This is a genomic window from Hoeflea sp. 108, from assembly GCF_000372965.1.
GTDB lineage: Bacteria > Pseudomonadota > Alphaproteobacteria > Rhizobiales > Rhizobiaceae > Aminobacter.
In genome coordinates this window covers 1,585,031-1,815,716 of the sequence record NZ_KB890024.1, presented here as the reverse complement: position 1 = coordinate 1,815,716, position 230,686 = coordinate 1,585,031, and the positions used below count along the sequence as shown (strand labels likewise).

Sequence of the window (230,686 nt, the reverse complement as noted above, 5' to 3'; positions counted from 1 at the left end):
TGCGACGCAGGACCACTCGTTCGCGCGCCGCGAACTTCTCGAGGTAGTGACGGGTCTCGTCATCCGAACCGTCGTCGACCAGAATGATTCTTTGATTGGCACCAAGATTGGCTCTGACCGAAGCGAGGCATGCCTTCACATCCGACAGTGCATTGTGGACACACACGACAATGTCGATGGTTTTCTCGGATATGGCCTCAAGCCGTTCTTTCCCGGCGTTCGAATAGGCATGAACGGTTGTCCCGGCATCGATGATCTGCCGACACGCCTCAGAGAGCTTCGCCTTGAACTGCGGGAACGAATAATCACGCGACCGCGAGCGCGCCGCTCTGCTCATCTCTTGCAGGCGCTTTCTTTCATTGCACAGCATATGGACGTGGGCGACGGCCTCCAGCGGCTTTCGGAACGGAACTAGGAAGCCGGTCTCACCATGTTTGACAAGCTCCTTCAGGGCGCCCCAGTCATAAACGAGCGAAGGGCGACCGGCGGCCATGCCCTCAAGTACAGTGCGCCCGAACGACTCCTGAAAATGCGAAAAATTCACGACCACATCGACTTTCCCGATAGCCTCAACTGACGTTGGCTGGTAGTCGACAAATTCGAGGTTCTTCGGCGTCTTCTTCTTGCGGCTCAAGTAATCTTTGATGACAGGGCGGCCAAGCGGGCCGATAACGAGAAATCGGGCATTTGGAACCTGCTTTTGGCAGGCAGTGGCCAACTCAACAAAGTCCTCGATTCCTTTCTTGGGCAGATTGCTACTGATAAGGCCAAATGTAACGGCACCATGCTCGCCAATCGGTGCCTGATCGAAGGCCTCGATATCGACGGTATTTGGGATCATCGACGCCTTGGCATGGCCGAAACACTCCAGAGTGGCCTGCGAATTGGCGATAACGTGATCGCTCGAATGAACCACCTGCCTTACTATTTCAGGTCCGCTCATTCCGATTTGCCGCTGAAGATCCTCATCGTGGGTGATGATCTCACGTGCGTGGACGACGGATGGAACGCCACGCAATCTCGCAGCGGCGAGAGGCGCTGCCACAACGATCGTGTTCACATACACTAGGTCGGGCTTTACACTGTCGATTACCTCCAAGAACAGAGGTGTAGAAGCGACGGTTTCAGCCGAACTGGAGCTCCACTGATCATATTTGAAGATGTGTATCTCCTGCGCAAAGTTGCGCAGTTCCTCAACGTAGGGCTTGTTTACACCTTCCTGAAGGCTCACCGCCAGATTGAATCCGCTCTCCGACAGCGCTCTTGCGATATCAAGGAAACTGCGTTCGCCACCAAATACTTGTTTGCCGGCATGATGGGAGCACAACAATACGGTTTTGCCATCTGAAAGGCGCGGCCGCTTGCCTGCGATCACCCTCATTGACGCAGAGCCAACATGGTTACGAACCGCAGAGGCGCAAGCTTCAAGGTTCGCATACCCAAATCTGCTGTCGGGCTCGAGATAGGCGCCTTCCGCCCACTCGTTCCAGGCATTGATCATGACAAACCGTTCCGGAAGGCGGTTTTTTTGGGCGCGTTTGAATGCCTGCTGTAGCCACTTCTCGAACAATTGTGGCGTAGCACCGTGAATGATCTCACCATTTGCGGGGCGACGGGCACTGTTGTCCCATCCGGGCATCACGCCAGGGACAACGGTTCCCGGAACGGGTTTTCGTGCTTCTTCGCTCGCCACGATCTCCGGGTAAGAGCGAACGCGCCATCCCGTGCGATGGTGCGACATTTGGAATTCTTGCTGAACATTGGCTGCTGCAACGTGATGAGGCGGAAACTCCGATAGCGCATCGAAACCCAGCCTTTGATAGTCCGAGAACGCAAAGGAGTTGGTCGCGATAAGATAGATACCGGGGTAACCAAGCTCTTTCGCAATTCGTCTCCACCGCTGGACTGTTTCGGCGGCATCTGGAAGGATCGAGGGACGATAGACCGTCAGAACTGGTTTGCCATCGATCTTTAAGTAGCGATCATCTCTGAAGTAGCGGTCAAGATACCGCAACAGCTCCTCATCGTCCTCGGCCGAGTGGGATTGTGAAATCAAGATTTCATTTTCGCTGCCATCCCAACGTCGAGACCAATTCTCGTTCGCCCAGCACAAGCAGAACGGTAAATTCAGATCCTTGTTCTCAAGGTAATTCAAGATGGGCGTTTCGAGCAGGCGCTTGCCGCCGAACCAATAAAAATGAAAGCAGAATGCGTGAATTCCATAGAGCTTTGCAAGCTCGACCTGCCGCCTCATGACATCGACGACACGGAGATCGTAATATCCCAGCTCTCCAGGGATGCGCGGTTGATAATGTCCGTCGAAGTGCGGATAGGCGCGGGCAACGTTGCGCCACTCAGTGAAACCCTTACCCCACCATTCGTCATTCTCGGCTACTGGGTGGAACTGAGGCAGATAATAGGCAATCAGCTTGACATCGCACACATCTGCAGGCGGCGGTTCCGTCGCGATGCTGCAATATTCAGAAGAGTCGAACTGCCCAAGGGCATTTTGCACGTAGCAATCGTAGAGTCTGCTATGCAATGCGTCGGGAGTTTCTTGAAAGGTCGCCTTGGCCGGAATACGTGCTGGTGGAAAGCCGTGCTGGGCCGCGTCGCGCCAGGTTCGGCGTTCATTCTGAGAAAGCGGGTGCCTTAGCATTGCCGCCAGATTCAGCCACATTCGGGTCTTGCGAATGGCCTTGCCCTGCTTTGCGCAATGCCCCCCAGCACGAAATTCTTTTCGTTTGCGAGAGTCGGTCGGATGGCGCCACAGCGCTCGCCACTTAATTGAACCCGACATCAGCGGCGCTGTCCCCTGCGCTTAACAATAACATCCTGCGCATAGATTTCTTCCGCATCTATCATCCGTATTACTTCCTCGTAGGGGGTGCCGCTAAGATAAATCAATTGCGCCGATGTCATATCAAGGCCATAGACATCAAACATTTTGAAGATCCACCTCTGGTCGTCTTCGGGTATATGCTTGATTTCCACCAGAATCGAATAGTCCAGGACACGCTTCAAGCTTCGTAGAGCGCCTCTGAGAACGGCCGCCTCATGTCCTTCGACGTCGATCTTCATAGCAAGCCGGACAGCGCCCGTGACGCCGTCGAGGAGACTGTCAACCGTGACCTGAGGAACTACGATCAGATTCTCGACGGTCTCTTCCGGTCTAAGAACGCGGCTGGTGCCGGACCATTTGTCGTCGCGAAAAAAACGGGCCGTCCCAATGGAGTCCGAAACTGCGGCGCAAACCAATCGGGCATCAACTCCCGCCTCTTCCAGCGTTCTCCCGAGGTAGTGCCTAAGAAGACTGTTGGGCTCGACGGCCGTGATTTCCGCGCCCTTCGGCAGCTCGGCATTGGCAAGCATTTCGCCATAGTTGCATCCTATGTCGATAACCTGAGTCCACGACGCTTCCTTCAGGATCATGTCCCACATGACAAGCGAAAGCGGATTGAAGTTGCCCGCATGCTCCTTCAGCATTCTGCCGCGGCTGTCCGCCGGATCAAAGTAGATGGTCCTGCCTTTGTCTGTCGTTACCTTGTCCATGTCCCTGCAGGCCTGCAGATACGCATAGCCGTAGCGCAAATCCGGCTCTAGGTAGGCGCCCTCGCCCCATTCGTTCCAAGCGTTGATGAAGACAAATCGTTCGCCTTTCGGATTGCCACGTGCACGATCAACAGCATGGCGCAGCCAACGGGCAAACATCTCCGGAGTCGCCCCATGATAAATTACGCCATTTCGGGGACGGCGCGGGCAATTGTCCCATCCTGGCATCACGCCTGGATGCACCCGCCCGATCGGCGCACTGGCATTCATGGCATTTTGCGCTGCCTCGGCGTACATCCGCACACGCCCACCGCTTTCGCGTAGCGGCGACATATGGATGCTGCTTTCGGCGTTTGTCGCCTTGATCCCATGCGGCGGAAATTCCGATAGCGCATCGAACCCGTACTTTTGATAGTCGACGAAATCGAACGCATTGGTGGCGATAACATAAAGCCCCGGCCAACCGGCCCTATGTGCTTCGCTGCGCCAACGCGCGATCGTAGCCGCGGGATCTGGAAGCTGTTCAGGACGATAAACCGTCAAGACCGGCTTTCCCTCGACCTTGATGTATCTTGGATCTCGAAAATACCGGTCGATATATTGAATCAGGGCTATGTCATCTGCCTCTGAATGATCCTGGGCAATGAGCAAATCCTGTTCGCGGCCGTTCCAGCGACGTGACCAGTTTTCGTTTGCCCAGCAGAGGCTGAAAGGCAGATCCAGGTCGGGGCGTGCGAGATAATCCGAGAGCGGCCTCTCAAGCAGTGTCTTGCCACCAAACCAGTAGAAATGAAACGCAAAGCCGCCAATTCCATAAAGCTTCGCCAACTCCACCTGGCGACGCATGACGTCGGCCAGCCGCAAGTCGTAGTAGCCCAATTCGGCAGGACTTCGGGGCTGGTAGTGCCCATCGAACAAGGGCATAGCCCGGACCACGTTGCGCCATTCCGTGAAGCCCTTGCCCCACCATCCGTCATTCTCCGGAATTGGATGGAACTGCGGCAGATAATAGGCAACAAGGCGCACATCTGTTGCTGGCGGCGGTGCCGCAGCAATGTCCACGTAATCCTCTGCGGCGAACACTCCCGCTGCATTGGCTGCGTGTTGCAGCGTGAGATCAACCGGGGTCGAGCGACGATGCCAAAAACCACGGATCGCCCTCTGCAACCGATACGACAAACCGCGAATATTCATTCAGTCAGGCCACGAACGGAAAAAGAGACATTCGCCTGTCACGGCCTGTGGCAATTGGCAATTGTGTGCCCACTGTCGGCATTCCACTGCCCCACTATTGCCGAATCGCATTCGCCGGTCCCTTGGTTCGCGCTGTCAGCTATCCGAACCTGCTGCTGACCGCCAATGCCTGCCAGAAAGCCCAACAACTTTGAGCGTCGAGCCGTGTTAAAAAGAACATGGGGCAGCAGCAGCTTGAACCAACCACGTCTTCGTTCGGCTTGAACATCGAGCGCCAAGTGGTGTTTTCGCATGACATAGACCAGCGACCGCCCCATCGCTTCTCCTCGGATGCGCGAAGATTCACCTGACGGGATGGAGGACCTGCCCTCCGCATGGTCAACAACCGCTTCGACCGCGGTCCTAAGCTCGACGCCAGCGCAACTCAGCCTCAAGCTGATATCGTCGTCTTCGTGATAGAGGAAGATATGTTCATCGAACCCGCCGACACAGGCAAAATGGTCGCGGCGAACGAAGATGCAAGCGCCATGCAAGACGGGAACCTGGCAATCGGCAATTGGCGGCGGCCCGCGCCACGAAGCCCCCCTGGGAAACAGCCTCGACCAGCGACGAAAGCGTCGACGCCCTTCATTATAAAAGGAAGGATTGAAGGCAGCACACGGATAATCGGCCGCCGCTGCGAGAAGTTTGTCGATGGCACCGTTCGCCAAACGTACATCCGGGTTTAAGAACAATAGGAAGGCCGATGTCCCGGCAGCCGCCCCTGCATTGCAGGCGGCGCCATATCCCACGTTCTCATTGAGCCTAATCACTTCGGCGCCAGCCTCCGATGCGACCGCCGCAGAACCATCCGTACTTGCATTGTCGACGACATAAATGTTGGCGAAACGAGGGAGGCTGGCCAGGCAATCCTTCAACACGTGAGCGCTTTGATACGTGACAACAACAATGTCTACTTTATTTGTCATTGACGCTCATCGTAACGCTTGTCGGCGAGTGGACGCGCCCGCAATGCGCGCCGTGCAGCACGCCACACGCATGGGATTTGGCAAAGTCGTCATCGACAAACGCGCCCTCAATTCCGCCATGGAAAGTCGTAGTCCAACCCGAGCGAGAAGTCCCGGTCGTCGGAGAGCCTCTTGGGCACAATCTCAAACAACCCTTCCAACCCAAGGCAACGAATTTCAACCATGGCCAATCTCTTTTGCCCGGCGCACAAGGTAGCGAGCATATTCGGTACTTCCCAGGGCGGCAGCCCTAGTGAGCACTTCCTCGGCACTCAACCAGCCCAGCTCAAGGCCGATTTCTTCTAGACACATGACCTTCACGCCTTGTCGATGTTCTATTGTTCGGACGAACGACGCTGCATCGTGCAGACTGTCATGTGTGCCCGTATCGAGCCACGCATGCCCCCTTCCCAACCGGACGACGTGCAACTGGCCCCGCTCCAGATAGGTGCGGTTCAGGTCCGTAATCTCCAGTTCACCCCTGGCCGAAGGACGAATGGATGATGCGATCTCAACGACTGAATTGTCGTAAAAATACAGGCCGGTAACAGCCCAGTTGGACCTTGGATTTTCGGGCTTCTCCTCTATCGAGAGAGCCTGCTGTGTGGTCCGGTCAAAAGTAACAACTCCGTAACGCTGCGGGTCGTCGACCTGGTAGGCAAAGACGGACGCTCCCCGCTGGCGCGCGACTGCGGAGCGGCAGCGATCAGACAGACCGTCGCCGTAGAAAATATTATCTCCCAATATCAAGGCTACGCGATCCCCACCGATGAAATCGCGGCCAATTATGAAGGCTTCAGCCAAGCCATTGGGTGCGAATTGCGTCGCATACTCGATGGATATCCCGAATGCCGAGCCGTCCCCCAGCAATAGCTGAAACAGATGCAAATCCCGAGGAGAAGAAATTATGAGAATTTCTCGAATGCCAGAAAGCATAAGAACTCCAAGCGGATAGTATATCATCGGCTTGTCGTATACGGGCAAGACCTGCTTTGAAACGGCGAGTGTAGCGGGGTATAGGCGGGTACCGTTGCCACCTGCTAATATGATACCCTTCACCTACGAAGCCCCTTTTTACAACGCGCACAGTCGAATCCCTAACAATGTTAGCAGTCAATTTCGGGATATCGAAGAAAAAAATATTTCAAAGCCATACGTGCTGTGACGCGCACGGTCAGTGCCTGTCCACGTAGCCGCTCCAACGCTCTCAGCGGCCATGCTGATGGCACCGCAACCAATCACAATGAGCAGGGCAGATTTGACCTCAGGTGGGTAGCCTTGGGCACTGCCGAAGTGCCTTTCTGGACAAGCTTTTCCATATTATCCGCATCCTCATGCTTGATGAGGATTTTCACCTAGAATAGGAGGACTATTGCCCCATTTGCGCCCTGGCGGACTGTTCATAAGCACTTTTCCAATACAGAGAACTTTGGTCAACGCTGTGACTGTCCGTACCGCACTCACACCTGACAGTACGATCATCTATCATAAGGAAGCTGAGTATCACGGAAATCCGATATCTGGTGACGGCTCCCTGGTGACTGTCGACTACGGCTATGACATCCATGAGCAAATTTGCTCATGGGCAGATTTCGACATCCGTATTTGTGCTTTTCCGACAAGACCCACGGTATCCTGAGGCGCTATACCGAGGTGATCGCTTGCCTGAAGCGGTAGAGCATCGGGCGGCACCGAAGCTCCTGGTACTGGTGGACGAATCAACCGAAGGCACCGGCCGTCGATCATCAAGAATATCGGCCGCGCCATCCGCTACCTGCGCGACACCGCCGACATCGCCATTCTGCTGGTCGAGCAATATCTGGATTTCTGCCGTGAACTGGCCGACGTCGTCTACATCATGGACCGCGGCCGTATGGTCCACGAGGGCGCCGTCGAAGACCTGGATGCACCCGAGGTGCGTAAGCTGCCGACGGTTTAGCAGAGGTTGGGCGACTACTTTCCGAACTGGAAATAGCCGAGCGCGATGTCGGCCCGCTGCGCTTCGGCCTCGCTGCGTATGCGCGGGAACAGGTCGATCGCCAGTTCGGGGTCCTTGATGTCGGCTGATCGCAGGCCGCCGTCACTGGCAAGCGCGACGATGAGATGTGGTTCCGCAGCCGTCATTTCCTGGTCGCTGAGTGGAACGAGCTTCATGCTGAAGGTCGCATCCGACCCGGCGCGCTTGAGCAGGTTGGCAAAGTTATAGACGACACCGTCCTTTCCGATCAGCAGCAGGTTGATGTCGCGGCCACCTGCGCCCGTCAATGTGCCCTGGAGCGAGTCTCCTGCGTTCAGCTGATCCTTGTTCAGACGCAGGAGCAGCCCACTGGAACCTGGCTTCATGGCCTTGAGGAAATCCGCCACCGGGCACTGGTCCCGCTCGATGATGTGAGGGGTCAGCACCAGCTTGCCGCCGAACGAGCTGGCAAAGTCGCGCACCAGCTTGTCCATCGGCGCCTTCGAGGTGGCAAAGCCGTCGACGGCGGGGTTGGGCGCCGAGACATCCTTCACCGCAGCGTAGAAGCAGGAGCCGCCGTCGAAAGACTTGAACCATTCGGCCGCGCTGGCGGGAACAGGCTTGGGTTCGACCGCGACCTCCTTCACCGGCTCGGGTGGCTTGGCCGTCTCGGGCTCGATGGAGGGCGGCAGCTTGTTGGCAGGCGGCGCCTTGCTCTCGGTCTGCGGCTGTGTAGCCTGCGGCTTGGCCGCGTCCTTTACCCCACCATTTGCGGCCTGTTCGAGCGCCGGCTTGTCCTTTGCGGGAGGCAGCACAGCCCCACCACCCGGCAACAAGCCATCCACAAGGCCGGCGAAGTAGGCTCCTCCAGCCGCCACGGCCACGACAAGCAGGATCCCGCCGATCAGCCCGGCACTGCTCCGTCGCGGAGCAGCGGGCACGACCTGGCGCGGCGGTGGCGCCGCCGGCCTGACCGCCTTGGACGTGTTGCGCCAGGGCGCGTCGCGCGGCAACAGCGACTCCGGCGGCGGAGGCTGCGGTTTGCCCGGCGTCGTTCCTCCCGATGTACGCCAGCTCGGCTCTGTGCGGGCAACCGGCTCTCGCTCAAGCGACGCCGCAGCCGCGATGGTTCCCGGCCTGGTTCCACCGCCCGTCTCCCTTAGCCATTCGACGATCTCGTCGGCACTTTGCGGGCGGTCCGCGGGATCGGGTTGCAGCATGGCCTCGAGCAGCGGCAAAAGATCCGGATCCACGCCCGCGAGATCCGGCACCGTGCGCCGCTTCTCGATAACCTCGACGGGCGAGCCACCCATATCGAGCTGCCTGCCGCGCAGCGCAGCCGCAAGCACAAGGCCCAGCGAATAGATGTCGGATCGTTCCGTCACCTCGCCGCCGAACAGGCCGAGCTGCTCCGGCGACACGAAGCTGTATTTGCCGGCAAAACTGCCGCCAAGGAGTGTGCCGCCGCCGACATTGGCCGATCGCGCGATGCCGAAGTCGATGATCTTGGTCTTTTCGACGCTGCCGCCGGGGAGGACGATATTGTCGGGCGACAGGTCGCGATGGATGACGCCCGCCTCATGCGCGAGCGCAAGCCCCGAAGCTACCCGCGCCAGCATCCTGCGGGCGTCTCGAGCGTCGAGCGGCCCCTGGCGCATGCGCTCGGCCAGCGACTGGCCGTCGACAAACTCCATGGCAAGGTAAGGCCGGCCGATCGTCGGATCGATGGTGAAGACGTGGTAGCGTACGATGGCGTCGTGCGACAGGTGGTTGAGGATGGACGCTTCCTTGCGGAACAACGCCAGTATGCCCTGGTCTCGGGCGAATTCCCGCAACACCACCTTGATGGCCACAGGGTCGCCGGTCTGGATGTTGTGGCCGCGATAGACCTCGCCCATGCCGCCGGTGGCGATGTGTTCGTCGATCTCGTAGATGCCATTGAGCTCGGTGCCCTGACGAACGCCGGTATCTGGAGAAATGCGGGTCTTGTCGTCCGACGTCATGGCCGGCGCTTCCCGTCAGTGCATGCGTTGGCAATGTCCATCGCTCACGCCTCGCCAGCGGCTCCACGCCCGACGGCAACAGGTAGGTCTTCCGGGCTAGATCACCTACAGACCGAGCTTCGCCGTTGACAGCCTGATTGGCAAGTAGGATGCTGACGTTGCGTAAGAATGCAAGCCGTGCATAGCCGTGTAAAGTCTGCGATCTCGCGAGGGGAGCGGCCAAGTGGTGTGCGAGCATTGCCTGCCCAGCAGTTTGTTTCGCGTGTTTCGAACGGCGAACATGCTTGCTGTTTGCGCGCTCGCCTTGCTTCTACTTCTCACAGCCTCATTCGCAGCCGAGCGCGTCAGCGGACGCCGCGCTGCTCTGGTCATCGGCAATTCGGCCTACCAGCACCTCGCCACCTTGCCGAACGCGGTCAATGACGCCGACCGGGTTCGCGAGGTTCTCGAGCGCGCCAATTTCGAAGTGACGCTCGGCCGCGATCTCAACAAGAAAGGACTTGAGGAAACCGTTCTGGGCTTCCTGCGCACGCTCAACGATGGCGACGTGGCACTGTTCTACTACAGCGGCCATGCGGTTCAGGTCGGCGGCAACAACTACATGCTGCCAGTCGATGCCAGCATGGCCTCGTCCTACGACCTCGAGGTAGAGGCCTACAGCATGTCGAGCCTGCTCGAGTACATGCGCGAGACGTCGTCACTGCAGATCGCCATCCTCGATGCCTGTCGTGACAATCCCTTTGCCAACAACGCCTATTTCGTCGGCCAGAAGAAGCTGGCAGTCGAGGGCAAGAAGGGGCTCGCTTCGGTTACGCCTCAGAACGGCACGCTGATCGTCTACTCGACCGCGCCAGACCAGGTGGCGCTCGACGGCAACAACGGCATGAGCCCGTTCACCGGCGCCTTCACCGACTATGCGCTGAAGCCGAATGTCGAGATCCGCAAGCTGCTCAGCGACATTCGCTCGGAAGTCATCAAGCGCACCGACGGCCGTCAGACGCCGTGGGACGCCTCCAGCCTGACCTCCTCCTTCTTCTTCGTCACCCGCCAGAACCTCTTGATCATCGAAGACATGCGCGAGGTGCGCGTGCCGCCGAAGATGGAGGCCGTAGCGTTGCGCATCTCGCCGCCGATCACCAGCGGAGATACGCCCCTCAGCGTCAACTTCACCAAGCTGCCGGAGGCCGGTACGTTGTGGCTGGGCGACAGGCAGATCGATCTCGACAGCAAAATCTCGGCCGACGAGGTATCGGCGGTGATGATGAAACCCTCGTCCGGCGACATGAAAGACGAAGAGATCCGCTACGCGGTGACGACGGAAGGTGGACGCACCGCGAGCGGTATCGTCAAGGTCGTCATCGACGTCAGCGCACCGGCTCCGAAGACGATCAAGCCGAGCCTGACCATCGCTCAGGGCGAAGTCGACGAACAGGCACCGGCTCCCAAGCCGATCCTCGTCGCCATGGCATCGGATGTCGGCACCGGCTTCTCGCCGATGCCGGAAGAGATCGTTCGTTCGTCCAGCGCGCCCAAGGGCTGGCTGAAGCTCGAAAGCCGCGATCCGGAGACTCAGGTCGCCATCGGCGACCAGGTGGTTTCGGAAGGCGACCTTATCAAGGCCGAGGACATCGGCAAGCTGCGTATCCGGCCCTCGCTCAAGGTCGTTGCCGACAGCGGCCTGTCGGAGTTGAAACCTATCGCCGAGGCGTTGAAGCCGCAGCAGCCGGAAAGCACTGGCACCGGGACGGCTGCCAACCCTGCCCCGGCGCCCGCGCCCAAGGTCGAACCGGTCGCTCCCGTGCGCACGGTGGTGCTGGTGCCGGCCGTCAGGACCAAGACGCCAGCGCCCATCACCATCAACGTCGCCGTTTCGGTCAATGAGTGCGACACCCTGGCCGCCGAACCGCTCGACGTGCAGGCCGTCGCCGATGGCAAGCTGCCCAACGACATCGACGTGTCGAAGGCGCTCGCGGCCTGCAAGTCCGCCGTCAACGAGCATCCCGACGTTGCGCGCTTCAAGTACCAGTATGCCCGCGCGCTCTATGCCGACGGCGAGTTCGATGCCGCGCTGAAGGCACTCAATGAAGCCAGCGACGCGGGCCATGTGCGGGCGAGCTACCTGCTCGGTCGGCTCTACCAGTTCGGCGCCGCAGTAAAGCGTGATCCGGCCAAGGCGATCCCATTGTTCGAGGCTGGGGCAAAGCGCGGCGATCCATACTCGCAGTATGCGCTCGGGCGGGCCCTGGTCACCGGTCTCGGAACCAAGGCCGACGTCGACCGCGGCATGGCAATGGTCACGAGCGCGGCCGAGTCTGGCCACACCTACGCGATGAACATGCTGGGCACCGAGTATCTCTCCGGCAGCAACGTGAAGAAGGACGACGCCCGGGCATTCAAATTCATCTCCGAGTCCGCCAATCGGGACGATGTGTATGGATTGGTGCTTCTCGGCATCCTCTACCGCGACGGTTCTGGTGTCCAAAAGGACGCGAAGCGTGCAGCCGAGTTGTTCGAGAAGGCGCGCGCACGCGGCCATCCTTATGCCGGCCGCCTCCTCGGCCGCATGGCCCTGCGAGACAAGTCGGCAGACCCTAAGACTGTGGCCGGCTGGTATCGCGAGAGTGCCGAGCGCGGCGACGCCTGGGGCGCGTACTTCGCTGCGGAACTGCTTCAAGACAATCCGTCCCTGCAGCACGACGGAGGCGAGGTTGCCCGCCTGCTGGCGTTGTCCGCATCCCACGACACCAAGGAAGTGTCGGCGAATGCCAAGGCTGCACTGGCCAAGGTAGACAACATCAGCGTCGGCAAGGAAGTGCAACTCGCACTCCAGAGGGCGGGGCAGGACATCGGCGCGGTCGACGGCAAGCTCGGAAGCCAGACACGCGACGCGGCAAATGCCGTTCTCGGTGCCGATGCGCCGCGCGAACCCCGCGATCTGCTTATCGGACTGTTGCGCAAGGAATGGATCGATTCACGACCTCGACTGGACATGCTGGGCTCATAAGGGGAGACGCAAATGCTATCGCATACTCTCAGGCTGCTGCTTGTCGGCGCGCTTCTGCCACTCGTCGGATGCGGCTCGCTGAAGAAAGTGGAGGAGCAGGTTGTCCAGCCCGTGCAGCAACCGGTTCCGGTCAAGAAGGCGCCCACGAAGAAGGCGCCGGTTGCAAAGCCCAGGAAAGTCGTGGTTGCCCCGGTGGTTGCGACGCCAGTCGTTCATACGCCAAGCGAAGGGAACGACGGAGGAGGCGGTGGTGGCGGTGACAGTGGCAGCCCTTGGTAAGCCCCTACCCAAAGTCGTAGCTGAACCCCTCGCCTGACGTGCCGACAGTCACGCGCGTCAGCTTCTCCCCATCGAGTGACCGGTTGAGCACGCCGCGGCTCAGTTCCGGCAACAGCGTGTTGGTCAGGATCGCATCTATCATGCGGCCGCCGGACTCGATCTCCGTACAACGGGCCTTGATCAGGTCCATGACGCCGTCGCCGATCACCAGTTCTGCGCCATGGCTGGCGGCGAGCCGGCGCGCGATCTTTCCGAACTGATGGCGGGTGATCGCCTCGATCATGTCGCCCGACAGCGGATAATAAGGGATTGTCACGACTCGCCCCAAGAAGGCCGCGGGAAAGACCTTGAGCAGCGGCGCGCGCAGTGCCGTGTCGAGGTCCTCGATCTTCTCGCGCAGCTGCCCGTTCTTGGTCCTCTGCATGATCACCTCCGATCCGACATTGGAAGTGAGCAGGATCAGCGAATTCTTGAAGTCGATGCGCCGCCCTTCGCTGTCGTCCATCATGCCCTTGTCGAAGACCTGGAAGAAGATCTCGTGGACATCGGGATGCGCCTTCTCGACCTCGTCGAGCAGGATCACCGAATACGGCCTGCGCCTGACGGCTTCCGTAAGGATGCCGCCCTTGCCGTAGCCGACATATCCGGGGGGCGCGCCCTTGAGCGTGGAAACAGTATGCGCCTCCTGGAACTCCGACATGTTGATGGAGATCAGATTCTGCTCGCCGCCATAGAGCATCTCGGCCAGCGCCAGCGCCGTCTCGGTCTTGCCGACACCCGACGGGCCGCAAAGCAAGAAGACGCCGACCGGCTTTTCCGGCGCGCCGAGCCCGGCGCGACTGGTCTGCACGCGCTTTGCGATCATTTCCATCGCGTGGTCCTGGCCGACGACACGCGCGGCGAGCGTCTGCGCCAAGCGCAGCGCCTTCTCCGTCTGGCTCGAAAGCATGCGGCCGGTGGGAATGCCGGTCCAGTCCTGCACGACCGCCGCAACCGCATTGCGGTCGACCGACAGCAGGATCAGCGGTGCTTCCCCTTGCGCCGCGGCGAGTTGAGCAGAGAGTTCCTTGAGGCGGGCGAGGTCGGCGGCGGGGTCAGATGGAGCACCAAAGCCAGGAGTCGCCCCACCCCTGGCCCCTCCCCACAAGGGTGAGGGGGATTCCTGCGCCTGATCGGCAGCGTCGCCGGCGGTCGCCGTGTCCGATGTAGCGGTTTCGGGAACACTCTGGCCACCGCCTTGGAACTGATCGGCAACCTCATCGCCGGGCGCTACCAGCTCCGCCTCAGTTCCCCCTTCCGAGGCGCCTGCGGCCACCGGGTCAAGCGCTACTCCCTGCCCACGAAGCGTGGCGCGAAGCTCCAGGATTTCTGCAGCCAGCGCTTTCTCAGATTCCCAACGAGCCTCCGCCTCGGCCAGCGCCGCCTCAGTCTCGGCCAGCCCTTTTGCTACCCGCGCCTTCCTGTCATCGACCTCGATGCCGATGGCGGCCTCGCGGCCAATGATGCCCTGTTCGACCTCCAGTGCCTGCTTGCGGCGTATCAGGTCTTCCACCGCGCCGGGACGCGCATGCTGTGAGACAGCGACCCGCGCGCAGGCCGTATCGAGCAGGCTGACGGCCTTGTCAGGCAGTTGGCGCGCCGGGATGTAGCGATGCGACAGCTTCACAGCCGTTTCGATCGCCTCGTCCAGGATCTGCACCTGGTGGTGCTTCTCCAGCACCCCGGCCACCCCGCGCAGCATCAAGATGGCGGCGGCCTCGTCCGGTTCGTCGATCTTGACTACCTGGAAGCGGCGGGTCAGTGCCGGGTCCTTCTCGATGTGCTGCTTGTACTCGGCCCATGTGGTGGCCGCGATGGTGCGCAGTTCGCCGCGCGCCAGGGCCGGCTTGAGCAGGTTTGCGGCGTCGCCCGTGCCGGCAGCACCGCCGGCGCCGATCAGCGTATGCGCCTCGTCGATGAACAGGATGATCGGCACCTCCGAGGATTGCACCTCGTCGATAACAGCCTTCAGCCGCTTCTCGAACTCGCCCTTGACGCTCGCGCCAGCCTGCATCAGCCCGACATCGAGCATGCGCACGCTGACGCCCTTGAGCATGGGCGGCACGTCGTCCTCGGCGATGCGCAGCGCAAAGCCCTCGACCACGGCGGTCTTGCCGACGCCGGCCTCGCCGGTGAGGATCGGGTTGTTCTGGCGCCTGCGCATCAGGATATCGACGATCTGGCGGATCTCGGGATCGCGGCCAACCACCGCATCGATCTTGCCGTCGCGGGCGCGCTGGGTGAGGTCGGTCGCATATTTCGCCAGCGCCGTGTCTCCACCCCGCCCAGGCCGCCGGGGCGCCTCCGCCGTCTCGGCAGCCGCCGCCGGCCCCGTCGCCTCGATCGACCCTTCCATGACCTCGGCGAAGCGGCCAATCACGGCGTCGGCATCGATCTTGTCGAACTCGACGCTGATCTTCGAGACCAGCCCTTCGAGCACAGGCGTCTTCAGGCAGGCCAGAACGACATGGGCGCTGCGCACCTCCTCAGTGCCGAACTCCAGCGTCGCCAGGCTCCACGCCTCCTGGATAGCGTGGAAGATGTGGTCGGAGAACTCCTCAATGGATGTAGCTCCATAAGGCAGCTTGTCCACCGCCCTTGTCATGTCGGCGGCGATGCGCGCGGCGTCAACGCCTGCATCGCGCAGGATCATCTGCACATCGGAGCGATCCGACAAGACGAGCTGTTCTATGAAGTGAACCAGTTCGACATAGGGGTTGCCGCGCAGCTTTGCCGCGTCGGCGGCAGCCTTGAAGGCGCGCAGGCAGGTCGGATTCAGCTTGCCGACGAGTTCCTTGCGCTTGAAGCCCTGCGATGCCCTGCGATGCTGCATGCCCCCTGGTTGCATGGGACTGCTCCGATGGCCGGACTGGTTCCTTATAAGGTGCCACACGTCAGGGAATTTTACAAAGCATCGCCGGTTCTTCGATGCTCGCGAACGAACAAGGACAATTCTCATGAAGAAGGTGACCAAGCCTTAAGAGCTAGTCTCACGAAACTTTGAGCATGGTGTGAAGTGTGTTAAACCTAGGGCGAGTGGCAATGCTGACGACTTCCAACCTTCGAGTACCGGCGTGGGGGGATGCGTGGTTGACCTTTCTCTCTGGCTTAGCCCGCTGGACGGTGCGAATCCGTCGGGAGAGGATTTGCGCAACGACCCCCGTTTCCACGAGCTGGAGCGGCTGATCGACCCGCCCGACGAAGTCATCCACGACGACAACAACAAGCCATCGAGCGAAGTCGCTGTCGCGGTGGACTGGTCGGCGGTGCTGCGCAAGGCCGAGGAGCTGAGACCGGCCGGCCGCGACCTGCGCCTGCTCGTCATCGTCACCCGCGCGCTGGCCAATGAACAGGGCCTGCCAGGCCTCGCCGAAGGACTGACGCTTATGGCGCAGAGCTTCGACCAGCACTGGGAGACGATGCACCCCGCATTACGCCCGGCGTCGACGCCGCGCGACACCGCGCTCAGGCGCGTCAACGCGCTGCTCGACCTGCAGAACGCCAATGCCGGCCTGCTCGGCAATCTGCGCCGGATGAAGTTTCTCACGCCGCGCGGCTTCGCGCCGATCAGCGGCAGGGACCTCGAGCAGGGGGCACTCGACGACCGCCTGATGCTCCAGGAAGCGGCGCAAGGCCTGAGCAATTCCGAACGCTCTGCGCTGTCCGCCGCGCACGAGCAACTGCTGGGTCGACTGCGCAGCGGACTTGCGGCGCAGAACGACCAGCAGCCCGATGCAGTGGCGACGCTGACATCGGATTTGCGCAATGCGATCTCAGCCCTCGAGGCCCTGGACAAGGCCTTCAATGTGCGGCTCGAAACGACAGGACCTGCGGTGCCCGTCCTGTCGCGGTTTCTGGAGCGGATGCTGGCAACCCTGCAGCGTGGCACCCGTGCCGCGCCGACCGCTGAGCCAGTCGCTGCCTCGCCAATTCAACCGGCGCCGACGGCCAACGGCCACGACCGCAGCCCTTTCGCCACGTCAATGGCTGCTGCCACCCTGCCCGACCGCATCAACTCGCGTGATGACGTGGTCAAGTGCCTCGACCTCGTCATCGCCTTCTACGATCGCACCGAACCTTCCAGCCCGATCCCCCATCTCGCCCGCCGTGTCCGCCGCATGGTGCCGATGGATTTCGTCGAGCTGATGGAAGACCTCGCCCCCTCCGGGTTGAAGGAGTTCCGGCTTCTCGCCGGGGTTCCCGATACCAAGAAGACGTCCCAGAAGGATGAAAGGTAAGCAGGCATGCCAGCTGAAAGCAAAGCAAAGGTCATCGAGCGCAATCGGGCACCGCGCGTGCAGATCGCCTACGATGTGGAGACCTACGGCAGTCCGACCACCATCGAGCTGCCTTTCGTCATGGGCGTGATGGCCGATCTCTCAGGTGCATCGCAGACCCGGGAAGCGATAAAGTCGATCCAGGACCGCAGCTTCGTCGACACCGACGCCAACCGCTTCCCCAAGTTCATGGAAGCGCTGGGGCCGCGGGTGAAGGCGCGGGTCAAGAGCACGCTGCCGACAACAGAGGGAAAGGAGGGCGAGGAAGAACTCGCCGTCGACCTGACCTTCTCCAGCATGGGCGACTTCGCCCCTGACAAGGTTGCCGAGCAGGTGCCGCAGCTGGCCGAGATCCTCAAGATGCGGCGCCAGCTCGTCGAGCTCCTGGGCTTCATGGACGGCCGCGTCGATGCCGAAAAGCGCATCGCCCAACTTCTGAACAACGAACCGCTGCTCGGGCAGATCGCCGGCCAGGCCCTGTCCGGCGACGACAAGGCGGAGGGCTGAGCCATGGCCGAGCAACAGAAAACCACTGCAGTCGCCGAGGCCGAGGCCATCGACCTCGGCGAGTTTGGCGAACTCCTCGAAAAGGACTTCAAGGTCAAGAAGGACGACAGCGACAAGCTGCAGCAACTCGTCCGCAACCTTGCGCTCGCCGCCAAGTCGCGCTCCGACACAACGACGATCTCTTCCAACGCCATCAAGTCGATCAAGTCGCTGATCGCCGGCATCGACAAGGTGCTGACGACGCAGGTGAACGAAATCCTGCATGCACCCGAGGTGCGTGAAATGGAGGGCACCTGGCGCGGCCTCTGGTACCTCGTCAACAATACCGAGACCGACCAGAAGCTGAAGATCCGGGTGATGAACATATCCAAGGAGCAGCTGGCCGACACGCTTGAGGATTTCGAGGGCCAGATGTGGGACCAGAGCCCCGTCTTCAAGAAGGTCTACACCGACGAATATTCGATGTTTGGCGGCGAGCCCTTCGGCTGCCTCATCGGCGCCTACGAATTCTCCAACTATCCGCGCGACGTCAGCCTGTTGCGCAACATCTCGGGCATCTGCGCCTCGGCGCATACGCCCTTCATCGCCGCTGCCTCGCCACGGCTGTTTCGCATGGACAGCTGGCAGGAGCTGCCCAACCCGCAGGACCTGCAGCAGATCGTCTCCAACCCGGCCTATGCGTCATGGCAGTCGCTGCGCGAAAGCGAGGACGCCCGCTACATCGGGCTTGCCATGCCGCGCGTGCTGGCTCGCCTGCCCTATGGCGCCGAGACCGTGCCGGTTAAGGGTTTCGCCTTCGAGGAAGAGGTGCAGGGCGACCATCACAAATATGTCTGGATGAACGCCGCCTTCCCGATGGGCGTCAACATCAATCGCAGCCACAAGCTGTTCGGCTGGGGCACGCAGATCCGCGGCGTCGAGAATGGCGGTTCGGTGATCAACCTGCCCGTCCACAACTTCCCCACGGACGACGGCACCGTGTCGATGAAATGCCCGACGGAAGTGGCGATCGACGACCGACGCGAGGCGGAATTGGCCAAGCTCGGGCTGATGCCGATCCTGCATCGCAAGAACACCGACGTTGCCGCCTTCATCGGTGCGCATTCGCTGCAGGACGATGAAACCCGTGCCGGGCGTCTGGTCGATCCCGACGCCCAGTCCAACGAACGGCTGAGCGCCAACCTGCCCTACCTGTTCCCGGTCTCACGCTTCGCGCACTATCTCAAGGCGATCGCGCGCGACAAGATCGGTTCGTTCAAGGAACGCTCCGACATGCAGGTCTGGCTGACGGAGTGGATCAACCGCTATGTGCTGGCCAATCCCGCTTTCGCCGACGACAAGGCGCGCGCGAAGCGTCCGCTCGCCGCGGCAGAAGTGCAGGTGGACAGCGTCGAGGGCCGCCCTGGTTACTACAACGCCCGCTTCTACCTGCGACCGCACTACCAGCTGGAAGGAATCAACGCCTCGCTTCGTCTCGTGTCGGAGCTGCCTTCGGTCAAATCCTGATCTTGTCCCTAAGCCACGGAGAGCGAAATGCCTGATACCAGAACCAAGATAGACGGATTTCTGAAGGTTCCCGACATACCCGGCCCAAGCGTGCGCGACGGGCACGACGAAGAGATCGAGGTCTATGGCGTCGATTACACCATGGTTGCGCCACACGATCCAAACTCGCTGTCGCGGCGCGGCCGGGTGGCGTTGGGCATGATCGAGTTCACCAAGCATTACGACATGGCCTCGCCCTACCTGCAGAAGGCGCTGTTCGAAAACACCCTTATGGACGAGGTGGTGTTCTCCTGTCGGCGCACGATCGAAGGCGAGACGAGCGACTATCTTGTGGTAACGCTGAGCGATGCGTCCGTGGTGACCTATCACATGCATCCGAGCGAGGACGAACCGGACGTCATCGAGGACAGAGTGGCGTTCGCCTACAAAACCATCAAGTTCAATTACGACGATAAGCATGAGGTGGAAATGGATGTCCACATCGGCAAGTGAGCCTCATGTTCGGCGCAGTGCCACGGCTGCGGGCAGCCCGCGAGCCAAGCGCGAGGCGGTCCAGCCTTCCCTGTGGGACCGTCTGGTCAACGATGTACCCGGGCTCGCCTCCGAGATAGGCGAGCTGCAACGGGCGCTTCAGGATGAATTGGGAGCGGAGCGTCTGGACGCGCTCGTGAGCGGCGGCCGGCGTGCGATCGATGCCGACCCCGAGCTGAGCACTGAGCAGAAGAGCCGGCTCAATCGCCTCGTCGACCAGAACATGCGCCGCACCGAACTCGAGAGCCGCGGTGTCGTGGTGTCGGCTCGCGTGCTGCGCGAAGCCGTACGGCGCGACATCGAGGCGCTTTTCAACACCGAGCGCTTCGAGTCCTCGCCGCTGCTGTCCGATCTCGAATTGGAGCATGCCTCCGCCGGCCCGCCCGCGCTCGACGATTTCCCGGAGGTGCGGCGCAGCGTCGTCAACTATGGCGTGCCCTCGTTTTCGGGCCGCTCGTCGCGCGACTTCGACCGGGACATGCTGGCCCGCGAAATCCGCGCCGTACTCGCCACCTTCGAGCCTCGCCTGAAAGAGAGCGCCACCAAGGTGACGGTCAATCTCGGCGACAAGACCGGCCTGAAGATCGAGATCGATGGCGTGCTGATCATGACGCCCACGCCTGAAAGGTTGCGGCTGCGCACGACCATCAATCTCGACAATGGCGTCGCCCGCACCGACCTGAAGGAAAGCTGAGAATGGACCGGGTCTTCCTGGAGTATTACGAGGAGGAACTGACCCATATACGCAGCCTTGCGGCCGAATTCGCCGACATGCACCCGGCCGTTGCCCGCAACCTGTCGCTCGATACCGTCCCCTGCCCCGATCCCTATGTCGAGCGGCTGCTCGATGGCGTCGCCTATCTTGCCGCACGCACGCGGCTGAAGGTGGACGCCGAGCGCTCGCGCTTCGCACGCAGCATTCTCGAAGTGCTTTATCCCGACCTGCTGACACCCGCGCCCGCGACCACCATGGCGGTACTGAAGCCGGGTCAACAGGTGCAGACCATGAATACGGGCCACGTGGTCGCCAGGGGCACGCGGATGGTGTCCAGCCTGCAGCCCGGCCTGCCCACGCGCCTCACCTTCACGACGGTCCAGGACGTGACCCTGTGGCCTGTTGAAATCGCTTCGGTCGGCTATTTCCAGGACCGGAGCGCGCTGGCCACGGCCGGCATGACCCCGCCTGCGGGCGTGACGGCCGAAGCGGCGTTCCGGATCACGCTGACCCGCACAGGCAAGGGGAAACTGTCCGACCTCGCGCTTGACCGGCTCGATTTGCACTTCGCCGGCCGCACCAAGGCGCCGGTCCTGTTCGACACCATCTTCGGTGTCTGCTCGGGCATGGCCGCCCGACCGGAGGGCAAAGGTGGGCGGCTTTCACCGCTGCCGCTGCCCGAGATGGCCGGCATCAGCGATGCCGAAGCGCTGCTCCCGCGTACCCGCCCAACCTTCGAAGGCTACAGGCTGCTGCGCGAATACTTCATCATGCCGGAACGCTTCCACTATGCCCGTATCCAGGGGCTCCGACCGGTGGTGAAAAGCTGCGAGACCGGACTTGAGATCATCTTCCTGCTGCGCCGTCCGGTGCTGGAATTGGCGGACCTATCTCCCACCGATTTGGAGCTGTTCGCCACGCCGCTGGTCAACCTGTTCGAGCGCGAATGCAATGTCATCGAGCTCGACAACAGGCGCACCCGGCAGGTGCTCTATGCCGACCGTACCCGTCCGCGCGACTTCGAGATCTTTCGCGTGACAAAGGTCGAGGATGCCGAGGCCGACGGGCCTGACGCCGAGATACCGGCACTCTTCAGCCTCGGCCAGAACCGCGGCAACGGTTGGGTCTATTCGACCGAGCGGCGACCGCGCCGCGCCACCGAGGACGAGCGGCGCGAAGGCATCACCCGCACCTCCTATCCCGGCGACGACGTCTTCATCGCCGTTTCCCGCCCCGCCGACAGCGAAGTTGCGCGCCCGCTTCGCCGCATCGAGGTCACCGCGCTCTGCACCAACCGCGACCTGCCTATTCTCGATGACACGCCGTCGCTGACGCTGGAAAGCGGCGATCCGGTCGAATCTATCAGGCTGCTGGGTGCGCTCAGGACGCCGCAGCCGTCCATTCCGGCCACACTTCCGGCCGGCGCCGACGGCGAGTCCCGTGCCGACGACCTCGCCTGGCGGCTCGTGGCGCAGCTGTCGCTGAACTTCCTCAGCCTCGCCCAGGAAGGCCGGGGCTCGGACCCGCTGCATGCGCTGCTGGACCTCTACGCCGACCGCGGCGACCCCGGCCTGGCGCGGCATGTCCGCTCGATCGTCAGGGTGGAATCGCGCCCGGTCGTCGAACGCCTGTCGATCCCCGGGCCGATGTGCTTCGGCCGGGGCATCGAAGTCCTGCTTCACATTGACCAATCAGTCCTGTCGGGCCAGAGCAGCCTCCTGTTGAGCGCGCTTTTGTCCCGGCTCTTTGCCCGCCACTCGGGCATCAACGGCTTCGTTCGCACGCGCACGCGCCTGCTTCAGAGACAGGAGGAGGTGCCATGGCCGATGACGCCCGGCAACCGCTTCCTGATCTAGAGGCCCCGGTCTCCGAGGCCTACGACTTCTTCGAGCTGCTGCGCCGGCTTGAGAGGCAGGAAAAGTTGTTGTTCGGTCATTCCGGGCGACCGGAGCGGGAACCGGCAAGACTCGGCCAGCACATCCGCCTCGGCTTTGCCACGCAGGACATCGTCACTTTCCAAGCCGCGTCGGAGCGTACTCCGGCGCGTGTGACCATTGCCAATATTGGTCTGCTGGGGCCTGAGGGACCGCTGCCGCTGCACATCACCCGCTGGGTGCTTGACCGGCTGTCGCAGCGATGGTTCGCCGGCGCGGATGCACACGAGACCAGCGACACCACCTTCGTCGATTTCGTCAACATCCTGCAGCACCGGCTGATCGCGCTGTTCTACCGCGCCTGGGCCGACGCTCATCCCGGCGTGCAGGTCGAGCGCTCCGCCGGCGGGCGGGTTGTCTCGATGCTCAGTGCCATGGCCGGCATCGGCCTTCCGGGAACGGCCGGTTCCGACAACCCCGGCATGGACACGGTCAAGCTGCGCCAGGCCGCGGCACTCGCCAGCCAGGTCGACGGGCCCGAGCGCCTGACCCTGTTCGTCGCCGAGGCTTTCAAGGTGCCGGTTCGCCTCAAGGAGTTCGTGGCGGCGTGGCTGGCCGTTCCGGCAGCCCTGCAGTCCCGCCTCGGCCAAGCCTATGCGAGCCTTGGAAACGGCGCGGCGATCGGACCACGAACATTCAGTCGCCAGAGCCGGATAGAGCTGCGCCTCGGCCCACTCGATCTCGAGACCTACCTCACCTTCCTGCCCGGCAGCAAAAAGCTGGCCTTGCTGAAACACACAGTTCGCGACCTGATCGGCGAAAGCCTCGACGTCGATCTCAGGCTCGTGCTGGCCCGACAGGACGTGCCCACAGCGCGCATCGGCTCAGCCAGGCTCGGTCGGACCGCGTGGCTTGCGCCTCCTTCGGAAAGGGGCGATGCTGAGGATATGCGCCTGCGGACCGTTGTCGGCTGGCGTCCCGAACTGGCGGGGGTCGGGACATGAGCTTGCTCCTCACGCTTGAGCAGGGACCACGCGCACAGGCTGTGCGCCAAGCCCGGCTCGACACGGGCGAAATGGTGATCGGTCGCAGCCCCGAGGCGGACTGGCAGATCGACGATCCTGACATGTTCATCTCGCGCGCCCATTGCCGGATCAGCTCGGGCCCGGATGGCTACACCATCACCGATACATCAAGCAGCGGCCTGTTCATCGACGGTGCCGGCAGTCCGCTCGGTTCGGGCAATTCCGCCGAACTGCGCAACGGCATGCGCCTGAGGCTCGGCGACTATGTGGTGGGCGTCGAGCTGCCGCAAAGTCCTGTTGTCGCAGCGGCACCGCAACCGGCCCAGTCGCGCGCTCCGGTCAGTCTCGGCAGCGACGACTTCTTCGCAACGAAGTCGGAGGAAGAACCGCAGCGCCCGCGCCCTGCCGACCTGCCCAGCCCCTTCGAGCAACCCGCATCGGGAGCGTTCCGCGCCTATGAACGCAGCGACGAAGCGGCACGGCAGAGTTCGCCAGCCTTCGACGATCCCTTCAGCCTCGACCCGGTCGCGACGCCCACGCCGTCCAGCGCCGACGAGCCCGAGACAATGGCAACGGCGGCGTTCAACGACCCGTTCGGCCTCGAGCCATCCGCGCCCGTCAGGCAGGCGCCCGTAGCGCCGCCTCGACAGGATTTTTCCTTCGACAACGAACCCGCTGCGGCACCACCACCTCCACCTCCACCAGCCATCAATCCGGAGCCGGCCGGCGAGAGACGCCCGCGTCCGTGGGAACGTCCTGTCCGCCACGCCGAAACCCCGTCTCCTCCATCACCACCCCGGCAAGCTGAGCCCAAGCATGCTCCGGCTCCTCGCCAGCCGGCACCGTCGAACGACGCCCTACGCGCCGCATTCCTGCGCGGCATGGGCCTCGACGAGGTATTGGCACCAGGCCGCGACCCCGTTGCCGAGATGGAGAAGTTCGGCCGCGAGTACCGGCTGATGATGGATGGTCTGATGCAGCTCCTGCGCAAACGGGCCGAGGAAAAGGGCAACGCCCGCATCGAGCAGACGGTCGTCGGCTCATCCGAGGTCAATCCGCTCAAATTCCTGCCCACCGTCGATGACGTGCTGGCGACCATCATGGCCGAGCGCAGCCCGGGTTTCCTGGCCGGCGAGCCGGCGATCAAGGACGCTGTGCGCGACCTTGCCCATCACCATATCCGCGCCTGGCGCGGCCTTCAGGGCGCGCTGCGCCGTATGATCGACCGCTTCGATCCCGTGACGCTCGAAGCCGAGCTCAAATCGAGTTCCTCGTTCGAGACGCTGCTCGCCGGCGGCCGCAGCGCCAAGCTCTGGGACATCTACAAGAAACGCCACCGTGAGATCGCCCAAAGCGCCGAGACGCGCTTCATGGGCGAGATCGGCGCCGATTTCCGCAACGCCTATGAAGAGGAGTGACGCATGATCGACCGGCGCGACTTCATCCTTGCCCTCGGCGCGACAGGGTTGCTTGCCGCCTGCCAGAGCGGACCGCCGAAACCCTCCACGGTCACGGTCAACATGAGCGGGCAGGCCGGCATGAACCCCGGCCCCGACGGCTCCGACCGTCCCGTCACCGTGCTGGTCATGCGCCTCAAGGACACCGGCAAGTTCAACTCGGCCGACTACTTCGCCCTGCAGGGCGGCGCCGCCGCTGCCCTTGGCGGCGATCTGATCGGCATGGATCAGATCGCGGTCGCTCCCGGCAAGGGCGCTTCCAAGACAATCACGGTGGAACCGGAGGCGACCGCACTCGGCTTCGTCGCGCTCATCCGCGAGCCCGGTGGCCGCAACTGGCGGACGACGAAGTCGGTCTCGCCCGGGTCGACGATGACCGTCTCGGTGAAACTGGGCAGTGGAGGCATCTCGGCCTGACCGGGCCGCGTGGAAACCTGTTCGACGCAGTGGGTGGCGCATGACCGATGCAAACAGAGTGCTCTGGTCCGAAGGGCTGTTCCTGAGGACGCAGCATTTCCAGCAACAGGACCGCTTCCTCGAAGCGTCGGTCCGCGGTGCGCTGCAGGCCGGCCAGCTCCAGACCTTCGGCTTCCGGTCGCTGGTGCTCGATCCTGCCCTGCTCGAAGCCGGACAGGTGGCGATCACTTCGGCGCGGGGCATCTTTCCCGACGGCACGCCATTCTCCATCCCCGACACGATGGACCCGCCGAAGCCGATCGCCATCACTGCCGAAATGGGCGCAGGCGCGATCCTTGTCGCGCTGCCGCTCGAACCGTCAGGCGGCGTCGGCTTCGATCCGGCACATGTCGAGGCAAGCGGCGCCCGCTATCGTGGCCGCATCGTCACCGTCCGCGACGCCGTCCAGGGCGGTGCCGATCCTGAGGAAATAGAGATCGCCCGCCCGCAGGCGATCCTGCTCGCTCCCGGCAAGGCCGTCGGCGGCTACACGGCGTTGCCCATCACCGAGATCAGGGGGCTCCGTGCAGATGGCGGCGTGGCCGTCGACGAGACATTCCTGCCGCCCACTCTCGCGACGGGCGCAGTCGCCTGGTACGCGCAGTTGCTTTTGGAGGTGATCACCGGCCTCGACCAGATCGCTGAGGCGCATGCAAAAATGGTGCTCGGCGGACCCGGACGCAGCGTCGAGGACCTGATGATGCTGCATCTCGCCAATGCCGCGCGCCCTCGCCTCGCCCACATGCTGGCGCAGGACATCTTCCATCCAGCCGATCTCTACATGGAACTGGCGGGCCTTGCTGGCTCGATGGCGACCTTCGGCTCGAGCTCGCGGCGGCTGGCCGAGCTGCCGGCCTACGATCACATGGCGCCTGGACCGTCTTACCTGGCTCTGGCGGATACGCTGCGGTCGCTCATCCTCAGCCTGCGTTATGTCGAGCCGAAGTCGCGCGCTCTGCCGGTGATGCGACACGCCACCAATGTCTGGAAAGTGCGCATCGACAATCCCAAGGTGCTCGTCTCCAGCCGCATCGTCATCCGCGTCGGCTCCGAGCTTTCGGAAGACGCCCTGCGCAAGATCTTCGTCAACCAGGCGACCGTCGGCGCCGCCAGCGAGTTCGAGGGCCTTTGGAAGTCGCGCCTGCCCGGCATCCCGCTGAAGCCGTTACACTCTCAACCGCGCGAAATTCCCTATGACGGAGACCGGTTGTGCCTCGAGCTCGACCAGAAGAGCGAACACTGGGCCTCGCTGCTCGACGCACCGGGCTTCGTCATCGGCGTTTCGGGCGTGCTGCCGAGCGAGCCACAGGTCGACTGCTACTCGGTGAACAGGTGACGCGATGAGCCAGGACGATCCTTTCGGCCTGTCGGAGGATCGTGAGCGGACCCGCATCCGTATGGTCGGCTCGCCGATGCAGCGCATGGCTCTCACACCAGGTCCGGCGGTGCCGCTGCAACGGGCCCGGGCGCATCCCAACAAGCTGGTCGACGCGTTCTCGGCCCTGCTCGAATTTGCGCCGGAACTCGAAAACGCGTTGCCGCCCGACAATCCCGAGACGTTGCGCACCCGCCTGCTCGAAGAGCTGGTCAGAGCCCGTGATGCGGCCGTTGCATCCGGATCGTCGCTCGACAGGGCCGACCAGGCCGCCTGGTCGGTTGCAGCCCTGCTCGATGATCTTGCGCTGAACACGCCATGGGGCGGTGCAAGCGCCTGGCCGCGCCAGCCGCTTGTGGTGATGCTGCGCGGCGACGTCGATGCGGGCTCTCAGTTCTTCTCACGATTGGAGGAGCTCGAGCGGCATCCCAACCGCGACCGGGAATTGCTTGAGCTCCAGTATCTTTGCATGGCGCTCGGCTTCCGCGGCAAGTTCCGCATTCCCGGACGTGCCGGCGATCGCTCGATCAACGCTGTCCGGGTGGCCGCAGCCCGCTTCCTGCGCGACGCCGATGCAACGGATGCGCCCCTGTCGCCCAACTGGAGAGGCGTTGTCGCCTCCGACGAGCCGCAGCGTTTCGTCATCCCGATCTGGGTGATGGGCGTCATCGCAGCGGTGGCAGCGACCGGCATCTACATTGCCTTGTCGATGGCGTTGAGCAACCAGGCGACGCAACTGCCGGCGCTGGTACGGGCGCTGCCGCCGGCCGATCGCGCCGAAGTCCTGCGCACCGCTCCGCAATCCGAAGCACCGGCGCCGGTGCAAAAAGTCGATTTCGCCCTGCTGCCGGAATTCGCCGCCGCCGCCCCGGAGAGCCTGAGACCGGCACTGAAGGGCGCCGAAAGCGTTTCGCTCGCCCGCCTCGTGATCCAGGCGACGAACCCCGAACTGTTCCAGTCGTCGCGGGCGGAACTGACCGACGGTTTCGAGCCTCTTATCGTCTCCATCGCCAAGGTGATTCACGAGAACGAGGAGTTGATCGGCAATGTCACCGTCGTCGGCCACACCGACGGCATCCCCCTTCAGCGCACCAATCCGCTGTCGACCAACCAGCGCCTGTCGGAAGCACGCGCAGCAACCATCGCCGACCTTTTGGTCCAGAACGGCGTGCCTGCCGACCGCGTGCGCTCTGAGGGGCGGGCCGCAACCGACCCGGTCGCCGATGACGACACGCGCGAGGGCCGCGCGCTCAACCGGCGCGTCGAAGTGCTGGTCGAAAAGAGGCTGTGACAGATGTTCATCCTGCGCTTCCTCTGGTCGGTGCTGACGTCGCGGTGGCTCTGGACGCTGATCGGGCTGGCGCTCCTGTCGCTCATCATCTGGATCTTCGGGCCAATCGTCGCTGTCGGCCGCAGCTTCCCCTTCGCCTCCGAGACAGTCCGCATCGGCATCATAGCCGGGCTCGTCATCCTCTGGCTGATCTGGCTCATCATAGCCCAGCGACGTGCCATCCGTGCCAACAGGATGTTCGTGGCCGAGATCGCCGCCCCGCCGGTGGAAAAGCAGCTCACCCCCGGCGAGGAAAGCGTGGCAGCCGTCAGCGCCAAGTTCCAGCAGTTGATGGACGAGCTGAAGCGGCGCAAGCTCGGCGGCCGCAAGTTCCTGCGCGACATGCCCTGGTACGTCATCGTCGGGCCTCCGGCCACCGGCAAGACAACGGCACTGCGCCAGTCGGGTCTCAATTTTCCGATCGACCTCACCGACGATCTGCACGGCGTCGGTGGCACGCGCAACTGCGACTGGTTCTTCGCCGAGAATGCGGTGCTGATCGATACCGCCGGCCGCTACGTCCAGCAGGAGAGCCAGCCCGACGTGGACGCCGTCGAGTGGCTCGGGTTCCTCGACCTGCTGAAGAAGCACCGCGGCCGCCGCGCCCTGAACGGTGTCATCGTCACCCTGTCCATCGACGCTTTGTCCGAAGGCGACGAGGCGATCAAGGCGCATGGGCGCAAGATCAGGCGACGGCTGGCCGAGCTGAACGAGCGCCTCGAAATCCGTCTTCCCGTCTATCTGATGCTTACCAAAGCCGACCTGATCAAGGGCTTCGAAGCCTATTTCGGCGGGCTGTCGACGACGGCACGCGAACAGGTCTGGGGCGCCACCTTCGCACCCGACGCGCGCGTCGACAGCAAGATGGTGGCGGCGGAAATCTCGACGCTGGCACGCAGCCTCGAGCAACGGATGGTTCCCCTGCTCGAGGGCGAGGACAGCCTCGCCCGGCGCGCCGAGATATTCCGGTTCCCGGCGCAGGTGAACAGCCTGGCCGAGCCCATCCGGCTGCTTGCCGAGACGATATTCGGCGAAAGCCGCTATGAGGACAGCGCCTGGCTGCGCGGCGTCTACCTCACCTCTGCCACCCAGGAGGGCGCTCCCATCGACCGGCTGACGGCAGCACTGTCGTCGTCCTTTGGTCTCCCGCCGCAGCGGGCGATAGTGCAGCAACGGGTCGAACGGCGCAGCTTCTTCCTCAAGAACCTGCTCACCGAAGTGATCTTCAAAGAAGCCGGTCTCGGCGTCTTCGACCCCTTTGCGCAGCAACGTCGGACCTGGATCTGGCGCGGTGCGGCGGCCGCTTCGGCAGCGGCCGTGCTGATTGCCGCCACGATCTTCGGCCTTTCCTATTACGACAGCCGCAACGCCATCACCGCCCAGGCCAGCCAGTTCGAGACGCTGCAGGCGCCGCTTGCCCCCTTCGCCGCCAGCCCCGCACCGGTCGACGCTCCCGATATCGACGCAGCCCTCGCGGCCATGACCGAGGTCGTCAACGCCCGGACGGTTCCTCCATCAGGTATGCGCGACCTGATTGGACCAAGTGCTTCGCCTGACCTGCTGCGCGCCCAGACCGACGCCTACGACCATGCCCTGCGCAACATCCTTGAACCGCGGATGGTGGCGTTGCTGGAGACCACCATGTGGCGGCAGGTACGTGATCCCGAATTCATGCTCGGCGCGCTCAAGACGTACCGCATGATGACCGGCCTGTCGCAGATGGACACCGACTTCGCCCAGGACTGGTGGGTCAACAAGCTGCCGGAGTTCGCGCCCATCGCCCCCTTCCCGACGCCCGATGCCGAGGAACACCAGCTGGCCGCAATCAGCCGGATGGCGGTCGACGACAGCTACGTCCAGCCCGACCAGGCACTGGTCGCAGAGGCGCTGAAGAGCGTCTGCACCATCTCGCTGCCGGCCCGCGCCTACAAGCAATTGCTGGCCGATCCTGCCGTCGCCGACCTCAAGGAATGGATCCCCGCCAACTTCGCCGGGCCTAACGGCCCGAAGGTCTTTGCCCGCCGCTCCGACAAGACCCTGCGCGTTGGCCTGCCGGGCGCCTTCACCTACGCCGGTTTCCACGACGCGGTGCTCGACCGGGTCGAGGACGTCGCCGGCCAGGCGGCGCTCGACCGGGCCGTCTTCGCCGGCGGTTGCGAGGAAAACGCCGAGACCTCGGTGTCGGCGCTGTCACAGGATATCCTCAAGCTCTACTATGAGGATTTCATCGCCCAATGGGACAGCCTTCTCCGCGACATCAGGCTCGCCCAGCTCACCGACCTTAATGTCGCAAGCCAGAACCTGAAGGACCTGTCGAGCGCGGATTCGGCACTGAAGCGGCTTGTCACTGCCGTAGTCCACGAGACAGACCTGACGCGCTCCGACGAAGCACCCGCTGACGACAAGGCCGGCTCCAAGGGCGCGTCCAAAATCCTCGGCAAGCTTGGCAAGATCGGCAAGCTCGCAAAGACCGGTGCAAAGCTGTTGCCTCGGGCCGGCTCCGCCGACGAGGTCGACATGACCGGCTCTCTGGTCGCCGACCACTTCAAGCCCCTGAAGGGTGCGGTTGCCGAGGTCGATGGCCAACCACCTGCGCTCGACGCCGCGGTCGTGGCTCTCACCGCTTTGTCGAACGTGCTGCAGACGGTGACCGCCAATCCCGATCCGCAAGATGCGATCAAGAAACAGGGCGGCCTGGCCGAACTCACCGGTGCGGTGGCGCGTCAGGCCCAGATCTTGCCCGACCCGATCGACGACTGGCTCGGCGGCATTGCCGGCGACACCAGCGGCCTCACCGAAAAGGCGGTCACCTCGGAACTCAACGCCATCTGGCGCGCCGACATCCTGCCTTTCTGCCAGGCTGCCCTGACCGACCGCTATCCGTTCAGCCCGGCCAGCGCCGTCGATGTCAACGTGCGCGACTTTGCCCGGCTCTTCGGCCCCGGCGGCCTGATCGACGCCTTCACCAACGACCACCTGATCGCTTATGTCGACACCGCCACCCAACCGTGGAAATGGCGCGCCGACATGGGTCTCGACTCCTCCGCACTTGCCGCCTTCGAGCAGGCCCGGCGCATTCGCGACGACCTCTTTCCCGGTGGCAGTGGCCCGGTCATGAACTTCACCCTAGAGCCGAAGGACCTCTCGCCTTCGGTGTCGCGCATGACGCTGAATCTCGATGGCCAGACGCTCGCCTATTTCAACAACGCCACGCGCCCGCAGCCCATGACATGGCCGGGCAAGGACGGCACCGGCGCTATCTCGCTCGCCTTCCAGCCGATCGATGGTTCGCCCGAGGTGATCGTCAACGAGACCGGAAGCTGGGCCTGGCTGCGCCTGCTGATGAACGGCCGCTTCGCCGCGACCCCACTCCCCGACGTCTACAAATTGCGGCTCGGGGCCAACAATTTCTATGCCGATTTCGAGCTCAAGGCATCGAGCGTCGAGAACCCCTACAATCTGCAGATGTTCAAGAGGTTCACATGCCCCCAGAACATCTGAACACACATCTGAGCACGGGCTTCTACGGCAAGATCGCCGCCACCGGTGACTTCGTCGGCCGCGGGCTGCCAGGGAGTTTTGTCCGGGCGTGGGACCGGTGGGTGGCGGCTCACCTCGCCCCGCTGCAATCGTCAGGCGCCTGGCCCGATCACCTGGCCCTGCGCTTCATCCTCGGCCCAGATGCCAACGGGCCCATGGCCGGCATCATCCTGCCCAGCCACGATCGCGCCGGCCGGCGTTTTCCGCTGACCGTGGCTTCTCCGGTGTCGTTCCCCACCAGCAGCCTTGCATTGACCGCCGCAGAATGGTTCGCCGACGCCGAGGATGTTGCCGACGCGGCGCGCCAGGGCGAGCTTTCAGCCGACGAGTTTGCCGGAGCATTGGCCGAGCTGCCCTTTCCCGAAATCCATGCAGAAGGCGCCCCCGTCTTCGGCATCGCACTCTGGACAAACGGGACCCTCCCGGTCGAGGTCGCTCCGGACCACCCAGTCAGGGCACTCGAACCACTGTTGGTCAACCGGGGTGCCGCCTGATGCAGATCTGGAACCAGACGGGCTATCTGCATCAGTTCACCGCTGCAACCGACGTCGCGGGGCACGACTGGCTGGTCGTCGTGGTGAAGGCAACCTTCGACTTTCCCGACAAACCCGGCGGCGAGGTTCGTAAGTCTGCGCAGCAAACTCCTCTGGTCTTTGCCGACACCCAGACAGGCGAGCCGGGATATTCGGCAGCCCTGTGGGAAACCGATTTCGCCTTCCGCAAGCCACGCTGCGACATCATCGCCAATGGCTTCGCCCATGCCCCAGGCGGCAGGCCAACCGAGCGTGTGCCGGTTGGAATCAAGGTCGGTAACTGGTCGAAGCTGTTCGAGGTGTTGGGCCACCGCGAATGGCGCGCCATCGGCCCGGTCTTCACCGCAACGTCACCGCAGCCGTTCCTGAAGATGCCGATCAGCTACGACAATGCCTGGGGCGGCGTCGACAAGCTCGACCCTGCCGACAAGATGCCGGGTGTCTACGTCGCTAATCCAGTCGGCACCGGCTGGTCGCGCACCAAAAACCAACGCCTTATCCCCGGCCTGCGCCTGCCCAACACGCAGAAGGTCGGTGAGGAAATCCGCTCGCCCTTCGGCGACTACACGCCGATGAGCTTCGGTCCGATGGGACGCGGCTGGCCCGGACGCATCGAATATGGCGGCACCTATGACGACAACTGGACCAAGAATGTCTTCCCGTTCCTGCCGCCGGATTTCGACGAGCGTTACTTCCAGATGGCTCCGTCCGATCAGCAGATCGACCATCCGCGTGGTGGGGAAGAGGTGCAATTGGTAAACTTGACACCGGAGGGACGTGTCAGCTTCCGCTTGCCCGACACGTCGTTGCCGATGACCCTGTTCAGGGACAACGCCAAAGTAGTCGACACGCGCGTTCTGCCTGACACCATCCTGTTCGACCCGGAGCGCCGACGATTCTCGCTCGTCTGGCGCCTGTCGCACAGGCTCCAACGTACGATCCTGGATTTCTCCGAGTGCTGGGTCGGCGAGCCGACCCCCGGCATGCTGCTCGCCCGGGCAACCGGCAAGCGTTACGTCAGGAAGTTCGGCATGCCATTGCGCGACGACGGTTCGGAGGCGGCATGAGCGCCATCCTCGACATCATCTCGATTGGCATGGTGACAGCGGTCGGGCTCGACGCCCCATCCGCTTGCGCCGCCATGCGGGCGCGGCTGGACGGCTTCCAGGAGACTCGTTTCCTTGGCTCGCCCGAAGGCTGGTTGACTGGCGCGCCAGTACCCCTGCCGCGCAACTGGATCGGCGAAAAACGTCTCGCCCACCTGGCGGCAGGGGCCATCGTCGAAGCCTATGAAGGCACGCCCGAGGCGCGTGGCCAGACAGCGCTGCTGCTCTGTCTCCCGGAGGAGGGCCGGCCCGGCCGCTCGGTGCGCGACAGTTCGGCCTTGATGAGACGCATCGGCGAGATCATCCAGATCGCGCCACACAGCCAATCCCGTATCATAGCGCACGGACGCCCGTCGGGACATGTCGCCTTCGACCATGCCCGCAGGCTGCTGACCTCGGGGGATGTACCTTACGTGATGGTGGCCGGCGTCGACTGCTACCTGACTGCGCCGACGATCTCCCACTATCTCGGTGAGCGACGCCTGCTGACCGCGGACAATGCTAATGGTTTCATCCCAGGCGAGGCCGCCGCCGCGGTTTTGTGCCGGCGGTCGGGCAGCGGAGGCTTCCAACTGTTCGGGCTCGGCCTCGCGCGCGAACAGGCCTCGATCTACAACGCGAAGGACCTGCCGCTGCGAGCGGACGGAATGACGGCCGCCTACGACATCGCCTTTCGCGAGACCGGTATCGACATGAACCGTCTCGGCTACCGCATCTCGGATCTTGTCGGTGAACAATACTGGTTCAAGCAGACGGCGCTGGCCTCGATCCGACTGTTGCGGGGGCGACACGAGTTCCAGGACCTGTGGTCGCCGGCGGAAGCGCTGGGCAACATCGGCGCGGCCGCCGTTCCTGTCATGGTGGGTATGGCATGGATGGCGGCGGCCAAGGGCTATGCTGCCGGTAATCCGGTGCTCATCGAGGCCTCCTCGGATGACGGCGCGTGCGGTGCCGCCGTCTTCGCCTCGAGGAGGGCGGCATGACGGTCTACGCCAACGGCCTCGAGGTGGCCTGCAAGGTGCAGGCCAACAAGATCATCGCAGCCTTCCCCTATGTCTGCTTCACGCCGCCTCAGACACCGGCGACACCGCCCGGTGTGCCCGTGCCCTACCCCACCTTCAGCATGGATGACGACACCGACAGCGGCACAAGCACGGTTAAGATCGGCGGCAAGACCGTCACCCAGAAGAACAAATCTTACTACACGAAGTGCTCTGGTAACGAAGCCGGCTGCGCACCGAAGAAGAACATCATCACTTCGGTGAACCGCGGCAAGGAATACGCCCACGCCTGGTCCGGTGACGTCAAGATGGATGGCGAACCGATCAGCCGCTTCTCAGATCTCGGCTCCAACGATCACGCCTCGCCGACAGCCGGCGGGATGCCCATACTGAGGGTTGCGACGGCAACAGCGGATAACTTCAAATGCAGCATGCTCGGGATAAAGCCGTACGATCAACTGGAGTGCGACCCGGGTTACGAGAAGGAGCACACCACCGAGGTCCGGTTTTTCACGGTCCAGGGTGTGCGCGACCTGACGCTCGATTGCTGCAAGGACTATGACGAGCAGAAGGCGCCATGCATCTGCATGAAGGCCAAGTGGATGCCGGGCGAGGCCGCGAAGGCGAGGAAGGCCGGCTACAAGGGCAAGAAGGTCCTCGGCAAGAAAGGCAAGACTGGGCACAATCTCAAGACCCAGGACGCGGCCAAGTGGATCAAGGACAACGAGAGCGGCAAGCTCGGGGATTTCAACGACGTCTGCGTCAACGCCACCGTCAAGCACATGAAGGACCCAGAGATTCCGAAGGAGATTCGCGCGCAGGTCGCGAAATGCCTCAAGGACAAGAACGCCGACTACCAGAAGAAGAACATCAAGTCCGACGACGTGAAGGAAAAGACGCGGTGCCACGGATCGTGCCCGAAGGCGCAGGACCAGGCGAAGAAGGCCGCGAAGGCGCGCAAGAAGCTGAAGGACGCCGCCGTGAAAGCTGGCAAGGATCCGAAGAATGTGACTGTCACGGCAGACGATGTTGGAGAGTCCAGCAAGGAATGCCCCAAGTGAGGTGGTTGCGAGATGGCCGGAAAGCTGACCATGACCAAGGACGAGCTCGAAGACTTCATCGATGACGATGACACCACGATCGAATGCATCCAGGTAGCGCCGATGGGCGGCGGCAAGGTCGCGATCCTCTATCTGCTGAGCAACTCCGACTATGATCCGACGGTGTCCGTGATCTTCGTCGTCGACGACTTCAACCCGAAGACTGCGAAAGGCGTGCTCGTCACGTCGGAGTGGTTGACCTCGCTTTCGGCGTCGCCGTCCGGCGAGTTGTTCGCGCTGGAGGCAACCGTCTGGGTATGGCGCTATGCCGGCAGCGAATGGACACGCGACCGGGTCGGCGACGTAAGCTTCCGCCAGGTCTGGGCAGCTGGCCCGAGCGGCCCGATGATGGCCGGGTCCGAGGGCGTCGCTGTCCGGCTGGTCGGAACCGACTGGCAGCGCATCACGCCGATCAACGACGTCGAGTACATGGACCTGCACGGCGACGCCAGCAATGGCATCTGGGTGTGCGGCGATTCCGGCAGCGTGCACAAGCTGGCCGGCTCGACCTGGCAGGCGCTCGAGCTGCACAGGCAGGACCACTTCTACGGCATCGACGTCGCCGGAGACGGCACCATTAGAGTGGCCGGCGGGGATGGTGTGTGCCTGCGCATCGCCAACGAAGAAGTTATTGAAATCGAGCCCGCCGACAGCACCACCCATCTCGCTGTGCGGACTTTCAAGGGCAAGGCATATTGGGGCGACGAAGGTGGCCTCGGAGTCGAGGAAGGTGACAAGATCGCGCTCCTCGATGTCGACATCGGCACGGCCTCCGATCTCCGGACGGACGGGGAATTCCTCTATGTCGCAGGCGTCGACGCTTGGCGCTTCGACGGCAAGACGTGGAAGTCGCTTGCACTCGAATACCGCAACGGCTTCAGGCTGGTCTGATCGTTCTCCGGACCTTCACACGCCGTTGGCCGCGAGAAAGGCCCTTACCTTTTCGACGTCCAGTTCCCTGATCGTCTTTGGCGCGCCGGTCTGCAGCATCCTGAGCACGAACAGCTCCCCGGCCTCCGGGTACGCCGCATGTATCTCCTCGGCGATCTTCCGTCCGGCCTCGCCGGCGACGCGCAAGCCGTCGATATGTGCGTCGAGCCGTTCGACCAGCCGGGCCAGCCGCTCTTCGTCCATGTCGGGGTTCTCATCCGGATGCAACAGGTGGCGGTCGTAGACGGTCCACAGGAACGCCGCCATTTCCGCATGCTGCCGGATGATTTCGCGCAGGACGATCTTTGGCATCAGTTTAGATTGATGGAGCCGCCACGGATGCGATTGGCAGCGCTGGCGTGGCTGGTCACATAGGTGCCACGGATGGTGATATGGCCATCCTTGTCCATGATGATCGTGGCCTTGCCACAGCGCAACTCGATGCGCTCCTCGCCGATGATCTGGACACGCTTGCCGTCCCTGAAGACCTGAGGCGCCTTGGCCTTGCGGATCGGGTCAACGATGCGCCCGACGATCAGCGGCCGGCCGACGTCGCCGTTTTCGAAGAGCAACGCCACCTCTGCGCCTATCATGTCGGAGCTCAATTCGGTCAGGCTGCGCGCCCGGATTGCGGTCTCCTGGGCATTGCCTGGGAAGACGACAAGCGGCGCCTCTCCGTCGAAACCCAGGAGCATGCCGATTACCACACCTTCCACACGCTTCAACGTCCTGGTCATCTCACCCCCTCAGTTCTGCTTGATTTCCGAGCCTTTCATGGTGATGTCGCTCGACGCCTTGACATTGATCTTGCCCGATCCCTTGATGCTGATGTCCTTGCCTTCGATGGTGATCGTTCCATCCTTCTTCATGGTGAGGGTCGAGGCGCCGCACTTCAGCGCGATTGCATCGCCGGCCTCGATCAGGAACGTCTTGCCGACGTTCATCTTTCCGTCCTCGCCGATCTGGACCATGCTGGCCTTGGCGATCCTGAGTTCGAAAGCACCGCCGATCTTGGTGCCATCGTCCTTGGCGATTTCGGTGCGCCGACCCGCTCCGATCTGGCTCTTGTGATCCTTGGCGACGTTGAACGTCTGCCCGCCGCCAACCGTCACATCCTGGTTCGATGCGATGTTCCAGCTGTCGCTTGCCCCGATCTGATGGGTCTGGGCAGCTCCCACGGTGACCGCGCGCGTGGAGCCGATCGTGTTCGTCTGCGCCGCGCCCACCGACCGTGTCTCCGTCGCGCCGACCGTATCGACACGCGCAGCCCCCACTGTGATCGCCTGGGCGATAGCCACCGTCTGCGCATGATTGGCGCCGATTGTCTCTGTCGAATTGGAGCCGATGCTGATTGTTTCGTTCGAGCCTACAGTCAGTGAACGATTGGAACCCACCGTCTCGGTATCGTTCGAACCAATATTCGTCGTCTGGTCGACGCCAACTTTAACCGTCTTGTTGTTGCCGACGTCCTCGTCGAGGTTGTGGCCGACCGAATGCTTGGCGTCATGGTCGATGCGGTCGGACTGATCGTGTTGCACGAGCTTGGTGCGGTCGTGCTTGATCAAAAGGTTGTGGTCCTTCTGGGCCTGGAAGTTGACCAGTTCCGAACCGGCCTTGTCCTCGAACATCAGCTCGTTGTAGCCGCCACCGCCCTTCGAGGAGTTCGATTTCCAGCCGGACTGCGTGGCGCTTCCCGGCAGGCCATAGGGCGGCATCTGCGAGGCGTTGTAGACGCGGCCGGTGATGATCGGCAGGTCGGGATCGCCCTCGATGAAGTCGACGATCACCTCCTGGCCGATGCGCGGGATCTGGATGAAACCCCAGTTGCTGCCGGCCCAGGTCTGCGACACGCGCACGAAACACGAGCTGTTCTGGTCCTTCTTGCCCTCGCGGTCCCAGTGGAACTGCACCTTCACCCGGGCATATTTGTCGGTGAATATCTCTTCGCCCGAGGGGCCGACCACGGTCGCCGTCTGCGGCCCGCGCATGATCGGCCGCGGCGTGATGCGCGGGGGCCGATATGGCAGGCTGGTCGGGGCTACGCCCAGAACCACGGTAAAACTCTCGCCGCCGGTCTCGACGCCGGTGTGATAGCCCGGGTCGAACACCCGGTACTCGGCGCTCACCACCAGATACTCTTCATTCTGGTCGTCCCGCGGAAACCCCTCCAGCTTGAACGTGCAGCCTGAAAACAGGCCGCGCACGGTTCCCGCCGCAGCGATGCGCTGGTGCACGGCCTGCAGCTCCTCGCGCCGGACGAGCGCAACGGCGTCACCGCGGCCGACGTCGAGATGGGCGCCGGGCTGGCGATAATTCTCGCCCGAGGCTTGCTTGTGGCCGAAGGCCTGGTCGGACTTGGCCATCAGGTCAGCGCCCGGCTTCTGGAAATCGTAGTCGGTGTGGGCATAAGCACCCGGGCGAACGGAACTGCCCGGCACCCATTCGGTGATGTACTCGACGTCGCGGCGCGCCCCACGGCCTTCGAAGTGGTAAGATACCTTTTCGTAGCCAGGCGCCGGCCTCAGCTTGTTCATCGCATCGGCGAGGATCAGCTTGTGCTCGCCATCGCCATGCTCGAAAAAGTACATCACCCCTTCATGCTCGAGCAGGCGCTGAACGAAATCGAGGTCGCTCTCGTCATACTGCACGCAATATTCGCGCGACGGATAGGAGCCCTGCAGCCGCTTCTCGAATTTCGCCACCCCATATTTCGAGAAGATCTTCTCGACGATCTCGATGGCCGTCATGTTCTGGAAGATGCGGCAATCGGTGGTGTTGCCGAGGAACCAGAGCCATGGCCGGACGGTGGCTTCATAATAGGCCAGCCGATCCTCGATGCGGGTGAGCCGGAAGTCCGAAACCAAGCCGCTGAACCAGCGTTCCGGCTTGGACTCGCCCTCAACCGACACGGAACCACCTAGCATCTTGAGCGGATCGATGTCGGGATCGCTGCTGGCGAAGCCAACCGTATAGGCAAAGCAGCGGCTGATCTCGTCGCGCCCCGCGAGATGGGTAAAGGTCAGCGCATCGCCACCGAGCGGTGTCCGAACGACTGTCGCACGATCGTTAGCCATGGCGTCGTGCCTCTCCAGGGGATCGCCGGACTTTCGCGGGGAGAGCTTAGCATAAGTCCTTTGGCCCTCCCAAGTGCTGCTTCTCAATGCTGGTAAACATGTGCACCAGAAATGGCTCTGTGCTCCGATACCGGCAAGCTGCTAGAATAAATGCGTGAATCTGACCGAGGCTTCTTGCGAGCTGGGACCTGGCGGGCAATTCCTGATGCTCATCAACCTGACCATCGAGAATGTCGACAGGCTGCCGGATGGCGGGCCGATCACCTTCAGTTCGAATGCCCGCAGCTTCGCCATCGGCCGCGACAGGCGCGACTGGAACCTGCCGGACCCCGACCTGTTCATCTCCGGCCTGCATTGCGAGGTGCGCTTCGACCATGGCGCCTTCTGGCTGCACGACGTCTCGCGCAACGGCACCTTCCTCAACGGCTCCGACCAGCGCATGAGCTCGCCCTATCGCCTTGCCGACGGCGACAGGCTCTGCATCGGGCGTTACATCGTGGCCGTGTCACTGGAGGACGCGGCACCTGCACCTCGCGCGCCCGACGCATGGGGCTTCGAACAGGCGCCGCCTCAGCGGTCCGACCCATTCTTTGGTGCAACGGCAGAGCAGATCGCGCCTAGGGCGCGACCGCAAGAGAGCCGAAACGCGGACCAGGCCCAAGCCATGCGGCCTACCCCGCCGCCTGCCGCAAGGCAGGTCGACACGGCGGAGCTGTTGCGCCTCATTGCCGCCGGCGCAGGGGTTTCGCCCGATGTCTTCCAGCAGCGCGATCCGCGCGACGTGGCGGCCGAGATCGGCTCGATCCTCCGACTGGTGGTGGACGAACTGTCCCAGATGCTGAAGGCGCGGGCCGCTGCCAAGGCTTTGGCCAAGAGCAGCCAGCGGACGATGATCGGCGGCGTGGACAACAACCCGCTGAAGTTCGTCCCGCATGCCGAAGAGATCCTCGACATCATGTTCACCAGGAAGCGTGCCGGGTATCTCGACGCGCGCCAGAGCGTCGAGGGGGCATTCCGCGACCTCAAGGCGCATGAGATCGCCACCTACGCCGCTATGCAGGCCGCCCTGTCGCGCCTTCTGGCCGAGTTGTCACCCGACGCCATCGAGGCGAAATCCCAGGGCGGCGCCTTCGTCTCCAAGAAGGGGCGAGCCTGGGATACGTTCGTGGCCACGTGGGACGCCCGCGAGGCGGCGCATGAAAACGGCATGCTCGACGTCTTCCTTGCCTATTTCAGCGAAGCCTACTCCAAGTCTTCGAACCAGAAATAGCAGGGCATTCGGCTTCCATTAGCCCTCCCACGCTCGCCCGGTTCCCTTGGACAAGGGCTTGCACTACCATGCTGGCTTCAGTGGCCGGGCGCGGAAAAAGCTGCCGCGCAGGACGTGTCAGCGACGGCGCGGCTGTGTTGCCGACGCGAGGGCGGGTGAGCGGCAATGGCTTCGAAGGACAATCCTTCCGGCTCTGGCGGCAGAACGATCGTCCGCGGCTCGCCGAGCCGTTCCGGCAGGCTTGAACCCGTGCCACCTGCCGACCCGACCATGGTCTACTCGGCCCCGGCGAATACCGGCACCATCATCTCGCAAACCAGGCCGCCGGCTGGCCGGCCATCGCCGAACAGTCCCAACGGTTCCACAGCTTCGAGCACCAGGCCAGACCTGCTGGAGAGCCTGCTCGACCTCGACTATCCGGTGTCCAACGGCGTGATGACAGCTGCCGCGCCGCTGCTGATGCTGCTCGGCCATCTGCGCTTGAAAGCTACCAAGCCAGACGCCGGCGAAGTCGGACGGCAATTGTCAGCCGCCTTAGATGAGTTTGATTGGAAGGCTGCCGAACTGGGTCTCGACGAAGACGATATCGGCATCGCCCGCTACGCGCTGTGCGAGACCGCCGACGACATCGCCAGGAACCTGCCTGGCATTGGCGCGGCCACGTGGGCGCCGCACAGTCTTCTGTGGCAGCACTATCAGGTCGAGACCCCAAGCAACGGCTTCTTCGACGCGCTGAACACCGTGCTGGCCGATCCGCAGGACCGCTGCGACCTGCTCGAACTGATGCACGCCTGCCTTTCGCTCGGATTTGAAGGGCCATATCGCGGCACGACGCGCGGCCAGAACCTCGAGCCGGTCCGCCGCGATGTCTATGACGCGATCCGCTATTTTCGCCCGATACAGGAAGGTTTGTCGCCGCGCTGGCAGCCGATGTCTATCGGACCGGCGCGCCCGCCGCGACGGATGCCCGCCTGGGCGTTCGCCGCAGCAGGCGTTGCATTGGTCGCCGGCGCCTTCTTCTGGATGCGGGCTAGCGTCACCGACGAAGGCGAGGCAGCGGCACAGCAGCTGCTGGCGCTCGTCCCGTCAACCCCTGTCGTCATCGAGCGGGCCGGCCTCGCGCCACCGGTCGTGGAAGAACAGCCCGCCCCGCAGCCCCAGACATCGCAGATCGAACGCATCCGATCCGCGCTCGCCGAGGACATCGCCAGCGGCGCGCTCAGCGTCGACACCAGAGGCGACTTCGTCGTCATCGATATCGACAACAGCCTGCTGTTCGACCCCGGCGCCGTGGAGGCCAAGCCTGATTTCGCCGCTGTTGCCAGCCGCATGGGTGCAGCCCTTGATAGCGAGCGTGGCCCGATCAGCATCGTTGGCCACACCGACAACATCAGGCCGCGTCCGTCAGGCCCTTTCAAGTCGAACCACGATCTGTCCTTGGCGCGGGCAGAGGCCGTCAAGAAACTGGTCGCCCCGACCCTGCAGGACCCTTCCCGCATCAGCGTCGACGGCAAGGGACAAGATGAACCGATTGCCGACAATTCGACACCGGAAGGCAGGGCGCGGAACCGACGGATCGAGGTGATGGTGCCCAGGGAGGAGACCCTGTGAGCCGGCGCGCCAGCCGACAGCGCACCTCCGCGCCGTCGACTGGCATCCTGCCGTTCGTCGCCAGTGTGGTCGCCTTCGTCGGGCTGGCCGCGGCCATCTGGTATGCCGGACCGTTGCTCGGGCTTGGAGATCAGCGCCCGCTGTCCTCCGTCAGCGTGCGCGCCGCGCTCATTGCAGCGGTCGCCATCGCGCTCGGCAGCTACTATCTGCATCAGGTGCTGCTTGCCCGCCGGGCCGAGAAGACCATGGAAGCCGCACTGGCCACCGGCACCCGGGGCGCCGACGCGGCGCTTTTGGAAAAGGGCATGCAGGATGCCCTCGCAGCGCTCAGGCGATCGGGTGGCCGGCGCAACTTCCTCTACGAGGTACCGTGGTACCTGATCATCGGGCCGCCTGGCGCTGGCAAGACAACTGCGCTGGCGAACTCCGGCCTGCCCTTCCCGCTCGCCGTTTCCGGCACGGCTCAATCGGTTCCCGGCGTTGGCGGAACGCGCAACTGCGACTGGTGGTTCACCGACGGCGCCGTCCTGCTCGACACCGCCGGCCGCTTCACCACGCAGGACTCCGATGCCGACCGCGACCGCAAGGGCTGGCTGGATTTCCTCGCGCTGCTGAAGAAGCACCGTGGTATCCAGCCGATCAATGGCGCGATCGTCGCCGTCAGCGTGGCCGACCTGCTGACCTGGGGTCAAAACGGACTTGACGCTCAGGCAAAGGAAATCCGCAATCGCCTGGGCGAGCTGCATGAGCGGCTGAAGATCGACTTCCCCGTCTATGTGCTGTTCACCAAGGCCGATCTCGTCAGCGGCTTCATGGAATTCTTCGGCGACTGCAGCGAAGCCGAACGCCAGGAGGTGTGGGGCACGACCTTCCAGCCGGCGGACAGGACGCGCAATCCGGCAGGCGATGCAACAGCCGAGCTCGAACAGTTGATCCGGCGCCTTTCGGAAAGCCTGCCCGACAGGCTGCAAGAAGAAACGGATCCTGCAGCCCGCATCGCCGCTTTCGGTTTCCCCGCGCAGATGTCTTGCCTGAAGGCGCACTGCGCCACGTTCCTGGGCGCCGTCTTCGATGGCGATCAACCTGCCGGCTACGCGCTCCGCGGCTTCTACTTCGCCTCCGGCACCCAGGAAGGCACGCCCGTCGACCGTATTCTCGGTGCCATCGGCAAGAGCTTCGGCCGCGACGCGCGCGACCAGCTATCGGGCACCGGCAAGAGCTTCTTCCTGCATGACCTGCTTGCCCGGGTGATTTTCGCCGAGGCCGGGTGGGTAACCTTCGACCGCAGTGCCGACCGCAGGCTCCGTCTGGTCAGGCAAGCCAGTATCGGCGCCGTCGTCCTTGCAACCTTGGCGGCGCTCGGCGCCCTGGGCACAAGCTTCAAGGCCAACCGAGACCTTGCGAAGGCAACGGCCGATGGAACGGAGACGATCCGCGCTTCGACGTCGCAACAACTCCAGGCAACCACGGTGACGGATACGGACCTGGAAACCGTGCTCGACGGCCTCGAAGGTATCAGGGGATTGCCGGCAGGCTACGACAACCGCGACCTACCGGTCTCGCCGAGGGAAATGCTCGGCATGGATCAACGCGCCAGGCTTGGGTCAGCCTCACAGGAGGCCTACCGCCAGGCCCTTGAGCGTCTGTACCGCCCGCGCCTGATGCTGCATCTCGAACAGCTGATCCAGGCAAAGCTGAGCGACCCGGCCAGCCTCTATGAACCGCTGAAGGTCTATCTGATGCTGGGGGGAAAGGCGCCCAAGTCCGACGACGAGATGATCGTCGCATGGATGAAGCGGGACTGGGAGCAGAACCGATACCCGGGTCCGCAGAACCGCGATGGCCGCCTCGCACTGGAAAAGCACCTGCGAGCCATGCTGGTGCTTGATGACGCCCACGACCCATCGGTCGAGATCGACCGTTCACTTGTCGAGGCCGCGCAGCGCTCGCTTGGGCGCATGACGGTCGCCGACCGAGCCGCGGCACTCATCGCCTCGGCGATGTCATCAGAGCAACCGCAGGATTTTGCGTTCGTCGCTGCCGGCGGCCCGGAAACGAAACTCGTCTTCGACACCGTCGACGGCAGCGACCTCGGAACCCTCCGCATACCGGGCATCTACACCAACAGCGGCTTCAACGACGTCTTCCTTACCCAACTGGCCGGAATTGCCAGCAGGCTTGCGGATGACCGATGGGTAATCGGCACGAGTGCCGAGCAGGGGGAGGTCGAGCAGCAACTGCCACGGCTTGGACCGGACCTGCTGGACCGCTACGACCGGGATTTCGCTGCCGCCTGGAACAGCGCACTCGAGCGGTTGAAGTTCCAGCCGATGGCTGCGGACAAACAGCAGTTCGTGGCACTTTCGGCAGCTGGCGCCCCCAACTCTCCCATCGCCAAGCTGTTCGAGGCGATCGCGCGCGAAACCGCACTTGCTCGGGCCAACGATGCCGCCGCCAGCGATCCGGCGCGATCCGACGGCCTAGCTCGGATCGGGATCGAACTGCAGGGCCGCAAGTCCAGTACCCGCGCCGGGTCGGCGCCGGCAGGCGGAGCGGCTGTCGTGCCTGGAGCCAGCGTGGCGGCACAGTTCCGCGCCTTCCAATTGCTGGTCGACGGTCGTCCAGGCCAGCGCCCTGTCGACGCGCTAGTCCAAAATTTCCGCGCCATCCACCAGAGCCTCACCATCGCCGCTGCCGCGCCAACCCGGACGGATCAGACCAGCGCCAACCTGCAGCTCCAGATCTCCAACCTGCGCGCCAACGCCTCGCGCGTACCGAAGTCCCTGCAGCGTATGATCCTTGCCGCGGCAGACGATTTCGAAGGCAATGCCGCCCGGGCCTCGCTCGAACAGATACGCCAGTCGCTCGCGGAGCTGGTCGCCGGCCCCTGCGAAGAAGCGCTCGCCAACCGCTATCCGTTCTCAGCAAGCAGCAGCGACGACCTGCCAATCGCCGACTTCACCCGCCTGTTCGGACCGGGCGGTCTGCTGGATCGCTACTTCGCCCAGAACCTTTCGCCATACGTCGACGTCTCCGGCCAGGACTGGACATGGAAGCAGGGCAACAGCCTTGATCGGGAACTCTCCGCAAGCGCCCTTAGGCCGTTCCAGTTGGCTGCCACGATCCGCGATGCCTTCTTCCCGCTCGGCGGCACGGCTCCGGCGCTCAACATCACTGTCACACCGTTTTCGCAGCACAATGACATCGACATGGCGCTTCTCAACGTCAACGGTCAGCTGGTGCAGAGCTACCAGACGGGCAATAGCCCTGTCGTCATCGTCTGGCCCGGCGCAGCGGCCACCGGCCAGGCGAGCATCAGCCTGACGCCGGAGTTGGCCGGGCGAGACTCCACTATGACCTTTGCTGGGCCATGGGCGTTGAAGCGGCTGCTGGACACTGCCACACCATCAGCCAAAGACGACAAGGTCGAGCTTCGCTTTGTCATCGGTGGACGCGACGTCACCTACACACTGCAAGCCAACTCTCCCGGGAATCCTTTCTCATTGCCGGCGCTTTCGTCCTTCGTCTGCCCCAAGACCCTTTGAGCGGAGGCCGTTCATGGGTCAGCTTGATTTCGGTGTTCTAACGTCCGCCCCTGTGGCAGACTGAAAAAGTAACAGGCAGCTACCGCAGAGGGGCGCCAGGCTGGCGCCAGGGGCAATTGGCTGATGTCGCGCTTGCCTTCGACAGTTACGGCGTAACCCACAGGGGTTGCGTGCGCCAGACCAATGAAGACAGCTTGCTGCTCGAACCCCGGAGCGGGGTCTGGGTGGTAGCTGACGGCATGGGCGGCCATGATGACGGCGAGTTTGCCTCGGCGAGCATCGTCGAACACCTTGCCACCATCGGCGTCGCAGCCTCGCCACCCGACCTGCGCGCCCGCTTCGAAGACCGGCTCGAACGCGCCCACGACCAAATCCGCCTGATATCGGCCGAGCGCGGCGTCACCATCGGCTCGACGCTGGCGGCACTGCTTGCGATGGATGGCAAGTTCGCCTGCCTCTGGCTCGGCGATAGCCGCATCTACCTCGTTCGCGACAACGCCATCTCACAGCTGTCGCACGACCACACCGAAGTGCAGGAACTGGTCGACAGGGGCGCGATAACAGCCGAGGAGGCCCGCACCTGGCCGCGCCGCAACGTCGTCACCCGGGCCATTGGCGTCAACGACGAGATCGCTCTCGACTTCTACCAGGGCGACATCAAGCCGGGAGATGTCTTCGTGCTGGCGACGGACGGTCTCACGGCCCACGTCCTGGAGAAGGAGATCGAGGCCGCGGCTGCGGCCGCTTCTCCGCAGGCTGTCTGCAACGAACTTCTGGAGAAGGTTCTCGATCGCGGCGGCACTGATAACGTGACCATTGTCGTGGTGCGCATACTGGGGGCGACGGATGGTGCTGCTCCGATGTCCTTCGCAGAAGGCCGCTAGCCGCTCGAGTCCTGTTCCGGTGCACTGCCGCCGGGCACTCCAGCTTGCCTGCTCTGCGGCAGCCGCAGCCATCCTGGCCATGCTGACACCAGCCCCGGCGCACGCGGAGTTCACGGTCTGCAACCAGACACTGGACGTGGTCAATCTCGCGGTCGGGCAGCAGAACGAGGGTTCTTTCCAGACCGAGGGCTGGTGGACGGTCGGCGCCAACCAGTGCGTCAACGTCATCCGCGAGGAACTCGCCAACCGCTACATTTACATCTACGCCACCGACGTCTTCGGCAACGCCGTCCTCGACGGGTCCACCGACATGTGCGTCGAGCGCCGTCGCTTCGTCATCCGCGACACCGACGACTGCTGGGTGCGCGGCCAGGTGGCGGCGCGGTTCCATGAGGTCGACACGCTCCAGCAGGCGCGCTGGACGTTCTTCCTCACTGCCCGCGCGCCATGACGCACGGCATCGACACCAGTTTCCGCAGGCGAAAGCTTGAGCGGGAGGCTCAGCGCAGGCGATCGCGGCTCCGCAAGATGGTTGCGGCAGCCGGGCTGGTTTGCCTTCTGGTCCTCTCGGCCGGGGCCTATATCGGCTACGGCTACTGGTTTGCGCCCGACTATGAAGGCGACCTGCAGCCTACCGAAGAAGCCGACGTCCTTCCCCCCGATGCCGGCGTCTACGTTCCCGCCATCCTCGACCTCGCCGGCGATCCGATGTGGATCAACCTGTCGCACGAGGCCAGCGCCGAGACGAAGCGCCAGTCGGTGGCTAGGCCGCCAGAACTCGGTACCGACGGGGTATCTCCAAGGCTCGCCTTCCTTTCCGACACGATGCTGTCGACCAGCGAGCGCTTCATGACGACGATCCCTTCGTCACAGGAAGATTTCGCTTTCTTTCAGGCTCAGCGCGGCACAGCCGCACCCGCCGCGGGGCCCGATGCCCAGCCCCCGGCTACCCAATCTGTTGGCGACACCGACAGCGGCGAGGCCACCCTGTCCGACGATGTCGGCGCCGGCTGGGGCGAGACCATCGACGAAGGCGAGGCTCCCCTGCCCGCCTTCCAGAAAACGGTGATCGAAGACAACACGAGCATCGCAACCGTAACGCCCCAGGGCGACAGGTTCGAACCGACGCAGGACATCTTCGTCAAGGTGCTGACCGCGAGAAGCCTCGAGAGCGTGGCACTTGAGGCGCATTTCGCAGCCGACGAGGCCAGGCTCGCCGCCGATGCGCTCAAGACCCAGTTCGCCCTGGCCGACCTCCAACCCGGATACGTCGTCGCCATGCGCGGTTTCAGGCCCCGCCGCGAGGCATCGAGCTTCGCCCTCATGCAGGTCTCGGTCTATGCCATGAGCAGATATGTCGGCACCGTCGCGCGCAGTTCCAACGGGCTTTTCGTGTCGGGCGTCGACCCCTGGGTCCGCGACGATCTCTTCAACTATTCGGGCCGCCCGGAGACCGGAACACAAAAGCGGCAGTACCGGCTGCTCGACGCGATCTATTCCACCGCAGCCCGCAACGACGTGCCGACAAGCGTACTCGGCGAAGCGATCATGTATCTGTCGCGCGGCCACGACCTGAATGCCTTCACCACCGAGAGCCAGCGGCTGGTGTTGCTCTATTCGGAAACGCCGCGCGGCAAGGATGGCCTCGCCGGGCGGGTGCTCTATGTCGGCGTGCTCGGCGGCGGCACCAACCTCGAGTGCTTCGTGTTCCGCGAAGGCGAGCGGGACTTCGCCTGCGTCACCGCCGACGACCAAATCCGCTCGCCGGCGACCGCCAACGGCATGGTGACACCGGTCAACGGGGTCATGACATCGACATTCGGTCCGCGCATGCATCCCATCCTCAAGACGGTCCGCATCCACAAGGGCGTCGACTGGGCGGCCCCTGTGGGCACGCCGATCGTCGCCGCTTTCGACGGCCAGATCGCGTTCGAAGGCGACGGCAAGGGCTACGGCAACCTCATCCGCATTACGCATGCCAACGGGCGCGAGACGCGTTATGCCCACATGCAGCGCTTTGCCGCCAACATCAGTGTCGGGTCCGCTGTAAAGGCCGGCGACCTGATCGGCTACATCGGCACAACCGGCCTCTCGACCGGCCCGCATCTGCACTTCGAACTCTACCAGGACGGCCAGGCTGTCGACCCGCTGGGTACCGTCACGGTCGTCACAACCTCGTCGGACGATTCCGCCATCGAGCTCCTGACCAACCGCATCGTCCATGTCGAAAGCGGCGGAAGTGCAACCGCCAAGAACCCGCTGTCATCGGCAACCGGTCTCGGCCAATTCATCTCCAAGACGTGGCTGCGCATGATCAGCACTTACCGTCCCGACCTGGCGCGGTCGCTGTCGACGGAGGAGATCCTTGCTCTCCGCTATGACCCCACCATCTCGAGGGAAATGGTGCGCAACCTTGCACGCGAAGGCGAAGCCTATCTCAAGGTGCGAGGCCACCAGATTACGGCAGGACGGCTATATCTCTGCCACTTCCTCGGCATGGAAGGTGCCAACCAGGTGCTTTCAGCCTCCGGTGACGCGATGCTCGTCGACATTTTGGGGGTGAGCGTCATCAAGGCCAACCCTTTCCTCACGGGCAAGGACGCCAGCTATGTCGTGTCATGGGCGGAACGCAAGATGACCGGCAAGGCCCCCGCCGTCTCCGCGCAGCCGACCGCTCCGGCCATCCCCGTTCGCCAGGCGTCGCCGGAGTTCGAACGCTACAAGGCGGCCATAGCGAAGCTGCTCGAGACGCAAGCGGCGAGTTTGTAATCGGCAATATCAGGGGTAGGCACGCAGCACCATGCCTAGCGGATATCCCGTTGGCGGCTGGCTCTTCACCTCCAGCCTTCGTGCGGTGTCTTCCCGTTGGCGGCGTCGGCCATCAGGCGGCCTTGCCGTCCGGTGTGCCGGCGAAGGAACGCACCGTCATGATCGCACCATCGAGCGCAATGCCTTCGGCATCTTTCAATGCTGCCTCGCGCAACCTTGCGATCCAGACCGCTGCATCGTCGCGTCCGCGCAGCATCGAAAGGCAGCCCAGCACGCGGTCGAATTTCGACAGCCCACGGACATGGGTGTCCGAATAGCCCTTGATCAGGCGCCGGCATTTCAGCACTTCGACGCCGACGTCGTAGTCTGCGCTGGCTTCCTTCATCGCCAATTCCAGCCACTCTTCCAGATGCGCGGTCTCGACCTTGTGGCGGAGCAGAGCGCGCCGCCAGCGCCGCATTCCCCCGACCAGCCAGAGCGTGCCGAAACCGAGCATGCCGTCGGTCCTGATCCTGCGGCCGCGGTCGACGAAGCGGTTGAGGCTCTTCATGAGACCAGAACGGGCTTCAATCGCTGCACCGAGCCGAGCGGGCAGCATGCCGCAGATCTCCTCCATGCGCGGATGGAAATATTCCGTCGTCATCAGGGTCTGGTCGTCGCCAAGATGCACCTCGCGGCGAACTCTTTCGGCCCGCGACGATCGCGTCTTGAGATCGGCGACGCGGATGATGTCATCATAGACCATGGCGTTGGCTATGTATTTCGCCGCCTCGTGCGTCAGAGCATGGCCATGCTCAGCGGAATCGAGCGCCGCTACCGTATCGAGCCTGTCGAGATACTCCGCTCCATAGGCCGTATCGAGGAAATCGACGACCTTGCGAAGGCCGTGCCCCGCCATGTCGCGGACCGGCTCGGGAAGCCTTTCAATGCGGCGCTCGAGCGCCGACCATTTGTCGCGCAATCCCGCTGGTCCCGCCACCCCCGGCGTGGCCTGCGGCACCAGTTCGACCTCCGGCTGCGGGCCGGCCCGCGTCCGATCATATGCGAGCGCGAAGGCGGCAAGACTTGCCTTGGCGCCGCGCCCGCCGCTGCGGATCGTTGCCTCGAACTCCTCGCGCGGAAACGGCAACTCGCCCGAGCCGGCAAGCGCGCCGAACAGGCTTGCCGAGATCACGCTGCCGGCCTGCCTCGCCATGGTCTCCATGTCGAAATGGATAAAGCGGCGCGCCGCTTCATCGGCTCGCTTCAGCACGGTTTCGCTGTCGGCGCGGCCGTCGCCGGGCACGACTTTTTCGGACACCGCGAGCATGCGGTGGCTTGAGGCGATAAGGGTGGTCCGGTCCTGCGTGACGAAGCCGCGCAGGACCGCCCGCCCCGCTTCCGCCAGTTCGGCGGAGATGAGAATGTCGATGTCGCCGGGCGCCGGGCTCAGCGCAAGCACAGGACTGGCGCCGGGCCGGGCCGGATCCTTCCGCATCATCTCCACATAATAGATGGTGGCGCCGGTGCGCTGCGCGACGCCGGCGACCGAGGTGGACTGCACGTGCCAGCCGCTACGCTGGGCCAGATCAGTGATCCAGTTGGTCAGCACGCCGCCGCCCTGACCGCCGACAGCCAGGACGGCCAGCTTGATGATGGCGCGCGTGGTATCCACGCCCTCTGGGAGCCCGAGCCTCATGCCGATACTCCTTCGAACACCAGTCGGCCACGCTCGCGCCATGCCTGCAGCGTCCTGATGAGGCGCTGGCGCAGGCCAAACGAGAACCGGTCCCAGGAAGTTGGGTTGGATACGACGTCGGCCTGATAGAAGGACGGACACAGGACCGCCGCATCCGCGACCTCGCCGCAATTGCCGCAGCCGACGCAGTTTTCGTCGATCGTGGCCACCGGATCGTCCCGCAAGGGATCGTCGAGTTGCTTTACCGAGAGCGACGGGCAGCCGGAAAGGCGCATGCAGGCGTGATCGCCGGTGCAGACATCCTCATCGACGCCGAACTTGGTCTTGGTCACGCGCTTGCCATCGGCGATGGCCTGCTTGCGCACGGGTCCCTCGCGCCGCTGGCGATTCAGCATGCATTCGGACGAGGCGACAATCACCTTGGGACCCTTTTCCTCGGTCGTCAGCGCCTCTTTCAGGGTGTCGCGCATCATGCCGACGTCGTAGGTGCGCTCGAGGTGGCGCACCCATTTGACGCCCATCCCCTTCAGCGCGTCAGTGATCGGATGCTTGGTCGACTTCGTCCTATTGCTCGCACGTGACGACAGGATGTCCTGGCCGCCGGTCGCGGCCGAATAGTAGTTGTCGACCACGACGATGACGCCGTCGTTCTTGTTGAAGACGGCGTTGCCAACCGACGATGTCAGGCCGTTGTGCCAGAAACCACCGTCGCCGACGAAGGAGATCGAGCGGCGCTTGGCATCTGGCGAATTGAAGGCCGACGCCGACGCCGGCCCGAGCCCGTAGCCCATGGTGGTGGCGCCGAGATCGAAGGGCGGCATGATCGAGAAAAGATGGCAGCCGATGTCGGAGGCGATGTGGTGCTTGCCGAGTTCCTGCTCGGCAAGCTTGGTGGCCGCAAAGATCGGACGCTCCGGACAGCCGATGCAGAAGCCCGGCGGACGCATCGGCACGGTCTTGGCCAGGTCGTCGAATATCGGCGGAGCCGGCATGTTGGGCGCCCGCACCTCGGGAGCGAGCATATCTGCGGCATGCTTGCGCAGGAAGGCGCCAATGCCGGTCAGCATCACGTCGCCCGAATATTCGCCGGCCATCGGCAGGATGCCCTTGCCCTCGAGCCTGACGGTGGCACCGGCCTTGTAGAGCATGGCGCCAAGCGCCTGCTCGATGTAGTCTGGCTGCCCCTCCTCAATGACGAGCACGGCCTCCTTGTCGGAGCAGAACGCCACAAGATCGTCGTCGATCAGCGGATAGGTGACGTTCAGCACGTGCAGCGGAACATCCGTCTCGCCATAGGCATCGGCGAGCCCCAGACGTTGCAGCGCACGGATGACGCCGTTGTACATGCCGCCCTGCATGATGAGGCCGACCTTGCCGTCGCCACCGAAGGTCTCGTTCAGCCGGTGACGCCTGATGTAGTCGATCGCCGCGGGCAGCCGCTTGGTGATCTTCTCCTTCTCGTGCAGGAAGGACGCTGGCGGCAACACGATGCGCTGGGTGTCGCGACGCGGGTTCTCCAGCGCTTCGGCAACGGTCATCGCCGGGCGCACATTCTTCTTTGTCACGAAGGAACCGTTGACGTGGCAGCAGCGGATGCGCACCTGCAGCATGACAGGCGTATTCGAGGCCTCCGACAGCTCGAAGCCATGCTCGACCGCCGCGACGATCGACGGCAGGTTCGGCCTCGGATCGAGCAGCCAGACCTGGCTCTTCATGGCAAATGCGTGGCTGCGCTCCTGCATAATGGAAGAGCCTTCGCCATAGTCTTCGCCAACGATGATGAGCGCACCGCCGGTGACGCCGCCCGAGGCGAGGTTTGCCAGCGCGTCGGACGCGACATTGGTGCCGACGGTCGACTTGAAGGTCGCCGCACCGCGGATCGGATAATGAACCGACGCCGCAAGCATCGCGGTTGCGGTCGCCTCGGATGCGCTTGCTTCGAAGTGCACGCCGAGTTCACCGAGGATGTCCTGCGCATCGGCCAGAACGTCCATGAGATGGCTGATCGGGGCACCTTGGTAGCCGCCGACATAGCCCACGCCGCACTGCAAGAGCGCCTTGGTGATGGCCAGGATGCCTTCGCCCGTAAAGACCTCGCCCTCACCCAGCTTGAGCTTCTCGACCTCCTTCGCAAACGATCGTTCGGCCATGGGTCACTCCTCAGAAATCATTCTTTTTTATGTTGTTGAGTATCTTCTGCAGGGTTGCGACGAAGGCGGCATGCTCGGCCGCGTCGATGCCGACAAACATCCTGTTGTAGCTCTCGCGCATGGTCGGCCACAGGCTTTCGAAGGCAGCACGCCCAGCCTCGGTGATCGACACGCGAATGGCGCGGCTGTCGTCCTGATCGGGCATGCGTCGCACCAGGCCGTCCGCCTCGAGCGCATCGAGCGCGCGGCTGAGCGTCGATTGCTCGACGATGGCATAGACCGCGAGACGGCCGATGAGCAGCCCATCGACGACCGAAAGCACGGCCAGCGTCCGCATCTTGGGGGTGGTCAGCCCGAGCTTTGCCAGGTCGTCCCGCAAGGAGGCATTGTAGCGCCCCATGATGCGGTTCATCAGATAGGGCGCAAACTGCTGGAGGCCGATCTCGCCGAGGCGTGCCCCTTCATCATCCTCGCTCGATATGATGTGCTCGGTCATCGGATCTTCCTTTGCAGCGGCGGGCTTGCTGCGGCGAACCTCTACGCCGCAGGCCGATACAGAGCACTACCGCCTGAAATCGCCAACGGGCGGCTCGATCAATCCAGCACCGACCTCGGCCGCCGAGCGGCCGAGACATGCATGCCGACATCAAGCCGCGATGGCCTCACCTAGCTCCGGGGCACGAGCGCCAGCGCGCGCACCGGGCTGCCCGTACCGCGCACGATCTTCAGCGGGGCAGCGATGAGGATCGCTCCCTTGGGCGGCAGTTTATCGAGGTTGCACAGGCTCGCCAGCCCATATCTGTTGGCCTTGTGCATCAGGTTGTGCGCCGGGAATGGCGGCTGCATCCCGCCCGCTGCACCCGCATCAGTGCCGATGCACTGCGTGCCCCAGCCGATAGCGCCGCGCTCGATGATGTATTCGATGCAATCAACCGTCGGGCCGGGTGAATGCGGCCCCTTCTCGTCGACATTGAGGAACTCCGCCTCCGAGCCGTTGCGCTTGTCCCAGTCGGTGCGCATCACCACCCATTCGCCCTTGCCGATCGCACCGTGCTTGGCCTCCCAGGCGCGAATGCCGTCAGCGGTGAGCAGGAAATCGTTATCGGCAGCCGACTGCGCCGAGCAGTCGATGACATTCAATGGGGCGATGTAGTTGCGTACCGGGATGGTGTCCGTGTAGCCGTCGGAAAAATCCTTGCCGGTGATCCAGTGGTGCGGCGCATCGAAATGCGTGCCCGAGTGCTCGCCGATCTTCAGCCAATTCCACGCCCAGAAGGGCCCCTTGTCGTCATACTCGGAGATGGTGTGCATCTCGATCTTGGGCGTATCCACCGCAAACTCCGGCGGCAGCTTGAGCAGGGGCGTGTCCGGACCAAGCGGCCCCGACAGATCGACGACCTCGACCTGCCCGCTCAAAAGCAATTCCGCAAGATTGCCCAGCGTAGCTGCAGCTGCTGTCATTTCAAGTCCTCCACTTGATGGCGCCCAGCCTATCCGGATCCGTTGTCCAGGCCATCGCGCTCGCTCTTCCCGATCAGGAAGCTAGCGTCACTTACATGCATATGCAAATAAAATTTGCGGAGCTGAAAACCGTGATCGCATCCTGACCAGCGGTCGACAACCTTCTTCAAAATATCAAGAATTATCTGCCAGGCGGCGCATCCGGCTTCACAGCGGGAAATTGGCCAGAGCGAATACGGCGATATTTCAGTTGCTCGACCGCCCAATTTTATTTGCAAATGCATTCTAATTGGCCAAGCAGGACTTTGAAAGCCGTGCGATGAAGGGATCGCGCGACGTTGGCCGCCAGCAGAATGCCTACGGTCTAGTCCAGAGATCGGAACACGTCCCGGACAGTCCGGATCGAGCCGGCATCGTTGACCCTGTAGCCGGGCAGTTGCGAGATGGCGGCGTGGAACTCCTGGCTGCGCATCACGGACAGCACGCGCTTGACCGCCTCGAGTTCCAAAATCTCCTTCCGGCAGACGAAGAAGTAGTCTTCGGTCAACAAGCGAACGAAATCGAGGCCGAACTGGCGCGCGGCCGCCTCGACGCCGAAGGCGACGTCGGCCATGCCGGAGGCGACGTAGGCCGCGACGGCCGCGTGGGTAAACTCGGCATGCTCATAGCCGTTGATACGCAAGGGATCGATGCGGTTCTGGGCCAGCAACTGGGCAAGGAGCATGCGCGTGCCCGAATCCGGATCGCGATTGACGAAGCGGACCGAGGGGTCGAGCAACCGCTCCAGCGAGGTGATGCCGAGCGGATTGCCCGGCGCCACCATCAGCCCCATTTCGCGGGTGACGAAACCGATGACGCGATGCGCCGCGGGATTGAGCCAGCCCTTGGTGGCGGCGATGCTGCGCTTGCGTAGCTCGCCCTGCGGCAGATGCATGCCGGCGAGGTCGCAACCGTCATGCACCAGCGATGCGAGCGAGTTCTGGTTACTGACATAACGAAAATCGATCCCGATATCGGATTCGCGGGCGAGCAACTCCCTCAGCTTCGGCACCGCGAAGCCATGGCTGGCATGAACGCGCAGGATGATCGGGCCGTGCGGCAAAAGCTGGTTGATTTCCGTTTCCAACTCCTGCGACAAGTTCTGCAGCAGCGGACCGAGACGGGCCTCAAGCCTCTGGCCGGCCCACACCAGCTTGTCGCCGAAGGGCGTGAGGACTGTGCCGCTGCCCTGCTTGCGCACGACGAGCGGGGTATCGAAGAACGCCGACCACTTCTCGATCAGGTTCCAGGCGTGGCGGTATGAGACGCCGGCAAGATCGGCGGCCTTGGTGATCTTGCCGCTGGCGCGGATCTCGGCCAGGAAATCCAGCATGATCTGCAGCGACTGGGAATCCTGATGGCGTCGAAAGCGCCATACCGGGTCGATCTCGATACGGATCATCATCACCCTCCCAGCTGGTCCCGTACCAGAGATATGAACATGAATTCATATCTCTGCGTCCGTCAGACTTGCACTCGGGATCATGTATTCGCCCGCCGATATAGGCAACAGATATCTTATTCCCACGGGAAAATATCTTTCCTACGCTAGATGCAGTCTCCAGCTGTGTTCCCAGGGTGCGATCACCGGCTGACAGATATGAACTCAATTTCATATGTGGAGGATGTCAGGTGGTATATGCATTTTCGGACTGGACCCAGAAACTCTTGATCGACGGCAAGCGCGTCGACGCCATGTCCGGCCGCACTTTCGATACGTTCGATCCGTCGACTGGCGAGGTGATCGCCAAGATCGCCGAGGCAGATGCCAATGATGTCGACGCCGCCGTGCGCTCGGCCCGCAAGGCGTTCGAAGGTGACTGGGGGCGGCTGCGCGCCAGTGAACGTGGGCAGTTGATGCTCAAGCTGGCGGAACTTATCCGCCAGAACGAAGATGAACTCGTCAACCTTGAGAGCCTAGACAGCGGCAAGCCGGTTTCGGCAATCCGCCGCCAGGACCTGCCAGCGGTGATCGACACGCTGGTCTACTATGCGGGCATGGCCGACAAGATCAACGGCAAGGTGATCCCGGCACGGCAGGACGCGCTTACCTACACCGTGCGCGAACCGCTCGGCGTGGTCGGCGCCATCATTCCCTGGAACTTCCCGCTGATGATCGGCATGTGGAAGATCGCACCTGCCCTCGCCTGCGGCTGTACCGTCGTTTTGAAGCCTGCGGAAATCACCCCGCTGACCGCGCTCAGGATCGGCGAGCTGGCGCTCGAAGCCGGCTTCCCTGCAGGTACGCTCAATGTCGTGCCGGGCTTCGGCAAGATTGCCGGCCAGGCGATCGTCGACCATCCCGATATCGACAAGGTCACCTTCACCGGCTCGCCCGTCGTCGGCCGCCAGATCCTGCAGGGTGCCGCTGGCAACCTCAAGCGCGTGACGCTTGAGCTCGGCGGCAAGTCGGCCAACATCATCTTCCCAGATGCCGACCTCGATGCGGCGGTAAAAGCGGCGGCATCGGGCATCTTCTTCAACACCGGTCAGGTCTGCTCGGCCGGCTCGCGCATCCTCGCCCACGAATCCGTCTATGACGAAGTCGTCGAGCGGCTCGCAGCCCGGGCGAAATCGACCCGCATCGGCGACCCGCGCGAAACCTCGACCGCCATGGGTCCGCTGGTCTCGGAAGTGCAGATGAACCGGGTGCTCAACTACATCGACATCGGTACGAAGGAAGGCGCGCACCTGGTCACAGGCGGCGGCCGCCATGGCGAGCGCGGCTTCTACGTCGAGCCGACAGTGTTCGCCGGCGTCGAACACGAGATGCGCATTTCGCAGGAAGAGATATTCGGCCCCGTCGCCACCGTCATCAGCTTCAAGGACGACGAGGACGCGCTGCGCATCGCCAACGGCACTGTCTACAGCCTCGCCGCCGGCGTCTGGACATCAGACATCGCTCGGGCCCACCGCTTCGCCAGGCGCCTCAAGGCCGGAACGGTGTGGGTGAACACCTACGGCCCGACCGACATCCGCTTGCCCTGGGGCGGAGCGCGGGACTCCGGCTTCGGCCGCGAGCATGGCGAAGAAGCGATCGAAAACTTCACCGAGCCCAAGGTGGTCTGGATCAACACCGGCCGCTGACGGTTCGCGCCTGGCGGCGCGACCACTCACCAAACCTGACATCTCAAGGCACCCCGCGCCAGCCATGCGCGAGGCACGGGGGAAGCCTTGCCCAATCCGGAGGACATCAATCATGCGTATTGCCATCATCGGACAGCAGGCATTCGGTCAAAGCGTGCTCGAAGCGTTTCTCGCTCGTGGCGACGAGGTCGCCGGCGTGTTCTGTGCGCCGGAAAAGCCGGGCGCGCGGCCCGATCCGCTCAGGGCCGCGGCCGAAAAGGCCGGGCTCAAGGTGTTCCAGCTGCCGAGCCTCAAGGGCGAAGCGGCGGAGAACGCGCTCAAGGCGCTCGACGTCGATCTGGCCGTCATGGCCTATGTGTTGCAGTTTGCGCCGCAGGACTTCGTCAACATCCCACGCCACGGCACTATCCAGTACCACCCCTCGCTGCTGCCCAGATATCGCGGACCCAGCTCGATCAACTGGCCTGTCATCAAGGGCGACACCCAGACCGGCCTGACCATCTTCCGCCCGACCGATGGCCTCGACGAAGGTCCTGTCGTCCTGCAGAAGACGGTCGACATTGGTCCCGAGGACACGCTCGGGAGCGTCTATTTCGACTGGCTGTTCCCGCTCGGTGTGGACGCGATGCTCGAGGCGGCGGATCTGGTGGTCGCCGGCAAGCACACGGAGACAGTGCAGGACGAAAGCCAGGCCTCCTATGAAGGCTGGTGCAAGGACGCCGAAGCCCGCATCAACTGGCACGGCCACATCGATGCCATCCACAACCTGATCCGCGGCTGCGACCCGGCTCCTGGTGCATGGACCCTTGTGAACGGCACCAAGGTCAGGCTGTTCGAAGCCCGCAAGCACCCCGTACGCCGCTTCGGCGACGTTGTCGGCAAGCCCGGTGAAGTGGTTGCGGTCGGCGAGCGCAGCCTCTCGGTCTGCGTACAGGGCGGCGTCATCGAAATCTTCAAGGCACGCACGGAGGCTGGCCAAAAACTCTCGGGCGCAGAACTCGCATCGGCGTTTTCCCTGACCTCAGGGTCGAAGCTCGGCACCGATGCTGCACCCGCCAAGGAGAAGGCTCCGGAACCGGCGGAATAAAGGTCTTCCCAGCGCTGGCCCAGGCCAGCCATCTTCCCAAGCGGCCGCCGAGCAATCGGCGGCCTTTTTGTCCGAGGGTCCGGCTGGACCGGTCTCAGCGCGAGCGCATGAACTCGGGAATGCGCACCAGGACGATCTCGGCGACCATGACAGTTACAGCACCGACGACGATGGAATGTGCAAGCATCTCGCCGAGAATCTGCGGCAATCCACCCGACAAAGCCCCGGCCAGTGTCGGAATGCCCAAGCCCGCCATCAGGCCGAGCGGCGCCACCATGTTCTTCACAGGCGAACCCCGGTCCTGGCTCGCCATCTGGATGCCGGTCATGACCACGGTTGCCGCCGCAGGCAAGAACAGTCCGCCGACGACCGCAGCGGGTGTGGCCACCAGCACCGCCGCAACCTTGGGCAGGAACGCCAGGACAATGAAGATGAGGCCAGCGACGCGGACCACATGCCGGCTGGCAACGCCGGTCAGCCTGATGACGCCGAGATTCTGAGCGTAGGCAGTTGTGCCGAAACCTCCGATCAGCGCAGCCAACATCGAACCACCTGCTTCGCCGGCAATGCCGGCGTTGACGCGCCGGTCGTCAAGTTCAACGCCAGTCAGCCGCGCCGTCGCCTCATACATTCCCATGGCCTCGACAACGGCGACGACGAAGACGATGCACATGGTGATGGTGATCGCCGGATCGAAGGTCAGCGCGCCATAGGGCAGAAGCTTGGGGAAGGCCAACCATGGCGCCTGGCCGACGCTGGAGAAATCGAGCAATCCGAGGCCGAGGGCGAGCAAATCGCCGACAATGAGCGCCGTGAGGAAGCCGAACATGCGGAAGGTGCCTCCGAAGGCAGCGCTGACCAGCACCACCGCCGTCGTCACGCAGGCCAGAAACAGGCTCGATCCGGTGCCAAAGCTGGGCGAGCCGATGCCGCCGAAGAACTCCATGAAGGTGAAACCTGCCAGCGCGACGCCCACCAAGGTGATGATCGTGCCCGAGACTGCCGGCGACAGAAGGCGCCGAAGCTTGGCGAACTGCCCGCAGATCGAGGCAAGGAATACAAGCGCGGCTCCGATGATCAAGCCAAGGCTTGCCGCAGAGATCGTTCCTGCCTTGTAGTAGCCGATGGCCAATGGCGAAAATGCCGAGGACGGCCCCTGCACCACCGGCAAGCGGACCAGCCTGGTGCTTTGCACAACGGTGACCACGCCCGCCGCAAGGAAGGTGGCGGTCACAAGATTGGTCGCCAAAGTGGCGGAGAACCCCGCCACAGAAGCAATGAAGATGGGATCGAGCCAGGCATTCGACACAAGCGCCTGCTGAAGTCCCAATGCGAAGCGACGCTTGGCGGGGATGATCTCCTCGACATCCCCGACCACGCCGTCGACCGCTTCAAGCTCGCCCATACGGGCATGAACGTGATCAGTCATTGATATACTACCTCCTCCCAGAAGTACGAGCCGCTTCCGCGGCATCAGGTGAAATTGAGCCGATGCGCCGTCAGGCCTCGAGACACTGCATGCGGCGCGCATGGCGAGCATGCTCGCGCAGCACGTCGCCGAGTTCGGGCATCACCGGACGGCAATTCTCAACCAGCACCTTGCCGGCAACGACGGTCGTGCCGGCGGTTGCAGGACCGCAGCGCAGCCAGGCCTCGACCGGGTCGCTGTGGGCGCCGGCAAGAGCCACGTCCGACATACTCCAGACGACAAAGTCGGCGCAGGCACCCGGCCTGAGATGGCCGATCTCATCCTCCCAGCCGAGGCAGGCGGCGCCACCGCGCGTGGCGATGTCGAGCGCATCTCGCGCCGACATCGAATGCGGGCCATTGCGATAGCGACCCAACAGCAACGCCGTACGCGCCTCCAGCCACATGGAGGCATGGTCGGTCGAAGCGGAGCCGTCGCAGCCTAGACCGACGCGCATGCCTCGGGCGCGGAGCCCCATGGCGTCGGCCGAGCCACCGCCGATCAGCATGTTCGAACACGGGCACTGCGTGGCACAGACGCCGGCATGTGCAAGGCGGCCGATCTCGGCATCGCTTGGATAAATGAAATGCGCGACCCAGGAGCGCTTGCTGGCCCAGCCGACGCGCTCGAAATATTCGGTCGGTGTGCAGCCATAGACCTCGGCGCAGTATTTGTCTTCCTCGGGGTCCTCGGCGAGGTGGGTGTGCAGCCTGAGATCGTATTTGTCTGCCAGCCGCGCCGATTCCGACATGATCCGCTCGGTGACGGAAAACAAAGAGCAAGGCGCGAGCGCCACGCGCGTCATCGCACCCGGCCTGGCATCGTGATACCTCTCCACCAGCCGGACGCTGTCTTCGAGGATGTCGTCCTCGCGCTGCACCACCGAGGCAGGCGGCAGACCGCCATTCTCGACCGAGCGCGTCATCGATCCACGCGTCGCGTAGAAACGGAAGCCGATGTCGGTGCTGGCTCGGATCTGGGCGTCGATGAGATTGGACTTGGGATGGACGTACATGTGGTCCATCGAGGTGGTGCAGCCGCCCATCAGCAGTTCGGTCATCGCGACATAGGTGGACGCGTAGACCGATTCCCCTGTTAGTCCGGCCCACATGGGGTAGAGGCCAGTTAGCCATTCGAACAGCGAACCGTTCGTCACCGGCGCGTAAGACCGCGTCAGGTTCTGGTACATGTGGTGGTGGGCATTGATCAGCCCGGGCGTGACCAGCCGGCCAAGCGCCGAGATGGTCCTTGCGGCGACCGGCTCTTCGCCAGCCTTGCCCACGGAATGAATTCTCTTGTCTTTGACGGCAATCCAGCCGTCGGCAATTTCCCAGCCGCGATCGACATACACATATGCGTCACGGACGAGCAGGTCTACGGACATGCAGCTTCTCCAGGTCGGTTCTCATTCACTCCGACGAAGCTGGAGTTCAGCTTCGTCGCGCTATGAGCCCTGTCCCTGGAATTGCGAGTTCCGGATCGTCATCGACTGGTAGGTTGAGCGGGCTGCTCTGATCATGCTTTGCAGGAGATCGGCCTTGCTGCGGCCGCCCTCCCCGCCTGAGCGTTCGCACCATCAGGCATTGCTGATGCAAACGCAGATTTGCCTTCCTGTCAAATTATTTTCACATGAGGAACTGGTGCGCCAAATTGGCTAGCCGCCCGAACGGGTCTTGAGGATGGCCGAGAAGCTTGGGTCGAAGGCGCGGCTGATCGGTTCGGCGGCGGCGCCGAGCGCGATCGACCAGGGATCGGTGATGCCCAGTTGCAGCCGCGGCAACGTCCGGTCGCGCCGTTCGGCGATCGAGGACAGCAGCGGATGCATGGCATCGACGATCAATCGGGCAAGCGCTTCGGGCGCGCCGCTGGTCAGGATCACGGTCTGCGGGTCGAAGATCGACTCGATCAGGTGCACACTCCAGCGCAGGTCCTTTGCCGCAGCCGCGACCCAGTCGAGCAGGATCGGTGCCTTGGTCTGCGCCAGCGCATCGACGCGTTCGAACAAGCCGGCATCCGAGGGGTCGAGCCCGAGATGCTGGTAGAGCGAGGCAAGCGAGGCGCGGTGTTCAAGCACCGTGCCACTTGGCGCCAGCAGCGCCATGCCGATCTCGCCGGCATTGCCGTTGCCGCCCCGGTAGAGTTCGCCATTGAGGATCAGGCCGGCGCCGATGCCATAGCCGACATAGAGGCAGACGGCGTTATCAAGACCGTGGGCGGCCCCGACCATGCGCTCCGCGGTGGCGCAGGCCGCTGCGTCGTTCTGCAGGCCGACCTCGAGGCCCGTTCCGGCAGTCAGCCTCTCGATCAGCGGAAACTGCTGCCAGGCCGGCATCATCCATTTGTTGTCGTCGAACTGCGCCAGACCGAAGGGACCCGGCATGGCGACGCCAAGTCCGACAAGCCGTTTTTCCGATTGGGCGAATAAGCGCGCAAGCTGGCCCCTCACGCCCGCGATCAGCCCGAAGATGATTTCGACGCCAGCGGTGGGATCGTCGGGCGGCAGGTTGGCTTCGGCACGGGCAAGCACGCTGCCCAGCAGGTCGACGGCCACAGCGCGCGTCAGGTGACGGTCGATCTGCAGGCCGATGGCGAAAGCGCCTTCGGGCACCAACCTGTAGGGCGTGGACGGCTGGCCCCTGCCCTTTCTCACGGCTTCGAGCGAGACGACGAAACCGTCGCGCTCCAGCTCCTCGATGATGTTCGACACCGCCTGCTTGGTCAGTTGCGTCGCCCGCGCCAGGTCGGCGCGTGACAGCGCTCCGTTCAGGCGCAGCGCGTCAATCATGACGCGGCGGTTGTGGGCGCTCGTGCCTTCCTGGTTGGTACCGCTGGTGGCGCGGATCGGGCTGATATCGTTCACCTCAGATTCCCCTCTTGACACCAATAGATAATTGAAGAAGTAATAAGTCAAGTCAGTTGACTTATTAAGGAGCCACAAGAGCTCCCGGGAACGAAAAGCGGCTGGAGCCGCGGGATTTGTCGAGCTTGAAATGCCTGGAAAGGGACGCCGGCCTCGCCGAGCTGCCTTCGGAAATCAATAAACGGTGCCCCTCGGCATCGCGCTCTTTCAATGTCAGAAAATGGAGGAAGGAATGTTGAAATCGTTTAGCAAAGCGTTGCTCGGTGCGGCCCTCATCGGCGCCGCCTTCGCACCCAAGGCCTTCGCCGAAACCTCTATCAACGCGCTGTTCATGGCGCAGGCCGCCTACAGCGAGGCCGATGTGCGCGCCATGACCGAGGCCTTCACCAAGGCCAATCCCGACATCAAGGTCAATCTCGAATTCGTCCCTTATGAGGGCCTGCACGACAAGACCGTTCTCGCTCAGGGCTCGGGCGGTGGCTACGACGTGGTGTTGTTCGACGTCATCTGGCCGGCCGAATATGCTTCGAACAAGGTGCTGATCGATGTGTCTTCGCGCATCACCGACGAGATGAAGAAGGGCGTGCTGCCAGGTGCCTGGACCACCGTCAATTATGACGGCAAGTCCTATGGCATGCCCTGGATCCTCGACACCAAGTACCTGTTCTACAACAAGGAAATTCTCGAGAAGGCCGGCATCAAGACACCGCCCAAGACCTGGGACGAGCTGGCCGAGCAGGCCAAGATCATCAAGGACAAGGGTCTTTTGGCCACGCCGATCTCGTGGAGCTGGTCGCAGGCGGAAGCCGCGATCTGCGACTACACCACGCTCGTCAGCGCCTATGGCGGCGAGTTCCTTAAGGACGGCAAGCCGGCCTTCCAGAGCGGTGGCGGGCTCGACGCCCTGAACTACATGGTGACGAGCTACACGTCAGGGCTGACCAATCCGAACTCCAAGGAGTTCCTTGAAGAGGACGTACGCAAGGTGTTCCAGAACGGCGAAGCCGCCTTCGCGCTGAACTGGACCTACATGTACAACATGGCCAACGACCCCAAGGACAGCAAGGTCGCAGGCAAGGTCGGCGTGGTTCCTGCCCCCGGCGTCACCGGCAAGAGCGAAGTCTCGGCCGTCAACGGCTCGATGGGCCTCGGCATCACCTCAGCCAGCAAGCACCCCGACGAAGCCTGGAAGTACATCGCCTTCATGACGTCGCAGGCGACGCAGAACCAGTATGCCAAGCTGAGCCTGCCGATCTGGGCGCCGTCCTATGAAGATCCTGCGGTCACCAAGGGCCAGGAAGAGCTGATCGCCGCGGCCAAGCTCGGACTTGCCGCGATGTATCCGCGCCCGACGACGCCGAAGTATCAGGAGCTGTCGACGGCGCTCCAGCAGGCCATCCAGGAATCGCTGCTCGGCCAGGCAAAGCCTGAAGACGCGCTCAAGGGCGCTGCTGAAAACAGCGGCCTGTAAGATCTGGTCCCAACACTCCGGGCGGCTTCGGCCGCCCGGCCCTTCCGGATGCTAAGAAGAGTCGCCGCATGACAGGCTCCTGGATGACGACTCGCGCATGGCTGCTGATGCTGCCGCTGCTCGTGGTCATGATATCGGTCATCGGCTGGCCACTGGTCGACACAGTCAGGCTCTCCTTCACTGACGCCAAGCTCGTCGGCACGGGCGGCAGTTTCGTCGGGCTCGACAACTACGCCAAGATGCTTTCGAGCCCGAACTTCCGGCGGACGCTGGTCACCACGACATGGTTTGCGGTGATTTCGGTGGCCGCCGAGATGGCGCTCGGCGTGCTCGCCGCATTGTTGCTCAACCAGCAATTCTACGGCCGCACCGTGCTGCGCGCACTGATGATCCTGCCCTGGGCACTGCCGACGGTGGTCAACGCGACGCTGTGGCGGCTCATCTACAATCCCGAATATGGCGCGCTGAACGCGGCACTCACCCAGATCGGCCTGCTCGACGCATACCGCTCCTGGCTGGGCGAACCCAACACCGCGCTTGCCGCGCTGATCGTCGCCGACTGCTGGAAAAACTTCCCGCTGGTGGCTTTGATCGCGCTCGCCGCACTTCAGGCCGTGCCGCGCGACATCACCGCCGCCTCGCTGGTCGACGGCGCCGGTCCGTTTTCGCGTTTCCGCTTCGTGATCCTGCCTTATCTTGCGGGGCCGCTGATGGTGGCGCTGGTGCTGCGTACCATCGAGGCCTTCAAGGTGTTCGACCTCATTTGGGTGATGACGCGCGGCGGCCCAGCGAACTCGACGCGCACCATGTCGATCCTCGTCTACCAGGAGGCATTTTCCTTCCAGCGGGCAGGCTCCGGCGCATCGCTGGCGCTCATCGTCACCTTGCTCGTCACGGTCCTTGCGCTCGCCTACGCTGCACTGGTCAGGAAAACAGCGGGGAGCGCCGCCTGATGGAACGCAAGAGCCTGCTGTTCACCTTCTTCATCCACGCTGCAGCGCTTGTGCTCGGCCTCATCGTCGTTGCACCGGTTCTGTGGCTGTTCGTCATGAGCATCTCGCCTGCCGCCGACCTCTCGGCCAGGCCGTTGCGCTGGTGGCCGCAGGAGATCGACTTCTCGCGCTACCGGATGCTGCTGTCGACGCTAGAGAACAGTGCGGGCGCCGCCTTCGTGGCATCGCTCTACAACAGCCTCCGCGTCGCCGGCATTGCGACGGTCGCAGCACTTGCGCTCTCCATCCCCGCCGGCTGGGCCGTGTCGCGCACGCCGGCGGTGGGCTGGTCGCTGTCGATGGTGATCGCAACCTACATGCTGCCACCAGTTGCGCTTGCCGTGCCGCTCTATATGGGGCTGTCCTGGCTTGGCCTGCTCAACAACGTCTTTGGGCTCGCACTGGTCTACCTGACCATCCTCGCTCCCTTCACCACCTGGCTGATGAAATCGGGATTCGACACCATCCCGCGCGAGATCGAGGCTGCGGCCATGATCGACGGGGCCAGCCTGTTCCAGACGCTGCGCATCGTCACCCTGCCGCTGGCAGCACCCGTTGTCGCCACGTCGGCGCTGTTTGCGCTGCTGCTTGCCTGGGATGAATTCTTCTATGCGTTGCTCTTCACCTCGGATTTGCGCGCCAAGACGCTGACGGTGGCGATCGCCGACCTCGCCGGTGGGCGCGTCTCCGACTACGGGCTGATCGCAACCGCCGGCGTGCTCGCGGCCCTTCCTCCTGTCCTGATCGGCCTCGTCATGCAGCGCGCACTGATATCAGGACTCACCAGTGGTGGCGTGAAAGGATGACCGACATGGCAAACCAGAAACCACGCCCGGCAGGCCTCGTGGCCATAGACAGGGAAATGGCGCGCCAGCATGGCGACGCACTTGCGTCCTTCGCCGAAGCCGCGGCGATGGCTGCAAGGATCGCCGCATCACTCGACAAAACAGGCAGGCTGCTGCTGCTCGGCATGGGCGGGTCGCACGCCGTCAACCGTGCGGTCGAACCGCTCTATCGGGCGCTCGGCATCGATGCCATCGCCATTCCGCTCTCCGAGCAACTCGGCGAGCCACTAACGATCGGCGGACGCACCGTGCTCATGACCTCGCAATCGGGCGAAAGTGCTGAGGTCGTGCGCTGGTTCACCGAGACCGGCGGCCATGCCGAGACTTTCGGACTGACGCTGGAGGCAGGCTCCTTTCTTGCCCGCGCAGCACCTTCTCTGGTCGGTGTCGGCGGCACCGAGCTCGCCTTTGCAGCGACGCGCAGCCTGACCGTCACGCTCGCGCTTCACCTCGCCATTCTCGCAGCTCTCGGCGAACACCCGAGCGGTGCGCTCGTGGCGCTCCAGGCGCCCGAAATCGTCGACATAGGCGCTGCACTCAACGCGTTGGGAGAGGTCGACACAGTCGTCACCTCGGGACGGCGCCTGCAGGGCGTGGCCGAGGCGCTGGCACTGGGACTGACCGAACTGTCGCGTCGCCCCTGTTTTTCGCTGGAAGGCGGTCAACTGCGCCACGGGCCGATGGAAATGCTGGGGCCGAAGATCGGCGTGGTGCTGTTTCGCGGCAAGGATCCGACCGCAGATCTGGTCACGGCGATGGCAGTCTCGGCTGTCGAAACCGGCGCGCCCGTCGTCATCTTCGATTCCTCCGGCGAAGCTCCAGTGGCAGGCGCGACCACGCTCACTTTTGGGGCAGCGACCGGCATGGCCGCCATCTTTGCAATGTTGCCCACCGCCCAACGCCTGATGATCGCCTTCGCCGACGCGCGGGTCGACAATGCCGGCACGCCGGTGCGCTCTACCAAGATCACCCGGAGCGAATGAATGCGGCCCCTGGCTGTCATCGGCAACGTCAATGTAGACCTCATTCTTGGCCCGACCGCGCCATGGCCGCAGGCGGGGACCGAGATCACCGTCGATCATGACGAACTCAGGGTCGGCGGCCAGGCCGGCAACACCGCGCTTGCCTGGCAAGCGCTTGGCGTCGATTTCGAGATTGCCGCCAATGTCGGCTCCGATCAGTTCGGCCACTGGCTGCGCGAGGCATTCGGGGATCGTTCTGCGCTGTGGCCGGCGCATGGCGACCGCACCACGCTGTCGGTCGGCATTACCCACCCGGATGGCGAGCGCACCTTCTTCACCACGCGCGGCCATCTGCCCGATTTCAGCCTGGTCGACGTCCATACGGTTCTCCAAGGCAAGCAACTGGCCGGCGGCTACGCCCTGCTTTGCGGCTCGTTCCTGACGCCACTTCTGGCACGCGACCACGACAAACTGTTCGACTGGACCCATGGTCGCGGCATCAAGCTGGTTCTCGACACGGGCTGGCCGCCCGACGGGTGGACGGAGGCGAACTGCGCCGTGACACGCGCCTGGCTGTCCCGTTGCGACTGCGCGCTGCTCAACGAGGTCGAGGCGACGACGTTGACCGGCATAACCGCCCCAGCCGATGCCGCGCGAGCCCTTCTGTCCGGCATGCCCAACGGTGCCATCGTCGTGGTCAAGTGCGGTCCGGGCGGTGCCATTGCCATCGGACCGGACGGCTTGCTTGTCTCGGCCTCCGCACCAAAGGTGACGGTCGTCGATACGATCGGCGCCGGCGACGTCTTCAATGCCGCCTTCCTCGCCGCCCTCGCCATGAACAGGCCTTTGGCCGACTGTCTCGCATCCGGCGTGCAGGTGGCCTCGCGTGCGATTTCCACCCTGCCCCGCAGCTATGGCGCGCTGCCGCCTTTCGAGAAAGCCGTTTGATGAGCGCCCTTGAAATCCAGAACATCCGCAAGAACTATGGCGCGGTCGAAACGCTGAAAGGCATCGATGTCGCGCTGGAAAGCGGCGAATTCCTCGTGCTTCTGGGTTCGTCCGGCTGCGGAAAATCGACGTTGCTCAACATCATCGCGGGGTTGGCGGAGGCGACGAGCGGCGACATCAGGATCGGCGGGCGGTCGGTGCTCGGCGTGCATCCGAAGGATCGGGACATCGCCATGGTGTTCCAGTCCTACGCGCTCTATCCGAACCTCAGCGTGGCCAGGAACATCGGTTTCGGGCTGGAGATGCGCAAGGTGCCGGTTGCCGAGCGCGACAAGGCGGTACGCGACGCCGCCAGCCTGCTGCAGATAGAGAACCTGCTCGAACGTAAGCCGAGCCAGCTTTCCGGCGGACAGCGCCAGCGCGTCGCCATCGGCCGCGCCTTGGTGCGCAAGCCGCAGGTGTTCCTGTTCGACGAACCGCTGTCGAACCTCGACGCCAAGCTCAGGCTGGAAATGCGCACCGAGCTCAAGCGCCTGCACCAGATGCTGAAGACGACAGTGGTCTATGTCACCCACGACCAGATCGAAGCGATGACGCTGGCGACCCGCATCGCTGTGATGAAGGACGGCCGGATCGAACAGCTCGGCACGCCAGAGGAGATCTACGACCACCCGGCGACACTGTATGTGGCAGGTTTCGTCGGCGCCCCGCCGATGAACATTCTCGACATCAAGGTCGACAACGGCTCACTGGCCATCGCCGGCTCCGACCTCAGGCTGCCATTGCCCGACCGGTTCAAGGCGGTGGCCCGCAACGGCACGCGGCTGGCGTTGGGCATAAGGCCGGAAGCACTCAGGCTGGCTTCGGCGGAGCCGTCATGCCGCCACGCCCTTCCGGTGCGAATCGAAGTCGTCGAACTGACCGGACCGAGCTTGTCATCACGGCCCGCATCGGCCAGCAAAAGCTCACTGCCTGCCTTGCGCCGCGCGCCAAGGTCAGCCAGGGTGACGCAACGACACTTGCGGTCGACGACGAGGCGTTGCACCTTTTCGACCCGGCCACCGGGCGCGCCTGCCTCGCATGAGGTCATCGTCCAAACGGTCGGGATCCATCAACAAAAACGCGAAACTGCTTCTAGGAACTGCCACTTGTGCGTTGAAAGCAACGGGCAGAAGTTAGGCCACGTTTGCGCGGGCAATCATGCCTTGCGCCATTTGTTGGCGGCAAGCCGGCTTGGGTGGAGGCGCCGTTGGGCGTGCCGGGTCGGTAATGAAGGGTAGCAGGAGTTCGGCAGGTACAGGCCCGCGGTCCGCGCTAGAATGCACGGTTCCTCAAGCCATCCTGCACCAGGACCAGGCTGCCCCTCGCCGCGTGGGAGGAAGCAAAGCGTGCTCGAGAAATATTTCGACCTGAAGCAACAGGGAACATCCGTCCGGACGGAGGTGATCGCAGGCATCACCACCTTCCTGACCATGTCCTACATCATCTTCGTCAACCCGGAGATCCTGTCGACGACAGGCATGGATCGCAATGCCGTTTTCGTCGCAACCTGTCTGGCGGCGGCCCTCGGCTCCATGATTATGGGCCTCGTAGCCAAGTGGCCCATCGGCATGGCGCCGGGCATGGGCCTGAACGCATTCTTCGCCTTCACCGTCGTCGGCGCCATGGGCTTTTCCTGGCAGCAGGCACTGGGTGCAGTGTTCATTTCCGGCGTCATCTTCCTGCTGCTGACAGTCAGCGGTGTGCGCAGCTGGCTGATCGCCGGCATCCCGCATTCGATGCGTAGCGCCATTGCCGCCGGCATCGGCATGTTCCTCGGCATCATCGCGCTGAAAAACTCAGGCATCGTCGCCGCAAGCCCCGCGACCTTCGTCACACTCGGCGACCTCAGCCAGACCGGCACGCTGCTCGCCATCGTCGGCTTCTTCATCATCGCTGCGCTCGACTCGCTCAAGATCCGCGGCGCGATCCTGATCGGTATCCTGGTCATCACGCTCGCCTCGATGGCGCTCGGCGTCAGCCAGTTCAACGGCATCGTCTCCATGCCGCCGTCGATCCTGCCGACCTTCCTGCAGCTCGACATCGTCGGCGCGCTGCATTCGGGCCTTGTGCATGTCATCCTGGTGTTCGTGCTCGTCGAAGTGTTCGACGCCACCGGCACGCTGATCGGCGTCGCCAAGCGCGCCGGCCTGATCGAGCAAGGCAAGCCGAACCGCCTCGGCCGCGCGCTTTTGGCCGACAGCACGGCCATCGTCGCCGGCTCGCTGCTCGGCACCTCGAGCACCACCGCATATGTCGAAAGCGCCTCGGGCGTCCAGGCAGGCGGCCGCACGGGCCTGACGGCAATCGTGATCTCGCTGCTGTTCCTGGCGGCCCTGTTCTTCTCGCCGCTTGCCGGCTCGGTGCCGGTCTATGCGACGGCGCCTGCCCTGCTCTATGTCGCGTGCCTGATGATGCGCGAACTGGTCGAGGTCGAATGGGCCGACATCACCGAAGCGGCGCCGGCAGCGCTGACAGCGCTGATGATGCCGTTCACCTACTCGATCGCCAACGGCCTCGCCTTCGGCTTCATCAGCTATGCCGCCCTGAAGACGCTGACCGGCCGGCCGCAGGACGTGCATCTGGCGACCTGGCTGGTGGCGGCACTGTTCGTCATCCGCTTCGCCTTCTTCGCGCATTGAGGCACTGACAAACGGGATCGCCGGAGGCTGTGTCAGCGGCCTCCGGCGATCTTTTTTTGGCCTCTCGCCTTACTTCGGGGCTTCGGCGGCAGTTTCGCCCGGCGGCAATATCCGGAACATGAAGGTTGTCGCCTTTTCGCCCGGCTTGACCGGGTCGGGCACCTTGTTTGAGACCGGCTTCACGCTCTGCAGGAAGGTGGCAATTGCATTGGCATCCTCAGGCGTCAGCTGCGCGAAGGCATGCCAGGGCATAATCGGCGCCAGCTCGCGCCCATCCGGACGACGGCCCGTCTGGATCGCCGCGACGATCTGCTCTTTCGTCCAGCTGCCGATGCCTGTTTCCTTGTCCGGCGTGATGTTGCGTCCGACAAAAACGCCCATGCCCGGGATCTCGAAACCGACATCCGATCCACCGAGAAACTTGGCGTCGTCGGGTTTTCCGAAGAAGTAGCCCGGCGTGTGGCAATCATTGCAGCCGCTGATGGTTACGAGATACTCGCCCCGCGCCACCCCAGCGTCGGCTGCCGAAGCGCCCGACGACAGCACGGATGCCGCAGCCAAGAATGCAAGTCCAATCGGTGTCCGATACATCGCATCACCCCTTGTCTTTCCTGATTTCTGGCTTGATTTCTGGTCGACCTCGCAAACCCGCCGCAACTTGCCCTCTCCTCCGGTGCAGGGCCATCGGGAGAGCCAATTCTTCGCATTATTAGCAATTGCTGAAAAGACCTGACGCCGGCGCATTCGACCGTGTCGGCCGTCTCCCCGAAGCCACGGAAATTTCTTCAAGATTCAACTTGACGATGAATTGGTGCAGCGCGATATACCACCGTGCCGGCCACAGATGTCGGCGGTAACTCAGGATAGCTCCGTTAATGGACAGTTCCAGTCGATCTAGCATCAGCCTGCTCGCTACGGCGTCGCGAATCTGACCGACTGCGTCCGGTTCACCCGTCCGCCGGCAGGCACAGGACATGAGGTGAACTATGCGGACACTCATCTTCCGCATCATACAACCCGCCCTCCGGTCTGTTGACCTCGGGGATCGAATAGGTCGTTGACGCTGCCGCTTATGCGGCAGTCGCCGGCTGCGCATGGCCGCAGCCCAGCCCTCATTCGATTTCAGGTTGTACGACTATGACCATGCATCATCCGGCTCTGGAGGCCGGCCGTCGGCAGCGCTATGTTCCCAATCTCTGGGACGCGCTGGCCTTCGGCCTCGTCTTTGGCGGCCTCATCCTCCTCATCCAGGGCGGCCGCGACACACTCGCGCCGCTCACCAGCCTCGACCACGCGCCTATCTCGCTCGATCCGGCGATGCTGCCCGAATATGCGCTGCGGACGACCATGCGCATGCTGGCGGCGATCGTGGCATCGCTCGTCTTCACCTTGGCCTACGGCGCGCTCGCGGCCAAAAGCCGGCGCGCCGAAATGGTGTTGATCCCCCTGCTCGACATCCTCCAGTCGGTGCCTGTGCTGGGCTTCTTGTCCTTCACCGTCGTCGGCTTCATGGCGCTGTTCCCCGGCCAGGTGCTGGGGGTCGAGCTCGCAGCGATCTTCGCCATATTCACGAGCCAGGCCTGGAATATGACCTTCAGCTTCTACCAGTCGCTGAAGACGGTACCGGGCGACCTCGACGAAGCTTCGCGCAGCTTCCGCCTTACCTCCTGGCAGCGGTTCTGGCGGCTCGAAGTGCCGTTTTCCATGCCCGGGCTGGTCTGGAACACCATGATGTCGATGTCAGGCGGCTGGTTCTTCGTCGTTGCCTCCGAGGCGATTTCGGTCGGCAACACGACGATCACGCTGCCCGGCATCGGCTCCTATGTGGCGCTGGCTATCCAGCAGCAGAACCTGGCGGCGGTCGCCTGGGCGGTTGGCGCGATGCTCGCCGTCATTCTGATCTACGACCAGCTGCTGTTCAGACCGCTGGTTGCCTGGGGCGACAAGTTCAGGGTCGAACAATCAGCCAGCGGCACGGCTCCGCGCTCCTGGCTGCTTGTCGCCGTGCGCCGCACCCGCGTCTTCCAGATCATGATGCAGCCTTTCCGCACCGTGCTCGGCAGTCTGCCGCGCCAGCGCTTCGCCATCCCGGCAGCGATGCCGAAGAAGGTCGATACATGGCTGTCGGGCGTCTGGGCCGACCGCATCTGGATAGCGCTTGTGCTCGCCGCCTCGGCCTACATGCTCTGGCTCATCATAGGCTTCATCGCCACCGAACTCGCCTGGGCCGAAGTTGCCAAGGTGTTCGGGCTCGGTGTGATCACCATGCTGCGCGTTATCGTGCTGATGGCGCTCGCCAGCGTGATCTGGGTTCCCATCGGCGTGTGGATCGGGCTTAGGCCGCGCATCGCCGAGCGGGTGCAGCCGCTGGCCCAGTTCCTGGCGGCCTTCCCGGCCAACATCGTGTTCCCGTTCGCGGTCGTTGCCATCGTGCGGCTCGGGCTCAACCCCGATGTGTGGCTGTCGCCGCTGATGGTGCTCGGAACGCAGTGGTACATCCTGTTCAACGTCATCGCTGGCGCAAGCGCGTTTCCCAACGACCTCAAGGAAGCGGCGGCGACCTTCCGCATCCGCGGCTGGTACTGGTGGCGCAAGGTCATCCTGCCGGGGATATTCCCCTATTATGTGACCGGCGCGATCACCGCGAGCGGCGGCTCCTGGAACGCCTCTATCGTTGCCGAGGTGGCGAGCTGGGGCAGCACCACGCTCAGGGCACATGGCCTCGGCGCCTACATCGCCGGCGCCACGGAGGCAGGCGACTATCCGCGCATCGTGCTCGGCATCGCCGTGATGTCCATCTTCGTCATCATGTTCAACAGGCTTCTGTGGCGACCGCTCTACACCTTTGCCGCCCGTCGCCTGCGTCTCGATTGAGGAAAGGAATTTCCCATGAACACCCTTGAACTCAACAACATCCGCGCTAACACCTCCACCGCTCCCCTGGTCGACATCAACGGCGTCCGTCAGGTCTATCACAAGGGCGACAATGTCGATCTCGTCGTGCTCGACGACGTCTCGCTCAGCATCCACGAAGGCGAGATAGTCGGCCTGCTCGGCCGCTCGGGCTCAGGTAAGTCGACGCTGCTGCGCGTGCTTTCCGGGCTTGTCATGCCGACCAGCGGCGACGTGCGCTGGCGCGGCACACCGGTGTCGGGCCCCTGCGAAGGCATCTCCATGGTCTTCCAGAGCTTTGCCTTGTTCCCGTGGCTGACCGTGCTCGAAAACGTCGAGATCGGGCTCGAGGCGCTGGGCGTGCCGGCGGCCGAGCGGCGTCGCCGCGCCATCGAGGCGATCGACCTGATCGGCCTCGACGGTTTTGAAAGCGCCTATCCGAAGGAGCTTTCGGGTGGCATGCGCCAGCGTGTCGGCTTTGCCCGGGCGCTCGTCGTACATCCGCGTCTGATGCTGATGGATGAGCCCTTCTCGGCGCTCGACGTGCTGACGGCAGAGACGCTGCGTACCGACCTGATCGATCTCTGGATCGAAGGCCGGCTGCCGATCAAGTCGATCCTGATGGTGACGCACAACATCGAGGAGGCGGTGCTGATGTGCGACCGTATCCTGATCTTCTCGTCCAATCCCGGGCGCGTGGCGGCCGAAATCAAGATCGACCTGCCGCATCCGCGTGACCGTGCAGACCCCACCTTCCGGCAGTTGGTCGACGACATCTATGCGCGGATGACCCAGCGCACACCGGCGGAGAAGGCTGAAAAGCGCGCGGGCGACGGCTTTGCCGGGACCGGCATCGGCATGGCGCTGCCACGTATCTCGACCAACCTGCTGTCCGGCCTGATGGAAGCGCTCGATGCCCCGCCCTACAAGGGCAAGGCCGACCTTCCAGACCTGGCAGCCACGCTGCAGATGGAGGTGGATGAGCTGTTCCCGATCGCCGAGACGCTGCAGCTCATGCGTTTTGCCGAGATGGCCGAAGGCGACATGCAGCTGACCGAGGTCGGCCAGCATTTCGTCGATTCGGACGTGGATGGCCGCAAGCGCCTGTTTGCCGAGCACCTGGTCGCCTATGTGCCGCTGGCGGCAATGATCCGACGGGTTCTGGACGAACGCCCGAGCCATCGCGCGCCTTTCACGCGCTTCTCGGAGGAACTCGAGGACCACATGTCCGAAGAGCAGGCGGAAGATACGCTGCGGGCGATCATCTCCTGGGGCCGCTATGCCGAGCTGTTCGGCTATGACGAGCACATCGGTCAGTTCAACCTCGAGAACCCCGCCTGAGCAGGCGCAGCAAGTCAGATCGGGCCGGCGCAACGCACAATGCGCGCCGGCCCAGTCTTTTGCACGGCCGAAGATTTTCGTTTTCACCCATCCGCGCAAAAAACGAAAGCCACAACACGTATACCTACATTAGGCCCCAGCCGTTTGATTTTGCGAAAAAGCATGGAGTAATCCTGCATTCCAGGGAGATCGAAGGCCATCGACATGCCGACCGGCATACCTATCGCCTCATGCCCCTCTTCGCACTGAATTCGCCGCGAACGTCGGAATATTTCGTTTGACATTCGTTATAGGTTCGAAATAATCCAATCAAAGTTTCGCACCGGCCGGAATTGCTGCACTGCGAAGCAAGGCGAAGACATGAGCATGCCCGGAATGCACGACATTTTTGTCATTGGCGGCGGTATCAATGGCTGTGGCATCGCTCGCGACGCCGTCGGCCGCGGCTACTCGGTCTACCTCGCCGAAATGGACGACCTGGCCTCCGGCACGTCGTCCTGCTCGACCAAGCTGATCCATGGCGGCCTGCGCTACCTGGAGCACTACGAGTTCCGTCTCGTGCGCGAAGCGCTGATGGAACGCGAGGTGCTGTGGAAGAACGCCCCCCACATTATCTGGCCGATGCGCTTCGTGTTGCCCTACGCCAAGGGGCTGCGGCCTGCCTGGCTGATCCGTCTCGGGCTTTTCCTCTACGACCATATCGGCGGACGCAAGCTGCTGCCGGCAACGCGCACGCTCGACATGCGCGCGGATGCCGCCGGCAAGCCGCTGAAGCCGATGTTCAGGCGCGCCTTCGAATATTCCGACGGCTGGGTCAACGATGCGCGACTGGTGGTGCTCAACGCCCGCGACGCGGCGGACAAGGGTGCCGTGATCCGCACTCGCGCGAAGGTGACGGGCGCGCGCCGCGAGAACGGCCACTGGGTCGTGAGCGTCGAGGACAGGCGCACGGGCAGCGTCGAGGAAATTGAGGCACGGCTGCTTGTCAATGCGGCCGGTCCCTGGATCGATCATGTGATCGCCGACACGCTGGGAAAGCAGAACGTCCACAATGTGCGGCTGGTCCAGGGCAGCCACATCATCTTGCGCAAGAAGTTCGACGATCCCCGCGCCTATTTCTTTCAGAACAAGGACGGGCGGATCATTTTCGCCATCCCTTACGAGGAAGAGTTCACGCTGATCGGCACGACTGATCGCGACTATCTGGGCGATCCGCATACGGCCAGGATCACCCAGGCCGAGATCGACTATCTCTGCAACGCGGCAAGCGAATATTTCGCCGAACCGGTGAAGCCAGAGCACATCGTCTGGACCTATTCCGGCGTGCGTCCGCTCTATGACGACGGCGCCAGCAAGGCCCAGGAAGCGACCCGCGACTACGTGCTCAAGGCCGAAGGCGACGACGGACAGGCTCCGATCGTCAACATCTTCGGCGGCAAGATCACCACCTACCGCCGTCTGGCGGAGTCGATGCTCGAGATCATCGAAAAGCGCATCGGCAAGAAGGGCAAAGCCTGGACTGCGGTTGCGCCGCTGCCCGGCGGCGACTTCGAGGCCACTGCCTTCGACGCCCAGGTGACGAAGCTGAGGTCCGCCTATCCATTCCTCGAACTGCGTGTCGCGCGCCGCTTGACCCGGCTCTACGGCACGCGGGCGACGGTCCTGCTCGGAAGCGCCACCTCGGAAGCAGACCTCGGGCGCGACTTCGGCGCCGAACTCTACGAGGCCGAGGTCCGCTATCTGGTCAAGCACGAATGGGCCCTCACCGCCGAAGACATTCTCTGGCGCCGTACCAAGCGCGGCCTTAAGCTCGGTAAGGAGCAAGCGGCCGAACTCGAGGACTTCCTGCGGGGAATCGGCTCGAAGGCCGGCAGCGTCGCTGCCTGAGGCAGCCTGATGAAGCCGGCAACTTGCCGACACTGCTCAACCACAGCTATTGAAAGCGGGGGCGCAGGGCGTCCGGGCCAGGTAACGGGACGGAGGCGTTGCCGGGCGTCTGATGGCAGGAGGGGACATGAGCGGTTTCGTTTTGGCGATCGACCAGGGAACCACGTCGAGCCGGGCAATCGTGTTCGACGCGACCATGAAGCCTGTGGGTGTCGGCCAGAAGGAGTTCACCCAGTATTTTCCGGCGTCCGGCTGGGTCGAGCACGATCCAGAGGAGATCTGGGGCAGCGTCGTCGCCACCTGCAGGACCGCGCTCAAGAAAGCCGACAGGACTGCTGCCGAAATCGCGGCCATCGGCATCACCAACCAGCGCGAAACCGTGGTTATCTGGGACAAGGCGACAGGCAAGCCGATCCACAAAGCCATCGTCTGGCAGGACCGGCGAACAGCCCCCCTTTGCGCCAGGCTCAAGAAGCAGGGCTTTGAGCCCAGGTTCACCCGCAAGACAGGGCTTCTGCTCGATCCCTATTTTTCCGGCACCAAGATCGCCTGGCTGCTCGACCATGTGAAGGGCGCGCGCAAGCGAGCCGAGCGCGGCGAATTGCTCGCCGGCACCATCGATTGCTTCCTGATCTGGCGCCTGACCGGCGGCAAGGTGCATGCGACCGACGCGACTAATGCCTCGCGCACGCTCGTCTACAACATCGAGAAGAACCAATGGGATGCCGAGCTGCTCGATATCCTTAGGATCCCCGCCTCTCTGCTGCCCGAGGTGAAGGACTGCGCCGACGACTATGGCGTGACCGAGAAGACGCTGTTCGGCGCCGAAATCCCGATCCTCGGCGTTGCCGGCGACCAGCAGGCAGCCACAATCGGCCAGGCCTGCTTCGAACCGGGGATGATGAAGTCGACCTATGGCACGGGCTGCTTTGCCATCCTCAACACCGGCAGCGACATCGTGCGTTCGAAGAACCGGCTTTTGACCACCATCGCCTACCGGCTCGACGGCAAGACGACCTATGCGCTGGAAGGCTCGATCTTCATTGCAGGCGCTGCCGTGCAATGGCTGCGCGACGGCATCAAGGTGATCGGCAAGGCCGAGCACAGCGGCGAACTGGCGGCCAGTGCCGACGATACCCAGCAGGTCTATCTCGTGCCGGCCTTCGTCGGACTTGGCGCGCCGCATTGGGACGCCGAGGCGCGCGGCGCCATCTTCGGGCTGACCCGCAACAGCGGACCAGCCGAGTTCGCGCGCGCCGCACTCGAATCCGTCGCCTACCAGACGCGCGATCTGCTCGACGCCATGAAGAAGGACTGGAAGACCAGCAACGGCAAGACGGTGCTGCGCGTCGATGGCGGCATGGTCGCATCTGACTGGACCATGCAGCACCTCGCCGACATTCTGGACGCCCCGGTCGACCGGCCGACGGTGCTCGAAACCACAGCATTGGGAGCTGCCTGGCTAGCCGGCTCGCGCGCCGGCGTCTGGCCAAAGGCCGCGCAATTCGCCAAGGCCTGGGCGCTGGACCGCCAATTCAAGCCGGCGATGGACGCCAAAATTCGCGGAACGAAGCTGAAGGGTTGGCGCGACGCGGTGCGGCGGACGCTGACGACGGTCTGACGATCACCTGCCGAAGCGGGCCAACATGGCCAGCGCCTCGTCGGCGAGCCGGCGCGTCAACTCACCTGCCGGCATTTCGCGACCGAGCCGTGCCGCCTGCCCCGACCACAGCGACATGAAATCGCCGGAACCCTTCGGTTCAGACGCTGCCCTGAGCGGCGCAAGCGCTCCGCCGGCGAGCGGAAATGCCGGTGCGTCCTTCGAAAGCGGCCCAACCTCGCGCATGATGCGATTGACGATGCCGCGTGCCGGCCTACCGGTGAAGACATTGGTCAGCGCGGTGTGGTCGTCCTTCGCCGACTTCAGCGCTGCCTTGTGCGGCGCGGGCATCTTGGCCTCGGGACAGAACAGATAGGCGGTGCCGACCTGCACCGCAGACGCCCCAAGGGCAAAGGCTGCGACAATGCCGCGTGCATCTGCAATGCCGCCTGCGGCGATGACGGGAACGCGTACAGCGTCGACCACCTGCGGCACCAGCGCGAAGGTACCGGGCTGGTTGGCGACGTCGTCGGCCAGGAAGATGCCGCGATGGCCGCCTGCCTCCGCGCCCTGGGCGATGATGGCGTCGCAGCCCCTCGCCTCCAGCCAGACGGCCTCATCGGTGGTGGTCGCCGACGACAGCACTTTGGCTCCCGTCGCCTTGACTCTGTCCAACAGAGCTTCGTCCGGCAGGCCGAAATGGAAGCTCACCACCTCTGGTCGGAATTCCTCGACGATGGCGCAGAACTCGTCGTCGAACGGCGCACGTGCCGAGCGCGGCGCCGGCGCATTCGGATCGAGGCCGAGTTCGACATAATAGGGTTCGAGCAGCTTCTTCCAGCCCGCCTCGCGCGCTAGATCGTCCTTGGGCTGCTGGTGGCAGAAGAAATTGACGTTGATCGGGCGCGAGGTTCGCTGCCCGATGATGCCGAGTTCGGTTCGCGCCCTCTCGGGCGTTATCAGCGCACAAGGCAGGCCGCCGAGGCCACCGGCCTCGGACACCGCAATTACCATTTCGGAATTGACAGGCCCGGCCATCGGAGCTTGCAGGATTGGAAGGTCGAGGCCCAGGAGATCAAGAATTCGACGATCGGGCCACATGGCAGCTTCCTTCCGTTGTCAGGGCATCAGCCCTGCTGGCGCTCCGCCCTCCGGGCAGCGATCTGCCGCATCGCCATGACGCGGCGGCGCCAAATTTCGGTGCGCATCGCCATTAGATGCAGAGTGAAGAACAGAAGGGTAAAGCCAAGCGCCATGGTCATCAGGGGCCAGAGCATGCTCGGGTCGATGGTCGAACCGCCCATGCGGAATACCGACGCCGGCTGATGCAGCGTATTCCACCATTCGACCGAAAACTTGATGATCGGGATGTTGATGAAGCCGACCAAAGTGATGACCGCAGCGGCGCGCGCCGAACGCGCGGGATCGTCGAGCGCGCGGGTCAGCGCGATGATGCCGAGATACATCAGAAACAGCACGAAGACCGATGTCAGGCGCGCATCCCACACCCACCATGTTCCCCACATGGGTTTGCCCCAGATCGAACCGGTGAGCAAAGCCAAAGCCGTGAACACTGCACCTACCGGGGCGGCTGACTTCAACGCCACGTCGGCGAGCGGATGGCGCCAGACCAGCGTACCCAGCGCCGAAATCGCCATGACCGAATAGCACATCATCGCGAGCCAGGCGAAGGGCACGTGGATGTACATGATGCGGACGGTGATGCCCTGCTGGTAGTCGGCAGGCGCAGTGAAGGCGAGATAGAGGCCGACCGCCAGGACGACAGCGGAAGCCGCGGCGAGCCAGGGCACGACGCGGTCGACGAGGCCGATGAAGCGCGTCGGGTTGGCAAGATCGCTGAAACGCCAAGTCTGCGAGGTCGTCTGGGTCATGGACGCTAAATAACCGCCACAAGGGCGCTCCGCAATCTGTTCAGAAGTCGCGGTCCCAATAGAAATAGGGCGCCTGCGATATCATCGAGGCGCCCTATTGCATTTCAATGAGCCTAGCGAACCGTCAGGCCGCAGCCTCGACATGCGTCACGCGACGGACTTCCTCGTCGTTCAGCAACCCGCCGGCCCGCAGCAGCGAGGCAAAGCGGCCGTTGCGAGCCGAGAGTTCGGCAAAGCCACCCATCTCGACGACTTCGCCATGGTCCATGAACACGACCAGGTCGGCGTCGCGAACGGTGCTGAGGCGGTGGGCGATGATGAAGGTGGTCCGGCCATCACGCAGCATGTCGATGGCGTCCTTGACCCGATTTTCGGTCTCGACGTCGAGCGCGCTGGTCGCCTCGTCGAGCACCAGGATCGGCGCGCTTTTGAGGATGGCGCGGGCGATAGCGATACGCTGGCGTTCGCCGCCCGACAGCGCGCCACCGCGCTCGCCGACCTTGGTGTCGTAACCTTCGCTCTTGGACAGGATGAAGTCCTGGGCCGCTGCGGCGTTGGCCGCGGCATGGACTTCCTCGTTGGTGGCGCTCGAGCGGCCGACGCGGATGTTGTCCTCAATCGAGCGGTTAAGCAGACCGGCGTCCTGGAAGACGGTGGCGATCGAATGGCGCAGCGATTTGCGGGTCACGGTGCGGGTATCGATGCCATCGATCAGGATGCGACCCTGCTCGGGCGTGTAGACACGCTGCAGCAGGTTGATGAGCGTGGTCTTGCCCGCGCCCGTCGGGCCGACGATGGCGACCGTCTGGCCGGCGCGGACCTCGAAGGAGACATCGCGTACGCCCTGCCCCGAATTCGGGAACTCGAAGTTGACGTTCTCGAAGCGGACATGGCCGGTGACGTTTTCCAGTTCGCGCAGGCCATCGGGTTCGCGATGATCGGCAGCGGAATCTTCGAGGCGATAGAACTCCTCCAGCTTCGAGCGTGCGTCGAAGATCTGATTGACGAAGTTCGACACCTGGTCGAGGCGGCTGATGAGCAGCGAGGCGAAGCCGGTGAAGGCAACGATATCGCCGATGCGCAGCTGGCCATGGGTCACCAGATAGGCGCCGATGAGCAGCACGACCATCATCGAGATCGTCGAGGCGAGCCTGTGCATGGCGGATGCCAGCGCCCACCAGTCGAGAACAGGGTTCTGGGCCGTGATCAGGTTGTGCACGTAGCCACGCAACGCCTCGGTTTCCTGGCCAACGCGGTTGTAGCTCTGCAGCACGGCGACGTTGCTGACCGAATCCGAGACGTGGGAGAAGACCTTGTGATGGTGGCGCTCGACGGTCGCCTGGCCCTCCTTGGTCTTGCGCATGACTATGCGGCCGATGACGATGTAGAGCACGCCCAGCGCAATCAGCACCAGCGTCATGCGAACATCCAGCGAGAAGGCCGTCGGCACGAGCAGCGTCAGCGCCACGGCGGTCGCCAGGTGCGTGCGCATGAATTCGAGCCAGAGCGTGAACAGCGAGTCGACCGCGCGCAGCAGCGTGTGCAGCGAATGCGAGGTGCCGCGTTGCTGGTGCCAGGCGAGCGGCATGGTGACGACGCGCTCGAAGGACTGGCAGAGCACCTCGCCGCGACGCTTGTGGGCTAGGCGGTCGGCGCCGCGGGCCACGAGCACGAAGGCGACGATGTTGAACGCGCCAAAGCTCGCCCACAGCGCCATCGTCGGAATGACCTCAGTCTTTCCAGCAATGGCGTCGATGATACGCCCGAACAGAATTGGCTCAGCGATAGTAACGACCGCCAACACAACGTTGGCGGCGCAGATCAAGCCTACCTTCTTGCCATCGGCGGCAAGGTAGCGGAGGGCTCTCCAATAAACCTCAAGCAACGACACTTTGGTACCCCTTGAGTCCCGTCCGTCCCTTTATTGTGCACTGCACAATTGGCCGATAGATAGCGACCGCTTGTCCGCAAGACAATGCGCTCATAGCCGTTGAGTTCAAAAATTTCGAACAAAACATTTCAACGACCGGTAATCTGGTGTGATGCGATAAAGAATTGAGAACTAACGAAAAAAGCCATCGTTGCGGCGAAATGATGACAAAGCTGCGCGGTTTTTGTCGCAGCCCGCTCCGGCTATGCCGGAATACGGACCACGACTTCAACCTCACCGCTATCGCGCAAGACAAAGGAAGCATCCTTGCTCTTGACGCCGTCGATCTCAACTTTCGCAGACTTTGCGGCTTTGTCCCTCACTACCCGCAACCTATAGACTGCACCATCCATCCGAAGTGTCGCGGCATAGCCTTCCCAATGTTTCGGGATGGCGGGTGAAACGACAATCCGGTTACCCCGGCGCGAAATGCCGAGAATACTTTCAACCGCCGCCCGATAGAGCCAACCGGCCGACCCCGTGTACCAGGTCCAACCGCCGCGCCCTGCCTTGCCATCCTCGGCATAGATGTCAGCGGCGACCACATAGGGCTCGACCCGATAGGTCTCGGCAGACTTCTCGTCCAGCGCATGGTTGACCGGGTTCAGCATCGAGAAGCAGCGATAGGCTTCGTCGACGAGCCCCATGTCGGCAAGTGCGATGACAAACCATGTCGCGGCATGGGTGTACTGGCCGCCATTCTCACGTACGCCGGGCGGATAGGCCTTGATGTAACCGGGATCCTTCTCGGTCCTGGAGAAAGGCGGCGAGAACAGCTTGATGAGGCCATGCTCTTCGTCGACCAGCATTTCGGTCGCCTGAGCCATCGCCGTGCGCGAACGAGCCGGATCGCCGTCGCCCGACAGCACGCTCCAGGACTGCGCGATCGAGTCGATCTTGCACTCCTCCGAACTGCGTGACCCGAGTGGCGTGCCGTCATCGAAGCTGCCGCGGCGATACCACTCGCCGTCCCAGGCAGCATTCTCCAGCGCCTTCTTCAGGGCACCGGCATGTTTGTCCCAGGCGTTGGCGCGCTTGCTGTCGCCTTCAGCCTTGGCCAGCGGCACGAAGTCGTTCAGCGCCCTCAGCAGGAACCAGCCGAGCCAGACGCTGTCGCCCTTGCCGCCTTCGCCGACACGGTTCATGCCGTCGTTCCAGTCGCCGCCAAGGATCAGCGGCAGGCCGTTCTTGGCGGTCCGCTTGACGGCGAGGTCGAGCGCGCGGGCGCAATGCTCGTAGAGCGAAGCCTTCTTCTTCGACGCCTCCGGCGTGAAGAAGGCGTCGTGCTCGTCGGGATTGAGCGCCTGTCCCTCGATGAAGGGCAATTGCTCTGCGAGCAACGTGGCATCGCCTGTAACCGCGACGTAGCGGGCTGCAGCATAAGCGAGCCACACGACGTCGTCGGAAATCATGGTGCGGACGCCGGCACCGGTGCGCGGCAGCCACCAATGCTGAACGTCACCCTCGGGGAACTGGCGTCCGGCCGCGTTCAGGATCTGCTCGCGGGCAAGGCTGGCATCGTGCATCAGCAGCGCCAACGTGTCCTGCAACTGGTCGCGGAAACCGAAGGCACCGCTCGCCTGATAGAAGGCCGAACGTGCGCGGATGCGGCAGGCCAGGCTCTGGTAAGGCAGCCAGTTGTTGACCATGGCGTCGAGCGCCTTGTCGGGCGTGTCGACCTCGATGGTGCCAAGGAAGTCGCGCCAGTCGCGCTCATTGTCGGCCAGCCGCTGGTCGAAGCCGACCTTCAGGTGGTGGGCAACGAGCTTGCTTGCCTCCTCGTCCGACCCGGCATCGCCAAGCAGCCAGAGCAGCGACACCGAGCCGCCGGCCGGCACTTCGATATCGCGGGCCATGGCAGCGCAAGGATCGAGGCCAGCCTCGACACGGCCGGTAAGCTCCGCGCCGAGCATCACAGCACGCGGCGCCTCGATGGAGCCGGTCGCGCCGATGAACTCATGGCGGTCCGATGTGACGGAACTGGTCTTGCCGTCGGTGGCCATGAAAGCGACGCGCTCGCCGAAGTCGAGCCCATAGGTGTTGCGGGCAAGAAGAGCCCCGGTTGCAGCATCAATGGACGAAACGATGTTCGGCGCGGTCTTCGCCCTGCTGTTGCCGAGCACCCACTCGACATAGCCATAGACCCTGAGCTTGACAGGAACCGCACCGGAATTCTCGATGCGGAGCCTGGAAATCCTGACCGGATCGGCCGGATCGACCAGATGCGTCAGCTCGGTCGCCAACGTGCCGCGCTTCGACTTGAAGGTCGAGAAGCCCTGGCCGTGGCGCGCCTCGTAGGTGGCGCCGGCCTCACGGACGACGGATGCGATCGGCGAGTGGACACGGCCCGTGGCACGATCAAAGATGTAGATCGCCTCCCCCGGACGGTTGGTGACCGGATCGTTGGTCCACGGCGTCAGCTGGTAGTCGCGGCTGTTGCGGCTCCAGGTGAAGGTGGCGCCTTCGGCCGAACTGTGGAAGCCAAAGCCGGAATTGGCGACGACGTTGATCCAGGGCTGCGGCGTTGCACGCGTTCCGTTCAGGTGCACGACATATTCGCGGCCACCGGCATCGAAGCCGCCGAAACCGTTCCAGAAGGCAAGGCCTTCGCCACTGTTCTTGCGGGCACTGCGAGACGGCGAAGTCTGCAACAGGGCCGGTGCCTGCCGTTCGGATGTCTGTGCGGCATTGAGCGCATCCCGCGCCTGAAGGCCCGCAGCCTCGGCACGCTCGATCTGGTCGAAGATCGTGCCATTCCGGGTATGCAGACAGACGCGCGAAACAGCCAGCAGCGTGCGGTAGGAGTTTTCGTCCATCAGATCGCGACGCACGGCAAAGATGTGCTGGCGCGGTCCGAGCTCCTTGCCGCGCAGGCGGCTGTTCTCGCACAGATGCTCGATGGCCTGCTGCAGGTCCTGGACATAGGACGAGGCCTGCTCGTTGACGATGACGAGATCGGCAACGAGCCCACGGGCACGCATGTATTCCTGGAAGCGCAGCGCCTGGGCGACGATTTCGATGTCGGCGATATCGCCGATCCTGATCGCCAGGATCGGGAAATCGCCCGAGATCGCCATAGGCCAGAGCGCCGACTGGCGGCCGAGGCCGGTGGCAATGGCCTCCGCCGAAACACGCAGGAACGGATCGGGATAGATCAGGTAGCGCGCGAGCTTCTGGACATTGGCGGCGTCGGTAAGATTGAGCCCGAGATGACGCGTCTGCACCTGCGAACGCGTCCACGACAGCATCGCCTGGCGTGGGAAGCCCTCGGGGTGGTCGAGCTTGGCCATCGTCTCCTCGACCTCCTCGCGGGTCGAGCCGACGATGGTCCAGAAGGTCAGCGATACCTTCTTGTTGGCCGGCACGCGGACGCGGCGGCGCAGGGCGGCAATCGGGTCGAGAGTGAAGCCGGCGCTGCCCGAAAGCTTGGCGCCCGGATCGAAGGCAGCGGGATCAACTATCGTGCGGCCGCGGCCGATGAAGGCACGACGGTCTGTTTCAGCCTCCGTGTCGCGGGCAAGGCCCGACTGGTCGGTGATGAAATGCGCCGCTACCACCGTCGGCTCGTTGGCCGCGCGCGTCCTGCGATTGGCCAGGATAGCGCTGCCGTTGTGGGTGATCTCCGTTTCGACGAACATCTTCGAGAAGGCCGGATGGGCGTTGTCATTGGCCTCCGGCGCCAGCGCCAGTTCGGCAAAGGACGTCACCTCGATGTGGCGATCGACAGCCGCATCATTCCAGATGACGAGGCGGCGTGCCTCGCCATTGCCTTCGGAGACGACGATGCACTCGACCTCGCTGCGCAGCGTGCCCACGGTCTTGATGAAGTTGGCCTTGTCGTCGCAGAACACCGTCTGCACCTGTTCGCCGGTCGCCCGCTTGGGCTCGGCAGTTGCCGACCACCAGTCACCAGTCTCGGTGTCGCGCAAGAACAGGTAACTGCCGAAACGGTCCTCGGTGGGGTCCGGCTGCCAGCGGGTGATGGCCATGTCGTTCCATCGGCTGTAGCCGGAGCCGGTGGCCGTCACCATCACCGAATAACGGCCATTGGACATCAGGTTGGTGGCCCGCAGCGCCCGCATCGGGTTGAGCACCACGCGGGTGTCGGCGCTATGGTCGGCTGTCTCGTCCTTGGTGTGTTCATCGACCTCGGTACGCACGGTGGCGACAGGAATATCGCGCGGCGCCTTCTCCTGCAAAAGCAGTTCCGCCGCCTCGATCACCTGATCGCTGTGGAAGCGGTCGCGCATGCGGCCTTCGAAGATGACGTTGGCGATCGAGACGATCGACATGCCCTGGTGGTGGGCCATGTAGTTGTAGACCACGGCATGGTCGGTGCCTTCGGGCACGCGCTGCGGCGTGTAGTCGACGGCATCGTAATAGCCGTAGCGGCCGAGCGCGCCGAGCTTGCGCAGACGGCGCAGGTTCGCGGTCGCCTCGTCAGGCATGAATTGGGCGGCAAGCACGGTTGCGTAGGGTGCGATAACCGTGTTCTGACCAAGGCCACGCTTGAGGCCGAGGCCGGGCACGCCGAAGTTGGTGTACTGATAGGTCAGCTCACGGTCGCGGCCGTTGTAGGCGGCCTCGGAGATACCCCACGGAATGCCCTTCGAACGGCCGTACTGGATCTGGCGGCGGATGACGAGCTTGTTGGTCTGGTTGAGGATGCCGCCCTGCGGCTCCTTCATGACCAGGGGCGGCATCAGATACTCGAACATCGAGCCCGACCACGACATCAGCGCGCCCTGGAAGCCGATCTCGACGATCGGGCGGCCAAGCCGGAACCAATGCTCGGTCGGCACGTCGCCCTTGGCGATGGCGAACAGGCTGGTCAGGCGCGCCTCGGAGGCGAGCAGGTCGTAGCAGCTTTCGTCGAGCTGATGTTCCTCAACCCGGTAGCCAATGGACAGGAGCTTGCGCTCGTTGCGCATCAGGAACGAGAAGTTCATCTCGAACGCGTATTTGCGGGCGCGCTCGCGTAGCTCGAGCAGCTTGGCGCGCAGCGACGCAACCGTCTGGTCGTCGGTATGGGCGTCGTGGACATGCGCCTCACAGGTCGATTCCAGCGTCCTCGACCAATCGGCAAGCACCTCGCTCTTGGTCGACGAAGCCTCGGTGTGAATCGCGCCGGCAAGCTTGCGGATTTCGCCAGACAGCACCGCCAGATTGATGGTGCGGATCGACGCCATCTCGGGTGCTGCCTTGATGGTTTCCACCGCGCGGCGCATGCCGTCGATGCGGTCGACGAGGCGCTGGCGCAACGGCCTCAGCTGCCTGCGGTCGTCCGGCAGTTCGGCGACGCTTTCCTCGATGATCGAGACGATGTCGAGAATGCCCTCGAAATCGCCCTGGAGATGGACCGAAGGCGCTTCCGCCCATTCGGCGCAGGCTGCAGCGACGGCCACCAGATGGCCGGCAAGGTTGCCGCTGTCGACGCTCGACACATAAAGCGGATAGAGCGGCCGCGTGTTGGTCGTGTCGTACCAGTTGTAGAGATGGCCGCGATAACGCTCCATCTTCTCGATGGTCGACATCGTCGCATCGATGCGCGACACCGCATCGTTCAGGCTGATCCAGCCGAAATCGCGGGCAGACACCACCGACAGCAGATAGACGCCGATGTTGGTCGGCGACGTCCGCGTGGCAACCACACCGGTCGGGTTTTCCTGGAAATTGTCCGGCGGCAGGTGGTTCTGTTCAGCTGTGACGAAGGTTTCAAAATAATGCCAGGTGCGACGGGCGACCGTGCGCAGCGTATGCACGTCCCACGGCGCGACATGCAGCCGGTCCTCGGTCTCGGCCGAGCGGCTGATCAGGCAGGCAAAGGCAGGCGAACCGGCCCAGAAGATGGCAAAGGCGAATGCCACGAAAGCACCGGTCGAGTCTGCCATAACAGGCAGTACCAAGCCGACGGCTGCGATGATCACCGCGCCATACATCATGCGGTAGTAAGCGGAGAGATCGTTGCCGCCCGATTTGTGGGCCTGCGAGGCGGTACGCCATTCCAACAGGTTCTTGCGGCTGACGAACAGGCGATAGAGCGTGCGGATGATGGCATCGCCCATCATCCAGGCGAGATGGGCCATCAGCACGACCTTCAGCGCCACCATGGCAGTGCCGAAGGCAAGGTCGCGGCCAAGCGCGCTGAAGTGGCCGCGGGCCGTGGCCTCGCGGTTCTTCGGCAGGATGGCGTCGATGATGTCGAAAGTCGGCGCCATGAACAGGCTGAGAATGAGCAATGCCTGCCACTGGGCGGCTTGCGTGAAGGGCAGCACGGTCCAGCCGGCAATTGCCGCCATGACCCAGAAGATCGGGGTCAGCGAGCGCCGGAGATTGTCGACCATCTTCCAGCGCGACAGCGCCGGCACGCCCGACTTGGGATCAAGAATGAAGCCGAGCAGCTGCCAGTCGCCGCGGGCCCAGCGATGCTGACGCGACGCATCGACCGAATAGCGGGTCGGATAGTCCTCGACCACCTCGACATCGGTCACCAGAGCCGAACGGGCGAGTGCGCCTTCGAGCAGATCGTGGCTAAGCACGGTGTTCTCGGCGATGCGGCCCTTGAGGGCGGCCTCCATGGCGTCGACGTGGTAGAGCCCCTTGCCCGTGAAGGTGCCCTCGCCGAAGACGTCCTGGTAGAGGTCAGACACGGCGAAGACGTAAGGATCGAGGCCACGATTGGCTGAGAAGACGCGCTGGAAGAACGAAGCTTCGTCGCCCGTCGTCAGCGACGGCGTGACGCGCGGCTGCAAAATGGCGTAACCAGCCGTGACGAGGCGCTTTTCGGCGTCGAATTCGGGGCGGTTGAGCGGGTGGCACAACTTGCCGACAAGCTTGGTGACGACACCGCGGGTCATGCGGGTGTCGGCGTCCAGCGTCATCACATGGACGACATTTTCCGGCAGCGGCACATCGGTCGGCATGAAGGTGGTGTCGCCGTCGCCACGCAGCAACAGATTGAGCTCATGCAGCTTGCCGCGCTTGCGCTCCCAGCCCATCCAGCAGCCCTGCGCCGGATTGTAGAGGCGGCGGCGGTGCAGCAGATAGAAGCGCGGCGAGCCGTCCTTGGGGTAGCGTTGGTTGAGGCGGCCGATCTCGCGGCGGGCATATTCATAGATCTCACGGTCGCCGCTCGCCAGTTCGGCCTGGCTGTCCGGCCAATCGGAGAGGAGCGCGAAGTAGATTTCGCCCGACATGTTGGCGAGGTGATGCACTTCGAGATTGCGGATGTTCTCGTCGACATCGTCGCGCGAGCCGATCAGCGACGGCACCACGACCAGCGTGCGGGCCTCGACCGGCACGCCATCCTTGAACTCGTAGCCGATCAGGCGGGTCGGCTCGAGGAACTTGAGCACGATGGTGTTGAAGAAGGCCAGCGCGCCTTCGCTCGCCGGCACCGAAAACAGGACCAGCAGGAGAATGATCGCAGGCGTCGTCACGCTCGGCAAACCGAGCGCTGCCAAAGCGTTGCCGGCCAGGAACAGCAGCAGCACCGTCAGCGCAAAGACCGGAACGACGATACCGAGCCAGTTGGTCTTGCGGAAGGCGCGGTTAACGATGCGCCCGAAGGTCGGGCGATAGCCGATAGCCTGTTCCAGTTCCGGGCGGCGCGGGCCGACCAGAAAGAAGCCGACGTCGGAGCAATCCTTCTGCAGGCCGCTCTCCTCGGCGGGCGCGGGCTCGCCGACATCGGAGAATTCGGTCGCTCGCTCGGCGACCTGATACTCGGAAAGCCTGGAATGGCGGGCGAGATCCTCGATTGCCGTGCGGTACTGGTCGCGCGAGGCGAAATCGAGCTCGGCATAGTTGGTGCGCTCGCGCAGAAGCGCGTCGACACGGCTGACGTCCTCGAACCAGACGGTCCAGTCCTGGTCGTTGATCAGGCGCAGGCCACGGATGATGTTGCCGGTGGTGACGTTGCCGCTCGACAGCGTCTGGTGTTCGCCGATGATGATTTCTTCGGCGTCGCTGCCCGACTTTTCAAGCTCGTTCTCGAGCCAGGTCAAGGCCTTGCCGGCGTTCTGCGAACCGTCGCGCAGGCGGTAGAGCAGCTGCGTGGCGAACGTGGTGTCACGGGCATGCGCCGCATAGGCGCGCAGCACCGCCAGATCGTCCGCGTCCTGTAGTCCCTGCAGGCGATCGGCGACCTCGTTGGCAATGGCGCGCATGTCGCGGGCGCGGTTGACGCGCACGGCGATGCGACGGAGATTTTCGATCAAGACGAAGCGCAGCAGCGACGGCAGCGCCCAGAGTTCGCCGATGTGCAGTGGCTCGACCGACTGGTAGCCCTCGACAATGGCCTTGAACATCTGGGCCGAAACGGTGCTGTCGGAATGAGCGACATAGACCCAGGCGATGGCGAGTGCGCGTGGCACCGACTGGCCGGGTGCGATCTCCATTGTCGGCAATTCGCGATAGAACCGCTTCGGCAGATCGCGCTTGACCTGATAGATCGTCTCTTCGACCAGATAGTTGTTGTCGAGCAGCCATTGCGCTGCCGGTGTGATCGGCTCGCCCCTGCCCTGCGCCGCGTTGGTGTCGCGATACACCTTGAGAATGTTCTTGGCGCTCTCGCGGATGCGGGCGTGGAAATCGAATAGGTCGAGACCGAGATAGGATTTGAGTTCCTTCCGGGCCAGGCTTTCGCCCGCGGCCCGCATCCGGTCCTCGTGAAGCACTGTCGCCCGGATAGGCTGTTCCGCTACCGGCGGAAAGCTCGGCGCTGCGTCTGTAATCCGGCGTGGGTCGGTCTGAATATTCATTTACAGCATTTCCGTTTTACAGAAAGTCCGCGCCGCCTTCCGGCGTCGCGGACCTGCCGCATAAACCGTTTCAAACAAGAATTGGTTGCATAGCAACACAACTGGTCGAAGGATCGCTCTTGCACTGCGATTAAGTGAAAATATGGCGTCGCCGTCACCCTCGATGCCACGCGCCTCATAACAGTGCCGAGCGAAAATCGGAACGGAAGGATTCAGGCTTTTTCGTGTTCTTAAGCTGAATTCTGACCGTATTTCAGGCAGTGCCCGGAAAAGGGCACAAGCAGGCCTGTTAAGGCCCCGATTCCTCCCACCGATGCATTACGTCGTGCGTGGCAAAACGGTGTAGACACGAACCACGAAGGCATGGAATTCCGCCATGAAATTCTTGAGGAATTCGGCCGTGTCGTCGTTCGTGACCTCGCCGTCGTCGGTGATCAGGCCGGGCTTGAACTGGATGTAAGCCTCGGGCGCATTCATCTGCGGTGAATTGCAGAAACTAAGCACGCTGCGCAGGCTCTGCTGGGCAACCGCCGTGCCGATGGAGCCGGGCGATGTGCCGATCACTGCAGAGGGCTTCCGGGTGAAGGAATTGGTGCCATAGGGACGGCTCGCCCAGTCGATGGCGTTCTTCAATCCACCGGGAATGGAGCGGTTGTATTCCGGCGTCACGAACAGGATGGCGTCGACACCGGCAAGCGCCTTCTTGAAAGCACGTGCGGGCGGCGGGAAGTCTGCATCATAGTCGTAGCTGTAGAGCGGCAGATCGCGAAACGAAATCTCGTCCATCTCCAGCCCAGCGGGCGCCAGCCTGACAAGCGCCTTTGCGAGCTTGCGGTTGATCGAGCCGGCGGCAAGGCTGCCGATGAAATAGCCGACCTTATAGGTATCCATGGCACATTCTCCACTTCGCCACGCGTCAAGGACGCGGAGGCGACCTACCCTCCCCTACGGGAGATAGTTGGCCAGTTCCGCGCCGATGTCACGACGATTCTGAGAATGCCCGGGCTAGGCGCCGACGAGTTCGACGACGAGCAACGTCACCGGCTGCAAGGGCTCGATCTCGATGGATGCAGGGCCGGTTTCAACAAGGACAGCATCGTGGGCCTCGACCAGGGTGCTCGCGCCTGCCTGCCCGACGCGGCCCGAGCCAGAAACCAAGAAAACGAGGCCGGTGCCAGCCGGCAATTCGAGCTTGCCCGGAACCGCGAAGGTCTTGCGGGTGACGGAATGGCTGAAGCGCCCGCGCCTAGTCATCACGTTGAAGTCGAGCACCGCGCCCCCGATCAGTTCGGCCGCGGTGGCGACGTCGCCGGGGAATGCGTAAGGCCCGGTCTCGGACGAGAGAACACGGTTCTCGGTGCCTTCGACAGCGAGCCGCATCGTGCCTTCAAGCACGGTCAAAGTCCGATCAATGCCGGCAAAGACGGAAAACGGTCCGCCGCTCGCCACCTGCGCCATCGAAATGCGCCAGTCGAAGGCGTCGAGCCCGGCCGCGGGCGGCCAGGCCATGATCTCGGTGGTCACGCCGCCACCGTTCTTCCATGGCATGGGGCGGCAGTCGGCGTGACGGATGATGCGCATGATGAGCCCAGTAAGGTTAGCCCAGGATTCCAGGCAGATTGAGGCCCTTATCCTTGGCGCAGTCGACGGCGATGTCGTAGCCAGCGTCCGCATGGCGCATGACGCCGGTCGCCGGATCGTTCCACAACACGCGCTCCAGGCGGCGCGCGGCATCTTCGGTGCCGTCGGCACAGATGACCACGCCCGAATGCTGAGAAAAGCCCATGCCGACACCGCCACCATGGTGCAGCGACACCCAAGTGGCGCCCGATGCGGTGTTGAGCAGGGCGTTCAGCAGCGGCCAGTCGGACACGGCGTCCGAGCCGTCCTTCATCGCCTCGGTCTCGCGGTTCGGCGATGCCACCGAGCCGGAGTCGAGATGATCGCGGCCGATGACGACGGGCGCCTTGAGTTCGCCCCTGGCCACCATTTCATTGAAGGCGAGGCCGAGGCGGTGGCGATCGCCGAGACCGACCCAGCAGATGCGCGCCGGCAGGCCCTGGAAATGGATACGCTTGGCAGCCATGTCGAGCCAGTTGTGCAGGTGCGTGTTGCCTGGAGTGAGTTCCTTCACCTTGGCGTCGGTCTTGTAGATATCCTCGGGATCGCCGGAGAGCGCCGCCCAGCGGAACGGGCCGATGCCGCGGCAGAACAGCGGGCGGATATAGGCCGGAACAAAGCCGGGGAAGTCGAAGGCGTTCTCCACGCCCTCTTCCAGCGCCATCTGGCGGATGTTGTTGCCGTAGTCGACGGTGGGGATACCCATCTTGTGGAAGTCGAGCATCGCCTTGACGTGGATCGCCATCGACGCGCGCGCAGCTTTCGCCACCGCCTGGGGATCGCGCTGGCGCTTGTCTTCCCATTCGGCAACCGTCCAGCCCTGCGGCAGGTAGCCATTGACGGGGTCATGCGCCGAGGTCTGGTCGGTCACGGCATCGGGCTTGACGCCACGCTTGACGAGTTCGGGGAACACGTCGGCGGCATTGCCGAGCAGAGCTACCGAAATCGCCTTCTTTTCCTTGCAGGCCTTGTCGATGATGGCGAGCGCATCGTCGAGGTCCTTGGCCTGCACGTCGACATAGCCGGTCTTGAGGCGCATCTCGATGCGGCTCGGCTGGCATTCGACGGCGAGGCAGGAGGCACCGGCCATGGTGGCTGCCAGCGGCTGGGCGCCGCCCATGCCGCCGAGGCCGGCGGTCAGGATCCAGCGGCCGGCAAGATCGCCGCCGAAATGCTGGCGGCCCATCTCGACGAAGGTCTCGTATGTGCCCTGAACGATGCCCTGGCTGCCGATATAGATCCAAGAGCCGGCGGTCATCTGGCCGTACATCATCAGGCCCTTCTTATCGAGGGCATTGAAGTGGTCCCAGTTGGCCCAGTGGGGAACCAGGTTGGAGTTGGCGAGCAGGACGCGCGGCGCATCCTTGTGGGTGCGGAACACGCCGACCGGTTTGCCGGACTGGATCAGCAGCGTCTCGTCAGCCTCGAGCTGGCGAAGCGCAGCGACGATGCGGTCGAAGCTCTCCCAATCACGCGCGGCGCGGCCGATGCCGCCATAGACGACGAGTTCGCTCGGCTTTTCCGCGACCATCGGGTCGAGGTTGTTCATCAGCATGCGCAGCGGCGCTTCGGTGAGCCAGCTCTTGGCCGACAATTCCGTGCCGGTGGCGGCGCGGATGACGCGGGCATTGTCGATGCGGGAATGTTGGGTCATGCGAAAACCTCCCTAGCGGTGTCGGCTGCCCGCCCAGGCGAGCGCGGTTTTGAGGATGTCTGTGAGGATGGCGCGGGTCGGCGCTGCAAAATCGGCGTCGTAGCGCACCGGCCAGTTCGACAGCTCGCCCTTGCCTTCCGGCTCGAGCAGGTAGCCGCGATTGGCGATTTCCATCTGGAGCCCATGGACGCCATCGGCCGGACGGCCGTAGCGGCGGGTGATCCAGCCGCCCTTGAAGCGGCCGTTGACCACCCAGGGCCTCTCGCTTGCAGCAATGATCGCCGCAACCTTGTCCTGCAGCTCCAGATCGGTGCTGTTGCCGTCGTTGGTGCCCAGGTTGAACACCGGCAGCCGACCTTCGAACAGGAACGGCAGAACCGAACGGATCGAGTGGCAATCATAGATCACGACGGTCGGATGCATGGCTCGCAACCGCTTGATTTCGGCCTGGAGCGCGGCGTGATAGGGATCGTAGTAGCGCGCACGGCGCTCGACGATCTCAGCTTCGTCCGGCTCCTGCCCCGGCTTGTAGAGCGGATCATTGTCGAAGGTCGTTGTCGGGCACAGCCCCGTGGTGTTCTGGCCCGGATAGAGCGTCACGCCAGAGGGGTCGCGATTGACGTCGATAACCGAACGCGAGATCGTAGTCCGCACCATGGTCGCACCAAGATCGGCAGCGAAAGCGTAAAGCTGCTCGATCCACCAGTCGGTATCGCGCCGCGCAAGCCAGGGCGAGACGAAACGGTCGTCCAGCCCAGCAAGCTCGGTGCCGGTGTGCGGCAGGCTCACCAGCAATGGCGCGTCGCCGCGCTTGACTGTCAGCCAGTCGGTCATGCCTGTGCTCCCGAAATCTGCGGCAGGCCGACGCCTGCGGCCGCCCCGACAATCGCACCGCCACGCACCATGGCGATGGCCTTCTCCATGTCGGGATGGAAATGGCGGTCGTCATCGAGATACGGTACCTGCGCCCGCACCAGCTTGCGCACGGCTTCGAGCGCGTCGCTCGAAGCCAGCGGAGCATGGAAATCGCAGCCCTGCGCTGCCGCCAGAAGCTCGATGCCGAGCACGCCATTGGCATTCTCGATCATCTGCAACAGCCGGCGGGCGCCATGGGCGGCCATGGAGACGTGATCTTCCTGGTTGGCCGAGGTCGGGATGGAATCGACCGATGCCGGATAGGCCCGCTGCTTGTTCTCGGACACAAGCGCTGCAGCGGTGACCTGCGGGATCATGAAGCCGGAGTTGAGCCCGGGCTTGGGTGTCAGGAACGCCGGCATGCCCGACAGTGCCGGATCGACCAGCATGGCGATGCGGCGTTCGGACAGCGAGCCGATTTCGCAGACGGCAAGTGCAATCATGTCGGCGGCGAAGGCGACCGGCTCGGCATGGAAGTTGCCACCCGAAAGCGCGGTACCGTCCTCGGCAAAGATCAGCGGATTGTCGGTGACGCCGTTAGCTTCGGTGGCGAGCGTGTCGGCCGCCTTGCGCAGCACGTCGAGGGCCGCACCCATCACCTGGGGCTGGCAGCGCAGGCAATAGGGATCCTGCACGCGCTCGTCGCCGACGCGGTGGCTCTCGCGAATGGCGCTGCCGACCATCAGGTTGCGTAGCGTGTCGGCGGTCTCGATCTGGCCGCGATGTTTGCGCAGCAGATGGATGCGCGGATCAAAGGGGGCGTCCGAGCCCTTGGCGGCGTCGGTCGACAGCGCGCCGGTGACAAGCGCCGACTGGTAGAGGTTTTCGGCCTCGAAAAGGCCGGCCAGTGCATAGGCGGTCGAGAACTGCGTGCCGTTGAGAAGGGCCAGGCCCTCCTTGGCGCCGAGCGTGATCTGCTCCAAGCCGTGGGTGACGAAGGCAACCTTGGCCGGCACGATGCCGTGCGGTGTGTGGCAATCGCCGACACCGATCATGGTCGCGGTCATGTGCGACAGCGGGGCCAGATCGCCCGAGGCGCCGACTGAGCCCTGGGCGGGCACGACAGGAATGACGTCGCGGGCCAGCATTGCCTGCAACAGGTCGATGGTTTCTTCACGCACGCCTGAGGCGCCCTGCGCCAGGCTGGCAAGTTTGAGAGCCATCATCAGGCGGGTGACCGCGACCGGCATCGCCTCGCCGACGCCAGCGGCGTGGCTGAGCACGATGTTGCGCTGGAGCGTTTCGAGATCGGCGGCCGGAATGCGGACGCTGGCGAGCTTGCCGAAGCCGGTGTTGATGCCGTAGACCGGCTCGCCCTTGGCGACGATCCTTGCCACCGTCTCGGCGCTGGCCCTGATCCTGGGGCGGCAGGACGGATCGAGTTCGGGTACAGCACCACGATAGATGGCGCGCCATTCGGCCAGCGTGGCGTTGCCGGGCTTGAGAACGAGCGTGGTCATTTTCCTCTCCAGATACGGGCATGGAGCGGGTTGAACCCCATGCGATAAACAAGTTCGGCCGGGCTCTCGATGTTCCAGATGGCGAGATCGGCCCATTTTCCTGTTTCGAGCGTGCCGGTCTCGGCGAGCAGCCCGAGCGCGCGGGCGGCTTCGCGGGTGATGCCGGCGATGCATTCCTCTACGGTCATGGCAAACAACGTCGCCGCCATGTTCATGGTCAAAAGCAGCGACGTCAGCGGCGACGTGCCGGGATTGTTGTCGGTGGCGACCGCCATTTTCACCCCGTGCCCGCGGAACAGGTCCACCGGCGGCTTTTTCGTCTCTCTGATGAAGTAGAAAGCGCCGGGCAGGATGACCGCAACTGTGCCTGACTTGGCCATGGCGACCGCACCCGCCTCATCGGTGTATTCGAGATGGTCGGCCGACAGCGCGCCATAGCTCGCCGCGAGTGCCGCGCCGCCGAGATTGGACAGCTGGTCGGCGTGCAGCTTGACCGGCAGGCCCTTGGCCTTGGCGGCATCGAAGACGCGGGCCATCTGGTCGGGCGAAAACGCGATGCCTTCGCAAAATCCGTCGACGGCATCGGCGAGCCCCTGAGAGACTATGGCATCCATCATCGGACCGGTGACAAGGTCGATGTAAGCGTCCTTGTTGCCACCGGCTTCGGCCGGCAGCGCATGGGCGCCGAGGAAGGTGGTGCGGACGGTGACCGGACGTTTGTCAGCCAGCTGGCGTGCAGCGCGCAGCGCCTTGGCTTCGTTGTCGATATCGAGGCCATAGCCCGATTTGATCTCGACCGTCGTCACGCCCTCGGCGATCAGAGCATCGAGACGCGGCAAGGTCTGGGCGATCAGATCGGCTTCCGAGGCACCGCGCAGCGCCTTGACGGAGGAGACGATGCCGCCTCCTGCCCGTGCCACTTCTTCATAGGTCGCACCTGCAAGGCGCATCTCGAATTCGTTGGCGCGGTTGCCAGCATGGACGAGATGGGTGTGGCAGTCGATCAGGCCCGGCGTGATCCAGCGACCCGCACAATCAATGATCTCGGCCCCCGCTTTCAACCCGGCCGGCATGTCCGCCTCCGACCCAGCGAAGACGATGCGCCCATCGCGAGCCATGATCGCGCCGTGTTCCACCTTGCCCAGATCCGGCACACCTTCGACAAGGGTCGCGAGCCGTGCATTGCGCCAGATCCTTGTCGTAGATCGCTCTCCAGCCATGATCTTTTTCATTTCCTCCAATTGAGATTATGTATATACATATCGAAACACGTTGCAAGTGGTATCGTGCGGGTCGCAAACAGGGTGAGGAAAAACGATGGCGACGATCTATGCCGAGCGGGCGCTGCTGGCGGATGGCTGGCGGGACAATGTGAGGCTCGGGATCGAGGGCGGGATGATCTCGTCCATCGAGCCGGACGCCGCCACCCAGCCTGGCGACGAGCGTCACGTGATCCTTGTTCCCGGCATGCCCAATTTGCACAGCCACGCCTTTCAGCGCGGAATGGCCGGCCTGGCCGAAATGCGCGGGCCGTCGGCGGACAGCTTCTGGTCCTGGCGTGAGGTGATGTACAAGTTCGCGCTGTCGATGACGCCTGAGCAGGTAGAGGCAGTGGCAGCGCAACTCTATGTCGAGATGCTGGAGGCGGGTTTCAGCCGCGTCGGCGAGTTCCACTACCTGCACCATGATCGCGACGGCAGTCCCTACGCCAACATCGCCGAGATGGCCGAGCGTATCGCCGCGGCGTCCGTGGAGACCGGCATCGGCCTGACGCTGCTGCCCGTGTTCTACGCCCATTCGAGCTTTGGCGGCGCGCCGGCCAATGCGGGACAACGCCGTTTCATCAACGATGCGAATCGCTTCGCCCAGCTTCTTGAGAAGGCCGGCGAAGCACTTGAAGCCGTCAATGGCGCCGTACTCGGCCTTGCCCCGCATAGTCTGCGCGCCGCAACACCAGAGGAACTGTCCGCCGTGACCGCGATGACATCAGGTCCAATCCACATCCACATCGCCGAGCAGGTCAAGGAAGTGGAGGACTGCATCGCCTGGTCGGGCGCGCGCCCAGTGGAATGGCTGCTCGCCAACGCCGATGTCGGCAGGCGCTGGTGCCTGATCCACGCCACCCACATGACCGAGGCGGAAACGATCGCCATGGCCCGCTCGGGTGCGGTGGCCGGTCTTTGCCCGATCACCGAGGCCAATCTCGGCGACGGCGTCTTTTCGGCACCGCTGTTTGCCGAACATGGCGGCAGGTTTGGCGTCGGCTCGGATTCGAATGTCGAGATCGGCGTCGGCGGCGAGCTACGCATGCTTGAATACTCGCAGCGCCTCGCCCACCGCGCCCGCAATGTGCTGGCCTCAGCCGGCCAGTCGACCGGCCGCGCGCTGTTCGACGCAGCACTCGCTGGTGGCGGCCGGGCACTGGGTGCAGGTCCCGCATGTATCGCCAAAGGCTCTGCGGCCGATCTGGTCTCGCTCGACGCCAGTCACCCGACGCTTGCCGGCAAAAGTGGCGACGCAATTCTCGACGCCTGGATCTTTGCCGGCGCAGGCAAGACGGACAGCGTGTGGGTCCGCGGGCGCAAGGTGGTCACTGGCGGCGCACATTTCCGCCGCGAGGCTATTGCGGCCAGGTTCCGCGCCGTGATGATTGAACTGACAGCGGGATAAGCAAAGGAGCTTCGGTGACTGATTCGACTGGCGATGCCGGGGGCTCTGAGAATGCGGCTGGCGGAGACGCCTCGCCGTCACTCTACCAGCGCATCCTCACCGACATCAGGGACCGCATCGTCTCTGGCGAATGGGAGCCGGGTTATCGCATTCCTTTCGAGCATGAGTTGACCGAAGAGTATGGCTGCTCGCGCATGACAGTGAACAAGGCGCTGTCGCAGCTGGCCAAGGCCGGGCTGATCGAGCGGCGCCGGCGCTCCGGCAGCTTCGTGCGCCGGCCGCAATCGCAGGCGGCGGTGCTCGAAATCCACGACATCCGCATCGAGGTCGAGGCGCTCGGCCTACCCTATCGCTATGAACTGATCGCCCAGACCCGGCGGCGCGCCAACACCACCGACCGCGAGCGGCTGGGCCTCGATGTGCAGGGCCAGGTCCTGGCGCTGCAATGCCTGCACTTCGCCGGCTCGCGACCTTTTTGCATGGAGGACCGGCTGATCAGCCTGTCGGCCGTGCCGGAGGCCGCGGAGGAAAAATTCGCGGAGGCAGCACCCGGGCCGTGGCTGATCGGCCGCGTGCCCTGGAGTTCGGCCGAGCATGTCATCCGCGCGACCGCTGCGGACACGGAAATCGCCGCCGAGCTCAACCTTAGCAACGGCTCTCCCTGTCTCGTCGTCGAACGCCGCACCTGGAGCGCTGAGCGCCCCGTCACGCATGTGCGTTTCACCTACCCGGCTAACGCGCACGCCGTCGTCGCCCGCTTCACCCCTTCAGACAGCTAAGCCCCAAAACAGAAACGCCGCGCATCCAAGGGATGCGCGGCGCTCGTTCGGCATGAAACCGAAAGCGATCGTCAGACAGCGGCCGTGACGATGATCTCGACCTTGTATTCAGGGCCGGCCAACTTGGCTTCGCCGGTGGCACGAGCAGGCGTGTTGCCCTGCGGCACCCAGCCATCCCAAACCGAGTTCATCTCGGCGAAGGTCGACATGTCGTCGAGCCAGATGATCGCCTGGAGGATCTTGGTCTTGTCGGTGCCGGCCTTGGCCAGCAGCGCGTCGATCTCGGCGAGGATCGCCTTGGTCTGCGCGGCAACGCTCTCGCCGGGGGCGCCGACCTGGCCAGCCAGGTACACGGTGCTGTTGTGGATGACGATCTGGCTCATGCGAGGGCCGACATCGATACGACGAACGCTCATGGTGGTCTCCTTCCGTTAAAGGTGCGCCTTCTTAGATTTTGCGCCCCCCTTGGCGCAAGGCCGCAAAGGCCGAATTCCATAGGCCAGCACGGTCGGTTGCGACCTTGGAAAGGAAATGCACCGCTTTGTCGCAGCGCTGCGTTGACTAATGTAATAACATCACATATCCAGAAGCGACTTCTACGACCGCTCCGGGACGAGCCGATGACCGACGCCCTGACATTCAAGGACCTGACGCTGGGCTACAACAGCCATCCGGCGGTCCACCATTTGACGGGCTCGATCAAGGTCGGTTCGCTGACTGCGGTGGTCGGCGCCAACGGCTCGGGCAAGTCCACGCTGATGAAGGGTATCGTCGGCGTGCTGAAGCCGATGGCCGGCAGCTGCACGCTGGCGCCCGGCAAGCGCATCGCCTATCTGCCGCAGCAATCGGAACTCGACCGCAGTTTCCCGGCCCGCGTCGTCGACCTGGTTTCGCTTGGCCTCTGGCCCATGCGCGGCCTGCTTGGACGCTACAACCGCGAGGACCGCGCTGCAGTGACCGAAGCGCTGATGGCAGTTGGCCTCGAAGGCTTCGACGCCCGACCGATCGACACCTTGTCCGGTGGCCAGTTGCAGCGGGCGCTGTTTGCCCGGGTGCTGGTGCAGGACGCCGACCTGATCCTGCTCGACGAACCGTTCAACGCCGTCGATGCCAAGACGGTGGGCGACCTCATCGCCCTCATCAAGCGCTGGCATGGCGAGAGCCGGACGGTGATGGTCGTCGCCCACGACCTCGAACTCGTCCGCGCCAACTTTCCCGATACGATGCTGCTCGCCCGCCGTCCGGTCGCCTGGGGCGACACGCAGGCAGCGCTGAGGCCTGAAAACCTCCTGAAAGCCCGGCGTTTCGATGAAGCCTGGCATGACGATGCGCCATGGTGCGAGCCCGATCACGGCCACTCGCATACTCATTCGCATGGCCATGACGACCATCATCATCATGAGCACGGCGAAGTCCACGACCATCCCGACCACGAATCCGGTCCACGGGCAGCCTGAGCATGTATGATTTCCTGATCGCTCCATTTGTCGAGTTCGGCTTCATGCAGCGCGCCCTGACAGGCTCGCTGATGCTGGCGCTGGGCGCCTGCCCGGTTGGCGTGTTCCTCATGCTGCGCCGCATGAGCCTGACCGGCGACGCCATGGCGCACGCCATCCTGCCGGGTGCCGCCGCAGGTTTCCTGCTCTATGGGCTGCAGATCGTGCCGATGACCATCGGTGGTCTGATCGCCGGCGTCATCGTGGCACTCGGCGCTGGTGCGGTGTCGCGCTTCACCGTGCAGCGCGAAGACGCCTCGATGGCGGCTTTCTACCTGATTTCGCTGGCGCTCGGCGTGCTCATCGTGTCGCTGCGCGGCTCGAGCGTCGACCTGATGCATGTGCTGTTCGGTACCGTTCTGGCGCTCAACGACGATGCATTGACGCTGATTGCCCTGATCTCAGGCATCACGTTGTTGACGCTTGCGATCTTCTGGCGCGCGCTGGTGGCAGAATGCCTCGACCCGCTGTTCCTGCGCTCGGTCAGCCGACTGGGCACGCCAGTGCATTTCATTTTCCTCGGTCTGGTCGTGCTCAATCTTGTCGGCGGCTTCCAGGCGCTCGGCACCTTGCTTTCGGTCGGCCTGATGATGCTGCCGGCCGCGGCTGCCCGCTTCTGGACCGCGCGCGTCGAGCCCATGTGCCTGCTCGCCTTCGGCTTCGGCGCCGTCTCGTCGGTCGCCGGCCTGCTGATCTCCTATCATGCCTCCCTACCCTCCGGCCCGGCCATCATCCTGTCGGCAGGTGCGATCTACCTGGCGTCCATCCTTTTCGGCACGCGCGGTGTCTTCAACACCAAGCTGCGCCGCCATCGTCACCGCACCGCCTGACCCCTTCATCCCCTCAACCAGGAGAACTTCATGCTCAGGAAGATTGGTTTCGCCTCCGCGATGAGCGTTATAACATTAAGCTCGATCTGGTCCGCTTCGGCATCGGCCGAGCCGATGAAGGTTGTGGCCAGCTTCTCGATCATCGGCGACTTCGCCCAAAATGTCGGCGGCGACCGCATCGAACTGACCACGCTGGTCGGCTCCGACGGCGACGCCCATGTCTACGAGCCCTCGCCTGCCGATGCCGTCAGCATGTCCAAGGCCAACGTCGTGCTGGTCAATGGCCTCAATTTCGAAGGCTTTCTCAAGCGGCTTGTCGAGGCGAGCGCCACCAAGGCGTCGGTCGTCGAACTGACCAAGGGCATCGAGCCACTGAAGATGCAGGAAGACGAGCATGGCCATGGCGAAGCCAGCGGCCACGGCCACGATCACGGCGAGTTCGATCCGCACGCCTTCCAGTCGATCAGCAATGCCAAGGTCTATGTGAAGAACATTGCCGATGCGTTCTGCGCGGCGGATGCCGCCGGCTGCGACACCTACAAGGCCAACGCCGAGGCCTACACTGCCAAGCTCGACGCCGAGGATGCCGAGGTCAAGGCTGCGGTGGCCTCAATCCCGGAGGAGAAGCGCACCATCATCACCTCGCATGACGCCTTCGGCTATTTCGAGCACGCCTATGGGCTGACCTTCCTGGCGCCCGAGGGCATTTCGACCGAGGCCGAGGCATCGGCCGCCGACGTCGCGGCCCTCATCAAGCAGGTGCGCGACGACAAGGCCTCGGCCATCTTCGTCGAGAACATCACCAATCCGCGCCTTGTTGAGCAGATCGCCGGCGAGACCGGCATCAAAGTCGGCGGCACGCTCTATTCGGACGCGCTGTCCAAGGCCGATGGCCCTGCGTCGACCTATATCGACATGATGAAGAACAACATCTCGACGATCAAAGCCGCCATTTCAGGCAGCTGACAGCGGAGCGATCACGCAATTACCTCGTGCTTTCAATCGGATAGCGCGAGGTCCAGCCAAACTGATTCAAGCAAGCGGACCGGCATCCGCCGGCTAGCAGCCTCACCCTGCCTCGACAAGCAGCAGGAAGTCGACGTTTTGCTTGACTTCAATCTGTTACGTAATAACATTTGGAGACTTTGATGAAGCATTTGCTTTCAGCCGCATCGGCCTTGTCCATCTTGGCTGCCGCATCACTCGCCCATGCCGAGGAGAAGACCGCCTGGCGCCTCTTCGTCTCGGACCAGGCGGCATCAGTGGTCCATGCTATCGACGCCCAGACGGGTGAGCGGCTCGCGAGCTTCGACACCAAGGCACCGGCCAGCCTCTACCGCAGCGACAGCGGCCGCACCGTGTTCGCCGTCCAAGGCAAGGGTGACACGGTCGCGGTGATCTCGAGCGGCATCGCCTTCGGAGACCATGGCGACCACGGCGACATCAGCGTCGAGGCCCCCAGGCTTCTCGACGTCAGCTTCGACGGCAAGAAGCCGTCGCATGTCGTCGACCACGGCGGCGACATCGCCTTGTTCTTCGACGGCGAAGGCAAAGTCCGCATCGTCGACGAGGCCAATGTGCTCGAAGGCAAGCCGGCCATCAGGGAAGTCGCAACCGCGGCCCCTCATCATGGCGTGGCCATCGCCATGGGCGACCACGTACTGGCGACCGAACCCAATTTCGAAAAGCCGGACGAACTGCCCGTCGGCATCACGGTGACCGACCGCTCGGGCGCCAAGGTGGGCGATATCAATACCTGCCCTGACCTGCACGGCGAAGCTTCTTCCGGAAATCTGATCGCCATCGCCTGCGCCAAGGGGCTGCTGATCGCAAGGGAACAAGCCGGCAAGCCGGCCATCGACTTCCTGCCCTATGATGCAACACTGCCTGCCGGCAAATCGACCACGCTGGTCGGCGGCCGCGGTCTTCAATACTTCCTCGGCAATTACGGGCCGAGCGCCGTCGTCTTGATCGATCCCAAGGCCAAGGAGGCGTTCCGGCTGATCGACCTGCCGACGCGTCGGGTGCACTTTGTCGTCGACCCGATCAGAGCGAAATATGCCTATGTCTTCACCGAAGACGGCAATCTGCAGCGCATCGACGTCGTCGCCGGCAAGATCGACGCCGCGCTCAAGCTGACCGAGCCCTACAGCATGGACGGTCACTGGAGCGAACCGCGCCCGCGAATTGCAGTTGCCGGCGACCGTATCATTGTCTCGGACCCGCTGAGGAGCGTCCTACACACCGTCGATGCCAGTACCTTCGAACGGACCGCCGATATTGCGGTCGAAGGCAAGCCGTTCAACCTCGTGGCTGTCGGCGGCTCCGGCGAAACCCATTGACCCCGTCGGGCCGGCGCAGGCCGGCCCGTCACTCCGGCGTGACTACCACCTGCAGGCGGTTGCCCTGCCGCACCGACAGTGGCAAGACTGGCGCCGACCTGCCGCGCCGCGGCCCAGTTTGTGAGGACTACAATGGAAATTCGCCAGATCACCGACGACTATTCGGTTTCGGGCCAGATCACCGCTGACGAAGTTGCCGCCATCAAGGCGGCCGGCTTCAAGAGCGTCATCTGCAATCGTCCCGACGACGAGCAACCCGGCCAGCCCTCGGCAGCCAGCATCCGTAATGCCGTCGAAGCCGCAGGCCTCGCCTTCCGCCACATCCCCGTTATCAGCGGCCAGATGACCGCCGACAACGTCACCGACATGGCCGGCGCGCTGGACGAGATGGAAGGCCCGGTCTTCGCCTATTGCCGCTCGGGTACCCGCTGCACCAATCTCTACATGGCGATCCAGCAAAGCCGAGGCTGAGCGCAAGCCTGAAAGGCGACTGGGAGCTAAAGCCCCAGTCGCTCGACTTCATCCTTGCGGAAGCCGAGATCGTAGTCGAGGAAGAATTCGTCCAGCTGCGGCGGAGCGACGGAGGTGCCCGACAGCATCGCATGCACCTGCCCGCGATGATGGATCTGGTGGATAAACAGATGCGCCAGCAGGTCACCGATACGCTCCGGGATTTGCCCGGCTTCGCCCCTGTCTGAAATCACGCGCCGGTCGAGATCGGCCTCCGTCAGCCGGTCGCAGAAGGCGACAAGCCTGCGATCGAATGCCAGCTGCGCCCCGGCAAGGGCCGATGCGTCTTCGAACGCGACGAAGCGGTCGAAGATCCTGCGCCCCTCGCCCGCCTCCTCGACCATGTCGAGATAATAAAGGTCAACCTCGAGGATGTGGTTCAGCGTTTCCTGGACCGAGGGAAAGAAGCTGGTGCGCGTGGCCGCGAACTCGCCGGGCTCGAGGGCCGTCACGGCGCGGTAGATGCGGTCGTTGGACCACAGATTGTTGCGTGCCATGCGGCGGAAATGATCTGACATGTCCATGGACCCGTCCCGGCTGCTTGCCTGCCTTACGGCAATGGCGGCTCGTAGCGACCGACCGACTGCTCGATGGCGCCGAAGATCGAATGGCCCTGTTTGTCCTTCATCTCGACGCGGACCTTGTCGCCCAGCGAAACGGCAATCGTCTCGACCCCGTTTCTGACGACGGCACCGGCCGAAAGCGGCCTGCTTGCTGCGACCTCGGCGATCAGCTTCGGAAAGCTCGTCCAGCCGCCGGTTGCGACGCTGCGCGTGCCCGCCTGCAACGTCAGATGTACCGCGCCATCCCAGGCATCGCCGAGCTCGTCCGGTGTCACGGCCACAGGCGACAACGTCGAGGTACCGGAATGGCCACCATCGACGACCGTATCAGCCGAGAGCACCAGCAGCGCCACCGCCTCCCTGGCACCGGCGGCAGGCGCAGCCAGCGCCACATCGGTGACAATGGCAGCCACTGAAGCCTCGACATGGGCATCGCGTGTCTTGCCGGTGAGTTCGATCGCGTCGCGCGGCCCGGTCAACGAAGTGCCGCCACCCACGCGCTGGTAGATGCGCGGCAGCGGTGCGTCGGCATCATGTTCGTGGAAGCGGGCGGAAGGAACGGAACCGACCTCGAGCGAACTCGCCAGCGAGGCGAGATGCGGCGAGATGCGGCGCCAGTCGTCCAGAGCGGCCTGCAGGTTGGGCGCCAGGAAAGAAGCGTCGGTGTAGCGGGTCAGATCGCGCGAGACGACGACCAGCTTGCCGTCGCGCGAACCATCATTGAGCGTAGCCAATTTCATGTCGTTCCTCCCGATTCCCGTTCAGTTTCCCCCGAGATCAAGAACATGCCCGTCGTGACCGATCGTCAAGGGACCGGACCACGTTTTCCTGACAGCCGCGACCCAATCGACCTCGCCGATCTCGGCATCGTCGGCCGGGATCAGGTGGTTGAGCACCAGCCGGCCGACGCCGGCGCGCGCAGCGATCGTACCGGCCTCTTCGGCCAGACTGTGACTCGCCATCAGATGTTGCCTCAGCCGCGTGCCATTGCCGGTGCGGGCAACCAGCCGTTCGACACCGGCCTCAAGCATCGCCTCATGAATGAGAACGTCTGCACCGTGCGAAAATTCCGCGAGTGGGGGAAAGAATGCCGTATCGGCGGAGACAACCACGCTTGTGCTGTCATGCTCGAAGCGCAGGGCAAAGCATTCGGTGACAGGCGGATGATCGACGCGTAGCGCCGTCACCTTCAACCCGCCATCGCCGAGCACGTAGCCTTCGCCGAATTCGACGATCTCGACCATGTCCCTGAGGTCAGGCCGCCCTTCGTCGTCGATGCGGGTTTCGATATCGAATTCAAGCGCTTGAACAAATCCTCGCCAGTATCGATTCAAGCCGGCGGGTCCAAACACCCTGATCGGAGTCGACAGGCCCGCTGTCCAGGCCGTGTGGATCAATGGCCCAAGCTCGAGCACATGGTCGGAATGCAAATGTGTGATGAAGATGAGGTCGAGTTGCTTGAGGCTCAGCCCCGCGTCGGTCACACCACGCGTCACGCCCAGACCGCAATCGACCACGATACGGCGACCGCCCAGTTCAAGCAGCGTGGAGGTAGGCCACGGGCCGCCGGGCCTGATCGCCGGGCCGCCCTTGGTGCCGAGCAGAACGATGCGGTCGCTCATGCGCCCCTGCCCCATGCGGGCAGTTGGATTCCAAGATTCATAAACGCCTCCTTGCTCTCGCCGACGGTAGTGCGCCGGCAAGCATCAAGGCAAGGCGAAAGCGTCAGTCGACGCGGCGCGGATATTGGGCGCGCGGCGGAATCCAGTGATGCAGGATCGCCAGTGCCAGCAGGCTGACGCAGCCGATCAGCACGATGACGAACAGCATCACACCCCTGTCGGGCGAGGCCGTGGCGACGAGCGGGATCGCACCTGCAGGAGGGTGCGTGACGCGCAGCATCAGCATCAGCGCGATGGAAACCCCGACGGCCAGGGCCGACACTTCCCAAAGTCCCGGAAAGGCGAGCGCTGCGGCAACGCCGATCAAGGTCGCAATGAGATAGCCGGCAAAGACATTCATCGGCTGCGCAAGCGGGCTCGCCGGCTGCCCGAACATCAAGACAGCAGTCGCCCCGAGGGGCGCGATCAGCATGGGAATGCCGGTGAACGAGGCCAGACCGCCAATCGTTGCCATGCCGACCACGGCGCCCGAACCCGATTTCAGATGCGAGACGAAGTGCCCCTTGGGCTCATGGCGTGCGGTAAGGCTGCGGATGTGGCGGCGCAAGTCGGTCCCCCGGGCGAAAAGGCCCGCCTGGATAGCAAATCCGCCGCCACGCTGGCAACGCGGGTTTGTTCGAAAAATTCGACCTGTAGTGAAAAAACTTTCCCTACCAGTCCATCACAACCTTGCCCGAGTTGCCGCTGCGCATGGCATCGAAGCCTGATTTGTAGTCGTCGATGCCGATGCGATGCGTGATGAGGCCGGTCACATCGAGCGGCCCCTGCACAAGCGCTATCATCTTGTACCAGGTCTCGAACATCTCCCGGCCATAGATGCCCTTGAGATGCAGCATCTTGAAGATGACCTTGTTCCAGTCGATCTCGAAGCCGGTCGGGGCGATACCCAGGATGGCGATCTTGCCGCCATTGTTCATCGTGTCGATCATGTCGCGGAAGGCGGCCGCCGAACCCGACATTTCAAGACCGACGTCGAAACCTTCCATCATGCCTTCGTCACGCATGACATCGGCCAGCTTCTCCTTGGAAGCATCGACGACATGATGGATGCCCATCTTGCGGGCGAGTGCCAGCCGCGTCGGATTGATATCGGTGATGACCACCTTGCGGGCGCCGACACACTGGGCAACCATCGCGCCCATGATGCCGATGGGCCCGGCACCCGTCACCAGAACGTCCTCGCCCACGAGATCGAAGGACAGTGCGGTATGCACCGCATTGCCGAGTGGGTCGAAGATCGCGGCAATCTCGTCTGATACGTCGTCGGGGATCGGCACCACATTGTGCTGCGGGATCGCCACATATTCTGCGAAGGAGCCGGGCCTGTTGACGCCGACGCCAAGCGTGTTGCGGCAGAGATGGCCACGCCCGGCGCGGCAGTTGCGGCAATGGCCGCAGACGATGTGGCCCTCGCCCGAAACGCGCTGGCCGACCTTGTAGTCCGTCACGCCGGCGCCGAAATCGGCGACCGTGCCGACGAACTCATGACCGGTCACCATGGGCACCGGCACCGTCTTCTGCGCCCACTGGTCCCAGTTGTAGATGTGGACGTCGGTGCCGCAGATGGCCGACTTGCGCACCTTGATCAGCACGTCATTGGGGCCGATCTCGGGAACAGGGACGTCTTCCATCCAGATACCGGGTTCGGCCTTGGCCTTCACCAGTGCGCGCATCATGTTCGACATCGTCTTTTCCTTCGAATCCCTTGATCCAGAATCGCTTTCGCGGCCTCAGGAAATCACGCCCAGTTCGCGGCCAACTTCGCCGAATGCCGCAACCGCCCGATCGATGTCTTCAGCCGAATGCGCTGCCGACATCTGGGTGCGGATGCGCGCCTGCCCCTTGGGCACAACCGGGAACGAGAATCCGATCACATAGATGCCGCGCTCCAGCATCTTGGCCGCCATGTCCTGCGCCAGCGACGCATCGCCGAGCATGACCGGGATGATCGGATGATCGGCTCCGGCCAGCTTGAAGCCGAGCTTGCCCATGCCCGAACGGAAGCGGGCAGCATTGGCATAGAGCCTTTCGCGCAGGGCGCCGCCCGAGGCGATCATGTCCAGCACGGTGATCGAAGCGCCGGCGATAGACGGTGCCAGCGTGTTGGAGAACAGATAGGGCCGCGAGCGCTGGCGCAGCCAGTCGACGACCTCGCGCTTGCCCGAGGTGTAGCCGCCCGAGGCACCGCCGAGTGCCTTGCCCAGCGTTCCTGTGATGATGTCCACCCTGCCCTCGACGCCGCAATGTTCCGGCGTGCCGCGGCCGTTCTTGCCGACGAAGCCGACGGCGTGGCTGTCGTCGACCATCACCATGGCGTCGTATTTTTCGGCGAGATCGCAGACGCCTTTCAGATTGGCGATGATGCCGTCCATCGAAAACACGCCGTCGGTGGCGATGAGCTTGAAGCGGCTGCCTTCGGCCTTCTTAAGCTCTTCCTCCAACGCCGCCATGTCGTTGTTGGCATAGCGGAAACGTTTGGCCTTGGAGAGCCGCACCCCGTCGATGATCGAAGCGTGATTGAGGGCATCGGAGATGATCGCGTCCTCTTCGCCCAGCAATGTCTCGAACAGACCGGCATTGGCGTCGAAGCAGGAGGAATAGAGGATCGTGTCCTCCATGCCGAGGAAGCCGGAGATCTTTGCCTCGAGCTGCTTGTGTTCCTCCTGCGTGCCGCAGATGAAGCGCACCGAGGCCATGCCGTAGCCGTAGCGGTCGAGTGCTGCCTTGGCAGCGTCGCGCAACTCCTCGCTGTCGGCGAGGCCGAGATAGTTGTTGGCGCAGAAGTTCAGCACCTTCTGGCCGCCTGATACCTCGATCTCGGCCGACTGGGTCGAGGTGATGACGCGTTCGGACTTGTAGAGGCCGGATGATTTAAGCCCGGACAGTTCCGCCTGGAGATGGGAGAGGAAAGCATTGCTCATCGCGTCACGTCCCGTTCGAAGTTGGCCGAATGTGGCGGCAAGACCTAGCCGATACTACCGGAAATACGACCCAAGGGGTCGATCATCCGTGGAATACGTTTCGGCCACGCTGGATCGCCCGCCAAGGCGCCGATAGCATCGCCGAACAATTGGTACCAAGCGGAGCATGCAATGGCCGGCGGACAGTTTCCAGTATTCGATCTGGGCAATTTCGAACGGGCCGATCCGGGCGAGCGCCAGCGCCTGGGTGCCGAGGTCGACGCCATCTGCCGCTCCACCGGCTTCCTAGCCATCACCAATCATGGCGTGCCGCAGACGGTGATCGATGCAGTGTGGACGAAGGCGCGTGACTTCTTCGACCTGGCGCCGGAAGACAAACAGAAGTCGAAAGCGCCCTACAAAGGCTATCCCCACGGCTATCTCGGGCCAGAACTCGAAGCATTGGCCCGTTCACGCGACGTCGACAGCCCGCCCGACCTCAAGGAAAGCTTCAACGGCGGTCCGCAGCGCGTGCCTGAAGGCATGACCGACAAGGACGCACTGGCCTTCTGCTATGCGCCGACGATCTGGCCTGGCGCTCCGGAAGGCTTCGTCGATGCCTGGAAGGCCTATTATCAGGCGTTGGAAGATCTTGCCGGGCGGGTCATGCGGCTGTTCGCGGTCGCGCTGAAGCTGCCGGAAGTCTATTTCGAGCGCTTCATCGATGCTCCGATCAGCGCGCTGCGCGCGCTCAACTATCCTGAACAGACGGTCCCGCCCAAGCCGGGCCAGTTGCGCGCCGGCGCCCACACCGACTATGGCAGCCTGACGATCCTTTTGCCGCAGGCCGGCTCCAGGGGCCTGGAGCTGATCACGCCCGACGGCAACTGGACGGCGGTTCCGCCCGTGGCAGGCGCCTTCATCATCAATATCGGCGACCTGATGGCGCTGTGGACCAACGACCGCTGGGTGTCGACCATGCACCGGGTGGTCAACCCCTCGCCCGAGGACGGCGGCATGGACCGCCGTCAATCGCTGGCGTTCTTCCACCAGCCCAACTGGGACGCCGAGATCGTCTGTCTCGAACAGTGCCTAGCCTCTGGCGAGACACCGAAATACCAGCCGGTATTCTCCGGCCCCTATCTGATGGGCAAATTCCAGTCGACGACGAAATAGGCCGGCCGAAAAGCGGCCGGCCCGACGGATCGATCAGGATAGCGGCGCACCGACAATGTCGATGCCGTTGCGTGCGCATGCTTCGGTGAGTGCCTGGATGACCTCGGCGGTCGGGGCGACCTGCGGCGGGATTTCCGCCTTTGGGGCGGGAACGCTGACTTCGCGCACCATGCGTTCGAAATCGCCGCGCGTGGTGATGGTCAGGCAACGAGCGCCTTCGGCGGATTCGACACGATAGCTGTGCGGGACGCCCTTCGGCGCCAGCATGGTCTGGCCAGCGCGGCCGTAAAGGTCCTTGCCGCCGACGTTGAAGCGCACCACGCCTTCGAGGATGTGGAAGACCTCGTCCTCGTTGTGGTGAATGTGGAGCGGCGGCGAGGCGCCATAGGGCATCAGGTGCTCGATGACGCTGATGGTGTCGGCTCCCGCCTGACCGGATACCATGATAGTGGCGAGAGTGCCGTTGAACCACAGCAGTTCGCCGTCATTTTCTGTCTTCGCATGGATGGTCACTGGATTTCCTTTCGAGCAGCGCGGTCTTGAAGCCGCGGTGGGCTCGCTCTAAGGGCCGACCGTATCCGTTCGAATTCGGCGAAACCGAAGTCCGTATCCAAAATCTGAAACAATTCGCACTCCATACGAACCTATATCGCGGATCGACACGAGCGAGACCTTGTCACGAATGCGACGCCGGCAAGCGCCGTTTCCTTGGCCGCAACGCCATCGCAGCCACGTTATCCTCGGGTGGATCAGAGCCAGCGCCGAGGGGACAACATGGCCGACGCCAGCATTTCGAGCATTCGCATATTCCGGCAGTGGCAGCCGTTTCGCGACGGCACCTACCGCTGCTCGGGCGGACGCAGCGCCGAAGGCTTCGATTCAACCATTGTCGAGATTGCATGCCACGGCGGTACCGTCGGCTATGGCGAGATGGCGCCGCTGGGCAGCTTCTACGACCCGGCCTTTGCGGCAGGCGCCCGCGAGGCAATGAAGGAACTGGCGCCGCAGCTGCTGGGCGGCGACGCCTCAGGAATCGAGGCGTTGAACCGGCGCATGGACCTTTTGCTCAAGGGCCATCCCTATGCCAAGTCGGCCATCGATATGGCGCTCTGGGACCTGGCCGGTAAGCGCTCCAACCTTTCGCTCGCAACCATGTCTGGGGGAGCAGAAGGAGAGAGCCTGGCGCTTTATCGCTCCGTCGCCCAGCAGGCGCCGGACGCGATGGCGGCGCGGGCGACGAAATACATCGCCGAAGGCTACCGCCGCCTGCAGGTCAAGGTCGGGCTCGACGTCCACGAGGATATCGCTCGGCTGGAAGCGGTGCGCGCCGCCGTTCCTGCCGATACGGTGCTATTCTGCGACGCCAATGCCAGCTGGGGCACGGCGGAGACACGCCGCTTCCTGATGGCGACGCGTAATCTCGACTATACGCTGGAGCAGCCTTGCGCGAGCTACGAGGAGAACCTTGCGATCCGCCGCGCTACCGACCGGCCGCTGGTGCTGGACGAGACGATCGACGGCGCTGACGTGCTGATCCGGGCAATAGGCGACGGGCTGGTCGACGGCATCACCATCAAGCTCGCACGCGTCGGCGGCCTGACCAAGGCCAAGCTGCTGCGCGACATCGCCATTGCCAGGAATCTCAAGGTCACAATCGAGGACACCGGCGGCGCTCAGATCGACACCGCGGCCTATTCCGGCCTGCTTATGTCAACGCCCGAGCATCTCCGGCAACACACAGTCGACTTCCACAACTGGGTGACGGCCGCGAACGCGCGCGGCGACTTCATCATAGCAGATGGCATGATGCGCCCGCCTCAAGGGGCAGGTCTAGGCGTCGAGGTCGACGCATCGGCCCTGGGCGATCAGGTGTTCGCCTGCAAGGCCTGATGGTGATGGCTGGACGGACACGCCCCCGCACCCGCCCAGCCGAGCATCGGCGCTATGGTAGCGGGGCGCCGACGACCTGAAATCTGCTCGTAGCCGGGCCGTCGAAGAAGTCCTGGCCGGCTTGCGGCGCGCGCTCGGTCCTTACCGGATAGCCTGCTGATGCCGGCAGGCACATTTCGCGGACCATCCGCTCGAATTCATCGCCTTGGGTGACGACGAGGCAGGTGCCGCCTTCGCCCGGCTCGATGCGGAAGGTGTGCGGCAGTCCCTTGGGGGCCACGACCGTCTGGCCCGAATGGCAGAAGAAATAATTGCCATCGACACGGAAGCGCAGCGTGCCCTCGATGACGTGGACGATCTCGTCACCACTGAGTTCGACATGGAGAGGCGTGGAGCCATCACGCGGCATACGGCACTCAACGATGCTGATGTCATCATCGCCGGAACCAGCCGCCACGCGGACGGTCATCAGATTGTCGCCAAACCATAGTGCCTGGCCGGCATTCTCAGCCCTGTCAGCGATCATTGATATCCCCGTTCTCCCGCCCGCCAAAAGCGGCGGACAGTCACGGAGATATCGACGCCGTGTAACAGCTTGAAGCCGAGCAAGGCGACGCATGTTTCAGAAACTTGAAACAATACGCGCTTAAGTCGAAATATATTCGCAACCTCTAAACCTGAAAGCGAAAACCTTTTTGCACGCGAATCCAATTCGATGACCGAAAAAGGCTAAAAAGAAAGCGGCCACGAAGCAGTGCTTCGCGGCCGCCCTTAACCGTATGAGCTTGTATCTAAGCCTTAGAAAAACGCCTGCAGGCCGGTCTGGGCACGGCCCAGGATCAGCGCATGCACGTCATGCGTGCCTTCATAGGTGTTGACCGTCTCCAGATTCTGCGCATGGCGCATGACGTGGTAGCCAATCTGGATGCCGTTGCCGCCATGCATGTCGCGGGCGACACGGGCGATGTCGAGCGCCTTGCCGCAATTGTTGCGCTTGACGAGGCTGATCATCTCGGGGGCGAACTTGTGCTCGTCCATCAAGCGGCCGACGCGCAGGCTGCCCTGCAGGCCGAGCGCGATCTCGGTCTGCATGTCGGCCAGCTTCTTCTGGTAGAGCTGGGTGCCCGCGAGCGGCTTGGCGAACTGCTTGCGGTCGAGGCCGTACTGGCGAGCACGGTGCCAGCAATCCTCGGCAGCGCCCATGACGCCCCAGGAGATGCCATAGCGGGCGCGGTTAAGGCAACCGAACGGACCCTTGAGGCCCGACACGTTCGGCAGCAGTGCGTCTTCGCCGACTTCGACGCCTTCCATGACGATCTCGCCCGTGATCGAGGCGCGCAGCGACAGCTTGCCGCCGATCTTCGGCGCCGACAGGCCCTTCATGCCCTTCTCGAGCACGAAACCGCGGATCTGGTTGTCATGGGCTGATGATTTGGCCCAGACGACGAAGACGTCGGCGATCGGCGCGTTCGAAATCCACATCTTCGAACCGGAGATCTTGTAGCCGTTGGCCGTCTTCTCGGCGCGGGTCTTCATGCCGCCAGGATCGGAGCCTGCGTCCGGCTCGGTCAGGCCGAAGCAGCCGATCCATTCGCCCGAGGCGAGCTTGGGCAGGTACTTCTTGCGCTGTTCCTCGGAGCCGTACGCATAGATCGGGTACATCACCAGCGACGACTGCACCGACATCATCGAGCGGTAGCCCGAATCGATGCGCTCGACCTCGCGTGCCACCAGACCGTAGGTCACGTAGCCGGCGCCAAGGCCGCCATATTCCTCGGGAACGGTGATGCCGAGCAGGCCGGCCTCGCCCATTTCGCGGAAGATCGCCGGATCGGTCTTCTCGTCGAGATAGGCTTCCTCGATGCGCGGCGCGAGCTTGTCGGCGGCGAAGGCGGCTGCGCCATCGCGCACCATGCGCTCGTCCTCGGTCAGTTGGTCTTCGATCAGGAACGGGTCGGCCCAGACAAAGCTGCCGCCGCCGGCCGGTGTGGATGCGCTCATGGTTCCTCCGGAGAATGGGTGATTTTTGCCCATCCTAGACCGCTTCGGCACTTTTCGCTAACAAGTAATCTCGGACAGTTTATGCGCAAATTCGATCAACTTAGAGTCAGCTCCGCCGATGCGCCGAACCTATGTGCCAACGATTGCAGAGCTTGAGGCGTTCCGCGCCTGCGCCAGCCTCGGCACGACAATTCGCGCCGCCGATCAGCTCGGCCTGACGCAGAGCTCGGTCAGCCGTTCGATCGGCCAGCTGGAGGACCGGCTGGGGGTGGCGCTGTTCCATCGGGTCAGACAACGGCTGGCGTTGTCCGATGCCGGCAGGCGCTTTGCCCGCGATGCCGAAGCCATCCTGGACAGCCTGCATGAAGCGGCAGTGCGCACCATGGCCTTCGGCGGCCAGTCCGACGTGCTCAGCATCGCCGTGCTGCCGACCTTGGCCGATCGCTGGCTGATCCCGAGGCTCGCCGGCTTTCACGCGACCCATCCGCAAGTCGCCATCGACCTCGCCGTGCGGCTGGAAACCGTCGACTTCGAAACCGAAGCCTTCGACGCCGCGATCCAACGCGGTCCGGCGGAGACGGGACAGCCGGGTATCGTCAGGCTGTTCGACGAGGTCCTCGTCGTGGTCGCCGCGCCGGCTCTGCTCGATGGCCGCGCCGCCCTCGACGACGCGGAGCTTGCCGCGCTGCCGCTGCTGCAGCAGTCGACGCGGCCGACCCTGTGGCTGCAATGGTTCCAAGCCGCCGGCATCGACCCGCGCACCACTTTGCGCGGCCACCGCTTCGAGCAGTTTTCCATGGTGGTCGAGGCAGCGGTCGCCGGCCTCGGCGTGGCGGTGGTACCGGAAGTGCTGGCCGAACGCGAACTCAGCACGGGCCGGCTCGTCATGGCCTCGCCCAACCGCATTGCCGGTGAAGCACCCTACCGGCTTGCCTTCCGGCCAGGCAGCGAGGACCGGCCGGGCCTGCGCGAATTCGTCCGCTGGCTGACGGCGGAAGCCGTCAGATCCTGAGGCCGAAGCGGATGCCGTCATAGATGGCGGCGTGGATGTTGCGCGCCTGCACGGCGTCACCGATGCGCAGCAGCAGGAAGCGGCCGTCGGTATTCCTGTCTGGGAAAATGTCGCCGCCATGAATCAGGCGCTCATAGTCGATCGCGCCTGAATTCTTCGACAACGGCTTGAGCTCGAGATAGAGGTCGTCGAGCGGCAGCGTGCCGTGTTCGACCACAACCTGGTCGACACGGCGCTCCTCGCTCCAGCCCTTGGCAAAGTCGGAGGCGAGCGTTGCCACCAGCTGATTGCCGTCGCGCCGGACCTGTTTGAGCCGCGTGTTGATGGTGATCTTCACGCCATTGCGGTGGAACGCTTCCATGTAGGGCACATGATTCATGCCGCCGATTTCGGGAGCAAAGAAGCGCTCGGGCGTCAAAAGCTCGAGCTTGCTGCCAGCCTTGCCGATCAGTTCGGCCGCCGTCATGCCCTGATGGCCGCCATTGTCGTCATAAAGCAGCACGTTTTCGGCCGGCTTGACGCTACCGGCGATGATGTCCCAACTCGACGTCACCAGGTCATCGCCCGCATCCAACGGCGGGTTCTGTGGCAGGCCGCCGGTGGCAATCACCACCGCGTCGGGGCCGAGCGCCAGAACGTCGTCGCTTCCTGCCCAGATGTCATAGCGGATCTCGACGCCGAGGCGCTCCAACTCGGCCAACCGCCAGTCGACGATGCCGATCAACTCGCGCCGGCGCGGATTCTGGGCTGCCAGCCGAATTTGGCCGCCGGCCTGGCTCGATGCTTCCAGAACCGTCACCTTGTGGCCGCGTTCGGCGAGCACACGCGCCGCCTCAAGGCCAGCCGCCCCGGCCCCCACCACAACGACCTTGCGCAGCGGCCCATCGGTGCGGGAAATGACATGCGGGATCGTCGCCTCACGGCCGGTGGCGGCGTTGTGGATGCACAACGCACCGCCGCCCTCATAGATGCGGTCGAGGCAGTAGGTGGCGCCGACACAGGGCCGGATTCGGTGCTCTTCGCCCGCCTCGACCTTCGCAGTGATATGCGGGTCGGCTATATGGGCACGCGTCATGCCGACCATGTCGAGCTTGCCGGCCGCGATCGCATGACGAGCCGTGGCGACATCCGAGATGCGGGCGGCATGGAAGACCGGGAACTTGGTCGCTTCCCTGACCTCGCCGGCGAAATCGAGATGCGGCGAGGCCGCCATTCCGTGGATGGGGATGACGCCGGTCAATGCTGCATCGGTGTCGATATGGCCGCGGATGATATTGAGGAAGTCGAATTTTCCCGATGAGGCCAGCCTTTGGGCAATATCGACGCCCTCCTGGCGCGACAAGCCCTTGTCCATGTCTTCGTCGGCGACCATGCGGATGCCTACAAGGAAATCCGGGCCGACGGCCGCGCGCACCGCATCGATCACCCGCCAGGTGAAGCGCAGGCGGTTGTCGAGCGAGCCACCATAGTCGTCGTCGCGATGGTTGGTGGCCGGCGACCAGAAGCCGTCGAGCAGATGGCCATAGGCCTCGAACTCGATACCGTCGAGGCCTGCCGCCTGCATGCGCTGGGCGGCCGAGGCATAGTCGGCGACGATGCGGTCGAGGTCCCAGTCCTCGGCGGTCTTGGGGAATGTGCGGTGGGCGGCCTCGCGCACCGGCGAGGCGCTCAGCACCGGCAGCCAGTCGGCCTTGTTCCAGGCGGTACGCCGGCCAAGATGCGTCAGCTGGATCATCACCTTGCAGTCGTGCTCGTGACAGGCATCTGCCAGCTCGGCCATCCAGGGCACGATCGCATCGTCATAGGAATGCAGGTTGCCGAAGGCGGCCGGACTGTCGCGCGACACGATCGCCGAGCCCGCCGTCATCGTCAGCGCCATGCCGCCTTTGGCCTTTTCGGCATGGTAGAGCCGGTAGCGCTCCTTGGGCATGCCGTCCTCGGAATAGGCCGGCTCATGGCTCGTCGACATGATGCGGTTCTTGAGCCGCAAGTGCTTGAGCTGGTAGGGCTGGAGAAGCGGATCGTTGCTAGTCATTGCCTTCCTGCATCATCAAGCGCTAATAAGCGCCACCAAAACCCGTTGCCGGCGCGACTGTCGCCCGTGCCCGCGTCGGCGCAATGAGCCAAGGGCGACCCAAGAGCAGCCCAATGACCATCACCGACGCCCTCACGCAGCTCGGCGCCCATATTCAGACGCCGACCTCGCCAGAAACCGCCGTCCTCGAAACCGTGCCCTACGGCCGCGCCGACGGCCCGCCCGCCATCGTGCGCTTCACCTGCCCGGAGTTCACATCGCTGTGCCCAGTCACCGGCCAGCCCGACTTCGCCCACATCGTCATCGACTATGCCCCCGACCAGCTGCTGGTCGAATCCAAGTCGCTGAAGCTGTTCATGGTGTCGTTCCGCAACCACGGCGCCTTCCATGAGGACTGCACCATCATGATCGGCCGCCGTGTTGTCGAAGCGACAAAGCCCTTGTGGCTGCGCATCGCCGGCTACTGGTATCCGCGCGGCGGCATCCCCATCGACGTGTTCTGGCAGACCGGCACGCCGCCCGAGGGCTCGTGGCTTCCCGAAACCGGCGTCGCGCCCTATCGCGGGCGCGGCTAAGGTCCGGACAACGGGACGGGCGCTCATTCGCATTGGTACTGGCTGAGCGCCCATTCATTGGTCACCGACAACAGGTCGGCGACCTTCCATTGACCATCGACCTTCTTCAGCTTCCACTGCATGCGATGCGGTTCGCCGGCTGCCGTGAAGGCCGCGACCACGATCGCCGTGTCTGCAGTCTCCGACCCGATGATCTTCAGACTCTTGTCGAGTTCGGCCTTGTTGTAGGCTGCGCTGTCGAGCGGCATATTGGCGTCGAGGCAATCGCCTTGCCCCGACTTTTCGAGCTGATCGCGAGCGTCGAACACAGCCTTGGCCGGATCGACGAAGCGGCCGCGTTCGGCGGGATCAAGCTCAAGGCCGATGCGATCGTAGAACGGCCTGACGGCTTCGACGGCAGTTCCAGCTATGGCCGGCGTGACCAGCAGCGGCAGAAGGGCAGTTGCAAAAGCGGCTTTCATCGCGGCCTCAGCGTTGTATTGATAGCCCTCAATAGCACGCATCATCGACGGCTGCCTTGCGCTGCAACGTCATCTTTCACCTCGACACGCACGATCCTGCCTTCGGCACCAAAATGCACCGTCTCCTCGCCCGACCTGATGAGGCGGACGCCGGTGACGGCATGCGTCGCCTCGAGCCGCCAGCGCGACCAGGCAGAGCGCGGCGAAAGTGCCGCCACCTCTTCGTCCTTGGAAACCTGGTCGCCATACACGGCGAAGTAGCCGCGAAACGCCGCCATGATCGCGTCGCAACCGACAACGATTGAGCCGACGCCATCGGAGACATAACAGGCTTCAGGCGCGAAGCAGGCTTCGATGGCGGCGAAGTCGAGGACGTCAATTGCCGTGTGATAGCGCTTCAGAGCTGCGACGGGATCGAAGGCCGTGTCATCCATAGCCTGCAGCCTCAATACCAGGCGTCTTCCATCGAGGCCTTCTTGCGCGTCATGAAGTCCTGCAGCGCCTCGTCAATGCCAGGATCGAGCGGCGGCGCCTCGTATTCGGCGAGCATGGTCTTCCAGCGCCTGTTGGCGCGGGCGGCTGCGTCGACCGAGCCGGCGGCCTCCCATTTTTCGTAAGGCTCGTTGTCGGCTATGGCCGAATCCCAGAACGCTGTCTCGTAGTTGGCCATGGTGTGGGCGCAGCCGAAGAAATGGCTGCCGGGCCCCACTTCGCGGAAGGCGTCGAGCGCCAGTTGGTTGTCGTCGATCTTCACGCCGTCGAGATAGGTGTGCAGGGCACCGCAGAAGTCGGCGTCCATGACGAACTTCTCGTAGGACATCGACAACAGCCCATCGAGGAAGCCTGCCGAATGCAGGATAAAGTTCGCGCCACAATGGACCGCCGCCAGCATAGACATGGTGCCTTCGTTCATGGCGTGGGCATCGGGCAGCTTCGAGGTGGTGAAATTGCCGGAGCAGCGCAGCGGCAGCTTCAGCCGCCTTGCCAGCTGCCCGATGACCATCGAGCCGATGGCCGGTTCCGGCGTGCCGAAGGTCGGTGAGCCCGAGCGCAGTGACATGGAGGACAGGAAATTGCCGAAGATGACAGGCGCGCCGGGACGTTCGAGCTGGGTCAGCGCGCAGCCGGCCATGGTCTCGGCCAGAGACTGGGCGATCGCGCCGGCATTGGTCACCGGCCCCATGGCGCCGCCGAGGATGAAGGGCACGATGACAGCCGCCTGGTTTGCTCGGGCATAGGCGCGCAGTGCGGTGGTCATGGTCGCGTCCCAGACCAGCGGCGAGTTGACGTTGACGTTGCCGAGGATGACGCAATTCTCGTCGGTGAATTGTTCGCCAAAGACAATGCGCGCCATGTCGATGGAATCTTCCGCGCGGTCCTCCGAGGTCACCGACCCCATGAAGCCGCGGTCGGAATAGCGGATGTGGCTGTAGACCATGTCGAGATGGCGCTTGTTGACAGGCACGTCGACCGGCTCGCAGATGGTACCGCCCGAATGGTGCAGCCAGGGCGAAGACTGCGCCAGCTTCACGAAGTTGCGGAAATCCTCGATGGTGCCGTAGCGGCGGCCATTGTCGAGATCCATGACGAAGGGCGAGCCATAAGCAGGCGAAAACACCACGCTCTTGCCGCCGATCTCGATCGAACGCCCGGGGTTGCGCGCATGCTGGGTGAAGGTCGCGGGTGCAGTCCTCAGCACTTCGCGCAGCAGGCCAGGCTCGAATTTCACCAGGACGCCTTCGACCTTGGCCCCTGCCCGTTTCCAATGGTCCAGCGACACCGGATCGTCGCGAAACTCGATGCCGATCTCGGCAAGGATCTTGTCGGCAGTCTCTTCGATGCGAACCAGATTTTCCTCGGAGAGGATGTCGTAGGTCGGGATGTTCCTGAGGATATAGGGCCGGCCATGCGCCTCGGGTCCGTGCGCGCGCTGCTCGCGACGGGCGTTGCGGCCGCCGCGTTCGCGACGCTTGGTTGGTTCAGTTGCAATATCGGGGGCGACGACGTCCATGCACGGCTCCAACACGTTCCTGCATGAAGCTAGCCTTTGGACCACGTGCTGTGACGCTTGAAAATCTTCATCATTTGCATAAGCATGACTTATGCAAAGCCTTCGCCACCTTTTGCCCTCGGCAGGTAGCCTGATCATCTTCGAAGCCGCCGGGCGACTGGCGAGCTTCACCGCCGCCGGACGCGAGCTCGGCATGACACAGGCCGCCGTGTCCTATGCGATCCGCGGGCTGGAGGACCAGCTCGGCGCCAAGCTGTTCCAGCGCCGCCACCGACAGGTGCTGCTGACCGAGGCCGGCGAGCGTTTCCATGCCGACGTCACACTCGGCCTGTCGCATATCCGCAAATCGGCGGAGGAATTGAGGGCGCGGGCCGGCGGCATGCATGTGACGCTGTCGGCCTCGACCGCCTTTGCCTCGTTCTGGATGATGCCCAGACTGCAGAAGTTTCGCGACGACCTCCCCGGCATCGACCTGCGCATCCAGACCGCCGACCGCGACCTCGATCTCGTCGCCGAGGGCATTCCGCTCGGCATCAGAGGTGGCGACGCTGCCGACTGGCCGGATTACGAGCTTTTGCCGATCGCCGACGAGGAGGTCTATCCGGTCGCCGGGCCGGCCTATCTGGCGCGCGCCGGCATGCCCAAGACGCCTGCCGAAATCACGTTGCACCACCTGATCCACCTCGAAGAGCCCTACCGCCCGGCCGCGACCTGGAACGAATGGTTCCAGTCGGCCGGCCTCAACGGCGCAGTGGCCAAGCGCGGACTGGTCATCAACGACTACGTGCTTGTCATCCAGGCGGTCATGGAAGGCCAGGGCATCGCGCTCGGCTGGCGCCACCTGACCGACCGGCTGATTGCGGCGGGGCTGCTGGTCCGGCTGTCCGACCATGTCATGACGACGAACAAGGGGTTTCACGTCGCCTGGCCGAAGAATCGTGCCCTTACCGAAAGCGCTGAAAAGGTGCGCGACTGGCTGGCAGCGCAGGCGTGAGTCGGACGCAGCAGGTGCAGCCTCGTCTGCTCTGCCATGCTGCCTTGGCCGCCCAAGCCTATGTCGCCAATTCACTGTGGATGGCCCAGCTCCCCGCAATGCACCTGTCCCAGCCCAACCGAATCCCGCTATAGTCTTCCGATGCCCATTCGCCAGCTTTCCGAAACGATGATCAACCAGATCGCCGCAGGCGAGGTCGTCGAACGACCTGCCAGCGTGGTCAAGGAACTGGTCGAGAATGCGCTCGACGCCGGCGCCGGGCGCATCGAGGTGGCGACCGCGGGCGGCGGGCTCGGGCTGATCCGTGTCGTCGATGACGGGTCCGGCATGCCGGAGGACGAGTTGGCGCTGGCAATCTCGCGCCATTGCACCTCCAAGCTTTCCGACGACATCCACGACATCCGCTCGCTCGGCTTCCGCGGCGAGGCGCTGCCGTCGATCGGCTCGGTGTCGAAACTCACCATCCGCTCGCGCACCAAGGCAGCCGACAGCGGCGCCGAGATTTCGGTCGAGGGCGGCCGCATCGCTGCCGTGCGTCCGGCCCCGAGCAATCGCGGCACGACGGTCGAGGTGCGCGACCTGTTCTACGTCACCCCGGCCCGGCTCAAATTCATGAAGACCGAGCGGGCCGAGGCCACAGCCATCGCCGATACGATCAAGCGCATCGCCATTGCCTTCCCCGCCGTGCGCTTCACGCTGTCGGGTACCGACCGCTCGACGCTCGAGCTTTCGGCCACCGGCGATGACACGGACGGACGGATCGGCCGCATTGCCCAGGTGATGGGAACCGACTTCCCCGACAATTCGATCGCCATCGATGCTGCGCGCGAGAGCGTTCGGCTCGAAGGCCACGTCTCGATCCCGTCCTACACACGCGCCAACGCGCTGCAGCAATATGCCTATGTCAACGGCCGGCCTGTGCGCGACAAGCTGATCGCCTCGGCGATCCGCGGCGCCTATGCCGACGTCTTGCCGCGCGACCGCCATGCGGTGACCGTTCTGTTCCTGACACTCGACCCGGCCTATGTCGACGTCAACGTCCATCCGGCCAAGGCCGACGTGCGCTTCCGTGATCCCGGGCTGGTTCGCGGTCTGATCGTCGGCGCGATCCGCCAGGCATTGGCGAATGCAGGCATCCGGCCGGCAACGACGGGCACGCAGGCGATGATGGGGGCGTTCCGGCCCGGCGGGCCAAGCTATGGCCATCCCGGCCCTTCGGCCAACCACCGCAGCTACAATCCCGAGTTTCGAGCCTCGTCTTCGCCAAGCTTCGGATCCGATTTCCGTGGCGCGCCTGTCGCCGACTACGATGTCGCGCACTCGCCGTTCCGACCGCTCGACACGGGCTTCGCCGAGGCGGTGCAGGCGAGCTTCGACGCCGGGCCGCTGCACAGCGCCGACGCCCGCGCCGGCCAGACGGAAGTGATCGAGGCGCTGTTGCAGACGGAACTGGGCGCCGCCCGCGCGCAGGTGCACGAAAACTACATCGTGGCGCAGACCAGGGATTCGCTTGTCATCGTCGACCAGCACGCAGCACATGAACGGCTGGTCTATGAGGCGCTGAAGAACGCGCTGAACTCACGCCCGATCCCCTCGCAGATGTTGCTTTTGCCCGAGATCGTCGACCTGCCGGAAGAAGACGCCGAGCGGCTGGCGGTGCATTCGGAAATGCTGGCCCGCTTCGGCCTCGGCGTCGAACGTTTCGGCCCAGGGGCTGTCGCCGTGCGTGAGACGCCGGCCATGCTGGGCGAAACCGATGTCGCCCAGCTGGTGCGCGATCTGGCCGATGAGATCGCCGACAGCGACACGGCTGACACGCTGAAGGAACGGTTGCATGCGATCGCCGCCACCATGGCCTGCCATGGCTCGGTGCGATCGGGCCGCAGGCTGCGGCCGGAGGAAATGAACGCGCTGCTGCGCCAGATGGAGGCGACGCCAGGTTCGGGCACCTGCAACCACGGTCGCCCGACCTATATCGAGCTCAAGCTCGCGGACATCGAGAAGCTGTTCGGCCGCCGCTAGATGCTTCACGGCGCCAGGTGTTGTCACCTGACGCCGCAATGGGAGCGTGAAACGGCGGTGTTGACTTGCTCTCAGCGCTTCAGATTGACCAGCACCACGCCTGCCAGCGCCAGCCCACCGCCTGTTATACCGAAGAGGCCAGGGGTCTCGCCGAGCCAGACGAAGCCGATGAGCACGGCCACAGGCGGCACGCAGTACATGAAGTTCGAGGCGCGTGACGCCGGCAAGCGCGACAGGGCCACCGACCAACTGGCATAAGCGATCAGGCTCGGTACGATGCCGAGATAGATGACCGACCAGAACGGCTCGGCGTCGGCAGCCGCCATTTGGGCAATACCGCTGGGCAGCGCCGGCGCGAGGCAGAGTGCGCCGAGGATCATGTTCCATGCCGACACGGTCAGCGGACGATGGCGGCTGAACAGGCGCTTCTGGACGATGCTGTTGATCGATGTGCACAGCGCCGACCCCAGGATCAGCAATGCACCGGTGTTGAAGGTGAGCCCCTGCCCTTCGCCAAGCGCGATTATGCCGATGCCGGTGAACGACAGGAACGTGCCGGCCCATGCCAATGCAGGAAAACGCTCGCCCAGCAGGATCATCGCCAGCACGGCCGTGATGATCGGGTTGACGTTGATGATGAAGCTCGCAGCACCCGCCGACACTGTCATCTCGCCGTAGTTCAGCAGCACCGTGTAGAGCGCGACGAAGATCGCGCCGCCGAAGGCGAAGCGCCAGAGTTCATTCAGCGCCGGTAAGGCCGGTCTCAGGATCATCAGGTAGATCGCCGAGGGGACGGCGGCGATGGCGAAGCGCAGGGCGCCCAGCTCGATCGGCCCTATGGCGCCCAACCCGGCGCGAATGGCCGGAAAGGACGAGGCCCAGCCGACGATCGTCACGACCACAGCGAGGACGGTCACGGCGGAAGGCGCCTGTGTCGGATTCAACGTGCTGGTCTGGACGGTCATGGCTGGGCCTCGTGAGTTCGGGTCTACGATCCAGATTTCGCTCACCCCCAGCTGATTGACAAACGAATAAATCAAGGCTCAGCTGTGAGCATGGATCACAGCTCGGAACCAATGCTGCCGCTCGAAACGTTGCGCGCCTTCCAGGCGGCGGCCCGTGCCGGCAGCTTCTCGGCGGCCGCCGAGAAGCTCAATATGACGCATGGCGCCATCAGCCGGCAGATCGCCAAGCTAGAGGACTGGCTCGGCTTCCGACTGTTCGAGCGCGGTGCCCGGGGTGTGGCGCTGACGGCGGATGGATACCGGCTGCATCTGCGCACCAGCGAGGCCTTCTCTCTGATCTCGGACACCACTGACCGCTGGGTCGAGCCGCGCGGCGCGGCCGTGGTGAGGCTGAGTTCGTTTCCGTCGATTGCCGGGCTGTGGCTGATGCCGCGGCTGGCGGAACTCGAGACCGGAACGCCCAGGCTCAGGGTCGTGCTCGACATCGACATGCGACAGGCGGATCTCGGTGATGATGGCATCGACCTCGCCATCCGCTGCGGTCGCGGCAAGGTTCCCGGACGTGTCTCGACGCAGCTGTTCGAGGAGCACTGTTTCCCCATCGCCTCGCCCGAGCTTGCGGCGCGCATCGGCGATGGCAGCCCTGAACGGCTGCTCGACTTTCCGCTGATCCACGATTCGGACGCGGCGAGCTGGCGCTCATGGCTCGGTGCCTACGGCCTCGACTATCGCCCTCGCCCGCAGGACCGGCGGTTCGAGGACTACAATCTGGTGCTCTCGGCGGCGAGCCACGGCCTCGGCATAGCGCTTGCCCGGCCGCCGCTGACCGAAAACCAACTCAGGGCTGGACACCTCGTCGCCGTCGACAGCCGGCGCGCGCTTAATCCCGTCTCCTACTGGCTCGATCGGCCAGTCGGACGAACGAGAACGGCAGCTGCCGAACTGGCGCGGCGCATCGGCCGTCATGCTAGGCTTGCGCCCGAGACGATCGAACGGTTCCTGTCGGAAGACAGCTAGCTTGACCTCCGACATTTTGTGACCGTAAAAGCCGGGCACAGAGCAGCCTGCCCTTCAGAAAGGGCGAAAAAGACTGTAGATTTCCAGCGATCCGCCGACGATCGCCCCTGAGATCGGCACCAGGAAGTTGAGCGAAAGCCCATGATGAACCGTTTCGAAGGCCCCGGCGCGCGCGAAGCCCGTATCCGCTATCTCGACGGCGATTTCCAGGTGACGAGCCCCGGCTCGTTCGTGCGCTGCGCTGTCACGGGCGAGTCGATCCCGCTCGACGAGCTCAAATACTGGAGCGTGGCGCGCCAGGAGGCCTATCGCGATGCGACGGTTTCGCTGGAACGTGAAATCGAAATGAATCCGGACCTGCGCAAGCGCAAATAAGCGCCGTCAGCCGCCGACCTTCCGGCGCCGCCAGGCTTCGAGCGTCTCGCCGATGATGCGCTCGGGCGCGTTCTCGACGTCGAAGACGGCATCGATCTCGAGCACATTCAGGCTTTCGAGGAATTCCGGCGATGCCGCGCCATGACGCAGCCTTGCCGCGTCCTTGGAGGTGGTGATCAGCTCCAGTTCACCCGCTTGGGCGGCGGCGGCCAGATCGTCCAGCTCGTCCGGCAGGTAGAAATGGTGATCGGCAAAGGTGTTCGCCAGCGCCACCGTGCCACCGGCCTTGGCCAACGTATCGAAGAATTTCTCCGGGTGGCCGATGCCGGCAAAGGCGAGGAAGCGGCGCCCCTTGAACTGCCTCTTGTTGCGCGGACGGGCCGAGGCCGTGAAGATCGGCTTGCCGGCGCGGGCAGCCTTGCGCACAACGGCGTCCGCCTTGTCGCCCTCGCCCATCTTGAGAATGCTGTCGGCGTAGAAAAGCTGGTCCGTCAGCCGCGCTCGCATGGGGCCGCCGGGGATGATGTGGCCGTTGCCAAGGCCATGCCGCGCATCGACCACCACCAATGCGTAGTCGATATGGATGCGCGCGCTCTGGAAGCCGTCGTCCATGATCAGGAAGTTGCAGCCGCGCTCGATGAGCATGCGCGCGCCGGCGGCGCGATTGGTCGAAACCGCCACCAGCGCGTGTTCGGCCAAAAGCAGCGGCTCGTCGCCGACATGTTTGGCGCTGTCGTGATGGGCGTCGACGATGTGCGGTTCGGCGAAGCTTCCGCCATGGCCGCGCGACAGGAAGCCGGGCACCAGTTGCATGCGCTTGGCCTGCTTGGCGAGCGCTATGGCCACCGGGGTCTTGCCGGTGCCTCCGACGGTGAAGTTGCCAACGCAGAGCACAGGCGCGGGCATCTTCTCGCGCTTGGCCTTCTTCATGCGACGTCCGGCGACGACACCATAAAGTGCCGAGGCCGGGTAGAGCGCGAAGGCGCGCCAATCCGGCTTTTCCCACCAGAAAGGAGGCGCTTCGCTGGCCATCTCTACCTCCCGCCTGCGCCCTTGAGGCGCGACTGAACGATCAGGGGATGAATGAAGGGCTCAAGTGACTTCAGCGTCCGGGCAAGCGCACCGCGCATCTCCTCGACCGTCGAAGCGCCGGCAGCCATCATGTCATGGCGGGCGATCTCGTTGCCGAGCAGGAAGTTGACCGCGCCGGCAAGCATGTCGCGGTCGCGCACGATCTTGGCGCCACCACGCTCGATCAGCCGCTGATAGGTGTCGCGGAAGTTCTGGACGTTGCGGCCGGCGAGCACGGCGGTGTCGAGCATGGCCGGCTCGAGCGGATTCTGCCCGCCCGTCGAGGTCATCGAGCGGCCGACGAAGGCGATCTCGGTCAGCCGCAGGTAAAGCCCCATTTCGCCGATCGTATCGCCCAACAGGATGTCCGTGTCGGGCATGATGCGGTCGCCGGTGCTGCGCCGCGCCACGTTGAAGCCCATCGTCGCGAACTGCTCGAGCAGCACAGGAGCCCGTTCAGGGTGACGTGGCACGATGATGGTGAGCAGCCCGCGATGGCGGTTGCGCAGCATGGCGTGCACCTCGGCCGCCATGACCTCTTCGCCGTCATGGGTCGAGACCGCGGCCCAGGTCGGGCGGCGGTCGATCTGGCGCTGGACCGCATGCAGGGCGCGTTCGTCGACAGGCGGAGGTGGCGTGTCGACCTTGAGATTTCCGGAAACGGTCACCGGGCGGGCGCCGAGCGCGCGGAACCTCTCGCCATCAACCTCGGACTGCGCCACGACATGCGCCATGTTCTCGAACAAGGCCTCGGCAATGAAGGAGCGCTTCTTCCACGACTTGAACGAACGGTCCGACAGGCGTCCATTGACGAGGATCTGCGGCACGCGACGTGCGCCGAGTTCCAGGATCGTCATCGGCCAGATCTCGGATTCGGCGATGATCGCCAGGTCGGGATGCCAGTGGTCGAGGAAACGGCTCACCGCCGGCTTGAGGTCGAGCGGGACATATTGATGGATGACGCGCCCACCGAGCCGCTCATCGGCAACCTGGGCCGAGGTCACGGTACCGGTGGTTAGAACGATGTTGATGCCAAAGTCGAGGATGGACTCGATCAGCGGCACCACGGCAATGGTTTCGCCGACGCTGGCCGCATGGAACCAGATCAGCGGCCCTTCCGGGCGCTCGCGGCTGGCTACGCCATAGCGCTCGCGGCGGCGATTCTTGTCTTCCTTGCCCTTGGAGGCGCGCCAGGCAACGTAACCGCCGACCATTGGATAGGCAGCAGCGCCCGCATAACGGTAGGCTCCCAGTATCGTGCGGGCCCAGCGTTCGCTCATTTGTCGCCGTCCACCATGCGGTATGCCTGCTCGGTGGCGTAGTTGATGGCGGCCGTCAGCTCCTGACGCTTGCGCTCCATTTCGGCATCGTCGGCATCGGCCGGAACCTCGATCAACGGCGCCAGGAAAATGGCACAGCGGCCGAATGGCAGGTTGATGGTGGTCTTGTCCCAGCTCTTCTCCAGCACCTTGCGACGACTGGTGGCGATGGCTGCGGGCGCAATCGGGCGGCCGGACAGGCGCGCCAGGAGCACGATGCCCATACCCGCGTCGCGCGGCGTGCCATGTGGAATGTCAGCGATCATGCAGACGTTCTTGCCTGCCTCTAGCGCTTTCTTGAGGCCAATCAGCGCCGTCGCGCCGCCTTTTTCAACGCGCTTGGCGTCGCGTCCGCCGGAACCACGCACGGCCTCGATGCCGAATTTGTTGATAACGAGCGCATTCAGCTCTGCGTCAGCACTGCGCGAGACCATGGCGACGAGGCCGCGGCGGCTCGGATACAGTGCCGGCGCCAGAAGATGCTGTCCGTGCCAGAGCCCGATGATCAGCGGTTCGCTGTCGGCATAGCCGCCGCCTGCGAGCTCGAGCGAGCCCTTCGCGTAAGGGTTGGTCAGCTTGATGAAGCGCAGCGCACCTGCAAACAGGCTCGCGATCGCGCCCTTGGCAAAGCGCGACTTGGCGAGCGGTTCGCGAATGCGGCGCCAGAAACTCTTGGTCGCCGACTTGGCACGCTTCTTCTTCGCCGCAGGCCTCACGGCCGGCGACGCCATGCGGGACCGCTCCATCAGTTGCCGGCCGCCTTCGCGTCCGGCTCCAGCAGCCTGTGCAGATGCACGACGAAATAGCGCATATGCGCGTTGTCGACGCTCGCCTGGGCCTTGGCCTTCCACGCCAGTTCGGCCGACTTGTAGTCGGGGTAGATGCCGACGATGTCGAGCGCGTCGAGGTCGCGGAATTCCGTGCCGCCCAGCGTCTTCAGCTCGCCGCCGAATACCAGGTGCAAAAGCTGCTTCTTACCGTCTTCTTCGGCCATCTCAGTCCTTGATTCATCATATGCGGGGTCCGCCTGATCTAGACCAAAGCGGGCCGTTTTGGAACAGTTTCCAGTTTCTATTGCCCGTCGTGGGCTGCGATCACCTCGGCCATGGCGTCGAGCAGTTCGCCACTGCCGGCCATCAGCGCCCCATGGACGATTTTCTCGCCAGCAAAGGCAGGCAAGTGCCCGCTGCTGTCAAGCAGCCGGCCGCCTGCTTCGCTCAATATAAGCTCGGCGGCGGCAATGTCCCAGTCATGCGCGTTGGGCTTGACGAAGGTGGCATCCAGCGCGCCGCTGGCAATCTTGGCGACGCGATAGGCAAGCGAAGGAATGTAGGCCTCGCGGTCGAGCCTGACCTGCCACTCCTCGGGCAGTCGGTCGATCATCGGCTTGGGCCCGGCGATGCTGAGCCGTTCACCGGCAGCACGAACAGCAATCCGGCGGCCATTGAGCCAGGCGCCGCCACCCGATGTCGCCCAATAGGTCTCTTCACGCGCCGGACATTCGAGCACACCAACCAGCGAGCGGCCATTCTCGACCACCGCGGCACTGACGCACCAGGCGGTCCTGCCCTCGACAAAGCCGCGCGTGCCATCGATGGGATCGACGACGAAGGTGCGGCGGGCTTTCAGGCGGTCAAGACTGTCGGCGGTCTCTTCCGACAGCCAGCCATAATCGGGCCTCGCCGCCATCAGCGTTTCGCGCAGGTAGCGGTCGGCGGCATAATCGGCTTCGCTGACCGGCGAGTTGCCGCCCTTGAACCACACCTCCGGGCTCTTGCGGAAATAGCGCATGGCGATACGACCCGCCTCGGCTGCCGCATCGCGCAGCAGTTCGAGGTCGGCAAGGATGTCGGCTTTGTCTGCGATCTCAGTTTCCGGCAAGGGTCATGCCTTCGATCAGCAGGGTCGGCGCCGCCGTGCCATAGTTGCGATCGAGGTCGCTTGCCGGCACCATGCGCAGGAACATGTCCTTCAGGTTGGAGGCGATCGTCACCTCCGACACCGGCCAGGCAAGCTCGCCATTCTCGATCCAGAAACCCGAAGCACCACGGCTGTATTCGCCGGTCACCATATCGACGCCCTGGCCGAAGACCTCGGTCACGTAGAAGCCGCTCTTCAGCGAACGGATCAGCTCCTCGGGCGACCTGTCGCCGGGCTCGATGGAGAAATTGGTCGAAGACGGCGAAACAGACGAGCCACCACGAACGCCGCGGCCGTTGGTGACGAGACCGAGTTCGCGGGCCGCCGACGTCGACAGGAACCAGTGATTGAGCACGCCGTTCTCGACCATCTTCAGCGTCGAGCCCTCGACGCCCTCGCCGTCGAAGGGACGCGATGCCTGGCCACGGCGCTTCAGCGGTTCGTCGACTGCCGTGATTGCGGCAGATGCCACCTGCTTGCCCATCATGTCGCGCAGGAAGCTGGTCTTGCGGGCAACGGATGCGCCATTGATCGCGCCGGCAAGGTGGCCAGCGATGCCACGGGCGACACGGGGGTCGAAAACGACATCGACCGGGCCGGTGGCCGCCTTGCGCGCGTTCAGTCGCTTGACAGCGCGCTCACCTGCCTTGCGGCCAATTTCATCGGCGGCGTCCAGATCGGCAAAATGGGGACGCGAGGAATATTCATAGTCGCGCTCCATGGCCGTGCCCTCGCCGGCAATGACGCTGGCAGAGCGTGAAAAGCGCGAGCCGACATAATGGCCGACGAAGCCATGCGACGTCGCAAGCACCATGCCGCCCAGTCCGGAGGCCGCGCCCGCGCCGGACGAATTGGTCACGCCCTTGACGGCAAGAGCGGCTTCCTCGGCCGCAAGCGCATCTTCCTTGAGCTGCTCGGCGGGAACCACAGTTGCGTCGAACAGGTCGAGATCGACCTGCGACTTGGCCAGCTGCGACGCATCGGCCAGTCCCTGGAAAGGATCTTCCGGCGACACCCTGGCCATGGCCACCGCACGCTCGGCCAACGTCTTCGGGTCAGACGAGGCGTTGGCGGAGACACTCGCTACCCGCTTGCCAACGAAGACACGGAGCGAAACATCCTCGCTCTCGGACGATTCGGTGCCCTCGACCTTGCCGAGACGCACCGAAACACTGGTGGAGCGTCCACGCACCGCCACCGCATCGGCTGCGTCGGCACCGGCCCTTTTTGCAGCCTCGACGAGGCTCGCCACCCGGTCGGCCAGTTTCGCGGCGTCGTTGGTATCGTTCATGAGCGTGTTCCGATTGCTTGCGGCGCTTCCGGCACCCGGGGCGCATGGCCTGTACCACCCATCTATTGTCCCTGACCGCCTTGTGCAATGGGCGGACGCGTGGTCAAACGGCCTCGCAGCGGCTTCTCGCCGTCGAATTCATTGGGAAATCAGCATGTCCAGTCAGCCGCAGGCCGCAATGCCGGCCAAATTCACCACCGGTTCGACCATGCGACACGTCATCGTGATGACGGCGACCGGTTCGGTTGGGCTGATCGCCATCTTCATCGTCGACGCGCTGAACCTGTTCTACATTTCCCTGCTCGGCATCGAGGAATTGGCCGCCGCCGTCGGTTTTGCTTCGACACTGCTGTTCTTCACCGTCTCGATTTCCATAGGCTTCACCATCGCCTGCGGCGCACTCGTTGCCCGCTGCCTCGGGCGCGGCCAGCGCGAGGAAGCAGCACGCATGGGCGGCGCCTCGATGGTGTTCATGGGGCTCGCCACGCTTCTGGTCACGGTCGCTACGATGCCGTTCCTGCGCCCGCTGCTTTCGATGCTCGGCGCAACAGGGGCGACACTCGATCTCTCCACCCGCTTCCTGCAGATCGTCATGCCGTCTTTCCCGATCATGGCGCTCGGCATGTGCGCCACAGGAATCCTGCGCGGCGTCGGTGACGCACGCCGGGCCATGTATGTGACGCTCGGTGCAGGCGTCGCCGCGGCGATCTTCGACCCGCTGCTGATCTTCGGCTTCGATCTCGGCCTCGACGGTGCGGCCATTTCCACCGCCCTTTCGCGCTGCGTGATGCTCGCCATCGGGCTTCATGGCGCCCATGTCGTGCACAAGTTGATCAAGCTGCCTGACCTGACCGAACTGCGTGCGGCGGTGAAGCCCTTCTTCGCCATCGGCCTGCCGGCGATGCTGACGCAGGTCGCCACCCCCGTCGGCAACGCCTTCGTGACAATCGAGATCGCCGCCTTCGGCGACCAGGCGGTGGCCGGCTGGGCGATCATCGGCCGGCTGGTGCCGGTCGCTTTCGGCGTCATCTTCGCGCTGTCCGGCGCGGTCGGGCCGATCCTCGGGCAGAACTACGGCGCGCGCAAATTCGATCGCCTGACATCTACCATGCGCGACAGCCTGCTCTTCACCATCGGCTACGTGCTTGTGGTCTGGGCATTGCTCGCCGCCTTCGCCCATCCCATTGCCAGCGCCTTCGGCGTGCATGGCGTGGCGCGCGATCTGGTCGTGTTCTTCTGCCTCTTTGCTGCCGGCAGCTTCCTGTTCAACGGCGCGATCTTCGTGTCGAGTGCTGCCTTCAACAATCTCGGCTATCCGACCTATTCGACCGTCTTCAACTGGGGCCGCTCGACACTTGGAGTCATGCCCTTCGTCTGGGTTGGCGCGCATTACTGGGGCGCGACCGGCGTCATCGCCGGCTGGGGCCTTGGCGCCGTGGTCTTCGGCGTCGTGTCGATGCTGGTCTGCTTCCGCGTGGTGCGGGCGATCGCCAGTGAGCCGATGCATGTGGAAGAGCCGGTGCCCGCGCCGCCGCCGGCAGCACAGTCGCCCTTCTCCACAGGCAAGGCCTCGATCCTGCAGTAGTCGCTACTGCAGGATTTCGTCCACGGCGCGCTTGAGTTCGTCCTTGAGCGCCACCGTCTCGGCCATGACCTGGTCGATCTTGAGGAAATCAAGCGCCCGGAAGCGGGAAACCGGGGGTCTGAGGAAAATGTCCGGCTGGCTCTGGCTCAGCTTGTTGGCAATGATCGACTGCATCATCAGCTGCGTTGCGCCGAACATCAGATCGATGGAATTGGGCATCTTGCGGCCGTTTTCGAACGGCGCGCCAACGACGTCGATGGCGATGATGTGGTCGGCCAGGCCATCGAGCAGGTCGAACGGCACCGGATTGTAGATGCCGCCGTCGATATAGAGCGTGTTGCCCCGCGTCACCGGCTTGAAGACCGCAGGAATGGCCGCAGATGCAGCGAGCGCCGAAAACAGGTCGCCTTGGTCGAACACCGCGAGGCTGTGGCCGAAGTAATCGGTTCCGGTGACCTTGAGCGGTATCTTCAGCTCCTCGAATGTCGAAGGCACCGACTCCGGCAGGAATGCCTTGACGATACGTTCGACATTGAACTGGGTGACCCGGATACCGCTTTCGACCATTTCCGACAGCGTGCCGGGACGTGCCCGCCACATGCGCGACGCCAACTCGGAGGCGCTGCCGAGCGCGCGCCGCGAATGTTCGTGAATCTCCTTGCCGGTCATGCCGGCGGCCATGCCGGCACCCATGATGCCGCCGATCGACGACCCGGCTATTGCGACCGGCTTGATGCCGAGTTCATCCAGCGCCTCGATGACATGGATATGAGCGAGCCCGCGCGCGCCGCCGCCCCCCAAGGCGAGTGCGAAAGTGTTGCTCAACCCTTGCCCTCCGCAGCCATGGGACCGAGGATCATCACCGCAGGATCGACCGACAGGAGCTTGCGTGCAACTGCCTTCACCTGGTCGAGCGTGACCGAATTGATGATGTCGATACGGCGCTGCATATAGTCGATGCCGAGCTTGTCTACCTGGAGATCGACCAAGGTTCCGGCAATCGCGCTGGAAGAATCCAGATTGTTGATGGCGTAGGCGCCGAGAAGATACTTCTTGGCGGCATCGAGTTCGGCCTGCGTCGGCCCGTCCTCCGCCATCTTGCGGATGACGTCGCGCATCACGCCGAGCGTTTCGGCGGAGCGGTCCGAGCGGGTCGCAGTCGAGACAACCAGCGATGACGCGTACTTCTGGTTGATCAGGGCCGAGCTGACGCTGTAGGCCAGCCCGCGCTTCTCGCGCACCTCATCGAACAGGCGGGACGAGAATGTGCCGCCGCCGAGAATCTGGTCCATCAGCGCGGCAGCCATGAAGTCAGACTCTTCGCGCGGAACACCCGGATAGACAAGCTGAAGCGACGTCTGCGGCAACGGATACTTGACATGCATCTGCTGGCCGAGCTTGGGTTCGACCTTCTGGACCGGCTTGAGCGCTGACTTTTCGGGCAGGTCGCCAAAAAGCTCATCCAGCCTCTTCTTCAGCGTGTCGGCGTCGATGGCGCCGACGACGGCAACACGGAGATTGTCGCGGGCAAAATTGGCCTTGTGGAAGGCAACCAGATCGTCGGCAGTGATCGTCGCCAGCGACTTCTCGGTGCCCATATCCGGGCGGGCATAGGGGTGATCGGTGTAGATCGCCTCGGCCCATTTGCGCGCGGCCTGCGTCTCGGGATCTCGGGCATTCGCAACGATACCGGAGACGACCTGGGCGCGGATACGATCGATCGGCGCCTGGTCGAAGCGCGGTGTCTCCACCGCCAGCTTCAGAAGCTCGAAGGCTTCGTCCTGTCGGTCTGCGAGCATCCGCATCGCGCCGCCGACTGCGTCATTGCTCTCGTTGAAGCTCATTTCCGCGCCGGCTTCGTCGAGTTTGGTCTGGAAGGTGTTGCTGTCGAGGTCGCCGGCACCTTCGTCGAACAGACCGGTCATCAGATTGGCGAGACCTTCCTTGCCGGCGGGGTCCTGCGAACTGCCTCCATCGAAGCGGAAACGGATCGCGATGATCGGCACCGAGTAATCTTCCACCAGCCAGGCGGTGATGCCCTTTGCAGATGTCACCTCCTGAATGCGGACCTCGGCGCGCGCCGCCACCACTGCCGGCAGGACCAGAAACACCATCGCCAGTGTCAAGGTCGTTGCCGAAACGAAGAGCCTGAAACGCATTGCCATGAACGTGCTCATCGGGTCACTTCTCTGCCGTATCAGCCGGCAGCAGATAGCCGGCGACCGAATGGTCGGGATTGAGGTACTTTGCGGCAACCGCCTTGACCTGTTCAGCGGTGACCGCGCGGATGCGCTCTGGCCAGCGCTCAATGTCGGCAACCGTGCCACCGGTTGCCAGCGTGCTGCCATAGATGTTGGCCATGCTCGACTGATTGTCACGGGCAAAGATCATGGCGCGGACAAAACGGTCCTTGGCCTTGTCCAGTTCGTCCCTGGTGACGCCGTCATTGATGATACGATGGATTTCAACATCGATCGCGGCCTCGACCTGTTCGAGCCCCTCCTCGCCGCGCGGTGCGCCGAAAACGCCGAAGCTTGTTTCGCCCACCATCGTGCCCTCGAAATAGGCGCCCGCCGATGAGGCTATGCCGTCCTTGACCACCAGGCTCTGGTAAAGCCGGCTGCGGTTGCCGCCGCCGAGGATTTCGGACAGGACGTCAAGCGCCTCGGCCTCGCCGTCCTTCGCCGTCTGGTAGGACGGCACGACCCACGCCTTCGAGAAGCTCGGCACCGACACGCGCTCGTCCTTCAGCTCGACCGTGCGCTTGGTGTTCTGCTCGGGCTCGGCGGGACGCACGCGCGGCGGCAGATCCGGTCCGCGAGCGATCTTACCATAAGTCTTCTCGGCCAGCGCCTTGACCGCTTCCGGCTCGACATCGCCCGCCACGATCAGGATCGCGTTATTGGGCGCATAGTACTTGTTGTAAAACTCGGTCGCATCGGTGCGGTTGAGCTTCTCGATCTCGTTCATCCAGCCGATGACAGGGAAACGGTAGGGCTCGTTCTGGAAGAGAGTCGCGTCGACCTCCTCGCTGAGCAGCGCGCCGGGATTGCTGTCGATGCGCGAACGGCGCTCCTCGAGGATCACGTCGCGCTCGGGCCCGATCACCGCGTCTGTCAGCACGAGATTGCGCATGCGGTCGGCCTCGTAGCTCATCATGGTTTCGAGCGCGGCAGGCGTAACCGTCTCGTGATAGGCCGTGTAGTCGTAAGTGGTGAAGGCATTTTCGCTGCCGCCGATCTCGGCCACCTTCTGGCCGAACTCGCCCGCCTTGTGATTAGTCGTGCCCTTGAACATCAGATGTTCGAAGAAATGGGCGATGCCGGACTTGCCGGGCGCTTCGTCGGCACTGCCGACCTTGTACCAGACCATGTGGGTGACGATCGGAGCGCGATGGTCGGGAATGACCACGACCTGCATGCCATTATCAAGAGTGTAGCTGGAGACGGCCCATTCCTTGCTGGGCGCCTCCGCCAACGCCGGCGCTGTCCAGGCCAGGCCAAGAGCGAGTGCCGCCGGCAGCGAGCCTTTCGCTCGCATGAATCCGAATATCATCGATTGCCTCTGAATATGGACGCGCTCGCCTTATAGGCTCCGTCGAAATGCGGCGGGAAGTGAATTGTTGGTAATCTTCGCCGCCGAAAAAGGCCGAAGTCAGGCGCAATGGCTATTCGGCTTCGATGAAGCGAACCACGGTTTCGCCATAAGAGCGTTCGTCGACGACCGAAAAGCCCGGGCCGGGCTCGAAAGCAACCGAAGCCGTTTCCTCGACGACGCAAAGCGCGCGCGGCGCCAGCCAGCCGCCGGCGCGGGCCGAGCGCAGGGCACGTTCGCCAAGTCCCTTGCCATAGGGCGGATCGGCAAAGACGAGGCCGAACGGCCCCAGCGTGCCGGCGTCACCAAGGCCAGTTGCATCGCGGCGAAAGATCTTGGTGCGGCCTGTCAGCCCGAAGGTCTCGACATTGGTGCGGATCAGGCCGCGCCCCTCGGCCGTTTCCTCGATGAAGACGCAGTAGGACGCGCCGCGCGACAGCGCCTCGATGCCGAGCGCACCTGTGCCGGCAAAGAGGTCGAGCACCCGCGCGCCTTCGAGCCGATCGCCGAAACGGTGCGCGAGCACATTGAAGACGGCCTCGCGCGCCCTGTCGGTCGTCGGACGGATGGCGTGATCGCGCGGCGTGGCCAGAGCCCGGCCGCGCAATTCACCGCCGACTACGCGCATCAGCCGCGGCCCTTGCGCGGACCACCAGGCTTGCCGCCACGCGGTACGCCGCCGGCCGGCCTGTCGCCTCTGGGCTTGTCAAAGCGCGGCTTGTCGGAGCGCGGCCTGGCCGCGGCGTCAGCCTTGGCCTTTTCGCTCTGCGGACGTGCGCCCGGCGCCATCCAGACATTGGCCTTGCGTGCGCCGGGGGTTTCGAACGGCTTCTTCTCGCGCTCGTCGCCCTTCTTGCCGCCGAACTTTGGACGATCGCCAAAGCTGGGCTTGTCGCCAAATTTGGGCTTATCACCAAACTTGGGCTTGTCGCTGAACCTTGGCTTGTCACCAAATCCAGGCTTGTCGCCAAACTTGGGCTTGTCGCCAAACTTGGGCTTGTCGCCGAAGCTGGGGCGCTCGGTCGACAGGCGGCCCAGCACCTCCTCACGGTGACGCTCGCGATCGCGCTTGCGGTTCTTGATCAGGCCGCCCTCGCCGATGTCGAGACGGGCGGCACGCGGCGCGCGCGGCGCATCGTCGTCGCGACGTTCCTCGCGGCGGAACGTCGGTTTGTTGGAGAAAGGCTTGACGATGTCGGCGTCGAAATTGGCACCCGACTCCTCGATCAGACGCTCGCCGAGCTGGTCTCGCAGCATCTTGCCCTTGATCTCCTGGACGTGGCCTTCCGGCAGCTCGCCGAGCTGGAAGGGGCCGTAGGAGATGCGGATGAGGCGGTTTACCTCGAGGCCGAGCGCACCGAGGATGTTCTTGACCTCGCGGTTCTTGCCTTCGCGCAGGCCAATGGTGATCCAGGCGTTGGAGCCCTGCTCGCGATCGAGCGTCGCTTCGACCGAACCGTAGAAGATGCCATCGATGGCAATGCCATCCTTGAGCTCGTCGAGCTGCTTCTGCTCGATCTTGCCGTGAACGCGCACGCGATAGCGGCGCAGCCAGCCGGTTGCCGGCAGCTCGAGCACGCGCGACAGCCCGCCGTCATTGGTGAGCAGCAGCAGGCCCTCGGTGTTGATGTCGAGACGGCCGATGGTCATCAGGCGCGGCAGTTCGGCTGGCAGAACGTCGAAGACGGTCTTGCGGCCTTCCGGGTCGCGATTGGTTGTCACCACGCCGGCCGGCTTGTGGAACAGGAACAGCCGGGTGCGCTCGATCGGCGGAATCTCGGTACCGTCGAGGAAGATGACATCGTCGGGCATCACGTTGAACGCCGGCGACGAGAGCACCTTGCCGTTGACCTTGATGCGGCCGGCGGCGATCAGCTCCTCGGCATCGCGACGCGAGGCGATGCCGGCGCGCGCCAGGCGCTTGGCAATGCGCTCGCCCGGCTCCGCTGCGTCCTCGGCACCGCGCGAACGCGGCTTGAATCCATCTGCCTTGGGGCGGTGGTCGCCATCGGGGCGCGGACGGAACGCCCTCGCCTCGCCGTCGCGCTTTTCGTAGGGCCTGCCCTCGGGGCGCGGCCCCTTGCGGAACGGACGGTCGCCGCCTTCAGCGCGAGCTTCGCCGTCGCGCGGGCGGAATTCGCGGTGCGGACGGTCGCCGCCTTCAGCGGGACGCGGACGATAAGGCTTGTCGCCACCAAAGGAACGGCCGCCCTCGCGCTTCTCATAAGGCTTGCCTTCGGGACGCGGGCCCTTGCGGAACGGACGCTCGCCGCCCTCGGCGCGAGCTTCGCCGTCGCGCGGACGGAATTCGCGATGCGGACGCTCGCCACCTTCCGTCGGACGCGGACGATAAGGCTTATCACCACCAAAGGAGCGGCCGCCCTCGCGCTTCTCATAGGGCCTGCCCTCGGGACGCGGGCCCTTGCGGAACGGGCGCTCGCCGCCCTCAGCGCGAGCTTCGCCGTCGCGCGGGCGGAACTCGCGGTGCGGACGCTCGCCCTCGGCCGGCCGCGCACGATAGGGCCTGTCGCCGCCTTCACGCTTCTCGTAGGGCTTGCCCTCAGGGCGCGGGCCCTTGCGGAACGGTGCCGAAGAGCGCTCGGGACGAGCCTCGCCGTCGCGCGGACGGAAGTCGCGCTTGGGACGCTCACCGCCCTCAGCACCTTCAGCACGCTTCACGAACGGCTTCTTGGCGAAGGGCTTGCCGCCGCCTTCGCTGCGCGGCTTGCCGAATTTCTTGGGTCCCGCATCGCGGCTGCCTGCGCCGCCAGGCTTCGAGCCGCCCTTGCGCGGGAATTTCTTTCGATCGTCGTCCATGGTGGCCTTTGCCCTTTTCGGCGGCTAGATAACAGGAAGCTAAGGGGTTAGCGAGGGGTAACAGGATGGTTGAGGCGTGAAACGACCGGACTTCATGGCGCAGGCCTTCGCCGAAGCCGAGGCAGCAGCCGCGCGCGGCGAGGTCCCGATCGGCGCCGTGATCGTGCACGGCACCGAAATCGTCGCCCGCGCCGGCAACCGCACCCGCGAACTCAACGACGCCACCGCCCATGCCGAGATGCTGGCGATCCGTGAAGCTTCCGCCAAGCTCGGCCAGGAGCGGCTCACCGGGCTCGACCTCTACGTGACGCTCGAGCCTTGCACGATGTGCGCCGCCGCAATCTCGTTTGCCCGCCTGCGTCGGCTCTATTTCGGCGCGACTGATGACAAGGGCGGCGCGGTGGTCAGCGGCGTCCGTTTCTACACCTCCCCGACCTGCCATCACGCGCCAGACGTCTATGCCGGCATCGGCGAAACACGCGCCTCCGAGATGCTTAAGGGCTTCTTCAAGGACCGGCGCGAGGACTAGTCGCCTTCCAAAAACGACAACGCCCTGAACCAGTCAGGGCGTTCGCTCAGTCTGTACATGCAGTCCGGATCAGAACGGCCACCAGCTGCTGCCCTTCTGGGCGAGCTTCTTCTTGCGGCGTTCCTTCTTGATCTCGTCTTCACCGAGCTCGTCCTGGGCCGCAGTCGCCGCAGCCTGGCGATAGGCCAGCGGCGGCTCGCTGAGATATTTGCGGGTCGTGGTGCTGCCCTGCTTGTTCTCACGCAAACGACGCTCGATCTCGATCTTGCGCTGGGCCGGCGTCCACTTGCTCATATCGGGGCCGTTCAGCGACGCCATGTCGTTGATGACCTGTGGCTCGAAATTCGGATTGTCGCGATTCTTGGTCGCGTCGTCGCGAATGCGGGCGCGGCGCGCCTCAGGCGATTCGGGCCAGTCGGCACTTGCAGTGGTGACGATATTGTCCTGCGGTGCCGGCAGTGCAGCAGCCGTCCCGGTTTTCGGCTTCACCAGATCGGGGCGCGGCTTGTACTCGATGTTGTTGGTCTTCGGCTTCAGCGACACGATGTTGGTCAGGTCGGACGCAAGCTGCTCGGTAGCGCTCTTGTCAGTACCGTAGGTCGGCGAGCTCACGCAGCCCGACAGCGCCAGGCCGGAAACGGCGAGCGACGCAAACAAAGCTGCGCGCGCGCTGATGCGGTCCGTCATGCCATTGATTTTCACTCGAACGCCTCTCGCTAGATGCCGGCTGATGCCGGGTCCCCGATCCGTCTTGCTCATCCGACGGAATTCCGGCGACAATTTGTCTGCCGGAGTTTTGCGCTTTTACCTTAACGACCGGTCAAGGGCAACGACCGGAGGGCGATCACCACCCGGTCGTTGCATTTTCGTCACCGGCTACAGCCGGCCGAGCCGCTGCAACTCGTGCAGGGCAACTGCGTCACGCGCCGATACGTCAGCGAAAGCGGCGTCCGAACCGACATCGTCGGTATAGCGCCAGGAGCGCGCGCACTTCACGAGCCCGCGGCCTTCCGCCTTTTCGACCACGACAGCCACGCCAGGAACCTCGCGGAGGGCGAAGGCATCGGCAGGTGCATCGTCATGCGAGATGACGAGATCGCTGGTGATGCTGATTTCGGCCAGGTCGATGCCGGCGAGAGCCTCTTCAAGCGCAGGATCGCTCATGTAGACGACCGGAACCGCCTCCAGAGGCGAGCCGATTGTCTTCTTGGCACGCTCGAGCTCCAGGGCGCCTGTCACAACGCTGCGAACATGGCGGATCTTGCGCCACTTCTCTGCCAGCGCCTCGTCGCGCCAGGCAGCCGGCACGTCGGGGAACTGCTCGAGATGCACAGACTCGACCTCAGGATGACGCTCCAGCCATGCCTCTTCGGTGGTGAAGGGCAGCATCGGCGCCAGCCATTTGACCAGGCAGTTGAACAGCTCGCGCACGATATGGACCGCAGCCTTACGACGCACACTCGACGGAGCGTCGCAGTAGAGCACGTCCTTGCGGATGTCGAAGTAGAAGGCCGAGAGCTCGACGACCATGAAGTCGATCAGCGCACGGGTGATGCGCTTGAACTCAAAGTCGTCGTAGCCCTTGCGTACCAGTGCATCGAGCTCAGAGAGCCGGTGCAGCATCAGCCGCTCCAGTTCCGGCATCTCGGCCAGCGCCACCTCCTCGCCGTCGTCATGGGCGAGCGTGCCCAACATCCAGCGGATGGTGTTGCGCAGCTTGCGATAGGCGTCGATGTTGGTCTGCAGCACGTTCTTGCCGAGGCGCTGGTCTTCCCAATAGTCCGTGGTCATGACCCACAGGCGCAGGATGTCGGCGCCCGACTGCTTCATGACGTCCTGCGGCACGACCGTGTTGCCGAGCGACTTGGACATTTTGCGGCCTTCCTCGTCCATGGTGAAGCCATGGGTGACGACCGTGTTGTAGGGCGCGCGGCCGCGCGTGCCGCAGCTTTCGAGCAACGACGAGTGGAACCAGCCACGATGCTGGTCCGAGCCCTCAAGGTAGACGTCGGCCGGCCACTTCATGTCAGGACGGTCTTCCAGCGTGAACACATGCGTCGAGCCCGAGTCGAACCAGACGTCGAGGATGTCCATCACCTGCGTCCACGGCTCGTTGGCGCGCGAACCCAGGAAGCGCTCGCGCGCGCCCTTGGCGAACCAGGCGTCGGCGCCCTCGGCTTCGAAGGCCTCGACGATACGGGCATTGACCGCCTCGTCTTTCAGCACCTTGCCGTCGGCGTCCGCAAAGATGGCGATCGGCACGCCCCAGGCGCGCTGGCGCGACAGCACCCAGTCGGGGCGATCCTCGATCATCGCGCGCAAACGGGTCTGGCCGGCTGACGGCACGAAGCGCGTGTCGTCGATGGCCTGGAGCGCGCGGCTACGCAGCGTCGTGCCATCGCCCAATTGCTTGTCCATGTAGACGAACCACTGCGGCGTGTTGCGGAAGATGATGGGCTTCTTCGAACGCCAGCTGTGCGGATAGCTGTGTTTGAGACGGCCACGCGCAAACAGCGCTCCGCGCTTGATCAGTTCTTCGATCACCGCCTTGTTGGCGTCGCCCTTCTTGCCATGGTCGTCGATGACGCGGGCTGCCCCACCTTCGCGATCGGGACCGAAGCCGGGAGCGTCCTTGGTCAGGAAGCCGGCATCGTCGACGGTGAAGGGGATCGCAGGATCGATGCCGCGCTTCTCGAGTTCGGCAACCGCATCCATCCACGCATCGAAATCCTCGCGGCCATGGCCGGGCGCGGTGTGCACGAAGCCGGTGCCGGCGTCGTCGGTGACATGGCCGCCAGACAGCATCGGAACCGGGAATTCATAGCCCCCGCCAAGGCCTTCGAGCGGATGCGAAAGCACAAGCTTTCCAAGCTCTTCACCAGAGATACTGCGAAGCTGATTCAAAGTGACCTTGGCCTTGGTCGCAGCTTCTTCGGCAAGCGCTTCGGCAAAGATCAGCTTTTCACCCGGCTGTGGGCCGAAGTCGTTCTCGGCGGCGGTGACCTCGTAGAGACCGTAGGCGACGCGCGTCGAATAGGCGACCGCACGGTTGCCAGGGATGGTCCAGGGCGTGGTCGTCCAGATGACGACATTCGCACCGGCCAGAGCATCCGAGCCAGATGCCACCGGGAACTTCACCCAGATCGTGTCGCTCTCGTAGTCCTGATACTCGACTTCGGCCTCGGCGAGTGCCGTGCGCTCGACCACCGACCACATCACCGGCTTGGAGCCGCGATACAGCTGGCCCGACATGGCGAACTTCAACAGTTCGCCGGCGATGCGCGCCTCGGCGTGGAAGTTCATGGTCGTGTAGGGGTTCTTGAAATCGCCGACGACGCCGAGCCGCTGGAACTCGGCTGCCTGAACGCCAATCCAGCCCGCGGCGAATTCACGACATTCCTTGCGGAACTCGTTGATCTCGACCTCGTCCTTGTTCTTGCCGGCGGCGCGATACTTCTCCTCGATCTTCCACTCGATCGGCAGGCCGTGGCAGTCCCAGCCCGGCACGTAGTTCGAGTCGTAGCCGCGCATCTGGAACGAGCGGGTGATGACGTCCTTGAGGATCTTGTTCAGCGCATGGCCGATGTGGATGTTGCCGTTGGCGTAGGGCGGGCCATCGTGCAGGACATACTTCTCACGGCCGGCCGCGCTCTCGCGCAGGCGCTTGTAGAGGTCCATTTTCTGCCAGCGGGCGACCGTCACCGGCTCCTTCTCCGGCAGGCCGGCGCGCATCGGAAACTCCGTCTGCGGCAGGTAAAGGGTCTTGGAATAGTCGATCTTTGCGGACGTATCGGTCATCTGTCTTGCCATCGCCTTGCCCGGCAATCTTGCCACGGGCTCAAACTGTCATGATCTGGAAAATGGCGCCATGCGGCGCACAAGCAAAGTCGTCCCGGACTTGCGGACGCGTCAACGCGCCCGGAAGGCCGGGCCCGTAATTCGTATGGCAATCGCGAAGACGGGCGCCAGAAATCTCATGGCCGCGCTTTTAGCGGAGGCGAGGCGCGGAATAAAGCGTCTAATTCGCCGAAATCAAAGGTTGAAGTCGAAGCGGTAGCTTGTCGACACGCCGATGGTCAGCTGATCGCGCGAGCCGCGCTCCTTGACGATGGAAGAATCGGCAGCAGGCCCCATCAGCCGCGCATATTCACCGAACAAGCTGGCCGTGATGTTGTCGGTCGCTTTCCAGGTAATCGCGCCGCCGACGCCAGCCGACCTCATGCCGCCGCCAGGCTTGTATTCGCTGAGCCCGGAATCGACTGCTTCCTGCGCATTGACGCCATAATAGGCGTCGAAATAATCCGCCGTGGCGAAGGACGCGCGCGGGCCACCGGAAACACGGATGGCCGGTGTCACGTCATGGAAGGCGTCGACCGAAATGTCGGCAACGACGCCGTTGTGCGAGCGGATCCCGTGGCGCACCTCGGCGCGGGCGCGCATCCAGTCGGTGGGATAGAATTCGAAGAAACCGCCGACCTCACCGCCCCACTTGACGTCATGCAGGCCCTGCAACTCGTCCTTGGCGTCGCGGCCGAAGATGATCTTACCGCTCAGGCCGGCGCGGATGCCGCCATCGTCGATCAAGGAGAGTGAGATGTTGTCGTTGCGCGAGGAGAAACGTGTCTCGCTGCCGGCCTTGCCGAGCGAGATGATGGGCACGGCACTCAGCATGTATTTCTTCGAGCCTTCGAAGCTCGGGGCAACCATGCCGGTGGCGCCGACAGTGAGATACCAGTCGCCCTTCATCCAGCCGAAAGCGCCGCCCTCGCCTGCCGACGCAGGAACAGCAGACAAGGCAAGCACGGAGGCTGCCGCCGAAATACGAGCGAAAGTAACCATCACAACCCCGCGTACACGAAACATATCAGTCAGGACACCCCCGGGTTTGGCGCAAGTTCGGTAAAATTTGATTTAAATTCTTGATCTGGCGCAAGGTTTGGCCGGTTGCAAACGCATGAGAATGCTGGACGGACTCAACTGCCGGTACTAGCGTTCATGCGTGGCTTGCGGCCATGCATAGATGACAGGCAACTTTTGAAGGAGAAGGACCGATGGCAATTTCCGATCAAATGCCCGGCGGCGACGTCGCTGCGTTGCGCTCCAAATGGGGCTGGTTCGTCCTGTTGGGCGTTGCACTCCTGGTGCTCGGCGTGATTGCCGCCGGCAACCTTCTGGTAGCGACGGCAGCTTCGATCTTCTTCGTCGGAACGATGATGATCATTGGCGGCATCGTCGAGATCGTCCACGCCTTTGGCGTGAAGGGCTGGGGCACCTTCTTCTGGTGGCTGCTCAGCGGCATCCTGTATGTCGTTGCCGGTTACCTGGCCTTCGCCAACCCGGTGCTTGCGGCAGGCGTCATGACGCTCTTCCTCGCCATCAGCCTGATTGCATCCGGGCTCGTGCGCATCTGGATCGGCTTCAGCGGACGTGGCGTCGAGGGCTGGGGCTGGGTCATCGCCGGCGGCATCATCACCGTGCTTGCCGGCCTGATCATCGCCAGCGGCTGGCCGGTCAACAGCCTGTGGATCCTTGGCCTGTTCCTGGCCATCGACCTGATCTTCCAGGGCGTGACCTATATCGGCTTCGGCTTCGGCCTGAGGCGCACCTAGAAGGCGATGGCCTGATCCAGTTCCGAGAGAGGGCGCACGGCAGACAACAGCGCCCTCGCCTCGGCCTCGTCCAGCTTCATCTGGGCGACCAGCGGGTCGAGGCCATCGAATTTGATCTCGCCCCTGAGGTAACCGAAGAACGACACCGAGGCGATCTCGCCATAGAGATCGCCGGAGAAATCGAAGACGAAGGTTTCGAGCAGCGGCGCGAGATTGTCGCCGACCGTGGGACGGCGGCCGAAGCTCGCCACGCCGTCATGAAGCGTGCCGTCGGCACGGCGAAAACGGACGGCATAGATGCCCTCTTTCAGCGTGGTCTCCGGCGAAAGCTGCATGTTGGCGGTCGGAAAGCCCAGCGTGCGGCCGAGCTGCGCGCCGCCAACCACCTCGGCCTCGACCGTATAGCGGTAGCCGAGCAAGCCCGCAGCCTCCGCCGCCTCGCCCTGGGTCAGCAATTCACGTATGCGGCTCGACGAGACGATCTCGGCGCCTTCGTCGCGGAAAGCATCGACCAGCGTCACGCCAAAGCCGTGGCGCTCTCCCGATTCCATCAGGAAGGCCGGGCCGCCCTGACGGTTCTTGCCGAAATGGAAATCGAAACCGGTGACGACATGGCTGATGCCGAGCTGGTCCTGCAATATGGCCGTAACGAAATCCTCGGCCGACTGGCTCGAAAACGCGCGCGTGAACGGCCGTTCGATGACGCCGTCGAAGCCAAGCGCCTCGATGAGGCGCGCCTTCACATGCGGCGGCGTCAGCACAAACAGCGGAACGTTGGGGCGGAACACTTTTCGCGGATGCGGCTCGAAGGTAAGCACCAGCGCCGGAACGCCCCGGCGACGTGCTTCTTCAAGGGCGCGCTCCAGCACGGCCTGATGGCCGCGGTGGATACCGTCGAAATTGCCGATGGCAACGACCCCGCCGCGCAGCCGCGCCGGGACCGGTTCCTCGCCAGAAACGCGCAGAAAAGCCTCTGCCATCTTGCTGCCTAACGAAGCCTCGGAATGGTGGCAACCGGCGCGTAGCCGTGCTTGTCGAGGAAGGCCGCAAGCCGCGCCGGATCGGGATCGTGCGGCTCGCCATAGTCGCGGGCGTGGATACCGCCTGACACGTAGAGGACGTCGATACCATTTTCGGCGGCGCCCTTGACGTCGGTCACCATGCCGTCGCCGATGGCGAGTGCCTCGGCCTTGGCCACTTCGCGACCGAGCACTTCACCGGCGGCCTGGAGTGCTGCTTCGTAGATCGGGCGGTGCGGCTTGCCGGAGACAAGCGTGCGTCCGCCGAGCTGGCCATAATCGCGAGCGAGCGCGCCGGCGCACCAGATCAGCTGATGGCCGCGCTCGACGACGATATCGGGGTTGGCGCAGATGAAAGGCAGATCGCGGGCGCGCAGGCGGCGCAGCATTTCCGCATAGTCGTCAGGCGTCTCGATCTCGTCGTCGAACAGGCCGGTGCAGACCACCGCAGACGCCTCGAATTCCTCGACCAATTCGACGTCGAGTCCGTCATAGAGCGCATAATCGCGCTCGGGGCCGATATGGAACACCTTACGCGGGCCGGAACGTATCAGGTCACGGGTCACGTCACCCGATGTCACGACCCTGTCCCAGGCTGTTTCAGGAACACCGAGATTGGCAAGCTGTGCGATCACGCCGTCGCGCGGACGCGGAGCGTTGGTGATCAGGATCACGGCCACGCCCTTGTCTCGGGCCGCAGCAAGGGCGGCGGCCGCCTCCGGGAAGGCGCTGACGCCATTGTGGATCACGCCCCAGACGTCGCAGAGCAAGGCTCTGTAGCCGCCAGTGAGTGCCTCAAGCGACGCGATTGATTGCGGCATACCCGCCATGGCCAGTCCTTCGATCCATCCCCTAGGGAAAGCCAGGTCGAGCGACCGGGCAGCCCGGAATTATCCGAACCCTGCGCGCCTGTCACGAGCTTTCGCCCGCATCTTGCTACGGCCGGTCTGGGCATCAGTGGCATAACGGCTCGCAGGTCCTGGCATCGATTGGTTATCGCCATGCTAATCCAAGCGCCGCATTTTGCGTCATTTAAGGAACCGCAAATTTAACGTTTCCATGGAATTGTCCGGAGCTTGTGCTTGGGGACTATCTGATGATCCGCAAATTCCTGAAGGACACGCGTGGCAACTACGCGATCATGACCGTTGCTGCCATGGTGCCGATCATGGGAGCGCTGGCGCTCGCCATCGACTATGCGGAGATGTCGCGACAGCGTGAGATCACGCGCAACGCGCTCGATGCCGCGGGCATCGCAACCGCGCGACAACTGATCGGCGGGGCGACTGACGATCAGCTCAAGGCTTATGCGCTCGATTTTTTCAAGATCAACCTGAACGGCATCGACCCAAACAAGACCACACTCACCGTGACGCTACCAAACAACAGTGCTGGCGGCGGTACGCTCAAGCTTGAAGCCAATCTGAAATACGACCCGTATTTCCTCCCCGCAGCGGCCGCGCTGATCGGAAAGGAAAGCGCCTCCTCACAGCTGAATTTTACAGCTATGTCGGAGATTCGCCTCAAGAACACCCTGGAGGTCGCGCTCGTTCTCGATAACTCCGGTTCGATGGACTACACCGGCACGGGCACCGGCAAGAAGCGCATGGCCCTGCTTCAGCAGGCGGCGACGCAGCTCGTGGACAACATGTCCAAGCAGGCCGAGCAAATGAAGCAGATCGAAAAACCGGTTCAGTTCGCTATCGTGCCATTTGCAGCGTCGGTGAACGTCGGCCCGGCCAATGTCAAAGAAACATGGCTGGACCAAAACGGCGTATCGCCGGTCCATTACGAAAACTTCGACGTCGCCAACACCATCACGCTTTCAGCGACAAAAGAGATCAAGCTCGTCGGTTCCACGCTCAAGAAAGTCGGCACTGGCTGGGGCGCCGCCAATGGCGCGCCATTCACCCGATTTTCGCTGTATGAAGACATGCAGGTCTACGCCAACTCCGGCAAGACCCAGACCAAACAGTTCACGAGCTGGGGTGGTTGCGTCGAATCGCGGCCAGCGCCCTACAACTCACTCGACACAACGCCAACGTCATCGAAGCCGGAAACCTATTTCGTACCGATGTTTGCGCCCGACGAATGGGACACGACCAAGAGCGGCAGCAAGTCCTACAACGCCCTCAACAATTGGTGGCCTGACATTGGCAACTCCAGCACGTTCACGACGACGAACGCGCCAACCCGTCTGCGGGACGTCTCGAAGTACTATACAAACGTTCAAAGCTACGGGACGACTGCGCCCCTCGACAGCGGGCCGCACTACAGCTGCAGCACACAGCCAATCACGCCATTGACCGACGTTTCCAAATCGGCCGGCCTTACCGCGATCAAGGCGGCCATCGCTGCCATGGTACCCGATGGCGCCACCAACGTGCCGGAAGGGCTCGCCTGGGGTTGGCGCGTGCTGTCGAGCAACCTGCCCTTCACCGGCGGCAGGCCGGAGACCGAGAGAGGCAATGACAAGATTGTCATCGTGCTGACCGACGGCGCCAACACTTACTACCCTCAAACCTATTTCAACGTAACGGACCTGGGCAACGTAAAGTCGAGCTACTCCGCCTACGGGTATGCGGGCCAGAAGCTGCCGGGCGGAAACGATCCCAGACTGTTCATGGATCAGCCGCAGGGCTTCGACAAAACGGCGCACACCACCGACAACTATACGCTCGCCATGAACAACCACATGGCTGCGACCTGCACCAACGCCAAGTCGGCAGGCATCATCATCATGACCGTTGCCCTCGATCTCGATCCGAAGGTCGGGACAACGGCAGAGAAAAAAGCGACCCAGTCGCAGATCGATGGGCTGACCACATGCGCATCGGATTCGCGGACCCGCCGCGACGCAAACGGCAAGCCGGTGAAGCTGTTCTTCAACACGACGTCGGGCGATCTGGTCGACACGTTCAAGAAGATCGCCGACGAATTGTCCAACCTGCGCATCGTCAGCTGACGCACCCAATACGGCCACCAAGAAAAAAGGCGCCCGGTGGGCGCCTTTTTCATTTCACACAAGCCTCGGCAATCAATCCATATGCGCCGCTGGCGCACCACCCGTCACCTGCGCCTTCGGCTTGCGCAGCAGGAATGCCAACGGGATGGCGCAGAGGGTGACGATCATCATCAGCTTGAAGTCGTCGACATAGGAGATCATCAGCGACTGGATGTTGACCAGCCCGTCGATCTGGGTGAGCGCCGTAGGGTCGCCCGCAGCCGCAGCCGGAGACAGAGCCGTCAAATTCGGGTTGAACGGCGTGATGTTGGCCGACAGCTCGGCATGGTTGATCTGGATGTTGCGCGACAGCACAACCGAGACGATGGAAATGCCGATCGACGAACCGATGTTGCGGACGAGGCTGAACAGGCTCGCGGCATCGGTGCGGTATTGCGGCGCGAGCGTCGCAAAGGCGATCGTCGACAGCGGCACGAACACGAGGCCAAGGCCGATACCCTGAATGACGCCGGTCGAGATGATAAGGAAGGCATCCATCTGGGGGGTGAACCCGGTCATGTAGTATAGCGAGGTCGCGGTGAAGGCGAGCCCGGTCACGACAAGGATACGTGCGTCAACGATGCGGACCAGGCGCCCCACCATCAGCATCGAGATCATGGTGCCGACGCCGCGCGGCGCCATCACCAGGCCTGTGGTGATGGTCGGATAGCCGTAAATGCGCGCCAGCATGGGCGGCAGCAGCGCAAGGCTCGCAAGCAGGATCACGCCGATCACGAAGATGAACACCAGGCCGGTCGCAAAATTGCGGTCGGTGAAGATCTTCGGGTCGATGAAGGTGTTCTTCGACGTCGCCATATGGACGATGAAGATCCAGAAGCCGGTGATCGACAGGCCGAGTTCGATCCAGATTTCGACCGACGAGAACCAGTCGACTTCGGCGCCTCGATCGAGCATCAACTGCAGCGCGCCGACACCCAGAGACAGCATGGCGAAGCCGAAGAAATCGAAGCCGCGCAGGCGCTTGGCCACGGCCGGCAGATAGACGGCAGAGCCCAGGAAGGCGGCGATGCCGACCGGCAGGTTGATGAAGAAAACCCAACGCCAGTTGAAGCTCTCAGTCAGCCAGCCGCCGAGGGTCGGGCCGATGATGGGGCCGACCATGATGCCGGCGCCCCACATGGCCATGGCCTGGCCGTGGCGTTCCTTGGGGTTGATGTTGAGAAGGAAGGTCTGGCTCAACGGCACGATCGAGGCACCGAACACGCCCTGGAGCAGGCGGAACAGCACCATGGACTCGAGATTCCAGGCAACGCCGCACATCATCGAGGTGATGGTGAAGCCGGTCACTGAGACCAGAAACAGCTGCTTGGCGCCGAAACGGTCGGCCAGCCAGCCGGTCAGCGGCGTCATGATGGCCGCCGCCACGATGTAGGACGTCAGCACCCAGTTGATGGTGTCCTGCGAGGCGCCGAGATCGCCTACCATCGACGGCAGGGCGACGTTTGCGATGGTGGTGTCGAGCACCTGCATGACCGTCGCCAGCATGATGGCGATGGTGATCAGGCCGCGATGCGGCACCTCGGTGAAGGACTTGTCGGCTGGTTGGCTCATGCGAGCGACCTTGAACTAACGGGGTCGTCAGACGGCGACCGGACCATCAAAATTCCAGCACGGCCGCAAAACGGCCGGGGCTGTCAACAAACTCAGCTGGCGCAGCCTTTGCTTTACTCGGCGGCGGCCGCGTGCCCGAAGACCGAGCCGAAACCGCGCGACACCCCGGTGTCGATCGACACGGTAGCGCTCATGCCGGTGCGCAGCGCGATATCGGCATCAGCAGTCTCGACCTTGACGCGCACCGGGATACGCTGTGTCACCTTGACCCAGTTACCGGTGGCGTTCTGGGCCGGCAGCAGCGAGAACTCGGCACCGGTGCCGGCACCAATGGCCTGGACCGTGCCGTGGAAGGTGCGGTCGGGATAGGTATCGAGCACGATCTCGGCCTTCTGGCCGGGCTTCATGTTGGTGAGCTGGGTTTCCTTGAAATTGGCCTCGACCCAGGTGTCGCCAGTTTCGACCAGGCTGAACAGCGGGGTGCCGACACCGACGAACTGGCCGACCTTGAACGAAGCCGCCTGGGAGACCGTGCCGTCGGCAGGCGCACGCACCGTCGTCTGGGCCAGGTTGTAGGCAGCCTTGTCGCGCGCGGCCTGCGCCGACAAGACCGTTGGATGCTGGTCGGTTGCGATGTCGGGGTTACCGCCAAGCGCGGCCTTGGCGCTGGCAATACCCTGAACGGCTGCGCTGTGCTGTTCCTTGGCCTTGTCGAGGTCCATGCGTGCCTCGTCCAGCGACGACTTGGTGTTGACGCCCTTGGCGACAAGGTCGTTGCTGCGGTCGAACTGCGACTGCGCATAGTCGAGACCGCTGGCGGCAACGCGTTCCTGGGCAACGGCCTGGCTGTAGGCAGCGCGCAGCTGTTCGACATTGAGCCGCGCTGCGGCCAGCGCCGCGTCGGACTGTGCAAGGGCAATCTGGTAGGGCTGCGGGTCGACCTCGAACAGCACATCGCCGGCCTTGACCAGCGTGTTGTCGGTCACGTCGACCTTGACGATGCGCCCGGCAGCCTCAGAGGCGATGCTCACCCTGGCCTGCCGCAGATTGGCGTTCTCGGTTTCCTGGTAGCGTCCGCCGGTGACCCAGTAATAGCCGCCGCCGACCACCAGCGCGAGCGGCAGCGCCGCCATCAGCACGAAGCGGCCACGCTTCTTGGGCGCGGGCGCAGGGGCAGCGATCGCAGGCTGCGGCTGGCTCGCCGGGCTTTCCAGTTCGACCTTGGCGCTGTTGTCGTTCACTTTCGCCACCGCGTTCATTTCTTCGCCTCTCTCAAATTGTTCGGCTCGGCCGCCTCGCCGGCGGAAAGGTTTTCGACGATGGTCCGCAAGCCATGAACTGTCGCCAGGCGCTCTTCGGTCGAAAGCCCGGCAAGTGCCCGTTCGTAGACTTCACCAGCAACCGCCCTGACCTCGGCAAACACGGCGCGCGTCTTCTCTGTCGGGAAGATCATGCGCACCCGCCTGTCGGCAGCACCCTGCCGGCGCTCGATCCAGCCGCCCTCTTCCATCCGGTCCAGCAACCGCGAAACGCTGATCGGCTCGATTTCAAGGAGCTCGGCAAGACGCGCCTGCGCCACGCCCTCTTCCTTGATCAGCCTGACCAGCAACCGCCACTGCGCCGCCGACAGCCCATATTCGCTGCCACGCTGCTCGAAGCAGCGCCGCATCAGCCGCGCTGCGTCGTGAATGAGGAAGCCCAGCCTTTCGATACCTTCGTTTTTCATGAGCGGCATATATTATAAGCATGCTTATCATTCAAGCACCCATTTTGCAGTGCAGTATGCCAGGACGATCACAATGTCGTGCCAATCTCAGGCGATTAGGGCAGCGTTAAACATGCGCGGCGAAAGTCGGGAAAAGGCTGCATCGATGTCAGAAGCACAGCGACCGCAAAACGGGCTGCCGAACCGTCGCCTGCTGCTGCAGGCGGCCGCGGGCTTCGGACTGCTCGCCGCGTGGCCTTCCCAGGCTGCGATCATGCCCACGGTCGATGAAGTGGCCTTCGACCCCGACCTGCCGGCGCTCGGAAATCCCGACGGCGATGTGACCGTCGTCGAGTTCGTCGACTACCAGTGCCCCTATTGCAAGCTCTGCTATATCGAGCTGCTGAAGGTCATGGACGAGGACAAGCAAATCCGGCTGGTGATGCGCGACTGGCCGATCTTCGGCGACACATCGCGCAATGCAGCATTGCTGGCGCTGGCGTCCCACGGCCAGGGGCGCTATGCGCAGGCCGTGCACTCACTGCTTACCAATCAGGACCGGCTCAGCGATCGTCGGACTACAGACCTTCTTGCCGGCGCAGGTATCGACGTGAACAGCGCACGCGGCGATCTCGAAGCCAGGCGACATCAGCTCGAAGCCCTGATAGATCGCAGCAACGCCCAAGCCACCGCGCTCCAGCTTCGCGGCACGCCCGGCTTCCTCGTCGGCAAGGCGCTCTACCGGCGCGGCATGACGGCGGACGACTTCCGCAAGGCGATCGCCCAGGCTCGGGCATAATTTCCCACGAAAATCCGCCTGTCGCGTAACTGTCGTTCCCTTGACAGTAAAAGGGCGAAAGACTATCTCACCGGCACGTTAGCACTCGCCCGAAGTGAGTGCTAACCAAGTCCGGCCAGGCCGGACCGAGGAACTCTCTCACTTGTTCACCGAGGACATTTCAAATGGCAAAGTCGAAGTTCCGCCCGCTTCATGACCGTGTGGTCGTTCGTCGGGTCGAATCCGAATCCAAGACCGCCGGCGGGATCATCATCCCCGATACGGCCAAGGAAAAGCCGCAGGAAGGCGAAATCGTCGCCGTCGGCTCTGGCGCTCGCGACGAAGCCGGCAAGCTGGTTCCGCTTGATGTCAAGGCTGGTGACCGCGTGCTGTTCGGCAAGTGGTCGGGCACCGAAGTGAAGCTCAATGGCGAAGACCTTCTGATCATGAAGGAATCCGACATCATGGGCATCATCGGCTAATCGCCACCCCATCCGCACCATCCAATCTGAAATTCGGGCTGCGTTTATCCAAAGCCCATCGAGGAGCTTAAAATGGCTGCCAAAGACGTAAAGTTCTCCCGTGACGCCCGCGAGCGCATGCTGCGCGGTGTCAACATCCTCGCCGACGCGGTGAAGGTGACCCTCGGCCCGAAGGGCCGCAACGTCGTCATCGACAAGTCGTTCGGCGCCCCGCGCATCACCAAGGACGGCGTCACCGTCGCCAAGGAAATCGAGCTTGAAGACAAGTTCGAGAACATGGGCGCGCAGATGGTCCGCGAAGTTGCTTCGAAGACCAACGACATCGCCGGCGACGGCACCACGACCGCTACCGTTCTGGCCCAGGCCATCGTTCAGGAAGGCCACAAGGCCGTTGCCGCCGGCATGAACCCGATGGACCTGAAGCGCGGCATCGACCTGGCTGTTGCCGAAGTCGTCACCCACCTCGTCAAGAGCTCGAAGAAGATCAAGACTTCGGAAGAAGTCGCTCAGGTCGGCACCATCTCGGCCAACGGCGAGAAGGAAATCGGCTCGATGATCGCGGAAGCGATGCAGAAGGTCGGCAATGAAGGCGTCATCACGGTTGAAGAAGCCAAGACCGCCGAGACCGAGCTCGAAGTCGTCGAAGGCATGCAGTTCGACCGCGGCTACCTGTCGCCCTACTTCGTCACCAACCCGGACAAGATGGTTGCCGAGCTGGAAGACGCCTACATCCTTCTCCACGAGAAGAAGCTCTCCAACCTCCAGGCCATGCTGCCGGTTCTCGAAGCCGTCGTGCAGACCTCCAAGCCGCTGCTCATCATCTCGGAAGACGTCGAAGGCGAGGCTCTGGCCACGCTCGTCGTCAACAAGCTGCGTGGCGGCCTGAAGATCGCTGCCGTCAAGGCTCCGGGCTTCGGCGATCGCCGCAAGGCCATGCTGGAAGACATCGCCATCCTGACCGGTGGCCAGGTCATCTCGGAAGACCTCGGCATCAAGCTCGAGAACGTCGGCCTCAACATGCTCGGCCGCGCCAAGAAGGTGTCGATCTCCAAGGAGAACACCACCATCGTCGACGGCGCCGGCAAGAAGGCCGAGATCCAGGGCCGCGTTGCCCAGATCAAGCAGCAGATCGAAGAGACCACGTCGGACTACGACAAGGAGAAGCTGCAGGAACGTCTCGCCAAGCTGGCAGGCGGCGTTGCCGTCATCCGCGTCGGCGGTGCGACCGAGATCGAAGTCAAGGAGCGCAAGGACCGCGTCGATGACGCCCTGAACGCGACCCGCGCTGCGGTTGAAGAAGGCATCGTTCCCGGTGGTGGCGTGGCCCTGCTGCGTTCGTCGCTCGCCATCAAGTCTGTCGGCGAAAACTCCGACCAGGTCGCCGGCATCAACATCGTCCGTCGCGCTCTGCAGGCTCCGGCCCGCCAGATCGCTTCGAACGCTGGCGCTGAAGCCTCGATCGTTGCCGGCAAGATCCTCGAGAACAAGACGGCTACGTTCGGCTACAACGCCCAGACCGGCGAATACGGCGACATGATCGCTTTCGGTATCGTCGATCCGGTCAAGGTTGTCCGCACGGCTCTGCAGGACGCTGCTTCGGTCGCTGGCCTGCTGGTCACCACCGAGGCCATGATCGCCGAAGCCCCGAAGAAGGACACCGCCGGCGGCATGCCGGGCGGTATGCCTGGCGGCGGCATGGGCGGCATGGGCGGCATGGACTTCTAAGAAGTCCATAAAGCACGCTCATGATCTAAGATTGCTCAAGCCCGCGAGCGGGCTTGAGTGGCGGCATGGACTTCTAAGAAGTCCTGTTTCCAGAAGCATACGGAAAGGGCGCCTTGGGCGCCCTTTTTGTTTGGCGGCAGGCTCAGCGCACGATTGTTCTTCGAACATTAACCGCAACGACAATAGTCAACAGAACGCGACGCCTTACATACTTCTGTCGAAACGAGCTCTTTACCAAACCTCAGCTTACTTGAGCCACTTGCAAGCAAAGGGCTCTCGTCATGAACTTGCTCTTCGGTTTTTCAGGACGCATCGGCCGCGCGCAATGGTGGCTGGCACAGTTGGCCATAGCCTTGATACTGGGCCTCGGAGCGGGCGTCGTCTATGTGATTGCGATCAATGGCGCACCACTGCCGAACCCCGATCCGCGGAAGCTGACCGGCGAATTGGGCAGCGTGTTGCTGGTCGTCCTTGCAGCCATCGGTCTTGCCCTCTGGGTCAACCTGGCATCGACGGTGAAACGCTTCCACGATCGAGACAAGTCCGGTTTCTGGTGCCTGATCTTCCTGATTCCTTATATCGGCGCGATCTGGCAGATCGTCGAATGCGGATGTCTTCCGGGCAGCCGCGGATCGAACAACTATGGCCCGCCAAATGGACCGGGCCTCGACACTATCCTTGGCGATCTTGAAAACGCTGTGCACGCGCAGCATCGGCGCGCCGAGAGACCGCAAACGGTTCCGCTCGCCCCTGCCCCGCAGGCCAGCATGGCTCAACCAAGACGCGCGGCACCTTCCGGCTTTGGACGACGCGGCCTGTCCTGACGCCTGCACAGCGTAATTGACGGCAGGCTTTGGCCGGCCTAGTGAGCGCGCAGGGCATGAAGGGCCCGCCGCCCGCAGCGCAAGCACGGCAAAGCCCTCACCTGTGTCAGTCGAAACCGATGCATCAGACCAATGGAAATGCGGACCACATTTGATCTCCGTTTGATGCGTTTCCGGAGACGACGAAATGACTGGATCGGGTTGCCTCAAGCATTAGTGAGCGCGCACGACGGATACGCCCCTGTCGGCGAAGGCAGCAATTCGCTCGTCCGCAACGCCGCTCTCGACAATGAGCATCGCGATGTCGCCGAGCCCGCCGATCTGGAACGGCGACACAGCGCCAAGCTTGTCGTTCGTGGCCAGCACGGCGGTCTCCGCCGAACAGGAAACAAGCTGCCGTTTGATGGCCGCCTCTTCCATGTCGCCCGTGGTTAGCCCCGCAGTTGGATGCACGCCCGTCGCGCCGAGGAAAAAGAGATCCGCGCGAATGCGTGAGATCATCTCTGCGGTCAGCGCCCCGACAGTCACCATCGAGTGACGGAACAGCCTGCCGCCGATGATCATGACATCGACCTGCACCCTGTCCTCCAGCGCAACCGCAATCGAAGGGCTATGGGTGATGGCGGTAAAGCGGGCCCCGGCCGGCAGGTGACGGATGATTTCCAGGTTCGACGTCCCGCCATCAAACACCACCGTCATGCCGTCCTCGATCAAGGTCGCGCCCACCTTTCCGAGTGCAACCTTGGCGTCCGGCGCAATCCCGCGACGCTCATGGATCGGAACCGTGGTTGGCGAGACCGGCATTGCGCCACCATGGACGCGCAGCAGCAATCCCTCGGCAGCGAGTTCCCTGAGGTCGCGCCGGATGGTGTCTTCCGAAAGCTCCAGCTCGTGACTGAGCTGCTTGGCGACGACCTGCCCGTCCCTGGCCAGGAGATCGAGGATCAAACGCTTGCGTTGGCTTGTGAGCACTTTGAGGTTCCGTCCACCCTGCGATGCCACACGATATTGCACGGTCACGCATGATGCCATAATAATATCGTGCAGATTCGTGCAATATCTGGAGATATCATGGACACTCCGACGAAACCGATGCTCATCCTGATCGCAGGTCCTTACCGCTCCGGCACCGGCGACGACCCCGTCAAGATGGAGGAAAACCTGAGCCGTCTTGAAAGTGTCGCCGTTCCGCTGTTTCGCGCCGGCCACATACCAATGATCGGCGAATGGGTGGCGCTGCCACTCGGACGGCAGGTCGGCTCGAAGGGTGCCGGCGATCCGCTCTACGACGAGTTCGCTTATCCGGTGGCCGACAGGCTGCTGCGCCATTGCGATGCCGTGCTACGGTTGCCCGGGGCATCGAAAGGGGCGGATGAGGATGTGCGGCTGGCCAGGGAGCGCGACCTCGAGGTCTATTTCGACCTCTCCGAAGTGCCCGGCATGGCCTGATGGAACCAGGCAACGCGGAAGTGGCTTGCGGGTGCCTGCCAAAAGGGCGCCTTCGGGCGCCTTTTTTGTTTGGCGACCTGTAGCAATTGACAGCAGGCTTTGGCCGGCCTAGTGAGCGGCAGGGCATGAAGGGCCCGCCGCCCGCAGCGCAAGCACGGTAAATCCTTCCCCTGTGCCAGTCGAAACCGACGCATCAGACCAATGGAAATGCGGGCCCCATTTGATCTCCGTTTGATGCGACTTCGGAGACGACGAAATGACTTCCCTCGAGCCTAAAGGCGCGAACGCCTTTCTTCGCGCGCCCTTGCCCGGCCTCTTTCTCAGAACCGCCGCGCCGATCATCCTGATCATGGCCACCAACGGCCTTTTGGCCATCGTCGACGCTTATTTCCTGGGCGAATATGTCGGGCCCGACGCGCTGGCGGCGGTGACGCTGATGTTCCCGGCCTTCATGCTGCTCGTTGCGCTCTCGACCCTGGTGGCAAGCGGCATGGCGAGCCAGCTCGCCCGCCTGCTCGGCGCCGGCCAAACGACACAGGCCCGCGAGACATTCCTCGACGCGCACGGCCTGGCGCTTGTCATATGCGCCCTGGTCGTCGCGGGCTTCCTGCTCGTGGGCAAGGATCTGGCGTTCTGGCTCGCCAATGGATCCGAACCGCTGGCGGCGATGGGATATACCTACATCTCCATCCTGATCTGGTGTTCGCCCTTGATGTTCGCGCTGTCGCTCAATGGCGACGGCTTGCGCAGCGAGGGACGGCTCGGACTTGTGGCTGCGGCCAGCTTCCTGACCTCCATCGCCAACGCTGCAATGAACTACGTGCTGATCGTCGGCTTCGACTACGGCGTTGCCGGCTCGGCAATCGGCACGGCTCTGGCACAGATGGCAGCAGTGATCTTCATCATCGTCTACCGCCTGCGCGCCGGCACGGTGCTCCAATACATGCCGATACCGTCGCTGCGCTGGACCTCGGCATGGCGTCAGCTTCTGACACTCGGCGCGCCGCAAAGCCTGAGCTTCATCGGCATTTCGCTGCTTGCCACCGTCGTCATCTATTCAAACCAGGTCTGGGAGGGCGATGCCTACGCCGCAACCGTGGCGGCCTACGGCATCATCACGAGGATCATGACATTCGCCTTCCTGCCCCTGCTCGGGTTGAACATGGCGATGCAGACGATCGTCGGCAACAATTTCGGCGCAATGCTGTGGGACCGGTCGGACGCCGGCCTGAAGCTGGGCTTGTTGCTGGCGCTCGCCTACTGCGTCATTTTCGAAGCCGTCATGTTGCTGACCCATGGAAGCCTTGGCTCGATCTTCGTGGACGACATGGCAACGCAGCGGGAGGTGGCGCGTATCCTGCCGATGACCGTCGCGCTTTACGTCGTCGCCGGCCCGGCGATGATCCTGTCGGGCTATTTCCAGGCGATCGGCGACGCAAAACGGGCCATCCTGCTCAGCATCGCGCGCACCTATGCGTTTGCAATACCGCTGACATTGGGCTTGCCGCATCTCATGGGCGAACGCGGCATCTGGTTGGCCGGGCCTGCGGCCGAACTGCTGATGGTTCTGCTTGTCTCTGTCCTGCTCGTTCATAGCAGGGCAAAGGCAGGGTTTTCGTGGGGCCTGTTCCGGGCACGCAGCGAGGCCGCTGGAGCCTGAGCCGCACTGCCGGAAAAATTCCGCAAATTTTATTCAAATCGACGGAACCTTTCGGCAGCTTGCGCATTTATGCGTGGTCCGAGGCACGTCCGGATGGAGAAATCCTGAAGGAAAACCAAAGGACGCATAGGACGCCTCCCAGCATTCTCCAAAGATGCGGGAGGCGTTCTGATTCCGGCACCTGCTGAACCTTGGGAAATGCCGACCCGCTGGAAAAAAGCCCCGGCACCCCAGACCCTGCCGCCTCCAGGCCACCCCGTAAAAGCCGGCATGCACCCCGCGAAGGCTTTGAACCGATTAGGATTCCGCGCGGGGCCAATCTCCCCTTGATGCCTTGTGTGCAACGCGATACGCCGATGCCCGAAACGCGTTTTTTTTCGGAGACCTGACGTGACAGCCCAGAAGACCAGAACCGAGACCGACACCTTCGGACCGATCGAAGTCGCCACCGACCGCTACTGGGGTGCGCAAGCTCAGCGTTCGCTGGGCAACTTCAAGATCGGCTGGGAAAAGCAGCCTCTGTCGGTCGTCCGCGCTCTCGGCATCGTCAAGCGCGCCGCCGCCGAAGCCAACATGGCGCTCGGTCGCCTCGACCCCAAGATCGGCAACACCGTTGTCGCCGCTGCCCAGGAAGTCATCGACGGCAAGCTCAACGACCACTTCCCGCTGGTCGTCTGGCAGACCGGCTCGGGCACGCAGTCGAACATGAACGCCAATGAGGTGATCTCCAACCGCGCCATCGAGATGCTGGGCGGCGAGATGGGCTCTAAGAAGCCGGTCCATCCCAACGACCACGTCAATATGAGCCAGTCGTCGAACGACACCTATCCGACGGCCATGCACATCGCCTGTGCCGAGCGCATCGTCCACGACCTTCTGCCGGCGCTGAAGCACCTGCATGCCGCTCTCGACAAGAAGGCGCGCGAATTCGACCACATCATCAAGATCGGCCGCACCCACACCCAGGACGCGACGCCGCTGACGCTGGGCCAGGAATTCGGCGGTTATGCCGCCCAGGTCGCCTCGTCGATCAAGCGCATCGAACTGACCCTGCCCGGCCTGCAGGAACTGGCCCAGGGCGGCACCGCCGTCGGCACCGGCCTCAATGCACCTGTCGGCTTCGCCGAGAAGGTCGCTGAGAGCATTGCCGCGATCACCGGCATCGCCTTCGTCACCGCGCCAAACAAGTTCGAAGCGCTTGCCGCCCACGATTCCATGGTCTTCTCGCACGGCGCCATCAATTCGGCCGCCGCTGCCCTGTTCAAGATCGCCAACGACATCCGCTTTCTCGGTTCGGGCCCGCGTTCGGGCCTCGGCGAGCTGTCTCTGCCCGAGAACGAGCCGGGCTCGTCGATCATGCCGGGCAAGGTCAATCCGACCCAGTGCGAGGCACTGACCCAGGTCTGCGTCCAGGTGTTCGGCAACAACGCAGCGCTCACCTTCGCCGGCAGCCAGGGCCATTTCGAGCTCAACGTCTACAACCCTGTGATGGCCTACAACTTCCTGCAGTCGGTGCAGCTGATGGCCGATGCGGCAGTGTCGTTCACCGACAATTGCGTCGTCGGCATCGAAGCCCGCGAGGACAACATCAAGGCGGCCCTCGACCGCTCGCTGATGCTGGTCACCGCCCTTGCCCCGACCATCGGCTACGACAACGCCGCCAAGATCGCCAAGACCGCGCACAAGAACGGCACCACGCTGCGCGAGGAAGCGCTGGCAACCGGCCTCGTCAGCGCCGAGGACTATGACCGGATCGTCCGCCCCGAGGACATGACCCGTCCCGGCTGATCCCTGGCGAGCAGATCCCTTCATACGGCGCGGCAGTCACATGCCGCGCCGTTTCCTTATGGAGACCAACGATTCGTCCCAATGCAGATTTCGAGCAAACCTTTCCATTAGTGAACGATCTGTCGACACATTCGCGTCTTTAGTGAACAGTCGGCATGGACTAGATGTGGGCCATCGAAATTCACGGAGCCCACGCACATGTCCAACGCTTCTCTCACGTCCGAAAAGGCTGGCCTCGGCGCCGGCGCCCCTGCCCTCATCCTCCTCGGCCGCGTCCTTCTGTCGGTCATCTTCATCCTCGCCGGCTTCGCCAAGCTGACGGCCATCGGTGGCACCGCGGCCTGGTTCGGCAGCCTCGGCCTACCGCTGCCGACCGTAACGACGGTCGTCGTCGGTCTGGTTGAACTCGTCGGCGGCATCGCCATCCTGTTCGGCTTCAAGACCCGCGTCGCTGCGATCCTGCTCGCCGTCTTCACGCTGGCCGCGACCGCCGTTGCCCACCTCGATTTCGCCGACCAGGTGCAGGTGATGTTCCTGCAGAAGAACCTGGCCATCGCCGGCGGCCTGTTCGTGCTGGCAGCGTTCGGCGCAGGCGCCCTGTCGGTCGACGGCCGCCGCAGCTAACCGATACGAATTCCTCCCAAGAAATCGCCCGGGCTCGTCCCGGGCTTTTTTCATGCGCGATCAAGGGCCAAAGTTCTCCGACTGATGACTTTGCTCCGCCGCAGGTGCATCCTGAACGCGGTGGAGGCCGCCAATGCTCAGGAACCTGTCTCTTCTCGCCGCCCGCATCCTGGTCGCCGTGCTGTTCCTGCCGTCGGGCTTCCAGGCACTCACGAACTTTTCCGGCACGACTGGCTATTTCGGTGGGCTCGGCTTTCCGATGCCGGCATTCTTCGCCCTTGCGGTCCCGCTGTTCGAGATAGCAGGTGGTGCGGCGATCCTGCTCGGCCTCCAGACGCGACACGTCGCGCTGGTGCTCGCAGCCTTCACAATCGCGGCCGGCTTCATCGGCCATTACGGCCAGGGTGACGGCGATCCCATGCTCACATTCCTGCACGCGCAGATGCTGATGAAGGACATCGCGATATCAGGCGGCCTGCTCGCGCTGTCAGTCGCGGGAGCAGGCGCCCTATCGGTTGATAGGTCGTAGCGGCCGCTACTTCACCGCCGTGCTTGGACCATCCTCGACGGCAAGCACCAGACGGCGGCCCGTCACCTTGGCGAGTTGAGCCAGGCGTCCGGCCGGACGTTCGCCATAAAGCTGGCCGAACTCGGACGGGATCACCAGCGCCAAAACCCCACCGCCTCTGTCTTCCCAGCGCAGCTTGGGCATGACGCCGGGCATCGAGGCGGTCAGCAGATAGACCACCCGCATCATCGCCCCGAGGATACGCGCCCGCTCGAGATAGCGCGGCGTCGCCAGTTCCTTGAGCTCCGGCGCGTAGCTGTCATTGAAGACGCCATCGTGGCGGAACAGGTTGGCCAGTGCCAGGAAGGCGCGGCCAGGATGGTCGACGCCGATGAAGGAGGCGTGAGCGATGATGTTGAGCGACTGCCTCCCGCGATATTCGGGATGCGCCCTCCAGCCGATGTCGGCAAGCAGGCAGGCAGCGTGGCGATAACGCGATTCTTCCTCGGCCTCCTCGATGCCGAAGGCGGCGAAGGACTGCTTCGTCCACTCGGTCAGCTCATGCGCGTGGCGCACCGAGCGTGCCCGCAGCAGCGCCAGTTCCTCAGCAGCCGAGATCAGCGGATCGCCGCGGCGCTCGTCGTCCTCGAGCAGCGAATACAAGAACCCTTCGCGGACGCCGAGCGCCGAGACGACGATCTGCGACGGCTGCATGGCCGCGATGATCTCCAGCAACACGACAGCACCATAAGGCAGCAGCGTGCGGCGGTTCTTGGAGACGCCCTCGATGCCTTTGACCTTTTCGATGTCGCCGCGGGCCACCTGCTTCAGGAACGGGACCAGGGTCGCCGGATCCATCGGATAGTGGTGCATCACCTCAAGGGGATAGTTGGTGGCGTTCATGTGCAGCCGGGCGAGATTTCGCCAGGTACCGCCAACTGCATAGAAGGTCCTGCCCTGCCCGCCCTTGAGCAGCTTGGCGCGGGCAAGCTCGGAATGCGCGATCTTGGCCGCCTGCACCGGCGAGCTCTTGGCCATGTCCTGCAGGCGCAGGCCGCCAAGCGGCAAGGTGATGCCTTCGCCGATCTCCTCGCCCTTGACGTCGACCAGCTCAAGGCTGCCGCCGCCCAAGTCGCCGGCTATGCCGTCAGCCGGATGGAAGCCGGAAATGACACCAAGCGCAGAGAAATAAGCTTCCTCACGCCCGGTCAGCACGCGGATTTCGGTGCCAAGCACCTCCTCGGCACGATGGATGAAGTCCGGACCGTTGACCGCCTCGCGAGCGGCTGCGGTCGCCAGCACATACATCTTGTCGGCACCCGCCTGCTCCGACAGCGCCCGGAAGCGCCGGAACTCCTCCATCGAGCGGGTCACGCCTTCAGGATCGAGCTTGCCGGTGGAGACGATGCCGCGGCCGAGGCCAGCCAGCATCTTTTCGTTGAACAGCAGGGTCGGCGAGCGCGCCAACCCTTCATAAACAACGAGACGAATGGAGTTCGAGCCGATATCGATGATCGACAGCGGTCGGCGGTCCTTGAGCCGGCCCTGCGAGAGTTCTGCCATCAGCCGGCCGTCGCCTCCGCCTTCTTGCGGCGTTTGAACTGGGCAATGCGCTTGGGCGCATGAGACTTCAGCGCGTCACCCCGTCCGGAAAGGCTCGGATTGGTCATGAAATATTCCTGCGCATTGAACGGCTCTTCACCCTCGTCGAGCGTTATCCGCCGTGAGGTTCCATCCGCCAATACTTCGAAACTTTGCTGGTTGTCCATGATATTTCCCAGCATGACCTGCCCCAGCACCTGCTCGTGCACGGTCGAATGCTTGGCGATCGGCACCATGCATTCGACACGGCGGTCGAGATTGCGCGGCATCAGATCGGCCGAGCTGATGTAGACGATGGCCTCGTCCGAAGGCAGGCCGTGGCCATTGCCGAAGCAATAGATGCGGCTGTGCTCAAGGAAGCGGCCAACGATCGACTTGACGCGGATGTTCTCCGACAGGCCGGGAACCTGCGGTCTGAGACAGCAGATTCCGCGTACCACCAGATCGATCTCGACGCCGGCGCGGCTCGCCTCGTAGAGCGCATCGATGGTGATCGGATCGACCAGTGAGTTCATCTTCATCCAGATCTGCGCCGGCTTGCCGGCCTGGGCGTGCTCGATCTCGTCGGCGATGTGCTTGAGAATCCTGCTCCGCAGCGTGTAGGGCGACAGCGCGATGCACATTTCCTCTGCCGGCTCGGCGTAGCCGGTGATGAAGTTGAATATCTGGGCCACGTCGCGGGCAATGGCCGAGTCGGTGGTGAAGAAGGACAGGTCGGTGTAGATGCGCGCGGTAATCGGGTGATAGTTGCCGGTGCCAAGATGGACGTAGTTGCGCAGGCGGCCGTCCTCGCGTCGCACCACCAGCGACATCTTGGCGTGCGTCTTGAGCTCCAGGAAACCGAACACAACCTGCACGCCGGCACGCTCGAGATCGCGGGCCCAGCGGATGTTGGCCTCTTCGTCGAAGCGCGCCTTGAGCTCGACAAGTGCGGTCACCGACTTGCCGGCTTCGGCCGCATCTATCAGCGCACGCACGATGGGACTGTCGTTCGAGGTACGGTACAGCGTCTGCTTGATTGCCACGACCTCGGGATCGAGCGCTGCCTGCCTGATGAACTGCACCACCACGTCGAAGGATTCGTACGGGTGATGGACGACGAAGTCCTTTTCGCGGATCGCCGCGAAACAATCGCCGCGATGATCGCGGATACGCTCGGGGAAACGCGGATTGAAGGGCGGGAACTTGAGATCGTCGCGCGGCACGGCAACGATCTCGGAGATCTGGCTGATCGCCAAAGGACCGCTCAGGACGCTGACGCGGCTGGACGATACGCCGAGTTCGCTGGCGACGAACTCTCGCAACTCGGCAGGCATCTGGCTGTCGAACTCGATGCGGATCACCGAGCCGCGACGGCGGCGCTTCAGCGCGGTCTCGAACAGGCGCACCAGGTCTTCGGATTCTTCCTCGACCTCGATGTCGCTGTCGCGGATGATCTGGAACGTACCCGAGCCCTTCACCTCGTAGCCGGGGAACAGCTTGCCGATGAACAGGTTCACCGTTTCCTCGATCGGGATGAAGCGCACGGCGTGCTTGCGGTCGGGCAGACGGATGTAGCGGCGCAACGCAACCGGCAGGCGCAGCAAGGCCGTCATTTCCTCGCCGCCCTTGCGGTGGCGCAACTGCAGGGCGATGGAGAAGCCGAGATTGGGAATAAACGGAAACGGGTGCGCCGGGTCGATCGAAAGCGGCGTCAGCACCGGAAAGATCTGCTCCATGAAGTGGTCTTCGAGCCACTTCCGTTCTTCCTTCGTGAGCGCCCCTGCCGAGATCGTCTCGATACCCTCGGCCTTCAGCAGCTCCGCCAGGTTGGACAGGCTCTTCTGCTGGTCTTCCTGCAGGCGCTCGACCTCGAGCAGCAGCTGTTCGAGCTGCTGCTCCGGGGTGCGGCCGTCGGGGCTGCGGATGGTGATCCCCTCGCGCACCTGTCCGGCCAGGCCGGCGACGCGCACCATGAAGAACTCGTCGAGATTGGCAGCCGAGATCGACAGGAAGCGGACGCGCTCGAGCAGCGGATGATTGGGGTTCTGCGACTGCTCCAGCACGCGCCTGTTGAATTGCAGCCAGGAAAACTCGCGATTGACGAAACGGTCCGGGTTGCCGTCGGCGCCTTCAGTCCGCGACTTGTCATTGACGAAATCGGTATGGACCGGCTTCAACTGATTCATCTGCAACCCTTCCCCTATGCCGCGTGCCGCCGCTTATCCGGCTCAGATTATCCTCTGACAGGCAATTGCGACAGTTTCATTTCAGCATCTTGCAAACGCGGCGCTTATGATACAAAGCCTCCTCAATAGCGTTCCTTAGAAGGGAAAACTCCATGGCTGGCGGCTCCATCCCCCACTTCCAGAACGATGCTGGACACGCCGTGATCGAGATCGGCGTGAAGGAATTCATGTGCGTGGGCGCCAACCCGCCGTTCGACCATCCGCACGTCTTCCTAGACATGGGCGCCGACTCGGAAAAGGTCTGCCCCTACTGCTCGACGCTGTACCGCTATTCGGCACAGCTGAAGGCCACAGAGACCCAGCCGGCCGGCTGCCTCTACGTCGTCGACCGCGCGGCCTGACCACGGCGGTCGTGCATCCCCGACACATCGTCATTTCCGGGGCCGGCATCGCCGGCCTGACGGCGGCAATTGCCTTCGCCCGACGCGGCTTTGCAGTCCGCATCCTTGAGCGCGCGGCCGCGCTCGAAGAAGTCGGCGCAGGCTTGCAGATCTCGCCCAACGCGACCCGCATCCTCTCCCGCCTCGGCGTTCTCGACATTGTCGCTCCTTTGACCGTGCGGCCGGAAGCGGTGGTACTGCGCGACGCGACGACGCTGAAGGAGCGCGCGAGTGTGCCTCTCGGCGCTTCCGCCGAGCGCCGCTGGAAAGCGCCCTATCTCGTCGCCCACCGCGCCGACCTGCAAAGCGCCCTGCTCGCACGCGCCAACGAGATCGACAGCATCGAGCTTTCGCTCGGAACTTCGGTCACCGATGTTCAGCTTCGCAGTGACGGCATCACCGTTTCATTCGATCAGAACGGCATCAGCTCAGAAGTGAGCGCTTCGCTGTTCGTTGCGGCCGATGGCGTGTGGTCGCACAGCCGGCGCCTCGTCGGCCCCAACGAGAAGAGCCGTTTCAGTGGCTCGCTGGCCTGGCGCACCACGCTTCTGGCTGACAGTGATGCCGGCTGCCACTTTGCTGCGTTTAGCTCACCCGAGATGGTGACGACCTATCTGCATGGCGGCTTCCACCTGGTCGCCTACCCGATCCGCGCCGCCAGCGCGATCAATCTCGCGGCCTTCACCCCGGGACGGGCGATCACGGAACACTGGGCCGGCGAGACATCGCCCGATGCGTTGCGCCAGGCGATGCGCGACGCTGCTCCCCAGCTGGCGGAACTCGCCGACAAGGCTGCACCCTGGACCATCTGGCCGCTGCATACGGTCGATGCCAGCCGTCCCTGGACGTCACCGGGCGGCATCGCGCTGATCGGCGACGCGGCACACGCGATGACGCCGTTTGCGGCGCAGGGTGCGGCGATGGCAATCGAGGACGCCTACATGCTCGCCGATGCGGTCGCCTCGGCAACGAGCACAGCACAGGCGCTGTCCCAGTGGGAGGCCGCCCGCAAGCCGCGTGTCGCCCAGGTCGCACGGCGCGGCGCGCTCAACCACTTCGCCTGGAATGCGTCTGGCCCCGTCGCCTTGGCGCGCAACCTGTTTCTGAAGCTGAAGTCGCCTGATAGCCTCGCAGCCGACATGGACTGGCTCTATGGCTGGACGCCGCCGGGCTGGGCCGAAGACGGGGCGTTGTAGAGGCCGAGCGACCAATTCAGGGTCACCGGCAGCGGGTTCCACCAGCCGGTGGTCAACCCCGCCTTGCGCAAGGCAGCAGCGGTCCAGGTGTTGCAGCCGGCGAATGCGTTGAACTTGCCATTCGCCTCGAAGAACCCGTCGAACGCACCATAGGCGACACCAGGGATCGACTGCGGTCCGTTCGGCCCTCGGGTAAAACTCGCCTCTATGAAAGCGAGCAGCGCCTCAAATCCCGCGTCACTGACGTCAAATCGGCTGACGGTCGGCTGCGGCAGCGCGATGTTGCCGGCAAGATCGACATGCATGACCGAGTCGTCGAGCGTGAATGCCGCCAGAACAGGCCCCAGCTTCAGTTCCGACCAGGTCGGGGTACCGATGTAAAAGGCCTTGCTGCCCCAGCCGAAGACAAGATAGCGCGCCTCAGGCAGGTCGGTCTGGATGCCATTGTCACGCAGGAAGCCGAACCGTTGCAGCACCGCGGCGTCGATCGGCACGGCGATGTCGGTGTGGATCGGATTGGTGAGCACCAGGATGTGGCGTGGGCTAGCCTCGATAGGCGCCCCGCCCTGCAGCGGCCCCAGCAAGGGCCTGGGCATGAAGGTGCCCACAACCAGCGCGGCCAGCACCAACAGCACAATACGTGCCAGAATGCGAAGGGCCTTTCTCACCAACTCGTCTCGCTTCCCATGTCCTGAGCTGAACAAAAAAGCCCGGCCGTCGTGGGGCCGGGCTTTTTGATGCTTGCTGCCAGAGCTAATGCAGGATCTGGCTGAGGAAGAGTTTTGTGCGCTCGTGGCGCGGATGGTCGAAGAACTCGGCCGGGGTGTTCTCCTCGACGATCTGGCCCTGATCCATGAAGATCACCCGGTTGGCGACCTTGCGGGCAAAGCCCATCTCGTGGGTGACGCACAGCATGGTCATGCCCTCTTCGGCGAGGCCCACCATGGTCTCCAGCACTTCCTTGATCATCTCCGGGTCGAGCGCCGAGGTCGGCTCGTCGAACAGCATGATGCGCGGGTTCATGCACAGCGAGCGTGCGATCGCCACGCGCTGCTGCTGGCCGCCCGACAGCTGGCCGGGATATTTGTTGGCCTGCTCGGGGATCTTGACCCGGCGCAGGAAGTGCATCGCCTGCTCCTCGGCCTGCTTCTTCGGCGTCTTGCGCACCCAGATCGGCGCCAGCGTGCAGTTCTCCAGGATCGTCAGATGCGGGAACAGGTTGAAGTGCTGGAACACCATGCCGACTTCACGGCGGACCTCGTCGATCTTCTTGAGATCGTTGGTCAGTTCCTTGCCGTCGACGATGATCTTGCCCTTCTGGTGCTCTTCCAGACGGTTGATGCAGCGGATCATGGTCGACTTGCCCGAGCCCGACGGGCCGCAGACGACGATGCGCTCGCCGCGCATGACCTTGAGGTTGATGTCCTTCAGAACGTTGAACTCGCCATACCACTTGTGCATGCCGACGATGTCGATGGCGACATCCGTCGTCGAGATATGCATCTTGGCGCGATCGACCTTCAGTTCGTCTGCGCTGACTGCGTTTTCGGTGGCCATAGGCCTCTCCCCCTTTTCTTATCCTAGCGCTTGTGACCGGTATCTAGCCGGTGTTCCATGTAGATAGAATAGCGCGACATGCCGAAACAGAACATCCAGAATACGAGGGCCGCAAAGACGAGGCCCGAGGCCGGGGTCTGCGGAGAGGCCCAGGCTGCATCCGAGAAGTTCTGCCTGACAACGCCGAGCAGGTCGAACATCGAGATGATGTAGACGAGGCTGGTGTCCTTGAACATGCCGATGAAGGTGTTGACGATCCCGGGGATCACCAGCTTCAACGCCTGCGGCAGGATGATCAGCCCGGTTTTCTGCCAATAACTGAGACCGAGCGAATCGGCCCCCTCATATTGTCCCTTCGGGATGGCCTGCAAGCCACCGCGCACCACCTCCGCCATGTAGGCCGAGGCGAACAGCGACACGCCGATCAGCGCCCGCAGGAATTTGTCGAAGCTGACGCCGGCAGGCAGGAACAGCGGCAGCATGACGCTGGCCATGAACAGCACAGTGATCAGCGGCACGCCACGCACGGTTTCGATGAAGATGACGCTGAGCATCTTGACCACCGGCATCTTGGAGCGCCGTCCGAGCGCCAGCAGAATGCCCAGCGGCAGCGACACCACGATGCCGACGAAGGACAGCGTCAGCGTCACCATCAGGCCGCCCCATAGCGGGGTTTCGACATGGTTCAGGCCGAAGCGTCCGCCGACCAGCAGGAAGTACGAGACCACTGGCAACGCAAGGAACAGCAGGAATGCGTTCAAGCCCTTGCGCGGCACACGCGGGATCATCATCGGCACAAGCAGCGCCACGAACAGGATCGCCACCAGGATGACGCGCCAGCGCTCGTCGAGCGGATAGCGACCAAACATGAACTGACCGAACTTGGCGTTGACGAAAGCCCAGCAGGCTCCGGACCAGCCCTCAGGCTGAATACCGCCCTGTGCCACCGTGGCGCAGAAGGTGCGGTCGGTACCGGTCCACTGAGCCTGGATGAGCGCCCAGTCCACCAGCGGCGGCACGATAAACGCGACAATCAGCAGGCCGATGATGGTGAGGACCGAATCGTAAGGATTGGCAAACAGGTTCTTGCGCATCCAGGCGATCGGTCCGCGCTCCCGTGGCGGCGCCGGTTGCGGCAGCGCCATTTCGGTGCGGACGTAGCTAAGGTCGTTTTGCGACATGTCCGCCTCCTTACCTTTCCACCAATGCCATCTTGGCATTGAACCAGTTCATGAAGGCAGACGTGATCAGGCTGAGGCCGAGATAGACGACCATCCAGATGACCACGATCTCGATCGCCTGACCGGTCTGGTTGAGCACCGTGCCGCCCACGGCGACCAGATCGGGATAACCGATGGCAATCGCCAACGACGAGTTCTTGGTCAGGTTGAGGAACTGGCTGGTCAGTGGCGGAATAACGATGCGCAGCGCCTGCGGGATGACCACCAGCCTGAGCGTCGGACCCGAACGCAGGCCGAGTGCCGCCGATGCCTCGCTCTGGCCTCGGTTCACGCCGCGAATGCCGGCGCGCACGATCTCGGCGATGAAGGCGGCCGTGTAGAACGACAAGGCGAGGTAGAGCGACAGGAACTCCGGCTTGATCTGCATGCCGCCGGTCAGATTGAAAGTAGACTTCTGCGGGAAGTTGAAGCTCGCCGGAAAGCCGGTCGCGACAAGCGCCAGGAGCGGCAGGCCGACAATCAAGGCGATCGACGTCCACAGCACCGGGAAAGTCTGGCCGGTCGCCATCTGCCTTTGCTTCGCCGCACGCGCCACGAAGATCGACATCGCAACCCCCAAGAGGAATGCCACGCCGATAAGCCATGAGCCCTCCCCCCACATCAGCTTGGGGAAGTAGAATCCGCGGCTGTTGAGATAGGAGCCGAAGGGCAGCTCGATGCTCTCCTTTGGCAGCGGCAGCACCGAAAGCACACCGAAATACCAGAAGAAGATCACCAGGAGCGGCGGAATGTTGCGGAACAGCTCGACATAGACGGTGCAGATCTTGCGGATCAGCCAGTTGTTCGAAAGCCGCCCGACGCCGATGACGAAGCCGAGGATCGAGGCCGTGACGATGCCTGCTCCTGCAACGACGACCGTGTTGATCAGGCCGACGATCAACGCACGTTTGTAGGTCGAGTCGGAATCGTAGGCGATCAGCGTATCGCTGAGGTCGAAGCCAGCACGTCCGTTGAGGAAAGCGAAGCCCGAAGCGATGTTTGCACGCTTGAGGTTTTCAACCGTATTGCCAACGATCCACCAGATAAGCGCGGCGAGCGCCGCGATAACCAAGACCTGAACGAAGATGCCGCGCACCTTCGGGTCATAGAGTAGCGACGCGCGGCCGCCCCCTACGCCATGGGGAATGTCCTGCGTAGCCATCAGAAGTCCCTCTGATAGAGAAACCGGAAGGCAGGAGACCTGCCTTCCGGATCAGACTTCGGATCAGCGGATCGGCGGTGCGTACTGCAGACCGCCCTTGGTCCAGAGCGCATTGATGCCGCGGGCAATCTTCAGCGGGCTGCCCTGGCCGACATTGCGCTCGAACAGTTCGCCGTAGTTGCCCACGGCCTTGACGATGTTGACGACCCAGTCGTTGCCGAGGCCGAGATCGGTGCCGATCTTGGTGTCTGCCTCGGTGCCGAGCACGCGCTTGATCTCAGGATTGCCCGAGTTCTTCATCTCCTCGACATTGGCCTGGGTGATGCCCAGCTCTTCCGCCGTCAGCAGTGCGAAATAGGTCCACTTGACGATGTGGTACCACTTGTCGTCGCCCTGGCGAGTAGCCGGTCCGAGCGGCTCCTTGGAAATGATCTCGGGCAGGACGACGTGGTCGTCCGGCGAGCCAAGCGTCAGGCGAATGCCGTAGAGGCCCGACTGGTCGGTCGTATAGACGTCACAACGGCCGGCGTCATAGGCGGCATTGACCTCTTCAAGCTTCTCGAAGACGACCGGGTTGTACTCCATCTTGTTCGCCTTGAAGTAGTCGGCGAGATTGAGTTCGGTCGTCGTGCCCGTCTGCACGCAGACGGCTGCGCCCGACAGCTGGAGCGCAGAATTCACGCCCGGCAGCTTCTTGGCATTGATCATGAAGCCCTGGCCGTCGAAATAGGTGACGCCGGCGAAGTTCAGGCCGAGTGCGGTGTCACGGTTGATCGTCCAGGTGGTGTTGCGCGAGAGAAGGTCGATTTCGCCCGATTGCAGAGCGGTGAAACGCTCCTTGGCCGAGAGCGGGGTGAACTTCACCTTGGTGCCGTCGCCGAAGACCGCCGCAGCCACTGCGCGGCAGAAGTCTGCGTCCAGGCCCGTCCAGTCGCCCTTGTCGTTCGGCGCCGAGAAGCCGGCCAGACCGGTGCTCACGCCGCACTGGACGAAACCCTTGGCCTTGATGTCCGAAAGCGTGTCAGCCGAAGCCGAGGTTGCCATGGCGCCGAGTGCAGCCGCCCCGAGAATCCCCGAAATGATGTATTTCATGACCCACGAACCCTTTTCTGTTTTTCCAGGCTTGGTGCCTGTCTTTTTGAATTTGTGAACTCAGCATCCCCTGTCCGGCCCATTTCCGGATTGCGCGTCCTGGCGGCGCGCTTTTGCTGCAGTCCGGTTCACCAGTGCATCGAAGGCGATAATTCTTATCAGGTCAAGCAATAAAGCCGGCCATACGACCAACATACAAGAGCATCGGAAATCGCTTCCGTGGCGTCAGGTTACGACGCAAGCAGCAATATGCTTCAAACTTGGGCGAGCGGCCGTTTTCTTTGCCGAAGACCGGTTGCGACCGGCAAGGTTTGCCCCGGACGCAAGTGGAAACCGACGCGCCGCCGGGCAAAGAATCGCGCCATCACCACGGTCAGCACGAAGCCGAACAGGAAGCCTGCGGCCACATCCGACGGATAATGCGCCACGGCTGGCACGCGGAAACTGGAAAACACCAGCCCGGCGATGCCGATCGGCAGCCAGTAGCGCGGAAACCAGATCATCAGCACGGCGGCAACCGCGCCGAGCGTGGTCGAATGACCGGAAGGAAAGCTGGTGAAATACTTGTTCACCACGAACGGGTCGAAATGGTAGGCGCCGAATTCGCCGAACATCCACGGCCGGGCCCGGCCGACCATGATCTTCACAACGTTGACGGCAATGCCGGTGATGGCCACAGCGCCGAACATGAATGCCGCCTGGCCGAAGATGACCACCAGTCGCGACCTGACGCGGTAGCCATTGCCCTTCCAGTCCGCTGTCGCCGATGCCAGGTACACCACAAAGGCGGGCACCAGATACCACTCCGACTTGCCGGTCTGGCTCGCCTCGGCCAGCCAGCTCATCAGCCGGTTGCGATGCGACAGCATGAAGTCCATCACGCGCGCATCGAACGGAAACAGCAGCAGGACCGCAGCCGCACCACAGAGCACCAGCAACGTCAGCTGGCGGGTCCACACCGGCTCGGGCGCTCCCACCGGCGATCGCCACATGCGGCGCCAGGAAAAGGCTATGGTGCCGGCCAACCGCCCGAACACGCCGCCCGGCCAGATCTGGCCCAGCCGAAGCCGCGGCCGCGGCGATTGCGCCTGTTTGTTCGGCGCACTATGGCTGGCGTCTTCGCTGAAAGGATGCGGATTCATGTCTCGAGACAACGGTAGGATCAAAGGCGTCAACACGCGGCTCGCGCATGCAGGCAACGATCCACACGGCTTTCACGGCTTTGTCAATCCGCCGGTCGTGCACGCCTCGACCGTTCTCTTCCCTAACGCTGCGACGATGGCGGCGCGTGATCAAAAATACACATATGGCACCCGCGGCACGCCGACGACGGACGCGCTCTGCGCAGCCATCGACGAACTGGAAGGTTCGGCCGGAACCATCGCCGTACCCTCGGGCCTTGCGGCGGTCACCATCCCCCTGCTCGGCTTCCTGTCTTCGGGCGATCACATCCTGATCACCGATTCGGTCTACTATCCGACCCGTCATTTCGCCGACACCATGCTCAAGCGCCTTGGCATCGAGGTCGACTATTACGACCCGCATGTCGGCGCCGGCATCGCCGCGCTGATCAAGCCGAACACCAAGGTGGTGTTCACCGAATCGCCGGCATCGAACACTTTCGAGATCCAGGACATCCCGGCCATATCAAAGGCGGCGCATGCGGTGGGCGCGATCGTCATGATGGACAACACTTGGGCGACGCCGCTCTATTTCAAGGCGCTCGATTTCGGCGTCGACGTCACCATCCACGCCGCCACCAAATATCCGGCCGGTCATTCGGACGTACTGAGCGGCACTGTTTCGGCCAATGCCGAATGCTGGCCGCGCCTCAGCGAGGCGTTCGTTACGCTCGGTTGCTGTGCCGGCCCCGACGACGTCTACCAGGTGCTGCGCGGCCTGCGCACCATGGGCGTCCGCCTTGCCCATCATGGAAAGAGCGCGCTCGACATCGCGCGCTGGCTCGAAGGCCAGCCAGGCGTCTCGCGCGTGCTGCACCCGGGCCTCGAAAGCCACCCAGACCACAAGCTGTTCAAGCGCGACTTCGGCGGCTCGAGCGGCATCTTCTCGGTGGTGCTGTCAGGCGGCGGACAGAAGAAGGCGCACGCCTTCCTCGATGCGCTCGAAATTTTCGGCCTCGGCTATTCCTGGGGTGGCTTCGAGAGCCTGGCCGTGCATGTCAGCGTCGCCGACCGCAAGGTGGCCAATGGCCCGTATGAGGGACCGATCATCCGCCTGCAGATCGGCCTCGAAGATATTGCCGACCTCAAGCAAGACATTTCCGCCGGGCTGTCCGCAGCGAACGCGGCGGAATAAGGTCGGACAAACATCGTCTCTGCCGATGACAGCCTGAGCGGCCAGAACCGGCCGACATTTCTGGAGGTGCGACATGACAACGTCCGACCGCCCCACCGAGATTGCCCACTGGACCGAAATCGAGCGTCCGGACGGCGACACATTCGCAGGCACCACCGAATTGCGGGGCATCGGTGCGTCACTTGCCGCGCATTTCGGCCTGCATCGGCTGGGCATCCATCATGTCCGGCTTCCACCAGGCCGGCGCACGTCCTTCCCGCACGCCGAAAGCCTGGAAGAAGAGTTCGTCTACGTGCTGGAGGGCGAGCCTGACGTCTGGCTTGATGGCAACCTGCACCGTTTGAAGCCGGGTGATTCCGTCGGCTTCCCGGCGGGCACCGGGCTGGCACACAGCTTCCTCAACAACAGCGACGCCGAGGTGCGGCTTCTGGTGGTCGGCGAAGCCAACAAGGCCGAGAACCGCATCGTCTATCCACGCAATCTGGAGCGCAAAGCAGTTCGTGATGACTGGTGGGAAGACGCACCGCGGCGTGTTCTGGGCGACCATGACGGCCTGCCCGACAGGCAGCGCATCAAGCGCTAAGGGCACTCGTTGCAAAGTTGCGTGAAAGAAGAGGGTGGCGATCCCGACAGGATTCGAACCTGTGACCATCGGCTTAGAAGGCCGGTGCTCTATCCAGCTGAGCTACGGGACCGCAAGCCAGCCCGACCGGGCCGGCTGCAGCAGGACGGACGTCAGTGCGTCCAGGGTATCCTGCGGTCGAAACGGAAATTATCCGAGTAGGAAATCTGCCGGCGCTTGGCTTCCTTCGGCTCCTGCACGCGGAAGGCGATGCCCTCGCGCTCGGCATAAGCGACCGCTTCCTCGCGGGTCTCGAAGGTCAGCCTGATCTGGCTCTTCATGTCGCCGGAGCTGGTGTAGCCCATCAGCGGATCGATCTTCTTCGGCTTCTCGGCGTCGAATTCGAGCACCCAGTGCCCGGTCTTGGCTTTGCCCGACTGCATGGCGGTCTTGGCAGGGCTGAAAATTCGCGCGGACATCACAAACCTCTTCGACGATTCCGCGCAGCGGCGCGGACATCCAGATGCGCCGTCAATACTGTGCAATCGCAGCCACTGCAAGGCTGAGGCGTCCCGGCGAACGTCGCTTCATGTGCAATGGCTTCATGTTTCGCTTTTTTGCCCTTGCCTTGTCCACCGGAAGCCACTAGGCACGGCGTCGCAACGGCCCGGAGTGTAGCGCAGCCTGGTAGCGCACCTGATTTGGGATCAGGGGGTCGCAGGTTCGAATCCTGCCACTCCGACCAGCTTGCAACACCGAGGCGCCCAGCTTCGCCAATTCTCCCCGACATTCGCTGCTCCAGAAGCTCCGCTAATCTGCGGCCGCCTGCTCTCTGCCGAGCATGCTGCAGTTTGATTCAGCGCAAATAGTGCTGGTCGGATTTGGCTATGATCGCCTGTGTCGGGTGCAGGCGCCCTCCGAATGCACCCGAGCCAGCCTAGCTAGCCCGCGTCGTATCCCCATTCGGCGCGGGCTTTTTCGCATACAGCACGAGCATTCCAGCGCCGCGCACCGATCGACATGTCGCCCCAGCTAAGGGCACAAACGGACAAACCCGGCGTGTTACCGCCGGGTTTGCACTGCTTATCCTGGAAGGCAATCAGAACGATGCGTCGAGGCGCAGGAAGCCGCTGAACGAACCGTCTGCATAGCTGTCGCCATCGTTGTAGTTGACGGCCAGCTTGGCATTCAGGTTCTCGACGATCTTGTAGTCGACGACTGCACCGATAGCCCAGTCATTGGCGTTGAGGTCGATGGTCTGGCCGATGGCGGGGTTGCCAACATGACGATCACCGAAGTACTGACCACCAGCGCCAACCGACAGGCCGGCGTTGATCTGGTACTTCGCGTAGCCGCCGACCGACCACTCATAGCCGGAATACGGAGCAAGCAGGCCGAACCAGGTCGCACCCGTTTCATAGGTAGCGATCGCCTGAAGGGTCAGAGCGTCGGTTGCCTTGACGTTGACGATGCCCTTGAGGGCGACTTCCGAGAAGCGATCGTCGTAGCCAGCGTAGAGGTTGACCGAACCCCAACCTTGAGCGATCGACACCTTGCCGGTGACGAGCGGGACGTAGTCGAAATTGGTGCCTTCTTCTTCGAGGCCAACCGACACCGCGATGCCTTCGCCGGCATTGAAGGTGTAGCGGACCTGGTTGACGAAGGTGCCGCCGCCCTTATCGAACTCGCCATCGACGCCACCATCGAAAAGCGTATCCGTGCGACCGACCGTCAGACCGCCGAGCTCGAAGTAAGCATAGCGAATCCACATGTCAGTGGCGTCGGAATAGCCTCCGGGACCATACGTGCCACCGTCATTCTGCCAATGCAGTTCGATGTAGCGACGGAACGTGCCGTATTCGGTTTCCGAACGGGCATCGAGCTTCAGACGGGCAGCCGAATACTTCCTCCAGCCGTCATCGGTGTCCTTCCAGTCGATCTGATAGCGAACCAGGCCGCCGACCTTCAGGCAGGTCTCGGTGCCGGGAATGTAATAGAAGCCCGCTCCGTAGACGTCACAGATGCGAACATACTCCATCGGCTCCGGTTCAGCGACGACAACTGCGTCAGCTGCGTGAGCGCCCGAGACCGCGAGCAACGCAGCAGCAGAACCGAGCAAAATCTCCCTAATATTCATTATCTAACCTCAATAGGTAATTCGTATGTGACGACACGGAAAAAGATTTCGATCCGTGACTTCGGCGACCAGAAGTGAAGAAAAAATCACATCCGCAATTATCGCTCTCACACCATTTCAAATATTTCAAATCTATATTCTGAAAATCGCCACTCGATTACATCGATATGATAAGCACGTGATATAAATTCAACCATAATTTAGACAAATAGAACCAACAACACGAATGGCACAAACGGAACAATTCAAATCGGTCTTGCTTCTGAATACTTCTCGGCAGCCAAAACTACTTCCGTGACAATATCCTGGCGCAGCAATTCGATCGGCGTGCGGCCATTGAGTTCGGGAGACGCTTGCACCATCCAGAACCATGCGTTCCTTGGATTGGGAATCTGCTGAAGCACTTCCCGAATGCCGGAAGCGGGCCTGCCGTCTACAAACTGCGCCAACGGATACACGTGGCGCTGGCGCCCCTTCCTCAATGCAACGACCTCGTTGCAGCGGTGCCACCGGTGCAGGGTCGATCGCGGTATTCGAAGGGTTCCTTCGAGATAAGTCGCACCCGCAACGCGACCGGCCCAGTCTTCGATGACCGACGATTCGAGATCGGCACTGCGAGTTTGGCCGAGAAGCGGAAGCTTGACCTCGGGCTGCCCCGGAGATCTCCCCTCCTCATTCGCCAACCTCGAAGCCTCGGCAGCGAGGGCGTGAATGAACTGTGAAGCGAGGCCTGCGAGATCAACCCCACGACCATCGGGAAGACGGCTGTCACCAAGGCCATCGGCTCGTAGTTGCAGGCCGCTTTTGCCGAGGAGGTTCGGCACGACGTAAGCCGCCCTCACGCCAGAAAAATTTGCGTCATGCGCTAAAATTCGTTCAAATTCCTTTGAGATAAAATCGACGTATTCGTTGATCAAATCCATTCCACTATGACGTATTGCTTCATCCATTTTTTGAAATTTCCTCAGAAATACGCAGGCAATATCAATTGCGCTTCTTCTCAATTTCGGTATCAAGAAATTACTTGTGTCGCGTCCGTTCAGACGACAGAGCAAGGACACCCAATGCCTATTTCAGGAACTGGCAAAGCGCGGCAGGGCGCAACAGCGGCCTTTACCGATATGAAGCTGTGAAACCACTTCATCGACTTCCTCCCCTCGATGCTGGCTTCCCGAGCCCAGACTTGCGCTTGCGCTCATCCCGGGTGGTCATAACGGACATGATTACAACGACCTCTGGGACATCGGCATAGTCGATCCGGACGATGCTTCACCCTCGAGCTAATAAATGATCCCGCTGGATGGCCTGGGACGATCGGTCCGATCAGACGGGCACGTTACGCCGGGCGGTAGACACTATGTGCAGCTCATTTTGCGCCGGTGCGCTTGATCTTGATCAAGGCAGAAAAGTCGCCGCTCTGCCCAATTGTGAACAGCAGAAATCAAATCCGGTTTTGCCTGGAATCATACGCCAGCTTATAGCAATGGCGTAAGATCAGTCGAAATCGAACGGTTCGACTTCGGCAGATCATCCACTGGGCGGGAGTGGCGGGCGATTGGCGGAGCTTTCCGAGCAATTCATCGATCAAATCTACGAGGCATCCTTCGTTCCGGAGAAGTGGCCGGCGCTGCTCGATGGGCTGGCGCTGGCCGTCGAAGGCATGGGCGGCTATCTGTTCACAATCAGCCAGGGCGCCTCGGCCTATGTCGCCTCGGAGGCGATCGCGCCGCATGTCGAGGCCTTCATGCGTGAAGGCTGGATGGCGGTCAACGGACGCGCCGCCCGGGCCTCGGCCATCGCCCATCCCGGCTTCATCACTGACCTCGACGCCTTCAGCGCCGACGAACTCGAGACCGAGCCGATCTATCGCGATTTCCTGCGCCCGAGAGGCATCGGCTGGGCGGCCGGCACGCATATCCCCATCCCGACCGGCGACGTCCTGTCGTTCAACCTCGAGCGCGAGACCGATCGCGGCCCGTTCGAGCGCCACTATGTCGACGCGCTCGACCGGATGCGCCCCCACATCGCGCGTGCGGCAATGGTCAGCGCTCGCCTCGGCCTGGAGAAAGCGCGCGCCAGCGCGGAGGCGCTGGAGGCGCTGGGCCTGCCTGCAGCCGTGCTTGGCGGACGCGGACAGTTGCTCGCCTGCAACGAGATGATGCACGAGCTGATTCCCACCACCGTCAGGGATGGCGCCGAAAGGCTGGAGATCACCGAGAAGAAGGCCGATGCCCTGCTCGGCACTGCGCTGTCGGCACTGGCCACCGGCATCCGCCGCGACATCGTGCAATCGTTTCCAATTGTCGGCGCAAACGAGAAGCCGGCCAGCGTCGCCCATCTTCTGCCGGTGCGCGGATCGGCCCACGATCTCTTCAGCCGCATGCACAGCATCCTGGTCATCATGCCGATGCCCGGGCCTGGAGCTCCCTCGGCCCAGGTCCTGCAGGCCTTGTTCGACCTGACCCCCAGCGAGGCGCGCATCGCCTCGGCCCTGGCCGACGGCCGGTCCATCGATGCCATCGGCGTCGACTTCGGCATAGCGCGCGAGACGGTGCGCTCGCACCTGCGCTCGATCTTTGCCAAATCGGGGGTTTCGAAGCAGTCCTCGCTGGTTCGCCTGCTGCTTGGCATCACCTTACCGGGCACCGCAGGGTAAGTGGTCTCTAGACGAAGTGCCTACTCGACATCGCGTGGGTGAGCTGCACAACTGGCCCCGGGGAGGACCTTCGCTTTGTCGTTTCTCGACCTCTATCTCGCCCAGCTCATCGATCCGTTCCGCATCGGCCTGCTCGCCGCGCTGCTGCTGACGGCCGCCAACACCGCGCCGACGTTGAACCGCTGGATCCCGATCGTGCTCGGCGTCGTCTTCGTGGCGGTGCTCATTCCGTACAGCTTCGGCTCGTCCGAAGACATCGCCAAGGCGTTTGCGGTCGGCGTGGGGCTGATTTCCAACGTCACGTTGCTGGCAGTGCTGCTTGGAGCCAAGGCGCTCTACACGCGCCTGACCTGAGGGCTCAGAGTTCCAGTTCGCCCTGCCCTGCGTCGAGGGCGTTGACCGTCTCGGCGGCCAGCGTTCGGGTAATGCGTGTCTGCTGCTCAAGCGCGGCACGATCGAGCCGCTCGACGATGTTGATGGCGGTGGACAGCGACCGCTCGATGCGGCGAACGAGGAATTGCACGACATGCGGCTCGACCTCGACCTGCCGGTCGGCGAACAGCTTGGTGATGACGCCGGCCAGCAGAAGATCGTCAGGTTCCTCGATCTCGACGGTCGCCGCTGCCTTGAGGCGCGAGGCGAGGTCCGGCAGCGTCACGCCCCAGGCGGACGGAAAGCTGCGCGCGGTCAGCAACAGGTGCGAGCCGGCGCCGCGCACGGTGTTGATGAGATGGAACAGCCCGTCCTGATCGAGTTTGCCCTGGTCGGCGTCGTCGATCAGCACGGGTGACGCGCCGATTTCGCCGACATGGGCTACGATATCGGATGCGCGGAGCTGGATCGCACCAGCATGTTCGCGCCAGATCGCCGCCAGATGTGACTTGCCCGAACCCGCGGGGCCGGCCAGCAACACCACGGGCGACGGCCAATCCGGCCAGCGGTCGATCAGGGCCGCCGCCTGGATGTTGGCCTGCGAGACGACCAGGTCGTCACGCGACAGCCCCGGCAGGTGACCGAGGTCGAGCGGCAGCTGGCGCGGTTTTTCGGGCGCGCTGGTCATGGTCATTTTTCCGGGCCGGAGTCGTCAGGCCCGGCGGCGGGAGCGTGTCCCGCATGGCCGTGATAGAGCGGCGACTCCAGATAGCGCGAGATGGCAAAGCGGACGAGGACGGCCACGGCGGCTGCGGCGGGAACGGCGACCAGCAGTCCGACGAAGCCGAACATGGCGCCGAAGGCGACAAGCGCGAACATCAGCCAGACCGGGTGGAGGCCGACGCTCTTGCCGACGAGGCGAGGCTGCAGGATGTTGCCCTCGATGAACTGGCCGACGAAGAACACGGCGGCCACGGCCACGACCATGGTCCAGTCGGGCCAGAACTGCACGACGGCGACGCCCACCGAGAGCACCAGCCCGAGCAGCGAGCCGACATAGGGGATGAAGCTGACGAGGCCGGCGAAGAGGCCGATCAGCACGCCGAAGTTCAAGCCGGTCAGCGTCAGGCCGACAGCATAGATGATGCCGAGGATAATGCAGAGCGTGCCCTGGCCACGGACAAAACCGGCAATGGCGGTGTTGATGTCGCGCGCGATCTGCCTGACGGTCCCGACATGGTCGCGAGGGATCCAGCTGTCGACCACCGATACCATGCGATCCCAGTCGAGCAGCATGTAGAAGGCGACGACCGGCGTGACCACAAACAGGCTGGCGATGGAAAACAGCGCCACACCCGAGCTCCAGATCGACTTGAAGACGGTGGTGAGGAAACCGAAGCCGGCACTCAGGAGAGAGTTCAGCCCCTCGCGCAAGCCGGCGGCGTCGACGCCGAAGCGCTGCTCCAGCCATTGCGGGTTGAAGTTGGTGACCAGTTGCTGGAGCTTTTCGACATAGCCCGGCACTTTGGCGGCAAAATCCGCCATCTGCGAGGCGAGTACCGGGATCAGCACCACCAGCGCCAGGGTCAGAATGACGATGAAACAGATGAGGATCACGACGGTCGCCATCAGGCGCGACAGTCCAAGCCGCTGCAGCCGGTCGGCGACCGGATCGAGGAAATAGGCAAGCGCCATGCCGGCCACGAAGGGCAGAAGGATGTTGCTGAACAGATAGAGGAACGCGACGAAAAGGAGGGCCGTGATCAGCCAGAAGCGGATCTGCTTACGGAAGGCCGCCGCTGCAGCAGCTTCCAGCGCCTCGTTATCGATCGGGAGTTTCGCCTTCGCCATAGCCGCTCATATGCCTCAGCCAAGCGACGAGATAGGCCGCCGCCGAAGCGACGGTCAAGAGGCCGGACACCGTTATCAACGCCGGGAGCAACAGGCCAAGGCCGAACTCGAAGGACAATTGGGCGAGCACGATCGCCGCAAGCACGATCTGAACTGCGGTGTTGATCTTGGAAACCATCAGCGGCTTCACCACCACCGGGTTGCCCATGACAGTGGACAACAACACCGCGCAGACGATGAGCGCGTCGCGCGACACCACCAGGATCACCAGCCATAGCGGCAGGTGGCCCATGATGCCGAGCACGACGAAGACGCTGACCAGGAGCAGCTTGTCGGCCATCGGGTCGAGATAGGCGCCGAGCTTGGAGTGCTGATTGAATTGGCGGGCGATGAAGCCGTCGACGGCATCGGAGACGCCCGCGACGACAAAGCCGGCGAAAGCCCAGTCCCAACTGCCTGATATCATGGCATAGATCACGCAAGGCACGAGAACGAGCCTCATGATCGTGATCATGTTCGGAATTGTCACTGCCCTGTCCCGTCCTTGTTTTACGATAGATGGGCCACAGCGTCGGCCGCCGCAAGTGACCGGCAGCCGCGCTTCCCTCTGTCCACGGCTTTGAAACCCCTTATGATGGTGGAAGGCCTCATTTGCTTGCGGGAACGGGCCGTTCATGCGAATAGCGCCCCAAAAGGCGCACGGCATCAGGATCTGACGATGAGCGAAGGCAAGAACGGTCTCACCTATGCGCAGGCGGGCGTCGACATCGACGCCGGAAACCTGATGGTGGAAAAGATCAAGCCGCTGGTGCGTTCGACGCGCCGGCCAGGCGCCGACAGCGAGATCGGCGGCTTCGGCGGCCTGTTCGATCTCAAGGCGGCCGGTTTCACCGACCCGATCCTGGTCGCGGCAAATGACGGCGTCGGCACCAAACTGAAGATCGCCATCGACGCCGGCAAGCACGACACCATCGGCATCGATCTCGTCGCCATGTGCGTCAACGACATCGTCGTTCAGGGCGCCGAGCCGCTGCTGTTCCTCGACTATTTCGCCACCGGCAAGCTCGACCCCGACCAGGGCGCCGATATCGTCTCCGGTATCGCCGAAGGCTGCCGCCAGGCAGGTTGCGCCCTGATCGGCGGCGAAACCGCCGAGATGCCCGGCATGTACCATGGCAACGACTACGATCTCGCAGGTTTCGCCGTCGGCGCTGCTGAGCGCGGCCAGCTGCTGCCCACCGACGACGTGGTCGAAGGTGACGTGCTGCTCGGCCTTGCTTCCTCGGGCGTGCATTCCAACGGCTATTCGCTGGTCCGCCGTATCGTCGAGCATTCCGGCCTCAAATGGGCCGACCGCGCGCCGTTCGCCGACGGCCCGACGCTGGCAGAAGCGCTGCTCGAGCCGACCCGCATCTATGTCAAGCCGCTGCTCAAGGCGATCCGCGAGACCCATGGCATCAAGGCGCTGGCCCACATCACCGGCGGCGGCTTCCCAGAAAACATCCCTAGGGTGCTGCCCAAGGATTTCTCGGCCGAACTCGACCTGTCGGCCATCGAGGTTCCCGCCGTCTTCTCCTGGCTGGTCAAGACCGGCGGCGTGGCTCCTGAAGAAATGATGCGCACCTTCAACTGCGGCATTGGCATGATCGCGGTCGTCGCCGCCGGCCAGGCAGCCCAGGTTGCCGCCGTGCTGCAGGAGGCCGGCGAGACCGTCGCCCCCATCGGCCGCATCGTACCGCGCCGCGACGCCGGCGTCATCTATCGCGGGGCGCTCGCCCTATGACCATCCAGCGCCGACGCACCGTCATCCTGATTTCCGGCCGCGGCTCCAACATGGCGTCGCTGATCGACGCGGCAGCGGATCCGGATTTTCCAGCCGAAATCGTCGGCGTCATTTCGGACAACGCCGACGCCAAGGGCTTGGGTATCGCTGCCAGTCGCGGCATCGCCACCAAGGTGGTGACCCGCGCCGACCATGCCAGCAAGGATGCGCATGACCGGGCGATCGACACCGAACTTGCCACCTTCGGCGCCGAGATCGTCGCACTTGCCGGCTACATGCGGCTTCTGACGTCAGGTTTCGTCGAGAAGTGGCAAGGCCGGATGATCAACATCCATCCCGCGCTGCTCCCCTCCTTCAAGGGCCTCGACACCCACAGCCGCGCGCTCGAAGCCGGCATCCGCGTGCATGGCTGCACCGTGCACTTCGTCACGCCCGCCATGGATGACGGGCCGATCATCGCCCAGGCCGCCGTTCCGGTGCTGATCGACGACGACGAGCCGGCGCTTTCGGCCCGCGTGCTCAAGGCCGAACACAGGCTCTATCCGTTGGCGCTCAAGCTGTTCGCCGAAGGCAAAGTGCGGATGGACGGCAACCGGACCGCATTCTCCGGCTTCACCGACGCCACCAGCCAGGACCACATCGCGGCGCCCACGCCGGCGCGCGAAGAGATCGACCTCGAACAACTGGCGCGCATCACCCCTTAAGGGAGATCGGCATGGCAAGGACAAGGCAACTTCTTCTCCTGCGCCACGCAAAATCGAGCTGGGACGATCCTAAGCTCGTCGACTTCGACCGTCCCCTGTCATCGCGCGGCGAAAGTGCCGCACCGCTGATGGGGGCGGAGATCGCCCGCCGCGGCTGGCGACCGGATCTTGCGCTGGTTTCGCCCGCAATCCGTACGCTGCAGACATGGCAACTTGCCTCGGAAGGCTGGCCGCGCCCCCTGCCCCCAGCCGATTTCCCACAAGGCCTCTACGAAGCGTCTGCCGATGCCGTGCTGGCGGAGGCGCAGACGGCACCTGCCTCTGTGCGTTGCCTGCTGATCGTCGGCCACAATCCTGGCCTCGAAGACTTTGCCCGCGAGCTGGCCGGCCCCGGTTCGGACAGCACGGCGATGCGGTCCATGGCCGAGAAGTTTTCGACTGCTGGCCTCGCCCGTTTCGAGATCGACGTCGCCTGGGACGCCCTCCAGTTCGGCGCAGCACGACTGACCCATTTTCTCAAGCCACGCGACCTTGGCTGAGCCCCGACAAGGGCAGGCAGAACTTCCAGCACAATATAGTTGCATATACAATCATTTTTGCTATCCTGCGTGCATGTTCGACCGCTGCATCTACTTCAACACGACCGCTCTCGCCCGCCAACTCGACCGTGTCTGGACGACGGCCTTTGCCCCGTTCGACCTGACGCCGCCGCAAGGTTTCATGCTGCGGGCCGTGCTGACGCGGCCGGGCCTACTGCAAAGCGAGCTTGCCGAAGAACTGAAGATCGCAAGGGCGACCGCGACGCGCGGCCTTGACGGGCTGGAGGCCAAGGGCCTGATCGTCCGCAACAAATCCACCGAGGACAAGCGCGAATCCGCGATCACGCCAACTGACGAGGCGCTTGAGATCAAGGACGCGCTGAACGCCGCAAGCGGTGCTGTCACCGAGCGCCTGTCCACCCTTTTCGGCGAAACGGTCTTTGCCGGTTTCGTCGAGCAGGCCAAGGCAATCGCGTCAAAGCTGGAATGAACCGGCCATAATAGTTGCATATCTAATCATTGGAGAGAAATCATGCCTATCCTCACCGTCAAGATTGCCGCCCAGCGCAGCGACGCGCTGACCGACCAGGTGGCAGCGATGCTGGCCGAACACACCAGCACCATTCTCGGCAAGAAGCCTGAGGTGACGGCAATCGCCATCATCTATGTCGACCCGCGCGACTGGATCATTGCCGGCCGCTCGCTTCAGAGCCACGGCAAGTCGAGCTTTGCGCTGGAGATCAAGGTCACCGACGAGACCAACACCAAGGATGAGAAGAAGCGCTACATCGCGGCGGTTTTCGCCGGTTTCGCCGACATTCTCGGCGACATCCACGAGGAGAGCTACATCCACGTCCACGACGTGCGCGCCGCCTCTTATGGCTATGGCGGCAAGACCCAGGAATTCCGCTACCAGCACCCGTGATGGCACCACCCCTGATCACCGCATCTGACATGGCGCCATGTCAGATTCTGGGGCGCGCCTGTCTTGAGGCGCGCAAATCCTGGGCGGGCGCCTGTCTTGGGGGCGCCGGGGCAAAAACCGCCTAGCGGAACTTGCGCGTGAGCAGGGACACCAGCCTGGGTGCTGCCATGATCAGTACGGCGCCGACCAGCCAGACCACGACGACCAGCGGCTTGAGCACGGCACTGAGGAGCATGAAAAATCCGCCGAGCAGGCCTGACGTCTCGGCGCTGCCGACGACACCGACGACCTCCGAACCGATGCCGGTGGCGGCCGCCGCATCCCGGCCGGTCTGCACCAGCGCGCCGGCATTGGTCGACGTCCAGGCGAGCAAGCCGTCGACGAGGCTATAGCCGCCCCAGGCCAGCAGCGTCCACACCACCAGCACGACCAGCGCTGCCGTGCGGCCGAAGCCGGGCAAACGCGAGCGCGGCGCGGTTTTTTCCTGAAGCCCCCGCCCGTCGCGCCCGAAGGCTCCATCATTGCCTAACGGCGAACGCTGACCCCAGTTGCCGCCGTCATGGTCGCTGCCGCCCCGACTGCTGCCACCATGGCCGCCGCCATGACTGCTGCCCCCGCGACTGCTGCCAGGGGCCTTGTCGCCAAGCCGCTTGCCGATTTCGCCGAGCACCGAGCCGAGCAGGCCATCCCGGCCCTTACCGCTGTATTTGTTACTGAAATCATACCCGCCCATCGACGCTCTCCATTCCGCGCCGAACACGCATCGGCCGGGCCATAGATAGGCATTCCAGATGTTAGAGATAATGAGACAGAGTACTGACAGGTTGACGCAGGCAAGTCAGTGGATGCGCTCCAGCGGTGCGCAGCTCTCGCGCTCCATCTGCAGTGTGGTGTGGTGCAGATCGAACTTTTCCTGCAGGCGAGCTTCGATCGCCTGACGCACCGTCTCGCCGTCCGCTCCCTCCGCCAGCACCGCATGCGCTGTCAGCGACGCTTTGCTCTGAGTGATTGCCCACAGATGCAGGTCGTGCAACGAGGCAACTCCGGGCACGGTTGCAATCGCCTCTTCGACCTCGGCAAGGTCCATACCCGGCGGCACACCTTCGAGCAGGATGTTGATGCACTCCTTGAGCAAGACCCAGGTGCGCGGGAACACCATGAAGCCGATGCCGACGGCAATCAGCGAATCGACCCATTGCCAGCCGGTGAACCAGATGACCAGCGCCCCGGCGATGGCACCGAGCGACCCCAGCATATCGGCCCACACCTCGAGATAGGCGCCCTTGACGTTGAGGCTGTTGTCCTTGTGCCCTGTCAGCAAGCGCATCGAGATGAAGTTGACGGCAAGGCCGATGACGGCGACGACGAGCATGCCAAGCGAAGCGATCTCCGTCGGCTTGGAGAGCCGTTCATAGGCTTCGTAGAGGATGTAGAAGGCGACACCGAGCAACAGCAGCGCATTGAAGGCGGCCGCCAGGATCTCGAAGCGGGCATAGCCATAGGTGCGCAACAGATCGGCTGCACGGCGACCCACCTTGATGGCGATCAGCGCGATAGCCAACGCCATTGCGTCGGTCGCCATGTGCATGGCATCCGAAATCAGCGCCAGGCTGTTGGTGACGATACCGCCGATCACCTCGGCGATCATGAAGCTGCCGGTCAGGCCGAAAGCGATCCAGAGTCGGGACTCCGGCGTGTTTTGCATGTCGCCATGATCGTGGTCGCCGCCCATCAAGGCCTCCCCTCGGAATCTTCTGCCGCAAGCTAGACCGATATGAGCAACGGACGAAAGACGCAGCGCTCACGCGTCTGCGCGAATGGCGACGCCTAGCCGGCTGCCGCCACGCCGTCCTTACCCTTCTCGAGCAGGAAGTCGATGACGGCGCGCACCGCCGGCAGCTGTCCGCGCCGGTGCGGCGTAAGAATCGTCGTGGTCACGCGGCCTGCCGTCCAATCGGTCAGCAGCCGCACGAGCCTGCCCTGCGCCACAGCATTAGCCGAGATCAACTCGGGCAGGCAGACGATGCCGAGGCCGGATTCCGCCGCCATCAGCAGAGGCACCGATTCATCGGCGTGGAAGCGCTGCCGCGGCGCCACCTCGACGATGCGGCCTTTGCCATCGCGCAGCCGCCAGCTCCTAGACGTCATCGAGCTCATCAGCCCTTCATGGCCGGAAAGCGCTTCCGGTGTCTCCGGCGCGCCGTGCGCGGCGACATAGGACGGTGCGGCCAGCACCGTGATCGCATCCTCGCTCATCCGCCGCTGCATCAGGTCGGAATCGGGCAGCGGCGCGAAGTGGCTGCGGAGCGCGATGTCGAAACCGTCCTGCACCAGGTCGACGAAACGGTCGGTGACATGCAGCTGGACCAGAAGCCCGGGGTAACGGCGTGCCAGCACCGGCAACCGATGCGCCAGCCGGAACTGCGCGTTGGGCACCGAGGTGGTGATGCGCACGATGCCGGCCGGCTCGGCCAGCCTCTTTTGCACCACCGTCTCCACCGCCTCGGCCTCGATGACGGCGGCACGGGCATGGTCATAGACGTCGCGGCCGACGTCGGTCAGCGTGAATCTGCGCGAGCTGCGGTGGATCAGCTGGGCGCCGAGCGACATTTCCAGGGCCGCGACCCGTTTGCTGACCGTCGATTTGGGGCAGCCGAGACGCCGTGCGGCGGCGGCAAAACCACCAGTGTCGACGGCTGCTGCGAAGAAATGGAGATCGTTGAGGTTCAGCATCAAAGTCTATGAATGTGGACGTATGGTTTCAAGTTGCCTGACTACAGGATCAAAGTCCACATCGATACATCAGGGTCATCAACAATGGAGACCTGATATGACAACCACCCCGATCTTCACCTCCGGCTTCCCGCTCGGCTCCTCGGCCGGCCTCGTCGCCGCCTTCGAATGGCTCGGCCAACCCTACCGGCTGACCCGCGTCGACATGCTCGGCGAGATGCGCACAGAGGCCTACAAGCGCTTCAACGGCCGGATCGAAACGCCGGTGCTTGTCACCGATGAAGGCCGCGTCCTGACCGAGACCATGGCGATCGCGCTGTGGCTCGAGGCACGCGACAGCGAACGCCGCATCAGCTTCGAACCGGGCACTCCGGAGGCCGACAGGATGCACCAGCACATTGCCTTCCTGAACACGGCCTTCACCGGCGCTTTCGGCCCGTTGTGGACAGCGCTCGAAGCGGAAGACGCCACCGAAGCGGAGCGTGAGACGCTGCGCAAGTTCGGACGTGAATTCGTCGCCGTACGCCACGAACAGCTCGAGGCAATGATCGGCGACAGCGACTACCTGCTCGGTGACAGGCCAACGCTGGCGGACGCAGTGTTTGTCGGCGTGGCCCGCTGGACCGACTTCCACAAGGCGGTCAACCCGGCCGACTATCCGCGCATCCTGGCGCTGCGCAACCGCATCGAAGCCGACCCGGCATTCCGCTTCGCGGTGGCGATCGAAGATGGTGACACAGCGGCCATCGGTAGCGGCGCGATGAAAGGACTGGTGCCGCTCGCCGACGTACTGCGCGACACGGACGCTGAGCAGGCGGCCTGACCGGCCTTACGATAAAGGGCTGCGCACCAACAATGGCGTGCAGCCCTTTTCGTCCGTTCCAAAGCCAGCCGACGGTGCTAGGCCGCGCGTACCCAGACCTTGTTGTCATGCACTGCAGCGCCGCCATAAGGCGCGGGCGCGTCGGCGCCGGTCAGCACATTGATGCCTTCGCCGCGCTCGTGGTCGGAGTTCGGCCAGATTCCTTCGGCGATGACGACGCCACGCTTGATCTTGTCGAACAGGCGGGCATGCAGCACCACCTCGCCGCGTTTGTTGCCGACCTCGACGCGGTCGCCGGTGGCGACCCCCATGGCCGCGGCATCCTCGGGATGGATCAGCAGCTCCGGCCGCCCCTCCTTCTCGCGCGACACCGGCGTCTCGGCGAAGGTCGAGTTGAGGAAGTTGCGCGCCGGCGAGGTCGCCAGGCGGAACGGATGCTCTTCGTCCGCCACCTCGATCAGGTCGACATGGTCGGGGAATTCAGGCAGCTGCGCCACCGGGCCGAAGATGCCCATGCTACGCGGCGGCTTGTTCGGCGCCATGCCACCATTCCACTGCGGCCGGAAGCGGAACTTGCCGTCGGGGTGGCCGAAGCCGCTGAGGAAATGGGCGCTGTCGAACTCCGGCTGCATGTCGGCCCATTTCTGGTCGCGGAAGCTGTCGAAATTGCCGAGGCCCTTCTTCTCCAACATGACGTCGATATGCTGGCGTTCGGTCAGGCCGAAACCCGGCATGTCGGACACGCCGAGCCGCTCGGCCAGTTGCTCGATGACGAAGTGGTTGGTGCGGGGACCCTCGGGCGGCTCGATCAGCTTTGGCCCCAGCGTGATGTGCTGGTTGCCGCCGCCCTTGTAGATGTCGTCATGCTCGAGGAACATCGTCGCGGGCAGGACGACGTCGGCGAGTTTTGCCGTATCGGTCATGAACTGCTCGTGCACGGCCGTGAACAGGTCGTCGCGCATCAGCCCCTTGACCACCAGGCGCTGCTCGGGCGCGACATTGGCCGGATTGGTGTTCTGGATCAGCATCGCCGTGACAGGCGGGCCGCCATAGAGCGCGTCCGCAGCATTGGTCAGCACCGGGCCGATGCGCGAATGGTCGAGATAACGGATGTTGGGGTCGCGGAACCTGGTGCCTTCGAGCAGCTCGCCATTGAGCTTGAAGATGCCCGAATTGGAATGGAAGGCGCCGCCGCCCTCATATTGCCAGGCCCCGGTCACCGCCGGGATCGACAGGGCGGCATGCATGTTGACCGAGCCGTTGCGCTGGCGCGAGAAACCGTAGCCCAAACGGAAGAAGGTCTTTTTGGTGGTGCCGACCAGCCGGGCGAAAGCCTCGATCTCGTCGACGGTCAGGCCGGTTATGGCGGCCGCCCATTCCGGCGTCTTGTCGGCGAGATGGGCTTCCAGCCCCTTGGGATCGTCGGTGTATTTTTCGAGATAGGCGCGGTCGGCAAAACCTTCCTTGAACAGAACGTGCATGACCGCGCAGGCGAGTGCCGCATCGGTGCCGGGCTTCAGCACCAGCCCCATGTCGGCCTGCTTCAGCGTCGCCGTCTCGTAAATGTCGATGACGACGATCTTGGCGCCGCGTTCCTTGCGCGCCTTGATCGCGTGGGTCATCACATTGACCTGGGTGACCACCGCATTGGTGCCCCAGATGACGACGCAGTCCGACTTGCCGATCTCGCGCGGATCGCTGCCGCGCAGCGCACCGGTGCCCATGACATAACCCGTCCAGGCGAGATTGGTGCAGATCGAGCCGAAGAAGCCGGAATATTTCTTGGCGTGGCGCAGACGCTCGATGCCGTCGCGCTGCACCAGCCCCATCGTGCCGGCGTAGAAATAGGGCCAGACCGTCTCCGAGCCGTATTTGACTTCCGCGGCGATGAATCTTTCGGCGATCAGGTCGAGCGCCGCCTCCCAGCTCGCTTCGTTCCAGTTGCCGTCGCCCTTGGCGCCAGTGCGGATCAGCGGCTTCAGCAGTCGGTCGGGATGGTGGACGCGGTCGGCGTAGCGGGCGACCTTGGCGCAGATGACGCCTGCCGTATAGCTGTTCGACTTGGCGCCATGGACACGGCCGATGCGCTTGTCGTCGAGCAGCTCGACCTCGAGCGCACAGGTCGACGGGCAGTCATGCGGGCAGGCCGAATGGCCTATCCTGATCTTGGCGTGCTGGTTCATGGCGCCCTTTTACCCTGATGTCCGCGCGCCGTGTAGGGCCAATTCGAGGGGGTGCGCTGCCCCTCATCCCCGCTGCCGGGACCTTCTCCCCGTGGACGGGGGGAAGGGACGCGCGAAACCGTTGCGGCCAGCCTCCTTCTCCCCATCACCAACCGGGGAGAAGGTCCCGCAGGGGGATGAGGGGCAGCGCCGCGTTGCGGCCCCTACTCGGCTGTGCCTTCTTCATATTCGGCCGACATGGCCAGCCACTTGTCTTCGTGGCCATTGAGCTGGGCCGATAGCTGCGAGCGCTCCTTGGCGAGTTGCGTCGCCGTCGTCGGATCCTTCTCGTAGAGCTTCGGGTCGGCCAGTTGGTCCTCGATCGTGTCGATGCGCTTGCGGATACGATCCATCAGCGCCTCGGTGGCGCGGATTTCCTTGGCCAGCGGCTCGAGGGCGGCGCGCCGCGCGGCGGCCTCGCGGCGCTTGTCGGCCTTGGAGGCCTTGTCGGCCTCACGCTCCTTGCGCCGGTCGCCGGACACACCCGTCACCAGCGTCTTGTAGTCCTCGAGATCGCCGTCATAAGGATTGACCGAGCCGTCCTTGACCAGCCACAGCCGGTCGGCCGTGGCTTCCAGCAGATGGCGGTCGTGACTGATCAGGATGACGGCGCCCGGGAACTCGTTGAGCGCCATAATCAACGCCTCGCGGCTGTCGATGTCGAGGTGGTTGGTCGGTTCGTCGAGGATGAACAGGTTCGGCCCGTCAAAGGCGGAAAGCCCCATCAACAGCCGCGCCTTTTCGCCACCCGACAGATCTTTGGCGGCGGTGTTCATCTTCTCCGTGGGAAGGCCGAACTGGGCGACACGCGCCCTCACCTTCGATTCCGGCGCGTCCGGCATCAGTCGGCGCACATGCTCGTAGGCGTTTTCTTCCGGCCTGAGGTCGTCAAGCTGGTGCTGGGCGAAGATCGCCACCTTGAGGCCTGGCGCAATCGTCACCGATCCCGTCTCGGCCTGAAGGCGTCCGGCAAGCAACTTGGCAAAGGTCGACTTGCCGTTGCCGTTGGCGCCCAGAAGCGCGATGCGGTCGTCGGCATCGATGCGCAGCGTCATTTTCTTCAGGATCGGCTTATCGGCCTGGTAGCCGACATTGACCTTGTCGAGAGCCACGATCGGCGAGGCTACCGTCTTCACCGGCTCGGGAAAGCTGAACGGCCTGACATTGTCCTCGATCAGCGCCGCGATCGGCTTCATCTTCTCCAGCGCCTTGATGCGCGACTGCGCCTGGCGTGCCTTGGAAGCCTTGGCGCGGAAGCGGTCGACAAAGGATTGCAGGTGCTTGCGCGCCGCTTCCTGCTTGACGCGGCCCTTTTCCTGCAACTCCCGCTGCTCGGCGATCTGGCGCTCGAACTGGTCGTAGCCGCCGCGCCAGAAAGTCATCTTCTTCTGGTCGAGATGGACGATCGAATTGACCGCGCGGTTGAGCAGGTCGCGGTCGTGGCTGATCAAGAGAACCGTGTGCGGATACTTCGACACATAGTTCTCGAGCCACAGCGTGCCTTCGAGATCGAGATAGTTGGTCGGTTCGTCGAGCAGCAGCAAGTCAGGTTCCGAAAACAGCACGGCCGCGAGCGCAACGCGCATGCGCCATCCGCCCGAGAAGGACGAGGCCGGCCGCCGCTGCGCTTCGTCGTCGAAGCCGAGACCGGCAAGAATGGTCGCCGCGCGCGATTCCGCCGAATGCGCGTCGATGTCGGCGAGGCGGATGTGGATCTCGGCAATGCGATGCGGATCGGTGGCCGTCTGCTCCTCGGCGAGAAGCGCGGTGCGCTCGACATCGGCCTTGAGCACGATGTCGATCAGCGGTTCCTCGGTACCGGGCGCTTCCTGCGCCACCTGGCCGATGCGCGTGTTCTTCGGCAGGCTGATGCTGCCGGTTTCCGAGCTGAAGTCGCCAGTTATCGCTTTGAACAGCGTGGTTTTGCCCGTGCCGTTGCGGCCGACGAGGCCCGCCTTGGTGCCGGCAGGCAGGGTCAGCGACGCATGATCGAGAAGCAGGCGTCCGGCGATGCGGAGGGAGAGATCGTTGATAATAAGCATGACGAGAGGGTTTCTGACGAAGAGTTCCGACAATGGCAAGTGCGTGCGCACCATCAAGGGCGCAACGCATGGCCAAAAATAGCTACCGAACTGAAGGTTCAGGCGTAAGCCGGCCGGCCCACGCGGTGCATGGCACCTTCGGTTGCCTCGCCGCCGACTGCTGCCGCGTGACCGTCGAGCGATGCCGGCGGCGGCGATGCATATCCAAGGGCAAAGAGCACCGCCGAGCCGGCAGCGAATGCCGCAAAGAGCATGAACATGCCCTGCCCGCCAAACGCACCGAGCGCCAGCCCGCCAAGCAGCGGCCCGAAGAAATTGCCCACCGCGCACAAGGAATGCGCGCCGAAATATGCGCCGCGATTGCCGTCGTTGGAGATGCGGTCGACCAGCACATATTCCGAGGGCACGACCAGCACCTCACCGATGGTGAACAGCACCATGAAGCCGATCAGCATTGTGGCGCTGGTGGCGAAGGCAAAACCGACCTCGCCGCCGAGGAACAGCAGGCACCCCAGGACCATTGCCTTCATCGGCCCGATCCGCTCGATCAGCATCCGTGCAGGCGCCGTGGCGAACACAACAACCGCCGCATTGGTGGTGACCAGCCAGGCGAAAATCTTGACCCCATCTTCCAGATTGGTGGTGAGGTACTGCGACAGGGTCACCGACCACTGGCCGTAAACGGCAAGCAGCAGCGTGCCGCCGCCGAGATAGAAGATCAGCCGGCGATCCCTGAGCGTGGCGACCAGCCTGCGGAAGCCCGGTATCTGCGCAGCAGCGCCGGCACCAGCCGTGCCGACGAACACAGCCGGAACGATCAAGAAGATCGCAGCCGAGAAGGCAAAATGAACCGCGCCTGCGATGAAGAATGGCATGGGCGAATTGGCGCCAATGGCAATGCCGATCATCGGCCCGACGGCCCAACCGGCATTGATCACCAGATAGCGCCAGGAAAACACCTTGAGCCTAAGCTTTTCAGGGGCCGCGTCGCTCATCAGCGCGCGCGAAACAGGCTCATAGACGGCTGCTGCCACCGACGACACGATATGGGCAATGGCAAAGGCGGCAACCGACTGCGCCAGACCCAGGCCGATCAATCCAAGGCCGGCGAACAGCAGCGCGACTGTGAGTACACTGCGGCGGCCGATCCGATCCGAAAGCGTGCCGGCAAAAGGGCTTGCGGCTGCACCGAGAAGCGGACCTGCACCGATCAGCATGCCGATGGCAGCGGGACTGAGGCCGAAATCCTGCTGCAGGCGGATCGCGAGGAAGGTGAGCGTCATGCCACGGGCGATCGCAACCATGCCGGAGCCCGCGATGAGCAGCAGCACGATCGTCTGGCCGGTCTTTTCGCCGAAGGCGCGCAAGGGCATTCCCCATGGTTCGAAACGTAGCCGACGGCGGGCGCAATTGCCCATTCCACGACCATAGCCACCCTCTGTCCCAGTTGTACCAACAAGGCAAGCGGCCGCGACGGCCGGATCTCATGATCCAGACAGGCTCATGACATTTTTTCGGGAAGGGCCCTCAGCGAAGACCGGCGCGCCCTGCCGAAAAACGAAACGGCCCGCGAAGCGCGGGCCGTCCGAAATCACCACTGTCGCCGCTTAGCGGCTGGCCATGCGCAGAAGCTTGCAGAGTTCGCGCAGGTCGCTCTCGAACGCCATCGGGTTCGAAAGCACCATGTTGCAACGCTTGACATAGGCCGCCACCTGCGCCTGCGACATGCCGCCGATCACGCCCGGATTGATGACGCCTGGACCGCCGGGGCCACCAGGACCTCCCGGACCGCCAGGACCACCAGGGCCACCCGGCAGACCGGGACCGCCGATGGTGACGCCGAGATCGAGCAGATTGTTCCCGCCAACACCAACAGTGGTGCTGACCTTGGCCAACCCGCCTGTACCGCCGACATTCGCGCCGAGATTGGCGTTGAGGCCGCTCGAGCCGCCCAGCGTTGCCTTTGCATTGGCGTCGACGAGGCCCTTGCTGTTGGCTACGCCGGCATCGACATTGGCGTTGAGACCCTTGGCGCCGCCGACGCTGGCGTTGACGCTGGCGCTCGCCAGCCCCTTGCTGCCGCCCGAACCGAGCCCGACATCGGCATTGATGCCGCCCGAGCCGCCCACGGTCGCGCCGATGCCCTTCGAATCAATCGAGACGCCAAGTCCCTTGCTACGATCGCCGATGTCCAGCGCGCTGGCCGGCGCGGCGAGCGCTACAAAAACAATGCCACCCGCCAGTGCAGTTGCGATTGCCTTGGAAATGCCAGTCATGGATGTCTCCCTGTGGTTGCCAATCCAAACAACCAGCCACCAGAAACTGGTTGCCTGCGCAGTAACGATCCCACTGGACTGAAAGTTTCAGCCCACCACGGAGACTGACATCTTTCTCAATCGATAGTCAAATCGAGTCACAACTTATAGTAAAGCGTATTAAAAACTTTCATTTGTGTGCAAACAATTTTTCCGTTTGCATGCAAATCGTAATTTAATTCTAATTAAGCATAATTTCGGCCTACTTCCGACCTTTGGAAATAGATCAAGTCGAGGTTTATCGAAGGTCGCCTCAACACGGTCAGGATCATATGCGCCTGGCCGCGATGATGGGTCTGATGGTTGAAGAGGTGGGTCAGCGCAGGTGCCAGACGCTGCGAAATGGTACGCATGTCGGTTACTGTCATATAGGTGAAGCGGCCGGCGAAGGCCTTCTCCTCGAGACCATCGATCCATTCGACGATGCGCCTGTCCTCCGCCTCGCGGGCCGTCGTCAGTCTGGCAAGGTTCTCGTGCAAGATCGCGTCAAGCGCCGACGGAGCATCGCCCAGGCCCGTGAAGCGCTTCAGCCAGATGCGGTCCGCGGCGAGCAGGTGGTTCAGGGTGCCGCGCATCGACTTGAAGAAGGCACCGACGTCACGGCCGAAGTCTTCTTCGCCAAGATCGGCCGCAGCGCCATAAACCTGCTCGTTGGCCCATTGATTATAGGCGGCCATCATCCTGAAATGCTGCTTCATCTGATATTCCTTGGTGCTTCGAAACCGTCTGTCCTTCCTAAGTGCATCGGAAAGCCTCGCCAATGACCATTCTGTTCTACGATCTCGTCGGCAGCGATGCCGCACGCCCCTTCAGCCCGCATTGCTGGAAGGTGGCGATGGCGCTGGAGCACAAGGGGCTCGATTACCGCGCCGTTCTGAAGCGCCTTGTGGAAGTGCCAGAGATCGAAGGCGGCGTCTCGAAGACGATCCCCGTCATCCGCGATGGCGACAAGGTGATCCCGGATTCGTTCGCCATCGCGCTTTATCTGGAAGAGGCCTATCCAGAGCAACCGTCGCTGTTCGAAGGCCCGGGCGGCATGGCGCATGCACGCTTCATCGAGCGCTGGTCGCAGCTGACGCTGCATCCCTATATCTCCGTGGCTGCGCTCACGGCCCTGCACGCCATGCAGGACGACGAGAATGCAGCCTATTTCCGCAAGAGCCGCGAAGCCCGTTTCGGCAGGCCCCTTGAAGAGGTAACCGCCAGCCGCGATGCCAGCCTCTCCAGCTTCCGCGCTTCTCTGGAGCCGCTGCGCAGTATGCTGTCCTACCAACCGTGGATCGGCGGCGAGCAACCTTTGTTTGCCGATTACATCGTCTTCGGCGCGCTGCAGTGGGCGAGGATCGCCACCCCCTACCAGCTACTCGAAGCTGCCGACCCGGTTGCCGAGTGGTTCGAGCGCTGTCTCGACCTTCATGGCGGCAAGGGGCGCAGCATCGCCGCGGCCGCCTAGTCCCCCTTGGCAATGCAGCGGGCGGCCTGTATAGAGCCCGCCACACTGCAAAATCCCAGAAATCATAAGGACCAGACATGGCGATCGAACGCACCTTTTCGATGATCAAGCCGGACGCAACCAGGCGCAACCTGACCGGCGCAATCACCAAGATGCTTGAGGATGCGGGCCTGCGCGTCGTCGCTTCCAAGCGCGTGTGGATGAGCCGCCGCGAAGCCGAAGGCTTCTACGCCGTTCACAAGGAACGCCCCTTCTTCGGCGAGCTCGTCGAGTTCATGTCGTCGGCTCCGACGATCGTCCAGGTTCTCGAAGGCGAGAACGCCATCGCCAAGAACCGCGAAGTGATGGGTGCCACCAACCCTGCCAATGCTGCCGAAGGCACCATCCGCAAGGTCCACGCCCTGTCGATCGGCGAGAACTCGGTGCACGGTTCGGACGCTCCTGAGACCGCTGCCGAAGAGATCGCCTACTGGTTCTCGGGCACCGAAGTCGTCGGCTGATCCAGACCGTCGGCAACGCCTGACAAGGCGTTGATCCAGAATCGAAAAGCCGGGGGTTTGCCCCGGCTTTTTCTTTCTCCTGTTGTTCGCTCCTCGACAGGCCGAGGACGCAATCGCCGCCTGGTCGAAGCCTTCGACCTAAGCTGGACGGGCCATCAGTCTTTTCAAAGAGTTACCTGACAAGCCACAGAAAACGATTCAATCAGCCGCCATCGCCGAAACGCAGGATGTCCTTGCCGTCCTTGTCGGCGAGGATCAGCTTGCCGCCGTCCAGACGATAGGACGTCACCTGGCCAAGGGCCTGGTGATAGCGGTGCTCCTGATCCATCACCGCCTGCTCGCAGGCCATGAAGGTCGAGCCGAGCGGGCCGAAGGTGATCGCCTTGCCGTCGACCTTGGCCTGGCCGAAGAAGTTGTTGCAAGCGCCACGGCCGGTCACGCCACCGGCCGGATCGATGCGCAGCGTCGAAGGCGGCGCGTCAAGGACGTCGGCACCGCCGATCTGCTCCACCACCCATTCGCGGTCGAAGATGTCGTCCTTGGCCGGTTCGCTGGCCTGGCTCACCATCTTCAGTACCATGCTCTGCGGCACGGCGTTGAGCGGATCGACCGAGTAGCGCTCGTCATTGATGAACCAGAGGCGGTCGTCGACCGTGATGCGCGCCTGAAGCGCATAAGTCATGCCCGTCCGGATGGCGACCGGATCGAAGCGGACCTCGAACTTGATCGGCACCTGCCCGGCCGGATCGATCTTCTGCTGGCCGATGACAGTGGACGGAGCATCGGCCAGCGACACGTCGACCAGTTGCACGGTCAAAACTGCGTGAGGCGGCAATGCGATGCGTTCGCGATAGAGCACCTCGCCTGAAATCGTCTTCTCTTCAGCCATCGCCATGTCAGGTACTGCAAGCATGCCGATCAGCAGCGGCGCAAAGCCGAAAACGATGAATTCCGCGAGCTTGCCCAGCATGGTTGTCTCCCCGAAATGCGTTGTTGCCTGGACGCGGCATGACTGTTGCTGTCATCCAGTTCCGAAGGTGCAAAGGATTGCGGTGGTTCCGTGGCCGCCCGTCGCTCCAAGACGGCCACCGACTGTCATGGCCGGGCCCAGCGCGCCGCGGCAGCTTCGTCACTTTCCTTGGCATCCACCCAGTCGCCGGCACTGCCGTCGGCGCGATGCTCCTTCTTCCAGAAGGGCGCTCGCGACTTGAGATAATCCATCAGGAAACTGGCGGCCTCGAAGGCGGCCTGCCGGTGCTTGGAGGCAGCAACGACGAGCACGATGTTCTCGCCCGGCCTGACCCGTCCGAAGCGATGAATGGCGGTCATGCCCGACAACGGCCAGCGCTCCAGCGCTTCGGCCGCGATCCTGGAGATTTCAGCCTCGGCCATGCCCGGATAATGTTCGAGTTCGAGTGCCGACAACGTGCCGGCCTCGTCACGGCACAGACCGGTGAAGGTGACGACAGCACCGACATCCGCCCGACCCGCAGTCAGCCGGCCGATTTCCTGGGCGACGTCGAAATCCGCCGCCTGGATGCGCACCATGGGCACGACGGCGGAGGTCATGGCTCAGCCGCCCGTCATCGGCGGAAACAGCGCGATCTCGCGCGCACCGGCAACCGGCTGGCGGTGATCGACATGCTCCTGGTTGATTGCGACCCGTATCACCTCGGGATGCTGCAAGGCGCTTTCGAACTCTTCGCCGCGCGACTTGAGCCACAACAGAAGATCGGAAACCGTCTTCACCTCGGCTGGCAGTTCGACATCTTCTTCTGCCTTGCCGATCCGCTCGCGCACCCAGGCGAAATAGATGAGTTTCATACGGCTCACTCGTCCATGATGTGCTTCAGGCCAGCACGGAAATAGTCATAGCCGGTATATAGCGTCACGATCGCCGCGATCCAAAGCAGCACGAGACCTGTCTGGGTGGTCAGCGGGAAAATCTTGTCGCCGGCAGGTCCTGCCAGCAGGAAGGCGATGGCCACCATCTGGATCGCCGTCTTCCACTTGGCGAGCTGGGTGACGGGCACACTGACCTTCAGCGCCGCCAAATATTCGCGCAGGCCCGAGACCAGGATCTCGCGGCACAGGATGATGATGGCCGCCCACAGCGACCAGCCGGCGATACCGCCGCGATTATCGGTGTCGGCGGCTAGCAGCAGCAGGCAGGTGGCAACCAAAAGCTTGTCGGCGATCGGGTCGAGCATCCTGCCGATGTTCGAAGTCTGCTTCCAGGCGCGCGCAAGGTAGCCGTCAAGATAATCGGTGATGCTGGCAATGACGAAAATCGCCAAGGCGCTCCAGCGCGCGAAGTCGGACGACTGCAGACGTCCTTCCAGGAAGAAGCAGAGCACTACCATCGGCACGGCCAGGATGCGCGCATAGGTCAGTATGTTGGGCAGGTTGAATGCGCGCTGGGCCATGGTCTCGAATGCTCTTTTCGGTCTGCCTAAGTGAAATCAGAAGCGGGCGTCAGGGGTCAACTGCCTATCGCTAGGCCAACATGTTTGCGAACGACAATCCATCACCCATTATCGTGAAAATGGTTGTAAACAAGGCGGGCAGTCGATTCAGAGATGCCTTCCACCGCCATCAGGTCGTCGACGGCAGCACGGCTCACCGCCTTGGCGGTGCCGAATGCCAGAAGCAGCGCGCGCTTGCGTGACGGACCGATGCCGGCGATCTCGTCAAGCGGGTTCTTGACCATCTCCTTCTTGCGCCGCGCCCGGTGCGAACCGATGGCGAAACGATGGGCCTCATCGCGCAGGCGCTGGACAAAATAGAGCACGGGATCGCGCACCGGCAGCGAGAACGAATCCTTGCCCCTGACGAAGAAGCGCTCGCGCCCCGCCTCTCGGTCCTGGCCCTTGGCGACGCCGATCGCCACCACCCGGTCCTCGATGCCAAGCTCGGCCAGCATGGCGCGCACGGCCGTCATCTGCCCCTGCCCGCCGTCGATGAGGATGACGTCAGGCCAGGCCGGAAACGCACCGGCATCCTCGACGCTTTCGGCCTCCTCGGGCTGCTCGCCGCCATGCTCCTTGAGCAGGCGTGAGAAACGGCGGGTCATGACCTCACGCATCATGCCGAAATCGTCGCCAGGCGTGATGTCGGTCGAGCGGATGTTGAACTTGCGGTACTGGTTTTTGACGAAGCCTTCCGGGCCGGCGACGATCATGCCGCCAACGGCATTGGTGCCCATGATATGCGAGTTGTCGTAGACCTCGATGCGAACGGGCGGCTTTTCGAGGGCAAAGGTCTGGGCAAAACCTTCCAGCAGGCGAGCCTGGGTCGATGTTTCCGCCAACCGGCGGCCCAATGCCTCGCGGGCGTTCTGCGCGGCATGGTCGACGATGTCCTTCTTCTCGCCGCGCTGAGGCACAGAAAGCGTGACCTTGTAGCCGGCGCGGGTCGACAGCGCTTCAGCCAGCAGTTCCTGTTCTTCGACAGCATGTGACAGCAATATCGAGCGCGGTGACGGCTTGTCGTCGTAGAACTGCGCGAGGAACGAGCCCAGCACCTCGGCGGCTTCGAGCGACGAATCTGCCTTCGGGAAATAGGCGCGGTTGCCCCAGTTCTGGCCGGTGCGGAAGAAGAACACCTGGATACCGGTCTGCCCGCCCTCCTGATGGATGGCAAAGACGTCGGCCTCGTCGATCGTCTGCGGATTGATGCCCTGGTGGCTCTGCACATGCGACAGTGCTGCGAGGCGGTCGCGATAGACGGCGGCGCGCTCGAAATCGAGATCCTCCGCCGCCTGCTGCATCTGGCCGGAGATTTCGGTCTTCACCTTCTGGCTGCGGCCGGAGAGAAAGTCCTTCGCCTCCTGCACCAGCTCGTCGTAGCCTTCGCGCGAGATCTCGCCAGTGCAGGGCCCGGCGCAGCGCTTGATCTGGAACAGCAGGCACGGCCGGGTGCGGTTGTCGAAGAAGCTGTCGGTGCAGCTGCGCAGCAGGAAGGCGCGCTGCAGCGAGTTGATGGTGCGGCCAACTGCCTGCGCCGATGCAAACGGACCGAAATAGTCGCCGCCCTTTCGCGAACGCGCGCCGCGGTGCTTGTAGATGCCGGGTGCCGTATGATCGCTGGTCAGCATGATGTAGGGGAACGACTTGTCATCCCGCATCAAAACGTTGAAGCGCGGCCTCAGGCGCTTGATGAGGTTTGCTTCGAGCAGCAACGCCTCGATCTCGGTGCGGGTGACGACGAACTCCATCGTCGCCGTCTCGCGCACCATCTTGCCGATGCGGTTGGTGTGGAAGCGCCCCTGCGCGTAATTGGTCACACGCTTCTTCAGGCTGCGCGCCTTGCCGACATAAAGCACGTCGCCGGCCGCGTTCATCATGCGATAGACGCCGGGCGCGTTGGGCAGGCGCTTGACCATGGTCTGGATGACTTCGGCACCGACCAGACCGTCGGCGTCGCCGGCATGCGCGGTCCAGTCGATGGCGGTGAACGGCAGGTCCGGACCAGAGGCCGCCGGCGCAAGTTCGTCCTCTACCGACTCGTCGTCGTCGAGTTCGATGTCGGGCATGTCTTCGGCCGCCTTGCCGCCCTTGCGGGGGCCAGAGCCGGTATCGGATTCGCGTGGACTCATTCCACCATGCCTGTCACGTCGGGCGTCTGCCATGCAAGATGCTGGCCGCCGTCGAGCGCGATCATCTGGCCAGTTACTGACCTTACCTGCCACAGATAGCGAACGGTCGCGCCAAATTCGCCAAGCTCCGGGCCGTGCTTGAGGATCAGCCCGTCGAGCTGGGCGGCAAAGGCTGCAGCGTCCTGGCGCGCGCTGGGCAGCGTCGGCCCCGGTCCGATGGCGTTGACGCGGATACGCGGCGCCAGCGCCTGGGCCATGGTGCGCGTCGCCGCCCAGAGTGCGGCCTTCGACAGCGAATAGGAAAAATAGAGCGGCGTCGGCTTGAGCACGCGCTGGTCAATCATGTTGACGATCAGGCCCTCTGCGCCGTCAGGCAAGGCAGCCGCGAAATTCTTTGCCAAAAGCGCAGGTGCCTTCACATGCAGGGCAAAATGCCGGTCCCATGCCTCCCAGTCGAAGTCCGTCACCGAGTCGCTCTCGAACACCGAGGCATTGTTGACCAGAAGCGTGATCGGCCCGAGCGCTGCCTCGGCAGCGGCGAGCAAGCTGTCGACCGCTTTCATGTCGGCAAGGTCGGCCTGCACCACCGCCGCGCGCCCACCATTGGCATTGATGGAAGCAGCCAGATCGTCGGCAGCGGCGCGCCCGTGGTTGCAATGGATGGCGACGCCGAAGCCATGAGCCGCCAGATCCTCGGCGATCGCGCGTCCGATCCGCTTGGCACCTCCGGTCACCAGCACATTGCCTTCCATGGCCGCCATCTGATCATCCCTTGCTGTTTGCCCGACAGCCGCACGCAGTCGAGTTTGGTTACCCTTCGGTAACATCAGTAAAAAGCCGTTCATCGATCTGGCGACAATGTGACGAAGCCCTTCGGCGGCGCCTTCCAATCGTCCCGCGAACCATATCGGCAGACGAGATATAGAACGCCCAACTCCTTGCACCAAGCGGCTTGCGGCAATTCGCCGACAAGGCAGCCGACAGGCGATGTTGCATTAGCGCAACGTCATGCTTCAGCCTCATTTCAGCCCGGCAATCACCCAACTTCAGGTTCGGTTCAGCCGCATTTCGACACGACATTCGGAACTGTTCGGCGCCTGGACCGTTTATCCCCCCGGACGGGTTTCAAGGGCGCCATTTTGAAAGAAAGCCAGTGTCTAGTTGGCTTAAGGAGTAAAAAATGACTGCCATTCTCAAGCACGCTCGTCCGCTCGCGGCAGCGTTCGGCCTCGTCGCTCTGGCGGCTATGCCGGCTTTCGCAGCCGACGTCGTCATGGAAGAGCCGCCGGCCCCCGCAGCTCCGATGGAAGTTGCCCCGGTCGCCAGCTGGGCTGGTCCCTATGCTGGTGTGACCGTCGGCTACGGCTTCTCGGGCACGGCCAACGACAAGACGTTCGACAACAAGATCGACACCAAGGGTTTCCTTGGCGGTGCGTTCGTCGGCTACAACTACCAGATGGACAACATCGTCATCGGCGCTGAAGGCGACATCGGCTACAGCGGCATCAAGGGCGACAACTCCGGCACGGAAGTGAAGTCGGGCGTCGAAGGCTCGCTGCGCGCCCGTCTTGGCTATGCCGTTACGCCTGATATCCTGCTCTACGGCACGGCCGGTGGTGCTGGCCAGCGCGTGAAGGTGTCGGATGCAACCGGCAGCGACTCGAACACCGCCCTTGGCTGGACCGCCGGCGTCGGCACCGACGTCAAGCTGACCGAGTCGGTCTTCGGCCGCGTCGAGTATCGCTACACCGATCTCGGCACCGACAGCTACAACCTCGGTGGCACCAACCACGACGTCTCGCTCAAGGATCACCGCATCCAGTTCGGCGTCGGCATGAAGTTCTGATCCTCCCGATCGGACCAACGGAAAAGCCGGGCCTTGTGCCCGGCTTTTTTGTTTTCCTGCCGGCCGAGGGGGCGCCCAGCTGCGATGCCAGATCATCCCTGCGGGATGACGGCCTTCAACTCGGGGAATTTTTCGTCGAAACGCGCGGCCCAGCGCTTTAGGCGCGGACGCCCCTTCTCCCACTTTCCAGCGAAACGCAGTTCCATGTAGCCAATCGCCGCGCGCAGCGCGATCTGGCCGGTCGTGATCGCCTTGGGCAGCTTGGGCGGATTGGCGTTGAGCAGGTCGAGCGAGCGTGCCACCTTCGCCCACTGCTTGTCGATCCAGGGCTGATGGACGATCTCCTCTGGGCGCGAGCGGCGCTCGTAGACCATCGCCAGCAGGCAGTCGCAGATGCCGTCGGCCAAGCCTTCCAGACGCTCCGCGTCCAGGCGCTTGTCAGCGTTGCGCGGGAACAGCTTGTTGCCCGAAATCCGGTTCAGATATTGGGTGATGACGCGGCTGTCGTAGATGCCCTGTCCGTCGTCCGTCACCCAAACCGGAATCTTGCCGAGCGGGTTGACGTCGGTCAGCATCGCCGGCTGCGGGCCGGTCTCGACCGTCACCGGCTCCACCGGAATCCCGGCATAGACGGCCGCCATGCGAACCTTGGCACTGTAGGGCGAAGCGGAAGAATAAAGCAGTTGCGGCATGGTGGCTCCCTTTTCGCGGGCGACCATATCAGCGCGTGCCGCAAGGGCAACGCGCGAACAGCAAGAATCAGCCGCCACGCACCGGCGGCATCACCACCTTGTCGAGCCGGCAGGCACGCCGATCGACTTCAGGACAGGCACGGAAATCGAGATCCTTGGTCATGCAGATTCGGACGTCGCGGAGATAGCGGCGGTCACAGGTCACCGCGATATCCTCTGCGCTCATGCTGGGATTCGACTGAAGGAAGGCGCGCTCGGCCTGACCAGGCGCCAAGGTCTGGTAGTTGTCCAGGCGGCGGAATTGGGCGGGAATCTCGATCTTTTCGCGAGCGGCCCGCAACACTTTGAAATAGTCGTCCTGGCTCAGCCCCGAACAGGTGCCGTGCGTGCGCCATTCGTGGCGGATCAAGCCGGCTGATGGCATCAGGTCGTAGAGCCCGCGCAGCGTGGCGCTTGACACATCGCTGTTGCCGGTCTGGCAGTCCGAAGGATAGCCACGCTCGAATTGCGGCCACAGGCCATGCACAACGAAGGCATAGGGCCGGCCAGCGCGGCATTGCTGGCCGTTGGCCTGCTCGCCCTCCGCTTCGCAGTAGCTCGGCGACCACGACAGCGACAGCACATAAAAATCGAAGCCCTGCCCGCGCGGAACTGCGGCTGCCTGCTGCGTCGCGGGTCCAGCAGACTTGTCAGCCGCGGGCCTCTCCTGCTCGGCAGGAGCACAGGCACAAAGCGCGGAAAAGGCCGCGCCGACGAGCGCGACCTGGAGCATCCTGCGGATCATGACGAAATCCGGCCAACCTCAGCGCAGGACGCGGCAGCGGCCGTCATAGACGTTCCAGCGATCGAAGCCGGACACGCAGAACTCGACATTGTTGCCGATCGAAGCAAAGCCCATGCCCTCTTCGACCAGATACCAGATGTCGCGATCATGTCCGTCAGACAGGGTCACCTTGGCGCCGCAATAGGTGCGGCCGATAGGGTGGTTTTCGTCGGCAGCTTCATAGCGATGCTCGTGGATGCGCTGGAAATCGGTGATGGCCACCTGCGGCAGATTCGGCACGTGGCGAACCTGGTGAGCAAAGCGGCTGGTGATGCGGTTGAGCACCGACGCGTTGCTGCACAAACCGGAATCGGCGGCATAGCTGCCGGAAAGGTCGGCTGCCTGGGCGGAGCCCGCACCAAGGGCGATGGCGCCAAGGCTGGTCGTTGCGGCAAGGAAGATGCTGGCGATGCGACTCATGGTTTCCACTCCGAAGCTGCTGCAACTCAGTTTGCGGCGTCGCCGCGTCGCGGTCAAGAAGCCTCGCCGGCCAGCCATTCGACAGACCATCGCGCCCCCTTCTGCTCGGCAAGCACCTTGGCCAGCGCCGGCAGCATGGTGCGCAACTCGGCCTCAAGCTGGAACGGCGGATTGACCACCACCATGCCAGTGCCATCAAGCCTCGGCTCCGGAGAAGGTGGGCGGATGTAAAACTCGATGTCCATGATCTTGGGAATGCCGGCACCTGCCAGTGCCTCGCGAAAGGCGGCAACCGCCTTGCGATCCTTGACCGGATACCACAGCGCGAAGACGCCGCCAGGCCAACGCTTGTGGGCCCTGGCCAGACCATCGACAAGGCGGTTGAACTCGCCTTCCTTCTCGAACGGCGGATCGACCAGCACCAGCCCACGCTTTTCCTTCGGCGGTAGATGCGCGCCGAGTGCGAGCCAGCCGTCGAGTTCGATCACCTTCGTCTGGAAATCGCCCTCGAACTGGGCAGCCAGCGTTTGCGCATCCTCAGGATGCAGCTCGATTGCCGAGAGGCGGTCCTGCTTGCGAAGCAGATGACGGGCGATCACAGGCGAACCAGGATAGCTTGAAATGCCGCCCTCGGGGTTCTGCGCCCTAACAGCATCGAGATAAGGTTCCAGCAGTTCAACGGCGTCTGCGGGCAGCTTTGTCTCGACCAGTCGGCCGATTCCGTCGTGCCACTCACCCGTCTTCTGCGCTTCTTCGGAGCCAAGGTCATAGAGGCCGATGCCGGCATGGGTGTCGATGACGCGAAACGCCTTGTCCTTGCGCTTCAGGTATTCGACCAGCCGGGCCAGCACCGCGTGCTTGACCACGTCAGCAAAGTTCCCGGCATGATAGGCGTGGCGATAATTCATGTCTTGTCCGCATTCCTGCCCCAGCGCTTCGCCGGTGGCTTTGTCCTTGTCGTCCGATCGTGTCCGCGCGCCATGGAAACCGCGACACCGGCAAGGCCGGCGGCAACCAGGAAGAAGCCCGGCAGATGGGCCCGTTGGTCAACTTCCATCACCCCGCCACGCAAAACGACATCGACGCTCCTGACACCAATTCCGCTTATGCCCGGCTGGCCGATCTCGAAACTGTAGATGCCCGGCTCCACCGTGCGGATCAAGCCGGCAATGTTCCGATGCATCGGGTCGATGGTCTCGGGATTGCGCTCGCTGATTGCCACGTCCCGCAGTTTCAGCGTTTCGCTGAACACCACTTCGCCGCGTGTCGAGGCAACGACAGAAATGACCAATGGCACAGATCTCTGAGCTATAGGCTCGACCGCAACCACGTCCACCATCACCCGAACAGGCGCGTCCGTATCTGCCAAAATGGCAGCGGCGGCAGGGAACTTGCCGTCATCATAGATACGGTAGATGCCGATCTCGCGGCCACTGAGATTCTTCACCGCCCAAGGGTAGGCGTAAATCGCCCTACCCCCACGACCATGGCGATGACGGACAGAAACCTCAGGATTGCCGAGATGTCGTCCTCTTCCTCATTTTCGGACATGCGCTCCCCACTCGCAACGCCGCAAAATGCAAAAAACTATGTCTTGTCTGCTCCCCTGCCCCAGCGCGGCGCCGGGGGCTGCGAGCTCGGGTTCTCCGGATTGCGCTTGCGGCGCAAAGACAGCACCAGACCTATGAAGCCCACAGCCATGAGCGAAAAACCGGTCGGTTGCGCTCGGGGGTCGGGTTCGCCGGCGCCGGAGCGCAGGATAAGGTCGACGCGCTGAATCTGGACGTTGTCATTATCGCCCTGTGCCACCACGAAACGATAGCTGCCCGCCTTCACCTCGCGGATCAGGCCGGCATCGTCGCGGAACACCGGATCGGGCAGTTGCGGACTGCGCTCGCGCGGGGTCGTGTCATAGAAGTTCAGCGCCTGGGCCAGCACAGTCTCCCCACCTGTCGAAGCCGTCATCGACAGGATCGCCCGCGCCGGCTGGACGACAGGCGGCGCCAATGTGGTCAGATCGACCAGCACACGCACCGGCGCATCGGTCGTTGCCAAGGCCACGTCCACCGGACGGAAGCTGCCGCCCCGATCATAGACGCGGTAGGTCCCGATCTCGTTGCCGGAGAAATTGGTGGCTGCCCAAGGATAAATGATTCCGAGGCCAGTGCCCGCAAGCAGGATGAGTAGAAACAGGGACCGCATGGCGCTCGATGCTCTGGAGGTCGCGGCGAAGCGCAACCGAAGACAGGGAATAAGCCCTACTACGGCTTTTGCCCCGCATCGGGAAGTGGAGCGCTGTCTTTGCCCACTATTTCACGCTGCATCTTGTCTGGTGGCCGCCTCGGCCTGCGAGGTCGCCTGCATCCGTCCCGCCAGGCTCGTTGTGCCCCTTAGGCCTTGCGTTCCCATCGCTTGTCGGCGGTTTGCTGCCAATAGGTCACAGCGTGGCCGGCGACCTTCATCGTCTTCCAGTGCTGGCGTGCGTCTTCGAGCTGTAGCGCGTCGTGTCCGTCGAACAGGAACACGGCACGTTGATAGGGGCTGAGGTCGGGCGGCGAAGCACCATCGACCATGAAGCGGATTTCGGCGGCGTTCGGGTTGCCCTCGCCAACAGTCAGGATGACGGGCTGATCGGGCGCATGAGGCTCACGGTCGCTGCCATGGGCTAGAAACGACTCCTCGCGGAAGGTCCACAGATGCACGTCGAGCGCATCGCGCCGCTCTTCCGAGCCCACCTGCACCACTGCTTTCCAGCCGCGCTGCAGGCTGCGCTCGAGCAGGCTCGGCAGGGCATCCTCGAGCGTCGATTCGGTCAAATGATAGAAAAGGACTTCGGCCATAGGGCAATGCTATGCCCCAATTCAGAGCGCGGGTGAAGCTTCGGGCGGCAGCCGCTTGGAACTTGGCTATGGCTGCCGCCTGTCAGGCCTTATGCTTCGTAGTGGTCGCGCACCAGCCTGTCGAGCAGGCGCACGCCATAGCCGGAGCCCCAGGACTGGTTGATCTCGTTGGTCGGCGAGCCCATGGCAGTGCCGGCAATGTCGAGATGCGCCCAGGGCGTTTCCTTGACGAAGCGCTGCAGGAACTGCGCGGCCGTGATCGAGCCGCCGTAACGACCGCCGATGTTCTTCATGTCGGCATTCTTCGAATCGATCAGCTTGTCGTAATCCGAGCCCAGAGGCATGCGCCACAGCTTTTCCTGTGTCGCGGTACCGGAGGCGGTCAGCCGGGTTGCCAGCTCGTCATTGTTGGAGAACAAACCGGCGTGCTGCTGGCCGAGCGCCACCATGATGGCACCTGTGAGCGTCGCCAGATTGACCATGAACTTCGGCTCGAAGCGCTGGTTGCAGTACCAGAGCGCATCGGCGAGCACGAGACGGCCTTCGGCGTCGGTGTTCAGCACCTCAATGGTCTGCCCCGACATCGAGGTGACGATGTCGCCCGGACGCTGGGCGTTGCCGTCGACCATGTTTTCGACGAGGCCGATGATGCCAACGACATTGGCCTTGGCCTTGCGGGCGGCAAGTGCATGCATCAGGCCGGTGACGGCGGCAGCACCGCCCATGTCGCCCTTCATGTCCTCCATGCCGGCTGCAGGCTTGATCGACACGCCACCCGAATCGAAGACCACGCCCTTGCCGACGAAGGCGACGGGCTTATCCTTGGCCTTGCCGCCGTTCCACTGCATCACAGCGAGGCGCGGCGGACGCACCGACCCCTGGGCAACGCCGAGCAGCGCGCCCATGCCGAGCTTCTTCATTTCCTTCTCGGTCAGTATCTCGACCTTGACACCAAGCTTTTCGAGTTCCTTGGCCTGGGCGGCGAACTCGACCGGGCCGAGCACGTTGGCCGGCTCGTTGACCAGGTCACGTGCGAGCACCACGCCGCCGACCACCGCCTCGGCATCGGCAAATGCCTTCTTGGCAGCTACCGGATCGGCGCAATGGATGGTGATCTTGGCAGGCTTCTTGTCGTCGGCCTTGCCGTCGCCATTGTCCTTCTTCGTCTTGTATTTGTCGAAATTATACGTCCGGAGCAGGATGCCGGCGGCGAAACCGGCGGCAGCGGCGCCATCGACGGCGACATCCGCGATATCGAGGATCACGGCCACCTCGGTTGCCTTGCGCAACTGGCCGGCAACCGTGCCGCCGAGCTTCAGCCAGGAATATTCGTCGAGCGACGCAGCCTTACCGGCGCCGACGGCAACCAGCCTGTCGACGGCAGTCCCCTCGGGCGCCAGCACCTCGACGACGGCGCCGAACTTGCCGGTGAAATCGGCGACCGGGAAGGCGCGATCAAGCGTCTTGGCCGGATCGCAGGTGCGCGCTGCATCGCTCAAGCCACCATCTTCGGCGGAGAAGACGAACACGCTGCCCTTTTTCGGCACACCTGCCTTGGCGAAACTGATCGACGGCTTGGAAGTCATGATGCCCTGCTTTCGGATGTCATTCAGATTGTGCGCGACATTTGGTCGTTTTCGACTTTTTGGCAAACCTCCCGTCATCCAGGCTCACTATAGGTAAAGACGAAATGTCGCTGGCGACCTTGCATTAACCATCTCTCTTCGGCCTTTCTTAGCCAATAGGTTCGAGAGTCGGGTCGGCGGAAACATGGCGTTGAAACGATGCCGGCCTGGGGGCGCTGGTTGTGCCGGCAAGCCTGGGACTATAGCTTAGAGACACTGGCCAGACGCGATCGTGTCGACCAGCCAAGTCGGAAACACGGAATCCTGATCATCCAATGAAGGTCGTAGAGCGCTACATCCTGCGTCGTGCGTTCGCGGTGTTCATTGCGGCGCTGACCTGGACTTTGGCGATCGTCTGGACCACCCAGGTGCTGGGCCGCATCGACCTCGTCACCGACAGCGGCCAGTCGGCGTTGACCTTCTTCGAGGTAGCAGCGCTGATCTTGCCGACCATCATCCCCATAGTCGTGCCTTTCGCCGTCATCATCGCGGTCGCGCAGACGCTCAGCACCATGAACGGCGATTCCGAACTGGTGGTGATCAATGCGGCCGGCGCCTCGCGCATGACAGTGATCCGGCCGATCCTCATCCTGGCCATCGGCGCCAGCCTGTTCTCCTTCGTCATCGACAATGTAGCAGACCCGATGGCACGCCAGCGCAACCGCGAACTTGTCGCGACGTCACGCGCCGATCTCCTGTCGCTGATCATCCAGGAAGGCTCGTTCCGCAAGGTCGACGAAGGCCTGTTCGTGCAGGTCGGCGAGCGCCTGCCGGATGGTGGCCTGGGCCGTATCTTCGTCGCCGATTCGCGCGAGAAGAATGTCGACCTGATCTACTATGCCAAGTCGGGTGCCTTCATTAAGCGCGACAACAAGCAGATGCTCGTCATGGAAAATGGCGTCATCCACCGCAAGGCACCAGCCGGTGAGGTCTCGGTCATCAGCTTCGATTCCTACGCCTTCGACCTCAGCGAATTCAGCTCCGCCGCACAGGAAGTAACTATGCGGCCGAAAGACCGCGGCACGCTCTATCTTATGAACCCGCCCGCCAACGACAAGGTTTACCAGCGCAATCCCGACGCCTTCAAAGCGGAACTCGATCGGCGCTTCACCGAGTGGCTATACCCGATCACATTCGCACTGATCGCGCTCGCGGTTGCGGGCGACGCCCGTTCGCACCGCGACGCCCGCATCCATCCGCTGATCACCACCATCGGCATCGCGCTGTTCTTCCGCTGGCTTGGGTTCTTCGCCGACAGCAAGGCTGAAACCGTGCCGTGGCTGGGCTTTGCCGTCTACGGCGTGCCGATCGGCGCCTCGCTGTTGGCGATCTGGTTCATTCGCAACAACAAATCGATGGAACTGCCCGTCGCCACCGCCGACTGGATCGCGTCGCGGTTCGCGCGCTTCAGCGACGCCATGACAGCCTTGCGCCTTCGCCTCTGGGGCGGCGGCGCATCCGGCCAGGGAGCCGCGTGATGGGCTGGACACTCGGCCGTTATTTCTTCTTCCGCTACGTCGTCATCACGACGTGGTTCTTCGTCGGCATCTTCGCGCTGATCTTCATCATCGACGTCACCGAATTCTCGAGCAATGTCGGCGGCCTGCCGGGCTTCAAGTTCAGCATCGCGCTCACCGTATCGGCGTTGCGCGTGCCGATGATCATGCAGCAGACGGTGCCTTTCGTGGCGCTGTTCGGCGCCATGGCGACGCTGATCTCGCTCAACCGGCGCTACGAACTGGTGATAGCCCGCGCCGCCGGCATCTCGGCCTGGCAGTTCCTGCTGCCTTGCTGCGCCGGCGCGTTGTTCTTCGGCCTCGTCACCGTCGGCATCCTTAACCCGATCGCAGCCTACGGCTTCTCGCATTCGGAAAACCTCGAATCGGAGCTGCGCTCGCGCCAGTCCAATTCGGTCTCGGCCTTCTCGGCGCCGTGGCTGCGTCAGAAGACGAAGGACGAGGAAGTCATCATCGGCGCCCGTGCGGTTCTCAACCAGGGCCTTGAACTGTCCGACGCCGTGTTCTTCATTTTCGACAATGACGGCAACATGGTCGGCCGCAAGGATGCGCGGCGTGCCTATCTGCGCGACGGCTACTGGGAGTTGGTGGACGTCCGGAGCATGAAGGGCGGTGAGAATTTCGTCGCTGAACCGACAGACCGGGTGCCTACCAATCTCAAACCGGAATTCGTCCAGGAGCGGCTGGCGCGCCCGGAAACGATCCCGTTCTTCCAGTTGCCCGCCAAGATCGAGGTGGCTCGTTCGTTCGGCCTTCGCGCCAATGCCTTCGCCATGCAGTTCCACTCGCTCGTCGCCCTGCCCTTCCTGCTGGTGGCAATGACACTCATTGCTGCAACAGTGTCGATGCGATTTGCGAGGATGGGGCAGTCGGCAACGATGATTCTGGGTGGCGTCGTCGCTGGCTTTCTGCTTTATGTCGTTTCGGTTCTGGTCAAAGCATTCGGCAATGCTGGATTCGTGCCGACCTATATTGCGGCCTGGCTTCCAGTCGTCGTAGCAATGTTTTTCGGGGTAACTTTCCTGCTCTACAGGGAGGACGGTTAGGTGAGGGGCGTAATGGCCAGCCAAAAGACGGCCCAAATCAGGGCCCGCCTGTTTGCTGCGACTGCGCTCGCATGCCTTTTTGCGTTCGCTGTTCCGCCGAGCACGCCGGTTGCCGCCCAGACGATCGCCGACCTTGCGCCTGACGTGCCCGAAGGCTCGCAGATGCTGCTCGAGGCGGACACGCTCGTCTATGACAACGACGCCAACACGGTCACCGCCGTCGGCGGCGTGCAGATCGACTATGCGGACAACCGCCTGGTCGCCCAGCGCGTCACCTATGACCGCAAGACCTCGCGGCTGGTCGCCAGCGGCAACGTCGAAATCCTGAATGCCGACGGCACCAAGATCTTCTCGCAAGAGATCGACATCACCGATGACTTCGCCAACGGCTTCGTCAACGCGCTGCGTCTCGAAACCGTCGACAAGACCTATTTCGCAGCCGAAAGCGCCAAGCGCGAAGGCGGCGTGCTGACGACGTTCAACAACGGCGTCTACACCGCTTGCGAACCCTGTGAGGACAAGCCCGACAAAGCGCCGATCTGGCGTATCAAGGCACAGAAAATCATCTGGAACGGCCAGAAGAAGACCGTGCGCTTCGAGAATTCGAATTTCGAATTCTTCGGCTTCCCGATTGCCTTCTTGCCGTCGTTCGAAATCGCGGACCCCACGGTCAAGCGCAAGAGCGGCTTCCTGATGCCGAGCGTCGGCTACAACAACAAGCTCGGCTACAGCCTCGGCATCCCCTACTATCTGGCGCTTTCGCCGACCTACGATCTCACGGTCAAAGGCACCGGCTACACCCGCCAGGGTTTCCTCGCCGAGGCCGAATGGCGCCAGCGCTTCAATAACGGCGAATACAGCCTGAAGATCGCGGGCATCAACCAGCAAAATCCCGACCGGTTCGACGCCAACACTGTCGATTCGGGCCCAGCGGGCGATCCGAACAAGCTGCGCGGCATGGTCGGCACCAAAGGGCACTTCGACCTCAACCCGCGCTGGGCCTTCGGCTGGGATATTCTTGCCCAGTCGGACAAGAATTTCTCACGCACCTATGGGATCGACGGCTTCAACGACTCCACCCATCGTTCCGAGGTCTATTTGACCGGTCTAAGCGACCGCAACTACTTTGACCTGCGCGCCATGCGCTTCCAGGTCCAGGAGGACGCGCTCGACAGCGATCCGCTGGCGCGCGCCGACAAGCAGCCCTGGGTGCTGCCGTCGCTCGACTATGCCTATATCCCCGACATGCCTGTCGCCGGCGGTGAACTGTCGTTCGACGTCAACGCACGCGTCATCCAGCGCTCGGGACTGGACACAACCGTATTCGACCCGGCTTTGACACCCACTGTGCATGGGCTTGAGGGCAACTCCGGTCGGCTGACAGCAGAGGCCGAGTGGAAGCGCACCATCATCACAGACGGCGGTTTGCTGGTCACCCCTTTGATGGCGTTCCGCGCCGACGGTAGCTATCTCAACGCCTCCAATGCATCGGTCGACGCGATCAACAACATGGCCGGCGACCTCGGCGTTGCAGCGGACGTCCGTTCGTCGCTGTTCCGCTACATGGCGACGCTGGGTCTTGAGCTGCGCTGGCCAGTGCTGTTCTCGTCGACCAGTTCGACGCATGTGCTCGAGCCGATGGCGCAGGTCTTTGCGCGTCCGAACGAGGGCGACATCGGGCGCCTCGGCATCCCCAACGAGGATGCCCAGAGTTTCGTCTTCGATGCGACGTCGCTGTTCGAGCGTGACAAGTTCTCGGGCTACGACCGTATGGAAGGCGGCACGCGCGCCAATCTCGGCCTGCGCTACACCGGCAACTTCAACAATGGCTGGACCACCAATGCAATCGTTGGCCAGTCCTACCAGCTCGCCGGTGAAAACTCGTTTGCCGCACCCGATCTGGTCAATGCCGGCGCCTATTCCGGTCTCGAGAGCGACACTTCGGATTACGTGGCGCTCGTCGGCATCGCCAGCCCCAACGGCTTCTCGGCATCGGCCAGCGGTCGCTTCGACGAACAGACGTTCGCGGTCCGTCGCGCCGAGCTGAAGGCTGGCCTCGACGCCCGTCCGATCGCGGTGTCGGCGAAATACGCCTTCATCGAGTCGCAGCCTCTTTACGGTTTTGCCAACGACCGCCACGAAGTGACGTTGGGCGCCACTGCACGCTTCAACGACGAGTGGCGCGTGTTTGGATCGGGCACCTACGACATCCAGGGCGACCTGATGGTCAAGAACGGTGTCGGCTTCGCCTATGACGACGAGTGCTTCACCTATATGATGACCTACGTCGAGAGCCGCGAGCACGCCAAGCCGAACGACGTTTCACGCACCGTGGGCTTCAACATCTCGTTCCGCACGCTCGGCGATTTCGGCTCGGCGAAGGATACCTTCTAGGGGCGAACGTAGACCTGCCGGGGGCGGCCTGACATCGTTTTGCCGTATAACGCGGCCAATGACGGGGCAATATGCATCCGGGCATGGCTCGGATCTGGGGTTTGAACGGGACTTTTTCGATGCGAAAGTACTTCTTATCGGCAGGCTTCGCGCTGCTCGTGGCGGCAACGTCTGTTTCGACGACCGTCTATGCGCCGCCGGCCTTCGCCAGCGAGATCAAGTACATCGTCAACGATGTGCCGGTCACCAGCTACGACATCCAGCGTCGCGCCGCCTTTCTCAAGCTGCAGAAGCGCAAGGGAAATGCTGGCGAGGAGATGATCGACCAGACGCTCCGCCAAGCGGAAATGAAGCGACTCGGCATCCGCATCTCCGACAAGCAGGTCGACGACGCCTATGCCCGCTTTGCCGGCTCCAACAAGCTCAAGCCCGAGCAGATGAACCAGATTCTGGCTCAGGCCGGTGTGACGGCGGCCCACTTCAAGGAATACATCCGCACGCAGATCGGCTGGAACCAGGCGCTCAGTGCGCGCTTCCGCTCCGAAGCGGGTGGTGGTGGAACCAGCGAGCAGGACGCCGTGCGTCGCATGCTGCAGCAGGGCGGCGCCAAGCCTTCGGCCACCGAATATATGCTGCAGCAGGTGATCTTCGTGGTGCCGGCATCCGAGCGCGGCTCGATCGCCAAGCGCAAGCGCGAGGCCGACGCGATGCGTGGCCGCTTCAACGGCTGCGAACAGACGCGTGAATTCTCCAAAGGCCTGCTCGACGTCACCGTGCGCGATCTCGGCCGTGTGCTCGCGCCGCAGCTGCCGCCCGAATGGGCCGAAGACATCAAGAAGCTCAAGGCTGGCGGCGTGACGCCAGCTCGCGAGACCGAGCGCGGCGTCGAGTTCATCGGCGTATGCAGCGCCCGTGAAGTCTCCGACGACAAGGTCGCGCAGATGGTCTTCCAGGCCGAAGGTGCCGGCAAGGAAGGCAACGAAAAGGCCGAAGAGCTCAGCAAGAAATATCTCGCCGAACTGCGGGCCAAGGCCCGCATCGTCAACCGCTAGCCGTGGGTGCCCCCGGCGCCCCACTGGCGCTGACCATTGGCGATCCCTCAGGCATCGGCCCGGAAATCGCAGTCTCCGCGTGGCGACTGCGGCAGGCTGCCGACGTTCCCGCGTTCTACCTGCTTGGCGACCCGGCGCTTGTTGCTGCGCGCGCGGCCAAACTCGGCCTCGAGCTTAAGATCACAGAAACCGACCCAGCCAACGCCGCCGCTCATTTTGCATCGGCCCTGCCGATCGTACCCTTGGCCGCAAGGCTCGTCGACACACCCGGCCAGCCCGACAAGCAGAATGCAGGCGGGATCATCGAGGCCATCGACCGCGCCGTCGCCGATACGTTCGAGGGTCGCGCCGCCGCCGTCGTCACCTGCCCCATCGCCAAGAAGCCGCTCTACGATGCCGGCTTCCGCTTTCCCGGCCACACCGAATATCTGGCCTACCTCGCCTCCCAAAGGCTCGGCCACCCCGTCACGCCGGTGATGATGCTTGCCGGTCCAGACCTGCGTGCCGTGCCGGTCACCATCCACATTGCCCTGGCCGACGTGCCAAAGGCGCTGACGACAGAGGCGATTGTCGAAACGAGCCGCATCACCGCCCACGATCTCCGTCTGCGTTTCGGCATCGCCAATCCGCGCATCGCGATCTCGGGCCTCAATCCGCATGCCGGCGAAGGTGGAGCCATGGGCCACGAGGACGAGCGCGTCGTGCGCCCAGCCGTCGACGCGTTGCAGGCGGAAGCTATCGACGTCTTCGGCCCCCTGCCCGCCGACACCATGTTCCATGCCCGCGCCCGCGCCGGCTATGATGCCGCAATCTGCATGTATCACGACCAGGCCCTTATCCCCGCCAAGGCCTTGGCCTTCGACGAGACCGTCAATGTCACGCTCGGCTTGCCCTTCATCCGCACGTCGCCCGATCACGGCACTGCCTTCGACATTGCCGGCAAGGGCATCGCCAGGTCCGACAGCCTGATCGCTGCGCTCAAGCTGGCCCGACAACTCGCCGACGTAGAGGGTGGCCAGGCATGAGCACCAGCATCGACGGCCTGCCGCCGCTCCGCGACGTCATCGAGCGCCACGGCCTGCAGGCCAAGAAGGCGCTCGGGCAGAACTTCCTGCTCGACCTCAATCTCACAAGCAAGGTTGCGCGCGCCGCCGGCGACCTGACCGGCGTCACCGTCATCGAGGTCGGCCCCGGCCCGGGTGGCCTGACACGGGCCCTGCTCATGAATGGCGCTGAGCGCGTGATCGCCATCGAACGCGACGAGCGCACCATGGCTGCGCTGGCTGAGGTTGCCGCACACTATCCTGGGCGGCTGGAGGTCATTTCCGGCGATGCGCTCAAGACCGACTTCACCGCACTTGCCTCGGGCCCGGTCAAGATCGTCGCCAACCTGCCCTACAATATCGGTACGGAACTTCTGGTCCGCTGGCTGACGGTGGAGGCGTGGCCACCCTTCTATCAGTCGCTGACGCTGATGTTCCAGCGCGAGGTCGCAGAGCGGATCGTGGCGAAACCCACAAGTTCGGCCTATGGCCGCCTCGGCGTACTGGCCGGCTGGCGTACGGAGGCAAGGATCGCCTTCGACGTGCCGCCGCAAGCCTTTACCCCGCCGCCCAAGGTGACCTCGTCTGTGGTTCATCTGGTGCCGCGCGCGGAGCCGCTGGCTATCGATGTGAAGGTTCTCGGCCGCGTCACCGAGGCGGCCTTCGGCCAGCGCCGCAAGATGCTGCGCCAGAGCCTGAAGAGCATGGGCGGCGAACGGGTCTTGGAAATTGCTGGTATCGACCCCACCCGCCGAGCCGAGACGCTGAGCATCGAGGAATTCGTGGCCCTGGCCAAGGCGGTCTGACGCTGCTTCTCCGCTTTGCGGGAGACGGTGGGCGAGCGCAATGAGCTTGGATGATGAGGATTACAGCCTGACGGCCACCCCTCATCCGTCGCCCTGGCGACACCTCCCACAAGGGCAGAAGGCAAAAAGATCAGACCTTTTCGTCGAGCAGCTTCGAGACGAAATCGAACAGGCCCGGCCGACGGTCGCGACGCAGCCGCTCGGCGGCCACGATCGCCCGCACTTCGGCAAAGGCACGGTCGAGGTCTTCGTTGACCACGACATAGTCGTATTCGCCCCAGTGCTCGATCTCGTCGCGGGCATTCTTGAGCCGCGTCTCGATCACCGCATCCTGATCCTCGGCACGACGCTTGAGGCGGGCCTTCAGTTCGCCCATGGAGGGCGGGAGGATGAAGATCGAGACGATGTCGCCGCGCATCTTTTCCTTGAGCTGCTTGGCGCCCTGCCAGTCGATGTCGAACAGCATGTCACGGCCCTGCGACATGGCCAACTCGACCGGCTCGCGCGGCGTGGCGTAGAAATTGCCATGCACTTCGGCCCATTCGAGCAGGGCGTCGTTGTCGCGCAACAGCTCGAACTCGCGCTTCGAGGTAAAGTGATAGTGTGCACCGTCGATCTCGCTGCCGCGGCGCGGACGGGTGGTCACGCTCACCGACAGCTTCAGCTCCGGATCGGTCTCGATCAGGTTGCGCGAGATGGTCGACTTGCCGGCGCCCGACGGCGACGACAGCACCAGCATCAGTCCGCGACGCTTGATGGTGTTGGAAAGGTTTTCGGCGCTCATGCGCTACTCCAGATTCTGAACCTGCTCGCGGAATTGGTCGACCACGGCCTTAAGCTCCAGCCCGATGGCGGTCACTGCGGCGGCGTTCGACTTCGAACATAGGGTATTCGATTCGCGGTTGAATTCCTGCGCGAGAAAATCGAGCTTGCGGCCAACAGCCCCGCCGCCGGCGAGCAGCGCGCGCGCCGATGCGACATGGGTCTTCAGCCGGTCAATCTCCTCGCGGATGTCAGCCTTGGTGGCAAGGAAGGCGGCTTCCATGTTGAGCCGCGCTTCATCCAGCGCCGGTGCCGCATCGAGCAGCAATTGCACCTGTTCGGCAATCCGCTGGCGAATCTGCCCCGGCTCGCGCGATGGGTCAGCCTCGGCCTTCAGCGTCAGCGCCTCGATAGCCGCGATATGCCCCAGCAGCAGGCTGCGCAGCGCCTCGCCCTCGTCCTGGCGGGCCTCGACCAGGCCGGCAAGCCCGGCCTCGAGACAATTCATGATCGCAGCGTCGATCGCCGCCCGCTGCTCCTCGGTCTCGACAGCCTCGGGCATATCGAAGACGCCACGCAGGGCCAGCAGGCCATCAGCGGTCGCTGGGGCCGCGCCATACTGCTCGACCAAGCGGTTGGCGAGATTGGCGACATCCTTGAGGAAAACCTCGTTGATGACGGGCTGCACCATGCCAGCACTGCTGCGGCTGACCGTCAGCGTCGCTTGCACATTGCCGCGGGTGAAGCGCTTCTGGACGGCCTGGCGGACAGGCTGCTCAAGCCGGTCGAAGCCTTGCGGCAGGCGCAGGCGCACCTCGACGCTCTTGCCGTTGACCGACTTCACTTCCCAGGCGATGGCTGTGCCATCATGCTCCGCCGCGGTGCGGGCGAAGCCGGTCATGCTCTGCAAATTCATCTGGCCCGCCTGTCCCTTGCGTCGGCTCGCGCCTTACTTCTTCTTGACGGAATTTGTGGTCGTGGCGTCGTTCTTGGCCGGATCGGGCTGATCTGCCGCCTTCTCGTCCTCGACGACCTTGCGCTGAAAGGCACGCCAGCGGGCAACGTTTTCGTTGTGCTCGTCCAGCGTCGCGGCAAAGACGTGGCCGCCGGTGCCGTCGGCAACGAAGTACAGGTCCTTGGTCTTCGACGGGTTGGCGACCGCCTCCAGCGATGCCTTGCCCGGGTTGGCGATCGGCGTCGGCGGCAGGCCCTTGATCGTGTAGGTGTTGTACGGCGTCGGCTTGTCGATGTCGGAGCGGAAGATCGGCCGGTCGGCCGGTTTGCCCTTGCCGCCGAAGATGCCGTAGATGATCGTCGGATCGGACTGCAGGCGCATGCCCTTGTTCAGCCGGTTGATGAACACGGCGGCAACGCGCGAGCGCTCATCACCCCGGGCGGTTTCCTTTTCGACGATCGAAGCCAGCGTCACGAACTCGTTGATATCGGCCAGCGGCAGGTCTGGCGCGCGCCGCGCCCAGATGCTGTCGACCAGCTCTTTCTGGTCAGCCAGCATCTTGTTGACGATCTGTTGGCGGCTGGCGCCGCGGGTAAAGCGCTGGGTGTCGGCGATCAGCGAGCCTTCGGCAGGGATATCCTTGGGCATATCGCCGCTCAGGGCCTCCTGCTCGGCGATACGCTGCCAGGCCTGCTCGACCGTCAGCCCTTCCGGGATGGTCAGCGAATACTGCACCGACTTGCCGCTCTTCAGCAGATCCATGATGTCGAGCATCGAAGCGCCGGCCTCGATCTCGTATTCGCCGGCCTTCAGCGCGCCGTCATTGCCATAGGCACGCACGCCCAGGCGGAAGATGCGGGCGTCGCTGACGAGGCCGCGTCGCTCGAGCTGGTCGGCAATATCGGCCACGCCAGTGCTCGGCTTGACCAGGAAGGTGCTGGGCGCCGTCGAGGGGCCCTGGCCGGTGAATTCCTGCTTGCCGAAATAGAGTGCGGCACCACTGGCGAGGATCACCAGCACGGCGGCCGACATCATGAAATTCAGGAAGACGACAAACTGGTTGCGCGAGGCGCGCGAACGCTTCGAGGGCGGCGGTGTGCCGGCTTCGGGCCGCAGCGCTTCCTGTGCGGTTTTCGGAACGATCGGGCTTGCCTGCGCTGCGCGCTGAGCCCCATCCCCCTGCCCTGGCGTATTCATGCTCATTTTGCCTCGCCACTCTCTTTTGCGTCGAATCCCCGCCGGGAGACTAGGCGCGAATGTGGCAGAAATCACGGCAGAGGCCCCGCTCGGAGGCCCCTACCCACAGCCTGTCAGCCGTTATAGCGCCGGAAGACCAGCGAGGCGTTGGTGCCGCCGAAACCGAACGAGTTCGAAAGCGCAACGTCGATCTGCCTGCTGCGCGGCTTGTTCGGCACCAGATCGATCGCGGTTTCGCGTTCGGGATTGTCCAGATTGATCGTCGCCGGCGCGATGTTGTCGCGAATGGCGAGGATCGAGAAGATCGCCTCTGCCGCACCTGCTGCACCCAGCAGGTGGCCGATCGACGACTTGGTCGACGACATCGACACCTTCGAGGCAGCATTGCCGACCAGACGCTCGACAGCGCCCAGTTCGATGGTGTCGGCCATGGTCGAAGTGCCATGGGCATTGATGTAGTCGATGTCGGCGGGCGTCAGGTCGGCACGCTTCAGCGCTGCAGACATGCAGCGGAAGGCGCCGTCGCCATCCTCGGCCGGAGCCGTGATGTGATGGGCATCGCCGGTCAGTCCATAACCGACCACTTCGGCGTAAATCTTTGCGCCGCGTGCCTTGGCATGCTCGAGTTCCTCGAGAACCACGACGCCTGCGCCCTCACCCATGACGAACCCGTCACGGTCGCGATCATAGGGACGCGAAGCCTTCTCAGGCTCGTCGTTGCGATCGGTGGACAGCGCCTTGCAGGCCGCGAAGCCGGCCAGCGACAGACGCGTCACCGGAGCTTCGGCACCACCGGCCACCATCACGTCGGCATCGCCGAACATGATCAGGCGGGCAGCGTCGCCAATGGCGTGCGCACCGGTCGAGCAGGCGGTGACCACGGCATGGTTCGGCCCCTTGAGGCCGTGCCGGATCGAAACCTGGCCGGAGACCAGATTGATGATCTGGCCGGGAATGAAGAATGGGCTGATGCGGCGCGGGCCGCGTTCCTTGAGGATCAGGGCATTTTCGGCAATGCCGTCAATGCCGCCGATGCCCGAGCCGATCATGACGCCGGTCGCGTTCTGCTCGTCCGGCGTCTTGGGCTCCCAACCCGAATCCTTCAACGCCTCGTCGGCGGCTGCGATCCCGTACAGGATGAAGTCGCCGATCTTGCGCAGTTCCTTGGGCTCAAGGACCGCTTCGGGGTTGAAGGTGTTGTTGGAGCCGTCACCCCTGGGGATGACGTTCGCGATCTTGCATGCAAGGTCGTCGACTTCGAATTCCGTTATCCGCCTGGCAGCGCTCCGGCCGGAAAGAAGCTCTTTCCAGCCGTGTTCATAGCCCATGCCGTACGGCGAAAGCAGGCCAAGGCCCGTGACGACCACACGCCTCATCGCTGGCATCCCCGATAATCCAAGGGACGCTTAGGCCGAAGCCTTGTCGATGTACTTGACGGCGTCGCCAACGGTCAGGATGGTCTCGGCCGCGTCATCGGGGATCTCGACGCCGAATTCTTCTTCGAACGCCATAACGAGCTCGACCGTGTCGAGGCTGTCCGCGCCCAGATCGTCAATGAAGCTTGCAGCTTCCGTCACCTTGTCGGCATCGACGCCAAGGTGTTCGACAACGATCTTCTTGACGCGCTCTGCGGTGTCACTCATGTGGGCATCCTCAGTCTTGTGTTTCTTCGGTCTTCGTTAGCGGGCGGAATGCCGCTAATCAAGCTCAATTCTGCGCTTTCCAAAGCGCACGGGCAGCGGTCCGGTCAAGGTCCAGCCACCTGATGGGGCGCGGCAATACACGAATTCTTTACCGCGTCCAAGGGCCAAAGGGCCGGTTATCCCGGCCTATCGACCGCTGTCGGGCAATTCCGGCACCTCTGAACGGGCCGGATCGCACCAATCCAGCTCAGATCATTGCCATCCCGCCGTTGACGTGGATGGTCTGGCCGGTGACGTACGCGGCCTCGTTGGAGGCAAGATAGGCAACCGCCGAGGCGACTTCCTGGCCGGTTCCCATGCGCTTGGCAGGAATAGCGCCCATGATCGCCTCTTTCTGCTTGTCGTTGAGCTTCTCGGTCATCGCCGATTCGATGAAGCCCGGGGCAACGCAGTTGACGGTGATGTTGCGGGTCGCGATCTCCTGCGCCAGCGACTTCGAGAAGCCGATCATGCCGGCCTTCGACGCGCAGTAGTTGGTCTGACCGGGATTGCCGGTCACGCCCACCACCGAGGTGATGTTGATGATGCGGCCGTGACGGCGACGCATCATCGGATGGGTCAGCTCGCGCGTCAGGCGGAACATCGCCGTCAGATTGATCTCGATGACCTGGTCCCAGTCTTCGTCGGACATGCGCACGAACAGACCGTCCTTGGTGATGCCGGCATTGTTGACCAGGATGTCGACACCTTCGAGCTCGGCCTCCGCCTTCTGGCCCAGCGCCTTGACCTCGTCGCGGTTGCCGAGATTGGCCGGGAACAGCTTCACGCGGTCGCCGAGATCGTTGGCCAGGGCCTCGAGTTTCTCGACGCGGGTGCCGTGCAGGCCGACGATGGCGCCCTGCTTGTGCAGGATGCGGGCGATTTCTTCGCCGATGCCACCGGAGGCGCCGGTGACGAGTGCCTTACGGCCGGTCAGATCAAACATTGTTCCACTCTCCTTGGAGCACACCCTTCACACGGGCGGGGTCGTTCGAATTGTTCAGGCGAGCGCGGCGACTGCCGCGTCGACGTCTGCCGGGTTGTTGACGGCAGCGGTCGCGATTTCCTTGTTGATGCGGCGGGCGAGGCCCGACAGCACCTTGCCGGCACCCACTTCATAAAGAGTGGTGACGCCGTTGTTGCCGAACCACTGGACCGTCTCGGCCCAGCGGACGCGACCCGTCACCTGCTCGACGAGGCGGGCGGCGATCTCTTCCGGATCGATGATCGGCTGCACGGTCACGTTGGCGACGACGGGCACGACAGGCACATTCTTCTTCACGCCGGCGAGCGCCTCGCGCATCTTTTCGGCCGCCGGCGCCATCAGCGCCGAATGGAAGGGTGCGGACACCTGCAGCATCAGCGCGCGCTTGGCGCCCTTTGCGGTGCAGAGCGCTGCGGCACGTTCAACCGCTGCCTTCTCGCCGGAGATAACCAACTGGCCGCCGCCATTGTCGTTGGCGATCTGCACGACCGAGCCCTGAGCGGCCTCGGCGCAAGCCGCATCGACGTCAGCCTGATCGAGGCCGATGATCGCAGCCATCGCACCCTGGCCCGCCGGCACAGCCGCCTGCATGGCATCGCCGCGGATGCGCAGCAGGCGCGCTGTGTCAGCTACGGAAACGAAGCCGGCCGCCGCAAGCGCGGAATATTCGCCAAGCGAGTGGCCGGCAACGAAAGAAACCTTGTCCTTGAGCGAAAGCCCACGCGATTCCAGCGCGCGGAACGCCGCCATCGACACGGCCATCAGCGCCGGCTGGGCATTGGCGGTCAGCGTCAGCGTCTCCTCGGGACCTTCCCAGATCAGCTTCGACAGCTTTTCGCCGAGCGCTTCATCGACTTCCTCGAAAACCCGGCGCGCTTCGGGAAAAGCATCGGCGAGTTCCTTGCCCATGCCGACAGCCTGGCTGCCCTGCCCCGGAAAAGTAAATGCGACGGCCATTCTTGTCTCCTGGCTGCTGGCGCATCGCTCGAAGGCTTGTACGCCCCCTGATTGGCGCGATGCGCAGACATAACAAACCGAAGTACGCTTGCCGCCCCTGGGGAACGCCGGGCACTCCGGATCGCTGTGGCTCTGGCGCAATGCGCCCTGTCAAGTCAAGCCTTGTGCGTCTTCAGGCCCGAAACGGGCCGATAATCACACAATGATTAGGCCAAAACACGATTTGTTGGCCAACGCTTCTCAATTTTGCCATAAGCCCTAGCTTCTGCATGACAGTTTGATGACGTTCAGGTGACGTTCAGGTGACGTCTACATTATGAAGCCGTCATGAACTCGGGGAAGCATTGAGTTGGGAAGTGTAGACGATAACGGCGTCGCCGCCGCGCAGAGCGTTGCCGACGCGGATCAGACCGCGTTCTGCCGGCGCGCCTATGCGCTTGGCGTGATGCGTTCGGTGATGGTGACGCTGGCGGTTTCGGCCGTGCTGGTCTTTGCCATCGAGTTGATCGCGCGCGGCTCCCTCATCGACACCATCAACTTCTTCCAGCAGCCCTTCAAGCCGAGCTGGACCACGGTCGCGCTGTTTGCGCTGATCCTGATCGGCCTCGACGCGCTCCTCGGCCGGCCGCACAACGGCCTTTTGATCGTCGCCCCCGTTGCGCTGACGCTGGCCTTCGTCGGCCACCAGAAGTCGCTCTATCTCGGCGATCCGCTCTATCCGACCGACTTTCTCTACGCCCGCCAGATCGTGGAATTGATGCCGCTTCTGGTGCGCGAACGCCCGTGGACCGGCGTCGGCATCGCCGTCGGGCTTGTCGCCGGCATCTCGCTGCTCGTGCTGGCTTGGCGCCATTGGCGCCGCCGCATGCCGGCGCTGTCGTTCTGGGCGCGCATCTCGCGCCTTGCCATTGCGCTGCCGACGCTCGCCTTCTTTGTCTCGATCATGGACTACGCGACCTTCTCGTGGACGCGCGATCGGCTGCAGATTATTCCGATGATGTGGGACCAGAAGGAGAACTACGCCTCCAACGGCTTCGCCATCGCCTTTGCGCTCAACGTGCCGATGGCCAAGGTCAACGCGCCGCAGGGCTATACGGAAAAGGCGATCGATGCGATTACCCGCACCGACGTCGCGACCTCCCTGCCCGAGGAAAAGCCCGACATCATCGTGGTGATGAGCGAATCTTTCTGGGATCCGACGCGCCTGCCCGGCGTGGAGATCAGCCCGGACCCGATCCCGAGCGTACGCGCCGCGCAGTCGGGCCACGTCTTCTCGCCCGAATTCGGCGGCATGACGGCCAATGTCGAGTTCGAGGCGCTGACCGGCTTCTCCAACGCGTTTCTGCCGGCCGGCAGCATCCCCTACCAGCAATATGTGCGCAATCCGGTACCTTCGATGGCAACCTTCCTGCGCAGCGAAGGCTACGAGACCAAGGCCATCCACCCCTTCGGCGGCTGGTTCTGGAACCGTGCGCCCGTCTACAAGGCCTTCGGCTTCGACGAGTTCATGTCGGAAGAGAACCTTCCGCCGCTGAAGAAGCGCGGCCCGCTCGCTTCCGACGAGGCGCTGACCGAAGAGATTATCCGTCAGGCCGATGCCACGGACCATCCGTTCTTCTACTTTGCCGTCAGCCTGCAGAGCCACGGCCCCTATGAGCCGGGTCGCTACAACGACGCCACCCACAAGGTCGAGGCCGGCAAGCTGTCGCAGTGGACGCGCGATTCGATCCTGACCTATGCCGAGGGCGCCTCCGACGCCGACCGCAGCCTGCAGCGCCTGATGGACTGGGCCAGCAAGCGCGAACGCCCGACCGTGATCGCCTTCTTCGGCGACCACCTGCCGCCGCTCGGCCCCGTCTATGTCGACACCGGCTTCATGAAAGAGCCGGTCGCCAAGCGCAAGGCGCCGATCAACGACATGCTGGTGCAGCACGAGACGCCGCTGGTGGTGTGGTCGAACCGCACGGGTGCGGCGCGCGACATCGGCTCGATCAGCCCGGCATTCCTGCCGCTGCATGTGCTTGAGACCGCCGGGATCACCCACCCCTATTACACCGGCTTCCTCGGCGAGGTGCACGACCGCTTCCGCGTCGTCGACCGCAACGTGCTGCTGCCGCGCCTCGGCGAGACACAGTTCGACTGGTCGCGCCAGAAAGAACTCGACCCCGCGATCCGCGATTTCCGCTGGCTGCAGTACGACATGATGTTCGGCAAGCGCCGTGGCGCCAAGGAGTTCTTCCCCGAGACGGTCGACAAGGTCGTGGCCAACCGCACGCGCTCGCCGCTGTTCCTGCGCGAAGACGCGTAGCCGGCCCTGAAAATCGGCCGGAAAAGGCCGGTTTCGCCCGATATCTCGGCCCTCCCTCTTGCCTTATCGGCCCTTTGCCTGTAGACGCCCGCCATCTGCCGGTCCCAGCTGGGGGCTGAACGGAGGGCCGGAGGTTTTCTCGGAAACTTCCGCGTGAAGCGAAAACGCTTCCGCCTCCCGTGTCTCCGCTCTCGACCGTCTCGTCACGCACCTTTCTTCCCCGCATCGCGGGTTAGCAGAGGTCGCAGAGGCTCTAGCCGCCGGGACCGGAAGATGGAAACGAAGAAAGGCAAAGAACTATGGCTCTTTACGAACATGTGTTTCTTGCCCGTCAGGACCTCTCGCAGCAGCAGGTCGATGCACTTGTCGAACACTACAAGGGCATCATCACTGCAGCTGGCGGATCGGTTGGCCGGGTCGAGAACTGGGGCTTGAAGTCCCTCACCTACCGCATCAA

194 protein-coding genes, 2 tRNA genes and 2 pseudogenes (2 of these 198 cut by a window edge) are annotated in these 230,686 nt (G+C 63.4%); 91 read left to right on the top strand and 107 right to left on the bottom strand.

Going from position 1 to position 230,686, the window contains the following annotated elements; translation table 11 throughout:
- From B015_RS32155 to rfbA, 4 genes are all read right to left on the bottom strand, one after another.
- Window positions 1-2,800, bottom strand: partial view of a glycoside hydrolase family 99-like domain-containing protein gene (locus B015_RS32155; RefSeq protein WP_157632700.1) — the 5' portion only. Its footprint begins 1,526 nt before the window's first position; only the first 2,800 of its 4,326 coding nucleotides appear in the window; it begins with the start codon at window positions 2,798-2,800; its stop codon lies off the left edge, out of view.
- Window positions 2,800-4,746 (bottom strand): FkbM family methyltransferase, encoded by a 1,947-nt coding sequence (locus B015_RS32150; protein WP_081623451.1) that lies wholly within the window; start codon window positions 4,744-4,746, stop codon window positions 2,800-2,802. Before B015_RS32150 ends, B015_RS32155 begins: the two co-directional genes overlap by 1 nt.
- Before the next feature lie 38 nt (window positions 4,747-4,784).
- A complete protein-coding gene (locus B015_RS32495) occupies window positions 4,785-5,714 on the bottom strand; it encodes a glycosyltransferase (RefSeq protein ID WP_081623450.1) in 930 nt (309 codons plus the stop codon).
- Window positions 5,715-5,930: 216 nt separating this feature from the next.
- Entirely contained in the window at window positions 5,931-6,812 is an 882-nt protein-coding gene (gene rfbA / locus B015_RS0108700; RefSeq protein WP_026227046.1) for a glucose-1-phosphate thymidylyltransferase RfbA, read from the bottom strand.
- A gap of 632 nt (window positions 6,813-7,444) precedes the next feature.
- Between rfbA and B015_RS32485 the strand changes: the two are divergent.
- Window positions 7,445-7,692, top strand: a pseudogene (locus B015_RS32485) (ABC transporter ATP-binding protein); the annotation flags it as partial.
- A 14-nt stretch (window positions 7,693-7,706) separates the two neighbouring features.
- On the opposite strand, the gene B015_RS32145 reads toward B015_RS32485, so the two are convergent.
- Entirely contained in the window at window positions 7,707-9,713 is a 2,007-nt protein-coding gene (locus tag B015_RS32145; protein ID WP_018427299.1) for a serine/threonine-protein kinase, read from the bottom strand.
- A 280-nt stretch (window positions 9,714-9,993) separates the two neighbouring features.
- Here B015_RS32145 and B015_RS32140 point away from each other — a divergent pair, with 280 nt between their 5' ends.
- Window positions 9,994-12,717 carry a caspase family protein gene (locus B015_RS32140; RefSeq protein ID WP_018427298.1) on the top strand — a complete coding sequence of 908 codons (2,724 nt, stop codon included), beginning with the start codon at window positions 9,994-9,996 and terminating at the stop codon, window positions 12,715-12,717.
- A gap of 12 nt (window positions 12,718-12,729) precedes the next feature.
- A complete protein-coding gene (locus B015_RS33225) occupies window positions 12,730-12,996 on the top strand; it encodes a hypothetical protein (RefSeq protein WP_157632699.1) in 267 nt (88 codons plus the stop codon).
- Window positions 12,997-13,000: 4 nt separating this feature from the next.
- Here the strand turns inward: B015_RS33225 and B015_RS0108675 are convergent, their stop codons facing one another.
- A complete protein-coding gene (locus B015_RS0108675; protein ID WP_018427296.1) occupies window positions 13,001-15,868 on the bottom strand; it encodes an ATP-dependent Clp protease ATP-binding subunit in 2,868 nt (955 codons plus the stop codon).
- A gap of 253 nt (window positions 15,869-16,121) precedes the next feature.
- On the opposite strand from B015_RS0108675, the gene tssA reads away from it, so the two are divergent.
- Genes tssA through B015_RS0108590 form a run of 17 tightly spaced genes read left to right on the top strand, consistent with a single transcriptional unit; the run spans window position 16,122 to window position 36,259 of the window.
- Entirely contained in the window at window positions 16,122-17,273 is a 1,152-nt protein-coding gene (gene tssA / locus B015_RS0108670) for a type VI secretion system protein TssA (RefSeq protein WP_026227045.1), read from the top strand.
- A 6-nt stretch (window positions 17,274-17,279) separates the two neighbouring features.
- The gene (tssB, locus tag B015_RS0108665) at window positions 17,280-17,819 is read left to right on the top strand and encodes a type VI secretion system contractile sheath small subunit (protein WP_018427294.1); all 540 of its coding nucleotides are present in this window, start codon (window positions 17,280-17,282) and stop codon (window positions 17,817-17,819) included.
- A 3-nt stretch (window positions 17,820-17,822) separates the two neighbouring features.
- Window positions 17,823-19,325 (top strand): type VI secretion system contractile sheath large subunit, encoded by a 1,503-nt coding sequence (gene tssC / locus B015_RS0108660; RefSeq protein WP_018427293.1) that lies wholly within the window; start codon window positions 17,823-17,825, stop codon window positions 19,323-19,325.
- Between the two features lie 27 nt (window positions 19,326-19,352).
- Window positions 19,353-19,817 (top strand): type VI secretion system tube protein TssD, encoded by a 465-nt coding sequence (gene tssD, locus B015_RS0108655; RefSeq protein WP_026227044.1) that lies wholly within the window; start codon window positions 19,353-19,355, stop codon window positions 19,815-19,817.
- Window positions 19,798-20,550 carry a type VI secretion system baseplate subunit TssE gene (gene tssE / locus B015_RS0108650; protein ID WP_026227043.1) on the top strand — a complete coding sequence of 251 codons (753 nt, stop codon included), beginning with the start codon at window positions 19,798-19,800 and terminating at the stop codon, window positions 20,548-20,550. The genes tssD and tssE overlap by 20 nt, the downstream gene beginning before the upstream one ends.
- 2 nt (window positions 20,551-20,552) lie before the next feature.
- Window positions 20,553-22,427 carry a type VI secretion system baseplate subunit TssF gene (gene tssF, locus B015_RS0108645; RefSeq protein WP_018427290.1) on the top strand — a complete coding sequence of 625 codons (1,875 nt, stop codon included), beginning with the start codon at window positions 20,553-20,555 and terminating at the stop codon, window positions 22,425-22,427.
- Window positions 22,391-23,449: a type VI secretion system baseplate subunit TssG gene (gene tssG / locus B015_RS0108640; protein ID WP_018427289.1), complete on the top strand. Its 1,059-nt coding sequence runs from the start codon at window positions 22,391-22,393 to the stop codon at window positions 23,447-23,449. Before tssF ends, tssG begins: the two co-directional genes overlap by 37 nt.
- Window positions 23,446-24,888, top strand: coding sequence for a type VI secretion system-associated FHA domain protein TagH (gene tagH / locus B015_RS0108635; RefSeq protein WP_018427288.1), 1,443 nt, complete (start codon window positions 23,446-23,448; stop codon window positions 24,886-24,888). The genes tssG and tagH (B015_RS0108635) overlap by 4 nt, the downstream gene beginning before the upstream one ends.
- 3 nt (window positions 24,889-24,891) lie before the next feature.
- Window positions 24,892-25,344: a type VI secretion system lipoprotein TssJ gene (tssJ, locus tag B015_RS0108630; protein ID WP_018427287.1), complete on the top strand. Its 453-nt coding sequence runs from the start codon at window positions 24,892-24,894 to the stop codon at window positions 25,342-25,344.
- Between the two features lie 40 nt (window positions 25,345-25,384).
- A complete protein-coding gene (gene tssK / locus B015_RS0108625; RefSeq protein ID WP_018427286.1) occupies window positions 25,385-26,719 on the top strand; it encodes a type VI secretion system baseplate subunit TssK in 1,335 nt (444 codons plus the stop codon).
- A 4-nt stretch (window positions 26,720-26,723) separates the two neighbouring features.
- Entirely contained in the window at window positions 26,724-28,049 is a 1,326-nt protein-coding gene (gene icmH, locus B015_RS0108620; protein WP_018427285.1) for a type IVB secretion system protein IcmH/DotU, read from the top strand.
- Between the two features lie 3 nt (window positions 28,050-28,052).
- The gene (gene tssM, locus B015_RS0108615) at window positions 28,053-31,589 is read left to right on the top strand and encodes a type VI secretion system membrane subunit TssM (RefSeq protein ID WP_018427284.1); all 3,537 of its coding nucleotides are present in this window, start codon (window positions 28,053-28,055) and stop codon (window positions 31,587-31,589) included.
- Window positions 31,571-32,122, top strand: coding sequence for a type VI secretion system-associated protein TagF (tagF, locus tag B015_RS0108610; protein ID WP_018427283.1), 552 nt, complete (start codon window positions 31,571-31,573; stop codon window positions 32,120-32,122). The genes tssM (B015_RS0108615) and tagF overlap by 19 nt, the downstream gene beginning before the upstream one ends.
- Window positions 32,122-33,228 (top strand): DUF2169 domain-containing protein, encoded by a 1,107-nt coding sequence (locus B015_RS0108605; protein ID WP_018427282.1) that lies wholly within the window; start codon window positions 32,122-32,124, stop codon window positions 33,226-33,228. The genes tagF and B015_RS0108605 overlap by 1 nt, the downstream gene beginning before the upstream one ends.
- Window positions 33,225-34,250: a beta-ketoacyl synthase N-terminal-like domain-containing protein gene (locus B015_RS0108600; protein ID WP_018427281.1), complete on the top strand. Its 1,026-nt coding sequence runs from the start codon at window positions 33,225-33,227 to the stop codon at window positions 34,248-34,250. The genes B015_RS0108605 and B015_RS0108600 overlap by 4 nt, the downstream gene beginning before the upstream one ends.
- On the top strand, window positions 34,247-35,329 hold the full coding sequence (locus B015_RS32480; protein WP_018427280.1) for a PAAR-like domain-containing protein: 1,083 nt from the start codon (window positions 34,247-34,249) through the stop codon (window positions 35,327-35,329). Before B015_RS0108600 ends, B015_RS32480 begins: the two co-directional genes overlap by 4 nt.
- 30 nt (window positions 35,330-35,359) lie before the next feature.
- A complete protein-coding gene (locus B015_RS0108590) occupies window positions 35,360-36,259 on the top strand; it encodes a hypothetical protein (protein ID WP_198292850.1) in 900 nt (299 codons plus the stop codon).
- A 15-nt stretch (window positions 36,260-36,274) separates the two neighbouring features.
- Here the strand turns inward: B015_RS0108590 and B015_RS0108585 are convergent, their stop codons facing one another.
- The 3 genes from B015_RS0108585 to B015_RS0108575 are packed head-to-tail and all read right to left on the bottom strand — an operon-like array spanning window position 36,275 to window position 39,372.
- Window positions 36,275-36,610: a hypothetical protein gene (locus tag B015_RS0108585; RefSeq protein ID WP_018427278.1), complete on the bottom strand. Its 336-nt coding sequence runs from the start codon at window positions 36,608-36,610 to the stop codon at window positions 36,275-36,277.
- Complete coding sequence (locus B015_RS0108580; protein ID WP_018427277.1) at window positions 36,610-37,035, bottom strand: DUF6484 domain-containing protein; 426 nt, start codon at window positions 37,033-37,035, stop codon at window positions 36,610-36,612. Before B015_RS0108580 ends, B015_RS0108585 begins: the two co-directional genes overlap by 1 nt.
- Before the next feature lie 9 nt (window positions 37,036-37,044).
- Window positions 37,045-39,372, bottom strand: a complete 2,328-nt coding sequence (locus tag B015_RS0108575; protein ID WP_018427276.1) for a type VI secretion system Vgr family protein — start codon at window positions 39,370-39,372, stop codon at window positions 37,045-37,047.
- Between the two features lie 205 nt (window positions 39,373-39,577).
- On the opposite strand from B015_RS0108575, the gene tagH (B015_RS0108570) reads away from it, so the two are divergent.
- The 6 genes from tagH (B015_RS0108570) (at window position 39,578) to B015_RS0108545 (ending at window position 49,451) form a co-directional block, all read left to right on the top strand.
- The gene (gene tagH / locus B015_RS0108570) at window positions 39,578-40,642 is read left to right on the top strand and encodes a type VI secretion system-associated FHA domain protein TagH (RefSeq protein ID WP_018427275.1); all 1,065 of its coding nucleotides are present in this window, start codon (window positions 39,578-39,580) and stop codon (window positions 40,640-40,642) included.
- A gap of 165 nt (window positions 40,643-40,807) precedes the next feature.
- Window positions 40,808-42,253 (top strand): type IVB secretion system protein IcmH/DotU, encoded by a 1,446-nt coding sequence (gene icmH / locus B015_RS0108565; protein ID WP_018427274.1) that lies wholly within the window; start codon window positions 40,808-40,810, stop codon window positions 42,251-42,253.
- Window positions 42,250-45,798, top strand: coding sequence for a type VI secretion system membrane subunit TssM (tssM, locus tag B015_RS0108560; RefSeq protein ID WP_018427273.1), 3,549 nt, complete (start codon window positions 42,250-42,252; stop codon window positions 45,796-45,798). Before icmH (B015_RS0108565) ends, tssM (B015_RS0108560) begins: the two co-directional genes overlap by 4 nt.
- A gap of 116 nt (window positions 45,799-45,914) precedes the next feature.
- On the top strand, window positions 45,915-46,682 hold the full coding sequence (locus B015_RS0108555; protein ID WP_040456103.1) for a protein phosphatase 2C domain-containing protein: 768 nt from the start codon (window positions 45,915-45,917) through the stop codon (window positions 46,680-46,682).
- A gap of 79 nt (window positions 46,683-46,761) precedes the next feature.
- Complete coding sequence (locus tag B015_RS0108550) at window positions 46,762-47,133, top strand: DUF1036 domain-containing protein (protein WP_018427271.1); 372 nt, start codon at window positions 46,762-46,764, stop codon at window positions 47,131-47,133.
- A gap of 77 nt (window positions 47,134-47,210) precedes the next feature.
- Entirely contained in the window at window positions 47,211-49,451 is a 2,241-nt protein-coding gene (locus B015_RS0108545; protein WP_323848106.1) for a M23 family metallopeptidase, read from the top strand.
- Between the two features lie 112 nt (window positions 49,452-49,563).
- Here B015_RS0108545 and B015_RS0108540 read toward each other — a convergent pair whose 3' ends face one another.
- The 5 genes from B015_RS0108540 to B015_RS0108515 all read right to left on the bottom strand — a co-directional run bounded on the left by B015_RS0108540 (window position 49,564) and on the right by B015_RS0108515 (window position 56,181).
- Complete coding sequence (locus tag B015_RS0108540) at window positions 49,564-51,129, bottom strand: indolepyruvate oxidoreductase subunit beta family protein (protein WP_018427269.1); 1,566 nt, start codon at window positions 51,127-51,129, stop codon at window positions 49,564-49,566.
- Entirely contained in the window at window positions 51,126-53,279 is a 2,154-nt protein-coding gene (locus B015_RS0108535; protein WP_018427268.1) for an indolepyruvate ferredoxin oxidoreductase subunit alpha, read from the bottom strand. Before B015_RS0108535 ends, B015_RS0108540 begins: the two co-directional genes overlap by 4 nt.
- 10 nt (window positions 53,280-53,289) lie before the next feature.
- The gene (locus B015_RS0108530; protein WP_018427267.1) at window positions 53,290-53,775 is read right to left on the bottom strand and encodes a MarR family transcriptional regulator; all 486 of its coding nucleotides are present in this window, start codon (window positions 53,773-53,775) and stop codon (window positions 53,290-53,292) included.
- A 170-nt stretch (window positions 53,776-53,945) separates the two neighbouring features.
- Window positions 53,946-54,740 (bottom strand): cyclase family protein, encoded by a 795-nt coding sequence (locus B015_RS0108525; RefSeq protein ID WP_018427266.1) that lies wholly within the window; start codon window positions 54,738-54,740, stop codon window positions 53,946-53,948.
- Window positions 54,741-55,104: 364 nt separating this feature from the next.
- Window positions 55,105-56,181 (bottom strand): substrate-binding domain-containing protein, encoded by a 1,077-nt coding sequence (locus B015_RS0108515; protein ID WP_026227038.1) that lies wholly within the window; start codon window positions 56,179-56,181, stop codon window positions 55,105-55,107.
- Window positions 56,182-56,474: 293 nt separating this feature from the next.
- On the opposite strand from B015_RS0108515, the gene B015_RS0108510 reads away from it, so the two are divergent.
- Together B015_RS0108510 and B015_RS0108505 are read left to right on the top strand one after the other, a co-directional pair.
- Window positions 56,475-57,866 carry an aldehyde dehydrogenase family protein gene (locus B015_RS0108510; RefSeq protein WP_245262303.1) on the top strand — a complete coding sequence of 464 codons (1,392 nt, stop codon included), beginning with the start codon at window positions 56,475-56,477 and terminating at the stop codon, window positions 57,864-57,866.
- 112 nt (window positions 57,867-57,978) lie between these two features.
- Window positions 57,979-58,953 carry a methionyl-tRNA formyltransferase gene (locus tag B015_RS0108505; protein WP_018427262.1) on the top strand — a complete coding sequence of 325 codons (975 nt, stop codon included), beginning with the start codon at window positions 57,979-57,981 and terminating at the stop codon, window positions 58,951-58,953.
- Between the two features lie 94 nt (window positions 58,954-59,047).
- Here B015_RS0108505 and B015_RS0108500 read toward each other — a convergent pair whose 3' ends face one another.
- The 3 genes from B015_RS0108500 to B015_RS0108490 all read right to left on the bottom strand — a co-directional run bounded on the left by B015_RS0108500 (window position 59,048) and on the right by B015_RS0108490 (window position 63,281).
- Entirely contained in the window at window positions 59,048-60,382 is a 1,335-nt protein-coding gene (locus B015_RS0108500; RefSeq protein ID WP_157632697.1) for a solute carrier family 23 protein, read from the bottom strand.
- A 70-nt stretch (window positions 60,383-60,452) separates the two neighbouring features.
- On the bottom strand, window positions 60,453-61,805 hold the full coding sequence (locus B015_RS0108495) for an 8-oxoguanine deaminase (RefSeq protein ID WP_018427260.1): 1,353 nt from the start codon (window positions 61,803-61,805) through the stop codon (window positions 60,453-60,455).
- Window positions 61,806-62,075: 270 nt separating this feature from the next.
- The gene (locus B015_RS0108490; RefSeq protein ID WP_018427259.1) at window positions 62,076-63,281 is read right to left on the bottom strand and encodes an ROK family transcriptional regulator; all 1,206 of its coding nucleotides are present in this window, start codon (window positions 63,279-63,281) and stop codon (window positions 62,076-62,078) included.
- A 232-nt stretch (window positions 63,282-63,513) separates the two neighbouring features.
- On the opposite strand from B015_RS0108490, the gene B015_RS0108485 reads away from it, so the two are divergent.
- The 7 genes and pseudogenes from B015_RS0108485 (at window position 63,514) to B015_RS0108455 (ending at window position 71,180) form a co-directional block, all read left to right on the top strand.
- The gene (locus tag B015_RS0108485) at window positions 63,514-64,752 is read left to right on the top strand and encodes an extracellular solute-binding protein (protein WP_026227036.1); all 1,239 of its coding nucleotides are present in this window, start codon (window positions 63,514-63,516) and stop codon (window positions 64,750-64,752) included.
- Window positions 64,753-64,820: 68 nt separating this feature from the next.
- Window positions 64,821-65,705: a sugar ABC transporter permease gene (locus B015_RS0108480; protein WP_018427257.1), complete on the top strand. Its 885-nt coding sequence runs from the start codon at window positions 64,821-64,823 to the stop codon at window positions 65,703-65,705.
- Window positions 65,705-66,550 (top strand): carbohydrate ABC transporter permease, encoded by an 846-nt coding sequence (locus B015_RS0108475; RefSeq protein WP_018427256.1) that lies wholly within the window; start codon window positions 65,705-65,707, stop codon window positions 66,548-66,550. Before B015_RS0108480 ends, B015_RS0108475 begins: the two co-directional genes overlap by 1 nt.
- 5 nt (window positions 66,551-66,555) lie before the next feature.
- A complete protein-coding gene (locus tag B015_RS0108470; protein ID WP_026227035.1) occupies window positions 66,556-67,572 on the top strand; it encodes an SIS domain-containing protein in 1,017 nt (338 codons plus the stop codon).
- Entirely contained in the window at window positions 67,573-68,499 is a 927-nt protein-coding gene (locus tag B015_RS0108465; RefSeq protein WP_018427254.1) for a PfkB family carbohydrate kinase, read from the top strand.
- Window positions 68,499-69,583, top strand: a pseudogene (gene ugpC, locus B015_RS30630) (sn-glycerol-3-phosphate ABC transporter ATP-binding protein UgpC). Before B015_RS0108465 ends, ugpC begins: the two are co-directional and overlap by 1 nt.
- Before the next feature lie 304 nt (window positions 69,584-69,887).
- Window positions 69,888-71,180, top strand: coding sequence for an NCS2 family permease (locus tag B015_RS0108455; protein WP_018427253.1), 1,293 nt, complete (start codon window positions 69,888-69,890; stop codon window positions 71,178-71,180).
- Between the two features lie 69 nt (window positions 71,181-71,249).
- Here B015_RS0108455 and B015_RS0108450 read toward each other — a convergent pair whose 3' ends face one another.
- Window positions 71,250-71,771, bottom strand: coding sequence for a cytochrome c (locus tag B015_RS0108450; protein ID WP_018427252.1), 522 nt, complete (start codon window positions 71,769-71,771; stop codon window positions 71,250-71,252).
- Window positions 71,772-72,317: 546 nt separating this feature from the next.
- On the opposite strand from B015_RS0108450, the gene B015_RS0108445 reads away from it, so the two are divergent.
- The 4 genes from B015_RS0108445 to glpK all read left to right on the top strand — a co-directional run bounded on the left by B015_RS0108445 (window position 72,318) and on the right by glpK (window position 78,921).
- Window positions 72,318-74,054 (top strand): ABC transporter permease subunit, encoded by a 1,737-nt coding sequence (locus B015_RS0108445; protein WP_018427251.1) that lies wholly within the window; start codon window positions 72,318-72,320, stop codon window positions 74,052-74,054.
- A gap of 15 nt (window positions 74,055-74,069) precedes the next feature.
- The gene (locus B015_RS0108440) at window positions 74,070-75,413 is read left to right on the top strand and encodes a nitrate/sulfonate/bicarbonate ABC transporter ATP-binding protein (protein ID WP_018427250.1); all 1,344 of its coding nucleotides are present in this window, start codon (window positions 74,070-74,072) and stop codon (window positions 75,411-75,413) included.
- A 360-nt stretch (window positions 75,414-75,773) separates the two neighbouring features.
- Complete coding sequence (gene glpD / locus B015_RS0108430) at window positions 75,774-77,300, top strand: glycerol-3-phosphate dehydrogenase (RefSeq protein ID WP_018427248.1); 1,527 nt, start codon at window positions 75,774-75,776, stop codon at window positions 77,298-77,300.
- Window positions 77,301-77,427: 127 nt separating this feature from the next.
- Window positions 77,428-78,921 carry a glycerol kinase GlpK gene (glpK, locus tag B015_RS0108425; RefSeq protein WP_018427247.1) on the top strand — a complete coding sequence of 498 codons (1,494 nt, stop codon included), beginning with the start codon at window positions 77,428-77,430 and terminating at the stop codon, window positions 78,919-78,921.
- 3 nt (window positions 78,922-78,924) lie between these two features.
- On the opposite strand, the gene B015_RS0108420 is transcribed toward glpK, so the two are convergent.
- The 10 genes from B015_RS0108420 to hutI all read right to left on the bottom strand — a co-directional run bounded on the left by B015_RS0108420 (window position 78,925) and on the right by hutI (window position 98,365).
- Window positions 78,925-80,001 (bottom strand): nitronate monooxygenase family protein, encoded by a 1,077-nt coding sequence (locus tag B015_RS0108420; RefSeq protein WP_026227031.1) that lies wholly within the window; start codon window positions 79,999-80,001, stop codon window positions 78,925-78,927.
- Between the two features lie 26 nt (window positions 80,002-80,027).
- Window positions 80,028-80,792, bottom strand: a complete 765-nt coding sequence (locus B015_RS0108415; protein ID WP_018427245.1) for a heme ABC transporter permease — start codon at window positions 80,790-80,792, stop codon at window positions 80,028-80,030.
- 124 nt (window positions 80,793-80,916) lie between these two features.
- Complete coding sequence (locus B015_RS0108410; RefSeq protein ID WP_026227030.1) at window positions 80,917-82,683, bottom strand: glucan ABC transporter ATP-binding protein/ permease; 1,767 nt, start codon at window positions 82,681-82,683, stop codon at window positions 80,917-80,919.
- Between the two features lie 242 nt (window positions 82,684-82,925).
- A complete protein-coding gene (locus B015_RS0108405; RefSeq protein WP_026227029.1) occupies window positions 82,926-91,484 on the bottom strand; it encodes a glucoamylase family protein in 8,559 nt (2,852 codons plus the stop codon).
- A 318-nt stretch (window positions 91,485-91,802) separates the two neighbouring features.
- A complete protein-coding gene (locus B015_RS0108400) occupies window positions 91,803-92,375 on the bottom strand; it encodes an NADPH-dependent FMN reductase (RefSeq protein WP_018427242.1) in 573 nt (190 codons plus the stop codon).
- Between the two features lie 114 nt (window positions 92,376-92,489).
- Entirely contained in the window at window positions 92,490-93,065 is a 576-nt protein-coding gene (locus B015_RS0108395) for a HutD family protein (RefSeq protein WP_018427241.1), read from the bottom strand.
- Between the two features lie 16 nt (window positions 93,066-93,081).
- The gene (gene hutU, locus B015_RS0108390) at window positions 93,082-94,758 is read right to left on the bottom strand and encodes a urocanate hydratase (protein ID WP_018427240.1); all 1,677 of its coding nucleotides are present in this window, start codon (window positions 94,756-94,758) and stop codon (window positions 93,082-93,084) included.
- A gap of 12 nt (window positions 94,759-94,770) precedes the next feature.
- On the bottom strand, window positions 94,771-95,592 hold the full coding sequence (hutG, locus tag B015_RS0108385; RefSeq protein ID WP_018427239.1) for an N-formylglutamate deformylase: 822 nt from the start codon (window positions 95,590-95,592) through the stop codon (window positions 94,771-94,773).
- Window positions 95,589-97,133, bottom strand: a complete 1,545-nt coding sequence (gene hutH, locus B015_RS0108380) for a histidine ammonia-lyase (protein ID WP_018427238.1) — start codon at window positions 97,131-97,133, stop codon at window positions 95,589-95,591. The genes hutG and hutH overlap by 4 nt, the downstream gene beginning before the upstream one ends.
- Window positions 97,130-98,365, bottom strand: coding sequence for an imidazolonepropionase (gene hutI, locus B015_RS0108375; RefSeq protein ID WP_018427237.1), 1,236 nt, complete (start codon window positions 98,363-98,365; stop codon window positions 97,130-97,132). Before hutI ends, hutH begins: the two co-directional genes overlap by 4 nt.
- A gap of 85 nt (window positions 98,366-98,450) precedes the next feature.
- Here hutI and B015_RS0108370 point away from each other — a divergent pair, with 85 nt between their 5' ends.
- The gene (locus B015_RS0108370; RefSeq protein ID WP_018427236.1) at window positions 98,451-99,803 is read left to right on the top strand and encodes a formimidoylglutamate deiminase; all 1,353 of its coding nucleotides are present in this window, start codon (window positions 98,451-98,453) and stop codon (window positions 99,801-99,803) included.
- Between the two features lie 14 nt (window positions 99,804-99,817).
- Window positions 99,818-100,582, top strand: coding sequence for a histidine utilization repressor (hutC, locus tag B015_RS0108365; protein ID WP_018427235.1), 765 nt, complete (start codon window positions 99,818-99,820; stop codon window positions 100,580-100,582).
- A 71-nt stretch (window positions 100,583-100,653) separates the two neighbouring features.
- Here the strand turns inward: hutC and B015_RS0108360 are convergent, their stop codons facing one another.
- Window positions 100,654-100,998: a RidA family protein gene (locus B015_RS0108360; protein ID WP_018427234.1), complete on the bottom strand. Its 345-nt coding sequence runs from the start codon at window positions 100,996-100,998 to the stop codon at window positions 100,654-100,656.
- Between the two features lie 204 nt (window positions 100,999-101,202).
- Between B015_RS0108360 and aztA the strand changes: the two genes are divergently transcribed.
- The 5 genes from aztA (at window position 101,203) to B015_RS0108335 (ending at window position 105,721) form a co-directional block, all read left to right on the top strand.
- Complete coding sequence (gene aztA / locus B015_RS0108355; RefSeq protein ID WP_018427233.1) at window positions 101,203-102,039, top strand: zinc ABC transporter ATP-binding protein AztA; 837 nt, start codon at window positions 101,203-101,205, stop codon at window positions 102,037-102,039.
- A 2-nt stretch (window positions 102,040-102,041) separates the two neighbouring features.
- Window positions 102,042-102,908, top strand: coding sequence for a zinc ABC transporter permease AztB (aztB, locus tag B015_RS0108350; protein ID WP_018427232.1), 867 nt, complete (start codon window positions 102,042-102,044; stop codon window positions 102,906-102,908).
- A 30-nt stretch (window positions 102,909-102,938) separates the two neighbouring features.
- A complete protein-coding gene (gene aztC, locus B015_RS0108345) occupies window positions 102,939-103,874 on the top strand; it encodes a zinc ABC transporter substrate-binding protein AztC (protein WP_026227027.1) in 936 nt (311 codons plus the stop codon).
- Between the two features lie 182 nt (window positions 103,875-104,056).
- A complete protein-coding gene (gene aztD, locus B015_RS0108340; protein ID WP_018427230.1) occupies window positions 104,057-105,250 on the top strand; it encodes a zinc metallochaperone AztD in 1,194 nt (397 codons plus the stop codon).
- A gap of 132 nt (window positions 105,251-105,382) precedes the next feature.
- Window positions 105,383-105,721: a TIGR01244 family sulfur transferase gene (locus B015_RS0108335; protein WP_018427229.1), complete on the top strand. Its 339-nt coding sequence runs from the start codon at window positions 105,383-105,385 to the stop codon at window positions 105,719-105,721.
- Window positions 105,722-105,747: 26 nt separating this feature from the next.
- Here B015_RS0108335 and B015_RS0108330 read toward each other — a convergent pair whose 3' ends face one another.
- The 6 genes from B015_RS0108330 to B015_RS0108305 all read right to left on the bottom strand — a co-directional run bounded on the left by B015_RS0108330 (window position 105,748) and on the right by B015_RS0108305 (window position 110,926).
- Window positions 105,748-106,284: a DinB family protein gene (locus B015_RS0108330; protein ID WP_018427228.1), complete on the bottom strand. Its 537-nt coding sequence runs from the start codon at window positions 106,282-106,284 to the stop codon at window positions 105,748-105,750.
- A gap of 26 nt (window positions 106,285-106,310) precedes the next feature.
- Window positions 106,311-107,063: a fumarylacetoacetate hydrolase family protein gene (locus B015_RS0108325; RefSeq protein ID WP_018427227.1), complete on the bottom strand. Its 753-nt coding sequence runs from the start codon at window positions 107,061-107,063 to the stop codon at window positions 106,311-106,313.
- 21 nt (window positions 107,064-107,084) lie between these two features.
- Window positions 107,085-107,960, bottom strand: coding sequence for an MBL fold metallo-hydrolase (locus tag B015_RS0108320; RefSeq protein ID WP_026227026.1), 876 nt, complete (start codon window positions 107,958-107,960; stop codon window positions 107,085-107,087).
- An 88-nt stretch (window positions 107,961-108,048) separates the two neighbouring features.
- Window positions 108,049-108,552: an HPP family protein gene (locus B015_RS0108315; RefSeq protein ID WP_018427225.1), complete on the bottom strand. Its 504-nt coding sequence runs from the start codon at window positions 108,550-108,552 to the stop codon at window positions 108,049-108,051.
- Between the two features lie 103 nt (window positions 108,553-108,655).
- Complete coding sequence (gene tdh / locus B015_RS0108310; RefSeq protein WP_018427224.1) at window positions 108,656-109,690, bottom strand: L-threonine 3-dehydrogenase; 1,035 nt, start codon at window positions 109,688-109,690, stop codon at window positions 108,656-108,658.
- Window positions 109,691-109,735: 45 nt separating this feature from the next.
- Window positions 109,736-110,926, bottom strand: a complete 1,191-nt coding sequence (locus tag B015_RS0108305) for a glycine C-acetyltransferase (protein WP_018427223.1) — start codon at window positions 110,924-110,926, stop codon at window positions 109,736-109,738.
- A gap of 171 nt (window positions 110,927-111,097) precedes the next feature.
- On the opposite strand from B015_RS0108305, the gene B015_RS0108300 reads away from it, so the two are divergent.
- Complete coding sequence (locus tag B015_RS0108300) at window positions 111,098-112,081, top strand: 2OG-Fe(II) oxygenase family protein (protein ID WP_018427222.1); 984 nt, start codon at window positions 111,098-111,100, stop codon at window positions 112,079-112,081.
- Window positions 112,082-112,114: 33 nt separating this feature from the next.
- Here B015_RS0108300 and B015_RS0108295 read toward each other — a convergent pair whose 3' ends face one another.
- On the bottom strand, window positions 112,115-112,594 hold the full coding sequence (locus B015_RS0108295; protein ID WP_018427221.1) for a cupin domain-containing protein: 480 nt from the start codon (window positions 112,592-112,594) through the stop codon (window positions 112,115-112,117).
- 261 nt (window positions 112,595-112,855) lie between these two features.
- Between B015_RS0108295 and B015_RS0108290 the strand changes: the two genes are divergently transcribed.
- Entirely contained in the window at window positions 112,856-113,971 is a 1,116-nt protein-coding gene (locus B015_RS0108290; protein WP_018427220.1) for a mandelate racemase/muconate lactonizing enzyme family protein, read from the top strand.
- 52 nt (window positions 113,972-114,023) lie between these two features.
- Here B015_RS0108290 and B015_RS30625 read toward each other — a convergent pair whose 3' ends face one another.
- Both B015_RS30625 and B015_RS0108280 read right to left on the bottom strand, forming a co-directional pair.
- The gene (locus B015_RS30625) at window positions 114,024-114,497 is read right to left on the bottom strand and encodes a cupin domain-containing protein (RefSeq protein WP_018427219.1); all 474 of its coding nucleotides are present in this window, start codon (window positions 114,495-114,497) and stop codon (window positions 114,024-114,026) included.
- A 272-nt stretch (window positions 114,498-114,769) separates the two neighbouring features.
- Window positions 114,770-115,972 (bottom strand): acyl-CoA dehydrogenase, encoded by a 1,203-nt coding sequence (locus B015_RS0108280; protein WP_018427218.1) that lies wholly within the window; start codon window positions 115,970-115,972, stop codon window positions 114,770-114,772.
- Between the two features lie 118 nt (window positions 115,973-116,090).
- Between B015_RS0108280 and B015_RS0108275 the strand changes: the two genes are divergently transcribed.
- Complete coding sequence (locus B015_RS0108275; protein WP_018427217.1) at window positions 116,091-116,984, top strand: LysR family transcriptional regulator; 894 nt, start codon at window positions 116,091-116,093, stop codon at window positions 116,982-116,984.
- Here B015_RS0108275 and B015_RS0108270 read toward each other — a convergent pair.
- Window positions 116,974-119,019, bottom strand: a complete 2,046-nt coding sequence (locus tag B015_RS0108270) for an NADH:flavin oxidoreductase (RefSeq protein ID WP_018427216.1) — start codon at window positions 119,017-119,019, stop codon at window positions 116,974-116,976. The two genes, B015_RS0108275 and B015_RS0108270, sit on opposite strands and share 11 nt — an antisense overlap.
- Before the next feature lie 113 nt (window positions 119,020-119,132).
- Between B015_RS0108270 and queF the strand changes: the two genes are divergently transcribed.
- The gene (gene queF / locus B015_RS0108265; protein WP_018427215.1) at window positions 119,133-119,594 is read left to right on the top strand and encodes a preQ(1) synthase; all 462 of its coding nucleotides are present in this window, start codon (window positions 119,133-119,135) and stop codon (window positions 119,592-119,594) included.
- 23 nt (window positions 119,595-119,617) lie between these two features.
- Here queF and B015_RS0108260 read toward each other — a convergent pair whose 3' ends face one another.
- Genes B015_RS0108260 through B015_RS0108250 form a run of 3 tightly spaced genes read right to left on the bottom strand, consistent with a single transcriptional unit; the run spans window position 119,618 to window position 122,066 of the window.
- Window positions 119,618-120,100 (bottom strand): hypothetical protein, encoded by a 483-nt coding sequence (locus B015_RS0108260; protein WP_018427214.1) that lies wholly within the window; start codon window positions 120,098-120,100, stop codon window positions 119,618-119,620.
- A complete protein-coding gene (locus B015_RS0108255) occupies window positions 120,097-120,489 on the bottom strand; it encodes a nuclear transport factor 2 family protein (RefSeq protein ID WP_018427213.1) in 393 nt (130 codons plus the stop codon). Before B015_RS0108255 ends, B015_RS0108260 begins: the two co-directional genes overlap by 4 nt.
- Before the next feature lie 11 nt (window positions 120,490-120,500).
- On the bottom strand, window positions 120,501-122,066 hold the full coding sequence (locus B015_RS0108250) for a trimethylamine methyltransferase family protein (RefSeq protein WP_018427212.1): 1,566 nt from the start codon (window positions 122,064-122,066) through the stop codon (window positions 120,501-120,503).
- 91 nt (window positions 122,067-122,157) lie between these two features.
- On the opposite strand from B015_RS0108250, the gene B015_RS0108245 reads away from it, so the two are divergent.
- Both B015_RS0108245 and mutL read left to right on the top strand, forming a co-directional pair.
- The gene (locus B015_RS0108245; RefSeq protein ID WP_018427211.1) at window positions 122,158-123,060 is read left to right on the top strand and encodes a LysR substrate-binding domain-containing protein; all 903 of its coding nucleotides are present in this window, start codon (window positions 122,158-122,160) and stop codon (window positions 123,058-123,060) included.
- Window positions 123,061-123,201: 141 nt separating this feature from the next.
- Window positions 123,202-125,082 carry a DNA mismatch repair endonuclease MutL gene (gene mutL / locus B015_RS0108240; protein WP_018427210.1) on the top strand — a complete coding sequence of 627 codons (1,881 nt, stop codon included), beginning with the start codon at window positions 123,202-123,204 and terminating at the stop codon, window positions 125,080-125,082.
- 71 nt (window positions 125,083-125,153) lie between these two features.
- On the opposite strand, the gene B015_RS0108235 is transcribed toward mutL, so the two are convergent.
- On the bottom strand, window positions 125,154-126,047 hold the full coding sequence (locus B015_RS0108235; protein WP_018427209.1) for an EamA family transporter: 894 nt from the start codon (window positions 126,045-126,047) through the stop codon (window positions 125,154-125,156).
- A gap of 111 nt (window positions 126,048-126,158) precedes the next feature.
- Here B015_RS0108235 and B015_RS0108230 point away from each other — a divergent pair, with 111 nt between their 5' ends.
- Window positions 126,159-127,064 (top strand): LysR substrate-binding domain-containing protein, encoded by a 906-nt coding sequence (locus B015_RS0108230; protein WP_081623551.1) that lies wholly within the window; start codon window positions 126,159-126,161, stop codon window positions 127,062-127,064.
- A 141-nt stretch (window positions 127,065-127,205) separates the two neighbouring features.
- On the top strand, window positions 127,206-127,439 hold the full coding sequence (locus tag B015_RS0108225; protein ID WP_018427207.1) for a DUF2093 domain-containing protein: 234 nt from the start codon (window positions 127,206-127,208) through the stop codon (window positions 127,437-127,439).
- A 6-nt stretch (window positions 127,440-127,445) separates the two neighbouring features.
- Here the strand turns inward: B015_RS0108225 and lpxK are convergent, their stop codons facing one another.
- The 6 genes from lpxK to B015_RS0108195 all read right to left on the bottom strand — a co-directional run bounded on the left by lpxK (window position 127,446) and on the right by B015_RS0108195 (window position 133,040).
- A complete protein-coding gene (lpxK, locus tag B015_RS0108220) occupies window positions 127,446-128,471 on the bottom strand; it encodes a tetraacyldisaccharide 4'-kinase (RefSeq protein ID WP_018427206.1) in 1,026 nt (341 codons plus the stop codon).
- Between the two features lie 2 nt (window positions 128,472-128,473).
- Complete coding sequence (gene waaA / locus B015_RS0108215) at window positions 128,474-129,790, bottom strand: lipid IV(A) 3-deoxy-D-manno-octulosonic acid transferase (protein ID WP_018427205.1); 1,317 nt, start codon at window positions 129,788-129,790, stop codon at window positions 128,474-128,476.
- The gene (locus tag B015_RS0108210) at window positions 129,787-130,560 is read right to left on the bottom strand and encodes a lysophospholipid acyltransferase family protein (protein ID WP_051091952.1); all 774 of its coding nucleotides are present in this window, start codon (window positions 130,558-130,560) and stop codon (window positions 129,787-129,789) included. Before B015_RS0108210 ends, waaA begins: the two co-directional genes overlap by 4 nt.
- A gap of 14 nt (window positions 130,561-130,574) precedes the next feature.
- Entirely contained in the window at window positions 130,575-130,823 is a 249-nt protein-coding gene (locus B015_RS0108205) for a DUF4170 domain-containing protein (protein ID WP_018427203.1), read from the bottom strand.
- Between the two features lie 77 nt (window positions 130,824-130,900).
- Window positions 130,901-131,710 (bottom strand): 3'(2'),5'-bisphosphate nucleotidase CysQ, encoded by an 810-nt coding sequence (locus tag B015_RS0108200; RefSeq protein WP_018427202.1) that lies wholly within the window; start codon window positions 131,708-131,710, stop codon window positions 130,901-130,903.
- Window positions 131,697-133,040: a TldD/PmbA family protein gene (locus B015_RS0108195; protein ID WP_018427201.1), complete on the bottom strand. Its 1,344-nt coding sequence runs from the start codon at window positions 133,038-133,040 to the stop codon at window positions 131,697-131,699. Before B015_RS0108195 ends, B015_RS0108200 begins: the two co-directional genes overlap by 14 nt.
- Before the next feature lie 154 nt (window positions 133,041-133,194).
- On the opposite strand from B015_RS0108195, the gene B015_RS0108190 reads away from it, so the two are divergent.
- Window positions 133,195-134,625, top strand: coding sequence for an MATE family efflux transporter (locus B015_RS0108190; protein ID WP_018427200.1), 1,431 nt, complete (start codon window positions 133,195-133,197; stop codon window positions 134,623-134,625).
- A gap of 3 nt (window positions 134,626-134,628) precedes the next feature.
- Here B015_RS0108190 and B015_RS0108185 read toward each other — a convergent pair whose 3' ends face one another.
- The 5 genes from B015_RS0108185 to B015_RS0108165 all read right to left on the bottom strand — a co-directional run bounded on the left by B015_RS0108185 (window position 134,629) and on the right by B015_RS0108165 (window position 141,036).
- Window positions 134,629-135,450, bottom strand: coding sequence for a patatin-like phospholipase family protein (locus B015_RS0108185; RefSeq protein ID WP_018427199.1), 822 nt, complete (start codon window positions 135,448-135,450; stop codon window positions 134,629-134,631).
- Window positions 135,447-136,802 carry a pitrilysin family protein gene (locus B015_RS0108180; RefSeq protein WP_018427198.1) on the bottom strand — a complete coding sequence of 452 codons (1,356 nt, stop codon included), beginning with the start codon at window positions 136,800-136,802 and terminating at the stop codon, window positions 135,447-135,449. Before B015_RS0108180 ends, B015_RS0108185 begins: the two co-directional genes overlap by 4 nt.
- Before the next feature lie 4 nt (window positions 136,803-136,806).
- Window positions 136,807-138,180: a pitrilysin family protein gene (locus tag B015_RS0108175; protein WP_018427197.1), complete on the bottom strand. Its 1,374-nt coding sequence runs from the start codon at window positions 138,178-138,180 to the stop codon at window positions 136,807-136,809.
- Between the two features lie 112 nt (window positions 138,181-138,292).
- Window positions 138,293-138,847: a 16S rRNA (guanine(966)-N(2))-methyltransferase RsmD gene (gene rsmD, locus B015_RS0108170; protein WP_018427196.1), complete on the bottom strand. Its 555-nt coding sequence runs from the start codon at window positions 138,845-138,847 to the stop codon at window positions 138,293-138,295.
- Window positions 138,847-141,036: a pseudouridine synthase gene (locus B015_RS0108165; protein ID WP_018427195.1), complete on the bottom strand. Its 2,190-nt coding sequence runs from the start codon at window positions 141,034-141,036 to the stop codon at window positions 138,847-138,849. Before B015_RS0108165 ends, rsmD begins: the two co-directional genes overlap by 1 nt.
- Before the next feature lie 76 nt (window positions 141,037-141,112).
- Here B015_RS0108165 and B015_RS0108160 point away from each other — a divergent pair, with 76 nt between their 5' ends.
- Window positions 141,113-141,565 (top strand): nucleoside deaminase, encoded by a 453-nt coding sequence (locus tag B015_RS0108160; protein ID WP_026227022.1) that lies wholly within the window; start codon window positions 141,113-141,115, stop codon window positions 141,563-141,565.
- Window positions 141,566-141,634: 69 nt separating this feature from the next.
- Here the strand turns inward: B015_RS0108160 and B015_RS0108155 are convergent, their stop codons facing one another.
- The 3 genes from B015_RS0108155 to B015_RS0108145 form a co-directional block, all read right to left on the bottom strand.
- Entirely contained in the window at window positions 141,635-142,252 is a 618-nt protein-coding gene (locus B015_RS0108155) for a hypothetical protein (RefSeq protein ID WP_026227021.1), read from the bottom strand.
- A gap of 189 nt (window positions 142,253-142,441) precedes the next feature.
- Entirely contained in the window at window positions 142,442-145,363 is a 2,922-nt protein-coding gene (ileS, locus tag B015_RS0108150; protein ID WP_018427192.1) for an isoleucine--tRNA ligase, read from the bottom strand.
- A 234-nt stretch (window positions 145,364-145,597) separates the two neighbouring features.
- Entirely contained in the window at window positions 145,598-146,404 is an 807-nt protein-coding gene (locus B015_RS0108145) for a MipA/OmpV family protein (RefSeq protein WP_018427191.1), read from the bottom strand.
- Window positions 146,405-146,616: 212 nt separating this feature from the next.
- On the opposite strand from B015_RS0108145, the gene B015_RS0108140 reads away from it, so the two are divergent.
- Window positions 146,617-147,174 carry an HdeD family acid-resistance protein gene (locus B015_RS0108140; RefSeq protein WP_051091897.1) on the top strand — a complete coding sequence of 186 codons (558 nt, stop codon included), beginning with the start codon at window positions 146,617-146,619 and terminating at the stop codon, window positions 147,172-147,174.
- Here B015_RS0108140 and B015_RS0108135 read toward each other — a convergent pair.
- Window positions 147,171-148,154, bottom strand: coding sequence for a bifunctional riboflavin kinase/FAD synthetase (locus B015_RS0108135; protein ID WP_018427189.1), 984 nt, complete (start codon window positions 148,152-148,154; stop codon window positions 147,171-147,173). The two genes, B015_RS0108140 and B015_RS0108135, sit on opposite strands and share 4 nt — an antisense overlap.
- 8 nt (window positions 148,155-148,162) lie before the next feature.
- Window positions 148,163-149,023, bottom strand: a complete 861-nt coding sequence (locus B015_RS0108130) for a TIGR01459 family HAD-type hydrolase (RefSeq protein ID WP_018427188.1) — start codon at window positions 149,021-149,023, stop codon at window positions 148,163-148,165.
- 266 nt (window positions 149,024-149,289) lie between these two features.
- On the opposite strand from B015_RS0108130, the gene B015_RS0108125 reads away from it, so the two are divergent.
- Window positions 149,290-151,158 (top strand): TadE/TadG family type IV pilus assembly protein, encoded by a 1,869-nt coding sequence (locus B015_RS0108125; RefSeq protein ID WP_018427187.1) that lies wholly within the window; start codon window positions 149,290-149,292, stop codon window positions 151,156-151,158.
- A gap of 72 nt (window positions 151,159-151,230) precedes the next feature.
- Here B015_RS0108125 and B015_RS0108120 read toward each other — a convergent pair whose 3' ends face one another.
- From B015_RS0108120 to B015_RS0108110, 3 genes are all read right to left on the bottom strand, one after another.
- On the bottom strand, window positions 151,231-152,769 hold the full coding sequence (locus tag B015_RS0108120; protein WP_018427186.1) for a DHA2 family efflux MFS transporter permease subunit: 1,539 nt from the start codon (window positions 152,767-152,769) through the stop codon (window positions 151,231-151,233).
- 113 nt (window positions 152,770-152,882) lie between these two features.
- The gene (locus B015_RS0108115) at window positions 152,883-154,028 is read right to left on the bottom strand and encodes an HlyD family secretion protein (RefSeq protein ID WP_018427185.1); all 1,146 of its coding nucleotides are present in this window, start codon (window positions 154,026-154,028) and stop codon (window positions 152,883-152,885) included.
- Entirely contained in the window at window positions 154,025-154,495 is a 471-nt protein-coding gene (locus B015_RS0108110) for a MarR family transcriptional regulator (RefSeq protein WP_026227020.1), read from the bottom strand. The genes B015_RS0108115 and B015_RS0108110 overlap by 4 nt, the downstream gene beginning before the upstream one ends.
- A gap of 112 nt (window positions 154,496-154,607) precedes the next feature.
- Here B015_RS0108110 and B015_RS0108105 point away from each other — a divergent pair, with 112 nt between their 5' ends.
- The 4 genes from B015_RS0108105 (at window position 154,608) to B015_RS30620 (ending at window position 158,283) form a co-directional block, all read left to right on the top strand.
- Window positions 154,608-155,273: a DsbA family protein gene (locus B015_RS0108105; protein ID WP_018427183.1), complete on the top strand. Its 666-nt coding sequence runs from the start codon at window positions 154,608-154,610 to the stop codon at window positions 155,271-155,273.
- Between the two features lie 164 nt (window positions 155,274-155,437).
- The gene (gene groES, locus B015_RS0108100; protein WP_018427182.1) at window positions 155,438-155,734 is read left to right on the top strand and encodes a co-chaperone GroES; all 297 of its coding nucleotides are present in this window, start codon (window positions 155,438-155,440) and stop codon (window positions 155,732-155,734) included.
- 72 nt (window positions 155,735-155,806) lie between these two features.
- Window positions 155,807-157,459: a chaperonin GroEL gene (groL, locus tag B015_RS0108095; protein ID WP_018427181.1), complete on the top strand. Its 1,653-nt coding sequence runs from the start codon at window positions 155,807-155,809 to the stop codon at window positions 157,457-157,459.
- A gap of 281 nt (window positions 157,460-157,740) precedes the next feature.
- Window positions 157,741-158,283 carry a DUF805 domain-containing protein gene (locus B015_RS30620; RefSeq protein WP_018427180.1) on the top strand — a complete coding sequence of 181 codons (543 nt, stop codon included), beginning with the start codon at window positions 157,741-157,743 and terminating at the stop codon, window positions 158,281-158,283.
- A gap of 213 nt (window positions 158,284-158,496) precedes the next feature.
- Here the strand turns inward: B015_RS30620 and B015_RS0108085 are convergent, their stop codons facing one another.
- Window positions 158,497-159,255, bottom strand: coding sequence for a DeoR/GlpR family DNA-binding transcription regulator (locus B015_RS0108085; protein WP_026227018.1), 759 nt, complete (start codon window positions 159,253-159,255; stop codon window positions 158,497-158,499).
- Between the two features lie 120 nt (window positions 159,256-159,375).
- On the opposite strand from B015_RS0108085, the gene B015_RS0108080 reads away from it, so the two are divergent.
- The 5 genes from B015_RS0108080 to B015_RS0108060 all read left to right on the top strand — a co-directional run bounded on the left by B015_RS0108080 (window position 159,376) and on the right by B015_RS0108060 (window position 164,333).
- A complete protein-coding gene (locus tag B015_RS0108080) occupies window positions 159,376-159,732 on the top strand; it encodes a hypothetical protein (RefSeq protein ID WP_018427178.1) in 357 nt (118 codons plus the stop codon).
- A gap of 256 nt (window positions 159,733-159,988) precedes the next feature.
- On the top strand, window positions 159,989-161,392 hold the full coding sequence (locus B015_RS0108075) for an MATE family efflux transporter (protein ID WP_018427177.1): 1,404 nt from the start codon (window positions 159,989-159,991) through the stop codon (window positions 161,390-161,392).
- A gap of 390 nt (window positions 161,393-161,782) precedes the next feature.
- Complete coding sequence (gene fumC / locus B015_RS0108070; protein ID WP_018427176.1) at window positions 161,783-163,180, top strand: class II fumarate hydratase; 1,398 nt, start codon at window positions 161,783-161,785, stop codon at window positions 163,178-163,180.
- A 198-nt stretch (window positions 163,181-163,378) separates the two neighbouring features.
- Window positions 163,379-163,804 carry a DoxX family protein gene (locus tag B015_RS0108065; protein ID WP_018427175.1) on the top strand — a complete coding sequence of 142 codons (426 nt, stop codon included), beginning with the start codon at window positions 163,379-163,381 and terminating at the stop codon, window positions 163,802-163,804.
- A 133-nt stretch (window positions 163,805-163,937) separates the two neighbouring features.
- On the top strand, window positions 163,938-164,333 hold the full coding sequence (locus tag B015_RS0108060) for a DoxX family protein (protein ID WP_018427174.1): 396 nt from the start codon (window positions 163,938-163,940) through the stop codon (window positions 164,331-164,333).
- Between the two features lie 6 nt (window positions 164,334-164,339).
- Here the strand turns inward: B015_RS0108060 and ppx are convergent, their stop codons facing one another.
- Together ppx and B015_RS0108050 are read right to left on the bottom strand one after the other, a co-directional pair.
- A complete protein-coding gene (gene ppx, locus B015_RS0108055; RefSeq protein WP_018427173.1) occupies window positions 164,340-165,875 on the bottom strand; it encodes an exopolyphosphatase in 1,536 nt (511 codons plus the stop codon).
- Complete coding sequence (locus B015_RS0108050; RefSeq protein WP_018427172.1) at window positions 165,875-168,082, bottom strand: RNA degradosome polyphosphate kinase; 2,208 nt, start codon at window positions 168,080-168,082, stop codon at window positions 165,875-165,877. The genes ppx and B015_RS0108050 overlap by 1 nt, the downstream gene beginning before the upstream one ends.
- Window positions 168,083-168,234: 152 nt before the next feature.
- Between B015_RS0108050 and B015_RS0108045 the strand changes: the two genes are divergently transcribed.
- Both B015_RS0108045 and B015_RS0108040 read left to right on the top strand, forming a co-directional pair.
- Window positions 168,235-168,483, top strand: a complete 249-nt coding sequence (locus tag B015_RS0108045) for a zinc-finger domain-containing protein (protein WP_018427171.1) — start codon at window positions 168,235-168,237, stop codon at window positions 168,481-168,483.
- A gap of 11 nt (window positions 168,484-168,494) precedes the next feature.
- Window positions 168,495-169,718: an FAD-dependent monooxygenase gene (locus B015_RS0108040; protein WP_018427170.1), complete on the top strand. Its 1,224-nt coding sequence runs from the start codon at window positions 168,495-168,497 to the stop codon at window positions 169,716-169,718.
- On the opposite strand, the gene B015_RS30615 is transcribed toward B015_RS0108040, so the two are convergent.
- From B015_RS30615 to B015_RS32135, 6 genes are all read right to left on the bottom strand, one after another.
- Window positions 169,673-170,386: a TIGR02117 family protein gene (locus B015_RS30615; RefSeq protein WP_051091951.1), complete on the bottom strand. Its 714-nt coding sequence runs from the start codon at window positions 170,384-170,386 to the stop codon at window positions 169,673-169,675. The genes B015_RS0108040 and B015_RS30615 overlap by 46 nt on opposite strands.
- 85 nt (window positions 170,387-170,471) lie before the next feature.
- Complete coding sequence (locus B015_RS0108030) at window positions 170,472-171,275, bottom strand: amino acid ABC transporter ATP-binding protein (RefSeq protein ID WP_018427168.1); 804 nt, start codon at window positions 171,273-171,275, stop codon at window positions 170,472-170,474.
- 23 nt (window positions 171,276-171,298) lie between these two features.
- Window positions 171,299-172,456, bottom strand: coding sequence for an amino acid ABC transporter permease (locus tag B015_RS0108025; RefSeq protein ID WP_018427167.1), 1,158 nt, complete (start codon window positions 172,454-172,456; stop codon window positions 171,299-171,301).
- Window positions 172,457-172,466: 10 nt separating this feature from the next.
- Window positions 172,467-173,657, bottom strand: a complete 1,191-nt coding sequence (locus B015_RS0108020) for an amino acid ABC transporter permease (protein ID WP_018427166.1) — start codon at window positions 173,655-173,657, stop codon at window positions 172,467-172,469.
- Window positions 173,658-173,720: 63 nt separating this feature from the next.
- Window positions 173,721-174,749, bottom strand: coding sequence for an amino acid ABC transporter substrate-binding protein (locus tag B015_RS0108015; protein WP_018427165.1), 1,029 nt, complete (start codon window positions 174,747-174,749; stop codon window positions 173,721-173,723).
- 254 nt (window positions 174,750-175,003) lie between these two features.
- The gene (locus B015_RS32135; protein ID WP_018427164.1) at window positions 175,004-175,891 is read right to left on the bottom strand and encodes a phosphatase PAP2 family protein; all 888 of its coding nucleotides are present in this window, start codon (window positions 175,889-175,891) and stop codon (window positions 175,004-175,006) included.
- Here B015_RS32135 and B015_RS0108005 point away from each other — a divergent pair.
- Window positions 175,890-177,065 (top strand): cystathionine beta-lyase, encoded by a 1,176-nt coding sequence (locus B015_RS0108005; protein ID WP_018427163.1) that lies wholly within the window; start codon window positions 175,890-175,892, stop codon window positions 177,063-177,065. The two genes, B015_RS32135 and B015_RS0108005, sit on opposite strands and share 2 nt — an antisense overlap.
- A gap of 73 nt (window positions 177,066-177,138) precedes the next feature.
- The gene (locus tag B015_RS0108000) at window positions 177,139-177,648 is read left to right on the top strand and encodes a cupin domain-containing protein (protein WP_018427162.1); all 510 of its coding nucleotides are present in this window, start codon (window positions 177,139-177,141) and stop codon (window positions 177,646-177,648) included.
- A gap of 35 nt (window positions 177,649-177,683) precedes the next feature.
- Here the strand turns inward: B015_RS0108000 and B015_RS0107995 are convergent.
- Window positions 177,684-177,760 (bottom strand) — tRNA-Arg (locus tag B015_RS0107995).
- Between the two features lie 40 nt (window positions 177,761-177,800).
- Complete coding sequence (locus B015_RS0107990; RefSeq protein ID WP_018427161.1) at window positions 177,801-178,106, bottom strand: ETC complex I subunit; 306 nt, start codon at window positions 178,104-178,106, stop codon at window positions 177,801-177,803.
- Window positions 178,107-178,295: 189 nt separating this feature from the next.
- On the opposite strand from B015_RS0107990, the gene B015_RS0107985 reads away from it, so the two are divergent.
- Window positions 178,296-178,372: transfer RNA gene (locus B015_RS0107985), tRNA-Pro, on the top strand.
- A gap of 354 nt (window positions 178,373-178,726) precedes the next feature.
- Here the strand turns inward: B015_RS0107985 and B015_RS0107980 are convergent.
- The gene (locus tag B015_RS0107980; RefSeq protein ID WP_026227017.1) at window positions 178,727-179,764 is read right to left on the bottom strand and encodes a porin; all 1,038 of its coding nucleotides are present in this window, start codon (window positions 179,762-179,764) and stop codon (window positions 178,727-178,729) included.
- 245 nt (window positions 179,765-180,009) lie between these two features.
- On the bottom strand, window positions 180,010-180,714 hold the full coding sequence (locus B015_RS30605) for an antitoxin Xre/MbcA/ParS toxin-binding domain-containing protein (protein WP_245262137.1): 705 nt from the start codon (window positions 180,712-180,714) through the stop codon (window positions 180,010-180,012).
- 605 nt (window positions 180,715-181,319) lie between these two features.
- Here B015_RS30605 and B015_RS30600 point away from each other — a divergent pair.
- Both B015_RS30600 and B015_RS0107965 read left to right on the top strand, forming a co-directional pair.
- Window positions 181,320-182,420, top strand: coding sequence for a helix-turn-helix transcriptional regulator (locus B015_RS30600; protein WP_018427158.1), 1,101 nt, complete (start codon window positions 181,320-181,322; stop codon window positions 182,418-182,420).
- Between the two features lie 75 nt (window positions 182,421-182,495).
- Window positions 182,496-182,774, top strand: a complete 279-nt coding sequence (locus B015_RS0107965) for a hypothetical protein (RefSeq protein WP_018427157.1) — start codon at window positions 182,496-182,498, stop codon at window positions 182,772-182,774.
- 4 nt (window positions 182,775-182,778) lie between these two features.
- Here the strand turns inward: B015_RS0107965 and hdaA are convergent, their stop codons facing one another.
- The 3 genes from hdaA to B015_RS0107950 are packed head-to-tail and all read right to left on the bottom strand — an operon-like array spanning window position 182,779 to window position 185,172.
- Entirely contained in the window at window positions 182,779-183,480 is a 702-nt protein-coding gene (gene hdaA / locus B015_RS0107960) for a DnaA regulatory inactivator HdaA (RefSeq protein ID WP_018427156.1), read from the bottom strand.
- Between the two features lie 2 nt (window positions 183,481-183,482).
- Window positions 183,483-184,643: an AI-2E family transporter gene (locus tag B015_RS0107955; protein ID WP_018427155.1), complete on the bottom strand. Its 1,161-nt coding sequence runs from the start codon at window positions 184,641-184,643 to the stop codon at window positions 183,483-183,485.
- Window positions 184,615-185,172 (bottom strand): CDP-alcohol phosphatidyltransferase family protein, encoded by a 558-nt coding sequence (locus tag B015_RS0107950; protein ID WP_026227016.1) that lies wholly within the window; start codon window positions 185,170-185,172, stop codon window positions 184,615-184,617. Before B015_RS0107950 ends, B015_RS0107955 begins: the two co-directional genes overlap by 29 nt.
- A 189-nt stretch (window positions 185,173-185,361) precedes the next feature.
- Between B015_RS0107950 and purM the strand changes: the two genes are divergently transcribed.
- The 5 genes from purM (at window position 185,362) to B015_RS0107925 (ending at window position 188,594) form a co-directional block, all read left to right on the top strand.
- Window positions 185,362-186,426: a phosphoribosylformylglycinamidine cyclo-ligase gene (gene purM / locus B015_RS0107945; RefSeq protein ID WP_018427153.1), complete on the top strand. Its 1,065-nt coding sequence runs from the start codon at window positions 185,362-185,364 to the stop codon at window positions 186,424-186,426.
- The gene (gene purN / locus B015_RS0107940) at window positions 186,423-187,130 is read left to right on the top strand and encodes a phosphoribosylglycinamide formyltransferase (RefSeq protein ID WP_018427152.1); all 708 of its coding nucleotides are present in this window, start codon (window positions 186,423-186,425) and stop codon (window positions 187,128-187,130) included. Before purM ends, purN begins: the two co-directional genes overlap by 4 nt.
- 11 nt (window positions 187,131-187,141) lie before the next feature.
- A complete protein-coding gene (locus tag B015_RS0107935; protein ID WP_018427151.1) occupies window positions 187,142-187,669 on the top strand; it encodes a histidine phosphatase family protein in 528 nt (175 codons plus the stop codon).
- 73 nt (window positions 187,670-187,742) lie between these two features.
- Window positions 187,743-188,159 (top strand): MarR family transcriptional regulator, encoded by a 417-nt coding sequence (locus tag B015_RS0107930; protein WP_018427150.1) that lies wholly within the window; start codon window positions 187,743-187,745, stop codon window positions 188,157-188,159.
- 42 nt (window positions 188,160-188,201) lie between these two features.
- On the top strand, window positions 188,202-188,594 hold the full coding sequence (locus B015_RS0107925; protein ID WP_018427149.1) for a tautomerase family protein: 393 nt from the start codon (window positions 188,202-188,204) through the stop codon (window positions 188,592-188,594).
- 121 nt (window positions 188,595-188,715) lie between these two features.
- Here the strand turns inward: B015_RS0107925 and B015_RS32130 are convergent, their stop codons facing one another.
- The 3 genes from B015_RS32130 to B015_RS0107910 form a co-directional block, all read right to left on the bottom strand.
- Window positions 188,716-189,327, bottom strand: coding sequence for a hypothetical protein (locus B015_RS32130; protein ID WP_018427148.1), 612 nt, complete (start codon window positions 189,325-189,327; stop codon window positions 188,716-188,718).
- Window positions 189,328-189,432: 105 nt separating this feature from the next.
- Window positions 189,433-190,326: a cation diffusion facilitator family transporter gene (locus tag B015_RS0107915; protein WP_018427147.1), complete on the bottom strand. Its 894-nt coding sequence runs from the start codon at window positions 190,324-190,326 to the stop codon at window positions 189,433-189,435.
- Window positions 190,327-190,421: 95 nt separating this feature from the next.
- A complete protein-coding gene (locus B015_RS0107910; protein WP_018427146.1) occupies window positions 190,422-191,327 on the bottom strand; it encodes a LysR substrate-binding domain-containing protein in 906 nt (301 codons plus the stop codon).
- 97 nt (window positions 191,328-191,424) lie between these two features.
- On the opposite strand from B015_RS0107910, the gene B015_RS0107905 reads away from it, so the two are divergent.
- Entirely contained in the window at window positions 191,425-192,150 is a 726-nt protein-coding gene (locus B015_RS0107905) for a glutathione S-transferase family protein (RefSeq protein ID WP_018427145.1), read from the top strand.
- Window positions 192,151-192,227: 77 nt separating this feature from the next.
- Here B015_RS0107905 and B015_RS0107900 read toward each other — a convergent pair whose 3' ends face one another.
- The 5 genes from B015_RS0107900 to B015_RS0107880 form a co-directional block, all read right to left on the bottom strand.
- Window positions 192,228-194,333, bottom strand: a complete 2,106-nt coding sequence (locus B015_RS0107900; RefSeq protein ID WP_018427144.1) for a molybdopterin oxidoreductase family protein — start codon at window positions 194,331-194,333, stop codon at window positions 192,228-192,230.
- A 203-nt stretch (window positions 194,334-194,536) separates the two neighbouring features.
- The gene (gene abc-f / locus B015_RS0107895) at window positions 194,537-196,414 is read right to left on the bottom strand and encodes a ribosomal protection-like ABC-F family protein (protein ID WP_018427143.1); all 1,878 of its coding nucleotides are present in this window, start codon (window positions 196,412-196,414) and stop codon (window positions 194,537-194,539) included.
- A 98-nt stretch (window positions 196,415-196,512) separates the two neighbouring features.
- Entirely contained in the window at window positions 196,513-197,787 is a 1,275-nt protein-coding gene (locus tag B015_RS0107890; RefSeq protein WP_018427142.1) for an MFS transporter, read from the bottom strand.
- 234 nt (window positions 197,788-198,021) lie between these two features.
- Window positions 198,022-198,690 (bottom strand): hypothetical protein, encoded by a 669-nt coding sequence (locus B015_RS0107885; protein ID WP_018427141.1) that lies wholly within the window; start codon window positions 198,688-198,690, stop codon window positions 198,022-198,024.
- Window positions 198,691-198,914: 224 nt separating this feature from the next.
- Window positions 198,915-199,427, bottom strand: a complete 513-nt coding sequence (locus B015_RS0107880) for a DinB family protein (RefSeq protein ID WP_018427140.1) — start codon at window positions 199,425-199,427, stop codon at window positions 198,915-198,917.
- A 62-nt stretch (window positions 199,428-199,489) separates the two neighbouring features.
- On the opposite strand from B015_RS0107880, the gene B015_RS0107875 reads away from it, so the two are divergent.
- Together B015_RS0107875 and ndk are read left to right on the top strand one after the other, a co-directional pair.
- On the top strand, window positions 199,490-200,182 hold the full coding sequence (locus B015_RS0107875) for a glutathione S-transferase family protein (protein WP_018427139.1): 693 nt from the start codon (window positions 199,490-199,492) through the stop codon (window positions 200,180-200,182).
- Window positions 200,183-200,259: 77 nt separating this feature from the next.
- A complete protein-coding gene (gene ndk, locus B015_RS0107870) occupies window positions 200,260-200,682 on the top strand; it encodes a nucleoside-diphosphate kinase (protein ID WP_018427138.1) in 423 nt (140 codons plus the stop codon).
- A 202-nt stretch (window positions 200,683-200,884) separates the two neighbouring features.
- Here ndk and B015_RS0107865 read toward each other — a convergent pair whose 3' ends face one another.
- The 6 genes from B015_RS0107865 to B015_RS0107840 all read right to left on the bottom strand — a co-directional run bounded on the left by B015_RS0107865 (window position 200,885) and on the right by B015_RS0107840 (window position 206,040).
- Complete coding sequence (locus tag B015_RS0107865; RefSeq protein WP_018427137.1) at window positions 200,885-201,652, bottom strand: YbaY family lipoprotein; 768 nt, start codon at window positions 201,650-201,652, stop codon at window positions 200,885-200,887.
- Between the two features lie 125 nt (window positions 201,653-201,777).
- Window positions 201,778-202,251 (bottom strand): molybdenum cofactor biosynthesis protein MoaE, encoded by a 474-nt coding sequence (locus tag B015_RS0107860; RefSeq protein WP_018427136.1) that lies wholly within the window; start codon window positions 202,249-202,251, stop codon window positions 201,778-201,780.
- Window positions 202,252-202,254: 3 nt separating this feature from the next.
- Window positions 202,255-202,506, bottom strand: a complete 252-nt coding sequence (moaD, locus tag B015_RS0107855) for a molybdopterin converting factor subunit 1 (RefSeq protein ID WP_018427135.1) — start codon at window positions 202,504-202,506, stop codon at window positions 202,255-202,257.
- Between the two features lie 5 nt (window positions 202,507-202,511).
- Window positions 202,512-203,108 (bottom strand): CDP-diacylglycerol--glycerol-3-phosphate 3-phosphatidyltransferase, encoded by a 597-nt coding sequence (gene pgsA / locus B015_RS0107850; RefSeq protein ID WP_018427134.1) that lies wholly within the window; start codon window positions 203,106-203,108, stop codon window positions 202,512-202,514.
- Window positions 203,109-203,209: 101 nt separating this feature from the next.
- On the bottom strand, window positions 203,210-205,279 hold the full coding sequence (uvrC, locus tag B015_RS0107845) for an excinuclease ABC subunit UvrC (RefSeq protein WP_018427133.1): 2,070 nt from the start codon (window positions 205,277-205,279) through the stop codon (window positions 203,210-203,212).
- The gene (locus tag B015_RS0107840) at window positions 205,276-206,040 is read right to left on the bottom strand and encodes an SDR family oxidoreductase (protein ID WP_018427132.1); all 765 of its coding nucleotides are present in this window, start codon (window positions 206,038-206,040) and stop codon (window positions 205,276-205,278) included. Before B015_RS0107840 ends, uvrC begins: the two co-directional genes overlap by 4 nt.
- Before the next feature lie 419 nt (window positions 206,041-206,459).
- Here B015_RS0107840 and B015_RS0107835 point away from each other — a divergent pair, with 419 nt between their 5' ends.
- Window positions 206,460-207,125, top strand: a complete 666-nt coding sequence (locus B015_RS0107835; protein ID WP_018427131.1) for an outer membrane protein — start codon at window positions 206,460-206,462, stop codon at window positions 207,123-207,125.
- Window positions 207,126-207,217: 92 nt separating this feature from the next.
- On the opposite strand, the gene B015_RS0107830 is transcribed toward B015_RS0107835, so the two are convergent.
- The 8 genes from B015_RS0107830 to B015_RS0107795 all read right to left on the bottom strand — a co-directional run bounded on the left by B015_RS0107830 (window position 207,218) and on the right by B015_RS0107795 (window position 213,486).
- On the bottom strand, window positions 207,218-207,817 hold the full coding sequence (locus tag B015_RS0107830; RefSeq protein ID WP_026227012.1) for a glutathione S-transferase family protein: 600 nt from the start codon (window positions 207,815-207,817) through the stop codon (window positions 207,218-207,220).
- A 67-nt stretch (window positions 207,818-207,884) separates the two neighbouring features.
- Window positions 207,885-208,601 (bottom strand): hypothetical protein, encoded by a 717-nt coding sequence (locus B015_RS0107825; protein ID WP_018427129.1) that lies wholly within the window; start codon window positions 208,599-208,601, stop codon window positions 207,885-207,887.
- 18 nt (window positions 208,602-208,619) lie between these two features.
- Window positions 208,620-209,060 carry a hypothetical protein gene (locus tag B015_RS0107820; RefSeq protein WP_018427128.1) on the bottom strand — a complete coding sequence of 147 codons (441 nt, stop codon included), beginning with the start codon at window positions 209,058-209,060 and terminating at the stop codon, window positions 208,620-208,622.
- Between the two features lie 53 nt (window positions 209,061-209,113).
- A complete protein-coding gene (locus B015_RS0107815; RefSeq protein ID WP_018427127.1) occupies window positions 209,114-209,968 on the bottom strand; it encodes a 23S rRNA (adenine(2030)-N(6))-methyltransferase RlmJ in 855 nt (284 codons plus the stop codon).
- On the bottom strand, window positions 209,965-210,507 hold the full coding sequence (locus tag B015_RS30595) for a hypothetical protein (protein ID WP_018427126.1): 543 nt from the start codon (window positions 210,505-210,507) through the stop codon (window positions 209,965-209,967). The genes B015_RS0107815 and B015_RS30595 overlap by 4 nt, the downstream gene beginning before the upstream one ends.
- A gap of 140 nt (window positions 210,508-210,647) precedes the next feature.
- The gene (locus B015_RS0107805) at window positions 210,648-211,262 is read right to left on the bottom strand and encodes a hypothetical protein (protein ID WP_018427124.1); all 615 of its coding nucleotides are present in this window, start codon (window positions 211,260-211,262) and stop codon (window positions 210,648-210,650) included.
- A 188-nt stretch (window positions 211,263-211,450) separates the two neighbouring features.
- Window positions 211,451-211,900: a DNA polymerase III subunit chi gene (locus B015_RS0107800; protein ID WP_018427123.1), complete on the bottom strand. Its 450-nt coding sequence runs from the start codon at window positions 211,898-211,900 to the stop codon at window positions 211,451-211,453.
- Window positions 211,901-211,989: 89 nt separating this feature from the next.
- Window positions 211,990-213,486 carry a leucyl aminopeptidase gene (locus B015_RS0107795; protein ID WP_018427122.1) on the bottom strand — a complete coding sequence of 499 codons (1,497 nt, stop codon included), beginning with the start codon at window positions 213,484-213,486 and terminating at the stop codon, window positions 211,990-211,992.
- Between the two features lie 314 nt (window positions 213,487-213,800).
- On the opposite strand from B015_RS0107795, the gene lptF reads away from it, so the two are divergent.
- The 6 genes from lptF to rsmA all read left to right on the top strand — a co-directional run bounded on the left by lptF (window position 213,801) and on the right by rsmA (window position 221,383).
- Window positions 213,801-215,003, top strand: coding sequence for an LPS export ABC transporter permease LptF (gene lptF, locus B015_RS0107790; protein WP_018427121.1), 1,203 nt, complete (start codon window positions 213,801-213,803; stop codon window positions 215,001-215,003).
- Window positions 215,000-216,088 (top strand): LPS export ABC transporter permease LptG, encoded by a 1,089-nt coding sequence (lptG, locus tag B015_RS0107785; protein WP_026227011.1) that lies wholly within the window; start codon window positions 215,000-215,002, stop codon window positions 216,086-216,088. The genes lptF and lptG overlap by 4 nt, the downstream gene beginning before the upstream one ends.
- 12 nt (window positions 216,089-216,100) lie before the next feature.
- A complete protein-coding gene (locus B015_RS0107780) occupies window positions 216,101-218,482 on the top strand; it encodes an LPS-assembly protein LptD (RefSeq protein ID WP_018427119.1) in 2,382 nt (793 codons plus the stop codon).
- 119 nt (window positions 218,483-218,601) lie between these two features.
- A complete protein-coding gene (locus B015_RS0107775; RefSeq protein WP_018427118.1) occupies window positions 218,602-219,534 on the top strand; it encodes a peptidylprolyl isomerase in 933 nt (310 codons plus the stop codon).
- Between the two features lie 2 nt (window positions 219,535-219,536).
- Entirely contained in the window at window positions 219,537-220,559 is a 1,023-nt protein-coding gene (gene pdxA / locus B015_RS0107770) for a 4-hydroxythreonine-4-phosphate dehydrogenase PdxA (RefSeq protein WP_018427117.1), read from the top strand.
- Window positions 220,556-221,383, top strand: coding sequence for a 16S rRNA (adenine(1518)-N(6)/adenine(1519)-N(6))-dimethyltransferase RsmA (gene rsmA, locus B015_RS0107765; RefSeq protein ID WP_018427116.1), 828 nt, complete (start codon window positions 220,556-220,558; stop codon window positions 221,381-221,383). Before pdxA ends, rsmA begins: the two co-directional genes overlap by 4 nt.
- Window positions 221,384-221,513: 130 nt before the next feature.
- Here rsmA and gmk read toward each other — a convergent pair whose 3' ends face one another.
- From gmk to fabD, 7 genes are all read right to left on the bottom strand, one after another.
- The gene (gmk, locus tag B015_RS0107760) at window positions 221,514-222,167 is read right to left on the bottom strand and encodes a guanylate kinase (RefSeq protein WP_018427115.1); all 654 of its coding nucleotides are present in this window, start codon (window positions 222,165-222,167) and stop codon (window positions 221,514-221,516) included.
- A 3-nt stretch (window positions 222,168-222,170) separates the two neighbouring features.
- The gene (locus B015_RS0107755; RefSeq protein ID WP_026227010.1) at window positions 222,171-223,061 is read right to left on the bottom strand and encodes a YicC/YloC family endoribonuclease; all 891 of its coding nucleotides are present in this window, start codon (window positions 223,059-223,061) and stop codon (window positions 222,171-222,173) included.
- Between the two features lie 33 nt (window positions 223,062-223,094).
- Window positions 223,095-224,303, bottom strand: coding sequence for an endolytic transglycosylase MltG (mltG, locus tag B015_RS0107750; RefSeq protein WP_018427113.1), 1,209 nt, complete (start codon window positions 224,301-224,303; stop codon window positions 223,095-223,097).
- A gap of 107 nt (window positions 224,304-224,410) precedes the next feature.
- Window positions 224,411-225,673, bottom strand: coding sequence for a beta-ketoacyl-ACP synthase II (gene fabF, locus B015_RS0107745; protein ID WP_026227009.1), 1,263 nt, complete (start codon window positions 225,671-225,673; stop codon window positions 224,411-224,413).
- Window positions 225,674-225,703: 30 nt separating this feature from the next.
- Window positions 225,704-225,940 carry an acyl carrier protein gene (locus tag B015_RS0107740; RefSeq protein WP_018427111.1) on the bottom strand — a complete coding sequence of 79 codons (237 nt, stop codon included), beginning with the start codon at window positions 225,938-225,940 and terminating at the stop codon, window positions 225,704-225,706.
- 247 nt (window positions 225,941-226,187) lie between these two features.
- Complete coding sequence (gene fabG / locus B015_RS0107735) at window positions 226,188-226,925, bottom strand: 3-oxoacyl-[acyl-carrier-protein] reductase (RefSeq protein WP_018427110.1); 738 nt, start codon at window positions 226,923-226,925, stop codon at window positions 226,188-226,190.
- Between the two features lie 54 nt (window positions 226,926-226,979).
- Window positions 226,980-227,921 carry an ACP S-malonyltransferase gene (gene fabD, locus B015_RS0107730; RefSeq protein ID WP_018427109.1) on the bottom strand — a complete coding sequence of 314 codons (942 nt, stop codon included), beginning with the start codon at window positions 227,919-227,921 and terminating at the stop codon, window positions 226,980-226,982.
- Window positions 227,922-228,366: 445 nt separating this feature from the next.
- On the opposite strand from fabD, the gene B015_RS0107725 reads away from it, so the two are divergent.
- On the top strand, window positions 228,367-230,229 hold the full coding sequence (locus B015_RS0107725) for an LTA synthase family protein (protein WP_081623549.1): 1,863 nt from the start codon (window positions 228,367-228,369) through the stop codon (window positions 230,227-230,229).
- Window positions 230,230-230,528: 299 nt separating this feature from the next.
- A protein-coding gene (gene rpsF / locus B015_RS0107720; protein ID WP_018427107.1) for a 30S ribosomal protein S6 crosses the window boundary here: on the top strand, window positions 230,529-230,686 show its beginning. It continues 301 nt past the right edge of the window; only the first 158 of its 459 coding nucleotides appear in the window; it begins with the start codon at window positions 230,529-230,531; its stop codon lies off the right edge, out of view.

Bases quoted from the DNA above. Each gene is read 5' to 3' on its own strand.
- B015_RS0108420 (WP_026227031.1), bottom strand. From the start codon at position 80,001: ATGTGGCCCGATCGTCGAATTCTTGATCTCCTGGGCCTCGACCTTCCA.
- B015_RS0107830 (WP_026227012.1), bottom strand. From the start codon at position 207,817: ATGCCGCAACTGCTTTATTCTTCCGCTTCGCCCTACAGTGCCAAGGTT.
- B015_RS0108045 (WP_018427171.1), top strand. From the start codon at position 168,235: ATGGCTGGCGGCTCCATCCCCCACTTCCAGAACGATGCTGGACACGCC.
- fabF (WP_026227009.1), bottom strand. From the start codon at position 225,673: ATGAGGCGTGTGGTCGTCACGGGCCTTGGCCTGCTTTCGCCGTACGGC.
- B015_RS0108135 (WP_018427189.1), bottom strand. From the start codon at position 148,154: ATGGCAGAGGCTTTTCTGCGCGTTTCTGGCGAGGAACCGGTCCCGGCG.
- B015_RS0107900 (WP_018427144.1), bottom strand. From the start codon at position 194,333: ATGAACCAGCACGCCAAGATCAGGATAGGCCATTCGGCCTGCCCGCAT.
- tssC (WP_018427293.1), top strand. From the start codon at position 17,823: ATGGCCGAGCAACAGAAAACCACTGCAGTCGCCGAGGCCGAGGCCATC.
- B015_RS0107820 (WP_018427128.1), bottom strand. From the start codon at position 209,060: ATGAGTCGCATCGCCAGCATCTTCCTTGCCGCAACGACCAGCCTTGGC.
- icmH (WP_018427285.1), top strand. From the start codon at position 26,724: ATGAGCCAGGACGATCCTTTCGGCCTGTCGGAGGATCGTGAGCGGACC.
- B015_RS0107840 (WP_018427132.1), bottom strand. From the start codon at position 206,040: ATGGCGGCCATGGAAGGCAATGTGCTGGTGACCGGAGGTGCCAAGCGG.
- B015_RS0108030 (WP_018427168.1), bottom strand. From the start codon at position 171,275: ATGGCCACCGAAAACGCAGTCAGCGCAGACGAACTGAAGGTCGATCGC.
- tssJ (WP_018427287.1), top strand. From the start codon at position 24,892: ATGATCGACCGGCGCGACTTCATCCTTGCCCTCGGCGCGACAGGGTTG.
- B015_RS0107910 (WP_018427146.1), bottom strand. From the start codon at position 191,327: ATGCTGAACCTCAACGATCTCCATTTCTTCGCAGCAGCCGTCGACACT.
- hdaA (WP_018427156.1), bottom strand. From the start codon at position 183,480: ATGACCAGCGCGCCCGAAAAACCGCGCCAGCTGCCGCTCGACCTCGGT.
- fabG (WP_018427110.1), bottom strand. From the start codon at position 226,925: ATGTTTGATCTGACCGGCCGTAAGGCACTCGTCACCGGCGCCTCCGGT.
- B015_RS32140 (WP_018427298.1), top strand. From the start codon at position 9,994: ATGCTTGCTGTTTGCGCGCTCGCCTTGCTTCTACTTCTCACAGCCTCA.
- B015_RS32135 (WP_018427164.1), bottom strand. From the start codon at position 175,891: ATGAATCCGCATCCTTTCAGCGAAGACGCCAGCCATAGTGCGCCGAAC.
- B015_RS0107800 (WP_018427123.1), bottom strand. From the start codon at position 211,900: ATGGCCGAAGTCCTTTTCTATCATTTGACCGAATCGACGCTCGAGGAT.
- B015_RS0108480 (WP_018427257.1), top strand. From the start codon at position 64,821: ATGACAGGCTCCTGGATGACGACTCGCGCATGGCTGCTGATGCTGCCG.
- B015_RS0108175 (WP_018427197.1), bottom strand. From the start codon at position 138,180: ATGATATTCGGATTCATGCGAGCGAAAGGCTCGCTGCCGGCGGCACTC.
- B015_RS0108485 (WP_026227036.1), top strand. From the start codon at position 63,514: ATGTTGAAATCGTTTAGCAAAGCGTTGCTCGGTGCGGCCCTCATCGGC.
- B015_RS0108370 (WP_018427236.1), top strand. From the start codon at position 98,451: ATGGCGACGATCTATGCCGAGCGGGCGCTGCTGGCGGATGGCTGGCGG.
- B015_RS0108400 (WP_018427242.1), bottom strand. From the start codon at position 92,375: ATGGATACCTATAAGGTCGGCTATTTCATCGGCAGCCTTGCCGCCGGC.
- B015_RS32150 (WP_081623451.1), bottom strand. From the start codon at position 4,746: ATGAATATTCGCGGTTTGTCGTATCGGTTGCAGAGGGCGATCCGTGGT.
- ndk (WP_018427138.1), top strand. From the start codon at position 200,260: ATGGCGATCGAACGCACCTTTTCGATGATCAAGCCGGACGCAACCAGG.
- B015_RS0108105 (WP_018427183.1), top strand. From the start codon at position 154,608: ATGCGCGGCGAAAGTCGGGAAAAGGCTGCATCGATGTCAGAAGCACAG.
- B015_RS0107865 (WP_018427137.1), bottom strand. From the start codon at position 201,652: ATGCTGGGCAAGCTCGCGGAATTCATCGTTTTCGGCTTTGCGCCGCTG.
- B015_RS0107795 (WP_018427122.1), bottom strand. From the start codon at position 213,486: ATGACTTCCAAGCCGTCGATCAGTTTCGCCAAGGCAGGTGTGCCGAAA.
- B015_RS0107890 (WP_018427142.1), bottom strand. From the start codon at position 197,787: ATGCCCTTGCGCGCCTTCGGCGAAAAGACCGGCCAGACGATCGTGCTG.
- waaA (WP_018427205.1), bottom strand. From the start codon at position 129,790: ATGAGCGAACGCTGGGCCCGCACGATACTGGGAGCCTACCGTTATGCG.
- tagF (WP_018427283.1), top strand. From the start codon at position 31,571: ATGCCCCCAGAACATCTGAACACACATCTGAGCACGGGCTTCTACGGC.
- B015_RS0108320 (WP_026227026.1), bottom strand. From the start codon at position 107,960: ATGGGGCAGGGGCGCATGAGCGACCGCATCGTTCTGCTCGGCACCAAG.
- B015_RS0108405 (WP_026227029.1), bottom strand. From the start codon at position 91,484: ATGAATATTCAGACCGACCCACGCCGGATTACAGACGCAGCGCCGAGC.
- B015_RS0108115 (WP_018427185.1), bottom strand. From the start codon at position 154,028: ATGAACGCGGTGGCGAAAGTGAACGACAACAGCGCCAAGGTCGAACTG.
- B015_RS0108515 (WP_026227038.1), bottom strand. From the start codon at position 56,181: ATGATCCGTATCGAGATCGACCCGGTATGGCGCTTTCGACGCCATCAG.
- B015_RS0108545 (WP_323848106.1), top strand. From the start codon at position 47,211: ATGGTTGCGGCAGCCGGGCTGGTTTGCCTTCTGGTCCTCTCGGCCGGG.
- tssD (WP_026227044.1), top strand. From the start codon at position 19,353: ATGCCTGATACCAGAACCAAGATAGACGGATTTCTGAAGGTTCCCGAC.
- B015_RS0107740 (WP_018427111.1), bottom strand. From the start codon at position 225,940: ATGAGTGACACCGCAGAGCGCGTCAAGAAGATCGTTGTCGAACACCTT.
- B015_RS0108675 (WP_018427296.1), bottom strand. From the start codon at position 15,868: ATGCAGCATCGCAGGGCATCGCAGGGCTTCAAGCGCAAGGAACTCGTC.
- B015_RS0108140 (WP_051091897.1), top strand. From the start codon at position 146,617: ATGGCAATTTCCGATCAAATGCCCGGCGGCGACGTCGCTGCGTTGCGC.
- uvrC (WP_018427133.1), bottom strand. From the start codon at position 205,279: ATGAGTCCACGCGAATCCGATACCGGCTCTGGCCCCCGCAAGGGCGGC.
- B015_RS0108600 (WP_018427281.1), top strand. From the start codon at position 33,225: ATGAGCGCCATCCTCGACATCATCTCGATTGGCATGGTGACAGCGGTC.
- B015_RS0108155 (WP_026227021.1), bottom strand. From the start codon at position 142,252: ATGACGGACCGCATCAGCGCGCGCGCAGCTTTGTTTGCGTCGCTCGCC.
- B015_RS0108180 (WP_018427198.1), bottom strand. From the start codon at position 136,802: ATGAGCACGTTCATGGCAATGCGTTTCAGGCTCTTCGTTTCGGCAACG.
- icmH (WP_018427274.1), top strand. From the start codon at position 40,808: ATGGCTTCGAAGGACAATCCTTCCGGCTCTGGCGGCAGAACGATCGTC.
- B015_RS0107780 (WP_018427119.1), top strand. From the start codon at position 216,101: ATGGCCAGCCAAAAGACGGCCCAAATCAGGGCCCGCCTGTTTGCTGCG.
- B015_RS0108165 (WP_018427195.1), bottom strand. From the start codon at position 141,036: ATGGACGACGATCGAAAGAAATTCCCGCGCAAGGGCGGCTCGAAGCCT.
- B015_RS0108020 (WP_018427166.1), bottom strand. From the start codon at position 173,657: ATGGCTACGCAGGACATTCCCCATGGCGTAGGGGGCGGCCGCGCGTCG.
- ileS (WP_018427192.1), bottom strand. From the start codon at position 145,363: ATGACCGATACGTCCGCAAAGATCGACTATTCCAAGACCCTTTACCTG.
- B015_RS0108210 (WP_051091952.1), bottom strand. From the start codon at position 130,560: ATGGCGTCGCCGGCCGTGAGGCCTGCGGCGAAGAAGAAGCGTGCCAAG.
- groL (WP_018427181.1), top strand. From the start codon at position 155,807: ATGGCTGCCAAAGACGTAAAGTTCTCCCGTGACGCCCGCGAGCGCATG.
- ppx (WP_018427173.1), bottom strand. From the start codon at position 165,875: ATGGCAGAACTCTCGCAGGGCCGGCTCAAGGACCGCCGACCGCTGTCG.
- B015_RS0108250 (WP_018427212.1), bottom strand. From the start codon at position 122,066: ATGGACGTCGTCGCCCCCGATATTGCAACTGAACCAACCAAGCGTCGC.
- B015_RS0108585 (WP_018427278.1), bottom strand. From the start codon at position 36,610: ATGCCAAAGATCGTCCTGCGCGAAATCATCCGGCAGCATGCGGAAATG.
- B015_RS0108360 (WP_018427234.1), bottom strand. From the start codon at position 100,998: ATGAGCGTTCGTCGTATCGATGTCGGCCCTCGCATGAGCCAGATCGTC.
- B015_RS0108335 (WP_018427229.1), top strand. From the start codon at position 105,383: ATGGAAATTCGCCAGATCACCGACGACTATTCGGTTTCGGGCCAGATC.
- aztD (WP_018427230.1), top strand. From the start codon at position 104,057: ATGAAGCATTTGCTTTCAGCCGCATCGGCCTTGTCCATCTTGGCTGCC.
- groES (WP_018427182.1), top strand. From the start codon at position 155,438: ATGGCAAAGTCGAAGTTCCGCCCGCTTCATGACCGTGTGGTCGTTCGT.
- B015_RS0108535 (WP_018427268.1), bottom strand. From the start codon at position 53,279: ATGGCCGAACGATCGTTTGCGAAGGAGGTCGAGAAGCTCAAGCTGGGT.
- B015_RS0108395 (WP_018427241.1), bottom strand. From the start codon at position 93,065: ATGCGCATCATCCGTCACGCCGACTGCCGCCCCATGCCATGGAAGAAC.
- B015_RS0108025 (WP_018427167.1), bottom strand. From the start codon at position 172,456: ATGTCGCAAAACGACCTTAGCTACGTCCGCACCGAAATGGCGCTGCCG.
- B015_RS0108050 (WP_018427172.1), bottom strand. From the start codon at position 168,082: ATGAATCAGTTGAAGCCGGTCCATACCGATTTCGTCAATGACAAGTCG.
- B015_RS0107885 (WP_018427141.1), bottom strand. From the start codon at position 198,690: ATGACTGGCATTTCCAAGGCAATCGCAACTGCACTGGCGGGTGGCATT.
- B015_RS0108525 (WP_018427266.1), bottom strand. From the start codon at position 54,740: ATGACAGCAGCTGCAGCTACGCTGGGCAATCTTGCGGAATTGCTTTTG.
- B015_RS0108075 (WP_018427177.1), top strand. From the start codon at position 159,989: ATGACTTCCCTCGAGCCTAAAGGCGCGAACGCCTTTCTTCGCGCGCCC.
- B015_RS32495 (WP_081623450.1), bottom strand. From the start codon at position 5,714: ATGACAAATAAAGTAGACATTGTTGTTGTCACGTATCAAAGCGCTCAC.
- B015_RS0108110 (WP_026227020.1), bottom strand. From the start codon at position 154,495: ATGAAAAACGAAGGTATCGAAAGGCTGGGCTTCCTCATTCACGACGCA.
- B015_RS0107805 (WP_018427124.1), bottom strand. From the start codon at position 211,262: ATGCGGTCCCTGTTTCTACTCATCCTGCTTGCGGGCACTGGCCTCGGA.
- B015_RS0108580 (WP_018427277.1), bottom strand. From the start codon at position 37,035: ATGACCAGGACGTTGAAGCGTGTGGAAGGTGTGGTAATCGGCATGCTC.
- B015_RS0108015 (WP_018427165.1), bottom strand. From the start codon at position 174,749: ATGAAATACATCATTTCGGGGATTCTCGGGGCGGCTGCACTCGGCGCC.
- fabD (WP_018427109.1), bottom strand. From the start codon at position 227,921: ATGGCCGTCGCATTTACTTTTCCGGGGCAGGGCAGCCAGGCTGTCGGC.
- tssK (WP_018427286.1), top strand. From the start codon at position 25,385: ATGACCGATGCAAACAGAGTGCTCTGGTCCGAAGGGCTGTTCCTGAGG.
- lpxK (WP_018427206.1), bottom strand. From the start codon at position 128,471: ATGGCCAGCGAAGCGCCTCCTTTCTGGTGGGAAAAGCCGGATTGGCGC.
- mutL (WP_018427210.1), top strand. From the start codon at position 123,202: ATGCCCATTCGCCAGCTTTCCGAAACGATGATCAACCAGATCGCCGCA.
- B015_RS0107755 (WP_026227010.1), bottom strand. From the start codon at position 223,061: ATGAATTTGCAGAGCATGACCGGCTTCGCCCGCACCGCGGCGGAGCAT.
- B015_RS0107925 (WP_018427149.1), top strand. From the start codon at position 188,202: ATGCCTATCCTCACCGTCAAGATTGCCGCCCAGCGCAGCGACGCGCTG.
- B015_RS0108505 (WP_018427262.1), top strand. From the start codon at position 57,979: ATGCGTATTGCCATCATCGGACAGCAGGCATTCGGTCAAAGCGTGCTC.
- B015_RS0107875 (WP_018427139.1), top strand. From the start codon at position 199,490: ATGACCATTCTGTTCTACGATCTCGTCGGCAGCGATGCCGCACGCCCC.
- hutH (WP_018427238.1), bottom strand. From the start codon at position 97,133: ATGACCACGCTCGTTCTCAAGCCCGGCAACGCCACGCTGGCCGAATGG.
- aztB (WP_018427232.1), top strand. From the start codon at position 102,042: ATGTATGATTTCCTGATCGCTCCATTTGTCGAGTTCGGCTTCATGCAG.
- B015_RS0107880 (WP_018427140.1), bottom strand. From the start codon at position 199,427: ATGAAGCAGCATTTCAGGATGATGGCCGCCTATAATCAATGGGCCAAC.
- tssG (WP_018427289.1), top strand. From the start codon at position 22,391: ATGGCCGATGACGCCCGGCAACCGCTTCCTGATCTAGAGGCCCCGGTC.
- B015_RS0108510 (WP_245262303.1), top strand. From the start codon at position 56,475: ATGTCCGGCCGCACTTTCGATACGTTCGATCCGTCGACTGGCGAGGTG.
- mltG (WP_018427113.1), bottom strand. From the start codon at position 224,303: ATGAGCATGAATACGCCAGGGCAGGGGGATGGGGCTCAGCGCGCAGCG.
- B015_RS0107815 (WP_018427127.1), bottom strand. From the start codon at position 209,968: ATGAATTATCGCCACGCCTATCATGCCGGGAACTTTGCTGACGTGGTC.
- moaD (WP_018427135.1), bottom strand. From the start codon at position 202,506: ATGAAACTCATCTATTTCGCCTGGGTGCGCGAGCGGATCGGCAAGGCA.
- B015_RS32480 (WP_018427280.1), top strand. From the start codon at position 34,247: ATGACGGTCTACGCCAACGGCCTCGAGGTGGCCTGCAAGGTGCAGGCC.
- B015_RS0108235 (WP_018427209.1), bottom strand. From the start codon at position 126,047: ATGACCGTCCAGACCAGCACGTTGAATCCGACACAGGCGCCTTCCGCC.
- B015_RS32145 (WP_018427299.1), bottom strand. From the start codon at position 9,713: ATGACGTCGGACGACAAGACCCGCATTTCTCCAGATACCGGCGTTCGT.
- tdh (WP_018427224.1), bottom strand. From the start codon at position 109,690: ATGTCGAACATGATGCGCGCACTGGTGAAGGCCAAGGCCGAACCCGGT.
- B015_RS0108125 (WP_018427187.1), top strand. From the start codon at position 149,290: ATGATCCGCAAATTCCTGAAGGACACGCGTGGCAACTACGCGATCATG.
- B015_RS0107725 (WP_081623549.1), top strand. From the start codon at position 228,367: ATGCGTTCGGTGATGGTGACGCTGGCGGTTTCGGCCGTGCTGGTCTTT.
- B015_RS0108060 (WP_018427174.1), top strand. From the start codon at position 163,938: ATGCTCAGGAACCTGTCTCTTCTCGCCGCCCGCATCCTGGTCGCCGTG.
- B015_RS0108475 (WP_018427256.1), top strand. From the start codon at position 65,705: ATGGAACGCAAGAGCCTGCTGTTCACCTTCTTCATCCACGCTGCAGCG.
- B015_RS0107915 (WP_018427147.1), bottom strand. From the start codon at position 190,326: ATGGGCGGCGACCACGATCATGGCGACATGCAAAACACGCCGGAGTCC.
- B015_RS0108470 (WP_026227035.1), top strand. From the start codon at position 66,556: ATGGCAAACCAGAAACCACGCCCGGCAGGCCTCGTGGCCATAGACAGG.
- B015_RS0108465 (WP_018427254.1), top strand. From the start codon at position 67,573: ATGCGGCCCCTGGCTGTCATCGGCAACGTCAATGTAGACCTCATTCTT.
- glpD (WP_018427248.1), top strand. From the start codon at position 75,774: ATGAGCATGCCCGGAATGCACGACATTTTTGTCATTGGCGGCGGTATC.
- B015_RS0108445 (WP_018427251.1), top strand. From the start codon at position 72,318: ATGACCATGCATCATCCGGCTCTGGAGGCCGGCCGTCGGCAGCGCTAT.
- B015_RS0108415 (WP_018427245.1), bottom strand. From the start codon at position 80,792: ATGACCCAGACGACCTCGCAGACTTGGCGTTTCAGCGATCTTGCCAAC.
- B015_RS0108300 (WP_018427222.1), top strand. From the start codon at position 111,098: ATGGCCGGCGGACAGTTTCCAGTATTCGATCTGGGCAATTTCGAACGG.
- B015_RS0108495 (WP_018427260.1), bottom strand. From the start codon at position 61,805: ATGTCCGTAGACCTGCTCGTCCGTGACGCATATGTGTATGTCGATCGC.
- B015_RS0108605 (WP_018427282.1), top strand. From the start codon at position 32,122: ATGCAGATCTGGAACCAGACGGGCTATCTGCATCAGTTCACCGCTGCA.
- lptF (WP_018427121.1), top strand. From the start codon at position 213,801: ATGAAGGTCGTAGAGCGCTACATCCTGCGTCGTGCGTTCGCGGTGTTC.
- B015_RS0108305 (WP_018427223.1), bottom strand. From the start codon at position 110,926: ATGAGCAATGCTTTCCTCTCCCATCTCCAGGCGGAACTGTCCGGGCTT.
- B015_RS0107825 (WP_018427129.1), bottom strand. From the start codon at position 208,601: ATGATCCGCAGGATGCTCCAGGTCGCGCTCGTCGGCGCGGCCTTTTCC.
- B015_RS0108260 (WP_018427214.1), bottom strand. From the start codon at position 120,100: ATGATGCGTGCTATTGAGGGCTATCAATACAACGCTGAGGCCGCGATG.
- B015_RS0107835 (WP_018427131.1), top strand. From the start codon at position 206,460: ATGACTGCCATTCTCAAGCACGCTCGTCCGCTCGCGGCAGCGTTCGGC.
- tssE (WP_026227043.1), top strand. From the start codon at position 19,798: ATGTCCACATCGGCAAGTGAGCCTCATGTTCGGCGCAGTGCCACGGCT.
- B015_RS0108005 (WP_018427163.1), top strand. From the start codon at position 175,890: ATGTCTCGAGACAACGGTAGGATCAAAGGCGTCAACACGCGGCTCGCG.
- B015_RS0108330 (WP_018427228.1), bottom strand. From the start codon at position 106,284: ATGGACATGTCAGATCATTTCCGCCGCATGGCACGCAACAATCTGTGG.
- B015_RS32130 (WP_018427148.1), bottom strand. From the start codon at position 189,327: ATGGGCGGGTATGATTTCAGTAACAAATACAGCGGTAAGGGCCGGGAT.
- B015_RS0108065 (WP_018427175.1), top strand. From the start codon at position 163,379: ATGTCCAACGCTTCTCTCACGTCCGAAAAGGCTGGCCTCGGCGCCGGC.
- tssM (WP_018427284.1), top strand. From the start codon at position 28,053: ATGTTCATCCTGCGCTTCCTCTGGTCGGTGCTGACGTCGCGGTGGCTC.
- pgsA (WP_018427134.1), bottom strand. From the start codon at position 203,108: ATGGCCCAGCGCGCATTCAACCTGCCCAACATACTGACCTATGCGCGC.
- B015_RS0107955 (WP_018427155.1), bottom strand. From the start codon at position 184,643: ATGGCGAAGGCGAAACTCCCGATCGATAACGAGGCGCTGGAAGCTGCT.
- B015_RS0107775 (WP_018427118.1), top strand. From the start codon at position 218,602: ATGCGAAAGTACTTCTTATCGGCAGGCTTCGCGCTGCTCGTGGCGGCA.
- hutI (WP_018427237.1), bottom strand. From the start codon at position 98,365: ATGAAAAAGATCATGGCTGGAGAGCGATCTACGACAAGGATCTGGCGC.
- B015_RS0108255 (WP_018427213.1), bottom strand. From the start codon at position 120,489: ATGGATGACACGGCCTTCGATCCCGTCGCAGCTCTGAAGCGCTATCAC.
- B015_RS0108530 (WP_018427267.1), bottom strand. From the start codon at position 53,775: ATGACCGAGCACATCATATCGAGCGAGGATGATGAAGGGGCACGCCTC.
- B015_RS0108290 (WP_018427220.1), top strand. From the start codon at position 112,856: ATGGCCGACGCCAGCATTTCGAGCATTCGCATATTCCGGCAGTGGCAG.
- B015_RS0108205 (WP_018427203.1), bottom strand. From the start codon at position 130,823: ATGGCCGAAGAAGACGGTAAGAAGCAGCTTTTGCACCTGGTATTCGGC.
- B015_RS0108120 (WP_018427186.1), bottom strand. From the start codon at position 152,769: ATGAGCCAACCAGCCGACAAGTCCTTCACCGAGGTGCCGCATCGCGGC.
- B015_RS0108500 (WP_157632697.1), bottom strand. From the start codon at position 60,382: ATGACTGATCACGTTCATGCCCGTATGGGCGAGCTTGAAGCGGTCGAC.
- B015_RS0108550 (WP_018427271.1), top strand. From the start codon at position 46,762: ATGCTGACACCAGCCCCGGCGCACGCGGAGTTCACGGTCTGCAACCAG.
- B015_RS30620 (WP_018427180.1), top strand. From the start codon at position 157,741: ATGAACTTGCTCTTCGGTTTTTCAGGACGCATCGGCCGCGCGCAATGG.
- hutU (WP_018427240.1), bottom strand. From the start codon at position 94,758: ATGACCCAACATTCCCGCATCGACAATGCCCGCGTCATCCGCGCCGCC.
- B015_RS0108190 (WP_018427200.1), top strand. From the start codon at position 133,195: ATGTCCAGTCAGCCGCAGGCCGCAATGCCGGCCAAATTCACCACCGGT.
- hutG (WP_018427239.1), bottom strand. From the start codon at position 95,592: ATGACCGACTGGCTGACAGTCAAGCGCGGCGACGCGCCATTGCTGGTG.
- B015_RS0108225 (WP_018427207.1), top strand. From the start codon at position 127,206: ATGATGAACCGTTTCGAAGGCCCCGGCGCGCGCGAAGCCCGTATCCGC.
- rsmD (WP_018427196.1), bottom strand. From the start codon at position 138,847: ATGCGCGTAGTCGGCGGTGAATTGCGCGGCCGGGCTCTGGCCACGCCG.
- B015_RS0108450 (WP_018427252.1), bottom strand. From the start codon at position 71,771: ATGTATCGGACACCGATTGGACTTGCATTCTTGGCTGCGGCATCCGTG.
- rsmA (WP_018427116.1), top strand. From the start codon at position 220,556: ATGAGCACCAGCATCGACGGCCTGCCGCCGCTCCGCGACGTCATCGAG.
- tssF (WP_018427290.1), top strand. From the start codon at position 20,553: ATGGACCGGGTCTTCCTGGAGTATTACGAGGAGGAACTGACCCATATA.
- glpK (WP_018427247.1), top strand. From the start codon at position 77,428: ATGAGCGGTTTCGTTTTGGCGATCGACCAGGGAACCACGTCGAGCCGG.
- aztA (WP_018427233.1), top strand. From the start codon at position 101,203: ATGACCGACGCCCTGACATTCAAGGACCTGACGCTGGGCTACAACAGC.
- tssB (WP_018427294.1), top strand. From the start codon at position 17,280: ATGCCAGCTGAAAGCAAAGCAAAGGTCATCGAGCGCAATCGGGCACCG.
- B015_RS0108590 (WP_198292850.1), top strand. From the start codon at position 35,360: ATGACCAAGGACGAGCTCGAAGACTTCATCGATGACGATGACACCACG.
- B015_RS0107930 (WP_018427150.1), top strand. From the start codon at position 187,743: ATGTTCGACCGCTGCATCTACTTCAACACGACCGCTCTCGCCCGCCAA.
- purM (WP_018427153.1), top strand. From the start codon at position 185,362: ATGAGCGAAGGCAAGAACGGTCTCACCTATGCGCAGGCGGGCGTCGAC.
- queF (WP_018427215.1), top strand. From the start codon at position 119,133: ATGACCATCACCGACGCCCTCACGCAGCTCGGCGCCCATATTCAGACG.
- B015_RS30625 (WP_018427219.1), bottom strand. From the start codon at position 114,497: ATGATCGCTGACAGGGCTGAGAATGCCGGCCAGGCACTATGGTTTGGC.
- B015_RS0108230 (WP_081623551.1), top strand. From the start codon at position 126,159: ATGCTGCCGCTCGAAACGTTGCGCGCCTTCCAGGCGGCGGCCCGTGCC.
- B015_RS0107905 (WP_018427145.1), top strand. From the start codon at position 191,425: ATGACAACCACCCCGATCTTCACCTCCGGCTTCCCGCTCGGCTCCTCG.
- B015_RS0108325 (WP_018427227.1), bottom strand. From the start codon at position 107,063: ATGAAATTGGCTACGCTCAATGATGGTTCGCGCGACGGCAAGCTGGTC.
- B015_RS0107935 (WP_018427151.1), top strand. From the start codon at position 187,142: ATGGCAAGGACAAGGCAACTTCTTCTCCTGCGCCACGCAAAATCGAGC.
- B015_RS0108280 (WP_018427218.1), bottom strand. From the start codon at position 115,972: ATGAGCGCATCCACACCGGCCGGCGGCGGCAGCTTTGTCTGGGCCGAC.
- B015_RS0108540 (WP_018427269.1), bottom strand. From the start codon at position 51,129: ATGAGGCTCGGGCTCCCAGAGGGCGTGGATACCACGCGCGCCATCATC.
- aztC (WP_026227027.1), top strand. From the start codon at position 102,939: ATGCTCAGGAAGATTGGTTTCGCCTCCGCGATGAGCGTTATAACATTA.
- B015_RS0108270 (WP_018427216.1), bottom strand. From the start codon at position 119,019: ATGACTAGCAACGATCCGCTTCTCCAGCCCTACCAGCTCAAGCACTTG.
- B015_RS30605 (WP_245262137.1), bottom strand. From the start codon at position 180,714: ATGGATGAAGCAATACGTCATAGTGGAATGGATTTGATCAACGAATAC.
- tagH (WP_018427288.1), top strand. From the start codon at position 23,446: ATGAGCTTGCTCCTCACGCTTGAGCAGGGACCACGCGCACAGGCTGTG.
- B015_RS0107990 (WP_018427161.1), bottom strand. From the start codon at position 178,106: ATGTCCGCGCGAATTTTCAGCCCTGCCAAGACCGCCATGCAGTCGGGC.
- B015_RS0108145 (WP_018427191.1), bottom strand. From the start codon at position 146,404: ATGGTTACTTTCGCTCGTATTTCGGCGGCAGCCTCCGTGCTTGCCTTG.
- B015_RS0107980 (WP_026227017.1), bottom strand. From the start codon at position 179,764: ATGAATATTAGGGAGATTTTGCTCGGTTCTGCTGCTGCGTTGCTCGCG.
- B015_RS0108080 (WP_018427178.1), top strand. From the start codon at position 159,376: ATGCTCATCCTGATCGCAGGTCCTTACCGCTCCGGCACCGGCGACGAC.
- B015_RS0108000 (WP_018427162.1), top strand. From the start codon at position 177,139: ATGACAACGTCCGACCGCCCCACCGAGATTGCCCACTGGACCGAAATC.
- B015_RS0108440 (WP_018427250.1), top strand. From the start codon at position 74,070: ATGAACACCCTTGAACTCAACAACATCCGCGCTAACACCTCCACCGCT.
- gmk (WP_018427115.1), bottom strand. From the start codon at position 222,167: ATGAGCGCCGAAAACCTTTCCAACACCATCAAGCGTCGCGGACTGATG.
- B015_RS0107860 (WP_018427136.1), bottom strand. From the start codon at position 202,251: ATGACCTCCGCCGTCGTGCCCATGGTGCGCATCCAGGCGGCGGATTTC.
- B015_RS33225 (WP_157632699.1), top strand. From the start codon at position 12,730: ATGCTATCGCATACTCTCAGGCTGCTGCTTGTCGGCGCGCTTCTGCCA.
- purN (WP_018427152.1), top strand. From the start codon at position 186,423: ATGACCATCCAGCGCCGACGCACCGTCATCCTGATTTCCGGCCGCGGC.
- B015_RS0108275 (WP_018427217.1), top strand. From the start codon at position 116,091: ATGCGCCGAACCTATGTGCCAACGATTGCAGAGCTTGAGGCGTTCCGC.
- B015_RS0108130 (WP_018427188.1), bottom strand. From the start codon at position 149,023: ATGGCGGGTATGCCGCAATCAATCGCGTCGCTTGAGGCACTCACTGGC.
- tagH (WP_018427275.1), top strand. From the start codon at position 39,578: ATGCTCATCAACCTGACCATCGAGAATGTCGACAGGCTGCCGGATGGC.
- abc-f (WP_018427143.1), bottom strand. From the start codon at position 196,414: ATGCTTATTATCAACGATCTCTCCCTCCGCATCGCCGGACGCCTGCTT.
- B015_RS0108245 (WP_018427211.1), top strand. From the start codon at position 122,158: ATGCAAAGCCTTCGCCACCTTTTGCCCTCGGCAGGTAGCCTGATCATC.
- B015_RS0108195 (WP_018427201.1), bottom strand. From the start codon at position 133,040: ATGAACGATACCAACGACGCCGCGAAACTGGCCGACCGGGTGGCGAGC.
- B015_RS0108575 (WP_018427276.1), bottom strand. From the start codon at position 39,372: ATGGCTAACGATCGTGCGACAGTCGTTCGGACACCGCTCGGTGGCGAT.